The organism is Blastopirellula sp. SH421, from assembly GCF_057808535.1.
This window is the reverse complement of record NZ_CM173712.1, coordinates 5067704-5298389: the sequence shown is the minus strand read 5'-3', so window position 1 is coordinate 5298389 and position 230686 is coordinate 5067704. Positions and strand designations below refer to the sequence as shown.

Below are 230686 nucleotides of genomic sequence, written 5' to 3'. Positions count from 1 at the left end.
AGAGATGTGAAATCACAGGGTAACCAAATGGACAACGAATTCCGGACAGGGCAAACGGTTGGATTGCGGTGGTCGCAGGAGCGGGGCGAAGAGTACGACAAATCGCGATCTGCCTCCACACCAATTTCTGGGAGCACAGCAATGTGGGATTTCGGCCCACTTAGCCGCGGTCCAACGCAAATTGTGGAAAAGTTTGCCCGTGGCGCTTGCGAATTGGGTTAGATCCGCTACACTTCCAGACGTGGGATTTGAGCCCACTGAGGGAAAACTTTAATCAATCTTGTGGGAAATTAGCCCGTAACCGGATTTAGGCTCCGCCCGCACAACTGTTGGGGATCTCCGCGACAGATATGGCCAGCGCTGACTTCATCCTGGGGGAATTTAATCGCAAGATTGACGAACGATATCGTTTGTCGATTCCGACCGAATTGGCGGAACCGCTGTGCGACGATTCGGCTGACCTAATCCTGGTCAAAGAGCGTCCAGGCTGTCTTAGTTTGTGGAACTCCACTCACTGGAAGGCCAAGCTCGATGCAGGGGTCAACTTGGTGAAAGCCAAGATTGACGCTGGCCGGTTAGAAGGTCGGATCGCCGACGTGCAGATGCTGGGTCGCTTGTTATCGACTAGGCAACGCAACGTACAGTTGGCGGCCAAAGGGCGGTTGCTGATTCCGGAAGGTTTTCGCGAATTTTTAGGAGTAGAAGCGGGCGGCGAAGTGCTGGTTGTCGGCGCCGCAGTATGTGTCGAACTTTGGCGAACTGACGCTTGGCTGGCGAACCTAGAGCAGCAGATGCCTGAATTCCGCGGACTCCTCGACGGCTTATCCAACTAAGACTTATCCCACGCAACCTTACACACGTACCCCCGGTGATTGTTATCGACTAAGCGTCAACTGAGTAATGCTGTTTAGTCCACAGCGAACCTTAGATTGATGGCAAGACACATCCAAGGATGGCAATTTCGGCATGGAAGCCGAGCTTTTAGTCGATACTGCACCGATAAGCGGCCGCTGAATCTAGATTAGTCCCCTGGATTCAGCGGCTTTTTCTATGCGCACTTCATCCTGAATCCGTTGCGCGAATGCAGGGGATGCGGCCTCTCGCCCAGATGACGGATCGATCCCTAGGATCCCTAGACACTAAAGCCCAATGAAGTCAGGGCTTGCGGGAGTATTCACCCGCGATATCGAGCAGTCGAAGAGGGAATAAATATTTTTTTAAAAAACCAGGCAGGCTTGATTGACTAAGATTGTGCATTATGCATAATCCTGGAGTGCGACTTTAGGGGGGCGCCTCCCCTTTTTTGAGATGGAGCTACTGCCTGATGTCTACGATCCAATCTTCCCAAAGTGCGAAAGTGATTTCAGGTTCGCTGCGCATGGACATCTTTTCGCAGATCTTGCTCGCGATCTTTCGAGGAGAGTATCCCGCAGGCGCCCGGCTGAAAGTGCAGCATGTCGCTGCTCAATTTGGGGTAAGCAGTACGCCTGTGCGCGAGGCCTTTGTCGAACTGGTTGGATTGGGTGTGATTGAGATGGTTCCCAATTGCGGGGCCACGGTCTCTCCGTTCGGCGACCAGGAAGTTCGCGAGATCTACCATATTCGTCGATTGCTGGAAGTCGAAGCGATGCGCTGTGCCTGCGACTGTGACGATCTGGCGCCGTTCAAGCGGCTTCAGCAAGAAACCATCGCGATGCAATCAGCCTATCGAGACAAAGATTGGGGCATTCGATGTCTCGAGCTGGATCGACTGACCCACGACGCAATTGTGAATGCAGCCGGCGTCAAACGCCTAGCGACGGAGATCAATCGCTACAACCGACTGATCCACATGATGAGGTTGTTGCTGCGACATCAAGACAAATATCTGGAGCCGGTTTTGACCGAGCATTTGATCTTTTTCGAGCCGTTGCTGCGGCGAGACAAAGATGCGGCCGGAAGAGAAATGGCGCGCCATATCGACGCGACTTGCGAGCGAGTTGTCGAGGGGATTTTTTCCTCGGATCGCGTGGTGAATTAACGAGTGCTGTAAGCGTGGAACGATCGCTGCCGCGTATCGAGTCCCCTCTAATCGACGATCTATTCTGAATCACAAAATTCTCTTTTCCCTCATCTAATTCATTTTTTCATCGCGGAGATGGACGATGGTTTGCAAAAAATCAGGATTTACGCTGGTCGAACTGCTGGTGGTGATCGCCATTATCGGCGTTTTGATTGCGCTGTTGTTGCCGGCGGTGCAGCAAGCGCGGGAAGCGGCTCGTCGCATGTCCTGCACCAACAATCTGAAGCAACTGGTCTTGGGGCTACATAACTACCATGACACGCATCTGAAGTTTCCGCCTGGCATGATCTATCGAGATCCACTCCCCGGCACATCGGCCGTCAAGCGAACTCCCTTCTGTATTCATCTCTATCCCTATATCGAACAAGGCTCCGCTTACGATCTCTATGATCACAACACAAGCTGGCATGAAGGGGGAGCGACACATAAAACGGTACGGACGACGCCGGTGCCGGCCTGGCAATGTCCCAGCGATCGCGACGCGGTGATCCTCGACACGGCAGCTTTATGGGGGGATCCTGGCGCCAGCATCAAAGGCAACTATGGTCTGAATTGGGGGCGAAATACGTTTATAGACCAGGGAGAGAAATCGCCGTTTAACAACAAATTTGGGGCCAACTTTCGTGACATCACCGATGGCACGACCAACACGTTGGCGATGATGGAAATGCTGAAGCCGGTAAGCGAAGCCAAAGAGTATCGGGCTTGGATTTGGAACGACGAGCCAGACGCCTACAGCTTGATGACGCGCGTAGGTCCTAATAGCAGCGTGAATGATCTGACTGATCTGTGCATCAACGAGCCGGGGCGATTGCCTTGCACGGGATTGGGAACGTCGTTGCCGACCAAGAATAACGCCAGCGTCGCATCACGCAGCATGCATCCCGGCGGCGTGCAAGTCAGTCTCTGCGATGGATCGGTACGGTTCATTACTGAAACAATCCAACTCACCGTCTGGCAAAGCCTTAGTAGCATGGCTGGCGGCGAAGTGGTGAGTGATTTTTAACCCTTCCTTTCCACTCGGTTCGCTATCGACCTTTTTTATCGCGAAGCGATCCTGTTGAAGAACCGTCCCATTCTGTAAAGGCAACTGCGGTGCTAAGCAAAGCCCGCAGCTTCACTATCTGCACACAATCAGCTTGAGGGAATATATCAGCGATGTCTAAATCTCCTCTCTTCCTCGGCGGAATCTTATTGCTCTCAGGCCTACTCAGCGCCGGTTGCGGCAAGCCTCCGTCGGGTAACCAGATCGAAGTATCAGGCAGCGTGACGCTTGATGGAACGCCGCTGCAAACGGGAGCGATTACCTTCATCCCGCTTAACCAAGGGCAAGCGGTCGGAACGACGATCGACGCTGGCAAGTACAAAATTGATGCACAGAAGGGGCCAATCCCGGGAGAGTACAAGGTCGAAATCGATTCAACGCACCCGACCGGCAAGCTAACGCAAGACTCGTTGGGAAATGGAACTTCGGAAGAATACGTGAACTTGGTTCCCGCAAAGTACAATCGAAAGTCTGAGCTGACGGTTCAATTGCAACGCGATGGCGGCGACTCTAATTTTGCGTTGTTTAGCAAACCGTAGCACGCCGTCTGAAGCAACGATTTTATCGAGCCTAGAAAAGCTTCTCTTGCGTAGCAGCAAGATCGCATCTGTCCTCCCCGTATTCTCCCGCCAAAAAAAACATCGAACGTTTGACGTGCGTCTCGTCAAAATGGATTAACACTGCATGACTCTCTTCAAGTCCATTTCGATTCTTCGCTGCATCTTGCTTTCTTTGGCGATCTGCCAGACTGCGATCGCTGAGCCTGTCGTTTCGTCAGATTCCTCGCAAGTTATTCATCAGTTTCTGCAACAAACTTGTTACAGCTGCCATGATGAGTTTTCTGCCGAAGCAGATCTTGTGCTTGCGGAGATCCCGTGGGATCTGCGGGACGTAAAAGTGCGTCGTCGCTGGACGCAAATTCATGATCGAATTGCAGCCGGTGAAATGCCACCCGATCAAGACGACCTTGAGGACGCTGATCGAGCGGCGATCTTGGCGACGCTAAAACGATCGATCGCGCAAGCCGAAAAAGTGGAGATCCAGCAACAGGGTCGCAGTCCCTTGCGTCGGCTAACACGTTCAGAATACGAAGACAATTTACGTGATCTGCTTCAACTGCCGCAGCTGGATGTGGCCGCTCGGTTGCCCGAGGATCGCCAGTTTCATGGGTTTACAAAGGTCGCTGATTCACTGGATATGTCGAGCGTGCAGCTAGACGCCTATCTCGATTCGGCCCTCGCGGCGCTTCAGCAGGCAATCGCCAGCGGAGTCGAGCCGCCGCAACAAGTGCAGCATCGCTTTACAGGCACTCAGCTCTTTCCTGCAGGCGAGACATTCGGTGGACGCGAGGCGATGTTCTTCGCACGTAACAACAAAATGATTTCCAGCAGTCGTGTCAACGAATTGACGCCGCAAGAGCTTGAAGCAGCTCCCGTCGAACTGGCGTTATTTCGTTCGGCCACCTGGCCTTATTTTGGATATCCGCGCGGCTTTATTGCTCGCGTCGAGGGAGAATACAAGATTCGCTTTGCTGCGCGAGCCGTGCGACAGTTGCCTGGCTTTCGGCTGGCGCCGGCCTATGATTCGCTGCCGATCAGTTTTCGGGCGCGACAACCATCTGGCGCTGATGTTTCGGGCGATGTTCGCGAGACCGGCGGATGGATCGATTTGCAGCCGGAAATGAAGACATTCGAAACAACGATTCTGCTGAAAGCAGGCGAGACCTTCGAGTATAGTCTGCTCGGCTTACCGGTGCCGTTTATCCGGACCGACGGCGGATTCTTCTATGACTTTCCGCCGATGCCTGACACGGGACATCGCGGCGCCGCTTTTGCGTGGCTGGAAGTCGCCGGCCCGCTTTCACCGCCGCAGTGGCCAACTGCTTCGCATCGCGTTTTGTTTGGCGACCTTGCGATTGGACCGCCTGAACCAAGCAGTCGCCTACCGGTCGCGGTAGTTTCGCCGCAACCGAAAGCGGATGCGCGCCTGCTGTTTCTGCGGTTCGCCGCGCAAGCCGCACGCGGGCCGATTTCTGCGGATGTTGCAGAACCTTATCTGCGTCTGATCAACGCCGAACTTGACGCAGGCGTCCCTTTTGCAGATGCGATGTTAAAGGGATACCAAGCGCTGCTCTGCTCTGGTCATTTTCTTTACCTCACCAATCCTCGCGACAATCCGGCAGCCCTGGCCGCGCGCCTTTCGCACTTTCTGTGGAACTCGCGTCCCGATGAGGCGCTGTTGCAAAAGGGAGAAAAGGGTGAGTTGGACAATGCGGAGCAGTTGCAAGCGGAAGTGGACCGCATGATTCTTGACCCGCGATTTGATCGCTTTGTCAAAAACTTCACCGAGCAATGGCTCAACCTCAGCGACTTGCGCCGTGATCTGCCCGATATCCGACTCTATCCCGAATATCGCAAAGATGACTACCTGGTTGATTCGATGGAGCAGGAGACGCAAGCTTTTTTTGCGGCGATGATTCGCGATAACCTGCCGATCACGACCATTGTGGATTCGGATTTCACCTTCCTGAACGATCGCCTGGCCGCTCATTACGGATTAGCGCGGCAAAGCGGATCGGCGATGCGGCGCGTCGAATTGCCAGAGTGGAGCCCCTATGGCGGTTTGCTCACCCAGGCGTCCGTTCTGAAGCTGACGACTGATGGCACGACCACTTCCCCGGTCAAGCGTGGAGTGTGGGTGATGGATAAGCTGATGGGACAACCTGCGCCGCCTCCTCCCAAATCGATCCCGGCGATCGAACCAGATATCCGAGGAGCTACGACCGTTCGGCAATTGTTGGCGAAGCATGCGGCCGCAGAGTCTTGCGCCGCTTGTCATGCCCGCTTCGATCCCGTTGGCTTTGCGCTGGAAAATTTTGACGTGATGGGGGCGTGGCGCGATCGATATCGAAGCATTTCGACCGGCGAGGAAATCACCGGAATTGATCGTGCAGGGCATCCCTTTAAGTACCGTATCGCAGCCGAAGTGGACGCGGCAGGCAAACTACTGAGCGGGGAGCAGTTTGAGGATGTGCATGAATTGAAAATGTTGCTATTGGCCAATCCTCGCCAACTCGCTCGCAACATGCTGCATCAATGGACGCTTTACGCGACCGGCGGGGCGGTGCGATTTTCGGATCGCGCTGAGATCGATTCGATTCTCGATCATTGTGCGGCCAACGGCTATCGTACGCGCGACCTGCTGCATCAATGGATCGCAAGTCCGATCTTCACTGACGTTGAAAGGACTCGGTAGACGATGACCAACTCGCACTCCAACGCTCTCACTTTCAAACGCCGCCGCTTTTTAAAAGGCTTAGGCGTTTGTCTTGGCTTGCCGTTGCTCGACTGCTTCCGACCGCTCTATGGCGATTCGATTCCCGCTGGTGAAACGCCTCGCCGGATGTTGCTGATCTCGAACAATCTGGGCGTCTTGCCGACTCCCTTTTTTCCACAACAAAGCGGCGCAGATTATCAGTTGTCTCCCTATCTGCAAGTGATCGGCGACCAGCGTAAAGACTTTACCGTGTTTAGCGGTCTGTCGCATCCAGCCGTCGTAGGAGGTCATTCAACCGAGAATTGTTTTCTTACCGCAGCGCGAGATCCGACTCGCAGCGGTTTTCGTAACTCGATTTCCCTCGATCAATTTACGGTCGAACAACTCGGTCAGCAAACGAGATTTCCGACGCTCAACCTAGGCGTCAACATAGACAAAGCGAATCGCAGTTTGTCTTGGTCGCGCGACGGCGCATTGCTGCCGGCCGAAGATAGTCCCTCCGCTTTGTTTCGACGGATGTTTGTGCAGGGATCCAGCAGCGAAGTGGAACTGCGCCTGCATCAATTACAGCAACGCAGCAGCATCTTGGACGTCCTGTCAGAAGATATGCGTCATTTTCAACGCGGGCTAGGAAGCGACGACCAACATCGACTCGATCAATACTTTACGTCGGTGCGCGAGCTAGAACAACGATTGCATGCCGCCGGTACTTGGGAACAACAACCGAAGCCTGTCATCGAGCGGGAAGAGCCGGTCGACATATTGGACAAATCGCAGTTCTTCTCCAAGCTAGAGCTGATGCTCACGATGGCTCAACTGGCGCTAGAGAGCGATTCGACTCGCATCATCACGCTGATGGTCGACGCGTTTGCAACCGGCGTGTTTGAGATTGATGAACAGGAAAAGTCGCTCGACGGATATCACAATCTGAGCCATCATGGTCAATCGCCAGAAAAAATTGCCCAACTCGAAAAGGTTGATCTACAGCAATTTCGAATCTTTGGAGAGTTGCTAAAGAATCTGGCTGTTCAACCTGACGGTGACGCCCGATTGCTGGATAGCACGATGGTTTTGTTCGGCAGCAACATGGGTGACGCTAATATCCATAGCAACACCAACCTGCCGATCCTGCTGGCAGGCGGCGGTTTTCGACACGGCCAGCATCTTGCGTATCGCCAAGATGACAATACGCCGCTGTGCAATCTGTTTGTCAGCATGCTGCAGCGCATGGGAGTTGAAGTAGATCGCTTCGCCAGCAGTGCCGGCACGTTGACGGGGCTTGCATCGACTGCTTCGTAAGGGAAGCGTCTGCATTGCGCAGGAGTCGCGATGGCAAGACCCCGTTTGAGATGTTCGCGGCGGATCAAAAAAAATAGCTGGACGTGCGGCGAGTGGCTAAGCTAATCGTGTCGCCTCGTTCCTAGTTAAGAACGATGTGCAGGCGAGTTCTCTCTTAAGCCGGCGGGCCCGTGATGTTTCTCTTCTTCCTTTTTCTGATTCTGGTGACGATCCTCGTCTTCGTTGCGAAAGAGGTCACCAACTACCGAGGCATATGGGGCTGCTCCCTCTTTCAGCAATTGGTAATAGTGACTCTGCTGGCGCCGGGAGACGGTGGGGCGTGGGCGCGGAATGTCGCTTTTATGTTTGCGACACTGGATGCTTTCGGCTGGTTGCTGCGCAACGATCTGGGCCAATCCGCCGAGCAGAAAACGGAGGTTGGCTGGTGCTTTCGCCTGGGCATCCTCACGGCGCCTATCGTGATCGCGTTTGTATATACCGTGGTCAGAGACGGTGGGTAGAAACGCTGCCGTCTCTGGGCTCTCAGCCAGCCAACGCGTTGCTGCTCACAACCTTATGGCCATTGCCGCAACAACGGCATAGATTGCAGCGAATGTCAGCAACGTGGGAATACCGAATTGCCAGCCGCGCCGGCCGAGTTGTTTCGATATCAAAAATCCCCATCCGAACCCGATGCAGTTAAACAAAATCGCAATGCCCCAAGCTGCGAAAGGAAGCACCAAGCTCGAGATAACTTGAAACGCAATACTTACATCGTTTCGAGGCGATTGTTGAATGCCCAACACAATGAGTTCCAGGATCGCTCCCATTCCTAAAAGAATCGCAATCGCGAAGCCCAAGATTAGTCCGGGGAACTCCTTTGCGGTAGATGTTCCAACTAGCGCGCCAATCAGCAATTGAACGAGCAAAAAGAGGTAGTATCCGCTCGACATCTTGCAGACCCGTCGGCTGGTTCAAGACCCAGTATGTTGAAAGTTTGCGCTAAGGATCGGGAAGTGATCGCCGACCATATTCATTGCCACGCAAGGTCGTGGCAATGACGCACAAATTGATTTACTTCTTGCCCTGCTGAGACATCGCAAAGTAGCCCATGCGTAGATCGTGTAGTGCGTGTTCGATCATCTCGGCTTCGTCGGTCGAGAGATTTCCTTTGGTTTTCTCTTCGATCACACCCAGCAGATCGATCATGTGCTTGGCCAGCGGCAATTCGACCATTGCCTGGCCGGTTTCGGGATGGGGGATTTGTCCCATCGCGGCGAAGGCCTGGGTGGCCAGCATCGAGACAAGCATCCGAAAGTCGGGCGGCGGCAGCAGGCTGGGATCGAACTTCGACTTGCTAGCGGCATTAGCCGGCGCCGCGGCGGTTGGTTCTTCCGCCGCTGGAGTCACTGCAGGCGTTTCTTCGGTCTGCAGCTTTTTCTTTTCCTGCTGGACCTGATCTTTCCAGTCAGAATCCACGATGATCTTTTTCTCTTCTGCGGAGTCGTCGGTCATGGTATTTGCTTTCCGTGGTGTCGACTACGTTTCGGCCGGCTCTTCGGTCGGTGAAGCATTGGGCGCTGACTTGCTACGACGCACAATTGCGGCAGCAACAAAATCCGCGAACAACGGCTGAGCCTGGATCGGTTTCGATTTGAACTCCGGGTGGAACTGCACGGCGACAAACCAGGGATGATTTTCATTCTCGATGATCTCCACCAGTGAGCCGTCAGGCTTCAGTCCCGAGAATCGCAATCCATGTTTGATGAACTGCTCACGATACTTGTTGTTGAACTCATATCGGTGGCGATGCCGCTCATTGATCTCTTCGTGGCCGTACGCTTCAAAGGCATGCGTGCCGGGGACCAGTTTGCAATCTTGAGCGCCTAGTCGCATGGTGCCCCCTTTGTCGGTGATGTTTTTTTGCTCGTCTAGCAAGCAAATCACCGGGTGCGGCGTATCTTTGGAGAACTCGGTCGAGTGAGCTCCTTCTAGGCCGACCACGTTGCGGGCAAACTCAATTGCGGCGCACTGCATCCCCAAGCAAATGCCGAGGAACGGAATGTTCCGTTCGCGAGCGTAGCGGATCGCTTCGACTTTCCCTTCCACGCCGCGTTCGCCAAATCCGCCGGGGACCAAAATGCCGTCATAGCCAGAGAGCAACCGCTCGGCGCCTTCGGATTCGATCGATTCGCTTTGAATACGGCCGATCCGAATTTGCGAGCGATGGGCGATGCCGGCATGATCGATCGCTTCGTAGATCGACTTGTAGGCGTCTTTGTGTTCGGCGTACTTACCGACGACAGCGATGCTGATTTCGGTCTCTGGATTGCGGAGCGTATGCAGAATCTCTTTCCACTGCGTCAAATCAATTTCGCCGCGGGGGAACCCAAATTTTTTGGCGATCAGGTGATCCAGCCGATTTTCGTGCAGACTGAGCGGGACTTCGTAGATCGAGAAATCTTTGTCCTTCTCTTCAATGACCGCTTCAATCGGCACATTGCAGAAGAGGGCGATCTTTTCGCGGTCGTCATGACTCAGGTTGCGTTCGGTGCGGCAGATCAAAATATCGGGCTGGATACCAATTTCACGCAATTGACCGACCGAGTGCTGGGTCGGCTTGGTCTTTAGCTCGGCTGCCGCTTTCAGGTAGGGAACCAGCGTTAGGTGGATATACAGACAGTTTTCTTTGCCGGCGGTCAGTGAAAACTGACGAATCGCTTCCAAAAACGGCTGGCTTTCGATGTCGCCGACGGTGCCGCCGATCTCGGTGATCACCACATCGGTTTCTTCGTCACCCAGCTTTTGGATAACACTTTTGATTTCGTTGGTGATGTGGGGGATCACCTGGACGGTTTTGCCCAAAAACTCGCCGCGACGTTCTTTGTTGATGACCGACAGATAGATCTGGCCGGTGGTGTAATTGGCGTCGCGGGTCAGCGGGCTATTGGTGAAGCGTTCGTAATGGCCCAAATCCAAGTCGGTTTCGCTGCCGTCATCCAGCACATAGACTTCGCCGTGCTGATAGGGACTCATCGTGCCGGGATCGACATTGATATAGGGATCGAGCTTTTGCAATTTCACGCGGAGCCCGCGTTGCTCGAGCAGCATGCCGATGGAGGCGCTGGTCAACCCTTTGCCGAGTGAACTGACCACGCCGCCGGTCACGAAAATATGCTTGGTCATGAACCTTCCCTGCAATTGCAGCAATTTGCTGCTAGCTTTTGTCCGAGAGACGTTACCGCCAGACGATCGGCAGTAATCGATAATTTGCGTCAGAACTCCCTAATCGCCCTCAGGCAGTTGCTTAAGGGCGTGAGAGACGCAAGAGACTAAACCGGTCAGGACCGTCAGCCCTGGGGCTTTATCTTAGCAAGCAAGCTTGCGGCTGACAAATGCCGCATAGTCGCTGGGGGTATCGATCCCCGAGGAGGCTTCGTTGACGACGCCAACGTGAATTGACTCGCCCATCGACAGAACTCGAAGCTGCTCCAGACTTTCCAGCTTTTCGACTTCGGTCCGCGGCGCCGCGGCAATCCGTAGCAGAAAATCGCGACGGTAGGCGTAAATCCCCAAGTGCATCAGAAAGTGGGGGGGCTCGGCCTGGAGAACGGCGTCATCCCACTCGCGAACGAACGGAATCTGGCTACGGCTAAAATAGAGCGCTTTCCCTTTTTGATCACAGACCACTTTGACGCAGGCCGGATCCGAAAGAAGTGCTTTGTCCCGAATCGGAGTCGCCAAAGTCCCCATATTATGGCTGGGGTTCTCTTCCATCATTTTGATCAACGCGTCAATCGAGGTCGACGCGATCTCGGGCTCATCCCCCTGAACGTTGAGCAGTAGGTCAAATTCGGGCAATTGCTGGGCTGCTTCGGCCAGTCGATCTGTTCCGCTGGCGCACGACTCGCTGGTCATGATCACGTCGCCGCCGAATGCTTTGACCGCGTCTCGGATCGATGGATGATCGGTCGCGATGACGACTTTTTCGGGTCGTAAAGCTTCGATCGCTGCTTCGTAAGTGTGCTGTATCAAAGGCTTTCCGGTTTCGGCCAGCAGCATTTTGAGCGGCAGTCGCGTCGAGGCCAGGCGAGCCGGGATAATAACAGCCGTACGCAGATGGAGACGAAGCGGGGATTGGGGAGCCATGACGACCTTCCTTGGCCAAAAGTGCAATGTTAGATCGGCGGATTGTAAATTCCATGCAATTAAAACAACTAGACCAATTTCTCCCGTCCGGCTGATCGATGTTCTGGGATTGTCCAGTTTTTGCTAGTTTGCCCAGAACGGGGAGTATTCTTTTCAGGGTATCTACCCCCAAACGGATCGTCCTTTCGGGAGCGTGCGATGTGCGGCATCGTTGGTGTAGTTGGAGATCGCCAAGCGGTCGATTTCATCGTTCAGGGGCTGCGTCGGCTTGAATACCGGGGTTATGACAGCGCCGGAATCGCCGCTTTTGACCCGGATGACGTCGAAATTAGCATCTGCAAAACCGCCGGGCGAATTGACAATCTGGCCGCGCGACTTACTCAGCAACATGTGGTTGGCGCCACCGGAGTGGGGCACACACGTTGGGCTACGCATGGTCCGGCTACCGAAACCAATGCACACCCGCATAGCGGTCAGGGAGGCGAAGTCGTCCTGGTCCACAACGGCGTGATCGAGAACTACGCCAAGTTAAAAGAGAAGCTGATCGCTCGAGGTTATGAATTTGTGACCGAGACCGATAGTGAAGTCATTGCCCACCTGCTGGAAGAATGTCGTCGCCGTCAGCAGGCGGACTCCAAGCCAGATGCGGTTCTGACCGATCAGCAAATTATTGATATCGTTCAAGACGCATTGGCGCAGCTACGAGGCACCTATGGCTTGGGGATTTTATTCAAACAACGTCCTGATTTGATCGTCGCCGCGCGACTTGGATCGCCGTTAGTTGTCGGTGTTACCGATGACATTCACTATCTAGCAAGCGACGCTTCGCCGTTGGCCGGGTTCACCGACAAGATCGTCTATTTGGCTGATCACCAAATCGCGCTGCTCAAAGCAGACTCGCTGCAAGTTCGGCATCGCGATCATGGCGCGATCCAACATAGCGTCGAAGTGATCGAGATTGACGCTTCCGAAGTTGAACTGGGCGGCTACGAGCATTACATGCTCAAAGAGATCTTCGAGCAGCCGCAGTCGGTGGAAAACACGATGCGCGGCCGTCTTAGTCTCGATGATGCGACCGCCGTGTTTGGCGGCTTAAATCTGTCGCCGCAAGAGCTGCGCGGCGTCGATCGAATCTTGCTGACCGCTTGCGGCACCAGCTGGCACGCGGCGCTGGTCGGCGAGTATATCATCGAAGAAATGGCCCGCATCCCGGTCGAAGTCGAATATGCGTCAGAGCTACGTTATCGAAATCCTCCTACGCCGCGGCGGACATTGGTCTTTGGGATTACGCAAAGCGGCGAAACGGCCGATACGCTTGCCGCGCTGCGCGAAATGAAACGCAAAGGGCATCCCACGCTGGCGATCTGTAATGTTGTCGGCAGCACCATCGCCCAGGAAGCGGACGGCGGCATCTATCTGCACGCAGGCCCCGAGATCGGCGTAGCGTCGACCAAGGCCTATACCTCGCAGTTGACTGTGATGGCGATGTTAGGGCTTTACTTTGGCCGCCTGACGCATCTCAGCTTTGATCAGGGGTATCGCATTATTGAGTCACTGCAGAAGTTGCCCGCTGCGATTGAGCAAGCGTTGGAGTCGAACGATATCGCGCGGAAGATTGCTGAGAAGTACCAGTCCGCGACCAACTTCCTGTACTTAGGGCGGCACTTTAATTTTCCAACGGCGCTGGAAGGCGCGTTGAAACTAAAAGAAATTAGCTACATCCATGCCGAAGGCTATCCCGCGGCCGAACTCAAGCATGGTCCGATCGCGCTGGTGGACGAACAAACGCCGAGCGTCTTTATCATGCCGCGCGGCGTTGTGTACGACAAAGTGATGTCGAACTTAGAAGAGATCAAAGCTCGCAGCGGTCCGGTGATCGCGATCGCCAGCGAAGATGACGATCAGGTCGCCAAGATCGCCGATGACGTGATCCGCATCCCCATGGTGGACGAATTTTTGCAACCGATCGTCTCGATTATTCCTCTGCAATTACTCGCTTACCACATTGCACAACTTCGCGGCTGCGATGTCGACAAGCCGCGGAATTTGGCAAAGAGTGTGACGGTCGAATAGGCCCCGCTAGTCCCACGATTGGGTCGTGTTATCCCCTTCTGAAATAACATCCAGAAATCGCCTTGATTTTACCCCTGCGGTGGGGTATTACGGGGTTCTAGATTTATTCATTCGAAGGGCAAGCAATGTCAATTCCGGTTCGCTGTCCGCATTGTCGCGGAGAGTTTCAAGTCGAGAACAAATATGCCGGAAGCAAGATCCGGTGTCCGAAGTGTAAAGCAGGCGTGATCGAGGTTGCTGCGTCTGGCGCCGCTTCTTTGGGTTCCGCATTTGGCGACGAGCTGATGCTCAAACCCATTGATTCAGATTCTAGTGCTGCCGCAACAGGGCCCCCTCGGAAGCGGCGACGCAATTTCCTAAAGAACAAAGCGGTGCGCGGCTGGATTGGCAGTGCGTTGATAGTTGGGGGGCTGTTGGCGGCAGCCGGTTTCACTTGGCAATTGCTCAGTCAAACAAATCTGGCTGAGTTGAATCTGCCGGATGTTAATCTGCGGAGCGTCACCAGCGGTTCTGATATTGCGCCCAAATCGACTTCGGCCCCGGAATTGGATTCAAAAACATCACCGGAACAGTTTTCGCCGGTCGCGAGTCAGACTCAGCCGCAGCAGTCATCCATGCCCGAGCAAGGGATGCTCACAGGCGAGAGTTCGGTTACAGCGCCGACTTCCCCAGAAGCGGGGAAGTCGTACTCGGCAACAAAGCGGCAAGATGTTGGGCAAGTCAATGATTTAATCGTTAATAACGTCGCCTCGTTTTGGGGGAACGCGACGCGGCTGCGATCGAAATTGCATCCCTTCGAGATCGATTTTCCTTCTGACCGGGTGATAGCGCTTCCGACTCCTGAAGGGCCTGGTGTTGGACCAGGCAGTTACACCTATCTGCATCGACTGGATACAGGCATGATCCACGGTCGGTTCGTGCTGCATAACGACTTGGTGCCTGGGTATGCGAATGTTTTCGCCGTCCGTTTCAGCCCGCGACAAGAAGGGGAGTCTGACGAAGAGGCGCTTCGCCGCGTTGCTTCGGTCGAGCTATCCCAACGAGCAGGAACGCCAGTTGAACATAAGGTGACGCAACACGAAGGTTTTTATGCGATCGATACGGTGAGCTCGTTCGATTCTGAAAACGAAAATGTGGTTGTGCGGATGCGCAGCCGCGCGATTGCGCACACTTCCGGCGTCTATGTGATCGGGGCTAGAATGAAAGGGGTAAGTCCCGTGATGATTGACCGTTTCATCAACTCCTTCCATTTTCGGGAGTATCCTGGTTCGCTGGGAGACGGATCCGACCTGATTCCGGTCTTCGCCTCCAATGGTAGGCGCCCAACGCCGAGAAACCTTGCGGGATATCCAGACCCGCAGGGGCAGTACATCCTGTGGGAAGATATTCCTGTCGAGTAGTGTTATTTGGCGGTTGCGGACCAGCTAGGTGACGAAGAATGGGTGTCCGACTCTCCTGCGCCAGCGAGACAAGCGTATGCCGATTCCGGTTCAATGTCCGCACTGCCAAAAGGCGATTCAGGTTGCCGATAAGTTTGCCGGCAGCAAGATTCGCTGTCCAAAATGCGGCGACGGCGTGATTTCGGTCGGCATTCTACCAACCTCGGGCAAGCCTGCGACGGCCGATCAGCCGTACCAACTAAAGCCGTCGCCTGCTTCCACACCCGGCAATTCACGAGCAGTGAAGCCTGCATATCGAAAGATATTCCGGCAAAAAAAGCTGCTCGGCTCTCTGGCCGTGTTCGGGATCGGACTAGGGGTCTTGTTGTTTGTGGGTGGACTAACAGTCACCGCGGGGAGTTTTGCTTGGCGGGCGCTCGGGCAAATGGGGATGCCCGACTTGGCGATGCCTGAGCTAACGCTGCCAGAAGTGTCTCTGCCAAAGGAGACGCCGCTGGCGGACACGATCGAGCAAGCCAACGTTCCGCCGCAAGTAGCGAAACACTGGCGACTCTACCAGAGCAGCCACCCGCGGTTTGAGATCCTTTTTCCTCAAGGGCAAGTGATCAAAACAACGCTTAACGGCGGGATCCAGTTTTTGTGGATGACGCCAGAACAGGGGCTGGATCGAGCAGACGAATTCGCCATCCTGGGGATTGGGTATCTTCGCCGCCAGCCTTGGGAATCCGATCAAGACGCGATCGTGCGGGCAGAAAGGCTCTCACAAAACTCGATCCTTGATAAGCGGCTAAACGGCACGGTTCTTCATCGTAAAGAAATCGGCTACCACGGACTATTTGCCGTAGAACGAACGCTAAGTGACAAGCAAGGGCCGATTGTCGCCGTATCGACTTCAATTGCGCATCCATCCGGCGTCTATACGATCGAAGGGCTCGCCAGTCGCAGTCTTTTCTCCTTGGCGCAGTTGGAAGCGATGCGCGACTCGTTTCGCATTCTTGAACCTGCGACTTCGGTAGGCCCAACTTTGAGTCGTATGCCGGATGTTAGCCAAAGCGGACCGTCAGAGATGACGCCCTCCTCGGTACTCCCTAGAGGACCAAATGGTCAGTCAGAGCCTCATCAACAAAACAGATTTAATCCCAGGTGGACGCTTTATCGCAGTCCCGAGCATCCCTTCGAGATCTCATTTCCCAACGAAAATGTGCAAATCCTGCGGAGAGGGGATGATACGGAATACTTCTGCCTGGGGAGCGAACGATCTGGCTCAGGGGGAGTCCGTATGCGGGATGTAGGGCGTTTCCACGTCCGTTTTTTTCCTCGATTTGATGGCGAAAGCGAGCAAGCGGTAGTAGATCGCGTTGAACGAATCATCGGCGTTCCCCCGCACGGCGCATCGCACCACTCCGGCGCTCGCGTGGAGCATATCGCCGGGACGCATGACGGGTTTCCCTCGGTCGAATGCCGCTTGCTGGGAGGAATGCAAACGTCCCATATCCTGGGCATCATCGTGGTCCATCCAAGCGGCTGCTATCACGTGGGCGCGATGATGAGTTCGACGCAAATCACCGAAGCAGCACTCGATAGGTTCAAACAGTCTTTTCGCTTTCAGCGCTAGGCAACTACCACCACGGAAACAGCGTCTTTACCGATGCTGCCGAGTTAGTCCGCCCCACTTCTTTCCCGTCGCGGACATACACAAAGGTCGGAATGGAACGGATGCCGTACTTTTGCGCGAGGTCCGTATCGTTGTCGACATTGATCTTTTTGATCGGGTAGCCCTCGTCCCGCAGCTGTTCATAGGCGGGCTGGGCATTCTTGCACGCTCCGCACCAAGGCGCCGAGAAGAAATAGACCTGGCCTGCGACTTCGCTGGGCTTCGGCGGCTGCGGCAGCTCGATCTGATCGGAGTATTTCAGAGCAACGACGCCGATCGGAAGCAAGAACGTGGCCAATGCAATCAGTAAAACTACCGGTTTAGGCATCGTTGTGTACCTCTGAAGGCGGGGGTAAGTGAGTGAGATGATCCTCCAACAGTAGTTTTTCGTTAGTGCCGCTAAGGGGATTGGACCAACGGCGGAGCCGAATCAGCAAGATTCTTCACGGCGAGCTTCGTCTGACCGGAACAGTCGTTAGAAACAGGAGGGATCAACAGCGCCCACACGAGCAATCGAAAGTTTGATTTCAGATGGCAATTTCGGCGCGGACCGATTGAAAATCGAGCGCGGAATCACCCCTCGAAGAGCGATTTTCGAGATTCTTACGAACTTTTTCAAAGTGATTTGAGCCTTGTTTTCTCGGGTGAAACGCATTTTGCGACAAAAATCTTGTTCGCAAAACGCAGGGCCCGTTGACGGACCAATTTGTTCTGGTAATCTTTGTCCTTCCCAAGTGGTTGCTGACGCGGCCAAGGGGGAAAACAAAAAACGAGAGACCACGTTTCTCGAGCTTTGATCTTTGACAATTTGGTTGTGACCTCTGTTAAGTTCGGCGTGAGGCTGTGCTTCACAAAGATCGATTCAGGCTTCGGCTTGAGGATGTCTTTGCGAGGCTAAAATCACGATGAACTGTATTTGAATTGTTTTGCAAAGAGCAGTTCAAACACTTTAACTGTTGCTCATAAGCGATTTACTTCGGTAAGTCGTAAAAGCATATAACAATTGAAGGGTTTGATTCTGGCTCAGAATGAACGTTGGCGGCATGGATTAGGCATGCAAGTCGCGCGATAACTGAGAAAGCTTGCTTTCGAGGGGACAGCGGCGAAAGGGAGAGTAACAGGTGGTTTATCTACCCTCGGGTTTGGGATAGTGTCGGGAAACTGGCAGTAATACCAAATAACATCTACGGATCAAAGTTCCGGCGCCCGGGGATGAGACTGCTCACTATTAGCTTGTTGGCGGGGTAATGGCCCACCAAGGCTACGATGGTTAGCGGGCGTGAGAGCGTGGCCCGTCTCACTGGGACTGAGATACTGCCCAGACACCTACGGGTGGCTGCAGTCGAGAATCTTTGGCAATGGGCGCAAGCCTGACCAAGCGATGCCGCGTGCGGGATTAAGGCCTTCGGGTTGTAAACCGCTGTCAGAGGGGAAGAAATTTTGACTGATCCTCAGAGGAAGGACGGGCTAAGTTCGTGCCAGCAGCCGCGGTAAGACGAACCGTCCGAACGTTATTCGGAATTACTGGGCTTAAAGGGTGCGTAGGCGGCCCTACAAGTCAGGTGTGAAATCCCACGGCTCAACCGTGGAACTGCGCCTGAAACTGTAGGGCTTGAGGGAGATAGGGGTGAGCGGAACTGATGGTGGAGCGGTGAAATGCGTTGATATCATCAGGAACACCGGCGGCGAAGGCGGCTCACTGGGTCTCTACTGACGCTGAGGCACGAAAGCTAGGGGAGCGAACGGGATTAGATACCCCGGTAGTCCTAGCTGTAAACGATGAGCACTGGATCGAGGGGACTCCCACATCTTCTCGGTCGTAGCGAAAGTGTTAAGTGCTCCGCCTGGGGAGTATGGTCGCAAGGCTGAAACTCAAAGAAATTGACGGGGGCTCACACAAGCGGTGGAGGATGTGGCTTAATTCGAGGCTACGCGAAGAACCTTATCCTAGTCTTGACATGTTTAAGAATCTCCCTGAAAGGGGAGAGTGCTCTTCGGAGAGCTTTTGCACAGGTGCTGCATGGCTGTCGTCAGCTCGTGTCGTGAGATGTCGGGTTAAGTCCCTTAACGAGCGAAACCCCTATCTCTAGTTGCCAGCGAGTAATGTCGGGGACTCTAGAGAGACTGCCGGTGTGAAACCGGAGGAAGGCGGGGATGACGTCAAGTCCTCATGGCCTTTATGACTAGGGCTGCACACGTCCTACAATGGTGCGAACAAAGGGACGCAAACTCGCGAGAGTAAGCAAATCCCAGAAAACGCGCCTCAGTTCGGATTGCAGGCTGCAACTCGCCTGCATGAAGCCGGAATCGCTAGTAATCGCGGGTCAGCATACCGCGGTGAATATGTTCCTGAGCCTTGTACACACCGCCCGTCAAGCCACGAAAGTGGGGTGCACGCGAAGTCGCTAAGCTAACTCGCAAGAGAGGCAGGCGCCGAACGTGAACTCTGCGATTGGGACTAAGTCGTAACAAGGTAGCCGTAGGGGAACCTGCGGCTGGATCACCTCCTTTCTAAGGAAAACTGTTAGATGACTCAGGAAGACTCACACTTCCTTCTAGCGTCGCTTACTTCGGTAAGCAGCGACGATCGAAAGATCTTCGCCTGTACAATAGACATCTAACGGTGGGACAGCCTCATAACGCTTAACTGGGTCACAACCATTTTTATACGAAGCTCGTGATAGAGATATCTATCACGAGCTTTTTTCGTGCGCTCGTTGTCTCTGTGCGTACTGATTTCGCACGATTCTTCGGGTAAAATTAATGAGAACGTGGCGACATAGGCCGTTGCTCTTTCGCGAGCAACCTAGTTCTATAAAGTTGCATGACGATTCAAGCATGTTCTAATCAGGTCCTCGATTTCTACGCCCGCCGCGAACGTCGATTCGGCTTGGGGTTTTTCGCCCTGATTTTTGGAACGATTGGCATCGTCGCAGTCTTTGCCGCGATGACAAATCGCCAGCCGGAACAAATGCGGCCGTTTATGATGGCTGGCTATCTGATTACGACCCTTGCTTTCCTGTTTTTCGTTTTTATGGCAGGTTGGAGCCGACGAACTGAGATCAACCAAGTTTTCCAGGTTGTTTGTGTGCGGGATTATTTGTTCAGGTTTATCCCTTTGGGAATTCGTCAGATCCGTTTCGCCGAACTCGATCACATCGAATGTGGGATCTCTGTAAACAGCGGATATGCGTACAAGGCGAAGCCGTATCGGCAACTCTGCATTTCGCTGGTAACAAGCGGTCCGAGAATCATGGTGGCGATCCGGCTATGGGATCAGCATTTCGAAGGAGCGAAGAAAGGTGCCGAAGAACTCGCTGGTCTGCTGCAGGTACCGCTGAAAGAAGTGGAGCTCCGCGAGTAGATGCGGGATTCGCAGATAAAGTTTTGGTGAACAAGTGCACTAAGCTAGGTTCGGATTGCCTTGGTATTGCTATTCTGGAAGTTCAAATATCTGGCTTTTTCTCCCAGGAGCAACTGCGATGCAACGACGTAATTTTCTTCAATTGGCTGGCGCTGCAGTTGGCGGCTCTTTTTTGCCGGGCTTGGTTCGAGCTGACGAAGCGGCCAAACCGTTTCGCTTTGCCCATTTAACCGATATCCATGTTCAGCCAGAGCTCTCGGCCGACAAAGGACTTCGTAAGTGCCTGGCGACGATCAATGCTTTGGAGAGCAAGCCGGAGGTGATTGTCACCGGCGGCGATATGGTGATGGATGTCTTTGCCCATAATCGCGATCGCGCCGATCAGCTTTTTTCGCTCTACAGCGACGTCACTAGCGGAGAAACCGACATCCCGTTTCGCAGCTGTATCGGCAACCATGATGTTTTCGGTTGGTCGCATAAGCAGGATGTGAAACCGGAAGACCCCGCGTTTGGTAAAGGCTTGGTTTGCGAAAAACTAGGGCTGGAAAAAACGTACTACGCCTTCAACCAAGGCGGTTGGCGGTTCTACATCTTGGACGACATTCAAATGGCGCCCAACAACCGCTATCAGGCCTACCTCGATGAAGCGCAGTTTGATTGGCTGAAAAAAGATTTAGCTGAAAAACCGGCTGAAACCCCCGCTGTAGTCGTCAGTCATATCCCGATTTATACCGTCACCACCTTTGATAACGGTCGCGAAGAAGATCTCGCCTACCGTGTTGGCTTTAGCGCAATGTGCCGTGACGCGGTGAAGCTTGGAAATCTATTTTCCAAGCACAACGTGAAACTGGCGCTTTCCGGACATCACCACCTGTTGGAGCGGATCGAGTATCGAGGGGTTACTTACATTTGCGGCGGCGCCGTCTCCGGCGGCTGGTGGCGCGGTCCGCGTGGTGACGTACAAGAAGGTTTTGGACTGGTCGATTTGAACCCGAACGGTACCTTCGACTATGAATATGTCGACTACGATTGGACGCCGGTGACGTAGTCGCCCGGTTTCTTGGATTGAATTAACGCAAAGAACCCCGGTTTGTCGTGAGCACGAACCGGGGTTCTTTTATGCTCGGGCATGACTTTATGACGAGGGCCCTGGCGCACGAGCTTGATTCAGTAGACCGAACTCCATGGATGACGGCAAGTTAAAACCGGCTACGCGACCCGATGCGCCGTCCCCGTTGCAACGACCGGAGTGATGTGGAATCGACGCACCGCCAAGTACCCCACGACTAAAAATGCAACCAAAACGGCCAGTTGGGCGATGGCAAACGGCGGTTCTGCATTGGTAGGCGCCAACGTATGCAACGCCGGGATCTTCAAAAACGACTGGACCACCAGCACAAAGAAATTGAAGTAGAACGCCAGCAATGAAGTGACGATATACGTGATTCGCCAGCCGTGTTGCAGATGTCCTGCATAGCGAGCAACCGCCGCGATCACCAACACGATCAGCGACAAGATCCCAATCACCACGCCGGGGGTAAGTTGCAGATTCGGAAATCCAAATCCGGTCAGACTGGTCAATAACGTCGTGATGAAAAAAGTGCCGGTCCAGCCCCGCAATGGTCGCGAGCTAAGCAAGCTATAGACAAACCCAAAACCCGAGACGATACCGACCAAGCTGATTGCGACATGGATAATCGTGTAGATCGTTAAAGCGGACATCGGAAGTTTCCTTCGCCAGTAAATAGTTGATTCGCCTAATAAGCAGATGCCTACCAAGTGGCCAGGATACGCTGTCCCCGGGATTATTAGCGGACACGTCGAACACTGGCCCCAGTGAAAGTCGTCCAGAGAGCGAGAAAGAGGCTCAAAACCGGTCAAGAAATAGAAAAATCCCATTGCTCGCGGCGCCGTAAAGCAGGCGAAACAATGGGATCTTCAAAGTGGGCTAGACTGGATTCGAACCAGCACGTCCTTTACGGACACTAGGCCCTCAACCTAGCGCGTCTGCCAATTCCGCCACTAGCCCGTGGCTTTCCTTTATAGTCGCTCGCGGCGACTGTAATGGAACACATTAGTCTAGGAAAACCGCTCTCCGGGTCAAGCGGGGGGCGATTACCGATCTGGCCGTCGTTTGACCACGAAAATTGTCCGGTCGCACGTGGTAGGACGGTGCAGCTTGGCGAGAAGTTCACGCCCTGCGGTCAAGATTCGTTCGGCTGGAAGTTCGAGATGCTCACGCAGTTTCTCGGCAAACTGGGCTATTCCTGCGGCGCCGGCTTCATCAAACAGGTATTCGCGAACGCCGGACGACATCATCGTGATTGCTGATCCTGGTTTTAGCCGTCGTTCGACAAATCGCGGATCGACGTCGGTTCTGGCGCCCAGCAAAAAAGACATATCCCAAAGTTCTTCCCAGCCATCCGGCGTAATTAATAGGCCGCAGGTTTCGCCGGCGTTCGAGATTTCGATTAAACCGGTTTCAGGATGAATCACGCCGTAAGAGAGTGAAGCGAACCGATCACCAGCCGAAGTCGACCAAAAGGTGTGATTCACACGGTTTACCAAGGTTCGCGAGTCGGCGGCATAGCGGCTGTGCGATTTGACCGCCGATGCTAGTTGCCCGGCCATCATCGCCGCTTCCAATTGACGGCCATCGGCATCGCCGACCGTGATCGCTAACGCGCCATCGTCGAGCATCGACCAGTCATGGAAGTCGCCGCCGGCTTGCTCGGCTTGTTCGGTCCAGCCAGCTAGGTCCCAACCTTCCAGCAGTGGTTTGACGTGCGGTAATTGGTGATCTTGTTGAGCTGCGATTGACGTCAGCTGTTGCGTCAGATCGTGCGACTCGGTTTTATCCCTCAACAATACGTCGAGTTCCAGCTCCGACGCGATTCGCCCGGCGATGATTTCTAGCGTTTGCGTTTCGGCGCTAGTGAAGTCTCGATATTCTTCCGAGAAAATCCAGAGCGTGCCAATTGGATTGGTGCTCGTCGAAACCGGAATGCAGCAAGCCGACGGAAAATTCTCAGGGCAGCGCCAATGCGGAAGCAGCGCGGTGTCTTCAAGCACGACAGCATTTCCGGCTAGTGCTTCAAGATCGGCGATCGCGGCGGCCAGGGGGCGAGCCGGTTCCAGAAAACGATCTGGCGGCAGATTGAGCGCCGCGCGAAGTTTCAACTCGCTGCTGGTGTCATCCAGCATGTAGATTGCGGCGGCGGAAGCATGCACGTTTTCGATCGCGCCGCGCATCACGGCCTGCAGTTTGTCGGCGATATGAATTTTCGCTTCGACGGCCGAGACCGGAATGTTAGCGGCAAGCTCAGCTTCGACGCGAATCATGCCGGTGCGGACTCGCTGCACTTCCGACATCATTTCGGCCAGAGCGCTGGCGATTTGCCCGACTTCGCGAGGAGGCGTAAAGTCGGCGTCATCCACTACCGGTTTCACCAGTAAGCGGCCGGTTGCGGATCCATCCAGATCCACAATCGCATATCCATTTCCGGCCGAACCTTCGCGGTACTCGAGTTGACAGCCAAAGGCTTCGACCAAAGCCGCACTGGCGGAAGCCAAGCCGGGGAAGATTGTCTTCCCGCCGGTCGATGGTCGTTCCGCCGCGTGACGGTGAATACGGAGATAGCTGGGAAAGGGCCGAGCCATAGTTACACGCTAGTTGGAATCTGCTTTTTTCCTTTTCCGCCTCGTCCGTGGCGATTTTAACTCGAAGCGCTGATCCATAGCACTCACAAGCCTGCGTCGACATCCTTCGTCGAACAGTTAGGGAATCGGCGTCACAGCTAGCACGCATTAGCTGCTTTTCCTAATTTCACACATGCCGCGGTAGTTCGTACCTATTAGGTGGAGTTTTCATTTGCAGAACCGATCAAATCGTCACCGTCTGAACTTCGAAATGACCGAAGGTGTCCGATGCTTGGTGGACAAAAGAACAGTTCAATGTTCGTCAAGCTTGCAGCGAGGGTTTGAAGCAAATGAGATGGCACTACACCAACGGGCGACGCATCGATGCGATCTTCGCCAGCGGAGAATTGAAGCCAGCAACCGATTGTCGAACTGGTCGGATGCGACCAGCGGTGTGGTTATCGACAGTCGATACGTGGGAAGAGACCGCTAATCGAGCGGTACGACGTATTGACGGTTCGGTATTGCGCTGCAATCGAGATCAAACCGATGCGTATTGTGATGGACTGTTTCGGTTTGAGATCGCCGCGCGCACTTCCTTGGTTTCGTGGCGCGAGCTTGCGACAATGTGCGGAGTGCAAACAGCCGACCTGCTGAGGATTGAAAAGCAGGCGCGGCGGTTAGGGAGCGATCCGCTGGGGTGGTACGCTTCGCTTCGCTCGATCCGTAGTGATCAATGGCTCGCGATCGAACGCTGGAACGGCAGTAATTGGGAATCGGTTGAAGCCTGCGCAATGAGTTTGGCGGCATCTGTCGCAACGCGTCTAGCTGGTTAACCGTTTTCTTTAAGCGCCATGACTATATCAAGAATTGCTTTCTTGCCGTCAGCAAACAGCATCAGCGAATTGTCAGCAGCGAACAGTGGATTGGGGATACCAGCAAAACCGGGGCTCAGGCTCCGCTTAATCACAATCACGGTTCGCGCCTTGTCGACGTTAATAATCGGCATCCCGGCGATGGGACTGCTGGGATCGGTGTTCGCGAGTGGATTGATCACGTCATTGGCGCCGACCACAATGGCTACGTCAACTTGACCCATCGTCGGATTGATGTCATCCATCTCGCGCAGCTTTTCATACGGAACGTCGGCTTCGGCCAGCAGCACGTTCATATGTCCTGGCATACGGCCGGCAACAGGATGAATCGCATATTCGACTTTGGCTCCCCGTTCTTCCAGGATATTCGCCATATCGCGCACCGCATGTTGTGCCTGAGCGACCGCCAAACCATACCCGGGAACAATCACCACGCGTTGAGCCCCGTCTAGGATCATGGCCACGTCGTCGGCCGAGGTCGACCGAACGTTGGCGTAGATTTCATCAGCGGCAGGACCCGCTGAGGCGGCGGCCGATTGTAAGCCGCCAAAAACGACGTTGAGCAACGAGCGGTTCATCGCTTTGCACATGATTTGCGTCAGCACGATACCCGATGCGCCGACTAGGGAGCCGGAGATGATGAGGACGTTGTTATCGATCACAAATCCGGTCGCCGCCGCCGCGAGACCTGAGTAGGAGTTGAGGAGCGCGATCACCACCGGCATGTCTGCGCCTCCGATCGGGACGACCAGCGTGACCCCCAAGACCGAGGCGATGATCACAATCAACAGATAGGGCACAACGGCGTAGCCAGAACTGGTCATCACGATCACCAACAACAGCAGCACCAACAACATAATCGCATTGATCAGATGGACCGCCGGGATGGTGATCTGCTTCTTAAACATCGCCAGCTCTTGTAGTTTGCCATAGGCGACCAGCGATCCCCAAAAGGTGACAGCGCCGATCAGGCCCGACAGGGCGCCTGCCAGCAATACTTCAGGCGAATCATTTTTTAGTCGAAGCATTTCCGCGCCTGCAACAAAGATGGTCGCTGCGCCACCGAACCCGTTGAACAACGCAACCAATTGCGGCATTTCCGTCATTTGGATTTTGACCGCTAGCACCACGCCGATAATGCTGCCGATTATCAAGCCGATGATGATATACGTACCGATGCCGGTGACGAGCAGCGTCAGCAACACTGCCAGTAACATCGCTGCGGCGCTGATCAGATTTCCCTTTACCGCGGTGCGCGGATGGGACATGAACTTCAGGCCCAGGATAAATAGGATCGCCGAAACAACGTAAGCCAGATTAATCAAGGCGTCGTACACAGGGGGATTCCTTCGTTGAGGCCGACTTGCGTTAGCGCTTCGGTTTGAACATTTCGAGCATCCGATGCGTCACCAGATAACCGCCCACGACATTTACCGTCGCTAAGATTACGGCGATCAGCCCAATGAATGCCGCCAGCGGCGAATCGATAGCACTAGCGGCGATCAACGCTCCGACAATTGAGATTCCGCTAATCGCGTTAGAGCCCGACATCAGTGGAGTATGCAGCGTCGGCGGAACTTTGGTAATCAGCTCAAAGCCAATAAAAATCGCCAAAATGAAAATTGTCAGACTCGCGACAAGTGCGTCATAGCGAGTAAAATTGGCCTCCTCGGGCTGCGGCTCCCCATCCACAGGCTCTTGCGTAGTTTCTACTACCGGCTCAGGATCCGGGGCTTTGGGGGCGGCTTCTGCTTTGATTGGCTCGGCAGCTTTTGCAGCCTCCTCTGTTTTCCTAGGCTCTGCAGCCTGAGCCGGTTCTGTCGTGGTAGGCTTTTCCGCATCCTGCGCCAACGCAGCAGTAGCACTTCCCCAGATCAGCAGTAGCAGTACAAGGCATCTCATGTTGCGTTTCCTTCTGAGGGAGGCGCCGGATCGTCATCCAGCGGTATTTTGTCGTTGTCCGATGGGGGCTTCGGCGGTTCGATCGCCGCAAGGCCAAGCATCTCGCGAATCCGGTTGTGGATCACTTCCCCATCACGGGCAACCAGAGTTGCGGCGATGATCTGGTCCTCTGGGTTAATGACCAGCTTTCCATCTTTCACCATGTTGAGCAGGAACTTGGTGATATTGTTGGAGAACATCTGGCTGGCATGCTGCGGAACCTCGGACGGGAGGTTGGTCGGGCCTAGGATCACGACGCCGTTGTGTTCAACTCGCGTGTCGGCTTGGCTCGGCTCGATGTTTCCTCCTCGTTCGGCGGCCAGATCAATCAAGACCGAACCTGGTCGCATTCCATTTACCGCTGCTGTGTTCACTAGCAGCGGTGACTTCTTGCCGGGGATTGCGGCGGTGGTAATAACAACATCACATTCGCGAACGGTATCGGCCATGAACTCACGCTGCTTCTGGTAGAAGTCTTCGCCGAGATCTTTGGCATACCCTCCTTTGTCTTGAGCGCCGCTTGATTCCAATTGGAAGTCAACCGCCTTGCCGCCGAGACTTTCGATCTGCTCTTGAGCTTCTTTGCGAACGTCGTAGGCCATCACAATGGCGCCCAGTCGCTTGGCCGTGGCGATCGCTTGCAATCCGGCGACGCCAGCACCGATCACAAAAACTTTGGCCGGAGCCAGCGTGCCAGCTGCGGTCATCATCATCGGGAAGATCTTGGGCAACTCAATTGCGGCGACTAGAACGGCACGATAGCCAGAGATGGTAGCTTGGGAGGAGAGAACATCCATGCTCTGCGCACGAGTGATGCGTGGAATTAACTCTAGCGAAAACTGTGTCGCCTGTTTGCCGGCCATTTCGGCGATTGCCTCGGGATTACCAAGCGGATCGCAGCAGCCGATCAGAATCTGTCCCGGCTTAACCAGATCGAGGTCGATCTTCCCCGCTTCTGGGTTAGCGCCCAGTGAGCGGACCTGAAAGACAACGTCAGCCTGGGCGAATGCGTCAGCCCGGGAAGCAACGATACTAGCTCCAGCAGCTTCGTAGGCGGTGTCCAGAAAGCCGGCAGCTACTCCGGCGCCGGTTTCGACTAGGATTTCGGCGCCAGCTTTTTGCAACTGGGCAAGGGACGCGGGAATCAGGGAGACACGCTTTTCGCCCGGATAATTTTCGCGTACGACAGCAATAATCATGTTATTTCCCTAGGTCGTGGGGCGCGGCGACTGGGAATTTCTGAAGCGAGCGGGGTACTTGGCCGCGCAGCACAACTCAAATCGTGAAAAATTCTTACACACCTGGAGGCGTCTGGGAACCCTTTTTCCGTTGGTTTATGCCTAGTTCCTGCATAGTATCTGCGGGTTTTCTCCCTTTCTGTAAATCGGGGCGGCGGTCACTTGCGGAATAGCACGTAGATCGGTAAAATCCGTGTTTCCCCTGACCGTTCTGGGCCCCATTAGGGCGCTGAAGTCCCGGTTTTGAGCGGAAAAATCAAAGAACCGGTTCGGAATCTGCGAGCCGGGGTGGACTGTTGAGCCAGGATTTACTGTGAGCCAGGATATTATGTCGACTACAACTTTCATGGCGAAGACCGGTCAAGTCGAACAGCAATGGTGGCTGGTCGATGCGGAAGACCAGATCGTCGGTCGCTTGGCGAGCGACTTGGCCATGATCTTGATGGGGAAGCATCGCCCCACCTATACCCCCCACGTTGACACTGGCGATTATGTCGTTGTCGTAAATGCTGAGAAGGTGAAGTTCACCGGCGGCAAGTGGGACAAAAAAGAATACACCTGGTACACCGGATATCCCGGTCTGCGTACCGAAACGGCCGGCAAACGCCTTGAGCGTCACCCTGACTGGATCTTGCGAGATGCGGTCCGTCGGATGCTGCCAAAAAACAAACTAGCGACCAAGATGCTCGACAAGCTGAAGATTTTTGTCGGTCCCGAGCATGAACATCAAGCCCAGCAGCCGCAGCCGCTGACTGGCTTGGGTCAAGTCAAGCAAAAGAAACGCAAGTAAGCGATACCTAAGGGAACAATATGTCGACTGACGAAACTAATGTCGAATCGCCCGTAGAAGCCGAAGTTCAAACGGCTCCGGCTCCGGTGAAAAAATCGAAGACGACCGAAGGCATTATCCTGGGCACGGGACGCCGTAAATCGAGCGTTGCTCGCGTTCGCATCAAGAGCGGCAGCGGCAAGATCTCGATCAACGGTCGTTCGTTGGAAGATTTCTTCCCGAACCTGCAAGACCAAGTGTCGTTCATGGGGCCGCTGGAGGACACCGGTTTCGTCAACAAGATCGACATCCGAATTCTCGTCAACGGCGGCGGTACTTCTGGCCAGGCCGGTGCTTGCCGCATGGGCCTAGGCCGTGCGATTGCAAAGATGGACGAAGCGGCCTTCCCGGCACTGCGAGAAAATGGTCACCTGACCCGCGATTCTCGCATGAAGGAACGCAAAAAATACGGTCTACGTGGTGCTCGCCGCGGTACTCAGTTCTCGAAGCGTTAATCGCTCGGACTGCGTTTGCAGACTGCAAGTTACAAAAGAGCTCGCCCGTTTTGGGCGAGCTTTTTTTATTTGAGGGGCTCAGTCACACGACAATTCTCGGGTGCGATAGTCTCGCGGCATCTTCGACGAATGAGCATGTCTTCGGCGCCGATGATTATTTCGAGTCGCACTTTTATTGTTCAGCGCATGGTGCTGGCTCGCTCAACAGGCTTCGAAGGCTATGTGCTCTCTACCCCAAGATAGACGCGATCGGCTTCCCTTCGCTGATCGCCATCGGGCGGCCGATCGGCGTGTCGTACATGTGGTGGTAGTCGATTCCCAGCGTCTGATAGATCGATGCGTGGATGTCGGCGATGCCGACCGAACCGGCGACCTCCGCCGTGACCTTGGTTCCCTCGGGATCGGTCTCACCAATACAGGCTCCCCCGCGAATCCCACCGCCGGCCAGCGCGACGCTAAATCCATGCGGCCAATGATCGCGGCCGCCGGCTGGATTGATCTTGGGCGTGCGGCCAAATTCTCCCCCGCAGAGGACGACGGTGCTCTGCAGCAGATCACGCTCTTCCAACAGTCGGATCAGCGCCGAGAAGGCCGGATCAAGTTCGGCGATGCGACCAGTTTGCAGTTCGTGATTATTAATGTGCGAATCCCAGCCATTGAGCGTCACTTCGACGCAGCGAACGCCGGTTTCGATAAGTTGAACGGCGCACAGGCATCCGCGGCCAAACGGCGTATCGCCAAAATCATCCCGCAGCGATTGCGGCACTTCCTCTATGTTAAACGCTTTAATCTGCTCGCTATCCATCATTGTGATCGCTTTGTCGATCGTCGCCAGGTGAAGAGTGCGGTTCTGCTCTAGGTCCGATCGTCGTCCCCGGGCGAACGAGCGCTCTAGGATCTCAAGATCTTTGCGGCGCTGGTTGAAACGATCATCCCCGACGCGCCGCGGCAAGTCAGGCAAATCGCCGAGCGGGTCGTGCATTTTGAACGCATCGTACTTGTTGCCGAGAAATCCGCCGTGTGCCGGCCATTGGTTTGGGAATATCGAGACATGACGAGGGATCTCGACCCCTGCGCTTGATAGTTCGTGGCACATTACCGCGCCGATTGTTGGATGAATCAGCGTCGGGTCAGGGCGATACCCGGTCTTCATGTTGTAGGTCGCCCGCTCGTGATCTCCTTCTTTGCTGGTGACTCCGCGCAGCAGTGCGATGCGATCCATCACTTCGGCAGTCGCCGGCATCAAGTCCGAAATCTCGACGCCAGGCGATGAAGTTGCGATTCGCTTGGTTTTGCCGCCGATGAGCTTGCCGGGATGCGGATCAAAAGTTTCTAGCTGACTGGGTCCCCCTTGCATCCAGAGGACGATCACCGACTTGGCAGGTGCGCCGCTCTTGTCCGCTGCGGCAGCCGCAGCTAACTGTGCGGCAAGCGGAGTCAGCCAAGGTAATCCGCTGGCCGCTTTGAGCAGGGTGCGCCGTGAAAAATGATCGGGTCCGCCGCAACCGACGCTTTGGGGATGTTTGCGTGTCATCAATGGTTCTCGGCGATTAATGATTCCAGGCGAATTCAGAGGAGTTCAGCAAGACCCAAATCAAGTCTTCGACATGCTGGCTCCGGCTTAACGCAGCGTCGTGCATTCGCTCGACGAAGTAATCGGATTCGGCTTGGCTTGGACGGCGAGTCAGCACCGTCAGGAAAGCGACCTCCACGCTCGTTTCCTCGGTGGGAGAAAGCTGGGCGATCCGGGTTGCTGCGTTGCGGACGATGTTGTTGTCGGTTCGTTCTTTGACCAGTTTGCCGTTCATCATTAAGAGACGCTGTGGAATCGTGCCTCCTTGCTCGGCAAACTCATCTTCGCCTGCATCGCCGTAGCGCTGCAGGAATTCGTTATGCTCGCCGAAGTTAATCAACTGTGTGAGGATATGGCTCTCGGCGTCGAGCGTCTTTAGAGCCGCCGCTTGCTGAATCGCGCCGATCACCTGTTCGGGGCGAAGTCGAGTCACCGGATAGGCTGCCCAAGCATTTTCGTGAGCGGCAGTGATTTCGAAATCAGCTTGGCTATCGCGTTGGAAGGCTTCGGTTGCGACAATCACGCGAATCAGCCGCTGCAGGTCAAACCCATGGGCGATAAAATCATCGGCCAGCGGCTCCAGTCCCGCAGGATACTCGCCGGTCTCAAACGAGCCGTTGAGCGGGATGCTATCGACTGGTTCGATCAGCGGCTTGCCGGTAGTGATCGCCCAGATGCGGTTGATGATCGCGCGAGCAAAGGGGCGATTCTCGGGATGGGTCACCCAGTTGGCCAGACGCTCACGCTCGGTCGTCCCCTCTTGCAATAGCTGCTTGTTAAAGGGGACCTCCGACGAGACCAATGTCGTTTCGTCGTCATAGAGATACTGATATTCGTAGGTTGCACGCGTGTCGTCGCGAATCCCTACGAAAGAGTTTTCCGCTTCGCGAAAGAACGAAGCGAGCTGGTGGAAATCGCTTTGTTTCAGATCGCCCCCCATGTTGTCGTCATGGCATTGGACGCAATCGAGCCGAGTCGCCAGAAACGCTCGGGTCACACGTCCAGCCAGTTTCACCGGATCAGGACGTTGGGTGCCATCTTGATCAATAGTTGCAGTGACAAAATTAACCGCTGGCGCATCGGTCCAAAGTCCATTTTCGGAGATTAACTCGCGTGTCAGTTCATCATACGGCCGATTTGCCATCAACTGATCGCTGAGCCAAGTCAAAAAACGGCGCCCGCGATAGATGAGAAATGGACCATTTTCAGAGCCAACATAGGCTCGGCGGAGACGCTCGGCGACAAAATCGCCATAACGCCGATCGGCGAACGTTTTGGAGAGCCACCATGCCAGGCGATCGTCTGGGGGACGCCCTTCAAGCACGCGTAGCTCTTCGAGCGAGGGGATTGTCCCGGTTAGACCTAGTGAAATTCGTCGGATCTGCGTTAGCTCATCCGCCGGACCAGTAGGCTGCAAGTTGGCGTCCTCCCAGCTTTTTTGGAACTGATGGTCTACGCGATCGGCGACCGATTGAATCGCATTTTGTTCGCTTAGGGTCAGCGGGTGGGGGATTTGAGCAACCTGAGCAGGACGTTGCGGCACGACCAAGCCGCCTACCACGGCGGAAATCGCGATACCGCAAATGCCGAGAAATAGTAGATTTCGGAGCCACATGGTATTTTAAAATCCTTCCATAATCCCGTTGTACTAAGTACCTGCGCTGAAGGAAAATAGTTTCGTTGCAGAAAAATAGCTTGACGCGAAAACTAACTTGTTGCATTGGGGGTAATCCAAATGCAGGGGGGCGATTCCCCGGGCCTCTTCCTTTCTTGCCGATTCGATCAACGGGAACCAATGGCGACGATCACCGATCTCCTGGATGCAGTCGGATCTAACGAAGACCTAGTGGCCGCGTTACCATCCGCGTCGGAGGTTTCGGTGGTCGCGACGACGCCGGTTCGAGGGTGGCTGCGCTATTTTTTTGACACGATTTACAGCGTCAGCCAATGGACCTTCGGCTTGGTTTCGCTGGTTTTTCTGCTCGCAATTCTGGCGACGATTCCGATCGCGAACTTGTTGAGCTTGGGCTATTTGCTAGAAGTGAGCGGGCGAATCGCGCGGACCGGCAAGTTCAGTGCAGGATTTATCGGAATTCGCACCGCCGCAAGGATCGGTTCGATCGCGCTAGGGACTTGGCTCTTCTTCTGGCCGCTTCGGTTTCTCGCGGATTTGCGCGACAGCGCAAATTTGATCGAACCGGGCGGTCCGGTCGCTCAGCGGCTGACTATTGTGCTTGTCATTCTGACGCTGGCGGTTGGATTTCACATCGCCTGGGCTTGGTTCCGCGGCGGGAAATTTCGGCATTTCCTTTGGCCAGCCCCGGTGCGACTGTGGCGACAAATCCGAGCCGGCGGGATGTTCTCCGAGGCGCGGGACAAATGTCTGGGTTTTTTGGCGTCGCTTCGTTTGGGTTACTATTTTTCGCTTGGCTTGCGCGGGTTTCTGACAACCGTGGCCTGGCTGATTCTGCCGGTGGGCTGGATGATCGCCGCACGAGGGATCGAAGATCCGCCGATCGCGTTTCTGGTCAGCTTGCCGGGGATGTTGGCCTTTTGTTTTGTCTTGCTCTACTTGCCGTTCATGCAGGCTCATTTTGCCGCCGAGAATCGTTGGCGGGCGATGTTCGAATGGCGTGAAGTCCGCAAGCAGTTTCGGAATGCTCCGCTAGCATTTTGGTTGGCCCTGCTGATCACGTTGTTGTTTGCGTTGCCTTTGTATCTGTTGAAGATCGAGTTGATCGATCGCGAGATTGCTTGGCTACCAAGTCTGTTCTTTGTAGCGTTGATGTTGCCTGCAAGATTGTTGAGCGGCTGGGCGCTGGGTTGTGCGCGTCGCCGGGAGAAACCGACCCATTTCTGCTTGCGTTGGGTGGCTCGATTGGGAGAGATTCCGGTGGTGGTGGTTTACGTTTTTTTCATGTACCTGGCGCTCTACGTTTCTTGGAGCGGCGCCTACAGTTTGCTAGAGCAACATGCGTTTTTAGTGCCGGCGCCATTTGTCGGCGGCTAGTAGGTATGGATGCGGAATTTGCGGTTTTCCAAGTCAGCGATGGCTGCGCCTACCCCAATTGGCCTGCGGCAGTTACGATGAAACATGACCGCTCCCCCCTAAGTCGCTTGTTTCGTCCCTGGGACCTGTTATGCCGCGACGTAATCTCACGATCATCTTTGTCATCGCTTTCCTCTCGCTGATTTGCTACGGCGCCGCTAGCCGCAATCGGTTCATGCGTTTGTTTGGCGAATCGCTTGACATTATCTCGTACCAATATGTCCGTTCGATCGACGCCGAGACGCTATTCAATTCGGCAATGAACGGCATGACGATGGAGCTAGATCAAAACTCGACCTATATCCCGCCGGTTGAATTCGAGGACTTTCGAGAAGAGCTGGATCAAGAGTTCGGCGGCATCGGCATCCATGTCATGTATGACCAGGAGAACAACCAGATGCTTGTCGTGACGCCGGTCAGTGGAACGCCGGCCTATTTGGCTGGGGTCCAAGCCGGCGACGTGATCGTGGCGATCGACGACAAAAATGTAGATCAGGACGGGTTTGAAAAAGCGGTGCTACGACTTCGCGGCGTGGTCGGATCTAAGGTCAAACTGCAAGTACGCCACATTGGGCAGACCGAACCGACCGAGATTGTGGTTGAGCGGGCTCGAATTCAAGTCGCATCGGTCTTGGGGGACACGCATGATGGAGAGGGGAATTGGAATTTCTTTTTCGAGGAGTATCCTCGAATCGGATATATCCGCGTCGAGTCTTTTGGCGACTTAACTGCCGATGAGTTTCGTGTCGCTTGGGAAAGCATTGACGGCGATGTTGATGGCTTGATTGTCGACCTGCGAAACAACCCCGGCGGCTATTTGACTGCGGCCGAAGAGATCTGCGATATGTTCCTAGACGAGGGAGTCATCGTTTCGACCCGCGGGCGTGACGGCCGAATTGAGGACATCGCAGAAGCATCTCCCAGCGGTACGATCATTCCAAAAGACTTACCTGTGGTAGTGCTGGTCAATCAATTTAGCGCCAGCGCCAGCGAGATTGTCGCCGCTTGTCTGCAAGATCATGATCGGGCGGTCGTCATCGGGCAGCGTTCGTACGGCAAAGGAACAGTCCAAAGCATCTTTCCGCTGGATCGACAACAGCGAGCATTGAAGATTACGACCGCAACTTATTGGCGTCCAAGCGAGCAGAACATTCATCGGTTTCCGGACTATGGAGATGACGATCCCTGGGGCGTCTCGCCTGACGAAGGATTCGATATCAAGCTCTCGGACGAGGATTTGAAGAACATGCTGCGCTCACGCAGTCTCCGCGATGTCGACCGTTCTAATATCGCCGACAAAGCGGCGATTGAGGCGCGGGAAAAATCAGAAGAAGAAATCAAATTGGATGGTTTTGTTGATCCGCAGCTACAGAAGGCGATTGAGTACATCCAGTCGCGGCTGAAAGATAAAGTCGCCGCGAGTTAGGTTCGCCCGAGCTTTCCGCTGCGGGATGAATCTTCAATCGGAATGAACTCGCGGACGCATTTGTCAGAGATGGCAGGCCCTACTTTGCGGATTCATCGCAAAGCTTAACAGTCATTTACAAACGCGTTTGTAAATCTTTCTAGTGACCTGACAGACGCTGCCTATTGTGTGGTTTGCGTTCACTTTTCAGTGCGGGACGCAGATCGTCAACGAGTTCGGGGTTTCTGGCGATTCTCGGCGATTTTTTCTCAAGTCGCGATTCTCGGCGCCGCGGTTGCTATGGTAGTGCACCGCTGATCGATGCAACGAGTGCTCAATGACGACCTTTCTAGCGGAGCAGCCCAATGGTAAAGAATATCGATGCGTGGGACCTAGTAGGAAATCGGATGACTTCACCGCGCAGAGCGGTCGATTCGTCACGCTATGTCGTTTACCTGCTCAAGACGCTGCATGAGATCGAGCAGTGCGGCTATCTCATCGCCGAAGAAACGGACGAAGCGGATCTGCCACTTGATACGACTACGCCCTCTTTTCCGCCTGTTCGCTACGACCGCTGGGCGACCAATCCCACCGGCGATGAAGACATCTGAGATTGATGTTGCGTCAACCGGCGGCCTGTTGAGCTAATCTACCGGCTGCTACGCGTTCACCAGCGTACCAATCTCGCGCAGTTTCTGCTCCACTTCATCGGTGGTGAACGGTTTCGTCAAATACGACTCGCAGCCCAGCAGAAAAGCTTGCAGGCAGCTGCGCGTGTCGCGAGACGATGTAATCATCACCACTTTGGTGCCATCGCTGCCGCCGAGTCCCATTTCGGTTTCAGCCGCTCGCAACGCTTGAAGTAGTTCTTTGCCTCCAGAGCCCGGCATAATCAGGTCGACAAAGGCGGCGTCATACCGGCGCTGGTTGTCGTCAGCGCTCAATATCATTCGCAATCCAGTATCGGCATCAGCCGCTTCATCGCAGATGCCATGCGGGGCCAACATGTCCGAAAGCAGGGCGCGTGTCAGACGATCATCGTCAATCACCAGGAAACGCATTGGACGGGCGCCGTTATTCGAGTTCGATGCGGCGATGGAATTTTGCGAAGTCATGTGGATAGATCACTATGAATGAACGATGAGAAGAGTAAGCCGAAACAAGATCGCTGCAATTCATACACGACATCCAGGCGTTAGACTCACTTGCGTTTCAACCATGGTGAAAATCTCTGGGTGATCCTGCGTGGGCTTCGCATAACGTGCCTGGGCCGTTCGGTAACCAACCAAACTATAGTTCAGGATTTTCTCTGCTATCCCGATTTCAGGCGTCACTGCGTAGTTTCCGTAGGTGGACCTCTACCGATTCCGCAAGTTTTTCCGGGTTGTATCCCCCTTCAAGAAGCGAAACGAGCTTGCCGCCTGAATAGGAGGCCGCCGCGTCGAGCACGATTTGCGTTAGCTCGTCGTAATCCTCGGTCTCCAGGCCGAGATTGCCAACTGGGTCGGCCGCATGTGCGTCAAAGCCGGCGCTAAGCAGGATCAGTTCAGGGCGGACCTTTGCTGCAATCTCTTCGAGAGCGCGCTCGAATTGCCCGATGAAATCACGCCGCGAAACTCCAAAACGGAGCGGCAGGTTCCGCGTATAACCGAGACCGGCGCTGTGTCCGGTTTCTGTTGAATCACCGGTCCCCGGATAGAAAGGGTAGCGATGAACCGACAAAAAACCGGCTCGTTCGCTTTCCCAAAACGCGTCTTGCGTACCGTTGCCATGATGTACGTCCCAATCGACGATCAGCACGCGATCGACATCCAGTCTGGTTAGCGCGTATTGCGCAGCGATCGCGACATTGTTGAATAAGCAAAACCCCATCGCCATCGTCGGGGTCGCATGATGCCCTGGAGGACGGACCAGGCAGAGGGCATTGTGGGAATCGCCTGACAAAACGCGACGAGTTGCATCGATCGCGGCGCCAACCGCCAGCGTGGCCACATGGTACGAATCTGGAGAAACAGCGGTATCGACTTCAATTATCCCCCCTCCTTTTAGGGAGAACCCTTCGACGGAGCTCCGCATCGCGGCGGTATGTACCAGCTGGATCTCTTGGGAGGTCGCGTGCGCCCACTCAGGCCGTATGCATTGCTCTAACAAGCCGCTTTTCTCTAGTCGGTCGGTCACAGCAAGCAGGCGCTGGGCCGATTCGGGGTGGTTTCCCGTGTCGTGCTCTAAAAACTCATGGTCGCTGTAGAGTAGGGTCATGGGAGTTTTAGGGGTGAGCAAAAGTTGTACCGCTTGCATTAAAATTGACAGCATCCCTATTCCGCAAGTAGTCTGAAGAGAAGCCCAAGGTATGGCAGGACTAACCTGCGATGTCCAAATCGGTTAATTTACGCTGATCTCGCAAACTTCTCTTCTGACTTTTCTGGCACTCACCGCCGTTTTCGATCCTCAGGTGGAAATCATGAAATTGCAAGCAATGGCTATCGCCTTTGTGTTCTCCCTTCTTTTGTGTGGAGACATCTGGGCTCAGCAATACAAAGCGATCCCCATGAACGTCCCGGAATTGAATCCGGATGATTCCAAGATGCGCGCCGGGGTGACAGCGGCCAAGATGGAGGTCCAGGAGTATATGCGGCGCAAGCCGTTGGATGACGCCGGAAAGCAGCTAATGACACGCTTCTTTATGGGAGCGTACTTTCCTAGCTGGACAGCGCCTGCCAACTGGACCAGTGTCGACGTGAAGCGTCACGACTTTATGCGGAATTTTAATGGCCCCTTTGATACGCAGGCGACCAGTAAAAAAGAACTGAATCAATTGACCTTGCAAGCGATGACGGAGATGTCGAAGCCCGACTATCACCCTGTTGTACGCTACAACGCGATGCTGCTGATTGGCGATTTAAATTCGCAAGAGTTTGACACGTTCAGCAAATCGCCGGTCTGCCCTTATCATGGGGCGCTCGAAATTATGCTGAAGACGCTGGAAGATCCGAAATCGGATGATGTGGTGCGTGTCGCGGCGATTCTCGGAGCTTTACGACATGCTCGTTATGCTCAAAGCACTCCCAAGCCGGCTGGCGAAGCGATGACGCTAACCGACATTGAACGCTTGACCAAAGTCGCCAATCAGCTGATCACGTCAGAAGTTGCCGAAGGACATTCTGCCGATGCGCATCAGTGGACGCAGCGGCGCGCAATGGATATCGTCCGGGCCCTCTCGCCTGGCTTTCAGACGTTGTTGGCTTCCGGCAGCAATCAAAACGTGACTAGCTCGATTCGAAAGTCATTGGAAGGGATCGCCAAATCGCTGGGGCAAATGGTCGAAAGCCCAACTGCCGACAAGTCGCTGCGTATCGATGCAGCGATGACGTTGGCCGCGCTGCCGAGCGATGATGCGGTGATGAAAAGCTTCGACCCCAATCTGCAAGTCGGAATGGTCGCCAAGCTCGCTTCACAGTCCGTGGATGAAGACATCACTTGGTTTACTGATCAGCTAAAAGAGATGCGAATGGGGGGCCCAGGCGGCTCCTATGGCCTCGAAGGCGCCTATCCGGGCGGAGCGATGCCGGCGGCTGAATACGGCGGCTATGACGATCTCATGGGGGGGCCCGAAGGAGAGAAGAAAAAGCCCAAGAAAAAGGAGTTTGTCAACACCAACCCACCGCTGCATAGCTTGCAACTCACTTTCCGTCGGCGCGTGAAAAATGATGTCGATACGCTGAAGGTCAGCTTGGTTGGTTCGGATGGAATTCCTGCAGATCTCAGCAAGCTGAAGAGTGGTTTGCTTCGATTTGTGCCGAACGCCGAAGAGCAGGCTGCGATCATCGATCTATCGAAAGCGATGGATGAGTTGATTGTTGCTACCGACGCCGAAACGACCGACTCAGCCGCTCCAATGGGGCCGAATGTCGGCACGATACCAATGGATCCGTTGACCCCCTACGAAGATCTAGCGAAGAGCATTAAAGAGAAACAGACCAAGCTAGAACGCCTAGCCAACAAGCTGGCCGCCAACGCTGGCGTCGTGGCCGGGAATGCTGCAGCCGAGTCGGCGGCGCCGGCGAGTGCCGATATGCCGTTTGGCGCACTTCCCGGAGCTGCGCCTGCTGGCGCTGCACCGCAGCGTCCAGCTGCTGATCCTGCTGCGGCCAAACCGCCTGCCGCGGCTGCTCCGAGTGCTGATATGCCGTTTGGCGCTATTCCTGGAGCGGCGGCTCCTGGAGCCGCAGGCGACGGCGCAGCAGCTCCTATGGCGCCGGCAAAATAGCCGCATTCGCTGATTGCTCTTGTCTGCGCACCGATAGATAGCTATCAACAGCCGCCGAGGAAACTTCCTGCGAGCGGCTCTTTTTATGCTAGCACTGCGCAATTTGGCGATTCTGCTCTCGGTCGGACTTACGGCCGCTGGATGTATCGTTGCGCGCGAAACGGTCGACTCCGAGACTGCCGCCGGCGCCAACGGCACGTTGGAGACGTTGTTGGAAACGCCTACGCCGTCGCTTGCGCCGCCAGAAGAACGCTCCACTTCCGCCCAACGTTCACATAAGTTTGAGCTGGCCAACGCAGAACGGCGTTTGCAGGCGACGATTCAGTTGCCATCGCGCAGCGGGCTGCGCGGCCAGGTCGTCGAAACCGACGGCTGGCGGCAAGTTGCAGCCGATCGACGATTTCTGGCTCCCTATTACCGCCAGACTCACTGGCGTCATCGTGAGTTAGAACTGGTCTTAAAGGATGAAACCGCCGCAGCAATCTTGCAAGCCGCTACCGAATCCGAGGATCCGATGGTACGGGCAACGGCTGCGATCGGACGGTCTCGCAGCAATCAATTGGATGCTGAGGAGTTAATCAATGCTGTCCAGAACCGAGAATTGCCAGCTTCGACGCGTTGTGCGGCGTTAGAAGCGTTGGCTTTAGCCAACGATTTGACGGCGATTGATCAACTATACGACGCGCGCGAAACATGGCTGGAGGCCGATCCGTCGGTCGCCACGCAACTGCTCGACGCTGAAAAGTTAGAGTCCGAGCTGATGTATGCGTTGTCGTTGCGAGACAATGTTCGCCGTGATCTGCGTGTGGTCGAAGCGCTTGCTTCCCCTTACGAAAACGTACGAGCCGCGGCTCTAGACGCGATGTACCTTGATTGGCGTGGTGAACTTCCCGCTGAAGCGGCGCAGTTGTTGGAAGATCGCTCCGAACTAGTCGCTGCTGCGGCCCTGCGAACCGCGGCGCCACTGGACATGCTACGTGCCGCTCTGTTGTCGCCGGAGATGAGTCAGCGACGCGACGCCGTCTATGGGTTGGCTCGCTGTGGTCAGCCAGCGGCGATCGAAGCTTTGGCGACGCTAAAGGATAACGCGCCGATCGTCTGTTTAATTGCGGCGACCGACGTGTGGGCGATTCGCGGAGACTTTCAGCGGATCGCGGAACTGGCGACACATTCCGAGCACCGCGTGCGCAGCGCCGTGGCTGAACTGCTGGCGATCGATCAAAAGCAAGAGCTAATAGCTATTGTTGCCCCGTTGTTAAACGATCCCAGCATGCAAGTTCGTGATCTTACGCTTGATTCGCTCGACCAGTGGCCGAAACAGCCGGCGACCGCGGCAATGCTAGTCGCACTTCGTAAATCACAATCCCCCTATTCTGGCAAGGTTATCGCTCGGCGGCTGGCACTTCGAATCGGGGCGCCGCAATTGGAGTCCGACGAAACCGTGGAAGAGGTATTGGCTCGGCTTGAGAAAGTCTGGCGCGAGCAATTCGATTCGACCGCCGAAGTTGCCATTGCTCCCGCTGAACAGCGTATTTCGCAGCAAACTGCGCTGAAGCTTTTGCAACTGGTGCGACAATACGAACAGTCGGAAACAAGCTCGCAGGCAGCGCTACTCAAAGAGCAGTTGCTCGCCCAGCACGAGATCTTGTTGGCGACGCTCGACCAGTTCGCCCCAGAGCTGGCAGGCGTTCCCCTCAACCGCTTGTGTACGCAATTACTGCCGGAAATAAACGAAGATTTCGCTGTTTGGAAGTCGGCGACGGAGGATTCTGCCCGAATGCGACTCTCGGCGTTGCGTCAACTAGAACACGCGAGCCGAAAACATTTGTTGAATCAATATCTGCTTCAACTAATTTCTGAATCGGTGAGGCTGGACGCTCCCGAGGAGGAACTGCACGCGATTCTGGAAATCGTACAGCAAGACAGTCGCCCTGCTGCGGCACGGATTGTTGGCTTGGCCTTGCATCATCGAGCGGCGACCATTCGCCGGCAGTCGGTCGCTTGGTGCGAGCGGTTCACGAGCCACGATTACAGCGGCATGCTCTCGACGATGCTCTCAGACAAAGATCGCGGCGTTCGCTTGGCGACGGCGATGACGTTGCGTCATTACCCCGGCGCCGAAACCAAGACGGCGCTATTGGGAATGATTGGCGACAGCGACGACGAGCTGGGGGTCGCCGCCGCCGGTTCGCTCGCCTACATGCATGTGCCTGAGGGAGCCGATGCGCTGAATCGTTATTCTCGCCATCGAGTTGAGCGGACACGGCGCCTAGCTGCCGATGCGATGGGCGCCAGCGGCGACGAAACTTTCGCACCGACGTTGATTCGGATGCTGGGAGAATCGATCAGCGTGCAGCACGCAGCGCTACAAGCGCTGCCGAAAGTGGTTGGTGAAGATATCGCCGCCAAAGAAAAAGGGTTCCGCGACTCCAATTCGCAGGTCGCAGCATGGCAGGCTTGGTATGCGGCGAAACAAACGAACGACTAAGTCAGATCCAGCCTTCAGCGTGTAACGTAATAAGCATGCAACGGGCGCTAGCCCGAGACGTGTGGTTCCTGCGCAACCAGGATCCATGTTAGTCGACCGAAGCAACCGCGGAATTCTCTTTTGGCGATGCGGTGACCAGCACACAACCCAGTGCGTAGGCGCTAAAGATGGCTCCGTTGAAGACAATGTCTCCGGCCATCGTATAGCGGAAGAAGGGGATCGCGGCGGAATAGCATTCGATGAGCCCGGTGAGATTGGGGGCATACATCGGCAGCCCCATTCCCGCGGCCGTCGCAGCCCAGACGGCGAAATTGCTGGACACGAAGAACAAGATTGAGCCAATGACCGAAGCTCCTCCCAGCATCAAGCCGCTGGTCAGCTTGCCAAGCCAAGTCTGCGTTTGGGGTTGAAAGCGGCGGAGCACTACTCCCAGAAACACGGGAAGCGACAGCGCCACATAGACGGTCAACATTACCGGCCAAGCATAACCGCCAATCAGGACGTCGCTGAGCGTAGTGATCCAGATCGGCACCATCAACGCCCAGCGGACGCTCGAAAGCTTGTAGCCAGCGAACATCGCCAAAGCGGCCGTCGGTGCGACGTTGGGATAGCTGCACAGCATCCAGCGGAGCGCGACGCCGATTGAGATCAGTAGCAGGACCAGCAACAATCGTTCAACGGTTTCTTTTTTCATCGTTTGCTCGCATCGACACATGGTTTAGTCCTGGCCATCTTACACAGTTATTCGTATCGCTGAAAACGCCACAAAACCACGTCGCCAGGGGCGATTTCGATCAGTTCGCAGCTACGTGTCGCTAATTTACCATTCACGCGAAAAATCCAATTTCGCCCATTTCCTTCGTTTTTGACATCATCGATCGAAAAAACGAAGCGAGTTTCACCCGATCCGCGATTTTGCAGCACAAAACCCCGCGGGTGTTTGCTGGCTGCCAAAGTCGCACCGAAGACGTTTTCGTGCTGCTTCCAAGCAATTTGGGTGTAGTGCTTTTCGCAGCCATCGCCGAAATCGATCACCACTTGGACCGTTTTTTCGGGTTCTGCCGAGTGGGATGTACCTACGAGTCCGGCCAGAGCAATGCAAATACTGAAAAACAAACGCCGAGCGATCATGGTCGATATCCTGCCAAATGGTGGGTCAAAGGCCGGCATTTATTTTAGTCGCCCTGGAGATCTCTCGCGAGAGAGTTGGCTGCACTGCCGCGGCGGGTCCGAAACGCTATAATTCCTTCGATGAATTTACCTTACGTCGCTGTGACCGGCGACGAGCAGGATTACTCGCGCAGAAGGACGCCGCTCGATGTTACCGACCGCGACGATTACGCTCTCGTTTCCCCAAGCCGGTATCGCACTGCTGACCTTCAATGACCCGGGCAAAGGCGCGAACATCCTCAGCCGTTCGGTGATGGATGAACTAGCGGTCCACCTCGACGAGATCGATGGATGCGACGATATCTATGGCTTGGTGATCAACTCAGGAAAGCCTGGTATCTTTATTGCAGGCGCTGACATTCGCGAGTTTGTCGCGTCGGTTGGAGCCGAGCCTGCCGAAATTGTCGCGATGAGTCAGCGTGGACAGCAACTGTTTGCGCGACTCTCTAGCAGCCGCTATCTTAGTGTCGCTGCAATCGATGGAGTCTGTGTCGGCGGGGGCGCCGAACTGGCCGTTTGGTCGGATCGTCGGATCCTCTCGACCGGCCCGAAGACCGAACTTGGCTTCCCGGAAGTGAAACTTGGCATCTTTCCTGGTTGGGGCGGTACTGTCCGTCTGCCGCGAATTGTCGGTCTAAGCAACGCAGTCGAAATGATCACCGGCGGCGAGTCGGTCTCGGCCATGGCCGCCGCAAAGATGGGCTTGGCCGACGATGTTACGTCTCCGGACGATCTGGTCGCCGCCGCAATCCGCATGATCGAGCAGGAACAAACGACCAAGTCGTATCTGCAAGAACGCGAGATTCGCGCCGCCGCGATCGAACTGAGCGAAACCGAAATGGGTTTCCTGGGAGCTACCGCATCCGCCTATATTCAAGGCCAAACCAAAGGTCAGTACCCAGCGCCGATGGCGGCGCTCGAGACTTTATTAGGCGGCTCGATGGTGGACGCTGCGTCTGCGCTGCAGATGGAAGCGGAGGGGTTATCTCAGCTGTTTGGCACTCCGGTCAACGCCGCGCTGATGAACGTCTTCTTTCTGACCGATCGCAACAAAAAAGACGAAGGGGTCGACCATGATGACGTGGAGAAGACCAAGATAGACTCGGTAAGTGTGATCGGGGCCGGCATCATGGGGGCTGGGATCGCTGCGGCAAACATCCGCCGCGGCATCTTCACGACGTTATCGGACGCCAGCGCCGAGGCCTTGCGACGCGGAGTCACCGGCGTGCTGGACGAAGCGGCCTATGATCGTGACGCCGGCAAAAAAACGATCGCCAAAGCGGTGGAAGCCGCCGCGATGCTGAACGCTTCGGTCAGCGACAGCGAAGTCACCGCGTCCAAGCTAGTCATTGAAGCGATCGTCGAAAATACCGAGATCAAACGCAAGATCTACGCTCGTTTAGAACCGCAAATGGCGGATGACGCGATCTTGGCCTCCAACACGTCGACGTTGCCGATCACGCAATTAGCGGCCAATTTGGCAAAGCCAGAGCGGTTTGTGGGGATTCATTTTTTCAATCCGGTTCGCAAGATGAAGCTGGTCGAAGTGATCCGCGGCAAGCAGACCAGTGACGCAACCGTTGCTTCTGCCGTGGCTTTCGCCAAGCGGCTTGGCAAGTTCCCGATCGTCGTCAATGACGGGCCAGGTTTCCTGGTCAATCGACTTCTCTTTCCCTACATGAACGAGGCGTTGGCCTTGTTGCAGGAAGGGGTTTCAATGGAGCGGGTCGACAAATGTGCGAAGAAATTTGGCATGCCGCTCGGCCCGATCATGTTGTACGACATGGTTGGCATCGACACGGCGTTTTACGCCGGACGGACAATGTATGACGCGTTTCCTGATCGGACGCTCGCGTCGCCGATTTTGCCGGCGCTAGTCAAAGCAGGCAGACTTGGCCAAAAGTCAGGGCTCGGCTTTTACAGCTACGAGAACAAGAAGAAGAAAGCCCAACCTGATCCGGCGTCTGCCAAATATATCGATCCCTACATTAAAGGGATGCCGCGTGATGAGTCAGATGCTCAGCTGATGGATCGCTTATTCCTGCCGATGCTGCTCGAAGCGACTCGTACGATCGAATCCAAGATTGTCCGTGATGTTCGCGACATCGATCTTGGTTTGATTTTCGGACTCGGTTTTCCACCGTTCAAGGGAGGTCTGATGTTCTGGGCTGATACGATTGGCGCCAAAGCATTGGTCGAACGTCTAAAACCTTGGGAAGACCTTGGTGTTCGTTACAAGCCGACCGAGCTGTTGCTTGAAATGGCCAGCAGCGGCAAGAAGTTTTACGACCTGTAATCACGATCGATTTCCGTCGGCCTCGGCGGTAACCCAACAGAAGGATCACGGCGATGACACAAGCCGTAGTGATTGATGGAGTTCGCACGGCGATTGGCCGTTCGCATCCCGAAAAAGGCGTCTTTCGTGACGTTCGCAGCGATGATCTAGCGGTTGCCTGCGTTGAAGCGATCTTGTCGCGCACCGGCGTGCCGCCGCAAGAGATCGAAGATGTCATCTTCGGCAATACGCAGCAGACGCTGGAGCAAGGGCTCAATGTCGGGCGCCTGATCGGGCTGATGTCTGGCGTTCCACACACCGCCGGCGGCGCGACGATGAACCGACTTTGCGGCAGCAGTTTGCAAGCGCTCAATCAGGCGGCGCACAGCATTCTGGCCGGTGGCGAAGATGTGCAGATCATTGGCGGGCTCGAGCACATGCAGCATGTCCCGATGGACTACGGACTCGATATCAATCCGAAGCTCTTTCAGCAAACGTCCAAAGCGGCGCTGATGATGGGGATTACGGCTGAGTTTTTAGCGCAGACTCAAGAGATCACCCGCAAGGATCAGGATGAGTTTGCGTTGGCCAGCCACCAGAAGGCGACCTCCGCATATGCCGCAGGCGAGTTCAAAAACGAAATCGTCCCGATCTACGGCCGTAATGAGGAAGGCCATCGTACGCTGATCAGCATGGATCAGTGCGTGCGAACCGACGCCAGCATCGAGGCGCTCACCGCGCTGCAACCGGTTTTCATGCCGGGCGCCGGAACCGTCACCGCCGGCAATAGTTCGCCGCTCAACGACGGCGCAGCAGCGCTGCTGCTGATGTCTGATGGAAAAGCAAAAGAGTTGGGCTTAAAGCCGTTAGTGCGTGTCGTTGCTACGGCCGTCGCTGGCGTGGATCCCAGCGTGATGGGGACAGGGCCGATTCCCGCCACCAAAAAAGCGTTGAAACGAGCCGGTCTGAAAATCGAAGATATCGATCTGATCGAACTAAATGAAGCGTTTGCATCGCAGTCTCTGGCCTGCATCCGAGCACTCAAAATGGATGTCAGCAAGGTCAATGTGCGCGGTGGGGCGATCGCGATTGGCCATCCGCTGGGCTGCAGCGGAGCTCGCATCGCGACCACATTGATTCACGCGATGGTAGACCGCAAGGTGAAGTACGGCCTAGCGACAATGTGTATCGGCGCTGGTCAAGGTATCGCGACCATCTTTGAGCGGATCGACTAAGCATGTCGGCCCCGATCCATGGCGAGTCGATGTTTGAACTGTTTGCCCGTCGCGTTGCGGCAAGCGGTGAGGCGCCGGCTCTCTGGACGTTTGAAGCAGGAGAATTTCGAAGTTGCACGTGGAAGGATCTCGCGGCCGATGTCGCTGCCGTCGCTGCTAGCTTACGACGGCTCGGCATAGTACCCGGCGAACGGGTCGCGGTCGAACTTCCTAATTGCCATGAGTGGATCGTCGCCGACTTAGCGCTGGCAGCTATCGGCGCTGTAAGCGTGCCGCTGCATGTCACGTACAAATCCGAAGAACGCCTGCGACTGATGAAGCATAGCGGCGCCAATCGATCGATTCGCTCGTTAGGGTGCGATGACGAAGATTCTTTTCAACCCGGCCACGACAATAAAAATGTCAGCTTGGTCGATCTGATCGGAAGCACGGAACTGGAATCGTGGGAGTTTTTGACCGTCGATGCTGGGAACCTGCGCGATTTTTCGCCGCCAGATCCAACATCGCTCGCGACGATCGTCTATACCAGCGGCACCACAGGTGAGCCGAAAGGGGTCATGCTTTCGCATGCTAACCTGGCGTTTGATGCGCTGGCGCTGGTCGAAGCGTTTGAGGACTCGGCCGCAGATCGTCGGCTGACGTTTCTCCCGTTCAGTCACTTGTACGCGCGAACGTGCGATCTTTATACGTGGATCATTTTGGGGAATGAGTTGGTTTTGGCCCGCTCGCGTGAGACGATTCTCGACGACTGCAAATTAATGCGGCCGACGTTGATCAACGGGGTTCCCTATTTCTATCAAAAGTTGGCCGATGCGATTCGCGCTCAAGGCAAGATCAACGAGCCAGGCACGCTGCAAAAAATGGTAGGTGGACGGTTAAAGATGTTCGCCAGCGGCGGCGCGGCGCTCGCCGATTACGCGGCGGACATCTTCGCCAAACAGGAATCGCCAATTCGCAATGGTTACGGCCTTTCAGAATCAGCGCCCGTGATTTCGGCATCGTCCAAAAAGATCTATCGACCGCGTAGCGTTGGCAAGGCGCTTCCTGGTGTCGAACTAAAGATCGCCGCTGACGGTGAAGTGTTGACGCGCGGCCCGCATGTTATGCTCGGTTATTATCACGACGAAGCGGCGACCGCGGCCATGATCGACCAAGACGGTTGGCTGCACACCGGTGATCTGGGGAGGCTGGATGAAGATAACTTTCTGTTCATCACTGGGCGAAAAAAAGAATTGATCGTCACTGCGACCGGCAAAAAGGTGGCTCCGGGGCAAATTGAAGCGGTCCTCGCCTCCGACCCGCTGATCGCTCAGGCAATCGTCATCGGCGAAGGTCGCAATTTTTTGACGGCGCTGATTGTGCCGGATCCGGACGAGTTGCGACGGGAGATTCGCCGGCAGCGGTTATGGGTTTTTTCTAAGCGAGGGGCGCTGCGTCATCGCAAAGTCTTGGCGACCTACCGGGAGCGGATCAATCGCCTGCTCGCCGATCATCCAAAGCACGAGCAGATTGCCCGATTTACGCTGATGGGGCGCGGTTTTACGCCTGATTCTGGGGAGATGACCCCTAAATTATCCCTCCGCCGCGAGCTAATTCAGCAGAATTGCACCGCCGAGATCAAAGCAATGTATCGATAGTTAGCAAACTAGTGTCGTATCGAATAGGAGATTCCTGACGTTTGTAACCCTATGGGAATTCAGGGTTTATGCGGCAATCTTGGCGAAAAGAAAGCAGGCGGACCGGCGTTTATGCGGTAAAATGGAGTACACCCCTGGAAGGAGATTCCCCGATGTCGACCCAAATGCCTGAAAATCCCCGTTCGGAGTCTGGCGAACAAGAGTCGTTCGCCGAAACCGCCCTGAAGCTGGGCGGTAAAAGTGCGGAAGAAGCAAGACGCACCGGCGCGATCGACAGCGCCGATGATCAGGTCGAAAAGCTCTTTCAGCCGCAGTATCAAACAATCAACAGTCCGGCTCACGCTGTGGTCTGGGATCGCGGCTTTAACATGGATCTCTTTCTGCCGCAGCCGTTAGAAACGCCGCCTGAGATCCTAAAGGTGATGGACGATTCGATTGCTGTTGTGAATCGCTTCAAGGCCGCTGGCACACTACACAACGAAGAAGGAAAGATTACCACCGAAGTAATGGATGCTTTGGGGGCCGCCGGCTACTGGGGGCTGTTGGTCGACAAACAATACGGTGGCAGCGGCACGCCATTTCGCTGCTTTGCGCCGTTCCTGACCCGCATGGCGATGGCCGATCCCACAATCGCCGGGCTCGCTTCGGTGCATGGCTGTATCGGCGCGGTCGATCCGGTTGGGACGTTTGGCGATGAATCGCAAAAGCAACGCTGGTTGCCGAAGTTGGCCAGCGGCCAACGGCTCTCGGCTTTTGCGCTGACCGAACCTTGCGCCGGCTCAGACCTGACGGCGCTTCGCACGACGGCGGTGTTGGAAGGAGATCACTATGTGGTCAACGGCGAAAAGCTGTTTATCACCAATATCACCCCGGGACGTACGATCGGGCTGGTCTGTTTGATCGAAGATAAGCCAGCGGTACTGGTTGTCGATTTGCCGGATGAAGAAAACGAAAACTTCCAACTGCGGAAGTATGGTCTTTGGGCGCTCAAGCATACTTATAATCGCGGAATTATCTTCAAAGACTTCCAGGTTCCCAAGGACAACTTGCTCGAGCCGATCAAGGGGAATGGTCTGACGATCGCCTATCACGGGCTCAATCTTGGTCGCATTTCGCTTTGTGCCAACGCAGCCGGCACGATGCGGCTGATGATGGGCAGCATGATTCCGTGGGCCAAGTTTCGCGAAACGTATGGCGAACCGATTGAAAAGCGCGAACTTGTCCAGCGCCGCCTGGGCCGATTGGCAGGGTTGATTGTCGCCGCTGACGCGCTGGTCGCGTGGTGCTCAACCTTGATTGACTCGGGCTATCGCGGCGAAATGGAATGTATCATCGCCAAGATCTTCGGGAGTGAAGCGCAAAAGGAAGCTGCGATTGAGCTGTACATGAAAACGCACGGGGGGCGATCTTTCCTGCATGGTCACATGTTTGGCGACAACGTCCACGAGTACCTCGCTCCTTGCATTTACGAAGGAGAAGGGGAGATGCTGGGAATGGCGTTCTTCAAGTCGCTCGTCAAGCAGCACGGTACGAAGTACTTTGAAGCGGTCGGAAAAGCGCTGGCGGCTGCCGGGATCAAAAAGCCAAATCCGCTGAATCCTGCGCATGCGTGGGCGCTAAAAGGGGCGATCGCACCGTACGCCGGTTGGTTGATGAAAGAGTACATGACGCCAAAACCGCGTCCTCACTATCCAGATATGCCCGACGATCTTAAAACGCATGCCCAATTTGCGGCCGAAGGGCTGCAGGCAATGCCGCTGACGATTTCGGGCGTGATGCGCAAGCATCAATTGAAACTGGCCGATCGCCAGTGCCGGATGTCGCTCCTCTCGGGCAAAGTGCAAAAATTGATTACGATACTTTGCACCAGCTTGTACGCAGCCCAGCAGGACAACGAAATGATCCGTGCCGCGGCCGATATCATCTGCCGCGATCTGACCAACGAGATCTTGAACAATCCGGTCAGTGATCGTCACTTCCGCCGCGTGACCGATCTGGGAGCAAAGATCGCCGAGCATGGTTTCCCAGGAGTCGAAGGGGCGCCAGACGAAATCTTGATGAAGTACGAGAAATAACGAGCAGCAAGGAAGTAGCCGGTGAAAAAATTTGGCGTCATCTTACCGGCTGCTGGCAGCAGCACGCGATTTGGCGATCCGCGACAAAAAAAAGTCTATGCTCCGCTGGCCGGCCAAGCGGTTTGGCTGCATAGCGCGCAGCGTTTTGCTGCGCGCGACGATGTGCGGCAGTTGATTGTTGTCATCTCGCCGGAAGATGAAGTTTCATTCCGTACGGACTATGCCGCCGAGATTGAGCGGCTTCACCTTGCGATCGCCCTGGGAGGGGCCGAGCGGAGTGATTCGATCGCCAATGCAATTGCTCTTTTGGGCGACGATATTGAGATGGTTGCAGTTCACGATGCGGCTAGACCATGCGTCAGTGATCGGCTGATTGAGGATGTCTTTGCCGCTGCGATCGAGCATGGCGCCGCGATGTTGGCGACTCCGGTCGCAGGCACGCTCAAACGGGTCTTCGACGATCGCACGATCCAAGAGACCGTCTCGCGGGCCGGAATCTGGGAAGCTCAGACGCCGCAGGTTTTTCGCCGTGATTGGTTCGTTGCCGCTTATGAGACTCGCACTACGGATACAGTCACAGACGATGCGCAATTGTTAGAGCGAGTGGGGTATCGGGTGCTGATCGTGCCGGGATCACAGCTCAATCGGAAGATCACCACGCAGGAAGATCTGGTGATTGCCGCGGCGACGCTGGGAATGATTTAACGTCTTGCGGTCGTTGTAAGTTGGGTGCAGCGGATCGATACCCAACATTGTCCTGCATTGGATGCTCCTAATGGTGAGCTGCACAAGGTGGTGTTCCATTCTCGCTTGGCTAGTCGTGTGCGCCTTGTTCCACTCAACTACACACCTTGTGAACATGGCCTGATTTGGCTCGCCTTTTCCTGAGGGCCAAGCGAACCTAAAATGGCCACTTGGCTCTGATTTTTGCAGGGCTGCCTGCGACGTTTCACCTTAGGCTGGAAGCTCTGATGAACGATATTTTCGCCGACTTGAAGTGGCGCGGACTGGTATTTCAAACCACGGCGGATGACCACCTGCAAAAGTGGTTGAACGAAAAGCCGCGGACTGTCTACGCCGGCTTTGATCCAACCGCCGAAAGTTTGCATGTCGGCAGTCTGTTGCCGCTGATGCTGCTGCGCCGCTTCCAAAAGGCGGGACATCGGCCTCTGGCGCTGGTGGGGGGAGCGACCGGCATGATCGGCGATCCGAGCGGCAAAAGTGCCGAACGCAACCTGCAGTCAGTCGAGCAGCTCGAGCGCAATGTTGCTGGCATCAAAGCCCAAGTGGCCAAACTGGTCGATTTCGACGATTCGCCTGACGGGGCCCAGTTGGTCAACAATTTTGACTGGATGAACAAGTTTACTTATCTCGAATTTTTGCGCGACGTCGGCAAGCATTTTCCAGTCAACGTCATGATGGCCAAGGATTCGATCAAGAGTCGGCTAGAGCGGGAAGACGCAGGGATCAGCTATACCGAATTCAGCTACATGCTGTTGCAAGCGTATGACTTTGTGCATCTGAATCAGGCATACGACTGCGAACTGCAGATCGGCGGCAGCGATCAGTGGGGTAATATTACCGCCGGTACTGAGCTTGGGCGCCGCATGCATCAGAAGCAACTCTACGGCATGACGTGTCCGCTACTGACCAAAGCTGACGGTACCAAAATGGGCAAAACGGAGTCCGGCGCGATCTGGCTCTCTGCCGAGCGGACCAGCCCTTACGCATTTTACCAATACTGGGTCAATGTCGCCGATGAAGATGCCGGCAAGTGCTTGCGGTTTTTGACCGAATTGACGCACGAAGAAATCGAGTCGCTCGATACGTCGCGTCAAGAAGAACCGCATCAACGGGCCAGCCAGAAACGTCTAGCCGAACATCTGACGCAGTTAATCCACGGTCAGGAAGGTCTGACGAGCGCCCAGCGTGCGACCGAGATTTTCTTCGGCGGGACGATCGAGGACATGAACGACTCCCAATTGGGCCAAATCTTCGCAGACGTTCCTAGCTGTGAGTTAGCGCGCGATCGCCTAACCGGTGAAGGGCTCAGCTTGCTTGATGCGTTTGTCGAAGCAGGGCTGGCCAAAAGCAAAGGCGAGGCCCGGCGCGCCGTTGCTCAGGGAGGCGCTTATATCAACAATGTCCGAGCTGAAAGCGTCGATCAGTTGCTAACCGAGCGAGATTTAGCGAGCGAAACGGTCATGGTTTTGCGTAGCGGCAAGAAGAAATACGCCTTGTTGCGATTCCAAAATTAGTTTCAGCAGTCGGCGCCTACAACGCTAGCGGTCGCAGGTTTCGATTGACCTGTTGCCGTGGCGCCCGTAACATTCCGGCAGTCCTCCCTAGCTTGGCGTGTACGATGTAGCGGGATTTCTGTCGAAAATGAAATTGTCGTGGAAAATCGCGACCTGTGCGGTGCTGGCGCTGATTGTCGTGATCAGCGGCATTGGCATCTATTTGTATCAGGCGACGCGCCATGTGCCCGATTTTTACACCGCGGCTCTCGATATCGAACCGGACGCCGCGCAAGAGACCGGCGAGATTCTTGAAGAGCAAGTTTTCGCTTTCTCCAACGAGATTCGACGACCGTCGCGCTGGCAGCTGCGTCTGACCAACGATCAAATCAACGGTTGGCTTGCATCCGACTTGGAAGAAAAGTTTCCGAAGTTGTTGCCCGTTGGAATGCACGATCCTCGGATCGCGATCACCGAGCGACAAGTGAAACTCGGCTGCCGGTTCGAGGGGCAAAAATTTCATTCGGTTTTGTCGCTAGATATAGATGCTTACCTGGTCGAAGACGAAGAAAATGTCGTTGCGATCCAGATTCAAAATGTGTCGGCAGGTTCGCTTCCGTTCCCATTGGGCAGTTTGCTGGATGAGGTCGCGCGTCGCGCTGAAGAAGCCAAAATTCCGCTTCGTTGGCAGCAAGTCGAAGGCGATCCGGTCGCGCTGGTGACCGTTCCAAGCGAAGGGGAAGAGATTGAAGGGACGATCAGGATCGATACGTTAGAACTGCGTGATGGAGAAATCTTGTTGGCCGGCGAAACCTTGAAAAAGCAAGAGCCAACGATCGAAGCGGTGAAGCCCGATCTGCCGGCGGAGGAGCCTGTTCAAGAGATCAAGACGGCGAGTCTGCCGCTTAGTAAGTCGCCGTAAAGATTGACGATTAGCGCATCGGCATCGTCGCGCAGGAGCTCATATTCGCCCCGATCGATGCGGATTACATTGCCGCGATTGCCGGAGATTTCTCCCTCGTAGTCAAGATAATCCAAGCGGTGGGAAAAAATCGACTGCCCATAAACCGGCTGCAACATGTCGGGCTTCTCGTCCAATCGCCAGGTACGCAGCAGTCCATCCTCTTCTAACATCAAGTCATAGTGACTGACATCCGAGTGACCGGTGGGAAACTGGTGGAAGAGCAGCACAAAACGATTCATGCGTTTCTCTGGAGTTGGGTCCGCGGTGCGGATCAACGAATGGCTAACTGGCTCAGCATGCAGCGCGTCGTTAAAAGTCGGGAAGTTGGTTGGAGAGTAAGCTTGGAGCATGGCCAGATCACTGATATTGACGGAACTACACAGTAGAAATCAAGTCGAAAACGTTCACACTAGCCAGCCGCGTCAGCGATGGAATTCGGCTCACTATTTCGAGCCGGGATGGGTTCGTCAAGCGAATTCTCTCACTGCTGCTGTCGGCTACTGTTTTATTTAATAACGGACCCGGCGTTCCTCTAATTCGGGAACGCGTTGGTGGTTTCTTGCGAGGTGGCCAACTCGCGGGAGCGATTGCTGGTCGCCTCGACGATAATCGTTTGTGGTCCCGCCGTGGTTGCAACCGCAGCAACTTCAAATTCCAGCGTTTCACCGGCACGCAGCAGATTGATCGGCGGCAGAACAAGCGTGCTGCCGTCATTGCTGATGCGGGGGACGCCAAAATTTCCGCCGTCTCGCATAATTACATTGGGCGATTTTAGCCCCGGCGACAGTCGAAATGTGATCTGCACATTCTCGTCCGCTGCTTGCGTCTCATTCTTGATGAACAGGACATACTTAATGGTCTGGCCGATGCGAACGTCGCCCACCAGCGAATTGATTTTCGCCGTTAGTTTGCCCGGCTGAGCCGGCGGCGGAGTATTGCTAGAGCCACCATTGGGAGTCACGGCTGGCGGTTGTTCTTGTGGTTGCGAGCGAGACGGCGTGACTTGCACGCAGACTTGTTGCGTTTTGGGTTGCGTTTCGCCGGTGCTGACCGTGGCTCGCACGCACGCAGACTGAGCGAGTTCGTCGGCACGGCAGAGCAAGCGAAGCTCGGCAACTTGCCCCGGAGCAATCCCGTTGTCATATCGCCATTTAACGGTTCCCAGCTCTTTGTTATCCGAATTTGCGGTTGCTTCCAGGCCGCTGAAATTAGCATCGTAGTTGAGTGCGACCCGAACATCTGTCAGCGGAACGCTGCCGATGTTTTCTAGCAGCAAGGTGAAGAGGACGTTCTCGCCTTGCGAGACTGATTGAATCTGCTGAGCCGGTTGCGACTGTGGGTCGCTGGCGACCAGCGTTAGTTGGTAGTTCGGCTGGGCTGCCGGCGGAGCGACGTCAACGCACGCTTCACGCAGTACCGGTGCTTCGCCATCGGCGGTCACCGTCATCCGATGGCACTGTCGACCCGTGCCGACTGCCTGGAAGGTGAGCGTTTCGTTGATCGTTTTACCGGGAGGCAAGCTAACAGGATCGGTGGCAATCATATTGCCAGCGCCGCTGATATGCTGCAAACCGTTGGAGAACTCGTCTCGTAAGATCAAGTTGGTCAGCGGTTGGGTTCCGTTGTTCCGGATGGTAATGACAGTGTCAAACTGCGATCCGTTGGTGATCGACTGCGGACTGTTGATCTGCACTGAGATATTGTTGGACGCGACTTGCGTGTTGGCGCAACTGCGATGTCGCAGCTCTCCGTCGCCGGAGACCGACAGACAGAGTTGATGATTGCCGGCGCCGCGGACGGCACAGACCAGTTGAATGCGTCGATAGCCGCGAGCTTCGAGCGTGCCGATGCTCCACTCGATGTCGTTACCACGTTGGGTCGCAGGCAAGCTGCTTTCGGCGTATTGCATGCCAGAGGGGAGGGGAATAAACGCGACGACATTCGACGCAGGCACATCCCCTTGGTTAGAAATCACCAAGTCATACGTCGCGGTTGAGTCGATCTCGGCGACTGATGGCCCTGCGATTTCGGCTGACAATTGCGGTGCGCTCCAAGTGACGGTTGCGTCGCCGGTCGCTAACGTCAGTCGTTCGGTGGTGCCAAAATTGGCGTTTGCCGGACGAATCACGGTGATTCGGACGCGTGCGGCGCCTGGCTGATCTCGGGAAGCAGGAGCGATCTCGGCGGTGGCGCGACCTGTAGAATCAGTGGTCACTTCTACGGCAGGAGTGCTCGCGACGACGCCGTTGACGATAAAGCCGGCGGCGGCGCCATCGATCAATTCGTATTTGACGATCCACGAATCAAGCGGCGATTGGGTTGTTTGGGTCGAAACCACCGTGGTCAAAAAGGCTCGCTCACCCGCACGTTGAAATGCAGATGTCGGTAGCTGCCACTGCGCGTCGATCCATTCAACCGTGGCGACTCGCTGCCGAGCGGGCCAGTTCTCTAGCTTTTCGGCCAAAGCAGTGACGCGGCTTGTGCCGGGAGATGACGAACTGACGCTGATCCAGTTTTGCCCAGCTAGCACGCGGACATCATCGCCGGGGAGCTCGGTTCCACGATCGACCGTTTTATCACACAACTGCGTTCGCCCAATGGCGTAGACCGGGCTGATAACACCTTGCTCGGCTCCGAAAGAAGCAAACCGCGTGGTCGTGTCTCTGCCGCCGACCTCGGAGAAGTGCCCGACGCTGTCTTGCGAGAGCATCCATTTAATGGGACGACCTCCTTGGGTCAAGCAGCATTCGTCACCGTTCAGTCCGGCGACTAGCACCACTTCGGTGCCGACTGGCGCGACAACACGTGAAGGCGAGAGACTGAGCGATTTTTCGGGCTCGATAGCGCCTTTGGGAGGTTTCGGTAGCGGCGTACTAGCGGCAACACCGGGCGCATTGCACGGGCCAGGCGTTGCCGGAACGGCATAGGCCGGATTGGGCAGGCAATCGCCGGGACCGGTGAGCGTAGTTGACTGATTACACGCGAAGATGTGACGACCCGTCGGGTCGATGGACGGAACGCGAAGCGACGAGCAACCGCTTCCCCAGAGGGAAACGAGCAGGCCGATCACGATGAATCGTCTTGTGTTGTCAGGTTGGTTGGGACGCATGCTACTACTCGGTTGGGGCTGACTGAGCCGCCGAATCGGTCTGCTGCCGCGCACTGAAAATATGCGGGCTAGGCAAACCTAGCATGCGAAAAGAGGACATGCGGCGAATTTACATCACCGCATGTGGTAGAAAATCAACATCCAGGCGCCGGTGCTAACGATTGCACCGGCGGTAGTGAATTTCGGTAGCCTTTAGCGGTTCTTGGCGAAGATGCCGGTGGCGTACCAGATGCCGTTATTACCGCGCTTCATGTCATAAGCGTAATAAGTATTGTCGGCGCTAACGGCTGACCAGTGTCCTGAGGAATGACGCCAGCTACGGACGCATTCGATTGCGGCGTCTTCTAGATTTTGGCCGGGCCAGCTTTCGGCACAAACTTCGGTCGGAAGCATGTGGCCGGGAAGTTGCCCCGAGAGTTGTTGGAATCGCGAATCCCAAGAGTGATGTCCTTGCAGTTGCATCCGCGCTTGCAGACGACTGTGCTGGAAGGTGGCCACTGCTAGCAACCGGCGGAATACTCCGTTAGTGCTGCGCGGTTGTTCGGGGTGCATCCGAACCGCATAAACCAAAGTGCGTTGCGTCAGCGATCCGCGGGGGAGCGACAGGATGGTCTGCATCTGATAGGTGCTGCGCACGCGATGGTTGCGGAAGGGAAACTGGCTGACAACGTAACCGTAGTTCTCATCCGCTTTATCGACATAATCGACAATCGCGATTCCGGGCTGTCCCGCCATGTGTTGGAACGAGCCGTGTGACATTAACTTGGTCTTGCCGCTATCGGTGCCGACGGTCGCGTCGATCGGAAGCTCGGCAAGAATATAGTTAGTCAACAGATCGGCGACTTTGGGGTCGGCGATGACGCGTTGAAACTCTGCTTGCTTCTGCTGATCTTCGTCACGAAAGTAGATCAGTAACATCCGGCCTTCGTTCACGGCTGTGCGGACAGCAGTGGAGTAGTCGTCATACCAATAGGGAGTATCGGCGACTGCGGTTTGCGTGATCGAAATGACGAGCAGGGTGACGATCGCCAAGGGGGTTCGCTTCAGCATCTACTTTGCCCTGGGGGTGATTCGCAACAGCATGTGCAGAATAGAACGATTCTGCCGAATTCAGGAGCTGCGTAAGAGATTCAGAATAGCGCGTGCGGATTATCCGAGTCAATCGGGTGACGCGGCTAGCGGTTGGAAGAACAGGATGAACAAAAGGAATGCGCAGAAAGAATGAAGTGCGTGCATTCCGAAGAATAGGATAAATGGGATTTGTGCGCAGGTCAAATATTTATGATTGCAGAAACATAGTGGCTTTCGCAATCTATTCGTGTTATCAAGATTAGGAACTTTTGCGACGACCTACACCTCTTTGCGTATGCTCTTGAAGGACGATTCATGTTTCGCAGCACGGCGGCTAAAATCTGTAGTTGGACAGTAGCACTTTTGGCAGGTGCGTTTTTTTCCTGCGCCGCAGGCCAAGCCTTGGGGCAAGAATCCCTCCCGCAGCAAGTCTTTGCTGCTCATAAGTCGCTTGGGCAATTTTTGGGAGACGGGCAAGTCCGACATGGCTGGGAAGACTACCTTCAGAGCGATATCTTGCTGACCCAGATCCAATTGGGGGAGAAGGCGTCGCCGGAGATCTTAAAGAAAGTGCTGCTCCGCTATCAAAGTGATCAGACGGGGTTGGATTTGCCGCAATTTGCCCTGGTCCGCACAAAATTAGATAATTGGATTCAGGCAATTGATGGCAATAAAGTCCCTGTTGCAGAACTCTTTGCCGATGCGCAGGCTGATTTTCAGCCGGTGACGCCTGAGCAAGCGGCCCAAGCTAAGGCAAAGCTCACTACCGCAATGAGCGCGTTAGAGAAGTACCTGCACAACAGCGGCAGCGCCACAGAGCAAGGTTGGAAAAGCTTTCTGCGGTGGGAGGATCTGACAGAACAACTAGCGGCGGAGTCGCCTGATCTGACAACGTTGGAACGCTGCTATCTTCGCTTTCACTCTGGCGCCAAAGGCTTGGAATACGATCAGTTCGCCAACGTGCGTCGAGCGCTGCGTCGCTATATCGACATGCAATTCTTTGCGTCGAACAAGCAATACAAAGAGATGTACGAAATGCAGTTGGGGCTGCTGGGGGAAAGCCTGAAAAAATATACCGAAAATCCCAACCCCGATGATGCAGCTGCGATCGGAGCACAGCTTGGTTGGCTCGCGCAAGGGGGACAAATTCCGGAATTGGTCAAAGAAGCACGTAATTCATTGAATTACCCCAACTTGTTTCTCTCCGTCTCGGAACGATTTATCGGATATGGCATCGGCCGCAAAGTTAATGACACGATGCCGGTTCGAGACAACATTTTGGGAACCAGCATCCACGGGACCGGCCGAACCGTCGGTACTTTGAAGGCCGATTTGGTTCCGAACGCGACTGCCGCCCAGCTCCAGTTGGTGCTAGATGCAGTCACGAGAACTAACAATGTTGGCTACAACGGCCCGGTGACCGTTTACTCGAGCGGGGTTACCTCGGTTTTGGGCAAAAAAACGATGTTGATTGATCCGAATGGGGTGACTGATAGCAAGGCTACGGCGGACTGTAAGACCGATTCGACCTTCAACTCGATCCGCGCCAATTCAGGCTTGGTCCGCAATATCGCGACCAACAAAGCGTATCAGCAGAAGGCGCAGGCCGAAGCGATCGCTTCGCAACATGCAGAACAACGTGTTGTTAGTCGAATGGATGGAGAATCGGTTGATTTTGTGCGGGACGCTAACCAGCGTCTGCGTAAAGAAATCCGTCAGCCGCTAGATAGTCGCGACGAATTTCCGGAGATCTTCAAGATCTCGTCGACAGAGGATGAGCTGAAGGTCATCATGATGAAGGCTAATCGGTTTCAGCTTTCGGCGCCCACGCTTCCTTTGACCAGTCCGCCGAGCTCCGCCGATATTGGAGTCCAATTGCATGAGTCGATGCCAACCAACATGGCCGAAGTCCTCGTGGGTGGGCTCAAGTTGACCGATGTAAAGCTAGTGGAATTGCTCAAAGAGCGGGGAACAGAGGTTCCAGGGGAACTATTGATTACTCCAGAGAAGGATCCTTGGTCGATCACCTTCGATTATCAACGCCCGGTTGAGGTTCGCTTTGGGAATAACCGGATCGAGATCTCCATTCGAGGACGCCAGTTCACTCGCGGAGAAAGCGAATTCAACAATCCAGCCCGGATCAGCGCCGTCTATCTGGTCGAGCGTGGGGAATCTGGCGCCAAACTGACGCGTGAGGGAGACGTTTCTGTCGAATATTTAAGCCAGGAGCGTCAGGGGATTCGCGATATTACGCTGAAAACCTTCTTGCACAAAAAGTTTGAGGCCTTGTTCGAGCAAGAGATCGTTGGTGAAGGGCTCAAATTGAAAGGACGCTGGGAAGGCGCTGGACCGCTCTCCTTGGAAGAGTTGGTCGTTGGTGACGGTTGGGCGACTCTAGGATGGGTGATGCCGGCCGAGAAAATTGACAGCAAGGTTCTCGCTAGCGGCGCGAATTCGGTAAAATAATTATCGAACGAACGCCACTGGGCTTCCTACTTTCGAAGAGCACCGGTTATGCAGCGCTGGGTAGAGATTGAATTTGACTGTTTACCGCTTCGGACCATAGGGCGGATGGATATCCCCATCGACGCTTCGCCGAAGTACCAACGGCACTGCCAGAATCTCCAGCAAGCTCTGGAGAAACATGGAGCGCTAAATTCGTTCTATCTCTATAACGCCAAGTGCGTTTACCATCTGCTGAATCATGAAACGGACGGAATGCTCGAATTTAAATTTGAGGGAACCGTCTTAACCGATGCTGGCGATAGCAAAGCACGGCAGGCCGATTTAGAAGTGACGCTGACGCGTGAGACTTGCTCGTGGTTGTCGGAACCGATTGTTGAATGGTTCATGTCGACCGTCTCACGCAGCGTCTTGGCCGATTTTGATCGGTATATCGCCGCCGGCGATCTCTCGGCCACCGAGCAACGGATCCAAAAGATCCAGGCCGAAAGTGACGCGTCGGGCGGTTTTGTCGGGATGTATCTCTAAAGCACGACGCAGCTAGCCGTGCTTCGCTAGCGGCCCCGCTGGAAAACTTTGACGATTGTAGAGATTCTTCAAAGTTTGCCGGTTAGGCTGGCCGATACTTCTACCAAGCTGGATTACGACCGTCCTGCACTTGTTGCAGGCGTTCGGTCCCGGGGGGGGATCCAGTGCTTTTGTTGTCGTTGTTTCTGGTATGAAACTGCGCCCAACCAACGTACTGATTACCTTCCCGAGCCGAAAAAAACGCCCAGCGTTTGAGTACGGCTCAATCAGGAAACGGAATTCCATGAGCCGGCACACCGCGAAGTATTGGGCGATCATTTTGATCGGAGCTTCGGCACTGACGGGTTGTCATCCGACGCAGCCATTCTATTTCACCGAGAGAAATGACCTCTCGACCTACCTTGATAAAGCGACCGAGATTGAATATCCGGACGTTAACGAGCCAAGTTTGGCCGAGGTGGAGAATGCTTCAGAGCCGTTCACCCTTTCGGATCCGTTCTCGCTAGAGAAGGATCAGATCTGGGAACTCTCGCTCGAAGAAGCGGTCAGCATCACGCTGAAAAATAGCAAGGTCTTGCGTACTGCAGGCGGCAACGCGGTCTTCCGCGTCATCCCCGGCACCACGCTGACCAGCGATGCGATTCCAACCAGTTTGATCACGCGAAACGACGCCATGCCGACGATCTATGATCCGGCGATTGTTGAATCGGATCCGACGTTGGGCGTGGAAGGCGCTTTGTCGGCATTCGACGCGCAGTTGAACATGACCGCCAACTACAACAACACCGATCGCCCTCAAAACTATACGTCCAATACGCTTTTCCCGTCGGTCTTCGAGCAAAACCTGGGAACCGGCTCGATCGAGTTGACCAAGCGAGCGGCGACTGGTACGCAGTTCTTCTTGCGAAACAACTATCAGTACGAGTGGAACAATCGTAGCCCGCTGACGCGGCCGTTGCCCAGCGACTGGCAAACCAACATCGAATTGGAAGCACGTCATCCGTTGCTTCGCGGTTCGGGCGTTCAAGTCAATCGCGTCAACGTGATGCTGGCTCGCGTACGAGAAGACATCAGCCTGGCTGACTTTGAGACCAACGTTCGCAACCTGGTGAGCGATGTCGAAGAAGCCTACTGGCAAACCTACTTCGCCTATCACAATCTAGAAGCAGCCAAGACGGGACGCGACAGTGCGTTGGTCACCTGGCGTCGCATCTTCACCCTGATGCAAAAGGGCGCCGAAGGTGGTGAAGCGGAAAAAGAAGCTCAAGCTCGCCAACAATACTACGAATTCCGTGCTCGTACGCAGGCTGCTCTTCGCGACTTGTACAAAGCCGAAAACGCGTTGCGTTACTTCATGGGGATCGCCGCCAACGATGGTCGCCTGATCCGTCCCTCGACAGAACCGAGCGACGCCTGGGTGAAGTTTGACTGGTTCCAGATTCAGGAAGAAGCGATTGCGATGTCGGCCGAACTGCGACGTCAACGCTGGCGCCTAAAGCAGCGTGAGATCGAAATGATCGCCGCTCGCAACCAACTGCTGCCGCAACTTGACGTGGTTGGGCTCTACCGCTTCCTCGGTGTGGGCGACAATTTGAGCTCAGGGAACAGCAACACGCCTCCGTTCCCGAATGTTGGCTCGACCGCCTGGGAACAACTGACCGACGGCAACTATCAAGAGTGGACGCTGGGAGCTCAATACAGCATGCCAATTGGTTTCCGTCAGGCTCTCTCCGGCGTACGCAACGCTCAACTCCGGATTGCTCGCGACAAGGCGGTGCTAGAAGACATGGAGCTAGAAGTGTCGCACCTGCTGACCGACGCGATTCGCGATCTTGACTCGAACTACAACTTGGTGCAATCGAACCTGAACCGCTTGATCGCCTCGGACAAAGAAGTCGACTCGGTGCAAGCCGCTTACGACGCCGGTACGGTCACGCTCGACTTGCTGCTAGAAGCACAGCGTCGCCGCAGCGAAGCTCAGATCGCTTACTTCCAGGCGTTGGTTCAATACAACATCGCAGTCAAAGATGTCCATCTCCGCAAGGGTACGCTGCTTGATTACAACGGCATCTACTTGGCGGAAGGCCCGTGGCCAGACAAGGCTTACTTTGACGCCAAGGGTAACGCCCGTCGTCGTGCGGCCAGCCACTATATGAACTACGGCTACACCCGTCCCGGCGTCATCAGCCGCGGCCCGATCCCCAGCGGATTGAACACTGAAGAGGGAGTGATTTGGGAAGAGGCTCCGTTGCCGGGTGGATCCTACATGGAAGAAGTGCCGACACCGGCTGGTCAACCAACTCCGGCGGCATTGGACACTCAAGTGATGGCTCCGGCCTCTCAGCGACAACAAACTCAGCGGCAGCAAGTCGCCGCTGAGGGCGCCACGCTGCGGCCGATCGGCCTTCAGCCGACTCAGCAGGGATCGCAGGTTGCTCGCGTTTCGCTCAACCAGCCGGCCAATGCCAAGCAGCGGACCGCAGCCGTAAAGCCGGCTTCGCCCAATTCGCAAGCGAAGCTCGATTTTAATAAACTAGGCTTGTCTGGAATGATGAAAGATATGGACGTCCGCTCGTCGACGCCCTCTACAAAAACCACGGCGGCTGCAAGTCATGAACCTGTCGCGAATTCAACGCCTGCTGCAACTGTTGGGACTGCTGCAAAGTGGCAGGCCCCAAAACGTTGATTCGTTAGCGGTCGAGTGCGGCGTGAGCCGCCGGACCATCTTTCGAGATCTTGATACCTTGCGAGGGGCCAGCGTGCCCCTCGCTTTCGATTCAGAGTCTCAGCGGTATCACATTCCTGATACCTACTTTCTTAGCCCGACCAATCTCAACGCCGAAGAGGCGCTCTCGGTGATGGTCCTCTGCAGCGAACTGGGAGACGGGAGCGGACTCCCCTACTACTCCAATGCTCGAAAAGCGGCGACCAAGCTCGAAAACAGTCTGCCGGATCGTCTGCGGAGTCGGTTACGACGCGTATCTGGAGCGGTAGAGATCAAGCTGAATCATTCGCCCCAGCCGGAGGAGGCCGAGACGGTATATCAGCAACTTGTCGATGCTGTCGGAAATCGCCGCTCGGTCCGCATTCAGTACAAGAGCTTATTTGACGAAGCCGATATCAGCACGAAGCTTTCTCCCTACAAGCTACTTTTTAGTCGGCACAGTTGGTATGTCATCGGCCGTTCGTCGCTGCATCGTTCGACCCGTACGTTCAAGGTCGGACGAATTCTATCGCTTGTAGATCTCGAAGATGCGTTTAAAATCCCCAGCGGTTTTCGCGTCGAACGTTATTTGCGCAGCGCCTGGCATATGATTCCAGAGGAAGGCCCCGATCAAGATGTGGTGGTCCGCTTTCACAAATTGGTCGCCTCCAACGTCGCCGAAGTGCAGTGGCACAAAACGCAGCAGGTTGCCTGGAACGAAGATGGCTCGATCGATTTCCGAGTGACGGTTTCGGGACTACGAGAAATGTCGTGGTGGATTCTCGGTTATGGAGAGCAAGCGACCGTGCTCGCTCCCCCCGAGATGCAACAGATCGTCGTCTCACATGCCCGAGCGATTATTGATAAGTACCAGACCAACGAGCACAGTTAACGCGTCATTTGTGCTGCGAAACCAAGGACTGTTCGATTCTCCCAGTAAGACGTAAAATGAGGCAGTTTCAGGCGACCGTGAGCTAACAACTATGTTCTTCGTGTTCGATGGATTGGATGGCGTCGGCAAATCGACGCAGCAGACGTTGTTTACCGCCTGGCTTGAGATGCAGAATGCCAAGGTTGTATCGTGTCGCGATCCCGGCAGCACTTTGCTGGGAGAACGACTACGGGCAATCTTGCTTGACAAAAGCGACTTGGAGATCGCACCGCGCAGTGAAATGTTGTTGTACATGACTGCGCGTGCGCAACTGGTCGCCGAAACGATTCGCCCTGCGTTGGAATCAGGCGCCGCCGTTGTCTCGGATCGCTATTTGCTGGCCAATATCGCCTATCAGGGATACGGCGGCGGCGTCGATGTCGATACGATTCGCAGCGTCGGCTTGGTAGCGACTGATGGAGTTCTGCCTGATGCAACCTTTCTGCTAGATCTGCCAACCAAGGTGGCGCTCAGCCGCTTGCACCGGACGCTGGATCGCGTTGAAAGCCGTGGAGTTGAATACTTTGAGCGCGTTCGCGCTGGGTTTCTCGCCGAAGCGAAAAAGTTTGAGCACGTCCATATCATTGACGCGAGTCGGAAGGTCGAAGAAATTCAGGCCGAAATTCGCAGCATCGCACTGACCGTGCTAGAGAGACAAGCCGACCGATGAGTTGGGACGAGATTCAAGGCCATGACGCGGTTCAAGCAAAGTTTCGGACCGCCGTAGCGCGCGGACGCCTAGCGAGTACATTTTTGTTCGTTGGGCCGCCGGCAGTTGGTAAACGCAAGTTCGCGTTAAAATTAGCCGAAGCGCTGCTGTGCGAACAAAACCCCGCGGCTGACCTCAATCCCTGCGGAAAGTGCGAAAGCTGCATTCAAGTCCGCGCCCATTCGCATCCTGATCTAATCCTGGTCCAGCGGCCTGCCAATCGGACCCGGATTCCGGTCGAAGTGTTGATCGGCGATGGACAAAATCGGATGCGGGAAGGGCTGTGCCACGACATTACGCTCCGTCCCTATCGCGGCGGACGGAAAGTCGCAATCATCGATGACGCCGATTATTTGAACGTCGAAGGCGCCAACTGTTTGCTGAAGACGCTGGAAGAACCGCCGCCCAAGTCGGTGCTGATTTTGCTCTCGACCAGTCTGCAGCGGCAATTGCCGACGATCCGTTCCCGCTCACAGATTATACGCTTCGCCCCTTTGGCAAACGAAGTAATTGCGGCGCTGTTGATAAAGCTGGAGGTCGTCTCCGATTTGGAAGAAGCCCGCGTTCTGGCCGAACTAGGACACGGCAGTCTCGAGCGCGCGATGCAAGTCGCCGATCCAGAACTGCGCGAGTTTCGCGCCGCGCTGCTGCCGCGGTTAGCCGTCCCTGATTTTCCGAGTGTTCCGTTGGCCAAAGAGACGGCCGAATTTGTTGATCGAGCCGGCAAAGAAGCGCCCCCGCGCCGAGCTCGCCTGATCTTGGTCATGCAGTTCGCCGCTGAGTTTTACGAGCAGCTAATGCTGGCCCTCTGCGGTCGCCCTGTTGCCGGCGATGACCTGCTGCGAAAGCAAGTCGAACGCGCGGCTGCTCGTTTTACCGCCGGACCTGATGCGGCGGCCGCTTGCTTGGCCCGCTGCGTTGAAGCAGAGCAAGAGGTCGAATCCAACGCAAATCTGGCGACATTGGTCGACGCATGGATGGACGATCTCTCGTCGGCCGGTCGGTTAGGCTATGTGCCGCTGGGGCAGTGAATTTGAGCAAGGATTGGGAGTTTGTGAATCCCTTTAGGCTACTTGGAAATCGCCGCCAGGCTCTCTGCTGCTTCCCTAATTTCCGCCGCCAAATCGATCGTTTCAAAGATCCTCTGATCCATTTGTAACGCAGCGGCCCCTAGCGAAGCGCCCACGATTTGCCCGGCCATTGATCCGATTGTGTCGGTATCTCCGCCTATTTCGACTACCGATCCCATCATGCCGCATACGGACCCTGTCGCGTGGATCGCGTGAAGAATCGCCAGCGGAACCGAATCGGCGACATAACCCGTCGTGTCAAAACGCTCCGAGGCCTGGAGAAGAGAAAGTTGCTTGACTTCGATTTCGGCGAGGCGATCTCGTGTGCAAGAGTCCGGTAGGATCGCAATCACGCGCGGTAAGAGCGTTTGCTGCAATGAGACCCCCTCGGCTGCCCATCGCACGGCCGCAGCAATCGCTAAGGCGCCGCAGTAGGCCTCTTCATTGCGATGCGTGATTCGGCACACATCGTGAATCGTTCGGCGATCAGTGTCGTTGGTCGGGTCCAAGAAGAAAGCGAGCGGTGCGATTCGCATTGCTGCCCCGTTGCCAGCCGCGCGTTCGCCGGATGCTCCTGCCAACGCCCAGTGCGCGCCTGCCGCTAGTTCGGTTAGTGATTTGAGCGTGCTCGATCCGATGCCGGTGATGCGGCGGGACCGAAACCAGGCCGAAAAGCGAGCGGCGATCGCGGCGGGGTCAACACAGCCAACTTCGGCAATCGCTTCACAAGTGGCCAACGTCAGCTGGGTATCGTCAGTGACGGTCAATGTGTTTGTCGCAGCGAAAAGCGTACCAGGCGACTTATCGGAATCCGCCGCAGGAAGGCATCCCTCAGATGCCGCGCCCACTGCATCTCCGATCGCTCCGCACATCAAGCAGCCAAAGATTCGGTCAGTACGCGTTGGTATTCCCATGACCCTATCTCCTAAGACAGTGGGCTACGGCGCCGAATGTAATCCAGGTAATTCCGGAGGACGAACTCTTAGCTTTGCTTCTTCTAGCGATGACAAAAAGGCGGCTAAATCGGCTAAGTCCTGACGGTTCAGGCCAAGCGGCTTGAGCAACGGAGACTTCTGGGGAAAGAGCTTGTCATCGATCTGATCTTCTTTTCGCTTGATCGTCGGCATGCCGGCATTGTACATGTTCAGCACGCCGGGAAGTTCAAATAAGCCGTTGTGCATAAGCGGCGTGGTGGCGGTCACGTCACGCAATGTTGGAGTTCGAAACTTGCCCACATCGGCTGCTTCGCCTGTGGTCGCGTATCGGCCTAGATCTTGGTACTTGCGACCGTAGTAGCTGAGCCCTACCTCATGAAATTTTCCGTCGCTTAGCAGCGGTCCGTGATGACAATTCATGCAGCGGGCATCCCGCCGAAATAGATCCATGCCACGTACGGCCGAGTCTGATAAGACATCGGTTTTCCCCTGCATGAAAGCGTCGAATCGCGTTCGCCCATGTAGGATGGTTCGTTCGAAACAGGCAATTGCCTGAGCGATACGCTCGAAAGTAATTTTTTCGTCGCCGAAGGCTTCGCAGATAAGTTCGTGATAGGGAGCGGCTGCTTCGACGACATGTTCGGCTGTTGAATGCATCTCATCGGGATTTAAAAAAACGGCGATTGCTTGGTCTTCGAGAGATTTAGCTCGGCCATCCCAGAAAAAAGTATCTTGAAATGCGGCAAAGCGAATTGAGGGCGAGTTTCGCGCCAACGATTTGCGGGCGTGACCAAAGCTGGTTGTCCGTCCATCACTCCATGCCAGGTCGGGATCATGACACGAAGCACAGGCGATTTGCCCGCTTCCAGAAAGTCGAGGATCAAAGAAGAGTGCTTTGCCCAACTGCTCTTTAGCTTCTGAGTAGGGATTGTCCTGGGGATGCTCAATTTCTGGAAGTAAACCGATTTCTCGCCACTGAACCCCTTCGTCGATTGTTGGCGCCGGCCATGATTCAGAAGGCTGAGAGTAGATGGCCCGCAACTCTTCGGCCAATTTGGCTTGATCTTGTTCCGTTCGCTCTGCTCTTGGTTTTCGCCTGGCCGAAGTTTGGGTGGGATTGGCGTTGCCTAAGCGAGACTTAAGTTTTTCCACCACTTCCATCATCTCGCTCTCCGCCAGACTTTCTCTTTCACCCGGAGTCGCGAGATGCGGGGCGGCATGTTGAGAGAGCGATCGAATTGCATAGGGAGCTTGATTGCCCGTATTTGTCATGCGATGACAGAGGGCGCATTGTGCAGCGTATGTAGCGTGTTTCATATTGCCGTACTCAAGAAACAAGGACTCCGCCGTGTCGGGCACAAAGCGAAAAACGTGCTCGTTATTAAGTACGGAGCCTGATCGAGTGCGGTGATAAATCCAGTGGCTTGAACCGTCTCGACTGCTCGTTGAATTGGTAGCGCTCAGTTCAAAGGGAGGAAGAGACGCTCGAATCCGGACCTCATCAATGACCGGAGTCGCCACAGGATTTAGATCTTTGTCGACCACGACAAGGGTTTGCACTAAAGCGGTTTCGATCTTTGCCGGAGTATTTACTGCAACATTGTTTCCTGCTTGGATCGCATTCAGCAGACGCTTAGTTTCGGATTGATCGCCAAAGTTAAGATAGACACGCGAAGCATGTAAACTACGATTCGCTTGAAATAAAGCAGAGCTTTTGCGGCCTATTTCTACCCAAGTCGATTGGAGTGAGTCTCTCGTAGGATCAAAGTCGGACGGTAAAAAAGGGAGCAGGTTCGTTCTCTGTTCAGCGTCAGAAAATTGTGATTGCAACTGAGCAAAACCGCTCGGTAACTTTTGGATGACCTGACGATTCAGCGCCAGAGATTGGATCGCCCTGGCCATCGCAGCTAGAAGTTCAGGGTCCTCATATTTTCGCTGTTCCAATTGCCACCAGACGCTCATCAAGTCCCACTGAACAAGCAACTGCTGTAGTGGACTGGTCAATAACTTTTCGCGTTCTCCAGGCGAAGCAAGAGTGGCGAGCAATGGTAGTAATTCCGTCCGCTCCTCCGAAGAAAACGATCGAACCGGACTAACACGAACGTCGCCACCAAAGAATTTGAGATCGCTCTCGCTCCCTTTGCGGTTTCCGAAGTACCATTTTCCCTGATAGAAATCTTCTGGTGGGATGCCAGCCGCTTCGAGCTCCGCAGGTAATTGCGATTGTATTTCTTCAGGCACAAGCTGATCGATAAACAGCAGGCGGTGCAGACGATTAAGCGGATGCGCTGCGTCGTGGTCATAAACGGCTTGCACATCACCCGATATTGGCAAGCCTGCTGAGGAATGGGCAGATTGAAATAAAGCTGGCTCTTCCGCTGAAGCGCGCCAAGGCGCCGCGAACAGGAGAAGCAGGTAGATCACAGGAAGCGGGCTAGGTTTACGGAGCAAGGAGTAGTTTGAGTGAGACATTAATATTCTCCCACGACCTCTTCGCCAGAGATGGTCAAAAGCGAACAAACGATATCGGCATTCGTCGTCTCGCTCAGATAACGGACCGAACCATCGATTAGCGCTACATTAGCACCGCCTGGATGAAATGCGTAGATGCTGTAGTAGTTAGAGCCATTAATCATCTGCGGGCCCGGATAGGACCAGCGACTATCCTCGTCGGCAACGGATGCGTTGTACTGATAGCCACGCACAGCGAACAAATTGCCTTCCGCCCAACTGCATACCGAGACGTAGTTGCTGGATGCGCTAGTCAGTTCTCCAGAGCCAGCGACCATCTTACGACCTTGCCATTTTTGAGGACGCGCTGCTGATTCGACAAAACCAATCGAGTTGGAAGTTCCATCAGTGACGTCACGAATTCGTCTTCCTTTGGCGCCAGGCTTTACGCTTCCATTGAATAATCCTTCGGAATTGCCGGGCTTGGGATAAGAAACGTAAGGTGGACTATTCCACATGGCTGAATAGGGCCCCGAGGAACCTGCATAGTCTGAACCGATCGATCCCCATGTCTCCGGACTAGAACTGGTTGAAACTTTAAATTTGGGATGGGGGATCGGGCCACCAGGCGTACTAGGGCAGAGCATAAACGGCACCGGGTACTGCACCGCTTCACGATTGACGATGTCATTAAATTTGACGGTGTAGTCGTAAATATCTGCGAGGGGATTTTGCTCCATATACGGCAGTATCTGAGCGCACCAATAATGAGAAGCGCCGTTTCCCGACACACTGGTGGGAAAGCATTGATAGGCGGCGTGGAAATTGTGCATTCCTAGGCCGACTTGCTTTAGATTGTTCGAGCACTGCATCCGCCGAGCCGCTTCGCGGGCTTGTTGAACGGCGGGAAGTAATAGCCCAATCAAGATTCCAATAATTGCTATCACGACTAACAACTCAACCAACGTAAAGCCAATGCGGCGTCTCATGACAACTCTCTTCTAACGGGGGGGTGTCTTGGCAGGCTGGCGATGGCTGGCTGTGGATATTGAGACTCGATCTCTTTTATCGAGTTGGTTTCTATCCTAAGTAAAATTTCGTGGACACTCAAGCCCCGCGTTAAAGGAAAATCCCGTAGAAATTGGTGGGGGTGGCGATCGCCCGTGCAGTAAGAGAGGGATACGGGGATTTTATTGCCGGCATCCGATCCAGGTCGCCTAGAACAGCGGATAGAGTAAGAACTCAGAATGAACTACTGATAACTACTCACCCTGCATCGTCAGCACCAAGCGTCGGCTTCCCCCGTGATCGCGGTGCTCGCAAAGGTAAATTCCTTGCCAGGTACCCAGGGCTAATCGACCCTTGGTGATCGGGATACTGACACTGCTGCCTAGCATTGCCGCTTTGATGTGGGCCGGCATGTCGTCGGGGCCTTCCAAAGTATGTACGTAAGGAAAACTAGCAGGCGCGATCTTCGAAAAGGCCATCTCAAGATCGGTGCGGACATCGGGATCGGCGTTTTCGTTGATTGTGAGCGATGCCGACGTATGCTGAATAAAGACATGCAGCAGGCCGACCTGAAGTGACGACATTTGCGGCAGTGCGTCGATAACATTGCGCGTGATCAAATGGAAACCGCGATCCATCGCAGGCAAGGTGATTGTCCGCTGAATCCAAGGCATGAAATGGTCCTTATTAAAAAAATTCTGCTAGCGGTGGGGTTTGGCCAGATCTTCGCTAAACCTTGCTAGTAGCGCCTGATTTGAATAATTGGATAGGTCGAAACGTGAGCCGGTAGGTAAGTTATGGTTCCATAAAATTGGCGTGAAGGGGCGGTCAGTTGACCTCCTCGGCACAAGGGGGAGATCAAGGCTATGCGGTTCTGCGCATGAAACGGAAGTGTTTGAAAAGTCAAAACTTACGTACGAATCTGCGGGTTTCCGATCCTCCCATAAAATCTATTGACACTAGACCCCTTGCGTAAATAATGTAACGCTCCTTCGAGACGCCGACTCACGGAAGTTTAGGCGAGACGAAGTATATGCCTTCAGGAAGAAGAAGGCGTAATTTCTGCGGAATCGCTCGACGGGAATGGAGCGAACGCCGCAATTTGCCGAGTTAGTGATAGGTTCGGTTCGCAGTACGCGCGAGCCATGCTCGTTTCCTGAGGTAGGGAAACGAGGCCCCGAATCGTTTGGAGGAAGTATTAGTTCGATGCAGAAAATTCGTAACGTATTTGACGCGATCCTGAAGTATGGCCATGACGAGGACTTCGTTCCGGATGCTTCGGAAGAGTTTTCGGCGACCAGCGCCCCAGCCGGATCGGCTGAAAAGATCGACACTCTGCGCAAGCGTGTTGAACTCGGCTTGCCGCTGTGGCACGAGGACGATCGCTGCGACTACTCTGGTTTGACCGGAGCGATCCGCCCTCGCGAGTAAGCGAGCGTTGCGGATCACTTAAGCGGAATGGGCGCCTTTTAATTCGGGCGCCCTTTTTATTGCGCACTTCGCTCGAATCATTCGTTTCGAGCAGTCGCCGCAGTGGCTACTCTCTGAGCCGCAGACCCAGCATCGACGAATCAGTCGATTCGTCGATGGCGACAGTCCATTCTTCCTGCCGGACGCCTGGGCTAGGCGGCCGGAGCGATTGCTTCAGCGATTTGCTCGTGCAGTTCGAGCTCATCGCGAAGCACTAAGACGTTGGGCGGAGCTTCGATGCCGATGCGAACCTTGTCCCCGGCTACTTTCACCACGGTGATAACGATTGAATCTCCGAGTTTCAGTCGTTCGCCTTCCTTGCGCGACAGTACCAACATTATCAAGAGCCTTCTAAGGTGTCAGGTGGTTTGTGTGTTCAAATGTATAGTGTGTTCAGTTCAGAGCTTTTGTCAAGAGTTTTGGTCTACGTTGACTTTGAGCCCTGTTTCTTAAGCAGCAGTTTGCAGCGCGGGCGCCGCCGTCAGGTGAGTTCTCAGGAATCTTTCGCCGCTGGATCCATAAAACAAAATTGAGTTGGTTTCGGTTTCCCAAATCGCCGTGCATTTGACGCTGCGCGGTCCATGCAAGCAGAAATAAATTCCGCAAGGATCGCCGGAGCGGACGAGCACGCGTTCGGTCATCGGAAAGCAACCCGGTTCGAGGTGTTCCTGTTGGCAAAGCATTTCATAAACGTACTGACGGAGATGTTCCAAACGCGTAAAACACGGGAACGCATTACTCATATGGAAAATCAACTCCTAGCAAGGCCATCATCTGAGCTCGAAGTGTTAAAGACGATGACTGGGATGATTGGGAGGCTTGTTCGTACAGGTAACTATCGGCTGACTGGGTCGTCTTGGTTTACGAGGAAGACTCGGTAGTTTGGATGTTTTTTAAGGTTCTTCAGCGCAAGCAAAAGCTCTACGAGATTTCTCTCGTAGAGCTTGGAGATTGACTAAAGAGTGAAGCGGCTCGGCCTACTGCTTGGAGGCCTGATAGCTCTCAAAAGCGCCAGCAATATCGGCTTCTTTTTCATCCCCTGCGTGAAAGAGGACGCGATACTTGAATTCGATCGATTCCCCTGGCGAAAGCGTATAAGAACCGTCGAGCGACTTGTCGCCCTCAAAGTCATGCACGCCAAACGGATTGGCGGCGAACAGTCCATAGGTGCGAACGTGCCAATAGGTGGGGGCTCGGAAGCTGCTGGGATGTTCCAAGATAGCGATTCCCCCTGTTTTGTCTCCCACCGGTCCGTGATAGTCGACCCACGGAGCGCGCTTGGCCCAGGCCTTTAGATCTTTGTCTCCATGGCTGTTGACGATTTCACCACCCTTATGGGCGTCTACCTTCATCGTGCCAGGAACGCGAATCCCGAACGAACCTTCTTTGGTGTCACCAAACTTAACCGCAGCGTCAGTCGCGGTCAGCTTGACTTCAAGATCGATATAGCGAGCTTTTCCGACAACGCCAAACTTGTAAGAACGCAGATCGTGCAAGATGGTCTTGCCGTTGTGGTCGACCCAGTCGCTAGCTGCGACGATCTCGCCTTCTTCACCACTGGTGAGCTTTTTGAACTCGCGATGTTCGGTCGTTCCCAACTTGTCACCGGTCTCGGCCCAAAAGTCCGTATCATTGACGGCGCCATGGGTGAACCAGAAAGCACGATGGTGGATGTGATCGTTCTTTTCATCCGCAGTCGCTTCCGTGATCGGATAGTTGCGGGTCATCGGCATTTCGCCGGGGCCAATGATCGGATAGAGGATCGGCTTGGCGCCTGACTTTTTGAGATAGCGAGTAAAAAGATCGCCGTCGATCAAGACTTCGGCGCCGGCGTCCGTTTCGCGTACGGTGACCTCAGCAGCAAAAGCAGAGGCGGCGATCAGGGGCGCGGCGGATAAAGCCAGTGCGGCAAGAAAGCGATTCATGGCGGGCAATTCCTAGGAAGGCGGGAAAGCTACAGACTCCCACCTATCCTAATCGCTAGCAGTTAGTCGTGCTACTTCGCCTGCCCATTTAGCCACTCCTTTAGGGATACTTGGGTAAATTCGGCCTGCTGATCCCGTAGATGCTGGACGGTCACCAAGTCGGTTTGGTTCAAAATCCAGCGATAATCATGCTGGCTGCGGACCATTGGGTTTTGGGCCGGGTTACTGGTGCGGATCACGCGGCGGATTTCTTTCGGCAGTACGTTGTTCTCGGCAAAATATCCGTTCACCACTTTTCGCGATTTTGAAGGATGACCTGCCGCACAGGTAAAATTGATGTCGGCCGACCAATCGCAGAATCGCGCGTAGTCTTGCACAATTCGCTTGTCGGTAATCGACAGCGTCGTCAAGTCATAACTCAGCGGATTTCCCTCGAAGAGGACTCGATTGATTTTCGGCTCAACTTGAAGCTTAAAATCCGGTTCGTTGCAAAATTGAAGCAGCGGCGTATTGAAGTCGCCATTGGTTCGCAGATAAGTCGCCATTTCGATCACTTCGCGAATGTCGACCGTAAGCTGGCACTTACGAATCGGGTCCAACAGCGTGATCCGATTGGCGTGGAAATCAATGATCATCGCCTGAGCGGATTGGCCCATCGAATGATCATAAACCACATTGTCTTTGAAAATGGTTTGCGTCGTTACGGTTGGTTCTTTGTCCTGGCCATAAAAGATCGCGCTGGTGACCTGGAAGTCGGCTGCGGAAACGGCGCTGGTGATCAGAACGCTAAGAAGGATAGCAAGCCAGAGACGCAACATGATTCACTCCTCGATATGTCGAATTTTGGCGCACGGATGAACCAGACGAAATCGTCGCAGAGACTACATACCCTAAGGGGCCTCGTCCAGAGTGATTCGTTACGTCCCGCTAGCGATTTGTCGACTCAATCGATCTGCAGCGGCGATCGGCGTAGGAAGTCGCCGGTTGACCATGAAGTGCAAGCAGATCGCTTCGGCCTCTGCGAAGTTAAGATTTCCGCCGGGCGAAACAAAGATTGGTCGCTTCGTCTTGGGGGTGGGCAAGATCGCCGCGCCTAACTTGGTTGGGCCCGTTTCACCTTTAATATGTAGATTGCAAAAATGATCGGTCGTCAGATCACTTGCAGAGAAGGAGCCAATCAGATGCTTCTTGGTGATGCCGATCGTCGGTAGTCCCGTCAGCGCCGCCAGCATGCTGGCAATCCCGCAGCGCCGAGGATGCAAAATACCACTGCCGTCAATCAGCAGCACATCAGCCATCCGGTTGGTCGCCGCGGCTTTCGCCAGCACCGCCATCTGTAGCGGCAATTCGCGATAAGCGAGATAAGACGTAATATAAGGAAAGCATACGGTCTGGCGCACGGTATGGGACCAGACCAACTGACGCGATTGATAGTCAAACAGCACGTACGCGACGACTCCTTCTGCGCCGTGATACGAAACATCGAGCCCTGCAACTAGCGTGGGCGTGCGATCGAGCGATTTGAATTGGTTCTGTGCTGCGAGTTCGGATTGCCATTCTCGCAGTTGGGTTAAGGGCGCCGCGGCGACAAAGTCGTCGAATTCATATTGCTGGAGGTCCACTTTTTCATTTTCGACAATCACTCCTTCGGCCGCCAGCAAGCGTCGCTTGTCTTCGATGGCGCCGGTATGAAAGAGCCCCAGTTCGCCGCCTGCGCGGACCACACGATGAGCGGCGACATGGGGCGCCGCCGGGCTATGCAGCAGCCAATCGCCGATCCAGCGACTTGCCGCGCGATCCCCAAGCGATTGGGCGATTCGTCCATAGGTCGCGACACGCCCAGCAGGAATTTGCGAGATTCTCTGGTGCAGTTCGGCGGATAAATCGGGCAATCGAGCCTGAATCTCCTGCTCAAGCAGCAAAAAGTCAGTCACGGCTTGTTCCATCTTGGGTGGATTTCGATAATCTGTGCAGAGGCTTTTCTGCCCCAACCGCGTTAGCATCCCGGAGAAACCAGCGTGTCGCACATCAAGCGAATCCTTGTGACCGGAGGCGCTGGCTTTCTCGGTTCGCATCTTTGCGAGCGACTGGTCGAAGCAGGGCATGACGTGATTTGTCTCGATAACTTCTTCACGAGTCAAAAATCGAACATCGTTCGCCTGCTTGATTTTCACAACTTTGAGTTCATTCGGCACGATATCACGATGCCGATTTGGCTGGAAGTTGACGAGATCTATAATCTCGCCTGTCCCGCAGCGCCGGGACATTATCAATACAATCCCATCAAGACAACCAAGACCTCGGTCATGGGGGCCATCAACGTGCTAGGCATGGCCAAACGCTGCCGCGCCCGCGTGCTGCAAGCGTCGACCAGCGAAGTCTACGGCGACCCCGAAATTCATCCGCAGCCTGAGTCGTATCGCGGTAATGTCAATCCGATCGGACCGCGGGCCTGCTATGACGAGGGAAAGCGTGTCGCCGAGACGCTCTTTATGGACTACCACCGCTCGAATCGGGTCGACATCAAAATCGTCCGCATCTTCAACACCTATGGACCGCGGATGCATCCTTACGATGGACGCGTCGTCTCCAATTTTATTCGCCAGGCGATCAACAACGAACCAATCACGTTGTACGGCGACGGCAGTCAGACCCGATCTTTCTGCTATCGCGATGATCTTGTCGAAGCGATGATTCGTATGATGAACTGCGATCCCAGCTTTATCGGCCCAGTGAATATCGGCAATCCGCACGAATTTACGATCCGTCAGTTAGCCGAATTGGTCGTGAAATATACAGGCTCAAAATCAAAGTTCGTCCACAAACCGCTGCCCGAGGATGATCCGCTGCAACGTCAGCCTGACATCACGCTGGCCAAAGAGAAATTGGACTGGGAGCCGAAGATCGAATTGGAGGCTGGATTGAAAGCGACAATCGAGTGGTTTCGCAATATCGAAATGTCACACTATCGAGCGCCGACCCCAAATCACGACTAAGCCTCTTCGGCCGGCGCCGGGTTGCGGTATCGGCTCCACAGATAATAGAGACCAACTCCGGTTGCGGCGCCAAGACAGTCGGCCAACCAATCCAATCCATCGCAACTCCGCCCCGGGACAAACGACTGCGTAACTTCATCCAACAGACCGTAGGCAGCCAACAGCGGCCAGACCAGCAGCGGAGCGAACTTGTCAAACTTTGCTGCGACCATCGAAAAGATCAGCGCCAGCAGCGTGAACAGCAAAAAATGAATTCCTTTGTCCCAGTGGCGCCAAGCACCTGCGGCAACCGGGATACGCTCGGCTGGCCAATGCGTCGCGAGAAAAGCGATCAGCCACACCGAAGCGGCCAAAAAAATGTACCAGCGGGCTGAAACTAGTCGATTCATGCAGTCAACAAGCAGTAAGAACCAAGTGACAAGTTGAGCGAAACAAAACAGGCCGAAGTTCGATCGACTGCCCGCCGAACTTCATTGTAGTAAATACCAGAGGAGCAAGAGCAGGGATGGCGATTCTAATCACCGGCGGGGCCGGATTTATCGGTAGTCATCTGATCGAGCGGCTATTGGCCAGATCGAGCGATGATCTGATTTGCCTGGACAATTTTAACGACTACTACGATCCGGCGCTGAAACGGGCAAACGTCGCTCTTTTTGCCGATCAGCCGCGAGTGACGCAGATCGAAGCCGATTTTTGCGATCCGGCGGCGATGGAAAGTCTGTTTACGCAGCACCAGATCGAGTCAGTTGTCCATTTGGGCGCCTACGCCGGCGTTCGCGTTAGCGTCGCGCAGCCTCAGCTATATCAACATACCAACGTCGGCGGCACGCTCAACTTGCTTGAGACGGTTCGTCGTCATCCGGTGAAGCGGTTTTTGCTGGCCTCATCTTCTACGGTTTACGGACGAGGCGCGGCGATCCCGTTTGCTGAAGATGCGCCGCACGGCATTCCGGCAAGTCCATACGGCGCCACCAAACGCGCGGCAGAACTGTTGGGCCTAACCTACGCTGAACTGCATGGAACTCCAGTAGTTTGCTTGCGTCCCTTTAGCGTGTATGGTCCGCGGCTTCGCCCTGACTTGGCGCTGACGATTTTCGCCAAAGCGATTCATACTGGCGCAACCATTCCACTGTTTGGCGATGGGACGATTCGTCGCGACTTTACGCATGTCAGCGATATCTGCGATGGCCTGATCGCGGCGCTGACGGCCGATCATGTGATCGGCGAAACGATCAATCTGGGGCACAGTGATCCGATCGAAATGCGCGGCCTGATTGCGCTGCTGGAACATGCATTTGACAAACAGGCGAATATCCAGCGCTTGCCAGAGCGGCCCGAGGATCTGCCGGTGACGTTTGCTAATTTGAAAAAAGCCCAGCGTTTGCTCCACTACGAGCCGCAGATGCCGATTGAGGTTGGAATTCGTGAATATGTCGCGTGGTTTAAGTCATGGTACTCCTAAAACTTAGGCATGATTCGCCCATAATTTGGCGTTCGCTCTGTTGCGGGTTATTCTGATATCGACTTTGCTACATCCCATCACTCGTGGAGACAGCTGCATGTTGGCCCGCTCACTAACCAGATTGGCAATCGCTCTGCTGTTGTTCACATTCAGCGGCGCGCTGCATGCCGAAGAGCAACCTTGGCGCAAGCTCTTTGACGGCAAGTCGCTGGGAGATTGGAAGCCGGTCAATTTTGGGGGGGAAGGAGAAGTCACCGTTCAGGATGGCGCGATCGTGATGGCGCAAGGAGTCAATCTGACCGGCGTCACCTATCAAAAGGCGCCGGCCAAGACAAACTACGAAATCCGCTTTGAAGCGAAACGGCTCGAGGGGATCGATTTTTTCGCAGGGCTGACATTCCCGGTCGAAGATTCGTTTTGCAGCTGGATTGTGGGGGGCTGGGGAGGCGCGGTCGTGGGGCTCTCCAGCATCGACGGGAAGGATGCTTCGCAAAACGAAACCACCAAGTATATGGGCTTCGACGATGATCGCTGGTATCGCTTTCGGCTGAAGGTGACGCCAGAGAAGATCTCAGGCTGGATCGATGACAAGCTAGTGATCGATCAGCCGATCAAGGATCGCAAAATCACGACGCGGAACGAAGTGAACGATTCACAGCCACTTGGCTTTTCGGCCTGGCAAACGACCGCCGCGATTCGCAAGATCGAAATTCGCGACCTGTTGCCGAAAGCAGGGCCGAAGTAAGCGGCCTCGCTTTGATTATGGCAGTCCAAATCCTTTAGCGCGTGTCTCCTACGGCCGTATCTACGTGCTTGGGCGCCGTCTGCGATCCTCCCTTGGCATTCCCGCGATTCAGCCAAATTCGCGACACTCGCGTCCAGCGTTTCATAGCATCTAAGGGGGTATATAGCCCCCGAATAGCCACTTGGACGGCAAGTGTGGTGAAGGATCGCCCAGGATTCGGCATGGATTTCACAATAGGAAGAATGTGGGCGACCGGGAAGGTCGGAATAATCGGACTAACCGTTCTAGACCGTGATCGTCGATGACTCATGCGTCAATCTGCGTTTTCCGGGAAATCTGGGGAGCGCGCAACGACGCGCGTTTCGCCGGATTTCAGGGAAGCGGAGTGAAAAGCTCCCGCCGCCCCGCGACTGTAACGAGGACGAACGCCCAGCGGATTCCACTGACGATCTTAGGAAGTCGGGAAGGAGGGCAAGTAGAACGATTCGGAGCCAGGATATCTGGTCCGGCGAATGGACAACTTAATTATTGATTTTCCTCGAGGGAAGGGAAACGATGCCATTTCGCTGGACTTCGACATGCGCACTTGCCGCATGTCTCTCATGGTGGACCACTTCTCTTCCGGCTCAACCGCCGGTCGAAGAGTCTCCTTTGGCCGAGACCGAAATTCTACCGCTGAACCCGCAGCAAGACACGGTCTTGCCCGAGGTCGAGGTCGTTGGTCGTCTCAACTCTTTTCCGGCTAATCCCATCCCGGATAACGCGGCGATCACGCCGACCGGGACCACAGTCGCTGTTGGCAAAACCGGCAGTAGCGTCACGGTGATTACCGGCGAAGAGATTCAGCGGACGCAACAAACGACCGTCGCCGAAGTGCTGCGACAAGTCGAAGGGCTGAACGTGGTGCGCACCGGCGGTCCCGGCGGGATCACGTCGGTCTTTATCCGCGGCGCCAATTCGCAGCAAACCAAAGTGATCTTGGACGGGATTCCGATCAATGATCCTAGCAACGCCGGACGCAGCTTTGACTTTTCGACCATGTCAACGCAAAACATCGAGCGGATCGAGGTCTTGCGCGGCCCGCAAAGCTTGTTGTACGGATCGGATGCGATTGGCGGGGTGATCAACATCATCACGGCGCGCGGCGAAGGACCGCTGACCGTCACGACGCTGGTTGAAGGGGGAAGCTTTAACTCTTCTAACACCGCGATGACGCTGAGCGGCGGCAACGATCTATTCTATCACTCGACCAGTTTAGGATACCAAGGAACCGACAGCGTCAGCTCGGCCCAGTTTGCCAACGGCAATCCCGAGCGAGACGGCTACTACAACGGCACGATCTCGGGACGATATGGCTGGACTCCGTCTGAGTTGTTGAACGTTGACTATGTGTTTCGCTATGCCGACGTGCATGCGGCGGTCGATGATCAGCCGTTTGGTTCATTGCCGGTCGACAATCTGATTCGCTCTAACCTAAGCGACGTTTTTTACGAGAAGATCCAGTTGCAGTCGTTTCAACTTGACGGCATGATCGAGCATCGGGTTGCGTTTGATCATACCAACTACAAACGGGTTGATACGGACCCCGGATTTCTCGATCCGTTGTACAACGGCTCGACCAAGCAGATTGAATATCAACTAAATATGCAGCTGCTAGAAGACAACATCTTCACCGTTGGCGCCAACCATCAGAACGAAGATGCGTCCAACACGTCAACGCCAACCGTCAGCCAGTATCTCTCAGGCGTCTACCTACAAGATCAATATCAACTGGGAGATCGTTTCTACGGCACAGCCGGCGTGCGTTGGGACGATCACAGCGTTGCAGGCACGGCGCAGACTTATCGCTTTACGTTTTTGATCGATGCCTGGGAAATTGGTTCCGAGTTTCACGGCAGTATTGGCACCGGTTTTCGGGCGCCATCGCTGGCCGAAAACTTGTTTCCGTTCGGCAATCCCAACTTGCGCCCTGAGCGTAGCAAAGGCTGGGATGTCGGGATGACCAAGTACATTTTCGACAAGCAAGGTTCAATTGATGTGACCTACTTTCGGAATGATTTTACTGACTTGATTCAGTTCGACTTCAACACGTTCCTGCTTGAAAATATCGGCACGGCCCGCTCGACCGGCGTTGAAGTGGTCGGCGTGTGGGGCTTGAACGAACTGACGGATCTACGGTCGACCTACACCTATACCAATGCACGCGACTTGGACAACGATCAACCGCTGCAGCGACGTCCCAAGAACAAAGTGACGCTAGGGGTGGAACGTCAGGTCTCCAGCGATGCGACTTTGAATCTCTACATGCTGTATGTAGACAACCGGTTTGATTTGTCAGGCCCTCTGCCGTCTTACATCACCGTCAATGTCGCCGGAACGTACCAACTAGCACAAGGAATGACGCTGGTGGGGCGAATCGACAATCTGTTTGACGAAGACTACGAAGAGGTGCCAGGGTTTGGTACGCTCGGAATCGGAGCCTACAGCGGGCTCCGCTTCGTCTGGTAAGTGACGCGCATGTCGCGCTCAGATGCCAAAAGTCTGGGCGCGACTCTCGTTGCGCAAGCGCTCACAATGCAACCTCCTGATATTTCGCTCATTACGCCTGATTTTGCCACTCCTTCGGGCAATCGCCAAATGGAGGTTGGTCGGCGGAGAGCTGCGTCTATAATAAGAAGCGTCTTTTTAGCGACGTTTCGAGAATATAGAGAAGCAGTGCTTGTTCATGCGAATCTCTCACCAAGTTGTGACTGGACTCCTGCTGCTGTGCGGAGTTGCGTCCGATGGGCTGGCCGAATCGCCGATTGATTTCAATCGCGACATCCGGCCTCTCTTCGCCGGTAAATGCTTTGCCTGCCATGGTCCGGACGAGTCACATCGAGAGGCCGATCTACGGCTTGACCAGCGCGATGCCGCAATCGGATATGGGGCGATCGTGCCGGGCGAAGTGGACGAAAGTCTGCTGGTGGAGCGGATCTTTTCGGACGATCCTGACCTACAGATGCCGCCGCCTGGGGCGGATGATCGGCTGACGACTGAGCAGAAAGAGTTATTCCGGCGGTGGATCAAAGAAGGAGCTCCCTACGCAAAACATTGGGCTTTTGTTCCCCCCACAGCGCCGGCGCCTCCTGAGGTAGCCAATCTGCAGTGGCCACGAAACGCGATCGATCGCTTTGTCTTGGCGCGACTAGAAGCAGCCGGATTGCAGCCTGCACCGGCCGCAGATCGTTACAGTCTGGTGAGACGCGTCTATCTCGACCTGATCGGCTTGCCTCCGACGCCAGAAGAAGCCGACGCGTTTGTGCAGGACAAAGATCCGAATGCGTACGAGCAACTTGTGGATCGGCTATTGGCATCGCCCCGGTATGGCGAACGCTGGGCCCGCGAATGGCTGGACCTGGCGCGTTACTCCGATACCAACGGCTACGAAAAAGATCGCGAGCGTTCGGTCTGGCCTTATCGAGATTGGGTGATTCGCGCTCTCAATAATGACATGCCGTTCGATCAATTTACGATTGAGCAACTCGCTGGCGACATGCTGCCTGACGCGACTCCCAGTCAACTTACTGCGACCGGCTTTCATCGCAACACCATGCTCAACGAAGAAGGGGGCATCGATCCGCTAGAGTTTCGCTACTATGCGATGGTCGACCGAGCCGCAACTACCGGCACGGTTTGGCTAGGGCTAACGATTGGCTGCGCTCAGTGTCATACGCACAAGTATGATCCGATCACACACACCGATTATTTCTCGTTCATGGCCTTTTTGAACAACGCCAATGAGCCAGATCTGATTCTCAAAACTCCTGATATCACAGCGCGTCGTGAGCAGCTTCAGCAGCAGATCGCGAAGTTAGAATCCGAGCTGCCGAGTCATTTTCCCGTTGCCGCTGGAGATGGCCCGCTCGAGGATCGTCGCGAAGCGAATCTCACGTCCAAATTCAACGCTTGGGTAACAGACGCCCAAACCAAAGCGGCTGATTGGCGCACGCTGCGTCCCACGCAAATGGAGACCAACCTCCCCAAGTTAGAACTGCTTGAGGATGGTTCAATCTTCTCCAGCGGAGACATCACCAAGCGTGATGTTTTCACGTTGACCTTTGCGATCGACCAGCGGCAGTTGCCGCTGACCGCAATTCGCTTAGAAGTCTTGCCTGACGAGCGTCTACCCGCAGGCGGTCCCGGCCGCGCGTACTATGAAGGTCGCAAAGGAGATTTCTTCCTCAGTGAGTTCACGGCAGAGCACAATGGTCGGGCGATTACTTTCTCTGATCCATCTCGCAGTTATGGCAAAATCGCGATCGGCAGCGGCAACGCCGATGCCGCCAACGTGCTTGATAGCGATGGTTCGACCGGCTGGTCCACCGCACAGCGCGAAGGAGAGCCGCATCAGTTGGTTTTGAACTTAGCGCAACCGATCACAACAGCAGGTGAGTTGCAAATCGAGCTTCTGTTCGAGCGGCACTTCGCAGCAAGCCTTGGGCGGTTTCGGCTTGCTTCAGCCGCGGCAGAGCAAACCTTGGTTGCAACCGACATGCCGATCGAAGTCGAAACGCTACTCGCGCAAGATTCCTCTACATGGACTGCGGAGCAAACCGAACGCGTGCGGCGATACTTCCTGCTTACCACAGCAGAGCTGGCCGATGCACGCCAAGCAATCGACAAGCTACGTGCGCAACTGCCCGACTATCCAACCACCTTGGTGATGCAAGAATGGACCGACGGCGAGGTTCGACCCACCTATCTGCATCATCGCGGCGAATACCTCAGTCCCAAGCAACAGGTCCAGCCGCGGATTCCTCAATTTCTGGCGGATGACAAACGGCCATCCCCGTCAAATCGCTTAGAATTTGCCCAATGGCTTGTCAGTAAGGAGAATCCTCTGACCGCACGGGTCACCGTCAATCGCGTCTGGCAGGCCTTGTTTGGCATCGGACTTGTCGAGAGCAGCGGCGATTTTGGTACGCAGGCGGAGCCCCCTTCGCATCCTGAACTGCTCGATTATTTGGCGACGCTCTTGATGGAAAACGGTTGGTCGCTCAAGGCGGTGCAGCGTGCGATCGTCCTTAGTGCGACCTATCGACAAAGTTCGCAAGCCACCGAGCAACTGCAGAAGCAAGACGCCCAAAATCGCCTGCTTGCGCGCGGTCCGCGGTTTCGTGTCGATGCCGAAATCGTCCGCGATAGCATGCTGAAATCAAGTGGTCTCCTCTCCAGCAAGATGTACGGTCCCGGCGTGTTTCCGCCTCAACCGGCCAATGTGACTTCGCTCGCGTATGGCAACTTTCAATGGAAGCCCTCAACCGGCGAAGATCGCTATCGCCGCTCGATCTACACGTTCAGCAAGCGGACGGCGCCATTTGCGGCGTTCACCGTTTTTGATGCTCCCAGCGGTGAAGTTTGCATCGCTCGGCGCGATCGCAGCAATACGCCGCTTCAGGCGCTGACCCTGCTCAATGATGCGATGTATATCGAACTCGCCCAGGCGTTAGCCATCTCCTCGCAACAATCGTCGACTTCTGAGGAAGCAATCGCCACCGATATTTTCCGACGTCTGTTGACCCGGCCGCCGAACTCAAGCGAACTGCAAGCGATTCTGCAATTTCGTCAGACGCAACTCGCTCGCCTGCAAAATAAAGAACTCGATGCGGCGGCGATGAGCGGGCAAGCCTCAGGCACGGCCGAGACGGCTGCGTGGGTGATGACGGCCCGCAGCTTGATGAACCTAGACGAAGTGATTACGAAGCCCTAGCGATAAAGCAATTTCAAGATGAACTGGCTGCAAAATCAGACGCGACGTCACTTCTTTCGCAACTGCGGTGTCGGTGTTGGCAAGCTTGCCCTCGCTTCGCTCCTGGCCGAGTCTTGGGGCCAACCGCAGCAAGCCCAGGCCGAATCAGTAAGTCCGTTCGCGCCGCGGCCAACCCACTTTCCGGCCAAAGCCAAGCGGGTGATCTACCTGTTTATGGCTGGCGCCCCCAGTCAGCTTGAGCTGTTTGACTACAAACCCAAGCTGGCCGAGATCGCCGGCAAACCGATTCCGCCGTCTGTTATCGCCGGACAGCGCTACGCGTTTATTCAGCCCGATGCGGCGGTGTTAGGGCCGCAATTCAAATTCGCCAAGCATGGCGAGTGTGGCGCCGAAATCTCTGAAGTCCTGCCGCACCTGGCCAAAGTGGTCGACAACATCGCGATCCTGCGGTCGGTAAAAACCGACTTGTTCAATCACTCGCCTGCCCAACTGTATTGCAACTCGGGCAGCGGCGTGCCGGGGCGTCCCAGCATGGGGGCTTGGCTGAGTTACGGTTTGGGGAGCGAAGCGCATGATCTTCCCTCTTTTGTCGTCTTGCAAAGCGGCGACAGCCTTAGCGGCGGCGCGGCGATGTGGGGTGCTGGGTTTTTGCCGTCGGTCCATCAAGGAGTTCCCTTTCGCGGTCAAGGTGATCCCATCCTGCACGTAGCAAATCCGCCGGGCTACGACCAACAGGCCCAGCGCGATTCGCTCGATTTGATTCGAACCTTAAACGAGCAACTGCTCGATCAGCATGGCGATCCCGAAATTAAGACTCGGATCGAAGCCTATGAGATGGCTTTTCGGATGCAAACGCGAGCTCCCGAGCTAATGGATTTCACCCAAGAAACGCCAGAGACGCTGAATCTGTACGGCGCCAATCCAACCGATCCAGGCCAAGCTTTCGCCAACAATTGTTTGCTGGCTCGGCGACTGGCCGAACGCGGAGTTCGCTTTATCCAGGTCTATCACTCGGGTTGGGATCATCACAGCAACGTCGCCGGAGGCGTGCGTGCTCAAGCCAAGCAGACCGATCAGGCCGCCGCCGCGCTGGTCGAAGATCTCCGCCGCCGCGGAATGCTCGATGATACGTTGATCATTTGGGGCGGAGAGTTCGGCCGCACGCCGATGGTCGAAGCGAGCGCCGCTCTCGGCCGTAGCCAAGGTCGAGATCATCACCCACAAGCGTTCACCATGTGGTTTGCCGGGGGCGGAATGAAGCCCGGCGTCAGCGTTGGAAAAACCGACGAGCTCGGATTTAATGTCGTCGAAGATGCCGCCCATGTCTCCGATGTCCACGCGACGATTCTGCAATGCCTCGGAGTCGACCACACACGGCTTAACTACCGGCATCGCGGGCTAAACTTCAAACTAACCGGCGTTGAAGAACACCATGTGGTCCAAGGGCTGCTTGCATAAAATGACGAATGTCTAAAACCTAATGTCTAATAACAGACGTCATCATGAACGCTCTTCTCTTCATTAGGCATTAGGATTTAGACATTCGACATTTCCCTTCTCTACTTTTTCCCTTCCGCGCGGCGAGCCCGAAAGAACTCGGTCAGCACGTTGCCGCATTGCGGTGCTAGGATTCCTCCGACTACTTCGCAGCGATGGTTGAGACGAGAATCACTTAGCAGTTGGTACAGAGATGTGACGGCGCCTGCTTTGGGATCGACGGCGCCATACACGACCGTGGGAATGCGCGCTTGCAGGATCGCGCCGGCGCACATGGGACACGGCTCCAGCGTCACGTACAGCGTGCAATCCGCCAGGCGCCAACTTTGCAGCGACTCGGCGGCTTGGGTAATCGCGATCATCTCTGCATGGGCGGTCGGATCGTGCAACGTTTCGCGCTGATTATGCGCGGCGGCGATCACCCGATTGTTATGCACAATGATCGCACCCACGGGGACTTCTTTATCGCGGGCGGCCTGCTCTGCAAGTTCCAGCGCTTGATACATGAAGATCTGGTGGAACGAGGGATACTCAAACTGACGCGGTTCGGCAGAATCAATCATGCTAGCAGGCAATCGAGAAAAACAAAAAAAGCGTCCTCTCGCTGTAAGAGGACGCTGGAAATGTGAAGTAGAGCGTGGACCGATTACAGTTCCAGCTCGGTCCCCTTGATCGGATTCCCTTGCCAAGTGGGATAAGGAGCCGCCGTTCCTGAAGGACCTGGATCCGAAGTTGCTTTGGCGCCGTTGGACGACATCAAGCGACCGAGTACGGTGCCGTTGATATTAGCGTCGAGAAACTTGACCGAGCCATCCACCATGCAAATGTTGACGCCGCCCGAGTGATAGCTGGAGGGAACCGAGTTTTCAGCGGTCACCGCATCGTCGATAAATCTGTTAATCGGTGCGTCTAAACTCCCAATAGAAACAGACCAAAAGACAGCGGCTTCAAAATCTCTCGGATAGGTTCCGTCGTTGCTGACGACATTCCACTGAAAGTCTTGACCGTGAAAGTCTACATTGGGTTTCACTCGTTCGGCCAGCAAAATGGTGTTAGAAGCGCCGTCTTTCATCCGATCGACCAGCGATTTCAGATCGCCGGAGGTGATCGCATTATCGCTCCAAGCTCCATTGGCTGCGATGTCTACGCCGTTGGTAGTTGTTGCGCCGTAGAGATTCTTAATCCCGCCGTTTGCAAAGTAGCCGATGGGATTGGAGTCAGTATCGATCACATCCACCGGATCACTTGGGCAAATCAAAAAATCAAGAACTACGCCATTCAACTCAACGTTGGATGCGTTGCTGTTTCCACTGCGATACGCTTCGCTGTAGCTATCGGACAAAGCAGCTTGGTCTAGCTCAGCTAATAATGGCACCGGCCAATTGACGATTTGGGTCGACGTATAACCGGGCGAACTGGCTGATGGCAGAAACGACATCAGCGGCGGCATCTTTTGCTTGGCTGATCTGTAAGAGGCCACAGCCAAACCGTGCTGCTTCAAATTGTTTTTGCACTGGGCATTGCGGGCTGCTTCACGGGCCATGCCGACCGCTGGTAGCAAGAGCCCCGCCAAAATGCCGATGATCGTGATCACGACCAGCAACTCGACGAGCGTAAAACCGCGACGGAGCGGAGAAGACATAACGTATCCTCTACGAAAGAGAGATTTTTTGAGGAGCAACCGCGAAAAGCTTAGCCATACGTAACTATCGCAAAATTTGGTGGGGATGTCGAGTCTTTGGTTCGGTCTACCAGAAGATTTCATCAATCCGTAAGTGTAATTGCAACCTATGTTTGCGTGGTCTGCGCGGCGGCGACGTTCACGCTGGAAAACAGGGAGGAGACGGCCTGCTGTGGGGGGGGGGCGGCCGACCGATACCAAAAGTTTGCCTGGAGAATCGCTATGACGGTAGAAAACGGAACCGAAAACGTCTGGTTACGCCTATTAAAGGCTTGGCCCGAGAAACTCCCCCAACAGGGGCTGATCGTCACCACGCTTAACGAACAGATCCCCTTTACCGGTTTTGTCTTTGATGACGAGATGATCTTGCTGCAACGACCGGCGCCGGATGCGATGGGGGGGCGACAGGTTTTTGTCCCGTTTGTCTCCATTTCTTGCTTGAAAATCACCGCCGTCGTCCCCACCAAGCTGTTCAACGACTTTGGATTCAAAGGCTCATTGCCCAAGGTTTAGGGATTGGCGAGGGTCTGCTGCTTGTAGTCCGAGCGAAGGATGGAGCACGGACAGAAATAAGAGTTTGCACCGGGAATGCTATGCAAATCGGTTCCCCAGGAACGGAAATTTGGAATAAGGGAGATGTAGGCCTGCCGATCTCTTTTCTTACCGTGAAATCTGTGCTTCATCCGCGGCATCCGCATTCTATTTTTCGTGAATCGCCCAATTGCGCAATCCGATACGCAGAGTGACACTCGACCACGACTTTCCTTCATAGAGCTTCCCATGCGGCGAATTTACCTGGATCACAACACGACCACTCCACTTGCTCCCAGCGTGCAAGAAGCGATGCTGCCGTTCTTGGCGGAGTATTTTTCGACCCCTGACTACGAATATCCGCCGTCACGGATTGTGGAAGAAACGTTGGAGGATGCACGGGGGCAGGTCGCCAATCTGATTGGCGCGACCAACGAAGAACTTGTCTTCACCTCGTGCGGCACCGAGAGCATCAACTTGGCGATCCAAGGGACCTTCTTTCGTAACCCGGCCGATATCGGCGGGCACTTGGTCGTTTCGGCGCTGGAGCATGCTGCCGTCACCGAGACCGCGCGATTTCTAAAGCAGCTCGGAATCGAACTGACCTACGTTCGTTGCGACCAAAATGGAATAGTGGATCCTGCAGAGATCGAAAAGGCGATTCGCCCCGAGACGCGTCTGGTTTGCGTAACGCTCGCCAATCATGAGATCGGCGTGATTCAGCCGATTCGCCAGATTGCAGACGTATGCCGTAGCCGCGGCGTTTTGTTGCATGCCGACGCGGTGCAAGCCTGCGGCAAGATTCGGGTTCAAGTGCAAGAGTTAGGGGTCGATATGCTGAGTCTGTCGGCTCACAAGTTTTACGGCCCCAAAGGCGCCGCCGCGCTATATATCCGCAATGGCACGCCGCTTGCGCCGCTGCTGCATGGCGAAGGCCAAGAGCGGGGATTGCGCAGCGGACAAGAGAATATCGCCGCACTGATCGGTATGGGCGCCGCGGCCGATCTGGTTCGCCGTTGTCTGGATGAGTCGACCGGCGTGCAAACCAAACTACGTGATATGCTGCAAGACCGACTCTGTGCAGGGATACCTGATCGGCTAGGAATTCCCGGAGCCAAAGCAGAACGCCTGCCAAACACTTTATCGGTTCATTTTCCCGGCGTTAACGGAGCACGTCTGTTGCGCCAGGCCGATACAATCTGCGCCTCCACGGCCGCATCACTGCACACCGGACCGGGCGCAAACTCGCCGACTCTCTCAGCGATCGGCATGGGCGATGACGCAGCAGCCGGCACGATCCGCTTTAGCGTCGGCTGGTACACGTCAGAAGAAGAAATCGAAGAAGCGGCCGATATTCTGATTTCGGCCTGGTCCAATCTGGTGCGGTAGGTGCGGCGTTTTCGCCGCATCAAACGGCGAAACGATTGCCGTCTGATCTTGGATTGGATGCTTCGCGGCGAACCTGCGGGTTCGCGTCAACCGCGCATGCCGCCTGAGTGGGGTTGTAGATTTTAGTCGGATTCAAAAAATCTTGGGTTGACTATGTCTTAGGACTTCGTTATACTTTGCTTAGGAATTGGCCGCAGTTTCTTGATTCTTTCGTGGCCCAGGAGAGCCGCTATTCATTCGCATGCTAACCACCTAGGCATTTCTATTTCCGTCGCAGGAGAGACGGCTAAATTGCGCAAACTACCACTCGGGCAAGATGGAGGACTTTGACGAAAAAAAACGCGCATAGGTCCGGTCCAGTCCGGTCCAGTCCGGACTTCGATTCACGTGGCCAAACGAAGGAGATTGATGACTTCTAACCGTGAATTCCTCTAGGAGAGCGAATTTCATTTGCTGTTTTCCTAGTCGACAAATTTGAACCTAGGCGGGGCGATTGACGTTGCTTCGGCGGCTGTTGAGAATCGGAGCAATCTCTGATGCGGCCCTTACTTACGAAAGTGAACGATGCAGCGACAAACGACCGGCGTTCCGGGATTGGATGAGCTTTTGGGGGGGGGATTGATCCCCGGCACGTTGACAGTGGTCGTTGGCGCGACGGGAATTGGCAAGACGCAATTAGGGGTACACTTTGCGCATGCCGGGGTCGCCGCCGATGGTCAGAGCGGCCTCTTTTTTGATATGAGCTCGCGCGGCGATTCGCAAAATCATGCCGCCTATGCACAGCGGATGGTCGATTGGCGGCTAACGCGATGCGATTCGCAGGCCAAGCCAAATCTCGACGATTTTTTTGCGCGTGATGCGGAGTACGGCAACTTCCTGCATGTGTTTGACTACGTTGGCAAGCGGGTCACCAAACGGGATCTCGACTGGGATGCCTGGCACGAGTGGCAAGGCGAATTGAACGAAAAGCTGGCGACAACCATCGGCTTTTTGTACGGCAATCTTTGTCGCGGCTCACGACGCGTCGTGATTGACGGAATTGAGCCGGTCGACACGCCGAGCGAATCGATCCAGTTCAATCTGTTTGAGTACGTCTATCACCAGATCGTGCGGAAAGATCCACTGTGGGTCGCACGAGATCTGTTTCGTCAAAAGTTCCGTGAGCATGCGGCGGAAGCAGAGCGTCACCTGTACGATCCGTCGGAGGTCGGGTGCATGCTACTACAGACCTCCAAAGAAGCGATGCTCGACGATTTAATCTCGCGTCCGCTCGACGAAGGAGACATCCTTTCGGGCGCGAATACCGTCATCTACTTGGGCAAGTTTATGGACGGGCGAAAACTACGTCGCGCGATGTATGTCCCCAAGCATCGTGGCAGCGCCGTAACCGACGAGATTGTCCCGTACACGATCGACGACGCTGGACTGCACTTTGAAGCGTAAAAACCGACGCGCAGTTTGACTAACCGCGGGCCATATCGGCGCGGTACTTGGCTTCTTCCGCTTTTTGGATGAACATCGGATCGCGCGTTCCTTCGAAGGCGCGTTGATAGGTCACTGAAAGTGCAGTGAAGTTGAATGAATCGGTCGGCTCTAGTTCGCAGACCTTTTCGGCATGTTCAACCGCCGAGGCATGTTTGCCCAGTTTTTGATCGACGACCGAGAGGGCCATGTGCGAGAGCACATGATTGGGATCGATGGCGAGCGCGGCTTCGTATTGGGCGGCGGCTTCGTCCAACTTACCGGCGTCTTTCAGGCTTTCGGCGGCTTTGTAGAGTTCTTTGGCGGTCGACATGGGGAAGCTCTAGCGGGTTGGAATCGGCGAATGGTGCAACTTTACCGAATTATACGTGATTTTCAGCGAAATCCCAGGCGTGCAGCAGGTTGCAAAGTTCAGTACATTAACGCTACCGCAGCAACGACTTAGGGCAAACTACAATTGATCGGCGATGCGAAACATGAGCGAGTATTTCATTCAAATCGGCGGCGAGCAACGCGGCCCCTTTTCTCGCTTTCAGCTTGAGTCGCAGCCGATTGCTGAATCGACCCCGGTTAGACAGGAGGGAACCGACGCTTGGCGACGCGCCAGTGACTTTCCTGAACTGCAGCCGATTTTCCGCCGCAGCAGCGGAAATCAGTATGGAGATTTTGGAGATTTAGTCGCCGAGTCTTCACCCTATGCGTCACCACAGGCCGAAGTTCGCGAAGCAGGGGGGAACCAGTCGAGGATGCCGCGAACGCTCGGAATTGTTTCCTGTTTGTTGGGGGGAGCGGCATGGCTGATTTTGTTCGGGTTTTTTGGCTTTGTGATTTATATGGCGGTGCAGGCAGAGCAGGGGGGCGGCGAACCGCCGGAGTCGGTGATGGTGGGAATCGGCCTCAGTTTCTGTTTCAACTTTGTTTTGATGCTAGCGGGGATTGTCATCGGAATGCTAGCGATCTTTTTGCCCGGCAGCGGCAAGGGGTGGGGGATCGCTGGCTTAATCTTGAATAGCTTGCCGCTGTTGATGTTAGTGGGGTTGCTGATCGTCGGGGCAGTCATGGGCTAATCTTTTTGGCCTTCACGCAGGCAGGCCTTTCGGGGTAAAACCGTGTAGATTTCGCAGGTTAGGACGTTTTGCGCGATAATCTTGCGTCGACTTCGTCGATATACCGAGGAAGTGAATACGCTACGGCTCACTTGGCAAGGATTGCTATCAAGCGCCGCTGGCAGGGCAATGCAACTACCATCAGCAAAAGGATTTGCTGTGACAGAAATCCACCCGACCGCGGTCATATCGCCTCAGGCACGCCTGGGCGCTGATGTTCAAATTGGACCATTTTGCGTCATCGAAGCCGGGGTAGTCGTAGGAGATCGCTGTCGACTGGAGTCCTTTGTCACAATCAAATCGGGCTCAAGCATCGGCTGTGATAATCGCATCTGCGATCATGCTGTCATCGGCGGCGCCGCCCAGCACATCCGGGCGCCTGAGCATTCTGGCGGACTAGTCGTAGGCGATCGCAATCAGATTCGCGAATTTGTCACGATCCATCGCGCCTTGCATGCTGGCGAACAAACCGTCGTCGGCAACGACTGCTTGCTGATGGTTCAGTCCCACATTGGGCACGATAGCATCATCGGCAACAACATCATTATTACCAACAACGCGATGGTTGCAGGACACGTCGTGATCGAAGATCGCGCCTACGTCTCTGGCGCCGTCGCGATCCATCAGTTTTGTCGCGTGGGACGCTTCGCCATGGTGGGCGGTCAAGCGCACGTGGTGCAGGACGTTCCGCCATATGTGACCGTCGACGGCTGTTCCAGCTTGGTCGTTGGTCTGAATTTGGTGGGACTAAAGCGTAATGGTTTTGATAGCGAAGCGATCCGCGAATTGAAAAAAGCGTATCGAATTCTGTATCGCTCAAACCTGACCAATGGAGAATCGCTAGAGCGGATCCGGATGGAATTTGCCGGGCGTCCGGCCGAACACTTCCATACATTTCTGCATAGCGGCAAACGCGGTTTCATCCAAGCTCGCGACCGTGGCCGCCAACGCCCGCTCAACGATGCCGTCAAACTGCGCGTGATGCCTGGCGAGCATGAAAGCGAAAACGTCAACGTCCGCCAAGCGGGTTAACCTGCTTCGCATAATCCAATCTGCTGCTTGTGACAAACGCTGACCACGCTCCTGGTCAGCGTTTTTTGTTGCGCAACGAGCTACGAAGGGATCAAAACAAAAAGGCCGCAAGCAATGCTTGCGGCCTCTTTGAATCTGGAATCAAACCGGGCAATCAAACAAAACGCTGCCCGCTTCGACTTACTTCTTCTTTTTCTTGGCGCCGTTGCGGATCGCAGCTTGGGCGGCCGCTAGGCGGGCGATCGGCACGCGGAACGGTGAGCAGCTGACGTAGTCGAGTCCCACGCGATGGCAGAAGTCGATCGACGCCGGATCGCCGCCGTGTTCGCCGCAGATGCCGACCTTCAGTTTCTTGCTGGTCGAGCGACCCTTGGTGACGCCCATTTCGACCAATTGACCGACGCCTGAGACGTCGAGCGATTGGAACGGGTCGATCGGCAACAGTTCCTTGTGCAGGTAATCCGGCAGGAACGTGTTGATATCGTCACGGCTGAAACCGAACGTCATCTGCGTCAGGTCGTTGGTGCCGAAGCTGAAGAACTCGGCATGCTCGGCGACTTCGTCGGCGGTCAGGGCCGCACGCGGAATCTCGATCATCGTACCGATCAGGATCGGCAATTCACCGGTGAACTTGGCCGCTTCTTTGACCTTGGCGATGGTTTCTTCGGCCAGGCCACGCAGCAGCTTCAGTTCGGCGGCGGTTCCGACCAACGGAATCATGATTTCCGGCTGAGCGTCGATTTTCTTCTTCTTGCATTCGATCGCGGCTTCAACGATCGCGGTGACCTGCATCTCGAGAATTTCGGGATAGGTGACGCTCAAGCGGCAACCGCGGTGACCGAGCATCGGGTTCGATTCGTGCAACTGAGCAACACGCGAACGCACCTTGTCAGCCGACACGCCGATTTCCTTGGCGATCTCGGCTTGCGCCTTGGAGTCGTGCGGCAGAAATTCGTGCAACGGCGGATCGAGCAGACGAACCGTAACCGGCAAGCCCTTCATCGCGGTAAAGATGCCGACAAAGTCTTTGCGTTGGAACGGCAGCAACTTGCCAAGCGCCTTGCGACGAGTCGCTTCGTCTTCGGCGAGAATCATCTCTCGCATCAGGCCGATACGTTCGTCTTCAAAGAACATGTGCTCGGTGCGGCAGAGGCCGATCCCTTCGGCGCCAAAATCACGAGCACGTTGCGAGTCGGCCGGCGTGTCGGCGTTGGTGCGAATGCCGAGGGTGCGATATTCGTCAGCCCATTTCATGACCTTCGAGAAGTCGCCTGACAGCTTCGGTTCGCTGGTCGGCACTGCGCCCAGCATCACTTCGCCGGTTGAACCATCGAGCGAGAGAATGTCTTTCGCGCCGTAGGTCTTGCCGCCCACTTTGATCTTCTTTGCTTTGGCGTCGATTTCGATCTCGCCGGCGCCGGCGACGCAGCAACGTCCCCAACCGCGAGCAACGACCGCCGCGTGGCTGGTCATACCGCCGGTGCTGGTCAAAATACCAGCGGCGCTGTGCATGCCGTCGATGTCTTCAGGGCTGGTTTCTTTACGAACCAGCAAGACCTTTTCGCCGGCGTGCGTACGCTGAACCGCTTCTTCGGCCGAGAAGGCCAAAGCACCAACCGCAGCACCCGGAGAAGCGGGCAGACCACGAGTCAGGACGGTGGCAGCGCTTTTGGCCGCGGCGTCAAAGCTGGGGAGCAGCAATTGGGTCAAGTCGTTGGCCGGGATGCGAGCCAATGCGGTCTCTTCGTCGATCAGGCCTTCTTTGACCATGTCGCACGCGATCTTCACCGCGGCGGGGCCGGTACGCTTGCCGCTCCGCGTTTGCAGCATGAATAGCTCGCCGCGTTCGATCGTGAACTCGATATCCTGCACGTCTTTGTAGTGAGCTTCGAGCGTGTCTTTGATCTCGATCAGCTGCTTGTAGACGGCGCGGTTCCACTTCGACATCTCCGAGACCGGCTGCGGAGTACGAATACCGGCGACCACGTCTTCGCCCTGGGCATTGATCAGGAACTCGCCGTAGAACTTGTTTTCGCCGTTGGACGGGTTACGCGTGAACGCGACGCCGGTGCCGGAGTCATCGCCCATGTTGCCGTAAACCATCGACTGCACATTGACGGCGGTGCCGAGCAGGCCGCGGATGTTTTCGACTTCGCGATAGCGAACTGCGCGGTGGGTGTTCCAGCTCTTGAAGACCGCTTCGATCGACAGCTCAAGTTGCTTGAGCGGATCCTGCGGGAAGTCTTCGCCGGTCGCCTTCTTGTAGACCGCTTTGTACGCTTCGCACAACTCGATCATCCCTTGGGCCGGGACGTCAGTATCAAGCGCGGCGCCGTACTTCAGTTTGATTTTGGAGAACGCTTCTTCAAAGTCGTGGTGATCCATGCCCATCACGACGTCGCCAAACATGTTGATCAAGCGGCGATAGGCGTCGTAGGCGAAACGCTCGTTGTTGGTCGCGTTCGCCAGGCCAACAACCGAAGCATCGGTCAGACCCAGGTTAAGAATCGTGTTCATCATGCCCGGCATCGAGACGGCGGCGCCGGAGCGAACCGAGACGAGGAGCGGATTCTTGTCATCGCCGAGCTTCTTTTTCAGCTCTTTTTCAAGAATCGCGATGTTCTTGGAGACTTCTTCCTGCATCGCCTTCGGCAGCTTTTTGCCACCTTTGTAGTACAGGTCGCAAACCTCGGTGGTGATGGTAAATCCAGGCGGAACCGGCAAGCCGATGTTGGTCATTCCGGCCAAATTCAAACCCTTGCCGCCAAGAATCGCTTTGCTGACTCCTTTGCCTTCGGTCTTGGTTTTACCGAAGTAATAGACCATCTTAGCGCTTTTGGCAGCCGCCTTCTTTTTCGCCATCTTTTCAAGCCTTCTGTACGTTGTGGTGCACGATGCGTGTTTTGTGGAAACGGATGTTTTATATGGTTACGAACTGTGAAAGCTGCGCCGGATAGGGGCGCTTTCTCCTACCACAGAACGGTATCTGCAAGCGAGACAAAGCCAGCAATGTAATGGAGGCTTCTTTCGAGCGTCAAGTACACAAGAAGTGCGGCGACGTCAGTTTCTTGGCCGAAAATAGGTTATTTTTCACTTCTCAACGAGGTGGCTCACGGCTCGCCAGCCGTTATGAATCTCGCTTTGCCGGGATGTGATCGACCCCCATAAAGGCGCGTAGCGCCGGCGGGATTTCGATCGATCCGTCGGCCTGTTGATAGTTTTCTAGCACGGCGATGATCCCGCGACTAATTGCGATTGCCGTGCCGTTAAGGGTGTGGGCAAACTGCGTTCCCTTCTCCCCTTTGGTTCTGTAGCGAATGTTTAGCCGCCGTGCTTGATAGTCGGTGCAGTTGGAAGTGCTGGTCACTTCCCCCCACTCGCCAGACTCGCCGCGGCCGGGCATCCAGGCTTCGAGATCAAATTTTCGATAAGCCGGGCCACCCAGATCGCCAGTCGCCGTGTCGACAACGCGATAGGGGATCCCCAGTCCATCGAAGATCTGGCACTCCAAATCGCAAAATTTGTCGAGGGTCGCGTCGCTTTGATCAGGCAGCGTAAATGCAAACATTTCGACTTTGGTGAATTGGTGAACGCGGTAGAGCCCCCGCGACGCGCGACCGGCCGAGCCGGCTTCGGTGCGATAACAATGGCTAACCCCGCAGTACAGTTGCGGCAGGTCTTCCGCCTCCAGCACTTTGCCGGCGTTCATGCCGCCTAGGGTGATCTCGGCCGTCGCAACCAAGTTGAGATCAGTATTTTCGACGCTGTAAATCTGAGTCTCAGGACCGCGCGGGATGAATCCGACTCCATGCAGGATCTCGGTCCGCGCCAGATCGGGAGTGATCGTCGGCGTGAAACCTTCTTTCATGAGGATCTCAAGCACATACCGCTGCAGCGCCAACTCAAGCAGCACCGCTTCGTTCTTGAGAAAGTAAAAGCCGGCGCCGGCAACTTGGGCGCCTGATTCAAAGTCGATCAGGTCAAGCTTTTCGCCCAATTCAACGTGGTCGAGAACTTTAAAGTCAAACTTGCGGGGCTCGGTCTTGCCGCGACGCAGTTCTAAATTGGCTTGATCATCGGCGCCAATCGGAGCGGCAGGGTGCGTCAGGTTAGGGATCAAACGCAGAAGATCGATGATCTCGGCGTCTAGACGATCAACTTCTTTCTGCGCGGCGTCTTTTTCTTCGCGCAGCTTGCGTCCTTCTTCGATAATCTGCGTGCGTTCTTCGGCCGAGGCTTTGCCGATCAGCTTGCTGGTCTCATTCGCGCGACGGTTGAAGTCCTCCGTCTCCTGTTGCTTTTGGCGGCGAGCTTTTTCGAGCGCAGCGACTTTGGCGACGTCAGCGTCAGCCCCACGGAGTCGGCAGTTTTCTTGGACGAGATCGACGTTGTCGAGTACGAACTTACGGTCGAGCATGATATAGACAGATCGGGGAAAGTTAGGCTTGGTTCGGGATAATTTTGCTGATCGTTTGCCACAGTGCGGCGCTGGCCTTGATGCCGCGATGGAAGTCGGCCAGACAGAACTTTTCATTGGGACTGTGGGTGTTGTCGTCGTTCAGTCCCCAGCCAAGCAGCAGGACGTCGACGCCCAACTGTTCGACAAATTGGGTGACGATCGGAATTGATCCCCCTTCACGAATGAAGACCGGCGGACGTCCAAAACCCTTTTCAATCGCCGCTGCGGCGGCCGTCATGTAGGGACTGTCCAGCGGCACGACGAAGCCGGGAGCTCCGTGGAAGTCGATCAATTCCATCTTAATGCCTGGCGGCACTAGCGCTTCGAGGTGCTTTTTGAGTGACTCCGAGAGCTGCGCCGGATCTTGGTGTGGAACCAGGCGAAAGCTGAATTTGGCGGAAGCTTTGGCTGGAAGCACTGTTTTAGCGCCTTCCCCCTGATAGCCGGTGGTAATGCCGTTGATGTCAAACGTTGGACGCGTCCAGCGGCGCTCAAGCGTCGAGTAACCAGACTCACCGCTGAGTCCCGCAACGCCAATCGAACGCATAAAGTCGGCGTCGTTAAAATCAAGCGACCCGAACTGTTCGCGTTCTTCGTCCGTCAGCGGATCGACATCGTCGTAAAAACCGGGGACTTGGACACGCCCTTTCTCGTTAATCAGCGACGAGAGCATCTTGGTCAGCGTGTTGGCTGGATTGGTGACGGCGCCACCAAAGGTGCCGCTGTGCAGATCTTGCTTGGGACCAACCAGTTTCAATTCGTAGTAGGCGATGCCTTTTAAGCCATAGGTGATCGCCGGCTGGCCGGGACCAAATTGGCTGGTGTCACTGATTACAACTACATCGCACTCCAACAGATCATCATGTTCTTTGATGAACGGCGTCAGATGTTCGCTGCCGATCTCTTCTTCCCCCTCGATCAGAAATTTGACCTGAATCGGGAGTTTGCCGACCGACTTCATCCAAGCTTCGACACTTTTGACATGCGTCAGCATCTGGCCTTTGTCATCGGTAGCGCCGCGAGCGTAAATGTTGCCGTCGCGAATGGTCGGTTCAAACGGTGGGCTCTTCCATTCCTCGAGGGGCTCTGGAGGCTGGACGTCGTAGTGTCCGTAGACCAACGCGACCGGTGCGCCCGGCACGGCAGGGCTTTCGGCATAGACAATCGGGTGTCCTGCCGTTTCATAAATTTTCGTTTCAAAGCCCAGCCCCTCAAACTGCCGATGCAACCATTGAGCCGCATTTTGTACATCCGCTTTGTAGCGGCTGTCGGTACTGACACTGGGGATCTTTAGCAACTCGCAAAGATCGGCTTCAAATTTGGCCCGATTTTCGGTTAGATACGTCTGTAGTTCAGACATGAATGCTCAGAATGAATTGAAAGATGCGCGGTCCTTGGATTGACCACAAAAAATAGTTCCCGCAGAAGACACTCGTACAATATAATGGCAGGCCGCAGCTTCGAGTATGCCACTGCCGCGAGCGGGAAACTGTTAGTGGATTGAAGTTTACGCGTATTCGCCTCAACCTTTGGACGGAAAGCATGGGGAACAACGAATCAGCCGTTGCTGAACCTTGGGAAGTGACTACGGTTAAAGCAAAACCGAAAACTGACCCCAAACGGAAAAAGCAGCCACGTTATAACGTGATTTTGTGGAACGATGACGACCATACGTACGATTACGTCATTTTAATGATGCGTGATTTGTTTGCACTTTCGATCGAAGCCGGCTTTAAAATCGCCGAAACGGTCGACTCCGCAGGCAAGGCCGTTTGTTTGACCACTACTAGGGAGCATGCCGAGCTAAAGCGGGATCAGATCCACGCTTATGGCAAAGATCAGCTTATGGCTCGATCGAAGGGGTCGATGTCGGCTACCATTGAGCCGATTGAGTAGACCTAAACTCCCCTGATTAACAATTTGATCTCAAACGAACCGATCCGCGCCTGGTGCGGGATCGGTTATTTTGTTGGCGATGATGACTGATAAAGCACTGAAAACTGTCACGTTAGGCTGCAAAGTCAACCAATACGAAACAGAACTTGTTCGCGCGGGTTTGGTGACTGCCGGCTATCGCGATGCGATCAGTGAAGAGCCGGCCGATCTATGTGTTGTGAACACATGCACAGTCACCAACGAAGGAGACTCAAAGAGTCGCCAGGTGATCCGCCGTTTGGCTCGTGACAACCCAAACGCGCGAATCGTGGTGATGGGATGCTACGCGACTCGAGCGCCAGAAGAATTAGCCGTACTCCCAAATGTCGTCGAAGTCGTTGAAAACAAGCGAGAAATTCCCGATTTGCTGGGCCGTTTCGGCGTGATTGACGTCCCCAGCGGGCTCTCGACTTTCAGTGACCGTCATCGCGCCTTCGTGAAGGTGCAGGATGGATGCTTGCTCCGCTGTACCTTCTGCATCATCCCGACGGTGCGGCCAGAGATGTACAGCCGCTCGAGCGAGGACATTCTCGCCGAGGTCGGCCGGCTGGCCGACTCTGGGTTTCGCGAGATTGTGCTAACGGGGATTCACTTAGGGCACTTTGGCGTGGATCGAAATCGGGGTAAACCAAAATCAGACTGGATGCGACTTGCGCATCTGGTGCGACAACTGGCGCAACTAAACGGCGACTTTCGCATTCGAATGAGCAGTATCGAAGCGACTGAAGTAACTCGCGAATTGATCGATGTGATGGGCGAATTCCCTCAGCGCGTCTGTCCCCATTTGCATATCTCGATGCAAAGTGGATCCGACTCGGTTTTGCGGCGAATGCGACGCCGCTGGGGAGCACAGCGATTTGTCGATCGTTGTAAGTTACTGCAGGCCAGTCTCGACAAGCCGGCGATTTCGACGGACATTATCGTTGGTTTTCCTGGAGAAACGGAGTCAGAATTCGAAGAGACGTGCGCTGTCTCGCGTGAAGTCGGTTTCTCAAAGATCCATGTTTTTCCGTTCAGTCCGCGTAAGGGAACCCCGGCAGCTGACATGCCAGATCACATTCCCGGCGATGTGAAAGCTGATCGAAGGCGTCGCCTGACCGAAGTGGAAGCGGAGTCACGACAAAGCTACTTCCGGTCGCTCGTGGGGCGACAATTGGAGGTATTGGGCGAATCCTGTCAGGCAACTCGGTCTGGCCGCAATCTGGTGCGGGGGACGGCGTGTCGTTACGCTCCTGTCGAGTTCGCGTCGTCCGCCGACGACGTCGGAAAGCTCCGCCGAGTGCTCGTTGAGTCTACCGATGCGGAGCATCTGGTTGCGACTCTGCTTTAATTTTGGTTTCACTAGCGAGAGATGGCGCGGTTGTAGCGAAGGCGCAAACCTTATGATCGTTCAATTTGCCAGCTGCTCGCGTTTTCTGCCGCGTAGATCGTCTTGCGTCGATGTAATAGAGGAAGGTGCATCCTGGCGCCGAAGGTAATCCCCGGTGAGGCGACGACAGTGGCGACTGCAATATCGAAAGAAGGTGGCATTCTCTTAGAAGCAGGCACCAACGAGGCGGAGATCCTCGTCTTTCAAGTCAACAATCAAAACTTCGGCGTGAATGTCGCGAAGGTGAAGGAAGTGCTGGAAATTGGCGAGGTAACGTCGATTCCGCACGGTCATCCAGCAATCGAAGGTTTGGCCCAGATTCGCAACGAAGTGGTGACGCTGGTGAATCTCGCCCGGTTTCTTTACGACGATGAAGAAGTCGTGGGGACGAGCAATGCGATAGATTATTTGCTGTTACTTGAATTCAATTCGCAGCAACTTGCTTTTCGCGTGCAGAGCATTCAGCGGATCTATCGCGTCAGCTGGGCGGCGACCAAGCCGTTGCCGGAGGCCCCCGGCATGAATCCCCCGGTTACCAGCATCATTTTGCTGGATGGCAAGCTCATTCAGATTCTGGATTTCGAATCGATTGGCAACAAGATCGGGCATCTCGATCATCTCGGCGCAAACCAGCAAAATCATATCGAGCATGTTGACGCCGCCAACTGTCCGATCGTGTTTGCTGAAGACTCTCGCATGATCTCAGAAATGATCTTAGATTCATTGCAGGCAGCGGGGTTTTCTAATGTCCAGGGATTTACGGACGGTGAAGACGCGCTCCGTTATCTACGTCAGATAGCGACAGGGCGGAACGCATCGACAATCCGTTCGGCCGTCAGTGTGGTAGTGACCGACGTCGAAATGCCGCGGATGGATGGTTTTAGTCTGACGAAACAGCTGCGCAGCAATCCATTGTTTGCCGACCTGCCGATCGTCATCTTTTCGTCGCTCGTCTCGCGCGATAACGAAAAGAAGGGGCGACAAGTTGGCGTGACCTGTCAGGTCGCGAAGCCGAGATATGACGAACTGGTCCTGAAGGTCCGCGAACTGGCCGAGGTTTACTAAGGCGGAGTCGCACCGTTCCACCGACCGGCATGCTAGCAAAGCTTGCCGTCCCTTTATCTCTCAATTTTTCGGCACGGTCTGTTCAAGTCGCCTTGCTCTGGCCGGGGGGCTTTTGCTACTGTTCGCCCCGGTCGCGCGGCCTTTGTAGGTCGCGACAATCTCTACGTCCGAGCGAATTTGAGAGCAAGGATGCGAAACTTACAGATACCGTTAGCGGCGTTCCTTTTGTCGGTGACTAGCGCTGCAGCGCTGGCTGCTCCTCCCTGGGCTCGCTTGATTCCGTTCAAAAGCGTTGAAGCCGACGTTAATCAGCCGTATCAGCTGACTGATACGAATGGTCCCTGGATGATCATGGCGACCTCTTTTAGTGGTCCTGGCGCGGCGCAAGACGCACACAACTTGGTGATGGAGTTGCGTAAGGACTTCAGCATGGAAGCCTACGTCTTTGAGCAGAAGTATGACTTCACCGACAAAGTGCAAGGCTTGGGCTTTAACCAGTACGGCGAACGGAAGATGATGCGTTACGCCGACGAAGGGAAATATACCAGCATCGCGGTGTTGGTTGGTAACTTTGAATCAGTCGATGACGACGGCTTGAAAAAGACGTTAGAGAAACTGAAGACGGCCAAGCCGAAGTGCATGACAAGCGAAACGCAAACCACGCAGAATGATGTGATCAAATATATGCGTCGCAAAATTCGCGAAGCGGTCACAGACGCGGAAAAAAAAGAAAAAGGCCCCATGGGGCATGCTTTTGTTTCTCGCAATCCGATGCTTCCTGACGAGTATTTCGCTCCCAAGGGGCTCGATCCATTGGTTCTGAAGATGAACGAGGGCGCGACGAATAGCTTGCTTGACTGCGAAGGTAAGTACAGTGTTCGCGTCGCAACCTTCTCGGGAGCGACCGAAGTTGACGCCAAGAGAATTGCCGAAATCGAAGAGGCCAACCAAATTAGCGGAAGCCGTTTGGCAATCGCCGCTGAAAAAGCGGAGCGGCTGACCTCTCGACTGCGCAAGCAAGGAGTGCCCGCCTACGTTTTCCACGATCGCTCAGAAAGCATGGTCACGGTGGGGTCTTTTGATTCGGTCGGTACGGAGCGTGCCGATGGCAAGATGGAAATCAACCCGCAGATCAATCGCATTATTAACGAGTTTCGGGCGACGCCTGAACTCGGCACCGCAAATTTCAAAGCCAAAACGATTGACGGAGTTCCGTTTGACGTCCAACCAATTCCGGTCACTGTGCCGAAGCGGAGCGTGGGCGCCGAGTACGCCAAATGGAACTTCTGGGAGAAGTAACTCCGCTGGCCGGTTGGCTAGCCGCTTTCAACATGAAGACTTCTCATCGGTGGATGAGAAGTCTTTTTATTTCTTGCACCCCGGTTTGGCCCGTGGTGTCAGGATTGCTAGATTGACGTGGATCCAGGTAAAAATCGAGGGAGCGGAAAATGGCGGGAAAGCGACGATTGGTGCTCGGGACGCACAACCAGAAAAAAGGGGCCGAGATGGCCAAGCTGCTCGCTCCACTAGGAATCGAACTTCAGACGTTGGCCCAGTCTCCCGGCGCGATTGAAGTCGAGGAGGATGCCGACTCTTTTGCTGGTAACGCTGAGAAGAAAGCGACGGAACAAGCGATCCGGTTGGGCATGTGGGTCTTGGCCGAAGATAGCGGACTGTGCGTTGATGCGTTGGCCGGCGAACCGGGGATCTACTCGGCCCGCTTCTCTGGTCTGGAAGCGACCGACGAGTCAAATAATCAGCTGCTGCTAGAAAAGTTGGCCGGCGTGCCTGCTGCTAGACGCAATGCGCACTACGTTTGTTGTATGCGATTGTCGTCTCCTCAGGGCGAAATCACCGCGGCCAGCGAAGGAGTTTGCTGCGGCCGCATCGTGGAAGTCGAGCGGGGAACCGGTGGTTTTGGATATGACCCGCTGTTCGAGCTGATTGAATATCGTCGAACGTTTGGAGAAATGGGTGGCGCGGTCAAAGCGATGCTTAGTCACCGAGCGAGAGCTTCTCGGCGATTGTTGCCTCAATTGCGACAATTGCAAATTTCAGGCAAGTGGGGTGGATAAGACCCAAGAAAAGAAAATGAGCGAGTCGTGGGATGACGTCGACTCGCTCTTTATAAAATGTAGACCGTCAGATGACCTTTGTAGATTAGCAAAGCGACTATAATCGTTGCAATAGCATTTGGGCAATTTTTGACGATTATTTTTCGGAGCTGAATCGTGATTGTGCAGATTTTGGCAGCGCGACAAATCTATCCAGCGCTGCTGGCAATTTGGATCGCCGTATCGATTCCAGCGACGGCCGATTGCGAAACAACGGCTGCGTGGATCGGCGAAAAGATGCCGGCATTGCTGACGATCTACAAAGATCTTCATGCACACCCAGAGATTTCGTACGAAGAATCGGAGACCTCAAAAAAGCTGGCCAACATCTTGCGCGACAGCGGATATGAAGTCACGACCTCGGTTGGGGGCTACGGCGTGGTCGCAGTTCTCAAAAACGGAGCAGGTCCCACTTTGATGATTCGGGCTGATATGGACGGTCTGCCGGTGACAGAACAAACCGAGTTGGTTTATGCGTCCCAAGAAATGATCACGACCCAAGATGGGATCCAGACTGGGGTGATGCATGCCTGTGGACACGATGTACATATGACCAACCTAGTTGGGGTCGCTTGGTATCTGGCGAGCCACCCGCAGCTTTGGCAGGGAACGCTGGTGTTGATCTGCCAGCCGGCCGAAGAACGCGGCGGCGGAGCCAAAGCGATGTTAGAGGCTGGACTGCTCGAACGCTTCCCGAAGCCTGACTACGGTTTGGCGTTGCATGTTGCTGCGACCTTGCCAACAGGGACCATCGGCTATCGTGCCGGGTACGCGATGGCGAATGTCGACAGCGTAGATATTACGGTGCATGGCCGCGGTGGGCATGGCGCATATCCCCAATCTACGATCGACCCGATTGTCCAAGCGGCCGAGTTGGTGATGTCGCTTCAGACGATTGTCAGTCGCGAGATTAAGCCGGTCGATCCGGCAGTTGTCACGGTCGGAGCAATTCACGGCGGCGCCAAGCATAACGTGATTAGCGATCGCTGCGAATTAAAACTAACCGTGCGAAGTTACGGCGAGAAAGTTCGTGCTCAATTAAAAGCGGCGATTACCCGGCGAGCCAACGCGATCGCTGCGGCGTATGATGCTCCCCCGCCGACCATCGATTACTTGGAGGGAACGCCGAGTCTCTTCAACGATCGAGAATTGGCAAAACGGATGGTGCGTGTATTTCGTGAGACTTTGGGAGACGAACAAGTTGTGCCAAGCGAACCTTCGATGGGGGGTGAAGACTTCGGCCGCTATGGTCAGGCAGGTGTTCCGATCTTGATGTTTCAGCTAGGTTCAGTAGAGCAAAAACGGTTGGATCGATTCGCCGAATTGGGACAAAGTCCACCTTCGCTCCATTCGTCGCAATATTATCCCGATATCGAGCCGACATTAGAGACAGGGTTGCAGGCAATGATAGCAGGCGCGATCGACCTGCTCCCTGTGGCAGCAGACCAGCGCAACTAGTATGCAAAAATTGCGAATAGGCCTGATGATCGGCGGCTATTTTTTGCTGGTCGCGGCAATCGTCGGCTCGATTAGTTCTGCGCGAACTTGGGCGCTAGTGGAATTGGATACAGCCGACAGTCGAGAGCAATGGAGCGAGTTTCGACATCAGGTGCAGATCCAGATGGAAGAGGGGGGAGCTCCGGTGGCGCGTACGGTCCCCAAAAGCACCGAACCACCCACTTTCGTTCTGTTAAGAGATCATCATTACCTCTTGATGGCCTTTGCTTTGCTGATAGCTTCGATGCTTTACTGGGTGACGGTTTGGATGATTCTCGGAGCGTTGCGAACCACCACCCATTTTGGCGCATCCGAGTCTTAGCAGCTCATACAGCATGAACAACCGTCTTGAGTTAGAATGAGTGCATGAGCCCGTCCAGTCGGCAAAACGAATCGCGACAACCAGAGCTGCACGTACGGCATTGGCCACTTGTGCAATCTCCTTGGGAGACAGGCGCAATGGCAGTTGCATTTGCGGCCGTGGGACTGGTCGCCTATTACGCATCCTCCAATCTTTTTCTGGGGCTGCTCTGCACGCTGTTGCTGCTCTTAACATCGTGGCGAATGTGGCTGCCGGCGATGTTTGAAATTGGTCCGCGCGGGGTCGTGCAAAAGAATTTGTGGGGCGTACGTCGCATCCAATGGCGCAACGTCGAAAGCTGCCAGTCGCAGCGCAAAGGGGTGTTGATCTATCTCACGGCTGACGCGGCGGCGGCGGCCGAGTTGAGCAATATCTATATCTCAGGGCCCGGTCAGGTTGACGAGATCCAAGAGATTATTGATTTCTATCTGCAGATCCGCCGCACAGGCGGCGGTTCTTCAATCTTGCGTCACGACGACAGCGCCGACTCGATCGATTCTCCCCCGGTTCCGACCTCGCGTTCTTGAGACGCGACAAGCTCACGGTGCCCGTGGTGCGTTAGGAGCGAATCCTACAGCCCGCTGGCATCTACCTTAAAGCAGGCTGCTTTGTGAGCCGCTCCCGCCAGTTTCGGCGGATTGCTGCGACAGAGCGCGTCGTCGACGATCGGGCAACGATCGGCGAACGGACAGCCGGGGTATTCTTTGTCCGGCGACGGGACTTCTCCATACAAGACGACCCGTTGTCGCGTCCGTTCAATCACTGGATCAGGCACCGGGATCGCCGAGAGCAGCGCCTGGGTGTAGGGATGCTGCGGCGATTCGTACAACGCTTCGGCCGGCGCCATCTCGACGATGCGGCCCAGATACATCACGCCCACCCGCGTCGAAATATGTCGCACCACCGACAGGTCGTGTGCGATAAACAAGTACGCTAGTCCCAGCTTTTGCTGCAAGTCCATCAGCAGATTGACGACCTGCGCTTGGATCGAAACATCGAGCGCAGAGACTGGCTCGTCGCACAAAATCAACCGTGGGCGAACCGCCAAAGCTCGTGCGATGCCGATTCGTTGACGCTGTCCGCCTGAGAATTCGTGCGGATAACGATTGATGTAACGCGGGTTGAGCCCGACCAGTTCCATCAGCCGCATTACTTCTAGTTTCCGATCGACGCCGCGCGCCAGCCGATAGATTTTGATGGGCTCGCCGATAATCGAGCCGACCGACATGCGAGGATTGAGGGACGCAAATGGGTCTTGAAATATCATCTGCACATCCCGGCGGTAGGGACGCATCGCGCTGCCGGTGAGCCCGTCGATCCGCTTGCCGTCCACATAAACTTCGCCCGAAGTTGGCGGGCTCAGATTGAGGATCGCTTTGGCGGTGGTTGATTTACCGCAGCCGGACTCGCCGACCAGCCCCAAAGTTTCTCCTTCGCTCAGCGTAAAGCTGATCCCGTCCACTGCGCGGACAAATCCCGTTTCGCCGGTGAACCAGCCGCCTCGGCGATAGGGAAAGTGAACCTTCATGTCGCGCACTTCAAGCAACGGGGGCGTCGCCACCTTAGCGATTAAGCTTTCTTCTTTCATTTCCAGCGTCACGAAAGTTCCTCGCTGATTTGCGACAGTGCATCGTGTCGCGGAGCTTCATCAATGTTGACCAGACATGCGTAACTGCCCCCCGTCTTGGAATCGACCAGTGGTGGATCGATCGTGCTGCAATTAGCGATGCTAAAGGGGCAGCGCGGGCGAAACGAGCAGCCCCCAGGCAGCTTGGAAAGGTCGGGCGGCTGCCCCGGGATCGGGCGAAGTTCCGCTTCTAGCTGATCAACGCGAGGCGCCGATTCGAGCAAGCCCAGCGTGTACGGATGACGTGGGTTTTGAAACAGTTCATCAACTGTCGCTTTTTCGACCACGCGGCCGGCATACATCACCTGGACGCGATGCGCGATGTTGGCGATCACGCCTAGGTCGTGCGTGATCATTAAAATCGCTGTCCCTTCCTGCTCTTGTAGCTCTTTCATGAGCTCAAGAATCTGCGCTTGAATCGTCACATCGAGCGCCGTGGTCGGTTCGTCAGCGATCAAGATGTCTGGCTTGCACGACAGCGCCATCGCGATCATCACGCGTTGCCGCATTCCGCCTGAGAATTGATGCGGATACTCGAAGACCCGCTTACTGGCCGACGGGATGCCAACTTTCTCGAGCATTTCAATCGCATGCGCAGTCGCTTGGCGCGCCGAAAAGCCCAAGTGCCGACGCGTCACCTCGGATAATTGATCTTCGACCGTCAAAAACGGATTAAGCGCGGTCATGGGATCTTGAAAGATCATCGCGATCCGGTTGCCGCGGATGTTTGACAACTCACGTGTCGACATTTTTAGCAGGTCTTGGCCCCGATAGATGGCGCGGCCCGAGGCGATCTTGCCTGGCGGTTGCGGAATCAGCCCCATCAGCGCCAACGAGGTAACCGACTTGCCAGAGCCTGACTCGCCGACTACTCCCAGGGTCTCGCCGGCGTGTAGTTCCCAATCGACGCCGCGGACCGCAGTCACCAAGCCGTCGTCAGTATGAAACTCGACGCGTAGGTCTTCGACGCGGAGCAGCGGTTCTTTACCCTGGTTCGTTGACATGCTGGCTCCTTAGCGATTCTTCATGCGGGGATCGAGAGCGTCGCGAAGGCCGTCCCCGAGAAAATTGAGCGAGTACAACGTAGAAGCCAAAGCTAGCGCAGGAAAGACAATTAACCACCAGTAGATCCGAATCGGAGTGATCACCTTCAGACCTTCGTTGGCGAGCAGCCCCCATGAAACATCCGGCTCTTCAACACCGATCCCCAGGAACGAGAGAAAGGCCTCAAACAGCATGACCGACGGAATCGTCAGCGTCAGGTAAACAATCACCACACCCAGGACGTTGGGGACCAAGTGAACAAAAATGATCCGGGTCGAATCAGCGCCGATGGTGCGAGCTGCGTCGACAAATTGTTCATTCTTCAAGCTGATGATTTGACCACGCACAACGCGGGCCATCGTCAGCCAATAGATGGCGCCGATCAAAAAGTAAAACGCGACCAAACGGTTAATGCCGATGTTTTCTAACGGCTGTTTGATCGTCGGTTCGCTGATCACCATGACCACAAAAATCACGATGAAGATGAACGGGATCGAATAGAGAATATCGACTACTCGCATCATCGCGTCGTCGACATGCCCGCCGGCGAATCCCGAGATCGCGCCGTAGCTCACGCCGATGATTAGCGAAACAAAGGTCGCAACCACACCGACGATTAACGACACGCGAGCGCCCCAGAACAGACGTGACAGCAAGTCGCGGCCCAGATGGTCAGAGCCGCACAGGCTGGGAATCGCCCAATCGCCGAAGATCGCCAAGCGAGTACGGATCAGGAACTCGTCAAAGCCGCCGGGGTCGTTCCAAAGCGATTTGATTGCGGCGTCCAGCTCGTCGGGAGTCTTGCCGGTTAAACCAAGCTGCACCGCATTTTGATTGGGGGCCGCAAACGACCGATCTTGCAAATGCTGATCGACCGGCGATTGCAGCGGAAAGATGGGGGTCAGCACCGCTGCGATGCTTAGCAAGATTAAAAACGCCAGCGATCCCATGGCGACCCAATTGCGGCGCAGGCGACGCCAAGCATCTTGCCAGAGTGAGACCCCCTGGATCGCGTCAGCGTCGCGCAGCATTTCGCGATAGCGATCCAGCGGCGGCAAAGCCGATTCAAAGTTGCGGTTGTTCGAGTTCAAGAGGACAAGCCGATAACTAAAGGGCTATTTCAGTTTGATACGCGGATCGAGCAATTGGTACGAGACGTCGACCAGCGTGTTCATAACCAGCACCAGCGCGGTCGAGACCATCACAATCCCCAGCGACGTCGTGTAATCGCGCTGGGTGACTGCTTCAATAAAGTGCGTTCCCAAGCCGGGTAGAAAGAAAATACGTTCGATGACAAGCGAGCCGGTCAAAATACCGGCGACAGCCGGGCCTAGATACGATACGACCGGCAACAACGCGCCACGAACCGCATGTTTTAAAACCACGGTGCTGGGCATCAATCCCTTCGCGTACGCGGTGCGAATGTAATCTTGGCCCAAGACGTCAAGCATGCCGGTTCGAGTTAAACGAGAAATATAGGCGGCGAACGGCGCCGCCAGGCAGATCGACGGCAGCACCATGTCGATCGGTTTGCCCCAGCCAGCGGCGGGAAACCATTTCAATTGAAAGACAAAGATGATGATCGCCAAGCCGGCCAAAATAAAGTTAGGGACCGCGATTCCCACGGTCGCCAGCGACCGAAAGACGACGTCCAGTAGAGAGTTGCGCCAGAGGGCCGCAACAATCCCTGCCGAAAGCCCCACCACCAATGCCATCGACATCGCCAACACGCCCAATGTCGCGCTGATCGGAAAGCCTTGCGCGATGATCTCGCTGACTTCGTAGTCGTTCAGCACTTGGCTTGACAAAAAGTCGCCGCGGCAGGCGTTACTGAGGTAGTACCAATATTGCTCTGGCAGCGAGTCGTTCATGTGGAACTGCTCCCTCCGCATCTTTTCGATTTCGGGAGGATACGAGCGCTCACTTGACATCGGTCCGCCGGGGACCGCTTTCATGAGAAAGAAACTGAGCGTATAGACGAGCCAAAGTGTGATGACGATCCACACTGTTCGGCGGATGAGAAAGCGAATCAACGGAGTCCCTCCGCTTCGAAGATGCGCTGTTTCTCCGCCTCGTCGATTTCCAAAATGTGCAAGGGATGCAAGTCCTGAAGATTCGGGTAAAAATTCTTGACGTAAGGGCGGACGATATTTAGCGAGACGTAATAGTAGATCGGGATGATCGGCATTTCGTCCATCAGGATTTGCTCGGCCCGGCTCAACATTTCCAGACGTTTGACCGGGTCGGATTCCGACTGAGCATCGCGGATCAGTTGATCATACTCGGCGTTGCTCCAACCTGTCTGGTTGTTTTCGCCATCGGTGACAAACATGTCCAGAAACGTATTGGGATCGGGATAATCAGCCGTCCACGCAGCCCGCGACAGATCAAACTCAAGATTTTTTTGCGACGCCAGATAGACGCTCCACTCTAGATTTCGAAGTTCGACATCGATCTGGAGGTTCTTTTTCAACTGCTGCTGCACAACCGACGCGATGTCTTTGTGCGCTTCGTGGGTGTTATACAAAATCTGAACTTTAGGCAGTCCTTTTCCGCCAGGAAAACCAGCTTCCGCCAACAAACGCTGGGCTTCAGTCGGGTTAAATTCGCCCGCGTGCCCCCCTAAGTAGCCTGCTAGTCCGGTCGGCACCAAGCTGTCCGCCGGAATTTGTCCCGCTTTGGTGACAAAGTCGACGATCGCTTTTTTATCGATCGCGAGGTTTAACGCGCGGCGGACCTTCGGGTTATTGAGCGGGGGTCTGGTCGTATTGATGCGATAAAAGTAAGTGGTCAGCATCGGCGCGATGCGCATGTTGGGTTCGGTGTCTTCTGCCCTCTCGGCGTCTCGCCGCAACATTTCCGGCAGTGCAGGGACCGGTACTGTAATCCCCCAGTCGATTTGGCCATTCATGTACATGTTCAACACCGTGGTGTCAGACTGCACTGCCATCGCGTCGATAATGTTCAGTTTGACGCTTTCCGCATCCCAATATTTGGGGTTTTTTCGTAACCGAATCCGATCTCGAATTCTGCGCGACTCCAGCGTGAAGGGACCGTTGGTCACAATGTTCTCCGGCTTGGTCCAAGCGGGGTAGCCGTAGGTTTCGATGCAGGTTCGATTGACTGGGTGCATCGGATAAAACGCAACCAAATCGAGAAAGTAGGGGGTCGGATTATTGAGCGTGACGACTAGCGTGTGGTCATCCGTCGCTTTGATCCCCACTTCGTCAAAGTGAATCGTGAGAAAATTGATCGGCTTGACGCTAGGTTCTTCCTGTTTGATTTTGGCAAGGACTGCATCGGGTTCTGAAAGGCGGACAAATTTTTCGGTTTCGCCGGATGCATCCCAATCGATCTGGCCATCTTTTGTCGGTTTGACGTCAACGGTAAAGATAGTTCCCGTTTTGGCTTGATCCCCTGTGCCGATTGTGACCTCTGCTTTCGATTTCAAAATGCCGGCTAGCGTCGTACCGCGAGGGTAGTGCTGATCCGAATTTCCATCGGTCGCCGGAAGATTAGTGGGGCCAGCGCGATCGGGCAGCTCAATTTCAACCCGATCACCAGGCTCGACTTTCGAGAGCGAATACTTTTCGGCATTTTTTACGTACCACAATTGGTAAGCGTATTCCGAAGGAAGTTGCGGGTGCAAAAAACGCTGCCACGAAAAGACCCAGTCATGGGCCGTTACCGGCTCGCCGTTGGTCCAGACGGCGCCTTCGCGAATATGAAACGTGTAGGTCAGTTTATCTTCGGACAAATCGTAAGAAGTCGCCTGACCTGGCGCGTTAATCATGGTGGTCAGATCTTCTGGATTTGGGAGACGCTGATAAAGACCTTCAAATAATGCTTCGATCACGCGTCCTTCGGGGACGCCGGTCACCATTTTGGGATCAACGGACTTCACTTCAGTCCCGTTGGCGAAGGTAAAATCGGCCGGTGGGAGGTCGCTGAACTGCAAGACCGTCGCGAACGCAATCGCAGTTAACGCGAAAAAGAACAGGGGAAGCAGATAGCGCAGAGGGAATTTCATGATTTTGCGCAAACATAGAAAAGTGCGGATACGACGACCTAAGTCTGAATGTAGGCGGCATGCGCGTGGAACTCAACCTGTTTTCCCCATGATGGTTAGGTTGTTTGGACCTTTTTCATGCTGTGGCCGTGATTTCTCCACAACAGTTTTTTCGCCAGCAGTGTCCAGAGACGAAATTGAGATCTCCTCTATTCCGTTTTCACATGAACATTTCTAGAATAGTGCACGTATCCACATCACATCGGGCGCAAGGCATCGTTGTCTTCTAGCTAGGAAGACCTATTATTTTGCTTGTCATCGCGAAGGAAATCGCAACGACAAGATTGGGACAGCTTTTGCGGAAAAGGTTTAGTCGACCGCAGGAGTATCAGTACGCAAGCGCGCTTCGTTGGAACCTTGTTGCGCCGCGTAAATGAGTCGCGACTTCTCATTTGCACCAAACGGCGTTACATCTGCCGCGTTTTGCTCACGCATCCTGCTGTTCGACGCTCACGGTCTGCGACCTTTCGTATTTCCGTGCGCGGTAGATGTATCACACAAGGAACTTAGCTTATGTCGCTAGCGCAAGATTACGCGTTCAGCTCGCTTTCGGATCGCCCTGCCGCTACTCAGGCTCCGCGAGCTTTTCAGCCGAACGAAACAGAAAACGTAAACGCTCCGATCGATACTCAGGCAGCAGCAAATCCAGCAGTATCGAGTCCATCTGCATCCACTCCGTCTGCGGTTGGCCCTGATCCCTTGAACGACGCCACGGCGAAAGATCTCGTCCAATTGTTCAAGCTTTTAGCCGATGAGACTCGGTTACGCATTCTTTGCTTTTTACTGCAAGAAAAAGAATTGAATGTTCGAACACTGTGCGAGTTGCTAGGCCAAAGTCAACCGGCGGTCAGTCACCATTTGGCGTTGATGCGCGTCGCGGGGCTGGTCGATTCACGACGTGACGGCAAACACAACTTCTACCGCATCCTGCCGGATCGCGTAGGTGAGTTAATGGACCTGCTGTTCCGGCATACTCCCGGAGTCGACAACAGTGAACTTCGCGTGCAAGAGCATTGCATCCGCTATTTCACCGTCGAAAAGTAAACCGAGCCAAGCGAGCAATGATCAAAGTCCGAGAGACTGGCCGCGAACGATCACCGGTGCTTCGCGGCCAGTAGCTCGACGACAAGATTTTCTACATCGGTATAAGTAAAAGCGTCCTCTTCGGACGCAACGTTAGAATTATCGAAACGCTTCGCCAGAGATCCGTCTTGTGCGTAAACATAAACCGCCGGCGGCGATCCTAGCTTTAACTTCTCCAACATCGTGTCGGTATCATCCCCAGCGAGGATGTTGTCGAACGTTGCGCCAAATTTTTCTAAAAATCCCTTGACCCGCGGAATGTCGCCAGCAGGGGTTTTGTTCTTGCCACCAATAAAGTCAAGACTGACGCTCATACAGACGACTCCCTGCTCCGCGTACTGTCGGTCTAGATCGACTAGGCCCGGGAATTCTTTCAAGCAGGGAGGGCACGTTGTCGACCAGTAATCGACGACCACCACCTTGCCGCGCTGACTTTCGATCAGCATGCGGATCGCATCGTAGTCCAAAACACGCAGGGTGACTTCTTTGGGGGGACTCACCGCTGGTTTGGTTGAATCCGTTGATGAATCGCCGGTTCCATTCGCTGGACCTTGACTGCTGGATGGGGAGCAACCAAGTGTGCAGACCAGCGTTACGAGGGCAAGCAGCGACAAGGGGGAACGAGATTTCACAGGTCTTGCTTTCGCTATCTATTCGTGGGGGGAAGGTAACACTAGCATAAGGAATTCTCGATTATCGCCCAACTCGCCTTTCCAAAATGTCTGATTTCGAACATCTCCGTCACAAACCTCCCTCGGCGCTTGACGAACCGCGACAGTTGATCGTCGCCTGTTGCCAGTTGCGGAGTAACGTCAATCTGTCGCGCATCGTCCGCGCGGCGTCGTGCTGCGCCGTTTCTCGCGTGATCGTGACCGGCAACATGAAAATTGATCCAAAAATTGCCCGCGATGGCGCCGAAAAGCTGCCTCTCTCGCGACATCGATCGCTACCGCCGGTCCTGAAAGAGCTAAAAGCCGAAGGCTATCGCCTGGTCGGACTTGAGCAAACAACCAACTCGCAGGATATCCATCACTTTTCGTTCGTCCGCAATACCGTGCTGGTAATCGGCAATGAACGCCAAGGAACTCCAGACGACGTACTGCGTCTGTTGGATGATGTGGTGGAGATCCCGGTCTACGGAATGCCTTACAGCTATAACGTGGCGACTGCGACCTCGATGGCGCTGTACGAGTTTTGCCGGCAATTTCCGCAAGGATAACGGCTTGGGGCTGCGCCCCCCACGAACATTCTCAGGCGCCATGCTCTTACGACGTCTTCGACGGAAGAGCATGCTGTGATGCGTTTGGTCAGCGCGAATGATTTCTTCACAGTTTGAAGACTTGCTTACTCAGCGAAGACGCTGTGAAAGTATGGAGCTAAAAGCTGCCCTGAGTGGACTATCCCTGCATCACTTTCGCCGCAGCTTCACACAATGTGGCGCTTCGATCGTTCGAAGGACTCTCGGCGATGATCCGCACGATTGGCTCGGTGTTGCTGCCGCGAATCAACAGCCAGGCGTCATCCCAGGCGAATCTCAATCCATCCAGCCGACTTGCCTGTGCATCGGAAAAGTGGGCCGTTAATCGATCGAGTGAACCTGCCAACTGCTCGCGATCCAGCGGCATGGTGGTCTTTAAGATCTCAAAGCGGGGAATCGAGTCGGCCAGTTCAGCGACAGTTGAACTAGAGGCCGCCATCGCGTCGAGGACAATCGCCATTCCCACAAAGCTGTCGCGGATATAACCGACGCGCGGATCGATTGGCCCGCCGTTTCCTTCGCCTCCAAAGATCGCTTGTTTGGCGAGCATCATGTCGGTGACGTTCGCTTCGCCGACGGCTGAACGAAAGATCGGCGCGCCATGCTTTTTCGCGAGCGCCTCGTTCATCAGGCTCGTTGCGCAGTTGATTACGACTGGGCCTTTACGGCTGGCCAGCACATGATCAAGGCAAAGCGCGACGGTATATTCTTCGCCGATGTATCGCCCTGCAGCGTCGATAATCGCCAAGCGGTCGGCGTCAGGATCTTGGCAAAAGCCGACATCAGCGCCTGACGCGACGATCTTCGAGCAAACCCCTTGCAGGTTGGCGGCGGTCGGCTCAGGCGTGTGCAGGAAATCACCGCTCGCCTGATCGCCGAGGATCTCGTATTCGCAGCCCAAAGCCTGCAGCAGTTTTCGTCCTAGCAAACTGCCGGCGCCTTCGTTGGAGTCGAGCAAGACGCGGAAATTCCGCTTTTTGATCCCCGCGACATCCACAATCGCCAAAACTTTTTCCAGATGCTGCGAAAGAGTATCTTCGCAATCGCTGCGCGAGCCAAGTTTTTCATGAGAAACCCAAGCGGCCGAGTTTGCGTGATAGGCGGTCAGGACCGATTCTCCCTGATCGGCCGGGATCACGCGGCCGTCGGCGCCCATTAGTTTGATCCCGTTGTACTGCGGAGGATTGTGACTGGCCGAGATCTGCACTGCGCCGCCGCACTGATACTGCCGAGTCAAAACGCCGACCGTCGGAGTTGCGGCGATATCGGCTTGAATCACGTCTCGCCCGCAAAAAGCCAGGGTTCCGGCGATCAATTCGGCCAACGGCTTACCGCTAGGGCGACCATCGCGGGCAATCAAAATGGGGCCTGGCCCCAGTTGTTGAGCAAATGCGGCGACATATCGAACTGCAATGTTTGGAGTTAGTGACTCACCGACAACGCCGCGCAGGCCAGAAACGCTGATGATTGGATCCTTCACAGTTTCTTCCTTGTAATTCTCTGGCGCCATCGTCCGGGTCGCTGCTATGGGACCAATTTCCCCGTAACGGCGCCGCAAAGTCAAGGGCGAACTTGGCAATGCCCGATTGAAGCAACTTCCCCATCCGCCGTAAAATCGAAACGGAAAATAACTGCCGTATTGCTGTAGGAGCACCGATGACCAGCGAAGTCGAACCACTGTTGACCGAAGTTCAAGCGGCCGTCAGCGCCGAAAAGATTACGGCCAGCGCTGCCGAAAACATCAAGATTTGGCTGACCGAGCCGCGTTATGCGGCTTACGCTTCGCAAGTCGCCGAGCACATTCAGGCAAAAAAATGGCAGGCCCTGGATGATGCGTTCTGGACGGTAATTCCGTTTGGAACCGGCGGTCGCCGCGGCCGGATGTATCCGATCGGCTCGAATGCGATCAACGAGCGGACGATCGGCGAAAGTGCCCAAGGTCTCGCTTCGTACATCAATGACAACGTCGAAGGCCCGTTGTCCTGCGGCATCGCCTACGATACGCGGCATCGCTCGCGTGAATTCGCCGAGTTGTGTGCTCGGATCATGGTCGCCAATGGGTTTAAAGTCTATTTTCTCGATGACTACCGCAGTACTCCAGAACTCTCGTTCTTGGTCCGCTACAAGCGTTGCAGCTGCGGTATTATGGTTACGGCCAGCCATAATCCACCCAGCGACAATGCGGTGAAAGTCTATTGGTCGACCGGCGGTCAGGTTCTACCGCCGCACGACAAAGCGATCATCGACCGGGTGATGAATGTCGAAGCGTTGCCGTTGGATGTCAACTTTGATGAAGCAGTGGAAAACGGCAGCGTCGATATTTGCACCGACGAAATAGATGTTGCGTTTATCGAAAATGTCAAAAGTCAACGCTTTGGCGGACCGCGCGATTTGAAGTTGATCTACTCGCCGCTGCACGGTGTAGGGACTTCGGCGGTGATTCCCGCATTGCAGGCGGACGGCTTTACGGACTACGAGATCTTTGGCCCGCATGCTGAGCCGAACGGCGATTTTCCGAACGTGCCGGGACATGTGTCGAATCCGGAGAACCCGCAAGTCTTTGATGCGATGATTGAGCGCGCCAAAGAAATCGGCGCCGAGTTTGTATTGGCGACCGACCCGGACTGTGATCGGGTCGGCTGCGCAGCGCCGGTGACGCTTGATATCAAGGGAGAATGGCGCACGTTTACCGGCAATCAGATCGGCGTGCTGTTGTGCGACTACGTCCTAAGCAAAAAGAAAGCAGGTGTCGGCGTCGCTGCTGACAATTATGTTGTCAAAACGCTTGTGACAACCGAAATGGTGCGCCGCATCGCAGACGGTTACGGCGTCAAGACGTTTGGCAACTTGCAAGTTGGATTCAAATACATCGGCGGCACGATGGACGAAGAAGGGCCAGACAACTTCCTGTTTGGCTGCGAAGAGTCGCATGGTTACTTGGTTGGTCAGTATGCACGGGATAAGGATGCCGCCGTCGCGGCAATGCTGTTGTGCGAACTTACGGCCGAGTGCAAAGCCAACGGCAAATCACTGCATGAAAAGCTGGAATCCCTCTGGTGGCAGTATGGTTATCATGCCGAGCATCTGCTGAACCAAAAGATGGAAGGCTCGGAAGGGATGGCCAACATGCAGAAACTGATGGCCAAATTCCGCGAGCAGCCGCCGACTTCGCTGGGAGGAATGGCGCTGCAGCGTGTTCGAGATTACAAGAACGACGTGATTGTCACACCAGCAGGAGAGAAATCGCCGCTTCACGGTCCGCCGGGAGATATGGTGATTCTCGACCTGGCCGAAGGGAACTACGTCGCGGTTCGCCCGTCTGGCACCGAGCCGAAGGTGAAGTTTTACATGTTCACCTACGTCGAGCCAGAACAACTGTCGCTGATTGACATGGCCAAGTCAGCGATGCAGGAGCGGATCGACGCCTTTGAAACCGAGCTAAAAGCGTTCGCCGCTTCGATCTAGGTAAAGCCGCCCCTGCCCGAATGTATGGGACGCTCTACAATGAGGGAGAACTTATTCCCCCTCATTTTTTGTGCGCATGACCGAATCTGCCGACTCACCTACCGAACCCGAAAGCCACTCGACCGAGGGGAAGCCGCAAGAGCATGTCCCGTTTGTGCTAGCAGCCGGTAAGGTGCGCAAGTTTCCGACCACGCCCGGCGTCTATCTGATGAAAGATAGCCAAGGGAGAGTGATCTATGTCGGCAAAGCGAAAAATCTGCGTAGCCGCGCGAGCAGCTACTTCAATGCCGAAGCGGCTGTTGATATTCGAACCGGCTATTGGGTCAAAGAGATCGCCGACGCGGACTTTGTGGAGACTGACAGCGAAGTCGATGCGCTGCTGATGGAATCACGGTTGATCAAAGACATTCAGCCCAAATTCAATAAAGATCTGAAAGACGACAAGTCATTCCCCTACTTGATGATCTCACAGCGGGAAGATTTTCCGCGTGTCGAGTTCACCCGCGAACCGCAAGAGAAGAACGCCAAACTATACGGACCGTTCGCCAACGCCGGCGCGCTGCGCGGTGCGATTCAGGTGTTGCAGCGGATATTCAAGTTTCGCACGTGCAGTCTCGACATTGATGAAAATGACGAGCGTTGGAAGTGGTTTCGACCTTGCTTATTGGCCAGTATCAATCAATGCACAGCGCCATGCAACTTGCGAATCTCGAAAGAAGAGTATCGCAAAGACATCCGCCGTTTGCAGATGTTTTTAGAAGGAAATCGGAATAGCCTGCTGAAGCAATTGCGGGAAGAAATGCTGGACGCGTCGAAGGAGCTGCAGTTTGAACGAGCGGCCAAACTGCGTGACGAGATCGACATGCTGGAGCGTTTGGATGAACGGGGCGAATTAGAGACTCACGCACAGCCAGAGGTGTTTTACATTGATCCCAAAAAGGGATTGGCGGGCCTGCGTAAAGTTTTGCAACTGCCGACCACGCCGCGTTCGATCGAAGGGGTCGATATCGCCCATTTACAAGGAGGCGAAACCGTTGCGAGTCTAGTGCAATTTTTGGATGGCTTGCCGTTCAAGCCAGGTTATCGCCGCTACAAGATCAAAGGGGTGAAAGGGATCGACGACTTTCGGAGTATTCATGAAGTGGTAGCGCGTCGCTTCAAAAAGTTGCATGCCGAAGGAGAGGTATTTCCGGACATCCTATTGATAGATGGTGGTAAAGGACAACTCAATGCCGCGCTGGCCGCGTTTCGTGATCTGCAGATCGAACCGCCGACTCTGATTTCGCTGGCGAAAAAAGAGGAAGAAATTTTCCGCCCCGGCGAGTCCGAGCCGCTCCGGTTAAGTCGACACGCATTTGCATTGCGGTTGTTGCAGTATGTGCGCGACGAGGCGCACCGCTTTGCGCAGCACTACCACCATATCTTGCGGAAGAAAAGTACGTTTGACGAATAGTCGTCAAACGTTGTCATCAAGCCGCGCCCGGCTAGTGGGCGTGACCGTGATCGATTTCTTCGGCGGTCGCTTTGCGAACTTCACGCACAGCAACTTCAAAGTGCAGCGTCATGCCGGCCAGCGGGTGATTGCGATCGACAATCGCAACTTCTTCCCCGATTTCGGTCACGACCGCGGCGAATTCGCCTTCATCTTCGGTCTCCAAGACAAGCTCCATGCCGACTTGCACCATGGTCGGGTCTTCAAACGCGGCTAGATCGATTTCCATGACGTCTTCTTCGTCATATTCGCCATAACCCTGTTCGGGCGTTATGACGACTTGGAATTCATCACCCGGCGATTTGCCTTCCAGGCCCGACTCCATTCCGGCGATTAGCGCCCCGATGCCGTGCAGGTAGACCAACGGTTCGGCTCCGCTGGAGGTGTCGATAATCTCGCCTTCGGCATCCTTCAACGTGTAGTCGATGGTGACGATCGTGTGTTTTCCAATTTTCATCTTGCAGCCCTAGTAGAGAAAGATTGCCTGTAGTCTATGTTCCGAATCGTCTTCAAGCTAGTTGCAAAAGCAGCGGAAACCGGATTTGCCCCAGGTGACCGGTTTCGTGATATGTCGGTTTTACAGGCTGTTCCTAGGTCGATGGGAAAAGATTGGGGAAACGCCAGCACTTCCCTTTTCTGTTTGCGTCAAGTGAATCGATAAGGTAAGTGCGGCTATCACGGAAAGAGAACGCAATTTCGCCACGGAGGAAACCTATGTCATCACGTTCGAAATATCACGATTCCAACGATCTTTACGCTTCTAACGGAGAGCGGTCAGGATTCGCCACTTTCGCCCTGATCTTGCTGGGCGTCGCTGCCGGCGCGGCAGGCGGAATGTTCTTTGCTCAGCAAGATTTTCATCGCGAGCTCGCTTCGCTCAAAACGGAACTTGCTGCATCTCGCCAAGATATCCAGCTATTGACCGGCTATGCCGATGACGCGCTAAAGACGAACTCGCTGCTTGGTCAGCTTCGTCGTCAGCGAACTTCCTTGGCCGAAAATCAACTCTTGGCTGGCGAACTAGAGCACACGCTCGCCAAAGTCGAAATGGCCGCTTCGCGGATTGACAGCGCCACAGCGGTATTGGCTCAGATGGAAGAGTTGCAGTTGCAAATCGTGAACCAGCAATGTCTGGCCAGCGAATTAGCGGCGGCGCTCGATCAACAACAGGTTGTTCAGTCCAAGTTGATCGCTGTTGCTTCGGCCCATGATTCGGCGAAACGCTCGCTTGATTCGCTCGCCAAAAATCAGGCCAAGATGCAACAGATTGCCGGATCGCTTGAAGAAAACGAGCTGACGGTCGATCGGGTCGCAGCGGTCCTGAGCAAGCAAAGCCAGTTGGCTGGCGATGTAGCGTCGGCTCAATCGGCGCTCAATTTGGCTGCCGAAGTCGCCGCGCAATCGGCGGAGTTGCAAGGAGCCCTGGCCGACAATCGTCGCAATTCGGGACGTGCTTTGACGACGTTAGATGAAATGGTCTGGATTTGCGAATATCTGAATTCGCAATCGCCGCGACTCGCGATGACTCAAGGGAACCTGCAACAGATTGACGCGATTCATAAAGACGTGTCGAGCATGCGGGATTCGATTGGCGAGTTGGTCCATAACGCCGAAACGATCCGCGGCCTGAACCGTGCGTTGTCGGCAATCGTGACAACTACCGTCGGCATCCGTAGCGGACTGGCCGAGATTATGTTGTTGGAACCGGCAGTGCGAGAACTGGTCACTCGCCATCGCGAAATTGAGCAACTGGTCAGCAAGTCGCAGGACCAGGATGTGCAAACGCGTGCCAACAAGTTGATCGCCGAGCACCAGGAAGCTCAAGAGCCGGTCTATGTTAGTCAGAAGCCATAATTGAAATGCCGTGGCGCGAGGTCGCCGTCGGCGCAAAGCACGTGGCAAAGCGAGTTGCACCGCCCCCTCTTCTCCGTGGGCACTTTGGGTGAGGCGACAAACCGAGCAGCGCGTCGACGGCAGGGATCAGCGAGACGAACAAGTTGATCCCTGCTGAAAACCGGATCTAGAGCCAGGGAGCTCTAGATCAAAATATCGCGGACCGCTTGGTGTTCTTCGACGCCGGTCAGCCGCATATCAAGACCTTGGAACTGCACTGACAACTTGCGGTGATCGATTCCCAGGCAATGTAAAATGGTCGCATTCAGGTCGTGGATGTGAACCGGGTCTTTGGTGATGTTGTAGCCAAAGTCATCGGTCTCGCCGTGAACGACGCCAGGCTTGATTCCGCCGCCTGCCATCCAAATGCTGAAGCAGCGTGGATGATGGTCGCGGCCATAGTTTTCTCGCGACAATCCCCCTTGGCAATAAACCGTGCGACCAAACTCACCACCCCAAACCACCAACGTATCATCTAGCAGACCACGTTGTTTTAAGTCTTGAATCAGAGCCCAGGCAGGCTGATCGATATCGTGACACTGCTTCGGCAAGTCGCCGCCTAAATTACCATGCTGATCCCAGCCGCGGTGGAAAATTTGGACGAAGCGAACGTCACGTTCGATCATGCGACGAGCCATCAAGCAGCTGGACGCAAAGGTGCCTGGGGTGCTTGCTTCGGGGCCGTACATGTCCAGAACCTGCTGGGTCTCGTCACGCAGATCGGTTAGCTCTGGAACCGATGTTTGCATACGGAACGCCATCTCATACTGGGCGATCCGAGATTGCGTTTCTGGATCGCCAATTTCGGCGAAAGCTTGTTGATTCATGCTTCCAAGCGAATCCAGCATGCGGCGACGCAGATCCCCGCTAACCCCGTCAGGATTCGACAGAAACAAAATCGGATCGCCCTGACTGCGGAGCGCGACTCCCTGGTATTTGCTTGGCAAAGAGCCAGAGCCCCACAGTCGATTGTATAAAGCTTGAGCTTGCTGCCGGCCGGACCAGTTGGGGGTCATCACGACAAAGGACGGCAGGTCTTTGTTCTCTGAACCGAGTCCATAACTGAGCCAAGCGCCCAGGCTGGCGCGACCTGGTAACTGATTTCCGGTGCAAATGTAAGTGATCGCCGGATCGTGGTTGATCGCTTCGGTATGCACCGAGCGAACCACGGCGATATCATCCGCTAACTTTGCGGTATGCGGTATCAATTCGCTAAACCAAGCGCCGGACTGCCCATGCTGGGTGAACTTGAACTTCGAGGGCGCGATCGGAAAACGCGTTTGGCCTGATGTCATGGTGGTCAAACGCTGTCCTGCGCGGATCGATTCTGGCAGATCTTTGTCATACCAGTCGTTCATTTTTGGTTTGTAGTCGAGCAGGTCCATCTGACTCGGCGCGCCGGCCATGAACAAATAGATCGCTCGTTTTGCTTTGGGGGCAAAGTGAGGAACCGAAGGGAGCCCACCAGAGGTAGAAAGAGGAGCCGCCCCCGTGCGCTGCGGTAACATCGAACTGAGCGCAGCCGTTCCGAGCCCGAGTCCGCCGAGTTTGAAGAAATGGCGGCGCGAAAGGGCCAATCCGTATTCTTGGCGTGGATCCATGATTCGACATTCCTAGGAGGGGGCCGGGGATTGGTCGGCAGGGGTGAGCTAGTTCTTGGTAATAACTTCGTCTAGGTTCAGCACCAGGTTCGCCGCCAGTGTCCAAGCCGCTGCATCAGCCGCTTCGGCATCACTGACCTTAGGGGCTTGCTCTTGAAGCAACGCAGCAGCCGCCTTCGGATCAGTGACAAAGTGATCTTGCGCGGCGTTGACCAATTGCACGATTTCCGTCACCTCTGGTGCGTGGGGGGCTCGGCTCATGCACAAGCGAAGCAGGAAGCTGGCGCGAGACTCCGGCGTCTCTCCTCCTTCTTGGAGGGTTCGTGCTGCGAGTGCGCGGGCGGTTTCGACAAATTGCGGATCATTCATCAGCATCAGTGCTTGCAGCGGCGTGTTGGTCCGCTCTCGTCGGACCGTACATGACTCACGCGAAGGGGCATCGAGCGTGCTCATTTGCGGCGGCGGTGAAGTCCGTTTGATGAACGTGTAGAGCGTGCGTCGATGGACTTTTTTGTGACCTTCATCCGCTTGGAATTTAACGGTATTGCTGCCGCTATATCCCACCGCTTCCCACAGACCTAAGGGTTGCGGAGGCTTGACGCTGGGACCGCCGATCTGATCAACCATCAATCCGCTGACCGCCAGCGCTTGATCTCGAATCATTTCGGCGTCGAGACGGTAGCGCGGTCCGCGGGCCAACAGGCGGTTGCCGGGATCACGAGCGATATTCTCGGGCGACATTTTTGATGACTGACAATAGGTCGACGAGAGCACGATCCGTTTCATCATTGCTTTGACGTCCCAGCCATCGGCGATAAACTGCGAAGCGAGCCAATCCAGCAATTGCGGATGACTTGGTGGTTCTCCCTGTAGGCCGAAGTCTTCGGCCGTTTTGACCAATCCAGTTCCCATAGCGTGCTGCCAAAGTCGATTCACCGTCACGCGAGCAGTAAGCGGATGCTGAGGATCGACCAACCATTGAGCCAGTCCCAATCGATTGAGGGGCGCATCTGCTTTCATCGGCGGCAGCATGCCTGGGGTCGCTCGCCCGATTTTTTCGCCGATTTGATCGTATTCGCCGCGTAGCAAAATATGGGCAGGGACAGGTTCGTTCTTCTCCTTAGAGATCAGCGTAGTTGGCGCCGCGTTGGTCAGTTCGGCGATTGATTTCTCGTTGGCGGCAACCGTTTTATGGAGCGGTGAAAAAATATCACGCGTCTCTGAAAATGCGTGTTCAACAAAATATAGCTGAAGCTGCTTTTGTTCCGCTTCACTTCGCTGTTCCGCCGCTTTCTTGGCAAGGGCGACAATTTCTTTCGGCTCGGTCGGCTTTTCCTTGGCCGCTAGCTCAGTCGTCCATGCAGCTAATGAACGATAAGCACGCGGGCGACCTTCACGTGTCACGACGCCTGACTTGTCCCAATAGACTGTTCCACCCCACTGGGTAAATGCCCAGCCGTTGATCTTGTCACCCGGCTTGAGACCGGAAGCGCTGACCGGAATTTCAAGGCGAACCCATTCGCCCAAAGCAGGCAGATCTCCCTGACGTTGTCGCGAAACGGTACCTTCGGATCCGAAAGGAATCAGGTTCTCGCCCCAGTAGGCGCGAAAGTTCCAGTTGCCGTTGTTCCACTGCAACATGATCTCTTTCGGCGGATCGGCCGGGTCAAGATAGACGTAAGTAAATAGTAAGTCGTCTTGGTAGACGGTTAGCGGCGGATTCGCGTCGGTGAAGAAGTGTTGATCGAGCTCTTTGCTGGTTCGTTTGGAGGCGCGTTTGCCAGCGAAAACCGGCTCTGGCGCTTCGACCCATTGCCAGGGATAGAGGTTGGCTTGCAGGTTGGCGCCTGCCGGGGTGTCATCATCGATCCAAACAACTTCAATTGGCTGATCCTCTTCGGGAGCAGCGGCTTCGGGCTCTTTGTAGTCGAATGCGGCTAGCTGCTCGCCGATCTCGGTTTGGGCCAGCTGGATCTCTTGCTGCAGCGCGGCGATCTTCTCTTGGTCGGCGCTCGAAATCATGCGGAGCGTCGGCGCAGGATCCTTGACATTGCCATCCATGGGGTTGTAGTCAAAGCTGTTGAAGAAGGCGTACATCGAGTAAAAGTCATTCATTGTCAGTGGATCATATTTGTGATCGTGACAACGCGTGCATTCGAAGGTTAGTCCCATGAAGACCGTTCCGGTGGTCGTAACTCGATCAATCACGTTTCGAGTTTCAACCTCTTCTTTGATCGAGCCTCCCTCGTTGGTCGTCACATGGCAGCGATTAAATCCGCTGGCGATCTTTTGAGCTTCGGTGGGGTTTTCGAGCAAGTCGCCGGCTAGTTGTTCAACGGCGAACTGATCAAACGGCTGGTTGTTGTTAAACGCTTGAATGACCCAGTCGCGGTAAAGCCACATTTCGCGATAGTTATCGAGATGCAAACCATGCGTGTCGCCAAAGCGAGCGGCGTCAAGCCAATATCGCGCCATATGCTCGCCGTAGTGGGGAGACGCGAGCAATCGATCAACCACTTTCTCGTAGGCGTCGGGAGACTCGTCCGCCAAGAATGCGTCGACTTCGGCCAATGTTGGCGGCAAACCGGTCAGATCAAATGTCACACGCCGAATCAGGCGCTCTTTGGTGGCGGGCTCAGCGGGCGACAGCCCCAACTTCTCAATTCGCGCGAGTACAAACTGGTCGATCGGATTAGTCGACCATGCAGCTTGCTTGATCGCCGGCGGTTCTGGCCGTGTCAGCGGTTGGAACGACCAGTGAAGTTCGTACTTCGCACCCTCAGCGACCCACTGGCGAATTTTCGCGATCTCTGCCGGTTTCAAAGATTTGTTGGAATCTGGCGGCGGCATCATCACATCGGGATCGGTGCTCATGATCCGCGCAATGATCTCACTGGCGTCAACATTGCCGGCAACGATAGGATGTTCGCCAGAGTCAGCTGCGCCTAACGCGCTCTCTTCCAGATCAAGCCGGAATCCGCCGCTGCGATGCTCTTCGTCTGGACCATGACACGAGTAGCAATTGTTCGAGAGGAGCGGCCGGATATCGGCGCCAAAATCGATCGCTTCCTCCGCTCGACCAGATTGAATCCAGCCCAGCGAGATCAACACGCCGATAATCATCCATGAACAGGGAGAGCTAGCTGAGGAAAGTCTCATGCCGGTACCTGACACGTGAGGTAGGAAAATGGAGAGCGACGGATGTGGGGAGTGAGGGACCCACCCGATTGGAAGGGAATAACGCAGGCCTGCATTATATCATTCACTGAAGAGCGCATCGATCCTTTTTTGTCTACAATTGGCCATCTGTTTCAAAAACAGACGAGATCGATGCGTTGGGTGGCGTTTTGCCGTCTCGCTCATTCCCAGCAGGATCAGACCGGGTAACGACTTACGGCGAGCAGCTACTCGCTGACGGCGGGAGAAACGAGTACGTCGCACGCTCCCAATGCGCACAGCTCGGCGCCTTCGACGAAGAGTCGGACGTGGCACTCGCCAACACAATGCAACGGCAGCGGAATCTCGGCTTGGAAGGGCCCTGCTGGCAGTTCAAGCTCAACGCTGTGCCAGCGGCGATCGTTCGCTTGCTGATAAATATTAGGAAACTCGGGCAGGCTTTGATCGTAGTCGATGCGTGGCTGGGGCTTAAACGTCAGTAGGTCGCGACGGCAGACGATCTCAAGTCGCCCTTTGCCTGCGACGGGCGAAACGCCGCTGACCAACAATTTTTCGCCCGCCTTGGCCACGGCAGGAGATTCGATTTGCGCCGTCTCGGCTCGTGGCAATCGCAGCAAGGGATCGCCGATTAGGTTGAACAACTGTACGTGTTCACGGCGTTCTTCTTTTAACAGCTTCGGTTTGGGGCTGACCATGCTTGCCAGAGAGTCAAGCAATTTGCGATTGCCGCTTTTGTTGGTCGCGCCGACCATATCCCGTTTTGCGTGAAGGATTAATTCGCCCAGCGTCTCGCGATCATTGTCAAAGTATTCTTCTAACATCTCCGCCCCCATCACAGACATTGCATACGGCATTGTCACGCGTGAGCCGGCATAGATCGCGACCGGACCACCAGGGCTGCGCAGCATCTCTTCGGCGAGACAATCTTGAGGTTCGTCAAATGCGCCCGTGTAGCAAGCCAGAAATATCGCGATTGGCGAACCATTTTGGCAATTCAATCGGGGAATGTCTTTGGCAGTAAAGATCGGATAGTAACGGCGCTCGGGGACTTGGATGTAGTCAAGATAGCGCCGCTGCCCATGTCCAATGTAAATCCAAAACAGGCAGCCGGCATTCAGTTGATTGACTGTCTCGTCGCAAAACTCGCGCGGGTCAGGGCAGTAGGGGCTATGCCAACTGGCGTAGGCGACTTTGGTTTCAAACGAAGAGGGAATCTCGTCGGTCAAAAACTTTTTGGTGATCGATTCCATCAGCGTATCCGCAAGCATGCCGAACCCGCCTACTCCGGCGACCACATTCAACTGCCGTCGCCAAGCGCCGGGTGAGACATCCTGCTCGTAGGCTAAGATCTTTGCGACGACCACTTCCAACTGCTCAGCCGTCCGAACCGACAAGCGTCCAATCGCGACGTCCGGTAACCAATCGTCATCGATGTCGGCGTAGTAGTTATCGGTCGCCAGCGTTGGTTCAGAACCAAAATGAACGTTGACGACAGCGTCCATCTCATGCGTCGGAACGCCTGGGGCTTCTGGCGTAGGCTCCGCTCCAGGAACATCTCCGACCAGCACAACCCAGCGTAACGCGCCGGACTTGGCCGTTTCGCGGATCGCGGCGCGGATGCGTTCTTTGGAGGCGGTCTCGGAGATCAGACCGATTTGACGCCCCTGGGAGGCGCGATGATCAAGCCAAGGGCGAAGCGCCGTAACCAGCGGTGCGGGGCAAACGACCAGCGTATCAGTCGGCAGTTGAGGAGCCGCACCCAGAACCAAAGTTGCTAAGGCGGCGGCGATCGTTCCGTACATGGTGTTGTCGGCCGCAAGGATTGATGAAAGCGGATAGGCGTAGATCGCTGAGAACAGAGGCCATCAGGCGACCGGGGCGAAGAAGTGTACTCGCCAGCTCCGTCCGCAGGCAAGACGCATCTGTTCCCAACTTAGACGATCCTGCCAAGCGTAACGATCTTACCTGTAGAAAAACGGGGAAGTTTCACCCCTGGTCGGGTTCCCGCGGCTGATCGCTTGCTGCATCGCAGGGGAACGCTATATTAATGTTGCTTGAGGAAAAAATGCGGGAGTAGCTCAGTGGTAGAGCGCTAGCTTCCCAAGCTGGATGTCGCGAGTTCGAGCCTCGTCTCCCGCTCTTGTAAATAGCCGGATGATTTAGCCCTTTGGGGAAGATATCATCCGGCTGTTTTCGTTTGATATCGAACCAGAATCTTCGCCCCAAGTTTTTGTGAGCAAATCACTTATGCCACTCTGGACGGCTTAGGCAATCGTCACCCAGCAGATGGTAGTTTCGATCCATGGTGGTCAATCCACTTGCCCATACTGATAGCATTTCTTGTGTCCTAGGCGGGTTGTGCGGTATTAACCCCCTCTCTCTCGAAAAATTGCTTGCAGTTTGCCGCATGCGTCGATGGATGGATAGGTAAATTGACCACCAGATTGATGGGTGGTTGCGAGTTGGCTTGATTTCGACCCCGGAAGAGAGAACAGAATGCCCAAGAAAGTATGGATGCTTCCAACGCTGCTCGCGCTAGGATTCTATTTGCCGGTCAATGCTGTCTCGGCACAAGATTAATTGGCCCCTGCTTCGCAGCCAGTGGATGGCTCGCAAGTTTCCTATCAAATGCCGATTGCTGGCGTTCCGGCGATGGCCCCAGGGGATCAGGCTGGTTGGAAATTATCCGCCGACTTGTTGATTGTTCAACCGACGGCCATCGATAGTTATTTTGTCATCGATGCTCCCACGGCATCGGTCAGTCCAACCGGGCCATGAATTATCAACGATCCGCAGTTTCAGCCCGCGTTTCGGTTTGGCGCCGCCTATGAATTTACGAATTCGCCTGGGCAGTTTCAGGCAACTTGGACTCGATTAGATACCAGCAACTCTACGTCGGTTGCCGTCGCCGACGGGTTGATGATGTCGCAATCTCAAGACTTTGGAGTACAAGGTCTCGTGGTCGGCTTCTAGGTCCACGTCCAAAACAGAACGCACTTGTACGCTCGGTGCAATTGCTCGGTTGTTCGGCAATCTGCCCAATGCGCCGGAGCGTGCGAATCATCCATCCGCACAAACCGCTAGCTCCATTCTTGCACTTGTTAGGTTGCGTCGACTTTGACGTCAGGATCGAAAAAATGCTTGCTACTTCCCGCAAGCGTCGATCTTAAATTCGCAAGCTAACTAATCGCCGGAGTGGTTACTGTGGCTTGTTGCGATTTTTGACAACACAAGAGAACAAGTATGCCCTCGAAAGTATGGATGCTTTCATCTCTGCTGGCACTAGGATTCTATTTGCCGGTTGATTCTGCTTCGGCGCAAGACCAGTCGCCTATAGCACAGCCAGTGGAAGCCTCGCAGGTTTCTTACCAGTTGCCAATCGCTGGCGTGCCCGCGATGGCGCCGGGGAGTCATGGTGGCTGGAAGTTTTCTGCGGATCTGCTGTTGGTTCAACCGACAGGCATGGACAGTTACTTTGTCATCGATGCGCCCAACGCATCCACGGTTCCGTCTGGGCAACGGATTAACAATGACCCGCAGTTTCAGGCTGCATTTCGTTTGGGCGCCGCTTACGAGTTTGTGAACTCGCCGGGCCAGTTTCAAGTAACCTGGACTCGTCTCGATACCAACAAATCTACGTTGGTTACCGGTGATAATCTCTGGGCTTCCATTGGGGCTGCGGATCTTGTTTCCCTCTTTGAGGGATATACGGGAACCGCGAACGCCAATTTGGACATCACCCATAATCGAATTGACGCGCTCTTTACCGAACCACTCAACCTTTGCAGCCTCGATCTGGGGCTGCAATTTGGGTTTGAATACGCCGATGTTAGCGTCAACGAGAGCTATCTCTATGACTCTCCGTCATTTTATGCCACGGAGGTCTATAGGTCTCAAATGCGAGGGATTGGCCCCGAGATGGGCTTCATTGTTGGCTATGACTTACTTTGCGGCGATGACTGCGGAGACGGACGCCTATCCTTTACGATGAACTCGACCGGCAGTCTCTTGCTTGCTACGGCAAAGGCATCGACTTATCAACAATACCCGGGCGGCGATGGCGCCCCTGATAACGTGATTAGTTTAGAAGATAATTCGATCGCGCGAATTATTCCGGCGCTCCACATCGGAGTTGGCCTGAATTACGACCGCTGTGTTTGCGGGCGCAAGGTGCGGTTGTCGACCGGCTATGAAGTCAACAACTACTTCAATGCGATTAGTCGACAAGCCTTTCCGGATGATGCAGCCGACGGTTTAGTTTTGACGCAATATCAAGACTTTGGTTTGCAAGGTCTCTACTTCTCTTGCGTGGTCGGCTTCTAAGTCCAAGTCTGGCCCCACGCACTTCCACGCTAGGTGCAAGTGCGTGATTGTTCGGCGATCTGCCCATAGCGGTGGAGCGTGCGGGTTATCGCTTGTTCTCGTAGCCAATAGCGAAGCTCGACATAGCCGCTGGCCGTTAGCGGCGCGTCGATCCAGTTGAGGCCCGCTTGGTGGGCCGAGGCCAGAACCGGGTCGCTTGGTACGGCGATCGTGCGGAGAAACTCAAACTTGCTGCCTTCGCGTAAGAGCCATGCAGCGAAGTCGGCGTCTGATTCTTCGCTCGCCACGCTCACTAGCAGTGGAGTCCCTGTCAACTGCGACGCGAGTTCCGCCCAAGCCACAGCCGCGGCATTTGCTGACGGTAAACGTAGGATCACTCCGCGGGCCGCGCGGTAGCGGAAGATGTTGCTTTCGCATGCCAGATGCGAGGGGTCATGCTCTAACGAAAAGTATTCTTTCCACGCGGCGCGATAATTGTGCTCGACCGTCGACGGGGCGACATCGGCCGATGCATCGGACCAGCGAGCGAACAGCGAAACGTAGTTCGGTCCGCCAGCCTTAGAACCTGGGCCGATCGACGACTTCTTCCAGCCGCCAAACGGTTGGCGCTGCACAATCGCACCAGTTGTCGGCCGATTGATATACAAGTTGCCGGCCTGGACCAACTCGCGCCATTGCCGTTGTTCTCGCTCGTCGAGTGAGTGAATGCCGGCGGTCAAACCAAATTCGACATCGTTTTGCCAGGCGATCGCCTGGGTGAGATTCTCGGCTCGCATCAATCCCAGCACCGGACCAAAGCACTCGGTCTTGTGGAACCAAGATCCAGGTCGAACGCCGAGTCGAATCCCAGGGCTCCACAGGCAGGGATCGTCGGACGAACGTTGGGGTGTGAGCAGCCAGCTTTCCCCTTCATCGAGCTGTGTTAACGCTTTCAGGAGAGTTGGTTCAGGCTCTCGAATTAGCGGAGTGACGACGCTTGCACGATCGGTTGCCGGTCCGACTTGCAGCGAAGCCGCCGCGTCCAGCAACTGCCGCTGGAAGATTGGATCGTCGTAAACTTCGGCTTCGACAATCGCCAAGCTGGCGGCGCTGCACTTTTGACCGGCATGTCCAAAGGCGGAGCGAACCAGATCTTTGACCGCTAGTTCACGATCGGACTGGGCCGTGATGACCAGCGCGTTCTTGCCGCTTGTCTCGGCATACAGACGCAGCGAGGGACGCCAAGACTGGAACAGTCGAGCCGTTTGATAGGCCCCGGTCAGGACAACTGCATTGACGCGCGGATCGGTAATCAGGCGTTTGCCGGTCTCGCCGTCGGCGCAAGGATAGAACTGCAACACGTCGCGGGGGACGCCAGCTTCCCACAGTTGCTGTACCAGCCGCCAGGCGATGTCGATCGTTTCGGGCGCTGGTTTCAGCAAGACGGCGTTGCCCCCCATCAAAGCGGCCAGCACGCCGCCGCACGGGATTGCGTAGGGGAAATTCCACGGGGGAGTGATCACCACAACGCCGAGCGACTGGCTGACAATTCCCGTGTCGTTGGGATAGTGCTGGGCGTAGTAACGCGCGAAGTCGATCGCTTCGGAGATCTCGCTATCCGCTTCGGCGATTGTTTTGCTGCACGTTTGCTGCATTTCGGCAATCGACTCAAAGCGTCGTTGCTGCATCACTTGGCCCGCGTGATGCAGAACTTCGGCTCGCTGCGCGATCGATTCGGCCGACCAGCGCTGCCCGGCTGCGACGGCGCGATCGAGCGAGAGATCTAGATCTTCTGGCTCCGGCGGCATGGCTGGAGCCCACTGGGCGATTGCTTCGTTTAGCTGCTGACGCGTCGCTGCTTGCGTCCAATCGCTGTCAGATTCGTTCAAAAAGTGAGCAGCGCGATTGGGATCGAGGACCGGCAATTGTCGTCGCGAGATAGAAGCCACATCGTGTCGATGTTCCCACCCTTCGATAAACCGCCGCTGTTGCTCTCGCCAAGCCGGCGAATCAGGCGTCAGCCCAAAAAGATCGTGTAAGAAGTTTTGCGGTGACGTGTTTTCGTCAAGCCGTCGGACGAGATAGGCCATGGCGCTTTGGAAATCTTTGGGCTGCACCGCAGGCGCATAAAGGAGCAGCCCGCCTGCCTGTTCCTTCACAACGCGCGCTTGGTGGTTGGCCATCCCTTCCAGCATTTCAATTTCGACCGCATCACTGGTTCCAAACTGTTCGCGCAAGGTCAACGCTAATGCAACGTCAAACAGATTGTGCGAAGCGACGCCGACTCGCAGCACCGCCGCATGTTCTGGCTGAACGCAAAACTCAAGCATGCGGCGATAATTGGCGTCAGTCTCTGTTTTGGTGCGATAGGGGGCCGATTGCCAGCCGTGCAGTTCGGCTTCGACATCTTCCATCGCCAGATTGGCGCCTTTGACTAGGCGAACTTTGACTTTGGCGCCGCCTGCGGCGGCACGTTCTTTAGCCCACGCGGCCAGCTCTTGCAACGCGTTCCACGAGTCAGGTACGTAGGCCTGGAGGACGATTCCGGCCGAGTAGTGATGAAACTCCGCTTCCGACAGCACTTGTTGAAACGCTTCTAGCGTCAGGCGCAGGTCTCGATATTCTTCCATATCGAGATTCACAAACTTGCCGAGAGGCGCCGCGGCGCGATAAATCACTCGCAGGCGATCTTTGATCGCCGCCAATGTCTGATCGTAGGCTGTCAGGTTGATCTGACTGAAGATTGCCGAAATTTTGACTGACAGGTAGGTGACTTCGGGCTGTTGCAAATATTCGAGCGCAATGCGAAGCCGATTCTGCGCTTCTGCTTCACCCAGAACCGCTTCTCCCAGGTGATTTAGATTGACTGAGAAACCTTGTGAGACGCGCTGTTTTAGGTGACGGCGTAACTGACTCATTTCACCGTTAAGAATCACGTTGGAAGAGTCGGTTCGCATCCGAGCGGCGATCAGCGGCATCACGATCTGCGGCGCTACCACGCTGACCGCGCTGGCGATTCTTAGTAAAGTTCGGTCGACCCACGAGAAATATTGTGGGAACCCGAACTTGCGCAAGAGGCCGCGCCAACGTTGCGCCTGACGCGAAGGGTTGTCGCTGCGGAAAGTTTCGTCAACCATCGCCAACGTAAATGCTTTGCCTGCCGTGTCATTCATCATGCGAGCGAGCTGTTCGCTCTGGATTTTCTCGCTTTGGCGAATGTTTTGATTCGCGGCGACAAGCAGTTGTTTGGCCAATTCGATGGTGCGATTTGCGATCACCGAGTCGAACCGCTCATCACTTAGAGAGGACTCGCTGGGGGGGCTATTGTGAAATTCTTCAACAATCATGGCGAATACGTCATCATGAGGAAAGATAGTTCTGCCAAAAGCTGGTTTTTTACAATTCTAGGTCTCTGTACGCCGACTGTCTTGCGATTACAATTTCTAGCGGTGAAGAAAAACTACAAAGGCGGGTTCGGCGGAAAACCGCAAACTATGTGAGGGGACCCAGTTTTGAATCGCGCAACTATGACTTCGTCACGGGCTGAAATTTATTCGGAATCTCCCGGTTTAGAGACGATGGAAACTCTGTTTCGTTCTTTGCCAAACGTTTTGTTTTGCATCAAAGATCGCGATCGTCGCTATGTGGCCGCCAATGATGCATTGGTCGCCGCGACCCTTAAGAAGACGGTTAGTGAAGTGCTCAATCGTCGCGCCACCGAAGTCTTTCCTGAGATGTTGGCTGCCGGTTATGAACAGCAGGATGACGAAGTCTTCCAACGCGGCGTTAACATTGAAGATCGGTTGGAGATGATCACGCGGGCTGACTGTGACGTTGGTTGGTTTGTCTCGCACAAAGCGCCGATTCGGTCCAGCACTGGCGAAGTGATCGCCCTGGCGAGCATCTCGCGCGATCTCGAGATTCGCGCCGACGACGGGCAAGAGTTGGGCGCAGTGAAAGTAGCGCTCGATACGCTGCATCGTGATTTCAGCAAGCCGCTACGAATCGGCGATCTGGCCGAGAAGACCAATATGTCGGCGAGTCAGTTTGAACGTCGCATCAGCAAGATCACAGGGCTCTCGCCGCGACAACTGTTAACCAAGCTGCGCATCGACGCGGCCGCCAAGCAGTTGCGCGAGACCGCTTTGTCGGTCGGACAGATCGCCATCGATACCGGCTTCTACGATCAAGCGGCGTTGACGCGTAAGTTCCGCGAAGTAACAGGGCTGACGCCGGCTCGCTATCGTCAAGCGACGGCCTCTCTGTAGAGAGGCCGCGTCGCTAGCAATCGCTCGGCTGGCCGGTTTCTAGAAAGTTGCGTAACCAAGCTTCGTGCGGCGCGGGATCGAGTCCTTGTTTTTCGATCCACGCGTCATCGTAGTAGGTTGTGAGATAGCGATCACCGCCGTCACAGATCAGCGTGATAATGCTACCGCTCTCCCCACGCTCGACCATCTTGGCCACAATTTGCATCGTCGCCCAAAAGTTGGTGCCGGTCGAACCACCACATTTGCGGTCGAGCAAGCATTCCAGCACGCGCATCGCGGCTAGGGACGCCGCGTCTTCTACTTTGATCATTTGATCCACGACCGTCGGCAGAAATGAGGCTTCGACCCGAGGACGACCGATCCCTTCAATCCGTGACGGACCGCACGAAGTAACGCTACGATCGCCGGTCTGATAGAAGTCGTAGTAAACCGAATTTTCGGGGTCGGCGACACACAGTTTGGTCGCCAGCTTTTGATAGCGAATGTAGCGTCCAATCGTAGCCGACGTACCGCCGGTACCGGCCGATACGACCACCCACTTTGGCTCGGGGTCGGCTTCCAGCGACATCTGCCGAAACATCGACTCGGCGATGTTATTGTTGGCGCGCCAATCCGTCGCACGTTCGGCGAAAGTAAATTGATCCATGTAATGGCCACCCAGCTCGACGGCGATTTGTTCTGCATGGGTATAGATATCGCCGCCATCGACCAGATGACAAACGCCGCCGAGGAACTCAATCTTCTTGATCTTCTCGCGCGAAGTGTTGGCCGGAATGACCGTATGAAATGGCAGGTCTAGCAACTTGGCGAAATAAGCTTCGCTAATCGCCGTGCTGCCCGAAGAGGCTTCGACAATCGGCGTCGCTTCTCGGATCCACCCGTTACAGATACCGTACAGAAACAGCGATCGAGCCAAGCGATGTTTCAAGCTGCCGGAAGGGTGAATCGACTCATCCTTGAGATAGATCGAAATGTTCGGCAACTGCAGACAGGGGACCTGAATCAAATGCGTGTCGGCAGAGCGGTTAAAGTCACGTTCGATCGCGGAAATCGCACGGCTTACCCAGGCGCTAGTCATCGGCAGCAGGCTCTTGGTTGAAGGCAATCAGAGCAAAAAAAAACAGAGCGAGACCCTGGCAGTCTAATGGGAGATTCCCGGGTCGCGATAGTCGGCTTTCCGCCAATTGATGTGATTACTTTGTTCGTAAAAACGAGAAATTTGCCGACAGTCAGGGGAATGGCTAGGGGGATCGTCGTAGTGTTCCACGAAGCGAGCTCGCTCTGTGTCTCCACAATCCTGTTGGGGTGGACTTGTGCCAAATACTCCAGAGACAGATTTGCCGGTCACGGACAAATCTCTCCCATGGAACTGCGGGGCGCCGTTCGTCCCGATGTACGTTCCGAGAACATTATGCCGTGGATGACCCGCCGGAATAGACTGTGCGAAACCTTCGGCATGGGCCGCGGAATCATGGGGTTGTTTAACGCACAACGGGCCGCCGACCCAAAGGGTGACAACTAACCAAAGTTAGCGAGAGGGTTGCCTCAAAGGATTGCCGACCGGGGCATTTCTATTGCGGCGTTGCTCGGCCTGCTCGATACGCTGATGAACGGATTGCAAACTTGGCAGCATTCGAGTCGCTTTTTCCGCCGCTTCGATCTCTAGCTTCAGTTGCGGAAGCGCGCTTGCACCGAGTTTCTGCAGCTGTTCGACGGCGAGTGCTCTCGCTTTATAATCGGAAGAAATCATCTGTTGAGCCAAGTCATGCACGATCGATTCATAATTAGGGGCGTAGTGCACTTTGACGGTGATCGGCGACGGATCGTGCCAGTACTGGTCTTCTGTGGCGCGAAATTCAAGGTTGTAATCTCCCGGCATGCGATCGATCAATGAGATCGTTGCGTCCTTGTCGAATAGTCGCCATGGCTCTCCAGCAACGCGCCAAGCAAGTTGGACGCGGTGGTCTTGCTCTGAAGGAGAAGCGATCACGGGAGGACTCCAGCGGAGGGAAGTGACAGTAGCTTCCATCGACGAGTCCTTCCAAGTGGTTTCCGGCAAAAGTACCGTTGCTTTCACGGTAAACTCCGCAGGCTCAGGCGTCGTGGCCCCAAGGCGAATTCCGCCGATGGAGCAGCGATACTCGCCGCTGCTGGGAAAACGGAAGAGGATGTTTCCAGCGGACGAAATTGTGGCCGGTTGTAGTTGGCCGTTGATCGTCGTGAACAGCTTGACGTCAGGAGCGAGCCAGTCAGGTTTTACCTCGCCAGAAACCTCAAGTTCTCGACCACATGTCTCTGCGATCGGATCGAGCTGGATCTTCATTTGCGACTTCAAAAGTTGGAAGGCTTTCGTATCGCCCCCGAACCCACTGACGAACCATGTATCGCCGTTCGCCGTCTCCACAATGTCGCTGATGGAATAACTGGAGAGCGGCGTTCCGGTAAGCTTCAGCCTAGTCAGTTGATTGTTGAAGATTCGGTATGGCGCCCCGCCTCCTTGCGAGATCATCAGCCAAGCGCCGTACGAACGAGACGGCACGACATGTTGAAATAATTTAGGAAGCTCGAAGCCAGTCAATTTTGTTGCGGATGACGCTGGTGCTTGTACAGCTTGCTCGAACTCGGCGATATCGAAGTACAGCCGCGCGCCCGCAGGATCTCGCAGCACGGGGTAATATTGATTCAGCTGGTTCAACGCCATTTGTTTGTCGAATGGCTGCAATTGTCGAGGGCCTAGCATCAGTTCTCGGCGTGAATTGAGCGGCTGGTTAAGCTCCTCCATTTGCCCTGTGTTGTAGCGATATAGTTTGCCGCCTTGGGTACAGATGATTGCTCCATACTCGGCGGACTCGAACAAGTGATCGACGTCGTCGCGAAATTGGAAGGTGCTCCAGACGTCATCCGCCAGCATGTTGACCGTGTTGGAATTGTGGAGGAGATACCAGAGCCGTTTGTCGTCAGTGAGAACAATGCCACCGATGTCCGCGGAACCCCGAAAACGCTTCGCGCCACCCTTGACGGCCGACGCCAAGGCTTCTTCCATCGATTCAAATTCGTCGACGCCAGCTTGGCTGATCTCGAAGACATTTCCTGGAAATACTTGGACGAATAGATGCCCCCGATCGTCAACGATCGAACGTTTAATCCGGGATACTTCGACCGGTATTTGCTGAAATGTAACCTTGCCAGCAGTAATACGGCAAAGTTGATTGGGATGGGCGATGTCAAACAGCGCAACTGTGTCGTCGCTGAGTTTCCAGATCTGGCTGCCGGTCACGAGGTTGTATTCAGCCCACTCCTGGGCCATTTTTGTCGTGGGGGGAGGGCCAGCGCCGAGCGATAGTCGGGCTATCCCACGTCCCGAGCGGTCGTACGGAAGCCAAAGCTCGCCTTTCAGTCCTTGCTGGATACACACGGCGCCGTCATAAAAACCATTTTTCCAATTGAGATGTTCCTGCTTGCCATCGCGGTAAATAACGAGCCCAGGTTCATGCAATCCGAACACCATAACGCCTTCATCCGTTTCGAGAACCGAGTCGGGATACTCCATACGCTGCGCGTTCGCCCAGCCGTTGCTTTGGAGAGCCGGGATTTCGATTAACTTGCCTTCGGGCGTAAGCTCGATAATGGTGTGACCGTTTTTGGTATGCACCAGCGTCGTCAGCCAGACCGATCCACTGTTGGTTTCAAAGGCGTCTTCAAAGGTCAGCTTCTTCTCCTCCGCCTTCAGTTCTACTTCGATCAACTCTTTAGTGCGAACGTCAAACGCCAAGATCTGAGTCGGGTGTTGCAGCAACACGAGGATTCGATTGCTGTTCCACACCGATGCGGCGATCAGCAGAGGGAAATTACTTTTGCGCTTTCGTGCTTCTATTTGCTCCATGACCACGGCAGGACCGTCTGTAATGCTGATTTCGTTGGCTGCGTTGCAACCGTAGATGCGATTGTCATGGGGGGAATAAAAATAGACCTCAGCGCCAAAATCGCAGATCACAGGGGGATACAAATCGAAATACTCCCCGAAATGCCCTTCGACGCGACTCCAATTGGCGCCGTTAAACACCGCCAAAAAGGTTTGTCCCCAATTGAAAAGTCGCCCATTCTTTGAAACATAGAGGCCGGGACGATTGTGCGCGGAGTCGTAATAAAAGGTCGTGATCCGCTCATACCTACCGGCATTTAAGCGATAGATTTTTCCTTCGTGATCTTTCTCGCCTTTTTGCGTAAGATAAGCTCCTCGTTGGGGGTCTCCGTAAAGTCTGGTCAGATCGAGACCCGAGTTGAGTTGCGATTTTTCTAATGCGACAAACTTCTCGCCATCGAAGTAGTGGACAAGCTGGTTGGCCAAAACCCAGGGAGCACCGGTTTCGTCGATCACCACGTCTTGAAAGCCTGGCCAACGTGATTGCGGCAGATCGAATTTCTCGATTTCCCAAGCTGTGGCGAAGCCGGCGAATGCAGTTACACAGAGCAAGCAAACAAGCAATCGCAGGCGGTGAATTAGATCAGTCATGGGGATCCCTGAATCTCGGTTGCCTTTTTGACGGCCCAAACTCTGTGTAACGACAGCGAGCCTAGTACTGGCCTGCTATGATCCGCGAGAAATCAATGTTCGGCGGTTAACCAAGATGATAGCCACAGCCGAGTGGAGAATCCACCTACGGCGGGGGAGATTGAATAGCCCGAAGTGCCCTGTCTAGTGACTCGGTTTATAGCAGTTAGGAGAACATCTGATACTCGCCAGCCGGTTCGAATGCGTTGATGAAGTGTTCGATGGTCGGCCGTTGGGCACTCTCAGGCCAGGTGATTGCGATCACATCGAAGCGCGCTTTGCATTCCAGCAGATTGTGTCGTCGCAGATAGCTGATCGCCAATCGCGTTAGCTTCGCCTGTTTGTTGGCGTCGACAGCTTCGCTGGGATGAGCGGTGTCGCTGGTTGTGCGGGTCTTCACTTCGACAAAGACCAACGTGCGGCCGTCGACCGCGATTAGATCGATCTCGCCCAGTTTTGAGCGATCGCTGCGAGCGATAATCACATAACCCAGCCGGCGAAGAAACTGGGCCGCAGCCGCTTCACCACGAGCGCCGAGGGATATTGGCTTACGCCATTGGGTGATCCAGCGGAAAAGCATAGGGCGACTCAAGCATCCAACGTGATGTTTCGATTGAACATCAGATTTTAATGCGAGATGCAGGTTAAATCACGCATAAAAGAGCTGAAATCAGCGCATGCAAAAACCGCTCGGCCGATACAGCCGAGCGGTTTTGAATCGAAATCGCTGGAGAGAGCCCCGCAACTACACGCGGCGTTCGGTCAGGCGGGTCGCCTTGCCGACGCGATCGCGCAGGTAGTACAGTTTCGCACGGCGAACGACCGACTTGCGGGTCGAGACGACCTTGTCGACCTTCGGGCTATGCAGCGGGAACTTCTTTTCGACACCTTCGCCGCCGACGATGCGACGGACGGTGAACATCTCACGGGTGCCGCTGCCGCTACGGGCGATGACCGTACCGGAGTAGACCTGGATGCGTTCTTTGTTGCCTTCGAGAATCTTGGTGTGAACCTCTACGGTATCACCAATCTCGAACTGGTCGACTTCCGGCTTTTTGTAGGCCGCTTCGACCTTGTTCATCAAATCTTGGCTCATGGTAACTTTCCTTTTCCAGCGATTATTCGTCTTCTGACTCGGCTTGGCGATCGAGTAAATCGGCTCGCCGCCGCGTTGTTCGTTCTATACTCTGTTGTTTTCTCCACGCGGCGATCTGGGCGTGGTCGCCGCTTAGCAGGACATCAGGCGCTGCGAGCCCGCGATAGACGCGTGGTCGCGTGTAATGCGGGAACTCTAACAGCCGGTTGCCCGAGCTAAAACTATCGTCGACGCTGCTCGTCTCGTCTCCCAGTACGCCTGGGATGAGCCGGATCACCGCGTCGATGATCACCATCGCCGCAACTTCGCCCCCGTTGAGGACGTAGTCGCCGATCGAAATCTCCTCGGGCTGTAGGAGATCGCTCACACGTTGGTCAAACCCTTCGTAACGTCCGCACAACAGCAGCAGACGCGGTTCTAGGCTTAACTCTTCCACCAGTGGCTGATCAAGCCGTTTCCCTTGCGGGCTCAGCATGATCAAGCGACCGGGTTGGCTTCCTGCTTGCTGAACCGCTTCGACGCATTCGACGACGGGCTCAGCTCGAATCACCATCCCCGCGCCGCCACCAAAAGGACGGTCGTCAACGCGGTTATGCTTATCATTGGCCCAATTGCGAATATCATGCGACTGGACCTCGACCAAGTTGCCTGTAATCGCCTTCGCGAGAAGGCTTTGCCCCAGATAGCTGGAGAAGATCTCAGGAAACAAAGTCAGGACATCAAAACGCATGGCGAATTACTCGCCGCCTTCTGCCTTGGCTGTTTCTTCGGCAGGAGCTTCGGCGGCTTCACCTTCAGCCGGGGCTTCTTCAGCAGCCGGAGCTTCTGGAGCTTTTTCCTTGATCTCGACCTTCTGCGGGACGAACTTGCTCGTCACCTGCATCTTTTCGAGAGCCGAGCTTTGGGCGTCCAAGTGCGAGCCGCCGGTGCCGTACTTGCGAAGCAAGACAGCAACCTTGGGCGAAGCCTGGGCTCCAACACCCAACCAATAGTCAACGCGTTCGCGCTTCAAAGAGACGCGAGCGTCTTTTTCTGGCACGAACGGATCATAGGTCCCTAGATACTCGATCGCTTTACCGTCACGCGGCGAACGAGAATCCATGGCGCAGATCCGGTAAAACGGGCGGTGGGTTCGACCCATCCGCTTCATGCGAATTCGTACTGCCACGAACGATTACTCCTGTGCAATTTCGAATTGATTCAACTGTGTGGATTCAAAACAGTGTTTTGAACATGACTTCTAGCTTTTTTTGCGTTTGCGGAGCGCCTTGTCGCGCACTTTTTTTTGCGCAAGTCGCTCTTTGGTGCTAAGGCGTTTGCCCGTACCAACTTTGTTCTTTTTCATCTTACCGGTCGGATCGACCAAGTCGCCGCGCTGCATCTTGCTGATTAACTCAGACGGTGATGCACCCTTCATCATCGACGACATTGTGTCGAACTGCTTGAGCAGTTCGTTTACCTTTTGCGGCGTTGTTCCCGCTCCGGCAGCGATTCGTTGCCGACGAGCCGGGGTGATGACTTTGGGAGTGCGTCGTTCCTGGCTCGTCATCGAATCGATGATCCCGCGCAGCCGACGCATCTCTTTTTCGTGATCTGAGTTCTGCAGCATCCCGGCCAGGTCGCCCATGCCCGGCATCATGCCGATCATCTTTTTCATCAGGCCGGGCCGCGAGATTTGTTCGATCTGGCGTTTGAAGTCGTCAAGCGTAAAGTTGCCTGCTTCAAGCGCCTTCTGGGCTTTGATCGCCTCGTCTTGATCAAACTCACGCTGCGCCATTTCGACCATCGAGAGGACATCGCCCATCCCGAGGATGCGCCCCGCCATGCGGTCGGCGTAAAACGGCTCTAGGCCGTCCATGTGTTCGCTAATGCCGATAAACTTGATCGGCACGCCGGTGACATGCTTGACTGACAAGAGGGCGCCGCCGCGAGCGTCGCCGTCTAGTTTGGTCATGATCACGCCGTCCAGCTCTAACGCGTCATTAAACGCCTTGGCGCTGTTAACCGCGTCTTGGCCGGTCATGCCGTCGACCACCAGGAAGCATTGATCTGGAGCAATCTTGCGATCGATCGTTTTCAGCTGCTCCATCAACTCTTCGTCGATCGCCAACCGGCCGGCCGTATCGAGAATGACGACGTTGATGCCATTTTCGCGGGCATATTTGACCGCGTTTTGGCAGACCGCGATCGGGTCGGTCGCGTTTTCTTCGCTATAGACTTTGGCGCCGACGCTCTCGCCGACAACATGTAGCTGTTGTACGGCCGCTGGGCGCTGCAAGTCGGCCGCAACCAGCAAGGCTTTTTTGCCTTCGGCGCCGATCAAGCGAGCCAGCTTGCCGCAGGTAGTCGTTTTGCCGGCGCCCTGCAAGCCGCACATCATGAGGACGGTGACGTCTTTCTCAAGATGCAGCGAGGGATCCACCGGACCCAGCAGCTGGATCAACTGCTCATGGACGACGCCCACCAGCTGTTGATCAGGATTGAGCGATTTTAGAACATTTTGGCCCATCGCCTCTTCCGAGACGCGTGCCATGAAGTCTTTGACAACCGGATAGGCGACGTCCGCCTCGATCATCGCCTCTTCGACCATCCGCAGGCCGTCGCGCATATTCGCTTCGGTCAGCTTTCCCTTGCCGCGCAATGTCTTTAGCGCAGATCGGAGATTGTCTTGAAGCGAAGCGAACATCAAATACGACCAGGGTCCAAGTAGCAGACTTACCAGCGACTCTTCCGCTCCCCAGAATACGAGGGCGGATTGAGACGAAACGCGTATCTTAGCAAAGCTGCGCCCAGTTTGTAAATTGGTCCCCTAAATGAATTTGGGCGCTGCTGATGCAAAAAAGAGCCAGTCGCTAGGCGGAGCGGCCCAGTTGCTGGCTCTTTGACGATTAGCGGTGTAAGTAATTACCCGGCAGTAAGTTACAGCCCAAGCTCTGGCTTGGTGGCCAGTGTCACGCCAGGCTCGCCCCCCGAGGCGACGACTTCTAGCGGAATGGTCCAGCGGACTTCTGCAGTTTTGCAAAGTCCGTCGACCCCCTCTTCGCAGTAGTAATATCGCAGCGATAGTTTTACGATCGATTTCCCTTCACCGGCCACAGGAACCGGGATCGAAAACTTTGATTTGGGCTCAGCCAGTGTAACCAATTCGACCTCGGCAGCAATTTGTGTCGGACCGTTCGATTCCCCTTCTAGGTAGTAGCTAGTCGGCGCCAGCGTATTGATTTTCCAGCCAGGAGGGAGCTGAATATCAACATTCAAATTTACCTGACCGCTAGCTGCAGTCACTTTGGCCGGCGGTAACTCGACTTCTTTGGCGGAAGAGAAATTGGGCGCCTGCTTCACCTTGGGAGGTGTCGGAGGAGTCAGGCCGGCAATCGTTAGCGTTTTGACCTGCTTGGTTTTTAGGTCAATCGTCCGAATTAGGTGATTGTTGGTGTCAGCGACATACAGCTTGCCAGCGGCGTAACTTAGCCCGGCCGGTTCGTCAAAGGTAGGCGCCGAGTCATCGTGTCCATGCTCGCCCGTGCCGGCGACCGTGCGGACTTCGCCTGTTTTGGCGTCAGCGACCCGAATTTTGCTGTTGTAGGTGTCAGCGATATAGATTTGGCCATCGACATAGCAGACCCCCAGGGCGTGCTGCAGTCGAGCCTCGGTCGCCGAGCCATCTTTGTCGCCAAAGTCGAACAGTCGCCCTGACGCCAAGTGAGCCGAGCCGGTCACGGTGCGAACTTTCCCCTGGGGGTCGAACGGAACTGCGCGAATCGAGCTTCCTTCGCTATCGGCGACATACAACCAGGTCCCGTCCGAGGTCAGTCCGGATGGTTGTGCAAACGAAGAAAAGCCTTGTTCATACGGAACTGGCGGCAGAAGCGGGCCGTCGACGATATCTTCGCGACCGTTGCCGGCGTAAGGGCCAATCTCCGAGCCATCGAGCTTCATCTTCCAAATTTGATGCGGGCCGGCCATTGCGATGTAGAGGTCATCCCCTTTGACCCAGAGGGCCCAGGGGCTGTTCAGCGCAGTTTCTAGTGGTTTGCCCACGTAACGATCCGGAACTTGCGTTCGCAGCAAGCCGCTATCCGGGATCCCGGGCCACGAGTTGCGACCTTGTTCGCCGATTCCGGCAATGGTGGTCACTTGCTTCGTCTTCAGATCGATCTTGCGGAGTAGGTGGTTTTCGGTGTCCGCGACGTACAGAGTGTCACCATCCAGGGCCATTCCTTGAAGGTGGTGGAAACTAGCGGTCGCAAAATCGCCATCGGTCGTGCCGATCGCTCCGTTGCCGATTGTTTCGATCAGTTTTCCATCGAGATCGGAGATGACGATCCGGTTGTGATTGCTATCGGCAATAAACAAGCGTTGTGATTTTTCGTCGGCGAGAACTTTGCCGGGAAAACGAAGCGGCGTCGGCTCTTGGCTGTAAGCGAGCAGTTCAAAGCGAATCGGCGTCCGATCGAGCGTTTCTTGCTGTTCATAGTACGGAATCGCGCGATCCAAAACGGCGGCGATCTCTTTGGCTTCAAATTCGCCGCTCTTGCCGTAGACAATGTTCCCTTCAGGATCGAGCAGATACATCGTCGGCCAGCTCCGCACAAAGAACGAGTTCCAGATGCGATGTTGGTTGTCGTTGACGACCGGATGTTCGATTTCGTAGCGGAGGATCGCTTCGGCGATATTTTTGGCATCCCCTTCGTTTTCAAACTTTGCTGAGTGAACGCCGATCACCACCAGTTCGTTGGGGTATTGGTGCTCCAGCTTTTTCAGCTCTGGCAAAATGTGAATGCAGTTGATGCAGCAATAGGTCCAAAAGTCGAGCAGCACAAACTTACCGCGTAGGTCGCGCAGGCGGACAGGGCCTGAAGTGTTCATCCATTCCATGTCGGTCGGAAATTCTGGCGCCGGAATGCGCCGCGGGAATGGGACGGGGATCTCCGCCGCGGCTTCTTCATCTGCAGGGGGTGCTTTATCGGCCGTCTCGGAATCTGCTTGCTCGGCGGCCTTGCGCCCCTCTTCTGCGGCGGCGACAATCGCGGGCCGACTGGGGCCACATCCGCTGGAGTAAAGGAGCGTCACCGCTATCAAACAGATGGAGAGATATCGATTCGTTCGCATCATGCACCTCGAATTCGTGCGAAAGGGGGGATTAAATCGGTGGGATGGTAGTGGAGTTTTTTTTCATCTTAGCGAATTGCTGGCGCCGACCTAGTGAAAATCGGAAAGATGGTGCGGTTATGGTAAGTATTGCGTTTCATTCGATGCAGTGAATTGCGTAACAAATACCTGAATCGCGCAGCTTCTACGAATGTGATTGGTTTGGGTGGAAAATTGTAGCGGTTCTTCCGATTATTCCTAAGTGCAGCCGATTGTTTTTCGGCCGTGCTCCGTTATGTTCCAATAGAAACGGTCGATTTGCCGGTTTAGCCCGTTTTCCAACTGGGAAGAATCGGTCTCCCGCCTCGAAAATTTGCTTAGGAGCAAAGCTCGTGTCTCGATCAGCAATTCTGTCGTTGGCATTTTGTTTGATGCTTGCTAGCGTCGCTTCTGCGCAAGATTGGGCGCGGAAGATGTTCAACGTAACGTCGCACGACTTCGGTACGGTGGCCCGGGGCGCCGACGCAATTTACGAGTTCGATCTGCAAAACATCTATGAAGAAAACGTCCACGTTTCTTCTGTTCGCTCCAGTTGTGGTTGCACCACTCCGTCGATCAAGAGTGATAGCTTGAAGACCTGGGAAAAGGGCGCCATTGTTTGCAAGTTTAATACAGACAGCTTTCTCGGCGAAAAAAGCGCCACGGTTACGGTCACGATTGACAAGCCGTACTACGCCGAAGTTCAACTCAACGTACGCGGCCACATTCGGGGAGACGTTGTCTTTCAGCCTGGCGCCGTCAAGCTCGGTTCGGTCGATCAAGGGGAGCCCTCCTCGGCTAAGGTCAATGTTGCCTATGCAGGCGGCAGCAATTGGCAAATCCTGGACGTCCGCAGTGACAATCCGCACTTGTCGGTTGAAATGTCAGAGCCGATGCGAGGCGCTGGCCGAATCGCCTACGATTTGACGGTGAAGCTAAAAGACGACGCTCCAGTCGGCTACATTCAAGATCATCTGACTTTGGTCACCAATGACGGCCGCAATCCCAACATCACATTGCCAGTCGAAGGCAAGGTGGCTCCGGCCGTGACCGTTAGCCCTGCTGCATTGGCGCTAGGTGAAGTTTCGCTGGGAGCAACAGTCGAGAAGAAGCTGATCGTGCGAGCCAAAAAGCCGTTCAAAATCACTTCGATCCAGTGCGACGACAAGTCATTTCAATTTGCGCAACCATCGGACGAAGCGAAGTTGCTGCACTTCATCCCGCTCACCTACACCGCTGCCGGCAAGTCAGGTAATCAAACGCAAAAGATTGTTATCAAGACGGACATTGCTGGAGGAGCATCTGGCGAAACAATCGCGACGGTTAATGTCAAAGACGCCGCCGTCAATGAATCAGCCAGCAAAGATTCCTCGGTGACGGCAGCCGATTAATGCTCATTTGCGACAAAAAGCTCACCAAGGCGTCCTGTGCAGGACGCCTTTTTTTGTTGGTTCAGATCAGATCGACAATCGAGAGACGTCCGGGTAATCATTGCGACCGCGAAAATAAGATTCGAGTTTGGACATAATTGCGAGCACTTGGTCCTCGCGCCAGGGGCGCGCGGCGACTTGTAGTCCGACAGGCAGCCCGCTGCTTGCCAGTTCAGCGCGTTGAGCGCTGCGCTGAACCGGGTCGGCAAGATCCATACGATCCGAAAGTTCGTTCTCGCCCACTCGTGAGCAGGCAACTACGCCGCAGGGAACTCCCAGCAGGTTGAACAGCAGCGAATAGCTGGCCGATGGTAGTAATTCGACTGCCATGCCGTGTAGAAACGCCGGCAAAGCATGCGGTGGCGTGATGACTGCGTCTAAATTGGCGTCATCCCATCTTTGTTGAATCGAAGTCACAAAATCGAGTGAAGCCGCCGTCTCTCTCCAGAGCGATTTCGCGGAACGTGGCCCGGCTGCGACAAACAGTTCCGCCAGCTTCTTTTCTCCTCGCCATCGCAGCATCGTAGCCATGAGCGGCCGAATCCAGCGGGGAGTCTGCGCTAATCGCACAACTCGGGCAACTTCGGGGTCTCTTTCGCTACCGTTCATCAGTTGGCGAAAATCGTCACCTCCATCGGCGCTCACCATCGCAAAGTAATGTCGCAGCGCTGTTGGCACATCGGGTGGAGCGAGTTCGATCAGTTTTGCCCCGCATTCACGTAGAGCGATGACCGACTCGCGGACGACGCGACGGATCGCCGGCGCCGCGGCAAAGTACCTATCGTCCTCCCAGTAGCCTATCCGCAATTGGGTGAAATCGACCAAGCTGCTGCAACCCAATGGAGGACCGCCTGCATCGCTGTGGCGCCAGCCATGGTGAGGTGACGAGAGGACACGCAGCGCCAGTTCTAGGTCCTCGACATGTCGCGCAAGCGGACCGGGTTGATATTCGACTCCTTGCATCCCGCGCAAGTTGGATATGGCGCCTGCCCGCGCTAGTCGGCGGTTGGTCGGTTTAATGCCGTGGATGCCACAGAAATGGGCCGGCAAGCGAATGCTGCCGCCTAGATCGCTTCCCAGCCCTAAGGGGGAACCGCCGGAGGCGATGATCGCCGCTTCGCCCCCGCTTGAGCCGCCGACTCCATGCTCTAGGTTCCAGGGATTGTTGGTGCGTCCATAAACAGGGTTGTCGGTCTCGTGCAGGATCATCAACTGCGGCACATTGGTCACGCCGAGCGGAATCGCGCCAGCGCTGCGCATTCGTTGAACATGCAGGCCATCTTGCTGCGAGATCGATCGCAGATGCGTCAATCCAATCGTCGCCGGCGCTCCTTGGACCCAAAAGCATTCTTTGATGGTGATCGGCACGCCATGCAGCAAGGCTGGCTCGCGAGGAATTCCTGCGGCATCGAGCGTATGAGCCGTTTTCCGCGCTGAATCCAGCAGTGAATAGACAATCGCGTTGATCTGCGGATTGACCTCTTCAATCCGTTGAGCGTGTTGATCGACAACTTCGGTGACCGAGGTTTCTCCTGCGGCAACCGCTGCGGCGATTTGAGTCGCACTTTGCTGCCAAAGTAGCGAGGGTTTAATCGGTGCATCCATTGGCGCAAAGACTCAAAAAAAGATCGCGTTCAGAAACGTCGGTTTGTTGTATGATAGACAAAGCCTTCCTCTTGCGTCCTGCCTATGATCCATCGTGCTCTCATCTTATTCTCGCTTTTGATCGCGCCGATCGGCGTCGCAGCGGCTGATGATTTTCTTTCCGAGGTGCCGCTGGGGCTCGATTGGGTGCGAGTTCCGTCAGATAATCCGATCACGCCTGAGAAGGTGGCGCTCGGTCGACGTTTGTTCTTTGATCGGCGGTTATCCCGCGACGGGACGATCCGCTGCGCTTCGTGTCATGATCCCGCGCATGGCTGGTCCACCGCAACTCCGGTGGCGCAAGGAGTCGCAGGTCGCCAGGGAGAACGTAATCCACCGTCGATCATCAATGCCGGCTTGCAGCACGCGTTGTTCTGGGATGGCCGCGCGAAAACGTTGGAAGATCAGGCGCTGGAGCCGATTCAAAATCGGGTCGAGATGGACATGGATCTCGGTGAGTTAGAAAAACGGCTCGCGGCGGACCCTACCTATGTAAAGCAGTTTCAAGCAGCTTTTGCTGGGCCTATCACCGCTCAACGAATCGCCCAGGCAATCGCTACTTTTGAACGGACTTTGCTAGCGGCCGAAACGCCGTATGACCTCTTTCGGAATGGGCGGGCGACCGCAATGGATGACCAAATGTCGCGTGGATCGAGTGTTTTTTTCTCCCGCGCCAATTGCGGCGACTGCCATATCGCCAAGGTGCTGACCGACCATCAATTCCACGATACAGGGATCGGCGCTGGCCCGCAGAAAGTTCGTACCCCAATGTTGCGTGACCTAGAGCGAACTGCACCGTACATGCACGATGGAAGTTTAGCCACCCTAGAGGATGTGGTGGAATATTATGATCGCGGCGGCAATCCACGCCCCGGACTGGATGTCCGGATGCGACGGCTCAAGTTGAGCAAGCAGGAGAAAGCGGATCTGCTCTATTTCTTGCGAGCAGGTCTGCGCAGCCGAGCCTACCCCGCTGGAGAATCCGCTTCTGGGATAGAATTGCCGCTAAACTCGCCGTAAAACGAGATATTGTCACCGGTGCATGAAGCTTTCCCGGAATCCCAGGTAATTTGATCGGAATCGTTTTCCGCCCTCGTGATTGTTCGTTACAATACCGAGTGGTATTTGAACGTAAACCTTTGCTAGTATTGGGTCTCCGCTAACGGCGGAGCGTCGTCATGCAGCCAGACGACATGGCCGTATCTGACTTAACTACCAGTCAATCGGTGGTGTTTTATCCAACCTACGGTTACCCGTCTGCCGACGGCAGACGGTGGGTGGTGGAAGTCCATGGCTGTATCTTTGAGAAAGTGCCTGACAACTTACCCCGTTGGATCATGCTGCGTCTGTTGGCGCGGTTGATGGACGCGACGCCGGAGGATCTGCAAACCGAGATCTTTCAGCAGCGGATATTGGGTTTCACGGTCTACAAGCACAGCGGGAAGCAGATCGTCGTCGAAATTGGTCAGCGGCGCTATCGGTTGCGGGAACTCTCGGGCAAAAATGGTCAATTTCGCGGGAAACTCGAGATCGATCGGGATGAAGTTCAGTCGTCGCTGCATTCGAGTGAGTTCGGCGTCTCTTTGCCATTTCAGCTGGTGATAAGTCCAGAGGACGAGCGAACCTTTCCTGCGCGGATTCAACTGCTGGAGCACTCCGGCATGTCGATCATCTCTGACATTGACGACACGGTGAAGCACACCGATGTCGCGAGCCGCAAAGCGATGTTGGCCAATACGTTTTTGCGTGAATTTAGCACTGTGCCAGGGATTACCCAGCTATTCAAAGGCTGGGAAGAGCAGGGCGCCGCGTTTCACTACGTGACTTCGTCTCCCTGGCAGTTGTTTTCGCCGCTGGTCGATCTTTTTCTGTCCGAAGGCTTGCCGGGCGGGACATTTCATATGAAGTCGATCCGGTTCCGTGATCCGAGCGTTTTGCGGCTGTTTATTGCTCGGCGGTGGGGAAAGCGAAAAGCGATTAAGCATATTTTGCAGACTTTTCCGAGTCGCAAGTTTGTCCTGGTCGGTGATTCAGGCGAAAAAGATCCAGAAACCTACGGGGTGATCGCTCGCAAGTTTCCCCAGCAGGTCGAGCGGATCTATATCCGTGATTTGGGTGGCAAAAACTCGCATTCGGCGCGATATGCTCGGGCATTTCACAGCTTGCCCGACAAGTCTTGGCAAGTCTTTCGGGATCCCGGCGAGATCGTTGATCGCCGCCTTTCTTCCCCTGAGTTGCCGCAGATCTCAGGTCGCTTTGCGTGAAGTCAATAAAAAGAGGTCGCAGCCTCTTGCCAGGGTGGACTCTTTGTGGCACGATATGCGGTTTATCTGTGGGCCCGCCATCAGGCCAGGAGAACTCCGAGTTCCCGTCCGCAGAGTACCGAATTTACTTATCGATCGCCTCGTGTGGTCGTCGTCGAACCGCAATCAGGAGTAGTTGATGGGCCATTATACCGGTCCTAAGGCCAGGATTAATCGTCGCTTGGGCGGCGTGATCTACGAGAACCGTGGCGCGATCAAGGCTTATGATCGACGTGCGACTCCGCCTGGCATGCATACCCGTCCTCGCCGGCCGTCTAACTACGGCGCTGCGTTGATGGAAAAGCAAAAGATCAAACATTATTACGGCCTGGGCGAACGCCAGTTGCGTCGTTACTTCGAAATGGCGAAGCACATGAAGGGGAACACCGGCGAACAGCTGTTGGTCCTGTGCGAACGTCGTCTCGATAACGTCGTGCGTCGATCCGGCATGGCTTTGACCCGCCCACAAGCTCGCCAAGGGATCGTGCATGGTCACTTTCTGGTGAATGGCGCGAAGGTCGACAAGCCGTCGTTCCAGTGTCGCCCCGGCGATGTTGTGAGCGTCCGTAATCGGGAGAAGCTGCAGATCTTGTATCGCAGTATCCTGGGCGAAAACGGCAGCCAGGTCGCCGCTTTCGTTTCGCCGGATCAAGAAACGCTGTCGACTTCGTTTGACTCGATTCCGACGGCTGAAGACGTCAGCCTACCGGTAGACGTCAATATGGTGGTCGAATTTATGTCGCGCTAACCCGGACGACCTATTCGCCGAAACATCACGAACTATCCAGGGATTTTTAGGTGTAACCCACATCGAAGAATCCCTTTTTTTATGTCCCAGCGATCGAGCGTCTTTGCTTGATTGTTAGACAAGCGCTGAAAGAACCGACATGAGCCACACGCAGCTTGCTGTTTTAGGGGGTGGTCCCGGCGGATACGCCGCCGCCTTTCTCGCCGCCGACCATGGTATGGAAGTCACTTTAATCGAGCAGGAGCCGAAGCTCGGCGGCACCTGTTTACTGCGAGGTTGTATTCCTTCCAAGGCTTTGCTTCACGTCGCCAAAGTGATCGACGAAACCTACGATCTGCATGACGAATGGGGCGTATCGTTTGGATCGCCGCAGATTGATCTTGATAAGCTGCGTGCTCGTAAAAACAAGGTGATTGACGCAATGTCAGGTGGGCTCAAGCAGCTTGCCAAGCGTCGTAATGTCACCGTTATTCAAGCCCGCGGCACGTTTTTAGATAGCGGCACCCTAGAACTGACCGGCGATAGTCCGTCGATTCCTGAAGGGGGCAAGCTGACCTTCGATCATTGCGTGATCGCTACCGGTTCGGTCGCAGCGGTTCCGCCTGCTTTCCAGATCGACTCGGATCGCGTGATGGATTCGACCGGCGCGCTGGAGCTGCAAGAAGTTCCTGAAACAATGCTAGTCATCGGCGGCGGCTATATTGGTCTCGAAATGGGGACTGTTTACGCCCAGCTCGGTACCCAGGTCAGCGTTGTTGAGCTGACGGATGGCTTGTTGCCAGGCGCCGATCGCAACTTGGTGAAGCCGCTGCAGAAGCGGATCGAAGCCTTGTTTGAGGGGCGTTTGCATCTCAATACCAAAGTTGGCTCGATTGGCATCCGCGGCGATAAGGTTGAAGTTGCGTTTGAAGGTCCGGCTAAATTTGGAACCGAAAAGTACGATCGCGTCCTGGTTTCGATCGGACGTTGGCCGAACACCAAGGGAATCGGCCTGGAAAATACCAAGGTCACCGTCAACAAGCGGGGCTTTATCGAAGTTGATAGCCAGCTGAAGACCGGTGATCCGAAGCTGCTGGCGATCGGCGACGTGACCGGTGATCCGATGCTTGCTCACAAAGCGACGCACGAAGGCCGCACTGCGATCGAAGCCCTCTTGGGGCATCCGGTCGAATTTAAGCCGGCTGCTATTCCTGCGGTGATTTTCACCGATCCAGAGATTGCCTGGGCCGGCTTGATGGAAGAAGCGGCGAAAAAAGAAGGTCGCGAAGTCGAAGTCGTGATGTACCCGTGGGCCGCTAGCGGTCGCGCTCAATCGCTGGGGCGCTCAGACGGTATGACTAAATGGATCGTTGATCCTGTCACCCAAGTAGTCTTGGGCTGCGGAATCGTAGGACCCGGCGCCGGTGAATTGATCGGCGAAGCGGTTTTGGCAATAGAGATGCGTGCCGAAGTTGGGGATATCGCCGCGGCGATTCATCCTCATCCCACGCTCAGTGAAACTGTCATGAACGCTGCCGAAGTCTTTTTCGGCACCGCGACTGAGATTTACAAGCCGAAGAAGTAAGCAACGTAAGTTCTTACGTCATATTGTATTATCAAGGGCTCACGATTTCTGGGCCGAGCCCTTTTCCAAGGGGGCGTTCTGGCGGAGAATACCGGAACGTCTGAATGTGTCGATTGTGCCGCTGGGGCTAGTAGGGCTGATTGCCACCGTCTAGCGTCCAAATTAGAGTGCGGCCTATACTTTAAATGCTCCATACGGGTAGGGATGTTGATGACGTCTTTCCCGGCTCCGACTGCTGGATCGGATCTTCCACTTACCGAGAGGATGCCAGCGGTCGCGGCGCCCAGAGTTGGCGCCTACGCAGTTTCCATGTGCTAGCGAGGAAAATTTAATGGCAGAAGCCAAGTTGTTGCCCGCCGAAGAAAACATTTTGCGACAGAATCCGGCGGCTCACTCGCAAGATATCGATCCGAGTGAGACCAAAGAATGGCTCGACTCACTCGACTACATCATTGAGAGCAAAGGGGGCGATCGGGTTCGCTATCTCCTCTCTGCTCTTGAGAACCGCGCACATTCCCGCGGGATTGATTTGCCATTTGCGGCCAATACTCCTTACATCAACACGGTTCACGTCAGCCAACAGCCGGCTTACCCAGGCAACCGCGAATTTGAACGCCGTATCAAGAGCGTCATTCGTTGGAACGCCATGGCGATGGTGACTCGCGCCAATCGCGACTTCAGCGGTCTCGGCGGTCATATCTCGAGCTACGCATCGGCCGCGACCTTGTATGAAGTCGCTTTCAACCACTTCTTTCGCGGTCGCAGCAGCGGCTACGAAGGGGATCAAGTTTACTTCCAGGGTCACGCTTCGCCTGGTATCTATGCTCGCGCCTTTGTCGAAGGTCGTTTGAGCGAAAAGAACCTAGAGAACTTCCGTCGCGAACTGCAAGAAGAAAAAGGCCTTTCTTCTTATCCGCACCCTTGGCTGATGCCTGACTTCTGGGAATTCCCCACGGTGTCGATGGGCTTGGGGCCGATCTGCTCGATCTATCAGGCTCGCTTTAACCGCTACATGCAAGATCGCGGCATCAAAAAGACGGACGGCACGCGCGTCTGGGCCTTCTTGGGTGACGGCGAATGCGATGAGCCGGAAACCTTGGGTGCGATCAGCTTGGCGGCGCGCGAAGGCTTGAACAACCTGACCTGGGTCATCAACTGCAATTTGCAACGGTTGGATGGTCCGGTCCGTGGCAACGGCAAGATCATTCAAGAGCTGGAAGCGGTCTTCCGCGGCGCCGGCTGGAACGTGATCAAAGTGATCTGGGGCAGCGACTGGGATCCGTTGCTTGAAGCCGACCAATCCGGTTTGCTAGTCAAGCGAATGGAAGAGGTCGTGGACGGTCAGTATCAAAAATACGTCGTGATGCCGGGCTCCTACATCCGTGAGCACTTTTTCGGCAAGTATCCAGAACTGCTTGAGCTGGTTAAGAACTACTCGGACGAACGTCTCGAGAAAATGGTTCGCGGCGGCCACGATCCCGAAAAGGTATACACCGCTTACAAAGCGGCGGTCGAATGCACTTCTAAACCGACTGTTATTTTGGCCAAGACCGTCAAGGGTTACGGCTTGGGCGAAGCAGGCGAAGGTCGCAACGTCACGCACAACCAGAAGAAGCTCAACGAGAAAGAGCTCGGCGTCTTCCGGACTCGTTTCAGTATTCCGATCTCGGACGAAGAGGTGGTGAAAGCCCCCTTCTATCGACCGCCAGAAGATAGCGCCGAGATGAAGTACTTGGTCAAACGCCGTGAAGCGCTGGGCGGATTTATGCCGACGCGTCCCACGACTTGCCCCACGATGGAAGTTCCGTCGCTGGATGACTATCAAGAGTTCCTTGGTGATAGCGGCGGCAAGGAGCTGTCGACCACGATGGGCTTTGTCCGTCTGCTCAGCAAGTTGGTTAAAGACAAAAGCATTGGCAAAAACATCGTGCCGATCGTCCCTGACGAATCGCGCACCTTCGGGATGGAAGGAATGTTCCGCCAGATCGGGATTTATGCCCACGGCGGCCAATTGTATGAGCCGGTCGACTCTGATCAGCTGATGTTCTACAAGGAAGCGAAAGACGGGCAGATTCTGGAAGAAGGAATCACCGAAGCCGGCTCGATGTCGTCGTTTATCGCGGCTGGCAACGCCTATTGCCAACACGGTATCAATATGGTGCCGTTCTTCATCTACTATTCGATGTTCGGCTTCCAGCGCGTCGGCGACTTGATTTGGGCCGCCGCCGATACGCGGGCCAAGGGTTTCATGCTCGGCGGCACCGCAGGACGCACAACCCTCAACGGCGAAGGTTTGCAACATCAAGATGGCCATAGCCACTTGAATGCGATCGCCTTCCCGACGGTTCGCTCGTTCGATCCAGCGTTTGCTTATGAGACGACCGTGCTGATCTTTGACGGTATGAAAAAGATGTACGTCGATGGTGAAACCGCCATCTACTACATCACCGTTGGCAACGAAAACTACGCGATGCCGGCGATGCCTGAAGGCGCTGAAGAAGGAATCGTCCGCGGCATCTACAAGTTTAACTCGCTCGAAGCAAGCAAAGGCAAGACCCGCGTCCAGTTGTTTGGCAGCGGACCAATCTTGCGTTGCGTGTTGGATGCTCAGCAGATCTTGGCCGACAAGTACAACATCTCTAGCGATGTCTGGAGCGTCACTAGCTATACCGAGTTGCGACGTGACGCGCATGCTTGCCAACGCTGGAACATGCTTCACCCCTTGGAAACGCCGCGCAAGTCGTACCTAGAAGAAGTGATGGAAGGGGTCCAAGGACCGTTCATCGCGTCAAGCGACAATGTGCGAGCGTTGCCAGAGCAGATCCGCGATTACCTGCCAGGCGCCCTGTTCGCCCTTGGAACTGACGGCATGGGACGCAGTGAAACGCGTGATGCGCTTCGACGTCACTTCGAGATCGATGCGGCCTCGGTCGTGATCGCCACTTTGTACCAATTGTCACGCGAAGGCAAAATCGACGCCAAGAAGGTCGCTAAAGCGATCAAAGACCTCGATTACAATCCCGAAAAGATTGATCCCTACTTTGCGTAGGAGATCTTCGCGCACTCCCTATAAATCGATATCGACTCCGCCGGAGCAGCATCATGGCGACAGAAGTTAAATTGCCCGAACTGGGCGATGGCATTGAATCAGGCGACATTCTTTCGGTCTACGTCTCAGAAGGAGATGTCGTCACGAAGAATCAGAACATCCTGGAACTTGAGACCGACAAAGCGACTGTCGAAATCCCGACCACCGTCGCCGGCAAAGTGACCAAGGTCCATGTCAAAACCGGCGACGCGGTGCCGATTGGCGGCGCGTTGATCTCGGTCGAAGCATCGGATGGCGCCGCCAAGAGCGAATCGAAACCGGCCCCCGAGCCGAAGAAGGAAGAAGCCCCCAAGGCCGAAGCCAAAAAGACGGAGCCTGCTCCGAAAGCGGAAGCTCCCAAATCGGAACAGCCGAAAGCCGAACCGCCGAAACCGGCCCCGGCCGCCAGCAAGCCGGCTCCGACGCCGGAACCGGCCGTCACCTACGAAGCGCCGGTTGCTCGCGCCGCAGCTTCGTCGGAAGGCCTGATCTATCAAGAAGAAGACGACGTCCCGGCTGGTCCGGCGATCCGCCGCTTCGCTCGTGAAGTAGGGGTCGATCTGCGCCGCGTCAGTGGATCTGGCAACAATGGGCGGATTACGCGTGACGATGTGCTGGCCACGGTCCGTCAGCTCAGTTCCGGTGGCGCCAAAGGGGGCGCCGCAACCTTGACTGCGGTTGCTCCGGCCAAGGCCGATCAGCCATTGACGCCGCCGGCGGTTACTCCGCCCGGCGAGCAAGGGGAAGACGCTTACGGTCCGGTCCGCATCGAAAAGATGCCAAAGATTCGCAAGACGATCGCTAACCAAATGTTGTTGTCCTGGACCAGTGCTCCGCGTGTCACCAACTTTGACGATGCGGACGTCACCGCGCTCGAAGCACTGCGACAGCAAAGCAAAGACGACTATGCGTCGGCCGGCGTCAAACTGACCTCGATGGCCTTCCTGGTCAAAGCAGTCGCCTTGGCGCTGCGTAACAATCCAGCGATCAACGCCACGATCGACATGGAAAACAACCAGGTCTTCTACAAAGAATATGTCAACGTCGGCATCGCTGTTGATTCAGAACGCGGCTTGGTCGTACCGAACATCCGCAACGCTGATCGACTGGCGATTCCCGAAATCGCTCGCGATGTCCAGAAGCTCGCCGCCGATGTCCGTGGTGGAACCTTCAGCATGGACCAAATCCGCGGCGGCACGTTCACCATTAGTAACCTAGGCGCGATCGGCGGTACCTACTCGACCCCGATCATCAACGTCCCGGAAGTCGCAATCCTGCTAGTCGGCCGTTCACGCAAGCTGCCGGTCGTGGTCAACGATCAGATCGTCCCGCGAATGATGATGCCGCTGAGCCTGTCGTATGACCATCGCTTAGTGGACGGTGCAACCGCTGCTCGCTTCTTGAATGAGATCAAAACTTATTTGGAAGCGCCGAGCCGGTTGTTGTTGGCTCCGTAGTTTTGCGGTTGAATTCAAAGCTCCTAAAAGCTCGCCAATTTGGCGAGCTTTTTTTGCTAGTTCTCTATCCCGTTTTCTTGTTCACTTTGTGATATTTCTTGCACGATGTCTTCGATTTCGCGAAGAACTTCCTTGGCGCGGTCGGCCCTGGTTTGCGGTTTCTCCAATTTTGGGGAGGTCATTGGCCATGGGAAGCGAACGATCAAGTCGGATTTCAGTTCGTCTTGATCGCGGAATTCTTCATCACTCCATTCGCCACGTTGAATGTCGCCGGAGAGAGAATCGCCGTTGTTATCAATGCCGCTTAAGTAGCGACTATAAAGTAGGAAGCCATCGCCTCTCTTTTGATACTGTAAGTATTCAGCGCGACGATAAAGATCTACGAGCATTGTCGGCTCAATCCAATTCTGCAACTCATGAAGAGACGACGGGTAAGCGTCATGCTGTGCGTGGAATTGTTCTAACGCAATTGTGACCAGGAGCAGTTGGCGGTTTTGCTGGACTCGATATTCGGCAAGCTTAAATGCTCGAATCGTGTACAGTTCATTTGCGATCATCAGATCAGCAACGTATTCCCCTCGCACCGATTGGCTGAGAGTCGCGCCGGTAGTTGGCCACGACTCGTTCCATCGATTCCAATCGCTTCGCATCTGCTCCATGAGACGGTCATAAGCCGGTGTAAACTTCTCTGGAGCGGCAAGGTTCAGTATCGGAACGATGCGATCCAGCCAAGAGTTGATTCGGACAAGCGCTGAGTTCTTGTCAAACGGCAGAGCCAACAACAGTTTTGGGCCAGGTGTCGCGTCATCTAGAAGAAGCTCTTGCTGAAACGCCGAATGGTGATATGCGGCAGTTTCGAGCATCAACAGACGCTGAAATTTATTGACCGCCTGTGATGCCGAGACAATCGGCCTGAATCTATTTAAGAACACCTCGATACTTTTCAGTAACTCGCTATCGCAGTCTCCGCTGGCAAGCATTATTTTGGTGTGAAAAATAGCGACACCCTCGATCGCTAAACAAGTGAGTGTTTCGGCAAGGGACGGTTGTTTAGAGCATTGCCGTGACAAGAGAAAGATGGTTTTGATGTCGCGCCATGCGGAGCGGGGTTGCTTTTCTCCCACGTACATCAAGGCCCGCATCGCCAGGCAACGAGCGGCGAAACGGTGTCGCTGTACGCGATCAAGCATTTGCGAACTCATCGTCGCCGCCGATGTGTCCTCATCGCCAAATGGCAGATAGAAGTGGTCATGGTTCTCGATTTGATGCAGTCGATCGAGATGCTCTTGTTGATCGTCGACCCAAGCAGCACAAGGGGGAAGCTGACTTCGCTTCCAGGGGAGTTTTGTCGCGTCCCAAAGATAGAATTGAGGATCGAAGGCGTACGTTTCCTGGTCACTCAGATCAAGTTCCCATTTATCGCTGGCCCACTCAGTGATTCGCTGCAGGTATTTCGGCGAGACGAGGAAGTCCTGCAAGCCATCCGATTCCGGCTCAAGAATTCCCAATTCGCGACACAGGGCTGATCGAAATTTATGCGTGGAGTAATCGGTGTCCCAAGTCGACTTCAATATCGGCACGGCGGAGTTATTCTCGGCCTTAACGCCTGCCTTGCGGTGTTTCAAGAGTGCGCCAACATAATCCACTCTACCATCTTCCGTCAGCGGACCCGTTAAATACGTCGTATCACGAGATACAACGATCCGACGCGCTGGCCCGAAAATGGACCATGCGATAAAGCTGACGAACAAAAACAGCGTGCTGCTAAAGACAATCCATTTTGTTTTCGCTTTTTGGAACATATCATCCCGTGGGAATAAGAATTCGCTGTTTTTTCTTTGGCCGGCGATTAATCGACGTCAGATACCACTTTCGTTAGCGGCTTTTTAAGTTCAATCGAAATGGGCATCGGGAACCGAACAACCAAGTCCGTTGCTTCGTCGCCGGGATAGCTCCGGTAGACGCCATCATCAAGCCATTCCCCGTCTTGGATATCGAAGCCAGAATCGCCGTCGTCATCGGTTCCGTCGATAAACCGGCTGTAAAGTAAGAAGCCGTCGCCGCGACGTTCGTATCGCAGCAGCTTGCCTGAGAGGTAGATATCTTCCAGCAACGTCGGATCGATACGTGTCGCTAGTTCACTCAGCGTAGGAGGATATTCGTCGTGATCTACATGGTATTTCGCCAGTGCGATTGTCACTAGCAGCAAGTTGTAATTTTGCCGTGTACGGAACTCGTTCTGCTTGTAAGTGAAATTAGCGACGCTCCATCCGGCGTGGGTTACATCGGCGATGTAGACGCCGCGCGTTGATTGACTGAGCGTCGCTGCCGCTGACCAGCGCCATTGGTTCCATGCGTCCGCGTTCTGGGTGAAGTCCGCTTCGAGTTGTTTGGCTGCTGTGGCAAAATCGGCGGGCTGTTCGATTTGCAGAATTGGGAGGATGCGATCGTAAGCCTGATTAATTCGCTGGAGGGTTTTGTTTTTGTCGTAGGGCCACTTGAGTAACTGGATCGGACCAGGCGTCGGTGGCGGCGGCGTGCGGTCGAACAAGACGAAGTAATCTTCGATATGGTAAGCGGCGTTGTACAAGGTCAGCGGTCGTTCGAAATCTTGAGCAATCTCTGCGGTGGTGGGAGACGGTTTTAGTGCGGCGAAAAATTGTTCCATCTCATTCAGCAATGGGCCATCGCATTCGCCGTAAGAAATCAGCTGGCATAGTTGGTTGCTCGCAAACGCCTCGAGAGCGCTGCTCATCACCAGATCAACTCCCGAGGGCGAATTGGGATAAAGCCGAGCGATGACGAACGCCGTTTTCAGATCGTTCCAGGCTAGTTGCGGCTGGCGTTCGCCTGCGTACATATTTGCTCGCCGAACCAATGCGCGAGCCGCCGTGCGAAGGGGAAGCGCGCGGTGGTAATTCGTGAGCCGCTGGGCGTTGTCTGACGCACCTTCGACGATTGCCGGGAGGTCGAACTTGCTGTCGCTCGTGATCCGATGCAAGCGGTCCAAATTCGCCTGTTGCGAATCAACCCAATGCGCCAACGGCGGCAGTTGTTCACGACGCCAGGGAAGAGTGCTGGCGTCGTCCAAATAGAACCTGGGATCAAAAACATATTTATGGGAATCACTCAGATCGATTCCCCACTTCTCGCTCGCCCATTCGGTAATTAACTTCTGGTAGAACGGCGAATCATAAATTTCTTCCAAGCCGACTTGGGTAGGAAGGGGGAAGCCTAGTTCTTGGCACATCTGCGATTGTTCGCTAGACGAAAGTTTGCCTGGCCAGGTAGAGAGCAATAGCGGGATGGCGGCGTTGTTTTCAGGCGTAACGTCGGACTTCCGTTGCCGGAGGATCTCGCCGACGTAGTCAACTTTTCCATCGGCAGTCAACGGCGATGTCAGATAAGTCGTCTCACGCGAGACGACTAGCCGGCGAGCCGGTCCAAACATCGACCAGGCGAGCATCGCGACAAACAAGGCCAGCCCGCCGCCGATCACCGCCAGATAGGTTTTTAATTTTCGGGACATGCCGACTTGCGATAAGAGTTTCGTTCTCTGCTATTCGAGCGGCAGGCGAGAATCTTGTCGATCAAAAATCCCTAATTCCCCAGCGTCAACGGCCAGACCAACGGAATCATCACCAGCGCCGTCGTCGCCACGATCAAGGCTAGCGGGATGCCGGCTACCAGATAATCGCGCGGCTTATAACCGCCGGGACCCATCACCATTAGGTTGGTTTGATAACCGATCGGCGTCAGGAACGAGAGGGATGCCGCTAGTGCGATCGCCATAATGAAGGGACGCGGGTTCAGGTCGCCTTCGATCGCTACAGCGATCGCGATTGGTAATAGCAGCGCGGCGACAGCGGCGTTGGTGATCATTTCGGTAAAGATCATTGCGAGTAGATAGATCACGATCAGCAGCAGATAGGGACGCGGGCCGACGATTTGCACTAGCGTTTCAGCGATCATGTTGGCGGCGCCGCTTTGCCACAGGGCGCTCCCTAAGCCAAGTGCCGACGCAATAGTGACCACTACCTGCAAGTCGATCGCGGCTCGCGCATCGGACGATTTCACGCATTGCAGCAAGACCATCAGCGCCGCGATCGATAACGACGCGATCGCCGGATCGGCCACGCCTCCGCCGCCAAACAGGGACGCGAGCGTCATCCATAAGATCAGCACGGCCATCAAGCCGGCCGCCAGCAGGGCGCGATCATGTCGCCGTGGTTCGGCGCCTTCGACGCTGCTAACCAGGTAAAAATCGCGGCTGTTGCGATGTTGGGCGATAAAGTCACCGCGCGTTTGCAATAACAACGTATCGCCGGGCTCCAGTTCAATATTGCCGATCTTGTTGGTCAGCCGCATCCCATTACGATGGACAGCGATGACCGCGGCGTTGTAAAGGGCGCGGAAATTCGCCTGACGAACGGTGCTGCCGATCAGCGGCGAAGTGCGTGACAGCACGACTTCGGTCAGGTGACGTTGTTGCCTTGAGGGAGGATGAAACTCATAGGTTTGATCGGCAGCCGGAACCAATCCAGGGATTTTCTCAAGATCGACGATCGTAGAGACGACGCCGGTAAAGACTAGTCGATCGCCGCTACGGATTTGATCCTCCGGCGCAACCGGCGTCAGAATATCTCCATTGCGATCGATCTCAATCAGATAAAGACCATGCAGATTGCGCAGCCCTGCTTCTTCCACCGTTTTGTTGACTAGTCGGCATTCTGGCTGGACCTGCATCTCGACCAGATACTCGCGGCGTTGATCCCCCAGTTGCTCGATCAAATCAGGCGAACCCGGCAGCAACTTCTGACCCACGAACATCAAAAAGAGCGTACCAGCGATCGCACAGGGAAGCCCGACCATGCCAATCTCAAAGAATCCCATGGGGGCGACTTGCGGCAGCGCCGCTTTTCGGGGTGCGATGGCCTCCAAGTTGAGCGGCGTTTGTTCTTCGAGATGAGCGACTTCGGCTTGCATCGCCGTGTAGCTCAGACGCAATTGATCATTGACGACCAGCGTAGTGCTGGTGCCGATCAACGTGCAGACGCCTCCCAGGATGGTCAAGTAGCTGAGCGGCAGCAGCAGTTTGGACGGCGAGAGATTACGTTGACGGCACCAATCGATCAGCACCGGCATCATCATCGCAACCAGCGCCGTATTCAAGATGAACGCACTGCTGGCCACGATCGGACCAGCGATACGACGCAGGGCCGAGCTTTCAGTCTTCACATCGCCCAACAGCAAATTACCGACCCAATCCAGTACGCCGGTGCTACGCAGCCCGGCCGCGACAACCAGCAAAGCGCTAATCGCCAGGACGGCGCGACTTGCGAAGCCAGAGATCGCAACGGCCGGCGCCAGGACACCGGTCAGGACCAAAAAAACCAGCGCTAGCAAGAACAGCAGGTCAATCGGGATACGGCGAGTCACTTGGAGCGTGACAAAAACACTTACCGTTGTCGCAATAGCGAGCCAAGGATGCAGAAATTCAGGAACCATTCAATCAATGTTGGCGACAGGTCAGGCGGAGTGCTAGGCAAGTGATGATTCTGAGGCTTCCAGCGCCGCTTGGGAATGCGGTACCGCTAAGAGGAGTCAACTCTTCAGGAATCGATCCATTGTAAACGGTAAATCGAGAAACATCGCCTTCATATCTCGCATAACCTGCATCTCTCCTAGTTATCCCTGCTTGCCTGGCGATTCACGTAACAATTGGTCGATACGAAATCTGTCACGCCGAATACGGGCTACCGCGAACGGATCTTCGCGGGCCCTCTGAAGATACAATCAACCTATGCCCCCGCTGGAGACAACGGATGTCGTTCTTGGGCCTACGCTCGCTTAGCGTCCTGCTGGTTTGCATCCCCACCCTTACTTTTGCAGACGAATTGCCGGGACCCTGCAACTTTGCATCTTACGAATCTAGTCCGTCGGCGTATTCTGCCGTCGAGACTCCCATTTCGGATTACGCCCAAACCGACTGGGTAAACAAGGCAATCCGCGATTGCTTAGAGCCCAATCGGACCAAGCCATGCGGTGAAAGCCGCTTCGCCATCAATGCGGCGAAAGACCACCGCGGCGATCATTCTTTGAATTCCGAGCGCTACGAACTAGAAATTTCGTGGGAAAAAGTGAGCGAGCTCTTCTGGGAGAGTCCTGAGAATCCTTCCGATTTTCGCTTAGCTCAATTCGACTTTCAGATCAAAAGTCTGATTTCGCGCTCTTTGGCTGGCTGGTTGCCGGCGCCAATTGTTGCTGCCGAAACGGTGACAGAGCAGGAACTTGCTGAGCTGGAAGAGTTTATTCTGGATGAAGAATATGCCGATCTTGTCGCCGCTCAGCCGGTGATTGCACAACAAATCCAAGATGATTGCCCGCCGATTTCGCCAGTCGTTGAGCATTTCACGCTCGATCCAGCGAATATCGATGCTTTAATGGTTGACGAAGTTCTCCGCCTGCTCAATGACGAAGCTGCCCCTCTGACGGATGAAGAGATCGCCTATCTCTCTTCGGGCCCAGCCGACTTTGTCAACTCGCTCGATCCTTATGGTTATTCAGAATACAACGATTATCTAGACGAAGAACCGAGCGAGACGTCGCGGCCAGAGCAAGGTGCTGCCTGGACCATTGCGATCACGAAGCCACTGCTTGCAGTAGTGCACAGCACCGAAGAGGGGGTTCGGTGGCTAGGAGCCCTGGATATCTCGGGGCCGATGAAAGCAGCCCGGCGTGCCCATCAAGAGCGTGAGATTCGTAGCTATCGGACGGCCGAGCGTCAGGTCCTTGAACGTTGGGATGCGGTGATTGATGGATTCCAGCTGGTTCGCTAAGGGGGTGTCGACCTAGCGGATATCGGTATTTCAAGAGCCGGCGCGAGAGGATGCCGGTTCTCCGGAAATGTTAATCCAGCTAAACTTGCGACAATCGGTAGATTTTTGTAGCCTCTATTTCAGGCAGGAAATAGAATACAAGCTCAGTTGCGGTATGCAATTCTGCGCCTTCAGTAAACCGCATCTGCTACAACAGTGGTTATTCACTGGAACAGGGAATAACCTCTTCGACACATCCTTTCGACGGTTTTGGAGTCTGAATATGCCCATAGGTGAGCGCATGGCACGATGCGTCCTCGCATCGCTTGCAATCTTGTTGGGTTCAAGCATCGGGGGCCAAGTCCTGGCCGAAGAGTCGAAGCTTGCCACCTACGAAGCGACCGGCGGACAAACCTACTTTGCGATGAGTATTTCTCCGGGCGAGAATCTCAAAGCCGCACCAGGCGAAGTCGTGGTTATTGTCGATACGTCGGCAAGCCAAACCGGCATCTATCGTGAGGACTCTCTTAAAACGCTGAAGGCGTTTCTGGCGTCGCTCTCACCGCAGACACGCGTCAAAGTGATGGGCGGCGATTTGCATGCAGTCGCGATGAACGACGGATTTGTGGCTCCGACCGGTGCTGAAGCAGATGCTGCGCTGGCCAAGTTGGCAAAGCGAGCTCCGCTTGGTTCGACCGATCTGCCGACGATGTTGACAGAAGCCGCTTCGCAATTTGAAGGCAATCTTCAGACTCCCCGCTCGATTGTTTACTTGGGAGACGGAGCCAGTCGTGCTCGAGCGTTGGAAGACGCCGAACTGAAGAACGTGGTTGGTGCTTTGACCAAGGCGCGAGCTGCAGTCAACGCATTCGCGATCGGGCCTCAGCGTGACATCCAATTGTTGGCCGTCTTGGCCAATCAAACCGGTGGCGTTGTGATCGCAGACAGCAACGAAGCGGCGTCGGTTGATGTTGGCGCTTTGATCGCTGCGGCTGCAGAGACGCCTGTGATTTGGCCGACCGATGTCAAATTTTCGAGCAATGTCTCTGCCGTCTATCCGAAACAAACTCCTCCGCTACGTGGAGATCGTGACACGATTGTAGTGGGCGAACTAGCGAAACCTGGCGACGTAACCGTCAATTTGACCGGCACGTCCAATGGCAAAACAGTTCAGCTCGATTTTTCCGCCAAGCCAGAACCTTCAGACGATCAGGCCTATCTGCCGCAATTGATAGAGCTCGCCAAAAAAGATGACGGAATGAGCTTGCCGACGGTGGGTTCGGTGGGTTTGCGAGAAACGGCTCGCGTGATGCTCGCCTCGGCCAATACCTTCTCGAAAATGAGCAGCCAAGCGCTCGCGACTGGTGATGCGGTAGGAGCACAGCGCCTGGCTGACGCAGCCCTGCAACGGGACCCAGCGAATCCGCAAGCGGCGCTCGTCAGAAAAGCGGCCACATCGCAACTCGGCGACGCGGACTCGCTGCGCATGGTCAACGCCCAGTCTCAGCCAAGTGTTGACTTGGATGCGGATGAGGGGAACTTTTTGAACGAAGTTCAACGTCAACAGATTCGCCAGGCGGAAGTGATCAAGATTGAAGTCGAAAACGCGTTGGCCAATGCCCGTGAACAGATGGGCGTTCAGCCTGCGATGGTGAAAGACTCGTTGAAGCTCTTGTTGGAAAGCGTTGATCGTGCTCCAGAATTGCAAGCCGACGTCCGACGCGGTCTGCGGAACAAGATCGTCAGCGCCATTCAGATGGCGGACCGACGTGCGGTTCAGGTGGAATCTGAACGTCTAGAGCGTGACGAAAACGCCGCAATCGCCGCCGAACGTATTCGCATTACCGAAACGTTGTTTCGGGACGAAGAACGGGTGCGTAGCATCATGGAAATGTTCAACGCACTGATGCAGGAAAACAAATTCGTGGAAGCGGAAGAAGCGGCCTTTGCGGCTCGCGAGATTGATCCGCGAAATTTGGCCACCCACAGCGCCGTTTACAATGCCGAGCTGGTTGGCAATTTCTATAACATCGAACGGATTCGTGAACGCCGCTACAAAGGGGTGATCGATACGTTGTGGCTGGTGGAAGAGTCTCACGTTCCGTTCCCCGATGAACCGCCGATCGTTTACCCCGATCGTCAGTTCTGGGAAGATATCACTCGCCGACGCAAAAAATACTCTTCGGTTGACTTAGCAACAACCGGTGACGCCGAGAAGAAGATTTTTGAGCAGCTCAACGAGCCGACCAAGATCGCCTTTATCGACACGCCGTTGACCGAAGTCGTGGAATACTTGAAGACGTTGCACGGCATCGAAATTCAATTGAACAACCGCGCTTTGGAAGACGTTGGTCTTTCGGCGGACGTGTTGGTGACGCGCAATCTAGAAGGGATCAGCCTACGTTCGGCGCTCCGCTTGTTGCTGAAAGAACTAGAACTCACCTATATGGTCGCCAATGAAGTGTTGGAGATCACAACTCCTGAGGACGCTGAATCACAGCTAGTGACCAAGGTTTATCCGGTCGCGGACTTGGTGATGCCGATTCCCTCTGGCGGCGGTGGTTTCGGATCGAATAACCAAGGTGGCGGCATTGGTGGCCAGGGTGGTCAGCAAGGCGGCGGCGGTTTTGGTGGCGGTCAGCAAGGGGGCGGTGGTGGTGGTGGTTTCTTTGCTGTCGAGGATGAAAAAGCTGTCTTAAAATTGGGGCCGACCGTCGAAGCGGAAGCCGAAGTGAAGACCTCAATCGAAGCGGCGCCTGTGAAAACAGTTCCCGCGATCGAAGCCCAGCCAGAATTGAAATTGGAAATTCGCGAAGGCGAAACTCGCAGTGCTGCTTGGGATCGCTTGCTGGAAGCGGGCGCTGACGTTCCGGCCGCGGAAGTTCGCACGGAAGTTCGTCGCATGATGGCTGCAAAGCAATATGACGAAGTGACCGCGCTGATTCAATCGTTCCTGCGTCATGGGCAACCGCAGTCGTGGATGTACGAAGCGCTAGGGATGGCGATGCAACTAAATCATGCTCCGCCAGAAGATATCGAACGCAGCCTGATGTCGGCGATCGATTTCAGTTCGGGCCCCGAGCACATGCTCTACGTTGCAATTTATATGACTCGAGTTGGGCTGGATGAGCGTGCCCTCAAATTGTTCCAAGAAGTCGCCAAGATCGAACCGCTTCGTCCTGAGCCGTATGCTTTGGGCCTATCGGCCGCCAAGCGATTGGATGATTTTGATGGTATCCGTTGGGCCTGTGTGGGCGCTCTGAAACAAGCCTGGCCAACCGAAAGTGTGAAAATCAAGACCGATGCCTTCCTCTCGGCGAAAGCGGCTCTAGCTCGCTTGCAGCAAGAGGGGCGACTCGATGAAGCGAAAGCATTTAGCCAAGAGCTGAACGAAGCTTTGGTTCGAGACTGCATCGTGAAAGTCACTTGGACCGGCGATGCGGACCTCGATATCGCGGTGGAAGAACCGAGCGGCACGGTCTGTTCGATTCGCAATCCACGCTCGATTGGCGGCGGCGTGCTCCTGGGAGACGCAGCTTCTTCTTTGAACCAACAAGACGACAAAGGTTTCTCCGAGACTTACGTTTGTCCCGTCGGATTCCCAGGTGAGTACAAGCTGCTCATCCGTCGGATCTGGGGTGAAGTGACCGCCGGCAAAGTGACCGTCGACGTTTATACCTCGTATGGCGCGAAGCAGCAGAATCACCTACGTGAACAAATTCCGCTCGGTGATACGGCCGCGATTGTTAACTTCACCTTGAAAGAAGGTCGTCGCACGGACAGCCTAGAAGAAAGCCAAGTGCAAGTCGCCGCCAAGGCGCACGCCGAAATGGGGCGAGCCGTCTTGGCTCAAGCGCTCGATAGCTACTCCGATTCGTACAGCTCCGAAGCGTACAATACGGACCGTGAAGAAGTGGCCAACACACGGCCCTTCATTCGCAATCGCAGCGGGGTGGGTTTCCGGCCGGAGATCACGGTCTTGCCCGAAGGCATTCAGTTTACGGCTTTCGCAGTGATCTCTGCAGATCGTCGTTACGTTCGCTTCACCGGCTTCCCAAGCTTTACGGGTATCGGTAACGTCACGACGTTCAACATTGGTTCCGGAGACTTCAATACGATTGAATCTGGCGCCGGTAATAACTAAGCGTTACGCAACGCTTTCGCGAATCAGGCCGGGTGCTGCGTCGAGCGAAAGCTCGTCGTAGCTACCGGCCTTTATTTTTTCCCAAGCGATCGCCCCCATCACCGCATTATCGGTGCACAGGGCGAATGGGGCGATGATCAACTCGATCTGGTTGTGATCCGCCATCTGTTGCAATGCATCGCGTAATCGTCCATTCGCCGCGACTCCGCCGCCGACGCACAATCGACCCCGTCCGGCTTTGCGGATCGCCAACTCGGCCTTGCCAACCAAGCAATCAACGACCGCTTGCTCAAAGCTAGCCGCAATATCTGCGCGACGCTGATCTGAAATTTCAATCGCCGAAAAATCAGGGCGGCCAGGCCCTGCGATTTCGTAGCGAACTGCAGTCTTGAGACCGCTAAAGCTAAAATCAAGACGGGAAGTATCTTGCAGAAAGGGCCGCGGAAAAGGAATGGCACGCGGATCACCGCTGGCTGCACACCGTGATATCGAAGGGCCGCCAGGGTAGGGAAGTCCAAGCATCGATGCAACTTTATCGAACGCTTCGCCTGCCGCATCGTCGATCGTTCCGCCTAAGGGAACAAAGTCAGCAGGACCAAGGCAATCATAAAGACTCGAATGCCCGCCGCTGACGATTAGCCCCACGCATGGAAAAATGTCACGCCCCGCAGATAGTCGACATGCATAAATGTGCCCATGCAGGTGGTTGACCCCCACTAGCGGCACTCCTAGCGACCAAGCAAGCGTCTTAGCGACCGATACCCCCACCAGTAGCGATCCGGCCAGGCCCGGCGTGTGAGCCACCGCAATCGCGTCGATATCGTTGAGCGTCAGCTTGGCCTGAGCGAGAGTTTCGTCAATTACCGGCATGATTCGCTCTAGGTGAGCTCGCGCGGCGATTTCGGGAACGACTCCATGAAATCGCTGGTGTAGTTTCTCTTGAGAAGCGACGACGCTGGCGAGCGGCTGGAGGTCGTCATTGATGATTGCTGCAGCCGTTTCGTCGCAGGTAGACTCGATCGTCAACAGATTCATGGGCCGTAGCTGGATTATTGGGAAGGGACAGGTTCCGCCAGCTTCGATTCTAAGTATTCAATCCCTTTCGCCAACACCGGGTCAACTTCGGCAAGCGGCTGTTCTGGCTCCGGCGGGTGGGGAACAAGCGTTCGCAGATCGCGAAATCGTCGATAGTTCTGCAAAGCGGCGAGTTGCTTGGGGGTCATCTCAACTTCCATCCCAGGCGAGGGAGAAACTCCCCATTCGTCAGAATCCTTGGCGTCGGCCAGGCGATGGATATTTTTCCCACTGGGCCGATGGTAGCTGGCGGTCGTCAGCTTCATCGCACTTTTGCCCTCTTCTAGATCAATGATGTTTTGCACGCTCCCTTTGCCCCACGTTCGCTGGCCGATCACCACTGCACGGTCATGGTCTTGCAGGCAAGCCGAAACGATTTCACTAGCGCTGGCGCTAAAATGGTCCACCAACACGGCAACCGGAACGTCAACAAGGGTCGTATCCGCGACTGCGCTCCATTCCCGCTTCGGAGTGTTGCGGCCTTCGACGCTGACGATTTTTCCACTACTGATGAAACGATCCGAGATTTCGATCGCCGCACTGAGCAGTCCGCCAGGATTGGAACGCAAGTCAACGATGAGCCCGCGGATTTCGGCAGCTTTTAATTGTTGCAAGACAGTAGCGAACTCTTCCGCTGTATTGCGGCTGAAGATGGTAATACGAACGTAGGCGATCTTCTGGTCATGGTCATAAATATAATCCCAGTCACTGTTCTCCAGGCGTTGATCGCCGAGCACGGTTTGTAACTGAATCATTTCTCGCTGCAAATCAACCGTTTCCGTCTTAAATTCAGCCGGATGATAAATCACAAGCGAGACGGTCTCGCCGGCTTCTCCCTTCAGGTTCTGAATCGCATCATCGATCGTCATCCCTTTGGTGCTCTGTCCATTGATCTCTAAAATCCGATCGCCGGCGCCAAGGCCAGCATCATAGGCAGGGCCCCCCACCAAAGGACTGGCGACAATCAACTGACCGTCGCGAGAATCAATCTGGATCCCGATGCCACCAAATTGCTGGTCAATATTGGTACGAAATCGAGCTAGTTCTTCTTGGGGGATATAAGTCGAATGAGGATCAAGCTCGGTGATGACCCCACGAATCGCCGCTTCAATCAACTTACGGCGATCCAGCTTTTCGACGTAGTTACGATCCACTTGGTCCAGCGCATCGGCGAACATCTGAATTAGTTCGACATAATCGTCATCGATTTCGGCATACGGACTGGGCTGCGCAGCCGTCGATTTGCTAGGAACCGGACCAGCAGCCGAGGCCAACGGCGCCAAAGAGCAGAGCGATGCAATCGCAATACAAGCGGGAATTTTCCACATGGGCGTAACTACTCGCAGGGCATGCATACCGGGAAACAAGAGAACGCGAACAGTAATCACGAACTTGTTGAAGTATAGAGCAGGCCGGTAGTTACGGCAAATCATAGAGGACAGCAATCGGCAGGGCTCACATCAAGCGGCATGGTGTAGGCCATGGATAGCAAGCTCTTTGCGGCTTTAGCCCGAGAATTTGATGGGATCAAGTTCAGCTTCATTCTCCAGTGTTATCGTTGCACTAATTACGACTTTTCACCGAAGATCTCGCAGTTCCCATTCATGCAACGAGTAGCAAGAAAAAGGAAGATTACATCACAGACCAAGCGACTGGGGGCCACTGACGTGGGGGGGAATTAGGCTGCATGCTTTTTGCTTTGCCCGCGTTGGCAGAAATAGGAGATTGCCCGCACAAATCGTTTCAAGAGAGGCCGCCGCTTTCCCCAAAGATGCTCAATCGGCAGGCCTATCGCCGCTTCTTCCAGTGTCCATTGAGTATAGGCTAAGCCGTGTAACCACTTGGTCCTGTCAGGCATATTAGGTGTCTCGATCTTCCGAAGGTCCTTGTTCAGCAGTGAGTATCCCATTGCTCCCGGATCGCATACGAAAGTCGGAACGCCTGCCAAGGTTGCCTCGACGCCAGCGTTTGAGTTGAATGTCACCACCGCCCAAGCGTTTTGTAGGTCTTCGGAAAGACTTCCAGCTTTTGACAAGATAATGTCAAGTCCGTTATCCGCCATATTGATCGCGTTTGTGGCAAGAGGGTGCGGACGGAAAATAATACGTCGTGTGGTAAGTTGCTGCAGTGTGCGGGCCGTATTACGGCACCAAGCCACGTGATCAACATGTTGAACCGAAGCATCCCAAGGGACTTGTCCACAGAGAACAACATGATCTCCCGAGGTTCGCCAAGGAGCGACATCCACGTTAAGCTGTTTCCACCGACCGTCTGGGCTGTAGCGATTGAAATATTCTGCCCGCCCATTCAAGCCTCCCCAGCCAATCATGAAGTAGCGATCACGATGAATGAAACCTCTTTCGATGACAAGATGATTATTCTTTGACGATACGCGGCTGTGCTTGGCAATAACTTCACCTACCATGCGGCCGCGTACTGTTCGTTGTTTCGCGACCCCAAAGGTTATGGCGAATTTACAAGGACGGTATCCCTTTTCAAGAGAATAGATTGTATGTGGGATTTGGCGGAGATTTAGTCCTTCTGCGACGGCATGCAACGCTTCTACATGCATCGCCGGTTCTTTGGGGACAAATATTCCAAAAGACTCCATGTCGTGATGCTCCGATCTCGCTATATTCTACGGAATCACCTCAGGCTGCCGTTCGTTGGCAGATCGCAATGATGAACTTGCCATTCGTCCCTTCTTCAATTTCAGGGTTGGCTCCGCTCCGCTGGCATAGCCAACTCTTGACCTGTAGCTGATGTTTCTCCAGTGCCTCAGCAAGTTCGCCAGGACGAAAGTGGCGAAAGTGAAATGGATTTACCGGTTCCTGTAAGTGAGGTCTCACTTCTTCATTCGGCGTGGAAATAATCAGGAAGTCACTCCATTCAGAAAACTTCTTGATAGCAGCGTCGTAAAATTCAACATGCTCGATAAACTCAAAGCACACGACCGCATCGACGTGAACTCGAGGTTCAAATTCTAGTAGATCGGTTTTGTGATAGGTGATATTGGAGCATTGCCAATTCTGTTGATAGAGTTCATGTGCTTCGTCGCTAATTTCTACCGAAATAACGTTTTCCACGTACTGGGCTAGCATCCATGAACCGTAGCCAACTCCACACCCAGCGTCGATTACTGTGCCTGTTTTTCCCCGACGTTTCAATTCGGCGATCGCTAGTTCGTACCGAAGTCGATGGTCAGGGCGGACTTCATTCAGAGTGGTCGCCATTTGACGCTCGGACATGGTTCTATTCCTCGAATATAGATGACTGACTATCCGCCGAATGGCGCGCTTTCTACACTTTTAAAATTTCAAAAGACAGGAGAGAACCATTCTTTTAGGCCGGCTCAAGCATCAATCTCGGATTCGGCAAAAAAATACCCAAGTCGCTTGGTCCTGTCGAGATCAATAAAAATACATGCATAACTGAGAGGACTGGATGTCCCATAAACGCACCATCTCATGCTCTCCTTAATGAATCGGGACAGCATTGCAACTGTCTGGCTGGAGACCAGTTGGGAGATAGAGATTTGTGGCAGATTTCGACGATTGACGTGAGTTGTGATCTAAGCGACTCGGCTCTTCGGAAGCAAAAATTCTCGGTGTAGAACTGGGGGTTTTCGAGCCGTAGCGATTAAATGGCAATCATCGCTTGCATTGGGATGAATCTTGCGGCGTTGAATTTGCTTATCGCTAAACCGATCGAATGAAATTTGGATGTCTTCAAAACCTGCCTGAGCAAGGAAATATCGCATCGAATCTGCGGTAAAACCCGATTTATGAACATCCCAATACGATTGATTGTATTCTGCGGAAGTAGGATCGCACTCCCGTTGCCAGCCGAAGAGTCCTGCGAAGCCCCAGCGAGCGTCTGAGTATCGATCGTCAAACTCCTCGTCATTCCATTTCGCTCGTCGCCACTGCTCCAAAGCAAACGCCAGATTGGGGACCTCGATTCGCAGTTGACCGCTAGGACTAAGCGCATCATGCCAATCCCTTAGGGTGACTTGAACTTCCCTTAGTGTTAGGTGCTCAACCATATGCCGACTGTAAATTTCTCCGAGATCATCGCAAAATTGGGATACCTCCCAAGCTCTGCAGGCTAAATGAACATGTGCCAAAGGCCGGATGTCACAGCCATAATATCCTTCAATCTGGTCCTCCCCACATCCAACATACAATTTTGAACCTGTCGGAATTGATCCTCGTATCTGAGGCTTATATCGAGGATGCAAATCGTACCCAAATAGGGAGACTAATTTACTTAGAAGGAAGGTTAGCATGCGACGAAATTCCTTGAGATTCCGAGGTTCATCTGGCACGATTAGAAATCTTGCGTCGCCATGTCCGTTCCTGGGAAGTTGCCGGTCCAAAAATTGCCGAGAAAAAGATAAAGTTAAGTTTTATGTTACGTAAGGTGAAGTTTATAAATCAAACTGAACTACTGAGGAATAAGTGTTTAGAGGGCGAGCCTCTTGCTCGATGTCAGAAATCGGCGGGTTGTGCCGCTTAGTTACTTGTTTGTAGCTACCGTAGAACTTCGACAACGGCCCATTGAAACCACCCGCGATAGAGCGGTTTCACCGCTCGGTCGTAGGTGTCGAGCCATTCTTCGAAGGCACGCCACTCATGTTCTCGCCATGAGGTGTATTGCGAGATGTGCGACCCCTTTCCCTGGTACTGCTCAAATTCACGAAAATCGATCAAGTCATCGAATCGAATAATGGTGCCATGCAGAATGCCGTCGTTGAGGATGGAGAGAACTGTTTTGGTGCTTGAATAAAGGTCACAATCTAGGTGTAGAAACGAGATTGGAACGCGATTTTGTTCCCGCCAACCGGGTAGCGTATCATCGAAGAAACCTTTTATGAGGCGAACGTTTTCGCGAACCTCAGGTAAACTGCCATGCAGGTGCCATTTTGTCATTTTGCGATAGATTTTACTGCCGAGATCCCAGTCCTCCGGAAGGCCCTCAAAGCTATCAAAACCATGGATTGTCTGATCCGGCTACAACTCTGCCAGATTGTTGATCGACTTGCCGTCAAAAACTCCGAACTCAAGCATCTGCCCTGGAATGAGTTCAATGTTATCTTTGAGGTATTCGAGGGACACATTAAACATGTCCTGCATGTTATCTTCGTGATCGAGCAGTTTTGCGTTTTGAAACTCTGATAACATGTTTGATCCCTCTCTGAATACCGAGCAGGTGCTTTGTTGTCCCTGCTCAGTAGTGAATGATTGTTACTGTATGATCGATTCGGATGGGAGCAGTTTCATTTTCGCCTAGTTAGGCGGCCCGAAAAAGCTGTTCATGGCGCTTGGCGTAATTTACCCAGTCGTAATGGATTACGCTCTGTCGGATGTCCGATTTTATTTGTTGCGCTTTGAGGACTAGCTCGACGATAACACGTGGATCAGATTCTTCGGCGGAAAATAAGAAACCATTTTCACCGTTGATGATTATATCTGGGGCGAAGCCAGTATCGCTGGCTACTGGTACAACATTACTAATCATTGATTCAAGAAGAGGGATTGGTCCACCTTCTAGTTGTGAAGCTGAAATGAATACATCTAACTCAGCATAAAAGGCCGGGTACTGGTCATAGCTAGATTCTCTGTACTCTAAATTTTTTAATCCAACCAATTCTGAGAATCTCGAATATTCATTCCAGTTCCTGCCCATTAGCACAAAATTGCATTCAGGCAGCAACCGCACGACGTCAAGGATCCGATCCGGACTTTTTCGATCGTAGTATGCGGTGCAAAAACCGATCTTTCCTCCTCCGCGTTGGTGCGGTGGAAATAAATCAAGATCTGCTCCTCCGATAATGGTTGTAACGCGATCTTCTTCGACGCCTAATTCGATCAGATGTCTTTTCCATTTAGTACACATAGTAACGACCTTGGCCTTATTCAAAGCCTCTATCGTGTTTCGGCCGCCAAGGTCGACTTCCTTGGGGTGCGTGAACCACACGACGCAATTTTCATCGCGGAGGTGTGGATTAGTCTGCAGGGCCGACATGTAGAAGTGATAGTGGCAAAAAAAATAGGCCTTCGCTCGCGGCAGCTTCTTGTAGTTGTTGCAAAAAACATACGGAGCATTAAGACGCTGTGCAATTTCGCGGCTCACAGCTTCCAGGATCCATCCCCGGCTTTTCTCCGGCACAAAGAAGCAAACAGGCTCTTCTTTTGCTGAATTCGAATCACCCAAAAGTGAGTTAAGCCAGGGTGTTCTGGAAGCCAGTCGGCGTACATTATCAATCCAACTCATTTCGACTTCATTTCTCAACACGCTCGGGTTTATATTACGCTGCATGCTTAGAATTGCATGGCAACTTCATCTTACGAATCTTTTGGATAATGTTTTGTAAGTCGCGTTCGTGTACTTGTCGTAGCGGAGCCCAGAGAGGGACGAATTCTTGCTCTACTACACTCTTGCCGAAGCCGAGTGAGCAATGTTGACCGTAAAGATATTCCAGCGAAATGCAAGCACTACTGACGGTGGCTATGTGGGATTCTCGACGGGAATTCTTCAGATATCTTGTGTAGATGGACTCAAAGGGAAGATAAAATGTCCATGGATCACTTAGGCAGATTGCCTGCTCGTAATTTGGTGCTGCTCTATCCTTGAGGATTTCAATCTTCTCGTACGAGTCACGAGGATGCGGCTTGATGATCAGTGCGGCGCCTTCTCCGCTGGGGAGACTGCTTAGCATTTTAAGGTAGCCGTCGACTTCACTTGCGAGACTCATTCGTCCCGTCTCAGAGAAGTTAGATGTCAGTAGAATCGCGGTTTTCCCATCGCTTTCGGCTAGCTTTGTCAGTTCCGAGTGTGCGCTTGGGGCCCGATCTGGAAGGTGGGCGGCGAACCTTTCAAACAATTCAATGAACAATGACGCATTAAGTGAATTCACACGAGAGAGGTTTTGGTCGAAAAGATTTTTTAGAAGCAGGCAGTATTCATTGGGCTGAGGAATTTCATTTGAATGATGAGGCTCACGGCTTAGCCACGCTTTGCTCTTATTCTTCAATTGCTTTAGGATCCGTTTCCCGTACTGTCGTAATCCTCGCTTCGCGTACTCGTGTGGGCGATAATACGTGTTAGAAAAATTCAGTCCGATTCCGTCTCCAAAGCAGATTTGATAGGCGTCGGGTAGCAATCTCCGAAGTGTTGTCGGCAGGTATTTTTCGATGAGTCCTGTGTACAATTCGTTACAGGAGTTGATTCCAATCGAGTCGGCTAATGCACTCCGTTCGTCGGCGCTTCCGGCCTGCAAATCCTTTTGCAACTGTTGAATCTTTGGGAGGGAGACGAACTCAATGGACTCCCATGTTTCAACTTCTTCGGCGAGCAACCGAATGCAGTCAGCGAACTCTTCCGCTTGGCCGTGGGGAGCTGAGAGATCATGGATCAACAGGTGATTTCTAAATCCCGAGTTGTTTCCGGTTCGACCGCTAACTGTCCACATTGCGGCGATCGCTGAGGCCAGCTGAACTAAGCCCGAGCAAGCGACCACACGAGTTCGTCTTTCTCCCAGTCGTGATACAGTTTGCAATTTTACCCCCCCCCTTCTCGCCAATGAACATCGGCGCTGTTCTCTCATGCCGCCTTTTTGCCACGCCATAACGTCTTGATTTTCCGCTCTATTTTTTTCAGCAGCGTCTTCTTCTTAGAGTGTGACTGTATTGGATGCAAATGTGACTGGCCATTTGCGGTGGGATTAAGAATGTCTTGTCTTGCATAGGCGCGAGATAATGTTTTCTTTAGGTCTGAATGCGTAATCACCCCGGCTTGACGCGCTTCATTGAAATACTTGAACCAAACCGCTTCAAACGGATGCCCCGGAAATTTCCAGGGCTGAGTCCCCAGATTCGTGTAATGAATTAATTTGGTATTATCATCACGTCTGTCAAAAACATTCCAATTCTCATCGTAAGCGCCCAGCTTGATAGGATGTTTGGCAAGGAATGGAGCTTTCATTTGATGCAAGTCGAGGTTTGTGAACACACCGGCGTCCATTTCTCGAAATATTTGCTCCAAGTCGAAGTGACATTTCGAGCAGTCGAATAGGATTTGGCTTAATCCCCAGCAGCAATCGCCCTTGTAGGCTTCGCCCTTGGCGAGCATGTCGTTGTCATGCATCGGCTGGTCGAAAAATTCGGCAATATCCGATAAGCAAACCATGTCGGAGTCGAGAAAGATCGCTCGGCCTTCGTGGCCACAAATCTCTGGAATTAGGAAGCGATAGTTGCTGAATTCGGTGATGTTTCGATATTTGACGTTAAGAGACATATTAGCTAGCACAGGCTCTTCATCGTTGTGTTCGATTGAGTTGTGCGTACCGTTGAATACGTATATGTCGAGTTCACGAGAGCAGTGTTTTCGCAAGGAGTGAATAAGCGTTTTACGCTCAAGACAACTTGCTTCACCGGAGCCAATGAAAACTCGAACAGGGGCTAGACTTGTCATGGCGTGAAACCTCTTTTACCAATCGGCGCTGTTGAATATTGATGAACTGAGCATGCGCTTACTTAAGCAGCTCTTTTTCTCAGTCCTATTTTATATAGAAAACTTTTAAACTTGTTTTTTAGCGGCTTGGTTGCCGGAGTCGGATAAGCCATGTCTGGACGAAGCCTCCAGTCGACTCGCCACTTATAGGCGCCGCCCTCAATCGCCCGAAACTTGGCTAATAGCTGAGGGTTAGATATGACGTCAAATGGATCCTCGGCGCCTTCAAACAGCGGATGGTTTCGTCGTATTGCTTCACGCCATCCCGGTTGAATTTGTGTGCCATCGTTAAGAGTAGTAAAAGCGCATCCCCATCGATCGCACTGCATCTGGTTTTTAGCGGCTACCTCTCTGTGGTATTCAGCGACTAAGGGAGTAAGCTGTGGTATAGCATCCGCTGCAAAGCGAGTTTGGCACCGAGAGAATTCGTCTAGCTTTGTAGGGCTAAAATTACTGAAATGGAAAAGCACGATCGGGCGTCCGCCAATCAGCGATCGACCATTCTGGTCGGACGATAGCTCATACTGATGCAGCGTCCAGTGGCCGGTGTTATATCCTGGATTACGAAGAGCAGAAAAGTTTTCGAATAATCCGGGAACTAGACTGAGCCACTTTTGATCGCAGTCGATGGAGCTCCCAAGGTCCTTATGTCCTTCGGACTTCATGCGATCACTCCACCAATCGATAAACCTATTCGCGATCGGATCGTTACGCACCGCTACAAATCCACCATTAAAGGTGCCTGCCATCAGGAATAGGCTTTCTCCAGGCAGCTTTCCGTCACACGGGAATGGTTTGAGAAGGTGTGGGGTGAGAAGGATCGAGTGCTGCGTCAGTCCAGCGAAAACTTCGTCTAGACTGTCGTAGACCCGCATGTCCGAATCGAGATAGACTACCTCCTCGTATCCCTGAGCAAGCATGTGTTTGATTGCGTATGGTTTAAGGGCGCAGGACAATTCGAACGGAGTGTATTGAAAGCAGAACCGCTTCCATTGCGGAATAGGCAGCGAATCCGCATGGAATAGCTTGACTTCCTCAGGTAGCGGCGTTAGCTCAACAGGCGGTCGATCGACCAGGCAAATATGAACGTCGGCATCATGATGATGTTGCGCTACAGAATCGGCCAGCGCCAACGCGAAATGGTAGTAATTTCGGGTAACTACTGTGACTATTGCTTTGCGATTCATAAAGTGACTCATTTGTGCAGAGGCGGATTCTCTTTGGATTCCAATCAGGCAGCCGCCATGTGCGAGGTGTTTGTCAACTTAGGCAGATAAACAGCAAATCGTGTCCCGCTGACCTGTCTGCAACCGCCTTTTTCTTGCCAGAATTCGTTTACAGTCTGAGTCACGCCAACGCATTCGGTGGCGTCAGGTTCCCAGGTGTAGTCATGCCACAAAATAGCGCCATCCGGCTTCGCGAATGTCATGGCAGTTCGCGTATCTCGTTTTACGTATTCGTAGGTATGGTCTGCATCGACAAATACTAAATCTGCTGCAGCAAGTAGATCTGAATCATGGAATTCGATCGTATTGGCAAACCGCTGCTCGATCTGCTTCTCATACCGTGTGCCGTGAAACAGGCAACCAACTTCAAATTCAGAAAGGCCTACGCCCTGACCGTGGACATGCGTATTGCGGACGTTCGGATCTAAATCGATGGTAACAATGCGGCCGTTTGCGGGCATGTTCGCAGCCATCGTCAGTGTCGATCCGCCCATAAACGTTCCGAACTCAACAATCAACTTCGGTTGAAGCATTTTTATAAGAGCGCCCAACGTTAGCAGTTCGTGCTCTGGCATCGCCCATTTATGGGAGCGAATCAGACGCGGTAGCATGATGGTTTCCGCTTGGTCAGCACCCTCAAAGATCTCGGAGAGCGTAGCGCCGGGTACAATGAAAGGAACGTGGGACGGAACATTGCGGTTGCCCGTTGCCACAGGCTTGGACGCCTTCTTCGGCGGTCGCGACGTAAAATCCGGTAGTCGCTTTTTTATGGATCGCTGAAGCCGTTGTACAAATCGAGGAATTCTCACTGATTGCCCTCCTGGCATTTAATTGAGTATCCAATCTTCGCGATAAGTTTAGTCAAAGCGAATAGAGCGTTACAATAGCAGTTTTTCTCCTGCTCTAGTCACCCGATCGCACCTTAAAATTTCACGAAAGACCGCGAATCGGTAATGGGATTTGAAGAATACATAGGTGGTCGTGTCATGGAATCAAATGGCACGCTATTCGATGTTTGAGCAAATGGGGTGGGTGATGGTATCAGTGATTTGCCGTTAAGCCGCTTGTCGGTCCATGACTGCAGCTTCACGATAGAGCTCATAGTAAGTCTTGCTTCGCTTTAGTAGCTCTTGGTGCGTCCCAATCGCTTCAATCTGCCCGGCGTTCATCACGACAATGCGGTCCGCTAATTCCAATGCTGCCGGGCGATGCGTTATCAGGATTGCTGTGTTATTTCCAACGCATCGCTCAAACGCCGCATGAATCAGGCGTTCGCTTTCGAGGTCAATCTGGCTGGTTGCTTCGTCGAAGATAAAGATATCTGGATTCTTTAGCATCGCTCGAGCTATGGCGATACGCTGTCGCTGTCCTCCAGAGAGTGAAGAGCCCAGCTCGCCACAATTCGATTGATATCCCTTTTCCGTGTGCGTATGAACGAAGGCTTCAACTTCCGCCATTTCGCCCGCGCTGGTGACTTCTTCGTCGGTAGCTGAAAGCCGACCATATCGAATGTTTTCAATGATAGAGTCGTTAAACAGGATTGTATTCTGCGTCACTAGCCCGATGCGTCCACGGAGGTCAGATTGTTTGGCGTCGCGAAGATCAATGCCGCCAATGGTGACGGAGCCTTCGTCGGGATCGTAGAAACGTAGCAGTAAGTTGATGAGGGTGCTCTTGCCGCAACCATTGGGGCCGACGATTGCAACTTTTTCGCCTTTGCGAATCGTCAGTTGCGTGTCTTCTAGAACTGCGACGTTCTCGTTATAACGGAAATGAACATTATTAAAGGAGATATCACCATTGATGAGTGGAATTGGATTTTCCGGATCCTTAATTGAGGGCTCAGCGGCAAGCACCGCATAGACACGTTCGGCGCCGGCTGTCCCGGCTTGAATAGCGCCAAATACGTCGCCAAGCTTACGGATTGGATCGGATGCCGCGATCAAAAATGCGTAAAAGGTCATGATTCCGCCAAAATCCATCGGCTTGTCAGCCAAGCGTATGCCGAAGATGTGCGTTGCCTGATTCAGTACCAAATATCCGCCGGCAATCAGGGAAAGGCAGACCATGCCGATTCCAAGCAGTTCGTTGTTGGAGCGAATTAGCGAACCGTAGATCTCCAGCTTCATTTGCTGTCGATATACGTCATCTGTTTTCTCAATAAACCGTTTGTTTTCTAACTCTTCATTGCCAAATGCTTTTACTACGTGATAGCCATTGGTTATCTGCAGAAAAAATCCGATTAGACGCCCCCTGGCCTCTGTGGCTCGGATGCTGGTCCGCTTGATCGATTTGGCTAGGTGCATCAATAAGTAGGCTGCGAGAGGGCAAACCAGAAGTGAGAGAATCAATAATCGCCAATTGATGTAAGCTGCAAGGGCGATACAGGTAATCATCTTCGCTGGTTCTCGCAGCGACTTTCCGAGAATAATCGAAATCGCATGGCCAACTGCGCCGATATCGCCTCCTACGCGAGTAGCTGAATCGCCGGTGTCATTCTGTTTCGAATTTGATTTCCCTAGTTGCAAATCGAGGATCTTAGCGAAGTATTGCCGCTGTAGCGTTTGAGCGGTTCGAAAGGCGGCTCGCGACATCAAGATAATGCTTAGTGCTAAGAACACGCATTTTAGGGCTGTTCCGATAGCTAAGAAGGCGACAATTGCTAGCAGCGTATTAAAAGGACTCGTCGGCGCATATTTCTCAATCCAAGGTTTCGTCTTGTTGACATTCTCAAGGCGAGATTTCCATCCGTCGATTATCTGTTGCTGGATAGAGATGCTTTTTGCATCGGCGTTCGCGGCTTCCAGTCCGGCGATCTTCGTTTCTCCATCACGAATCGCCGCCTGGCAGGTCTCAGTTTCTCTATCAGCCCATTCGTGGAGATTTTGGCCTCTAAAGATAACTTCCGCAAATGGGTAGACGGCGCCGATATTGGCGCCCCAAAGGAGTCCGACCATTAGTGAGCTGAATATCGAGAGCACGATCGACCACTTGTATTTGCTCCAGGCCAGCCAAATTGCTTTATTTAGGTATCGCATTGTCGAGTTCGGATTCCATTCTCAAAGTTGGCCGAAAGAGCGATCGATCTTCGGCATATTCCAGATCAGAAGAGACTAAAGCGGTTTCCTGATACGCACAATATCAGATTGATCTGCCCGAAGCCGGCGAACGGAGGTTTGCCGAGCGGCTGGTCTAATTTCTTAAGAAATGCGAGTCATGAAGACAGCATGATTAGCATTGTCTCTCTGGGGCTTTCCGGCATTTCAGGAACGTTTCGGCGTAAGATTTTCATGCAATGAGTGCATCTTGTGCGACAGGCTTTTGTGCGGTTTTCGCTGCCATGGTTAGGCATTCTTCGATAATATTTTCAAAGGTCACAGACCATGGGTGATTCACGGATGGCGCCTGGGGTGTTGCTCGCCAGCCTTTGAAGGCTTCAAGCTCCCGAAGTTGTTGAACAATCTCGTGGGGGGACAAGTTCCTCAGCTAGTGAGGAAAAGAGAAAAGCTTTGCCTTTTTGGTACATGTAGGCGAGCTCGTCGTCATCAATATCGGAAACGAGTAAAAGGCGTCGCCCATACTCGGGATGATTCTTTATTCGATGAATGAGTTCATCACATTTCCAGCCAATACGACCGACAAACGCCACGGAGGCGTCACTGCCCTGACGCCAGAGTTCTTCAAAGGCGTCGATCAATAATTTATGGTTCTTGCGTATTCCAATCGTCGAAACCATCAAATAGGGAGCAGAGTCGCGATTGGCGAATCGACTTTTTATTATAGGAGCGATCCTCTGCTCGTGGACTGTAGCATGGGATTGAATGTCGCATCCCAGCCGAACATATCAGCATTCTCGTTTTGCAGAGTAACCGGGTGAAAGGCACTCACTCAGCCAGCCTTTCTACTCGCTTCGCTACGGAATGGCTGGGCATCGACTTTCGGATGATTAATCCGATCGAGGTCGTCACGAAGCGTTCGTAGTTGTCCAACAGCTTTAAATGTGGGTTGCTTGAGTAAGGGAAGATGTCGACGTGCTCATCTTCAGCCGTGTTGCCAGGATCAAGTTGCAGCAATTCGACAGTGTGGCCATCGGCTTGTAATTGGCGTATGACCGATTCGATATCTTTACGGCGAAAGAAGACGGTCGATCCTTTTTCGATGGTCTTTTCGCAAGAGCTTAAATTGTATTCGGTCGTATGGACGGCGACCCCGCCCGGTTTTAGGCATTTCATTTGTTCGCGTAAGAACCGCTGACCCAACTCGATGGAGCCGCAGTGCTCAAAAGAACAAGAGGACCAGGTGAAATCAAAACCATTGAGGTCGTCTGGGATATAGTTCATATCAACCGGGCGAAACGAGGTGTTTCGTTGGAATTGCTGTTTTTCGCAGATTCCGCGATTATTGAGATTACTCAGGCAAGTCGCCAGTTGATTAGTATTGGCCCAAGCCTCTGCTCGCTCATCATCAGCAGCTAGATCAGTTGCAACGATCTTGCAACCAAAGCTTGCGAACAAGCTGGGGAGCGGTTCAGCTCCCACTGCAAACCCGAGGCCGCGAGATTCTGGAGTCAGGAGTCCGCGCTCATAGATTGCTTGGGCGATGTAGCAGAATTCCCATAGCTTACGATGCATATGCCAAGCTTCATGCATCTGTACTGCCCAAGCACGAAATGCTGGCGATTCAAGTTGGCTACGAGTGCACAGACAGGACTGCAGCATTGGCATATCATGCTCAATTGCTTCTGCATCGTTGCATGACTTGATTACACGTAGATTTTCGAAGTCCAACGGCGGATGCTGGCTGTAAATGTCTGGGGAGCCGATTGCCGTCGCCGCTGCGTAGGGATTTTTGTATTCATGAGGCAGGGGGAAACGAAGAAATCGTTTCACGGCTCGTGTTAACTTGCGATTCATATTTTGTTTTTTTCGAGGTTTGCCAGTTGGGGCAACAGTAGATAGTGATGCTGGTGGCAATCTCCGCCGTGTAGATGAAACGCTTACTTCAGCGGTGTTGTGCGCCACGTCAGCGGGGTAATCATGATGCATCTAGGCTAACGCTTACGCTCCATGGCGACGGCAGTTCGTTTCGTCTGGCAACTAGGCGGCATTGGAGTTCGGAATCGCTTTACACTGCCGTAACCGACCGGCGATGGTTGAGCATTCCTTGACTAATTCTTCAAAAGTATTCGACCACGGATGGGTCAAGTCAGCCATTGCCGGCGGATTTCGCCAGCCTTTGATGGTTTCAAAGTGGTTGATTTGATCGGCAAGGACTTGGGGGTCGTGGGGTGAGAAATATTGGCAATTCGGACCTCCTACCTCGTGATGGATGGGGATGTCGCTAGCAAAGACATGTAGGCGATGGTGGATTGCTTCTGCGATTGGTAATCCGAACCCTTCAGCGAACGATGGAAAGACAAACGCTTTGCTGGACTGGTAAAGGTAGGCCAATTCAGCGTCGTCTATGTCGGGTAGCAAAAGCAGCTTTTTGCCATACTCGGGGTGGTTTGTCACTCGTCGGAGTAATTCTTCGCACTTCCAGCCCACTCGTCCCACAAACGCAATGGACGCTTTCGAACCTTGTTGCCAAAGGCGCTCAAAAGCATCGATCACCACCGTGTGATTTTTGCGAATTTCCAGGGTTGAAACTAACAAATACGGAGCCTGATCTTTATCTTCAAAGCGATTTATTAAGTTCGATGAGACTTGGGAGGCAGTAACCAGAGAGTGGGGATGGATGTCACATCCCAGTCGCACGTGACGAACTTGCCAATTCGCAATTTTCGCATTGACTGATTGCATGAACTCCCATGCATCGTTTCGTGTGGTTTCTGAATTTCCGATGAAAAAATCCATGGAACGCATCGTTTTTACGAGCCACTCTTCGAACATCGTAACGAATTTAGTGTCGCACAATTCTGGATGCCGGATCGGAATCAGATCGTGAATCAGCGTCCCCACAATCGCTCCGTTTTGACGTGCCTTTTCAATCGCCTCGGTCATCGGCAGGCCCCACCAAGAGTCAGGTAGGAATAGAACATCGTCAACACCCGGATTGGCCGCGATGGGTGGAGATCGAAAAGAACTCAGTATTTGTGAGAGTTTCCGTTCAATTGTTTTGGGATAGCAGAGTTTACGAACGCGTGTCAGAGCCCTTGTCGCTCCAAGGCGACCTGGCGAAGAGATCCATCGGGTCATTCTCTTCTTCGTTTGCAGCCAAGTCGGAGACGATTTTTGAAAACCTCTGTCCATGCAAGCTTGGTCGACAACAAAGAACTGACCTTTTCGAAATAACACCGGCACACACAAAAGGTCGTTACACTTCGAGAATTCCAGTCCTTCTTGGGCGAGACTACGGGCCACTCGCTGTATTCCATGGTGCGTGTCGCTGGTAGCGGAGTGCGTTATGTCGATTAGGAGTCGACGCATGGCTTACTCAGTATAGAACTCACGTTTCGAAATGGGCCAACGCCCTGAAATAGCATTGGTGATCGTATCACCGTACATCCAGGGTGAGAATGCCAATTTCAGCTAAAGTAACGCAGATGGGGGCCTGGGTAAAATTATTTATTGGACGAGCAATTGGGATTGGCCAACACTGGGGATTCGGCTAATCTTCGCCTCGTTCCCATTGGGTCGGTAGGACTCACCTAATATTCATTTTTCAAAATGGATGAGAAACGGTTCTATGTCTCGAAGAGCTTTGATTACAGGTATCACGGGCCAGGATGGCTCCTACCTTGCCGAACTTCTGCTTGAAAAAGGCTATGAGATCCACGGTTGCTTTCGGCGTGCTAGCACAAATTCCTTTGAGCGTATCGAACACCTCCTCAGCCGAATTGTCGTGCACCCTGCCGATTTGCTTGATCAAACTTCGCTAGAGCATCTCGTGCGCACTGTGGGACCTCACGAAGTTTACAATCTGGGCGCTCAAAGCTTTGTCGGCAGCAGTTGGGGACAGCCGATCCTGACCGGAGACGTGACAGGGCTAGGCGTCACTCGAATTCTGGAAGCGATCCGCTCTGTTGATAAATCGATCCGCTTCTATCAAGCCAGCAGCAGCGAGATGTTCGGCAAAGTGCACGAAACTCCGCAACGCGAATCGACACCCTTTCATCCTCGCAGCCCCTATGGCGTCGCCAAGGCATATGGTCACTATATGACCGCCAACTACCGTGAAAGCTACGATATGTATGCTTGCTCGGGGATTCTCTTCAACCATGAATCGCCGCGCCGGGGACTTGAATTCGTCACACGCAAAATCACCGATGGCGTCGCTCGAATTAAACTCGGTTTGTCCCGTGAACTTCGTTTAGGCAATATCGAGGCAAAACGCGATTGGGGTTTTGCTGGCGACTATGTCGAAGCAATGTGGCTGATGCTCCAGCAAGATGCCCCTGAAGATTACGTCGTCGGTACCGGCGAAACTCACAGCGTTCGTGAGTTCGTCGAGATTGCGTTTGATCGCGTCGGGTTAAACTGGGAAGATTACGTGGTAATCGATCCCAAGTTCTATCGTCCGGCGGAAGTGGATTTGCTGCTTGCCGATCCGGTGCGTGCCAAAAATGAACTTGGGTGGGAGCCTAAGATGTCGTTTCAAGTACTCGCTGAAACGATGGTCGACTACGATTTGCAACGTGTCTCAAGACTTGAGGGGCGTGAGTTTAGTCTCGTCCGTAAATCGGCCTAGTCGGTATTGTAATACCGCGGCTAATGAACATCTCGCGGCGTCCAGCGACTACCGCGAGACATTATGCTGCGACAGATTGTCCAATTCGTAATACCTCCCATGCCGCAAGTCGTTCTAGATCTCGAAAAACTGCGTCAGCCGTATTGCGGCTTGGGGCAGTTTTCGCGCTATCTGGGCGATGCGCTTATTTCTGAATTGCATCTGCGTGGAATCGAGCCGATTGTGCTAGCTCGTAAGCCGCAGCTTGCCGAGTTTCGGCAAGAGCGGACCTTAGAGGCGAGTCGGTGGCGCAAAGAATGGTTACAGCGTTATTCTCGCCTCTTTTATACCGGCGCTTACGACAAAAATTTGGTATGGCATGCGACGCATCAGCAGACTCGCTATTTGCCGCTCCATCCGCGCACGCCGGTATTGTTGACGATTCATGATTTGAATTTTTTGCGTGAGAAGTCGCCAGCAAAAATAGCCCGCGAACGTCGTAAGCACCAATTGCTCATCGATCGGGCGACCGAGATCGTTGCGATCTCGCAGTTTGTCGCGGATGAGGTTCGTGCCGAAATGCGCGTCGGCGAGAAGCCGGTGCATGTGATTTATAACGGCGTTTCAAGGACTCCTACCGAACCGGTGCGGCCCCTATTTGTCTCCGACGATCGCCCTTTTTTGTTTTCGATTGGTTTGATTCAACGCAAGAAAAACTTTCATGTGTTGATTGATCTCCTTGAGCGGGCCGGCGATTATCGCATGATCTTGGCCGGTATTAAATCCGATGACTACGCGCTGGAGATCGAAAACGAAGTTCGCCGCCGCGGACTCAGCGACCGATTTCTGCTGCCGGGGCCGGTGACCGAAGGCGAACGCGAATGGCTGTACCAAAACTGCTCCGCGTTTTTGTTTCCGTCGCTTACCGAGGGGTTCGGCTTGCCTCCGATTGAAGCGATGCTCGGCGGAAAACCAACCTTTCTCTCGCGTCTGACAAGCTTGCCCGAAATTGGCGGAGATCTGGCCTTCTATTGGGACCAGTTTGATGGCGAACATCTTTATCAGCGGTTTCTCGCGGGGATGCAGCGCTACGCCGCCGATCCTCTTTATGCTGAGCGCCTTCAATCGCATGCCAGGAAGTTTTGTTGGCGCACCGCAGCTCGACAATACGTCGATCTTTATGAAGCGATCGGTGGAATCCAAAGGCCGCACGTAGTTGCGGCGGCATAGCACAGTAACTTGCCTGTGAACCACAACCTAGCGAATTGTCAGCTGTCGAACGCTCAAATCCCGCCAAATCAGCCGGAAAATGCTTGCTTGTCGGCGCCAATGGTTTTATAACCAAAACCAGATAAGAAACGGTTCCCGCTAACTAGTATTTGAACCTCTGGGGCAGGGCGTCACGACAGTGATACCAGAGGTGCGCAAGTCGAGGTTTTCGAGATGACGCAATCGTCTTGATGCAAGATCGCTCGATTCGATTCAAATGAATTTAGCTAGCGGGAACTTTTTCTCTGCGGTTTTCTCTCGCGCCGGTCGAGTTTCTGCAATTCGACGTGAATCTGGCGCAATTGTGCTGCCGATAATAAGCATGTCGGGGGGGCTCGATTTGAATCCAGAGGATGCAGGATGAATCCGTTTGTGATTACGCCGCTAGCAATCGGAGCAGCTGGTATCGCCACGCATGTCGCTGCAAACTTCTCGGGAGACAGTTTCGGAAAGCTGCTTTCGCTGGGCGATAAGGCGGTCGAACCTGCGGATCCAACTGACATCGAAGAAGAGCAAACCTCAGCGGCCCTCGATTCTCTTTTCGCTTCTTCTGGTGATTTAAGCGCCGCGTCACTGGAGGAACTCTCAACGGCCACCCAAAAATTGGTCAGCGAGATTGAAACCGCCCTCAGGCAACTGATGCAGGACGAAGGGATCAATCCCAGCTCTCAATTTCAATTCTCCCTTAACGACCGCGGCGAAATTGAGGTCGATGGCGCCGGAACCGCGGATGAGACTCTCGCCAAGCTGATCAACGGCGATTCGTCATTGGCCAGCAAAATTCGGCAGGTCGCCGCCAATCGCAACTTGATTGAAGCATCCGCCAAGCATCAAGATTTTTCGGCCGCCTACAACCAAGATCCCTCGAAATCGGTCGACGCCTATCAGGCGCTCTTCGACGACAAAAGCCCACGCACCGCGCAGTTTACGTTTCGCGATGCCGAGGGGCTATCGCTCGATTTGGTTTAAGGCCAACTGCTCAATCACGCGCTCGGCTGCCTGCTCTCCGCTGTGAATGCAGGTTGGTACGCCAACACCATGGTAGGCGTTTCCGGCCAAAGCGAGCCCCGAATGTTGGGCGACCAGCGTTTCGATTCGCGCTACTAGTTCGACATGGCCAACATGGTACTGCGGCATCTGAGCCGACCAGCGACGAACCGAAAACGTTTGTAGTTCGCCTGACAGGCCAATCAAATCGGCGAGCTCGCTGGTGACGATCTGGCGCAATTGCTCTGCTGGCAATTCGTTCATTTCGGGGTGGCAAGCGCCGCCGACAAAAACTCGAATCAAGACGCCGTTGCCTGGCGCACGTCCCTCAAACTTGTAACTCGCAAAACTCGCCGCCAAAATCTGCCGCTGCTCGACTTCCGGCACGACAAATCCAAATCCGGCGATCGGCCGAGCGATCTGTTTCTGTTCGACTCCTAGCAGCACGATCGCGCAGCCTGCGTATTGAATTTGGGCCAACTGCGTAGCCAGATGCTCATCCTGGGATCGCAATAGGGTCGCAGCAGAGGGCGCCGGCGCGGCGACAATCACGCCGTCATAGGTATCCACTCCTGCAGCGGTCGCAACTTGCCAAGACCCATCCGCCTGACGAACCACCGATTCCACCGGCGCGTTCAAACGAATCGAATCGCTCGGCAGTCGAGCAGCGATCGCGTCAACCAGCGCCGACATGCCGCCGCGCGGCGCGACGAACATCGAGTACCGCGCTCCGCTGTCGGCTTTCCCTTCTCGAGCTTTCCGCTGTCGCATCCCGCGGATCAAGCCGCCATGCTGACGTTCCATGTCAACAAACTGCTTCATCGTAGCGGCGACGCTCAGCTTTTCGGGGTCGGCCGTATAGATGCCGCCGATCAACGGTTGAACTAACCGTTCATACGCTTCCATCCCCAGACGCCGTACGACAAATGACTTCAGGCTTTCATCGCTGGTTTCTTTACGTGCCGCAACAAAGTACTCCCACGCTATTCGCAGCTTGCCGCGCCAAGAGAGAATCGATGAGCATACGATCGGCCAAGCCTTACCAGGCGCCATCAGCAGAAAACCTGCCGGCACTTCCATCAATCGCCCAGCGCGAACGACGTACGCTTTGCGGAGCGACTCGTTGGTTGGCAGCAGGTCGCTTTCGATCCCCAATCGTCGACAGAGATCGATCCCCCAGGGGACATTGGTAATAAACGTGTCGGCGCTCTGTTCGGCCAAGTAACCGTCTTGGCGCCGCGTCTCTAAGACCCCGCCGAGTCGCTCGGCCGCTTCGTACAGCACGACCTCGGTCGTCGGCGAAAGCTCGCACAAGCGATGGGCAGCTGATAAACCGCTGACACCGCCTCCGATAACGGCAATGCGTGATGCTTTGACTGCAGCGGCGTCCAAGGTGCGGTTCTCCAATGCTGGTTCGTAATCTTGTAGTGTAGCAAATCCCCAAAAAGATGCCTTAGGCGGGGAAATGTAAGCTAAAAGGGACCAATTAGTTGCGTTTCGTCGCGCTGGCCTGTACCGTGCAAGATACTCCTCTAGCGGATTCCCCACTCCACCTCAGCGGTAGGTCGATCGCGTTTTGTCAGCGTTCCACTTTGCCGCTGTACTGTGAGGCTCTTGCATGCGTTCTTTCATCGTTTCGCCGCCATCGGCAATTGCCCTGATCCTGCTTCTTTGCGCTCCTCTTTTAGCGCAATTTGGCGGCCGCGACGCTCCTCCTGCAATCAGTTACGATCGGCCGCCTGTTCCGCAGGAACTGTTCGCGATGCCGCGGCTCGAGCACGCGCCGGTCCAGGTCGTACCGGAGTATCTCAACCAGCCGTTGCCCAAGTTAGAGCAGCGGCGCGTGATGCTGACCAAACTCGAGCAGCGACTGACCTGTCAGTTCAGTAATACGCCGCTGGTCGAAGTCGTCCACAAGCTCGAAGACCAACTCGGCGTGTGGATTCAAATCAACAATCGAGCGTTGGAAGATGTGGGGCTTGCGACCGATGTGCCGGTGACGCTGTCACTGTCGCACGTTCGGTTGCGGACGGCGCTCGACATCATGCTGCGTGAGTTGGAACTGGTCTATCAGATTGATCAAAATCGCATCGAGATCACGACTCCAGAAGATATTGAGTCGGAATTGATCACCATCTTTTACCCTTGCAGCGATCTCATCTATTACCCCGGCGGCGGTTCGCCCGACTTCGATTCGCTGATTCAAGTTATCACCAGCGCCGTTGATCCCGAATCGTGGGAAGAGCTAGGGGGAGCAGGGTCGGTCCAGCCGATCAGCGACGGGCTCGTCATTTCGCAAACCGAAAAAGTACATTTTCAATTTGGTCAGCTATTGACTGCTCTGCGCCATGCCACAGCGCTTCCTACCGAAGAGTATGATCCCACGCCGATTGAAATGGGCGTGTTGCAAAGGGAACGAGAGCAAATCGAGCGGCAGCTCGCGATCCAGTTCTCGGATCTCCAGTTCAACGAGACCCCGCTGAGTCAGGTGATCGACTTGATGCAGCAGCGCACCAACGTGCAATTTTTTATCGACCAAGCAGCCTTGTCGCAAGTTGGTTTGAAGCCGGACGTCCTGGTTAGCGGCTCCTGGAAACGGGCTTCTGCCACGGCGGTGCTCAAAGATGTTTGCTCTGAACTGGATTTAACATTCATGCAGTGTGATGATGTTCTTCGTATCACGACCCCCGGCTTCGCAAAATGCGAACCCCACTTGGTCGTCTATCCCGTCCGTGACCTTCTGGGAGCCGGTGTCGCAACAAGAGCCAACGCCTGCGAGGATTTGATGCTGACGGTGACCAGCACCATCGAACCAAACAGTTGGGAAGTGCTCGGCGGCCTAGGCGTGATTCAACCCTTCTTGCTCTCTGATGTGATCGTCATCTCGACAGTCGCAGAGATCCAACAGAAAGTCAACAAGTTGTTGCGTGATATTCGCACGCGACGCAATCTCCCCATCACCAGCAATACCAGATCTGACCCTCCAACAAGTGTTCCGCGGCCGATCCCGTCGCAGGTCAGCTACAGCCGCATGCTGCCGGTAACCGCAAAGCTGGTCGACCAAACATACCGAGTAGAGGGCCTGTTGAACGAACAGCAACTGACCGAAATCGCCCAATCGTTGCGAGAACGAGTCGCGTCGGATTCATGGGATGGTCAAAAGGCATACATCCGAACCCTGGGCGCCAATCAGTTGGTGGTGCGAAACAGCATCCACGTTCAACAAGCGATCCGGGCTGAGCTGCAGCGAATCTCCGCACCGACAGCCAGCAATCCGAGACCCCAAACTCCGGCGATTAGACCGTCCACAAATCAGCCATCGTCTCCAGATCCCTTCGCAGCCGATAGCTCCTTCGCGGGCGACAACCCATTTGGGGATTGAACAGGAGTGGAAATACCGAAGCAACGCTTCCCTATCTGCACTGAGGAACGAGAGAATGCTCCGCTGCTTTACTTTACTGCTGTTGATCGCGGGGATTTTTGCGTCAAGGTTCGCCGTCGCGCATGCCCAGCCTTTTCCAGCGGCGGAGCCTCACAATCCACTCTTGCTCAACTTAGAACAGCGGCGCCGGGTGGAAGGAAAGCTAGAGCAGCGAGTCCACTGCCAGTTCAGCGATATGCCGCTAGAACAAGTGATGCTCAAGTTCTCCAGCCAACTTGGTTTGTCGATACAAATCAACAATCAGGCCTTGGAAGAGGCCGGACTTTCGCCTGACGAGCCGGTTACGTTGTCGCTGTCGCACGTTCGGTTACGAACGGCGCTTGACTTCATTCTGGGGGAGTTGGAACTGGTCTATCAAATTGGTGAGGATCAGGTCGTCGTCACGACGCAGGAAGCAGCAGAAGCAGATCTAAGATCGATCTTTTATCCGTGTAGTGATCTCCTTTATTACCCCGGCGGAGGAACCCCCGACTTCGATTCACTGATTCAGGTAATCGAGTCCGTGATTGAGCCAGAGGATTGGGAGCAGTTAGGCGGGGCCGGCGACATTCAGCCGCAAGGGGAAGGGCTGGTGATATCGCAAACCGACGCAATCCATTTCAAAATCAAGCAGCTTTTCTCTGCGCTGCGCCGCGCCAAAGCGATCCCCAGCGATAGGTATGATCCTACGCCCATCGAGCCCGGCGTTCAGCAGGCCGAACGAGCGGAGTTACAGCGGCAGCTCTCGGTCCAATTATCAGACCTGCAGTTCAATAACATGCCGCTTTATCAGGTGATCGACCTGTTGCAGCAGCGAACCAAAGTGCAGTTGGTGATCGACACGCGAGCGTTTCAGGATGTCGGCTTAAAGCCAGACGTCATCGTCAGCGGTAACTGGAGGTTGGCCTCGGCGGCGACAGTGCTTCAAGATATTTGCTCCGAACTTCAACTAACGCCGATGCAGTGCGATGACGTTCTCAAGATTACGACGCCTGAGGAGGCCGAAAGTGAGCTCGTACTGAAAGTCATTCCCGTGCGGGACTTTGTAGGACCCTGTGGTTCAACAGGAATGAGGCGTGGTTTTTACGATGATGATTCGTTCGACTCTCTCATCCAGACGGTGACCACTACGATTGAACCAGAGAGTTGGGAAGAGCTGGGAGGCCCCGGCGCGATTCAACCCTTCGCCCTTTCTGAATCGCTCATCGTTTCGACGGTGGGAGAAATTCATCCGAAGATTGATGATCTGTTGCTGCAGATTCGCAAGCATCGCAGCACTACGGTTCGTCGCCAAGAGACGCGTGTCTCAGCGACAAGCACGCCGCAGTTCAGTTTCGGGCGAATCTCTCCGGCATCCGCAGTGCTGGTCGATCAGACTTACAAAATCGATGGACAGATCAGCGAACAGCAACTGGCTGAGATCGCGCAGACATTGCGAGATTGCGTCTCGTACGGTAACTGGGATGGTCAAAAGGTTTACATTCGGACGCTGGGAACCAATCAGTTGGTCGTGCGAAACACCGCCAGAATTCAACGATCGATCCGCTCTGAGTTGCCCCGGATATTGGAAACGGCCGGGTTCAAACAATCGACCAAGAATCCATCCGACGAACCCCAGCAACTCGATGGAATCAATCCTAGGAACTCAGGCGGATTTTTTTCGGTCGGTGACAGGTAACCAGCAGAATCGAGACGACGCTACGAGACAAACAATGAGGAACAAACAGATGCCCCAACGCGTGATGTTTCTACTACTGACAGCGGGGCTGCTTGCGCCAAGTTTCGTCGCAGCAGAAGATCCGCCGGTCCACGTGGCGGAGAAGTATCTAGCACAGGTTGATCCCCAAGACGCATTGCATGCCGCTTTTCGGCAAAAACTAACACAACGGATCAGCTGTGACTTTAAAAAAACGCCGCTCATCGATGTTGCGAAGCAGTTGAGCGAAAAATCGGGAATCGAGTTTCTGCTTAACCTCGACTCGCTAAAGGATGCTGGCGTCACGGTCAACGATCCGATCTCGCTTCGCTTGCATGACGTCCGCCTCCGTACCGTCATGGACCTGCTGTTTCGGGGGTCAGGCCTCAGTTATCAACTCGATCAGAATCAGGTGATGATTGTCAGCGCTTTAGACGTTCAAGACGAGCTGCACATCCAGGTCTATTCCTGTGGTGATCTATTGGAACCAGATACAGAGCTGTTGCCCAAGACTGGCGATCCCTTGTTGGACGTGATCACCCAATCTGTCGAGAGTCATCTTTGGGAAGAACTCGGCGGTCCTGGTTCGATTCGATTGTTGGGCCAAACCATGGTCGTTTCGCAAACGGACGACGTTCATGATCAGATCGCCTGGTTGTTAAAACAACTGCGTCACGCAAGATCGCTTTCCAGCGACAAATATGATCCCACTCCGCTGGCGCTGAATGAAGAGAGCGCCGATCAACGCAAGGTAGAGCTTGCGCTGCAAACGGATTTGAATCATGTTGAGTTCCAAGGCGTTCCGCTGCAGGAAGTGATTCGTTTTTTGGGCGAAAAATGCAATTTGAATATTGTGCTCGATCAGCAATCCCTGAAAGAAAGTGGAGTGACGATCAACGAGTCGGTCCGCGAATCGTGGGATTCCGTCACAGGAACGATTCTGTTGCGTGACCTGATGGGAAAGCTGAATCTTTCTTACTACTTGCGTGATGATGTCATTGTGATCGCTGGAATTGAAGAAGGAGAGCCAGAGCAAGTCGTGAAGCTTTACCCTGTTCAAGACCTGAAGTCGAGAGCGACGCTTCCCTCGTTTCAAGAAGCAAAGGAGGGCCTCGATTTCCAGACGCAACTCCTCCAATTCGACGTTCCAGCTCAGCCGCCGTCTGAATATCAACCGGTGATCGAGATGCTGACTTCCATCGTCGATCCTGAGAGTTGGTATGGCTTGGGCGGACCAGGCGAAGTAAACGCTTACTTGGCCAGTGACGTTTTGGTCATCTCTCAGACGAAAGAAATTCACCAACAAATCGAAGCGGTGCTTTTGAAATTTCGTCAAGCCAAACAGTCCGCCCAACCAGAAGAGCCGAAGCAGGAACTACCGGTTACCTGGATCTATCGTGTCACGGTCGATGGTGGAGAGTCGGCGCTGGTTTGCTTGGCCGACGCACTGCAGCAAGATGTCGAACCGGCAATCTGGAACGTCCAGCAGCGCTACGTTCGCCCGTTGGGAAAAACGGAGTTGTTGGTCAGAGCTACGCCCGAGACCCATCGCCAAGTCATGTATTGGCTGCAACGAATCGCCGTTGGTCCAACTGGTTCTGCGACGGTGGAACGAAATCAGGCCCCGATGTTGCCGCCAACCGGAGCAACGCCAGCAAACGAGGGTGGCTTTTTTTAGATCGGCGACGAGAACTCAACCAAGCCTTACCGACGCAACTTTAGCATCAAGCATGAGCAACGAGATGATATCGCGAATTGTAATCCTACTACTCTCGGCTTTTGCAATCCTTGCGACAAGTCTCGTCCAAGCCGAGCCAGATGTCAAATTAGTGGACGACTATCAGTCCCCGCTAATCGCCGAAGAAGCCGCTTATAACGCGATGTATCAGAAACTGGATCAGCGGATCAGCTGCGATTTTGACGAGACGCCGCTCAGCGAAGCAATCTTAAATCTGAGCGAAAAGTCTGGCGTCAAGATTCGCATTCATCCGCGATCGCTGGAAGAGATTGGCCTTACCACCTACTCGCCGGTGACAATCTCGCTGAACAAGGTGCGTCTGCGGACCGCACTCCGCTTTCTGTTAGATCCCCTTCCATTGGCCTACTGCATCGATGGTGATCGGTTGTTGATTCTCAACGAAGACAACTTGGAGCTTCGTCAGAGAGTCGTCTATTACCCTTGCGCTGATTTGTTGTACGGACCCCAGGGAGAAGGCCCGGAGTTTGACAGTCTGCGACGTGTGATCACCAACAGCGTGGATCAAGAGAGCTGGGAAGAATTGGGCGGTCCCGGCACGATATCACTGCAAAGCAATGGACTGCTGGTCGCGCAAAGTGAAGCGGTTCATACAAAACTGGCGGCGCTCTTGGCGGCATTTCGTCAAGCGAAAACGCTTCCGTCCGACAACTATGATCCGGCTCCGATTGACGTAGGAGTCGATCCAGCGATGCGCAAACAGCTTCACGACGCGCTACAGACTCCGCTGCAGAATGTCCGCTTTGAGATCACCCCGTTGCACGACGTGATGCAGTACTTAAGCGATCACTGCAAAGTTCAAATCGTGCTGAACTCAGCTGCCCTCGAAGATCAAGGCGTCAAGTTGGATGCTCCGATTACTGACCATTGGAAAGCGGCGACGGCGGAAGTGATCCTGAATGATGTGCTGGACATGCTGGAACTGGACTATCGTTTCCGCGACGAAGTGCTGGAGGTTTCAACGCCACAAGATTTGTATTGGGACATGGAGTTTAAGGTCTATCCAGTGCGTGATTTGTTAGCTGCAGAGCAGGTGCTCAACTTTGAGAACGAATATCTTCGCATGGTGCGGGGAAGTGAGTATTCCGCAATCAATCGTTTGATTTGCAAGTACCCGGTGCTGATCAATTCTGTGACAAGCAAGGTGGAGCCCGAATCGTGGGATGAATTGGGAGGCTCTGGAGTGATCCAGCCCCTATGGTTTGCCGATGCGCTAGTGGTCGCGCAAACGCCAGCCAACCATGCCGAGATTCAACGCTTGCTGACGAAGGTTCGCCGGGATCGTTCCTTGGCGCCAAAGCATGATGCCGAGCACCCCGAAGCAGGCGCCGAGCCAATCGTCGCTGCCTACAAAGTCGAGATCAACGGTGGCGAAGCAGCGTTGCAGGTTTTCGCTCGATCGCTACAAGCAGATATCGAGCCTGATTCCTGGGACGGCGAGACAAGTTATGTACGTGTCATGGGTGATCGTTTGCTGATCCGACATCGTCGCGACATCCAGCATCGCATCCACTGGTGGATCTCTGACGTGTTGAAATTAAATCCGACGCAACATGCGGCGGGAGACGTGCGATGACCGGATCGAACGACTTGGTCGAAAATGCAAACATGGGAAAGCCAGGATCTTCCATGATGAAAATAATTGTTGCGTTGATCCTCGGCATCGGACTGTTCGCTGGCGGCTGTCAGCCTGCCGCCCAAAATCCGCCAAAAGTAAAACTTGCTACAGACTATCTCGACACCTTCACTGCCGAGACGGACGCTTTAGCAGCAATGCAGAAAAAGCTGGATGAGCGAGTCACCTTTGACTGTGCCGAGCTGCCGTTGGATGTCGCTGTCCGATTATTAAGTGAGCAGCTAGGCGTTGAGATTCGGCTGGATTCGCGTTCGTTCAACGAGCTGCAAATTGATCCGGATGCGCCGTCGTCTGTTTGCGCGCAGGATGTTCGCCTGCGGACGGTCCTGCAACTGCTGTTGATGTCGGTGCAGAACGGCGACGAGTTGACCTACGCGATTGACGGCGATCGGATCAAGATCGCCAGCTTAGAGCGTTTAGAGAGCGAGCTGCGGGTCCTCTTCTATCCGTGCGCACCATTATTGTATGACGAATCAGGAGCAGGCCCCGATTACGATAATCTGATCCTTATGCTCACCAACTGTATCGATCATGAGAGCTGGGAAGAGTTAGGCGGCCCAGGCTCGATCTCACCACAGAGTAACGGAGTGGTCATTGCCCAAATGGATGCGATCCACACGCAGATCGCCACACTTTTAGCGATCCTCGATCAGGCAAAGTCGTTCGAGTCGGATCAGTACGATCCGACGCCGATCGAAGTTGGTAACGACCAGCAGCTGCCCCCTCCTGCCGCGTTGCAGGTAGAGATGCAGGGGATCTACTTTCGCCAGACTCCGCTGGCCGCTGTGGTGCGGATGTTAAGCGAACATTGCAAGGTTCCCATCGTGATCAACGCTCAGGCGTTGCGCGCAGAGGGAATTGCTCTCAACACGCCGATCACCGATAGTTGGAATGCAGCGTCGGCCCAGGTTATTTTGAATGACATCCTGCAGTCGCTCGAACTGACCTGTTGCTATCGGGACGATCTGTTAGAGATTACGACCTTTGAAGCGTCGGAGCGCGAGCTAGTTTTGAAGGTCTATCCGCTGCGTGATTTGTTGCTGTTGGAGCATCCGGATGACGACACAAGGGAGTCTCGTCGCATCAAGGCCCCTTCTAAATTTCCAAGTATTCACCAGAAAAATCAGCGGTTCCAGCGTCTCATCCAAACGCTAACCACAAACGTTCAACCTAGTTCCTGGGAAGAGCAGGGGGGCCCCGGCACGTTGTATCCCGTTGGGGCCGCTGACGCGCTGGTGATTCGTCAGATGCCGGAAATTCACGTTCAAATCGAACGCTTGTTGGCGTCGCTCCGCCGCGATCAGCAACCGTCAGCAGCGGCGGATGCTGAACCGATCGTGATCGTTTACAGCGTCGGACTTGACGACGACACAGCTGCATTGCAAACCCTCACGCAAACGCTGCGTGAAGAGATCGAGCCCGACTCGTGGGACGGCAAGTCGCACTATGTACGGCAGCTGGGAGATCGCTTGCTGATCCGGCATCGCCCGGACGTGCAGCTCCAGATCAAGCGGTGGATTATGCAGCTGTTGCCGTCTTCTTCACCGAAAACCTACGGCGGTGGGAATTCCTGATGTTTCCGCAGCGATCGACTTGGTTCGTTCAGCAAAAAAGTCACCACCAGGATCTTCCATGATGAAATTAAATATTACGTTGATCATCGTCATCGGACTGTTACTACATGGTTCGTCCGCCGCCGCCGAGCCGCCGATGTTGAAGTTGGTGGAAGGATATCTCGAAACGACCCCTGCTGATGCGGATACGATTGAAGCGGTGCAGAAAAAACTGGAAGAGCGCGTAAGCTATACCTTTATCAATACTCCGCTTGCTCAAGCTGTTCAACAATTGAGCGACGCATCAGGCCTCGAGTTTCAGCTTGACCCCTCTTCGCTCGCGGAGAGTGGGCTGAATCCTCACAGTTTGGTGACAAGGGTCGTGCATAATGTGCGACTTCGTACCGCCCTCCGGTTGTTTCTATTGGCGTTGCCAACTTACAAGCGTTTTGATTACGCCATCGACGAAGGGCGGATCCGACTGACCCTTTGTGAGAAATTAGAGAACAAGCATCGCGTGGTTTATTACCCGTGTGTTGATTTGCTGTATAGCGATCAGAGCGAAGCGCCCGACTATGAAAATCTGCTCGATACGATCACCACCTGTCTTGATCCAGAAAGTTGGGAAGACCTGGGCGGGCCCGGCGCTATCACGCCGCAAAGCAACGGCTTGGTCATCTCGCACCGCGAAACCATCCACACGCAAGTCGCCGGATTATTGGCCAAGCTGAGACAAGTTAAGTCACTGCATGCAGCAAACTACGATCCGACGCCTTGGGATATAACGGGTGACAATGCGCAGCAAAACCAAACGCAGCAGGCGCTGCAAATGCAATTTCAAAAGGTCACTTTTCAGCAGACCTCGTTGAGCGATGTGATTCGCTATTTAAGCCAACAATGCAAAATCCAGATTGTGGTTAACGCCCGGGCGCTGGAAGACATTGGGCTTTCTGTCGATGCAGAAGTCACCGGAAATTGGCGAGCGGCGACCGCCGAAACGATCTTGAACGATGTGCTCAGAAAGCTCGAGCTGGACTATCGGTATTGGGACAATGTGCTGGAAATTACGACCCCAGAGAAGCTAGAACGCGACTTGGTGGTCAAAGTCTATCCCGTGCGTGACCTGTTGCCGGTGCAGCCAGAGAGGGGCTCCAATCAGAAAAACAGTTATCGCATGGCCGCGCCACTCAATATGCCGCCGGGGCAGGATACCTCGACGTTTGATCCACTGGTTCAGATGTTAGAAAAGACAATCCAGCCCAATTCTTGGGAACGACTCGGCGGGTCGGGGTCGTACTCTATCGTACCCACTGCCGACGCAATCGCGATCGCACAAGTTCCCCAGGTTCACGCCGAAATCCAGCGTCTGTTGGCGACACTTCGCCGTGATCGCAAGCCAGCCTCTGTGCCGCAGCTGCAACAGGATACAGCGCCAGTCATGATCACCTATGCTGTCACAATCGACGGCGGTAAAGAGACGCTGCTCGAACTGGCGCAAACGCTACGCGAAGAAATTGAGCCCGGCTCTTGGGACGGCGAGACGCACAACGTGCAAGTCCTGGGAGACCGTTTGTTGGTCAGGCATCGCCCTGCGGTTCAGCGCCAGATCCGCAGTTGGATCACCAACGATTTGAAACTAGGGGATTCCCGAGACGGATCTAGTGGAAGCATAAACAACGGCGGATTTTTTTAGTTCGATCGCGCCGCACGATTTAACAACAACTATCAGCGAAACAGAACCATGAAATTTTACTCAGCGATGATCGTCGGAATCAGCATACTGTTGATCGGCCAGCTCGGCGTCGCCCAGCAGCCGACAGTGAAACTGGTCGAGAGCGATTTACCCACGAAGTTACCGGACGAAAACAAGATAATCGACGCCGCACTCTCCTCTCCCGCCAAGCTCGCTTTTACCGATACTCCGTTGAACGAAGTCGCTGGTTTGCTCAAAAAATTGCACGGAATTGAGATTCACCTCGATCATGGGGCACTCGCAGATGTTGGCTTATCGCCCGAGATGTCGCTTTCGATCACAGCCGACGGGCTAAGTTTGCAAAGCGGCTTGCGGCTGATGCTGGACCAAGTTGATTTGACCTACGTCGTTGATCAGGGGCGGTTGCTGATCACCACGCCTGAAGCGGCCGAGGATTTTGCCCACGCTGTATTTTATCCCTGTGTCGATTTGATCTACCCTGCTGGGTTTGAAGATAACGACAACGCCCAGCCCGATGCTGACAGTCTCATTCAGCTGATCGTCATGACGATCTCCCCAGAGACCTGGAGCATCAACGGTGGTCCCTCGTCGGATATCCAGTTGGTAGAAAACGGTCTCGTCATTCTGCAGAGTGACGAGGTGCACGCCAAAATCGCCGCACTCCTAGCAGCGCTGCGCAAGGCAAAATCACTGCCGTCGGACGCCTACGATCCAGCGCCCATCGATGCTGTTTCGCCCAGCATCGCCGCGGTGCTGCCAAAGTTACGTGCATCGCTCGACAAGGTAGGATCGCCCGAGGTGGACGAGCTCTCGCTGGACGAGATGGCCCGCTATTTATCGCAGTTGACAGGGTCGCAGGTGTTGATTCATGAGCACGCTCTCGAAGATGCGGGCGCGTCTCCCGAGCTAAGCGTCATCTGTAAAGAGTTGAACAACGTGTCGGCACGCTACATCTTGAATTCACTCAGCCGTGATCATGACCTGGCCTATGCCTTGCAGAACGAAGTCATCCTCATCACCACTCCGGAAAACGCCGAGTCGCATCTGGTCGTCAAGGTTTACCCCGTGCGAGATCTGATGCAACCAGTCGATCCCTTGCCGATGTTGGTCACGCCGGTTTACTACGGAAATTTTGGCGGAACCGGTCGTGCCCCAGAGCCCTACTGGGTGACGGCCACCAGTCGACTTTTAAACTCGATCACTCTAACGATCGATCCAGAATCGTGGGACGAACTAGGCGGGCCTGCTTCGCTGGGACATCTGGAAGTCGCAGATGCGTTTGTGATCGCCCAAACCGAACAAAATCACGCCAAAATCGCGCGGCTGTTGCAAGATATTCGCCTCCATCGACAACGCCGCCCCGAAGTCTCGCCAACCGCAACTGCAAAGCAATCTGAGCCTATCTTGAAACGCTATCTGATCCCTCTGGATGACGCCGACAATAACGATAAAGACGCGATCAATCAGTTCGCCAGGTTGCTGTTAACCGAAGTGGACAGCGACAGCTGGAACGATAAAACGCTCTACGTGCGAACGCTCGGTAACAAGAACTTACTGGTCAAGCAATCGCCCCAGACGCACGCAAAAATCGGCAAATTGCTGGGGCAACTCTATCCTCAAAGCGAATACGGCCAGCAATCGCGTGAGAGCGGTCCACGAGGCTCCGGTTCTGCGTGGGGCAATTGCTATGCACCTGAGTTATTCCATCAACAACCGGCAGTCACCGGCGAAGTTGCCAACGGTTTGAGCAGCGGAGGCTCGCCTCCCAAGCCAGAAGTGATGCCAGACGCCGTCAAAGAGGGGAAGTAGGCAGAGATGGATTTTCAAAGCACGCAGGTTAACCGAGTACTGCCGCTGAGACACCGTTGGCCCATGCTCGTGGGAGCAGCACTGTTGCTGGTCGGCTGTCAGCCTGTCGCCGTTCCGCCCGAAGCTACGACAGTGAAAGTAGCCCCGCAGTACCTCGAGACAAGTCCTGATCCGGCGCCGGTCGACAACATCCGCGCCGCGTTATCCTCCCCCACCGATTTCGCGTTTGTCGACACCCCGCTGGTCGAAGTCGCTGCGTATCTTGCGAAGTTGCACCAAATCGAGATTCATCTCGATCGCCGCGCGTTGGAAGATGTTGGTTTGACGCCAGATGTGTTGTGTTCACTCAAAGCGGACGGGATCAGTTTGCGAAGCGGTTTGCGATTGATGCTAAGCGAACTGGAGTTGACCTACGTGGTGGATCACACGCGGCTGCTGATTACCACTTCGGAACAAGCCGAGGTTTTTGTGCACGGGGTTTTCTATCCCTGTCCCGATTTGATTTATCCAAGTGCACCCTGGACCAGAGAAAAGATTTCGCCTGACTTTGACTCGCTGATCCAGGTGATCGGCACGACGGTTAGTCCCGAGAGTTGGGATGCCGTCGGTGGTCCGATGCCTGGCGTCCAGCCTTTGGACAATGGAATCGTCGTCACCCAGTCAGAAGCGGTGCACGAACAAATCGTCGCACTTCTAGCAGCGCTGCGAGCGGCGAAGTCCCTCCCGACAGACGACTATGACCCAGCGCCGATCCATGCCGTTCCCAATTTCGATTCCTCTGCCTGGCGAGAGTTGCGTGCTTCGCTCGACAAAGTGGGGACGCCTACCTTGAACAATACTCCCCTGATGGAGGTCGCCGACTATCTGTCGCAGCTCACCGGCTCCATCGTTTTGATCGATCGTCGAGCGCTGGAAGATGTGGGGCTGTCGCTCGATCTGCCGATAACTTGCGACTTCCAATCAGCGTCGGCTGGCGCCATTTTGAATGCAATCTGCCATCAGCACGGGTTGGCGTACGTCTTAGAAAACGAAGTGATCATGATGACGACGCCGGAAGCCGCCGAGTCGAGCTTGATCATCAAGGTCTATCCTATCCGCGACTTGATCTATGCGGAGGGGGACTCAAGCCACCGTCTAATTGTGAAAGTGCGTCATGACTTTGGTGGCGGCAGTGGGTACTACTACTTCGCCGCGAATGCTCCTGATTTTGATCCGCTGATCCAAACGATCACCTGCACAATCGAACCCGAAAGCTGGGAAGAACTAGGGGGGCCGGGGGCGATCGCTCCGTTGGAGATTTCCGACGCGCTCGTAATCGCCCACACTGAACAGGTTCACGACAAGATCGCTCAGCTACTTTACAACATGCGTCAGGCTCGACAACCGCGACCCCTGGCTTCGCCCGCCGCGATCGCCAAGCGTGCCGAACCGGTGCTGTTGCGTTACCCGATTCCGCTGGAGGGTGACAGCGATGACGCGATCCATAAGCTCGCCAAATTGCTAACCACCGAAGTCGCAGCGGATCGGCAAAATGACCCCCAGCGATACGTGCAAACTCTCGGTAAGAAAACATTGCTGGTGAAGCAAACGCCCCAGACGCACGCGAAAATCCGAGAATGGCTCGGGCAACTCTATCCCCAAAGCGAATACGCCCAACGACTCGACGTTTTTGGTGGAGGTGGTTTTGGCGCCGGCGGCGGTTTTGGCGGAGGAGGAAGTTTTGGGGGCAACGCCAACAGTGGCCGCGCTGCTCCGGCACCCAAGGCTGTCAAAAACGGAATGTAATGGCAAACAGCTTTTCCAAGGAACACAAGATGACAAGTCGACGATTGGTGTGGGTATTGCTCTTCCTGTTGGGTGGGGCAGCGCCTGGTTGGGCGCAAGGGCCCGCAGCGATGTTGCCGCTGCCGTTGTCTGAGTCAAAGCCGTCGTTTGTTTCCTACGATCTACGCCTGCTCTTGATCGATCAAGAGGGGCAGACCTCAGACATCGCGCCTGTGATCAAGTTAATTCAACGCTTCGTCGCGCCTGACAGTTGGGAAACCACCGGCGGAGCAGGGCGGATCTTCGGAATCAACGGTAGTCTGTTGGTCTATCAAAACAAGCCTGCACACTTAGAGATCGGCGCGCTGGTGAACATCTTAAGACGTGCGGCAAATTTCTCACAACGAGTGGCCGGGCAACCCCAATTTTACGGCGAGGCGCTGCGCGCGTTTCCGTATCACAATCACCAACCGACCGACCCTTACGCGCAGGTTTATCCGCTGGGCGACTTGCCAAGCGAAATCCAGTTCACCAGTGATCGAGAACTCGCCGATCCTGCCGCCGACAAACGCTCGTTGATCGAGCTGTTGAAGGCAGCGACGCCGGCCGCCAGTTGGGAAGAGCAGGGAGGCGTCGGCTCTCTCATCGATCTGCCGGCAGCCAACTGTCTGATCGTCGTCCAGACCATTAGCCAGCATCAACAGCTTGGCGCAATGCTGACGGCGCTGCGTTCGAATCGAGAGCGGATCGGGTTGTTGAACCCGCTGGAGTATCGCATCGTCGAATATTCCTTGATCGATGAACAAGGGCAATTGCTTTCGAGCGCCCAGTTGCGGGATGTCGCGATGCGACTTCAAGCCGACTTGCCGAACCTGGGCTGGCGATCGAACGATCGATTTATCATCGCCGACCAAGCGCTGACGATTTCGCAATCGAGCGAAGGACATGCAGTGATCCAGCGCACCTTCGCCGAATGGGCGCTACATCCGATCACAATTTTGCCGCCTGATCTGGTCGACGCAGGACCAGAATCACCCACTCGGCACAATCGTCCTTGGATCAAGCGAGGCCCCGATACCGGATCACCGCAGCCCCTGTTTGATTCGCAGGGAACGCCTGAAGCCGATTCAACTTCCGGTGATCCGTCAATCCCTAACGACTAGGGCGCCGGGCAACCTTATTGCGTTTTCTCGCTCGCCGGGCCAGACTGGGCGTTTCGCCTGGTCCCTCTTTTTTGCAGTGTACGTCGTGAAAATCGGTTCGACCCAGATCGTGGAGACTTTCGCCGAAGCGTTCGGCATGCGCTATTGCCGCGTGATCGTGACGGCGCATGATCGGTATTGGCTAGAAGCGGCGGCACGCGAACTGTGCGGGTACGGCAGTTCGGTGATTGCCTGCGATGCCGAGGTGGGGGTCGAACGTTGGCTTTCGCCAGATCAGTCCCCCGATGGGCGCGTCGGCGTCGCGATCTTGGCTTTTGGCTTCTCTACCGATGCGCTCGGCAAAGCGATCGTCAATCGGATTGGCCAATGCGTCATGACCTGCGCATCGACTGCCGTGTTTGATGGAATGCCGGCCGGGGAAGAACGCGTGCCGCTGGGCAAGCAGCTTCGCTTTTTTGGCGACGGCTTTCAAAAGAGCAAAGTAGTCGCCGGGCGCCGCTACTGGCGCATTCCGGTGATGGACGGAGAGTTTCTTTGCGAAGAATCTCTCGGCGTCGCCAAAGGAGTCGCCGGCGGCAACATCTTGATTCAGGCCGTCGATCAATCAACCACCTTGGACGCCGCTCGACGAGGCGTGCAGTCTATCGAAGAGTTGTCGGACGCGATCACGCCGTTTCCGGCCGGAGTCGCACGCAGCGGCAGCAAAGTCGGCTCGCGCTATAAAGGGCTGCGAGCTTCGACCGCCGACGTCTACTGCCCGACGCTCCGCAGTCGTGTCGAGACGCAACTGGTCACCGGAGCCAATTGCGTGCTCGAGATCGTCATCGACGGCGCCACCGAAGCCGCCGTCGCCGCCGCCATGCAAGCCGCCATGTACGCTGCAGCCGGACCAGAAGTCTTGGCGATCTCCGCCGGCAACTACGGCGGCAAACTCGGAAAATTCCACTTTCACCTGCACGAACTCTTGAAGTAATCGACGCCAATAAACGCAGGATGGGGGCGGTAGGAAAACCGCGTTTGCCGATGGGGGAAATGTCTAATTTCTAATGACGAATGTCTAATGCGGAGTGAGGTCAGCAAAACTTTGCAACCGCATGGCGCTGGCATCTTGTTGCAACCGCAATCCAGCCAATCGTGAACAGACTGCCCAGGCAACACCACCCGCATCAGCACCACCCAACAAAAATCCCCACAGCCCCACCGGGGCGACCTAACCTAGCCCAGGGTAAGTCGCGTCTAGCGACGCAGCCCTGGGTCAACGCCGCCCATAAAAATGCTGACGTTTGAGCCAGCAGCCCCCCAGAGTCGCCTTTTTGAGGTTGCGCTATTTCGAACCGCTAGGACACTAGCCCGCCAGCGCCAGCGAGGGAATCCGGTCGCTAGTTCATACCGAGTTGGCATCGCCAAGCGGATTCCCTCGCTGGCGCTGCGGGCTAGTGTGAACGTTTTCGACTTAGTTCCTACCGCGTTTTTCCGTTCTTTCTTCGTGGCTTTACCGCGTTCCATTTTTTTGGGGTCGAATAGCGCAACTTCAAAAGTCGCCTTTCGCTCCCGCGAAAGTAGCGTCTTCCTCTCGCCCCCTCTAGGCTGCGATTCTTTGGCGCCGCAAAAGCCAACCACAGAGAATCCCCAGGAATTTCACTATTGACAAAGTCTAAGGACTTGCTTAGGATGTCTGTATTGAACATTCGTTAGTTATATCTTGAACCCTCCGCTTTATGCGGAAACCCAAAGCCAACCACCCAAATATCGCACCAGCTTCTCGTCTCACCAGCAGGAAACTTATCCCATGGGATCCAAACCACGTCAATCCAAAAAATCGCGATCGCGCAGAACCAAAGCGGCTCGGAAACGTCTAACACTGCGCAATCGCCAAGCGGCCCGGAATACACCGGCGGAAACCGCTAATGTGACGCCAAATGCCGCTGAAATACCGGGAATAAATGGCAATTCAGAGCCCTCCGGTTTCCTGTCTCCAGATCTGCTTTTGACCGATTTGTTTCAAACCGAAGGCTTTGATGACCTGAAATTCGTGTTTTCAGAAATGGATGCCGCAGGGATCTCGATCAGCGATCTGCCGCAGGTGATTGATCGGATGGCTGCCCTGGGTTATCAGTCCCCGCAGACGATGGAATTAGTTGGAAAAATATGTGACATTGGTGACGCAATGGACATTCAGGACTTGGAAGATTCTCAAAGAATCCATTCTGAGCCCAGGCAAACTGACCCTGCCGCGGCGACCTCGCAGTCTCAGCCTGACGCGCAGCGCAGTTGCTGGTTTCAAGAGCTCACCACCTCAGAACTGCTGCGTGAGCAACCGCCGCGTGAATGGCTGTTGCCTGGCGTGCTGGCGCGGCATGAAGCGGCGGTGATTTTGGGGCCGAGCAAAAGTATGAAGACGTCGCTGGCGGTCGATTTGTGCGGCGCATTAGCGAGCGGGGGCAAATTTTTGGGCGAGTTCGCCGCGCAGCGTGCTTATCGCGTCGGCTTCCTCAGCGGCGCAGCAGGCCGAGCCGTGCTGCACGATCTCGCGCGACGCTGGAGCGCCGCCACCGGCGTCGATACTGAGAAACTTCCCAACCTGGTTTGGGCGTTGACCATGCCCGCTGCCGCCAACCCGGCCAGCTTTGAAGAGAACCTGGCGGAGCTGCGTGATTGGATTGAACGTCATCAATTAGAAGTCGTGTTGATCGATCCGTTGCAATGGACCTCGACGCGCGCTGCTTCGCAAAAATCGCAAATTCGCCAACTGGTCCGCTGCTGTCTTGAAGCTGGGGCGACTCCGATTGTTTGCTGCGCGACGCGCAAATCGACTTCAAAACGCGCGCTGAATATCGCCGATCTCAACGACGCCGAACATGATTTTGCCCAGCAATGGTTATTGGTAAACCGTCGCCGCGCGTACGAGTCAGGCAGCGGACAGCATCGCCTGTGGTTAACGGTCGGCGGAAACGCCGGACAGGACGCGGTTTGGGGCGTCGATATCGACGAAGGTCGGTTGACAGACGCCAGCGGCCGTAAGTGGAATGTCACGCTGCACGCTGCCGAGTCGTTGCAAGATGAGGCGCCGGAGCTAGAAGCCCAATCGCAACAACAACGGCGCCGTGGAAAAATTCGCGCCGCGCTGCGACAACTTGCACGCCACAACACGACCAAGTCTAAAATCCGTCAACTTAGCGGAATCAGCAGCGCCAAATTTGGGTTTGCGTGGGATCAGATGATTGAAGACGGAGAAATCGCGCCGACCAATAGTGATACGACAGGGCAAAACCGGTTAGAGCTTTGTTATTACCTGGCGGAGCCATTCCATGAATCTGCCAATAAAGGGGACGGAGGGGGCAGCCCAGCAAATTCAAACCAATTGGATCCAATTCGCCAGTTTGGTCCCGTTCGCCAATTCGATCCAATTCAGCAGTCCAGAGCGTCCCAGTCGCAAAGTCAGTCCCAGTCCCAGTCACAAACGCAAACGCAGTCGCAAACGCCCGATCAAAACAGCCCCATCGGGGCGACCTATTCTAGCCCAGCGACTGTCGCTTTTAGCGACGCAGCCCTGGGTCCACGCGATCCCAAAGAATGGTGACGTTTGAGTCGGCAGTTCCCCGGGTTCCATCCAACGTCAACGTTACGTTGGTGGATGATTACCCAGGGCTCCGTCGCTGCTGCGACGAGCGCCCTGGGCTATTTTAGGTCGGCCCGTTGGGCCTGAAGAAACAACGGATGTCGAGCAACGGGTAATGCCAAGCAAAGGGTACTCCAAGCAGCGGGTATGCCACATAACGGGAATGCCGAAACAACTGGGACGCTAAATAAAGAGGGTCAAACAACGGGGATGGGGATCATGCATCCTCTGGGAACCAAACCGGCTCTTGGATTGCCGACCGCAATCATGCGAGAAGACGAACTGACCCCGGTGTTAGCTATGTGACCGAACGGGTGTTCTCTATGTGTGCGGTCTGTACGCACAGCGGACGCTACTTGGATGCAGGCCTGGCCAGATTGGCCGGGCCGCGTTGGTTCGAAGTGCGAATGAGTTACTCTTCAACTTCGAAGACGGCTTCGACTTCGACGATGATGTCGCCGGGCAGTCCGCTGACTCCGATGGCGCTGCGGGCGGCGACGCCGTTGTCGGGGCCGAAGACTTCGGCCATGAGATCGCTGAACCCGTTGATCACGGCCGGGTGCGCGGTGAAGTCATCGACGGCGTTGACCATGCCGAACGTTTTGATCAGACGTTTGACTTTGTCCAAGCTGCCGAGGTGCGCCTGCAGCGTTGACAGCATCGCCAGTCCGGTTTGACGCGCGGCGTCGTAGCCTGCTTGTTGATCGACGCTTTTCCCAACTTTGCCGGTCGAGAGGGAACCATCCGATTTCAGGGGGCCATGACCCGAGATGTAGGCCAAGCCGTTGTGAATCAGGACCGGCTTGTAGACGCCCATCGGTTTTGGCGCGGTGGGGAGTTCCAGTTTCAGTTCGGTGATTTTGGCTTCAGCGCTCATCGGCTTTGGGTCTCGTTCGTGCTAGTTCGAAATAGGGTCCAAACGTTAGCGGGAGTATAACACCGGCGGCGCCAGCCAGAAACGGGCCACCAGCGCACGCTTTGCCCAAGCTGGGCGGCTATTTGCGCCAGTCGAGGTGTGAGGCGAAAGCAGGGCTGTTTTCAGCAGAAAATCAAGCCGCGGAGAAGCGGCGAATCTTCACGCTGATAGCTGCGCAGGCTAGAATGCGACCTTCTCGCGATTCAAGAATCGACGCGTGACGACTTTATTCCCAGTAGAAAAGGGCCCGCGATGCCAGCCATGTTCAGCCTCTCGGTGATGATGTTTCTCCAGTTTTTCATCTGGGGCGCTTGGTACGTCACGGTCGGCAACTATATGTATGCGCGAGGAATGTTTGACGAAGTTCCCTGGGCGTACACCGTTGGTCCGATCGCGGCGATCATTTCTCCCTTCTTCTTGGGGTTTGTCGCGGATCGCTATTTTGCGACCGAAAAAGTGCTGGGCACGCTGCATCTGTTGGGTGGAATCACGATGTTCGCCGCCCCGTTCGCCGCAGGGGTCAGTCCTACGCTGTTCATTATTGTGTTGCTGCTGCACATGCTTTGTTACATGCCGACGTTAGGGCTGACCAATACGCTGGCGTTTCATAACATCGAAAATCAAGAGAAGCAGTTTCCGGTGATTCGCGTGTTTGGGACGATTGGTTGGATCGCTGCGAATCTGGTGGTGAGCAAATTGTTTAAGGCGGACACGTCGGAGATTCAGTTTTATGTAACTGGTGCTGCGGGACTGGCGCTGGGCCTGTTTAGCTTTGCGTTGCCGCATACTCCGCCCCCTTCGGCAGGGAAGAAGGCGACCTTCCGCGAGATCATGGGGGTCGACGCGCTGGCGCTGATGAAAGAACGTTCGTTCGCCGTGTTTATCGTTAGCTCGTTTTTAATCTGTATTCCGTTGGCTGCTTACTACGCCTACGCTCCGGTGTTTGTCGGCAAAGTGGGTTTCACCAGTCCGGGAGCATGGATGTCGATTGGTCAGGTTTCTGAAATCATCTTTATGCTGCTGATCCCGGTCTTCTTTGCTCGATTGGGAGTGAAGTGGATGTTGTTTGTCGGCATGTTGGCCTGGGTGGTGCGATATGGTCTGTTTTCTGCCGCAGATGACGGCAACATGTGGATGTTGGTCCTGGCCGGCATCGTGCTGCACGGCATTTGCTATGACTTCTTCTTTGTGACCGGGTTTATCTATACCGATAAAAAGTGTTCTAAGGAGTTGCGCGGTCAAGCACAGGGTTTTCTGGTGTTTGTGACGCAGGGACTGGGTTTGGGGATTGGGGCCAAGTTAGTTGGTTATATTGCCGCGATGTATACGCCGCCTGAGGCGCAAGCGCTGCAGGCCGAAGCCCAGAAGCTGACCGTTCAGGCCTACGGGATGACCGATCTGGCGGCCGCGGCCGAGCTGCGAGAAAAAGCGGGCCAGTTGGGTGGTCAAGCGGTGCAGATGATGGACTGGGGAATGATCTGGCTGGTTCCTTGTATCTTCGCCGGCATTGTAATGATCTTGTTTGGCTTGCTGTTTCACGACAAAGTGGCGGACGAAGATGCTTCGACGCCGAGCGCCCACTAAAGCAGTCTTCTCGCTGCTGGTAACAGTTATAGAGACCAGCAAAAGTGCAATTTCAGGGGCTCATCAAGTCTGATGAGCCCCTTTTTTGCGCTTCGTGCGTACTGGTTAATTCCATTTCCTGCTTGTTTTCCCCAGAAAACGGCCTCAAAACGGCCGATTTGGAAAACTTGGGGGAATTTCTCCAGATTTTCTAAAGCCGCAGATTTGACTCGGTAGGGATCCGACCTAAGTTTCACGTGAACAGGGGAGTAGCGAGTCGCGAAACCTTGTTTGGTGACAGAACGTCGCCGTCATTTTCTGTTTTATCCGGAATTCTGCGAGCAGTTCAAAAACTCGTTAATTCGGTGAAGCAGAGGATGGCCTGCTGCCAGACGTCCTCGAAAAAGGCAAACCGATCGTGAGGTCGGGACGCAAAGCCAAGGGCCACGCAAGTGGAAGCCGGGCTGCCGAAGGGTGCGCTCGCGAGCAATCGCAGCGTGTATGAACCTCGGAGGCGAGAGAGACTTGGCGAATTTCGTCGTAGGTTGATTTTCGGTTGCAATTTGCAGGCTGACGTCGGAGACAACGTCGCAGCTGAGAATCAAGATCGCATCCTTGTTAAATGCCGCTTTAGGCACTTGTGGAGATTTCTCATGAACGATCTCGCTCAAAAGATTCAGAACTTCTTGGTATCGGAAGATGGTCCCACCGCGGTTGAGTACGCCGTGATGTTGGCCCTCATCGTCATCGTATGTTTGACGGCCATTCAGGCCATCGGTACGCAGGCGAACGCTACGTTCACCAAGATCGGCAATGACATGTCGACCGCCAACACCACCGGCGGCGCCTCGCCGTAGTCGAGTCGACGCCCAGCAGAGCGTGCGAAACACGTCGCACGCTCTTCGCGTTTTTTAGAAGAAGCCCGTTTGACGTCCTCGGCTGGTCGACGTCAAAGCGGGCTTTTTTTCGCTGCGCCCGCTGTGTGCAGCGAAGGGGATGGCAGTGACGCGGGAGCCCGGCTCGCCGCCGTCATGAAAAGTCGCAGAAATCGGTCGCATCGTCCGTCGTCACGTCCGGCGCATGCTAGGTTTTCTGATAATTTCGCGCAGTTTGCGCGGATGTCAACGATTCATGCAATGCCCGAGGCTTGATCTCGGCGAAGAGCTACCAGGAGAGAAACATGCAGTATGTAAGTGACTTAGGCGTCTCGATGGCGGAAAACTGGCAGGTTTGGGTAGTGACCGTGACGCTGATTGTTGCGGCCGTGATTGACGGCTATCAGTTGAAGGTGCCGAACTGGATTACGTTTCCGTTCATTATCGCCGGCTGGACTTACAGCACGCTGGCCTTCGGTTGGGAAGGTCTGGGCTGGAGCATGCTAGGGACCATCGTTGGGTTGGCGCTGTTGTTGCCGGCCTATGCGATTGGCGGCATGGGTGCTGGCGACGTGAAACTGCTAGCGGGTGTTGGTGCTTGGATGTACGGCACGACTACTTTCTACGCTTTCTGCGTTTCGGCTGTCGTTGGCGCGGTGCTGGCGATCGGCATGGTCTTGTTCCGGGGCGCTTGGGAAAAGCACTCGAACCAGGCCTGGATGATTTTGAACGAAATTCTGACGATCCGTGACCCGAATCAACTTTCGGCGATCGCGGCCGAGCGGAAGCCGACCATGATGTTGCTTCCCTACGGCATCCCGATCGCAATCGGATCGATCGCTTACTTCATTTGGATGGGAATGCTGGTATGACCCCCACAAGAACCGTCGCAGCGGAAGCCGAGGTAAATAGCGAACTTTGGACGCAGTGTGAAGCTGGGTCGAGTTTGACGCCGCCGAAGTTCAGGTTACATCGACCTTGTCGATTGTACCGATCAAAACGAACAGGAGCTGCGGTCGTCGAGTTTGCTATCGTGGCTCCGCTGTTTTTCCTGCTGGTGTTCGGCATGATCGAATACGGCCGGATGGTGATGGTTCAGCAGGTGATCACAAACGCGTCGCGTGAAGGAGCTCGCCGTGCGGTTCTCGATGGGGCGACCACCGGTCAGGTGGTGGCTGCGGTCGAAGAATTTCTCGAACAAGCTTCGGTGAGCGGTGCGAACTTAGAAATCCGTGTTACGCCAGATCCGCCGGGCAGCGCGGCCAACGGCGATCCAGTCGGGGTCACGATTAGCGTGCCGTTTAGCGATGTCAGTTGGATGCCTTCCCCGATGTATCTGGGAGGGACGACACTCGAAGCGAAGACGGTGATGCGTCGTGAAGGAATCAAATAAACGAATCTAGTTGGCGACGTGTGCGCCAGTGGAATCGACTACATCGGTTGTAACGGTGCGACAGCGTGGGTTGGCTTCGCGTCGCAAGTACGCCGATGAAGAAATTAACTATTTTGCGCTATGGCCAGGCGCGCATTGCTAGCTCGATTATGACGGCACGGATGCTAGCAAACTAAGGAAACATTCATGCGTCCCAAATCACTTATTTTAATCGTATTCGCGCTCGGCTGCGGCTTAGTAGCTTCGATCGGCATCAGTCAGGTGCTCGAAAACAAGCAGCAGCAGAGCGTAGCGCCCCAGATGGAGATGCAAAACATCTTTGTCGCGATTGAAGATATTGACATCAACGAACAACTTGCCCCCGAACTGATCAAGCTGGAGCCATGGCCCAAGGACAAAGTGCCTGAGGGAGCGGTGACCAAGCTGGAAGAGCTTCAAGACCGTCGCCCGCGCGTTCGGTTGTATGCTGGTGAGCCGATTCTGGAACGGAAGCTGTTTGGATCGAACGAGGACAAAGGCGCCTCGAAGATGATTCCGAATGGCTTTCGCGTGCACTCGGTTCGCGTTACGGCCGAAACCTCGGCTTCAGGTTTGATTTTGCCAGGCGACCGCGTTGACGTGCTGGTGTACCTGCGCAGCTCGGGCAATATCAGCAAGACATTGACCCGCACGATTTTGAAAAACGTGCGGGTGTTTGCGGTGAATGAGCAAACGCATCGCGAGACGGACTCGGAAGGGAACACGATCACGGCCAAGACGGTGTCGCTGCTGGTGAAACCGAGCCAGGTCGAAATCCTGATGCTAGCGAGCCAACTAGGAAGTTTGAGCTTGTCGCTTCGTCCGCCGAATGATGACACGCTTGAAGACGATACGGATGATGCGACGGTGGAAGAACTGATGGGCATCGACGAAGATGCCGATCCCAAGCAGAAAAAGAAGCCAATCGCCGCCGCGAAGCCGGACAACGGCGGGTTCCTGGGATTCCTCCAAAATTATGGCGGCAGTAACAAGCCTGCCGAACTGCCGGTTGAAACTGGCCCGCAGTGGACGATGGATCTGCTTGATCCCAATGGCGTGCGTCGCTTTGAGTTTGGAGAAGAGGGAAAGCTGCCGTTGGAAGTCGCGCCTGGCGCGGCGACTACTCCCATTGCGGCTCCGGTTTCGATTCCAATGCAAGGATTGGGATCTCTACCGCAAGGACCGGGCTTTGCTCCTAACGGAGATGGCTTATCCTCGGGAACACCGATGTCTGATGCTACGCAGGGCGGCGACGCACTGCAACAAGATGATGCGTCGCAAGACCAAGCGGCGCCCCTGGGCCTGGATGATTAAGTAGAAAAAAAACGGAATTCGATTCGGGTACGCGAGGACACGGACTGGACTCGCGCCCAATACGCAAGGATGTTCACGGATGATAACTTTTCGCCGCCCTTTGGGGTTCTTGTATCGCTACGGAGTCGCGTGTTTGCTGATTGCAACCGCGATCCCAGCCGCAAACGCCCAAGATATGGGCGCCGTGCCCAACGTTCACTTTCAGGTTGATGCGCCCAACCAGCGCTTGGAGATGATGGTGAACTCCAGTCGCATCTTCACGTTGGATGCGAAGATCCCCAAGGCGCAGGTCAACAACCCTGACTTGTTGCGTTTGACTCCGCTTTCGCCTAACAAGATCCAGGTCTCGGCTCTTAAGCCGGGCGTGACCCAGGTCAATCTGTGGAACGAAGAGGGGGCGATCCATACAATCGACATCATCGTGATCGGCGACGGGCGTGAACTGCAACTGTTGTTGGAAACGGAGTTTCCCAACTCAGCGATCAAGGTCCGTCCGCTGGCCAGCAGCGTGGTGTTGTCAGGCTATGTCGATCGACCCGAAGCGGTTAGCCGAATCATCCAGATGGCCGAAGACTATTATCCCAAAGTCATCAACAACATCAGCGTTGGCGGCGTTCAGCAAGTCATGCTGAAGGTCAAAGTCTACGAAGTCTCGCGAACCAAACTGCGCCGATTGGGCATCGACTGGGCGACCATTGGATCGGACTATTTTGTGAGTTCTACGGCAGCAGGGATTTTGGGGCCGGCCGAGATTGTCGCTGGGGAGGCGCTCGAAACTGCGGGACAAACGGTACAGTTCGGGGTCCTAGGATCGGAAGCCTCTTTCTTTGGCTTTATCGATGCATTGCGACAAAACAACGTCGCCAAGTTGTCAGCCGAGCCGACGTTGGTGACGATCAGCGGACGTCCAGCAAGTTTCAATTCTGGTGGAGAATTGCCGGTTCCGATCGCATCCGGTCTGGGGACCACTTCGATCGAGTTCAAGGAATTTGGTACGCGCGTCGATTTCGTTCCCATTGTTCTAGGGAACGGCTATCTACGGCTCGAGGTTCGTCCCCGAGTAAGTGCGGTTGACCCTAGTTTGGCTGTCAACGGAACGCCCGGTTTCCGAACTCGTTGGGTGGATACTGCTGTTGAAATGAAGTCTGGGCAAACATTTGCACTAGCGGGTTTGATTGAAGAAAAGATTAGTACAGAAACCCGTGGCGTCCCGTTTTTGGCGGATCTTCCTTGGCTAGGCGCCGCATTTCGGAAGAATACCGATTCGCGCAACGAAGTCGAACTGTTGATCATTGTGACGCCTGAATTGGTGGGAGCAATGGATCCGGAAGAAGTCCCGTGCGAATACCCCGGCTCTAACACGGGAATCACCTCCGATTGCGAACTGTACACGCGCGGCTATGTCGAAGTGCCTGCTTGCCCGCCGGGGGGAGCCGCCTACATGGGCGAACCAGGGATGATTGGACCGTATGACGGCGAAAACATTGCTCCTGGTCCTCCGGTAATCGAAATGGTCGAGCCTGGCCAAGCGGGACAATCGATCCCAAGACAGCAGCCGGTGCAGCCCCAGGCGCCGTCGGGTCCGGTTCGGATTACTCCTTCCGAACCGCGTCAGGCCGCGAGGGTGGAAGCCTCAGGTCCGGTGCAACCGACCCAAGCAGAACCAGCGCTGATCGGGCCGGTGGGGTATGACTCGTTAAGATTTTAGTAGCCCCGCGCAATTTGCGTACTACACTTCCTTAACTTGCACCTTGCCTAGATCCGTCTGTCCAATCGCATGACGATGCCGAAAGAATTATGGCGGCCATGAACAACGTATTGCGAGTCGCACTGGTAGATCCAACCGACTCGACGCGCGAAAAACTGAAGTCGACCTTGCTCGGCATGGAAGTGATTTGGCTTGAAGCTGAATGCTCTCGATACGAGTTCTTTGCAGACGTTGTCGGGCAAACCAATCCCGATATCGGCATCGTCTCGTTGGACGCAAGCCCCGAAAAAGGGTTGGCGCTGATCGAAGAACTGCACGAAGCGAATCCAGAGTGCAGTATTTTGGTCGTCAGCGCATCCACCGATGGCAACCTGATCTTGCGGGCGATGCGAGCCGGCGCCAAAGAGTTTCTGACGCATCCTGTGGTGCTTGAAGACTTGATGGCTGCGCTAGAGCGCATCAGTAGTCACCGGTTTGGCAAAGGAGAGTCACGATCACGCGGTTGCCGCGTGATTACGGTGGGAGGAGCGACCGGCGGCGTTGGCGCTACCAGCTTGGCTGTCAATCTTGGCTGTTTGTTGGCCGCCAATGAGAAGAACAATGTTGTTTTGATCGATCTCGATCTGGCGCTCGGCGATGCGGATGTGTTTCTCGACACGATCCCGGACTATACGTTGGTCGACGTTGCACAAAACATCCAACGGCTTGACTTTAACCTGCTAAAGCGATCGCTTACTAAACATTCGTCAGGGCTCTATTTGTTGCCGCGACCGGTCCAATTGCACGATGATTCGCTGATCAGTCCCAGCGACTTCACGCGCGTGATCGGCCTGTTAAAAGCGACTTTCACGCATTTGATTATCGATTTGTCGAAAGGTTTTCGTCCGCTCGACTTTGTCGCGATGCGCGAAGCGCATGACAACTTGATGGTGATCCAACTGGATCTTCCTTGTCTGCGGAACGTCGTGCGTTTGATGATGTCTTTCTCCGAAACGGATGGCCTGAAAGAGAAGACGCGGATTGTGGTGAATCGCGTCGGGCTTGACTCGGGCCAGATTAGCTTGAAGAAGGCGCAAGAAACGATCGGGAGCGAGATCTTTTGGCAGATCCCCAATGATTATCGCGTGATGGTCGAAGTGCGCAACAACGGCGTGCCGCTGATCGAGCAAGCTCCTAAGGCCGGCATTACGCAAGCGATGGCTGCGCTGGCGGATGTGTTGTCAGGCGAAAACAAAAAGAGCAGTGCGACCGGCAGCAAAGCAGGCCTTAGCCGATGGTTCGGCTTTCTCGGTGGAAAGAACTCTGACTCGGCATCCGCCGCCGAAAGCGGTGAAGAGACCGCCTCAAAGTAGCAGCGGTCTCCGGAGAGCCAGATACGATCTAGGAGACCCAATCTCCTTTTTAGTCAGGGCTCCTACGATTCTTCCCGCGGCATAATCGCTGCGACCCGATTTCTGGGCAGGGTCGCCGAAATTCTTCTGACATTGTCAATCGTATGACGTATGTTTTGCACGAGGTCCAGTGACCGTCGCCCCTGACGGTATGCGCTCGATTTCTTGAACATCAGCAAAGAGCGTCGCATGAAGCCGACGCGGAGAACTGAATATGTCCGTACGATCATTGAGCTCAGAAGCGAAGAGCGGAGACGCGAAGCAGGCCGAATTCGAAAACCTGAAGCGTCGCATTCATGGCAAGCTAGTCGACAAGCTGGATCTCTCCAAGGTAGGCGAGCTCGAAGGCGAAGTATTGCGCCGCGAGATCCGTCTCGTTGTCGAGCATCTGTGCGATACCGAAGAAACGCTGCTTAATCGCAACGAACGTGAACGCTTGATCGAAGAGGTTCTAGACGAAACCTTCGGCCTGGGACCGCTTGAACTGCTACTAAAGGATCAAGCGATCAGTGATATTTTGATCAACGGACCGAAGCAGATCTATTGCGAAAAGAATGGACGGCTTGAGAAAAGTCCGGTTACCTTTCGCGACAATAATCACCTACTGCAAATCATTGACCGCATCGTTTCGCGCGTTGGTCGTCGCGTCGATGAAACCTGCCCGATGGTTGACGCTCGTCTGCCGGACGGGTCGCGATTTAACGCAATCATTCCTCCGCTGGCGCTGGATGGCGCCGCCGTGTCGATTCGCCGCTTCGGCTCGAATCCGCTGAAACTGGAAGACCTGCTCAACTACAAAGCGTTTACTCCCGAGATGGTGATGCTGTTGGAAGGGGCGATCAAAGCCCGCTTAAACATCATCATCGCCGGCGGCACCGGTTCTGGCAAAACGACGTTGCTTAATACGCTGTCAAGCTTCATTTCGGCGTCAGAACGAATTGTGACGATCGAAGACGCGGCGGAACTGCAATTGCAGCAGGATCACGTCGTGCGGCTAGAAACGCGGCCCTCAAACGTCGAAGGGAAGGGCGCCGTCACGGCGACCGACCTCGTCCGCAATGCGCTGCGTATGCGGCCTGAACGAATCATCATCGGCGAGTGTCGTGGCGGCGAAACGCTCGACATGCTGCAAGCGATGAACACGGGTCACGAAGGTTCGATGACCACCATCCACGCAAATACTCCCCGTGACGCGATCGCGCGTGTCGAGACCTTGATCTCGATGGCCGGCTTTGAATTACCGATCAAAGCGATGCGTCAGCAGATCGCGAGTGCGGTCGACTTGATCATTCAGGCTAATCGCATGCAAGGGGGATCGCGCCGCGTGACGCACATCACCGAAGTGATCGGGATGGAGCAAGACACCGTCGTGATGCAAGACGTGTATCGATACAACAAAACAGGAATTGATGAGACAGGGCGAGCGCGAGGCCAGTTTGAAGCGACCGGCGTCCGGCCGAATTTCATGTCGAGACTTGAATCGGCAGGCGTTCGGCTGCCGGCCAGCGCGTTCCGACAACGCGTGATGTTGGTCGACTAGTCCCGTTTCTGGTAGACGTCACAAGAGGTACTGCCCCATGCTGTCGATTCTAATCCCTATCGTCGTTTTCGCAGGCATCGCTGCTTTGATTGGCGGTGTCGCTCTGAGCTTCCGCAACACCGGCAGCGAAGATGCCGAGATGCGACTTGACGTTCTGACCGGAGCAGGCCAGCCGCGCGGCAAAGACGCCGATCCGGCCGCTGGCTTGCTCTCTGGTTTTCAGGACGAAGGCAACGCGATTGAAGCGTATGTCCTGCAATATTTCAACTTGCGGCTGTTCCTTGATCAAGCCGACATGACGATGAGCGTCGCCAATCTGGTGTTGATCTCGGGCGGTCTCGCGGCTGCCGGCGGGATCTTGCCGATCGCGTTGCAAATGCCATTTTATGTTGCGCCGTTTACTGCCTGTGCTCTGGGCGTGATTCCGCTTGCGATCGTTCGTTTTAAACGCAAGGCCCGCCTCAGCAAGTTTGGCAAGCAGTTGCCGGACGCCTTGGAGCTGATCTCTCGTGCGCTGCGCGCTGGTCATAGCTTGGGCGCTGGTTTTCGCTTGGTGAGCGAAGAGATGGATGACCCGATAGGACGTGAGTTCTCGAAAGTCTTTGAAGCGCAAAACCTGGGCGTTTCGCTAGAAGACGCGATTACTGACATGACGGAACGGGTTCCGAACTTGGATCTCAAGTTCTTTGGCACCGCGATCATTTTGCAGCGTCAGACCGGCGGCGACTTGGCCGAAATTCTCGATAAGATTGGCCGGTTAGTTCGTCAACGACTTGAACTGTTCGGCACGATTCAGGCGTTGACCGGCGAAGGTCGGATCTCTGGCATCGTGCTGTTAGGACTTCCTCCGGCCTTATTTGTGGCGCTCTGGCGTCTCAATCCAGGCTACGTGATGACATTGTTTACCGACCCGTTGGGAAACAAAATGCTGGCCGTCGCGATCGTCATGCAGATCATCGGAGCGTGGGTCATCCAAAAAATCATCGATATCAAGGTGTAATCCAACCATGGACTTATCATTTCTCAACTGGTCGATCCTGGTGCCGCTCGCCGTATTCGGGCTGTTTGCAGCCGGCATCTGGTGGATGATTGACTCGATGTCCCCCACCGCCACACGAGCGGAGGACCGGCTCGACGACTTCAAAGATCCAATGGGCAAAAAGGGGCGTGAAGACCGCGCCGGCAACACGGTTTCGCGCGTGTTAGAGAAAGCGACGCCTGCGTTTGCGGCGCCGCTGCAACCGAAAAACGCAAAAGACGCCAACGCGTTGAAAGAACGTCTGACGCACGCCGGTTTCCGCAGTGAATCGGCGCCCAATATTTTTTTGGGATTGAAGTTCGCTTCGCTGCTGATCGGCTTGATCGCCGGCGGCGGCTTGATCTTGCTGCTTGGCAACTACAATCAAAGCGACCTGTTCAAAGGAATTGCGATCGCCGGGATCTCGTTTTATATTCCTTCGATCGGGCTGTGGTATCTGGGCAAAAAGCGGAAAGAACAGATCTTCCTCGGCTTGCCGGACGCGCTTGACTTGATGGTCGTTTGCGTCGAAGCAGGTCTCGGTCTTGATCAGGCGATGCGGCGCGTTTCGGAAGAAATGAAAAAGACCTATCGCGTGATTGCCGAAGAATTTGGACTTTGCAACTTTCAATTGCAAGTCGGGCGAGGACGTAGCGACGTGTTGCACGAACTCGGTAGTCGTACCGGCGTCGACGACTTGCGTTCGCTGGCGGCGATCTTGATTCAAGCTGACAAATTTGGATCTAGCATCTCCCAAGCCTTACGTGTGCAAAGCGATTCGATGCGGACGCGCCGCCGGCAAATTGCTGAAGAAAAAGCGGCCAAAACGGCCGTGAAAATGATCTTTCCGCTGGTCTTCTTTATTTTTCCCGGCATCTTTGTGGTGTTGGTCGGACCGGCGGCGATCACCGTGATTCGCGAAATGTTGCCGATGATGGCGGCCAACAGCTAGTCGACGTAAACGGCAAATCTTACCTAACTGAACCTGGCTGTATCCCATGCAGCCAGGTTTTTTTTCGTTTGCGAGAGGTACAGAAATGTGAAACTGTACCGGCTCGAGGGCTCCGATTGGCTGCGCTGCGCGTGATTGTCCGATAAGCCCAATAAGCACCGGGCCAACGGGCAGATCGCGATTGCGCGAAAAGAACTACCGAGCTAGTTGGACTAGCCCCATCTGAGGAGATAGAGGGATGAATCGAGGTCAGGGAATCGCGCTTGCAATCGCCGCTGCTTTTGTCATGGCGGGAACGTGCGACGCCGGTTGGCACGAATTCTGGGAACGCTCTAAGATTGACTACGCGCGAAACAAATGCTGGCCAGAACCGTTTCTCACCTATGACCGACAAGCGACGCGGAACTATCTGTCGCAAATGACGGCCAATGGCATTCGCCTGCAGAACACGCTGGGTGACAATCATTTTGACAATGAGACCAACGAGATCACCCGCGGCGGCGAAATGAAAATTCGCCAGATCCTCGAAGGCTTGCCGGACCGCCGCGCCGTCTTTGTGAAACGTGGTTTGCTGCAAGCGGTGACCCAAGCTCGGCTGGCTTCAGCACATGCCGCGATGGTCCGCATGGTGGGCCCCGACGTGCCGCTGGAACTGTACGAAACGGGATCAGAGCCTTACGGCCGCCCCGCCGACTTTATCGACGACATCTATCGCGCCGAACGAAGCTCGATCCCCGCTCCGCGATTGCCGCAACAGCAGTCGACGTCTCCTTAATCGTCGGAAGCATCACGGTAGCGGCGCCAGCAGGGCGCCGCTTTCGAGAAAACATCGTCGTAATCGTGCTAGGTTGCCGCCGCGACGCATTTTCGGTGCAGAGCGATGGCGGCTTGCGTCGAAAACAAAACGGGCGAGTTATTCCGATTATTAGTGCGGCTGGTGCTAGCAGCCCACAAGCGCGTTCGCACGGAGGTGTCGCGTGGCCCTGAACAAGACCATTATGAATTCTCATCCGCTGCGTGCAGGTCTCGCATCGATTGCGCTGGTCGGCGCCGTCTGGACATCGCCGTTAACTGCAGAAGAAAAGAAAGGGGGATTGCTTGACAATCTTCCCTCTTACAACGTGCGGCAGGTGCAGTTTACCAGCGATAAGAGCGAATCGACGACCCTCGACGAATACATTCGAGAGACCGAAGAGCGGAAGAACAGCAAGCCCAGCGAGAGTGGTTTTTCGGCCACGCTAAAAAGCGTCGGCAATAGTATTCAAGACGCGTTCACGATCAAACCAAAGCATGTCCCGGCTGATGATCCGTTGAGTCTGGCGTCAATGCCCGATCATCTGGATGCATCGGTCTATCTTGGGTCAGGCCGGATGCACGAACAGCAGGGGGACTTCAACGGAGCAGCAAAGCAATATTTGTTGGCGATCGAAGAGGCTCCCGATAACTTGTACGCACTGCTTAGCTACGCCCGACTGATGGATCGGCAAGGAAAATCGACGGCGGCGCTAGAGTACTACGCCAAAGCGGTGGCGGCGCATCCAGAAAGCGCAGTCGCAACCAATGACCTGGGGCTTTGCTACTTGAAGCTGAAACGCTTTGATGAAGCGATGTCGGCGATCTTTAAAGCAACGTCGATCGAACCAGAGAACAAGCGATATCGCAACAATATGGCCAGCGCGTTGGTTGATGCAAATCGTTTAGAAGAGGCCTTCTCGCAGCTAGAATACGCGCATGGCGCCGCGGCGGCTCATTACAACCTCGGCTATCTGTTGTACAAACGGGGCGATGCTCAATTAGCTCGCACGCATTTGAATTTGGCGATCGAGAAGGATCAGAGCCTCGACGCTGCTCGGCAATTGCTGGCGATCCTGGATCGGACGCAGCCTGAAGTCGCCAGCTTGCCCGCTTACGGATCGCAACCAAACTTGCGACGTTTGCCGGCAGCGCCTAACCCGCCGCAACTGAACTTCAACCAAGACATGCGGTCCCAGACGCCGATTCGTCGGTAAGCTCATTTAGACTGACGTAAAAAAACATGCCGACCATTGAGTCGGCATGTTGCGTTCTTGTCGCTCTGTTCGGTTCCGTTTTACGACTGCAGGGTTGCACGAGCTGCCGCAATGGTCGCATCGATATCGTCATCAGTATGCGTCACCGAGATAAAGAGAGCCTCGAACTGGCTGCAGGGGAAGTAGACGCCGCGGTCAATCAATCCCCAGAAGAAGTCAGCGTACCGCTTGGTGTCGCTTTTCGCAGCCGTGTCCCAGTCAATGACTGCTCCGGGGCCAAAAAAGAGGGTCGCCATGCTGCCGACTCGCGCGACCGAGTGAGAGATGCCGGCGTCAGTTGCCGCTTGAGCTAAGCCGGTCATCAGACGATCCCCCAACTGCTCTAACCGCGGATAGGGATTCGTCGCTTTCAGCACTGACAACGTCGCGATTCCGGCGGCCGTGGCCAGCGGGTTTCCGCTTAGCGTTCCTGCTTGAAAGACTTTGCCGGCCGGCAGAACGTGATTCATGATGTCGGCTCGTCCACCATAGGCGGCGATCGGCAAGCCGCCGCCGACGATCTTGCCCAAGGTCGTCAGATCAGGCTTCACCCCAAACAGCTGTTGGGCGCCTCCCATCGCGACACGAAAGCCGGTCATCACTTCATCCATCAGCATCACCGCGCCATGCTGAGTGCAGAGATCGCGAATCGCCGCCATAAACTCCGGCGTCGGGATCACCGTCCCCATGTTGCCAACAATCGGCTCAAAGATCACGCAGGCCAATTCATCCCCATGTTTTGCAAATGCGCCGGCTAGCGCAGCCGGATCGTTGTAGGGGAGCACGATCGTATCGGCAGTCGTACCAGGCGTCACACCGGGAGAATTAGGAACACCCAAAGTCGCCGCGGCGCTGCCGGCGGCGACCAGCAAGCTGTCGACATGCCCATGATAGTTGCCGGCAAACTTGATGATCTTGTTGCGCCCGGTAAAACCCCGGGCCACCCGAATCGCACTCATGGTCGCTTCGGTGCCGCTATTGACTAGACGCACCTTCTCGACCGACGGGACCAGCTCGATAATCAATTCGGCCAGCGTATTTTCTCGCTCGGTAGGGGCGCCAAAACTGGTTCCTTGATCGACCGCCGCATGAATTGCGGCCCGAACTTGGTCGTTGCCGTGCCCCAGGATCATCGGTCCCCAAGAGCCGATGTAGTCAATGTAGCGATTGCCATCGACGTCAAACAAATAGGCGCCTTCGCCCCGCTCAAAAACCAGCGGCTCGCCGCCAACTCCGCCAAAAGCTCGGGCCGGGCTGTTCACGCCGCCGGGCATCAATTGTAAAGCGCGCTGGAAAATCTCGTGGCTGCGAGTGCGTGACATAGGAGAATCTTCTAAGGTGGGGGCCTGTTGCGATAGCAAAACACTTCTTAGTTTTATAGTCGAAACGCCTGATTTCGCTACTGCCTCTCCCCCGAATCACGACGTATGCACGGCATTCTCAACATCCACAAGCCGCTGACCTGGACCTCGCGCGATGCGGTCAATCGGGTCAATCGATTCGTTCGCCCAGCCAAAGTAGGGCATGCCGGCACGCTCGATCCGATGGCGACCGGCGTGTTGATTTGTTGCGTCGGCAGCGGCACACGCCTGATCGAGTACGTGCAACAAATGCCCAAACGGTATGTTGGTCAATTTGAACTGGGAAAAACCAGCGATACCGAGGATCTAGAAGGAATCATCACCAAGCTTGCGGATGCCCCCACCATCACTGCCGACCAGCTGACAGCAATCTTGCCTGAGTTTGTCGGTCAGATCCAGCAACGACCATCGACCTTCTCGGCGATCAAAATTGATGGGAAGCGGGCCTACGATCTGGCCCGCCAAGGCGCCGCTGTTGAACTGGAGCCGCGCGAGATTTCGATCTATGAGCTGACGCTCCGCAAGTTCGATTTTCCCCATTTTGAGCTCGATGTGCTGTGCGGGGGCGGAACCTACATGCGAGCGCTGGGACGCGATCTCGGCGAACGACTCGGCAGCGGCGCGGTGATGACCGGACTTCAGCGAACGGCGATCGGTGACTTTCGTCTAGAAGATGCCGTGCAGTTAGATGATCTGAGCACCGAGACCGTCGCGGCCAACTTGTCACCCCTTTCAACCTCCGTCGCCCATCTGCCGCAGATCACACTCAACGCAGACGAAGTCAACGAGATGCTTTACGCGCGCGGCATTCGTCCCACCATGGATAGCCAGCACGCTGAACTAGCGGCGATGGACGATCAAGGACGCCTGATCGCGATCCTCACTCGCCGCGCTGACCAAAGCTGGAAGCCGGTCAAAAATTTTGTGCTAACTCTAGAGTAACGTGCGATTATGGTGCGATGGCCACACGGTCTTACGTGGCCATGAAGATACGCCGGGCCCTGGCGCCATACTCTTTTGGCGTCTTCGCCGCATGAGCATGCCTTTCATGCGTAGGGAGCAGCGCGGACTTGGGGCGGTATTTTTTGCAGGCTGGGGCGCGCGTTTTTTGAGGTTGCGCTATATCGAACCGCTAGGACACTAGCCCGCAGCGCCAGCGAGGGAAAACGGTCGCTACTTCAGGCCGAGTTGGCATCGCCCAGCGGATTTCCCTCGCTGGCGCTGCGGGCTAGTGTGAACGTTTTCGACTTCGTTATTACCGCGTATTTCCGTTCTTCCTCTGTGGCATCCGCGTTCCATTCTTTTGGTGGCGAATAGCGCAACTTCAAAAGTCGCGCGCCAGCCTAGGAGAATTTCCACGCCCAGCAATTATTCCGTCCTCACTTGTTGGACGAGTTTTTGCACCGTCACCGCAATCTGTCTCTCGACATCCCAATTCCAGGAGGTCGCGGGATGGCCGTATTCGTAAATGTTGGCGCCTCCCTCATAGCCTCCCTCGGACAAAAGTCTTCGTGATGGAATATAGGCGACCATATCGTCGACGTACCCCATTACCCAAGTCCTCGGTCCGTACTCGACTTTGAATCTGAGCGAATAGTCAACGACAGTTTCTGCTCCCATGCCGATGACCAGCATTTCCGTTCCCAAGCGCCATGCATGTATGGGGTAAGGATAGGAGGACGCCATGTCTTCTCCTGCGTCAAGCTTCTTCTGCATACGCAGCGCCCATCTTTTACGAATATCTCTATCGCTTCGGGCGGCAGCTTGAAGCTCCTCGCGATCTACGGTTTTGCGATATTCAAGGTTTACAATTTCAAAGGCAACGTTTAGTTGGTTGGATACGTTTTGAAGAGGCCCTTCGAGCGCTTCTTCGACGGCATCGGCCAGCAAGTGACCATACTTCTGGCAAAGTTCCACGGTGCGACGTGGTAGCGGGTTCTGGTCCCCGCCGCAGGTGTTGACGAACATCGCCATTGCGCCGGGATGATTTTCTTCCAGTTTCAGCTGCGCGAACCCAGGATAATCGCCACACCACTTGGTAAAACTGAGCGTCGTGGGATGGCAGGCATAGCCAAAAAGAATGACTTCCAGTTTTCCTTCAGGACTGGAAATCGAAAGCACTGGAACGGTGTGATCAACCGGGCCTTCCAGGGGTTTCCCCTCAGCGATCAAATTGGGGACGTCCACTTCTCGATTGTTCCGCCGATTTACCGCGAAGGTTGTTTTTCCTTGTCCAGTCTTCAGGACGGCGGGCTTCAGCTTGGTAATGGCTTGACCGACAACTTCAACCGTGCGCTCAACCATCTTGGCGGTATACTCTTCAATCAGTCTTTCTTGTTCGATTTCCACCGGATAGTAATCGTAAAGATCGTCGCCTAGACGAGGGCCGCAGTGGTTGTGCGAAAACGTAAACATCACTTGAGATCGCTCAAGCTGAAAATCTCTTTTCAGCTTTGAAAAGACGCGATCGCTCATGCTTTTTGGCACTCCCTGAAAATCGCTAGTAATCAGCACGGCTCGATTGCCATTCTGGTCCTCCAGAGCAACCGCCTTGAGCCATAGTTCATGTATTTTGCCGCTTGGAACGCGTTTGCTTCCGTAACCGGCCAACCAGACTGGCGTTTCTGGCGTGATGATCGCTTTCGCAGAGCCAGCTTTCCAATATTGCTCGGCTGCATTGCCAGTGCCGGCCAAGGCGATGAAAAAAATAATCGCGAGCCCAGAACTTCTCACATCTTTCTCCAATGTTCGAGCGTTTAGTCAAAAAGAGAGGAATCGCGACTTCACCGACAAGATCGAAAGTTCGTCATAGCCTGCGATGGAGTCGCTTTCTCTTGCCATTCGGGGATCAGCGATACGCTGGAGTAGTTCGTCAAGGCTCACGCGAATCGAGGTCCTCGCGGGCCAGAACATCGTGCACTTGGGCCATTACTAATTACCGCTACGGCGCCAATCCTTACAAGTAAGCCGGATAAAAAAGCTCAATAAAGTTTTGTTGGCGCAATCCAGGCCGAAAATATATTGTAATGGCGATTTGTCTACTGTTGCGGTCGTCTCGTTGGGGGATTTATTGGGCTCAAATACGGATCACGTCGAGAGAATGCCGGGGCATTCGTTGAGTTTTTGAGGGCGAAATACGAACAGCCCACCTTAGGTGAGCGGCGTTCTGCTCTGCATGGCAGTAGCGCTCGAAAGTAAGCTCGTCGAGTTGACCGCGGAATAAAGTTCGGGATCTTCCAGCAACCATTCAGGGGATTCAACGGGAAGGTGAGGGGAGAAGGGTAAGCGTTTGAACTGAGGTTTCGGGGGGCACGGATTCCACCGGCTTGCGCCTTTTGAAGTTGCGCTATTGGAGGACAAACCAAGAATGGAACACAGATACCACGGATAAATCACGGTGTTTCACGGTCCGAAATCGTTGTTTGTGCCGCAAGCAGGCATTTTCAAATTGGCTTGGTTTGTAAACAAATTGGGCGTGATCGAAATTGCAAATCACCCCTCTGGCCGTGTAATTCCGTGACTCATCCGTGTCCTCCGCGTTCTATTTCTTACGAACCTGCTGAATAGCGCAACTTCAAAACTTGCGCCTCTGGCAAGTGTTGGATGCGGCTATGCGTCACTGCCTGTCTTGTCGCCTATTCCGGTCGTACCGGTGGGGCCAGATTTTTTCACCAGCGAAACGGCGCTGCGCGACTGGGTGACGTTGATTTTATCTCGCTAGCAATGCCGAAAAAGAAGGAGACGGACCAGCAGGATTATGTCGGGCAAGAATCGCCCCGCGACTTTGCGACATGCACGGCATGTCGTCAGCCAAAATGGAGTGGCGCCCGCCATGTTTGAAAATCGCAGCCTACATCGCGACCTGATCGCAATCGGATTGGCGGCGGTGGTGTTGTTTCTGCTGTTGTCGTTGGTCAGCTACAATGCGGCCGACCCAATCCCTGCGCCGATTTTTCCGATCAGCGAA

Annotated in this window: 177 protein-coding genes, 2 tRNA genes, 1 rRNA gene and 2 riboswitches (2 of these 182 cut by a window edge); of the genes, 100 read left to right on the top strand and 80 right to left on the bottom strand. The window is 54.7% G+C overall.

From position 1 onward, the window contains the following. A protein-coding gene (locus SH421x_RS21360) for a beta-ketoacyl-[acyl-carrier-protein] synthase family protein (protein WP_488852045.1) crosses the window boundary here: on the bottom strand, positions 1-16 show its 5' portion. 1247 nt of this gene lie to the left of the window's left edge; the window shows 16 of its 1263 coding nt (coding positions 1-16); the start codon lies at positions 14-16; the stop codon falls past the left edge of the window. A gap of 334 nt (positions 17-350) precedes the next feature. Between SH421x_RS21360 and SH421x_RS21355 the strand changes: the two genes are divergently transcribed. From SH421x_RS21355 to SH421x_RS21325, 7 genes are all read left to right on the top strand, one after another. Further along, on the top strand, positions 351-833 hold the full coding sequence (locus SH421x_RS21355; RefSeq protein WP_488852044.1) for a division/cell wall cluster transcriptional repressor MraZ: 483 nt from the start codon (positions 351-353) through the stop codon (positions 831-833). 491 nt (positions 834-1324) lie between these two features. Next, positions 1325-2020 carry a GntR family transcriptional regulator gene (locus SH421x_RS21350; protein WP_488852043.1) on the top strand — a complete coding sequence of 232 codons (696 nt, stop codon included), beginning with the start codon at positions 1325-1327 and terminating at the stop codon, positions 2018-2020. 124 nt (positions 2021-2144) lie between these two features. Further along, positions 2145-3068, top strand: a complete 924-nt coding sequence (locus tag SH421x_RS21345; protein ID WP_488852042.1) for a DUF1559 family PulG-like putative transporter — start codon at positions 2145-2147, stop codon at positions 3066-3068. Between the two features lie 152 nt (positions 3069-3220). Continuing rightward, complete coding sequence (locus SH421x_RS21340; protein ID WP_488852041.1) at positions 3221-3646, top strand: hypothetical protein; 426 nt, start codon at positions 3221-3223, stop codon at positions 3644-3646. Positions 3647-3791: 145 nt separating this feature from the next. After that, entirely contained in the window at positions 3792-6362 is a 2571-nt protein-coding gene (locus SH421x_RS21335) for a DUF1592 domain-containing protein (RefSeq protein ID WP_488852040.1), read from the top strand. 3 nt (positions 6363-6365) lie between these two features. After that, positions 6366-7682, top strand: coding sequence for a DUF1552 domain-containing protein (locus tag SH421x_RS21330; protein ID WP_488852039.1), 1317 nt, complete (start codon positions 6366-6368; stop codon positions 7680-7682). Between the two features lie 173 nt (positions 7683-7855). Next, a complete protein-coding gene (locus tag SH421x_RS21325) occupies positions 7856-8182 on the top strand; it encodes a hypothetical protein (RefSeq protein WP_488852038.1) in 327 nt (108 codons plus the stop codon). Positions 8183-8227: 45 nt separating this feature from the next. Here SH421x_RS21325 and SH421x_RS21320 read toward each other — a convergent pair whose 3' ends face one another. The 4 genes from SH421x_RS21320 to kdsB form a co-directional block, all read right to left on the bottom strand. Next, positions 8228-8614 carry a hypothetical protein gene (locus SH421x_RS21320; protein ID WP_488852037.1) on the bottom strand — a complete coding sequence of 129 codons (387 nt, stop codon included), beginning with the start codon at positions 8612-8614 and terminating at the stop codon, positions 8228-8230. A gap of 121 nt (positions 8615-8735) precedes the next feature. Continuing rightward, entirely contained in the window at positions 8736-9176 is a 441-nt protein-coding gene (locus SH421x_RS21315; RefSeq protein WP_488852036.1) for a DUF1844 domain-containing protein, read from the bottom strand. Positions 9177-9200: 24 nt separating this feature from the next. Beyond that, positions 9201-10847 (bottom strand): CTP synthase, encoded by a 1647-nt coding sequence (pyrG, locus tag SH421x_RS21310; protein WP_488852035.1) that lies wholly within the window; start codon positions 10845-10847, stop codon positions 9201-9203. A 183-nt stretch (positions 10848-11030) separates the two neighbouring features. Continuing rightward, positions 11031-11810: a 3-deoxy-manno-octulosonate cytidylyltransferase gene (gene kdsB, locus SH421x_RS21305; RefSeq protein WP_488852034.1), complete on the bottom strand. Its 780-nt coding sequence runs from the start codon at positions 11808-11810 to the stop codon at positions 11031-11033. Between the two features lie 198 nt (positions 11811-12008). Here kdsB and glmS point away from each other — a divergent pair, with 198 nt between their 5' ends. The 3 genes from glmS to SH421x_RS21290 all read left to right on the top strand — a co-directional run bounded on the left by glmS (position 12009) and on the right by SH421x_RS21290 (position 16898). Further along, entirely contained in the window at positions 12009-13883 is a 1875-nt protein-coding gene (glmS, locus tag SH421x_RS21300; protein WP_488852033.1) for a glutamine--fructose-6-phosphate transaminase (isomerizing), read from the top strand. 125 nt (positions 13884-14008) lie between these two features. Beyond that, complete coding sequence (locus SH421x_RS21295) at positions 14009-15283, top strand: zinc ribbon domain-containing protein (protein ID WP_488852032.1); 1275 nt, start codon at positions 14009-14011, stop codon at positions 15281-15283. A gap of 76 nt (positions 15284-15359) precedes the next feature. After that, entirely contained in the window at positions 15360-16898 is a 1539-nt protein-coding gene (locus SH421x_RS21290; RefSeq protein ID WP_488852031.1) for a zinc ribbon domain-containing protein, read from the top strand. Between the two features lie 4 nt (positions 16899-16902). On the opposite strand, the gene SH421x_RS21285 is transcribed toward SH421x_RS21290, so the two are convergent. After that, the gene (locus SH421x_RS21285) at positions 16903-17265 is read right to left on the bottom strand and encodes a thioredoxin family protein (RefSeq protein ID WP_488852030.1); all 363 of its coding nucleotides are present in this window, start codon (positions 17263-17265) and stop codon (positions 16903-16905) included. A gap of 672 nt (positions 17266-17937) precedes the next feature. Here SH421x_RS21285 and SH421x_RS21280 point away from each other — a divergent pair. From SH421x_RS21280 to SH421x_RS21270, 3 genes are all read left to right on the top strand, one after another. Beyond that, positions 17938-19448, top strand: a 16S ribosomal RNA gene (locus SH421x_RS21280). A 313-nt stretch (positions 19449-19761) separates the two neighbouring features. Beyond that, a complete protein-coding gene (locus SH421x_RS21275) occupies positions 19762-20301 on the top strand; it encodes a hypothetical protein (protein WP_488852029.1) in 540 nt (179 codons plus the stop codon). 118 nt (positions 20302-20419) lie between these two features. Beyond that, on the top strand, positions 20420-21349 hold the full coding sequence (locus tag SH421x_RS21270; RefSeq protein ID WP_488852028.1) for a metallophosphoesterase family protein: 930 nt from the start codon (positions 20420-20422) through the stop codon (positions 21347-21349). A 161-nt stretch (positions 21350-21510) separates the two neighbouring features. Here the strand turns inward: SH421x_RS21270 and SH421x_RS21265 are convergent, their stop codons facing one another. The 3 genes from SH421x_RS21265 to SH421x_RS21255 form a co-directional block, all read right to left on the bottom strand. Further along, the gene (locus SH421x_RS21265) at positions 21511-22023 is read right to left on the bottom strand and encodes a hypothetical protein (RefSeq protein ID WP_488852027.1); all 513 of its coding nucleotides are present in this window, start codon (positions 22021-22023) and stop codon (positions 21511-21513) included. A 222-nt stretch (positions 22024-22245) separates the two neighbouring features. Next, positions 22246-22330: transfer RNA gene (locus SH421x_RS21260), tRNA-Leu, on the bottom strand. Positions 22331-22416: 86 nt separating this feature from the next. Further along, entirely contained in the window at positions 22417-23961 is a 1545-nt protein-coding gene (locus tag SH421x_RS21255; RefSeq protein ID WP_488852026.1) for a PP2C family protein-serine/threonine phosphatase, read from the bottom strand. 329 nt (positions 23962-24290) lie between these two features. Here SH421x_RS21255 and SH421x_RS21250 point away from each other — a divergent pair, with 329 nt between their 5' ends. Then, positions 24291-24776: a hypothetical protein gene (locus SH421x_RS21250; RefSeq protein WP_488852025.1), complete on the top strand. Its 486-nt coding sequence runs from the start codon at positions 24291-24293 to the stop codon at positions 24774-24776. Here the strand turns inward: SH421x_RS21250 and SH421x_RS21245 are convergent. Genes SH421x_RS21245 through SH421x_RS21235 form a run of 3 tightly spaced genes read right to left on the bottom strand, consistent with a single transcriptional unit; the run spans position 24773 to position 27955 of the window. Beyond that, complete coding sequence (locus SH421x_RS21245) at positions 24773-26152, bottom strand: NAD(P)(+) transhydrogenase (Re/Si-specific) subunit beta (protein ID WP_488852024.1); 1380 nt, start codon at positions 26150-26152, stop codon at positions 24773-24775. The two genes, SH421x_RS21250 and SH421x_RS21245, sit on opposite strands and share 4 nt — an antisense overlap. Before the next feature lie 31 nt (positions 26153-26183). After that, a complete protein-coding gene (locus SH421x_RS21240; protein WP_488852023.1) occupies positions 26184-26717 on the bottom strand; it encodes an NAD(P) transhydrogenase subunit alpha part 2 in 534 nt (177 codons plus the stop codon). Next, entirely contained in the window at positions 26714-27955 is a 1242-nt protein-coding gene (locus SH421x_RS21235) for a Re/Si-specific NAD(P)(+) transhydrogenase subunit alpha (RefSeq protein WP_488852022.1), read from the bottom strand. Before SH421x_RS21235 ends, SH421x_RS21240 begins: the two co-directional genes overlap by 4 nt. A gap of 385 nt (positions 27956-28340) precedes the next feature. Between SH421x_RS21235 and rplM the strand changes: the two genes are divergently transcribed. After that, positions 28341-28784, top strand: coding sequence for a 50S ribosomal protein L13 (rplM, locus tag SH421x_RS21230; protein ID WP_488856470.1), 444 nt, complete (start codon positions 28341-28343; stop codon positions 28782-28784). A 20-nt stretch (positions 28785-28804) separates the two neighbouring features. Continuing rightward, positions 28805-29278 carry a 30S ribosomal protein S9 gene (gene rpsI / locus SH421x_RS21225; protein WP_488852021.1) on the top strand — a complete coding sequence of 158 codons (474 nt, stop codon included), beginning with the start codon at positions 28805-28807 and terminating at the stop codon, positions 29276-29278. 229 nt (positions 29279-29507) lie between these two features. On the opposite strand, the gene SH421x_RS21220 is transcribed toward rpsI, so the two are convergent. Next, the gene (locus tag SH421x_RS21220; RefSeq protein ID WP_488852020.1) at positions 29508-30812 is read right to left on the bottom strand and encodes a DUF1501 domain-containing protein; all 1305 of its coding nucleotides are present in this window, start codon (positions 30810-30812) and stop codon (positions 29508-29510) included. A 16-nt stretch (positions 30813-30828) separates the two neighbouring features. Further along, positions 30829-32466 carry a DUF1553 domain-containing protein gene (locus SH421x_RS21215; RefSeq protein ID WP_488852019.1) on the bottom strand — a complete coding sequence of 546 codons (1638 nt, stop codon included), beginning with the start codon at positions 32464-32466 and terminating at the stop codon, positions 30829-30831. Positions 32467-32646: 180 nt separating this feature from the next. Here SH421x_RS21215 and SH421x_RS21210 point away from each other — a divergent pair, with 180 nt between their 5' ends. From SH421x_RS21210 to SH421x_RS21200, 3 genes are all read left to right on the top strand, one after another. Then, the gene (locus SH421x_RS21210) at positions 32647-33861 is read left to right on the top strand and encodes a DUF4013 domain-containing protein (RefSeq protein WP_488852018.1); all 1215 of its coding nucleotides are present in this window, start codon (positions 32647-32649) and stop codon (positions 33859-33861) included. 130 nt (positions 33862-33991) lie between these two features. Next, positions 33992-35326 (top strand): S41 family peptidase, encoded by a 1335-nt coding sequence (locus SH421x_RS21205; RefSeq protein ID WP_488852017.1) that lies wholly within the window; start codon positions 33992-33994, stop codon positions 35324-35326. 344 nt (positions 35327-35670) lie between these two features. Beyond that, complete coding sequence (locus SH421x_RS21200; protein ID WP_488852016.1) at positions 35671-35916, top strand: hypothetical protein; 246 nt, start codon at positions 35671-35673, stop codon at positions 35914-35916. Between the two features lie 48 nt (positions 35917-35964). Here the strand turns inward: SH421x_RS21200 and SH421x_RS21195 are convergent, their stop codons facing one another. Both SH421x_RS21195 and SH421x_RS21190 read right to left on the bottom strand, forming a co-directional pair. Continuing rightward, a complete protein-coding gene (locus tag SH421x_RS21195) occupies positions 35965-36420 on the bottom strand; it encodes a response regulator (protein WP_488852015.1) in 456 nt (151 codons plus the stop codon). Positions 36421-36628: 208 nt separating this feature from the next. After that, on the bottom strand, positions 36629-37618 hold the full coding sequence (locus SH421x_RS21190; protein ID WP_488852014.1) for a histone deacetylase family protein: 990 nt from the start codon (positions 37616-37618) through the stop codon (positions 36629-36631). Between the two features lie 148 nt (positions 37619-37766). Between SH421x_RS21190 and SH421x_RS21185 the strand changes: the two genes are divergently transcribed. Next, positions 37767-39572, top strand: coding sequence for a hypothetical protein (locus tag SH421x_RS21185; RefSeq protein ID WP_488852013.1), 1806 nt, complete (start codon positions 37767-37769; stop codon positions 39570-39572). An 85-nt stretch (positions 39573-39657) separates the two neighbouring features. Beyond that, on the top strand, positions 39658-42060 hold the full coding sequence (locus SH421x_RS21180; RefSeq protein ID WP_488852012.1) for a HEAT repeat domain-containing protein: 2403 nt from the start codon (positions 39658-39660) through the stop codon (positions 42058-42060). A gap of 88 nt (positions 42061-42148) precedes the next feature. Here SH421x_RS21180 and SH421x_RS21175 read toward each other — a convergent pair whose 3' ends face one another. Both SH421x_RS21175 and SH421x_RS21170 read right to left on the bottom strand, forming a co-directional pair. Then, a complete protein-coding gene (locus SH421x_RS21175) occupies positions 42149-42754 on the bottom strand; it encodes a DUF6580 family putative transport protein (RefSeq protein ID WP_488852011.1) in 606 nt (201 codons plus the stop codon). A 47-nt stretch (positions 42755-42801) separates the two neighbouring features. Beyond that, positions 42802-43191: a DUF4430 domain-containing protein gene (locus SH421x_RS21170; protein WP_488852010.1), complete on the bottom strand. Its 390-nt coding sequence runs from the start codon at positions 43189-43191 to the stop codon at positions 42802-42804. Positions 43192-43378: 187 nt separating this feature from the next. On the opposite strand from SH421x_RS21170, the gene SH421x_RS21165 reads away from it, so the two are divergent. The 7 genes from SH421x_RS21165 (at position 43379) to SH421x_RS21135 (ending at position 53611) form a co-directional block, all read left to right on the top strand. Further along, positions 43379-45526, top strand: coding sequence for a 3-hydroxyacyl-CoA dehydrogenase NAD-binding domain-containing protein (locus tag SH421x_RS21165; RefSeq protein WP_488852009.1), 2148 nt, complete (start codon positions 43379-43381; stop codon positions 45524-45526). 53 nt (positions 45527-45579) lie between these two features. Further along, the gene (gene fadA / locus SH421x_RS21160; protein WP_488852008.1) at positions 45580-46740 is read left to right on the top strand and encodes an acetyl-CoA C-acyltransferase FadA; all 1161 of its coding nucleotides are present in this window, start codon (positions 45580-45582) and stop codon (positions 46738-46740) included. Between the two features lie 2 nt (positions 46741-46742). Next, complete coding sequence (locus SH421x_RS21155) at positions 46743-48377, top strand: AMP-dependent synthetase/ligase (protein ID WP_488852007.1); 1635 nt, start codon at positions 46743-46745, stop codon at positions 48375-48377. A 152-nt stretch (positions 48378-48529) separates the two neighbouring features. Beyond that, positions 48530-50452 carry an acyl-CoA dehydrogenase family protein gene (locus SH421x_RS21150; protein ID WP_488852006.1) on the top strand — a complete coding sequence of 641 codons (1923 nt, stop codon included), beginning with the start codon at positions 48530-48532 and terminating at the stop codon, positions 50450-50452. A gap of 21 nt (positions 50453-50473) precedes the next feature. Continuing rightward, a complete protein-coding gene (gene ispD / locus SH421x_RS21145; protein WP_488852005.1) occupies positions 50474-51157 on the top strand; it encodes a 2-C-methyl-D-erythritol 4-phosphate cytidylyltransferase in 684 nt (227 codons plus the stop codon). A 266-nt stretch (positions 51158-51423) separates the two neighbouring features. Continuing rightward, positions 51424-52710: a tyrosine--tRNA ligase gene (gene tyrS / locus SH421x_RS21140; RefSeq protein ID WP_488852004.1), complete on the top strand. Its 1287-nt coding sequence runs from the start codon at positions 51424-51426 to the stop codon at positions 52708-52710. Positions 52711-52837: 127 nt separating this feature from the next. After that, positions 52838-53611 carry a hypothetical protein gene (locus SH421x_RS21135; RefSeq protein WP_488852003.1) on the top strand — a complete coding sequence of 258 codons (774 nt, stop codon included), beginning with the start codon at positions 52838-52840 and terminating at the stop codon, positions 53609-53611. Here SH421x_RS21135 and SH421x_RS21130 read toward each other — a convergent pair. The 3 genes from SH421x_RS21130 to SH421x_RS21120 form a co-directional block, all read right to left on the bottom strand. Then, positions 53566-54003 carry a DNA polymerase ligase N-terminal domain-containing protein gene (locus SH421x_RS21130; RefSeq protein WP_488852002.1) on the bottom strand — a complete coding sequence of 146 codons (438 nt, stop codon included), beginning with the start codon at positions 54001-54003 and terminating at the stop codon, positions 53566-53568. The genes SH421x_RS21135 and SH421x_RS21130 overlap by 46 nt on opposite strands. A 182-nt stretch (positions 54004-54185) precedes the next feature. Next, a complete protein-coding gene (locus SH421x_RS21125; protein ID WP_488852001.1) occupies positions 54186-56762 on the bottom strand; it encodes a COG1361 family protein in 2577 nt (858 codons plus the stop codon). Between the two features lie 192 nt (positions 56763-56954). Then, the gene (locus SH421x_RS21120; RefSeq protein WP_488852000.1) at positions 56955-57812 is read right to left on the bottom strand and encodes a hypothetical protein; all 858 of its coding nucleotides are present in this window, start codon (positions 57810-57812) and stop codon (positions 56955-56957) included. Positions 57813-58148: 336 nt separating this feature from the next. On the opposite strand from SH421x_RS21120, the gene SH421x_RS21115 reads away from it, so the two are divergent. The 6 genes from SH421x_RS21115 to SH421x_RS21090 all read left to right on the top strand — a co-directional run bounded on the left by SH421x_RS21115 (position 58149) and on the right by SH421x_RS21090 (position 66199). Continuing rightward, on the top strand, positions 58149-60299 hold the full coding sequence (locus SH421x_RS21115) for a hypothetical protein (protein ID WP_488851999.1): 2151 nt from the start codon (positions 58149-58151) through the stop codon (positions 60297-60299). Between the two features lie 48 nt (positions 60300-60347). Next, entirely contained in the window at positions 60348-60824 is a 477-nt protein-coding gene (locus SH421x_RS21110; protein WP_488851998.1) for a hypothetical protein, read from the top strand. Between the two features lie 283 nt (positions 60825-61107). Continuing rightward, a complete protein-coding gene (locus tag SH421x_RS21105; protein ID WP_488851997.1) occupies positions 61108-63510 on the top strand; it encodes a TolC family protein in 2403 nt (800 codons plus the stop codon). Next, complete coding sequence (locus SH421x_RS21100) at positions 63437-64420, top strand: helix-turn-helix transcriptional regulator (protein ID WP_488851996.1); 984 nt, start codon at positions 63437-63439, stop codon at positions 64418-64420. Before SH421x_RS21105 ends, SH421x_RS21100 begins: the two co-directional genes overlap by 74 nt. A gap of 91 nt (positions 64421-64511) precedes the next feature. Continuing rightward, positions 64512-65129 (top strand): dTMP kinase, encoded by a 618-nt coding sequence (gene tmk, locus SH421x_RS21095; protein WP_488851995.1) that lies wholly within the window; start codon positions 64512-64514, stop codon positions 65127-65129. Then, positions 65126-66199 (top strand): DNA polymerase III subunit, encoded by a 1074-nt coding sequence (locus SH421x_RS21090; protein WP_488851994.1) that lies wholly within the window; start codon positions 65126-65128, stop codon positions 66197-66199. The genes tmk and SH421x_RS21090 overlap by 4 nt, the downstream gene beginning before the upstream one ends. A 38-nt stretch (positions 66200-66237) precedes the next feature. Here SH421x_RS21090 and SH421x_RS21085 read toward each other — a convergent pair whose 3' ends face one another. The 4 genes from SH421x_RS21085 to SH421x_RS21070 form a co-directional block, all read right to left on the bottom strand. Next, complete coding sequence (locus SH421x_RS21085) at positions 66238-67152, bottom strand: ADP-ribosylglycohydrolase family protein (protein WP_488851993.1); 915 nt, start codon at positions 67150-67152, stop codon at positions 66238-66240. Positions 67153-67176: 24 nt separating this feature from the next. Beyond that, entirely contained in the window at positions 67177-69645 is a 2469-nt protein-coding gene (locus tag SH421x_RS21080; RefSeq protein ID WP_488851992.1) for a cytochrome-c peroxidase, read from the bottom strand. Beyond that, the gene (locus SH421x_RS21075) at positions 69645-70613 is read right to left on the bottom strand and encodes a DUF1559 family PulG-like putative transporter (RefSeq protein WP_488851991.1); all 969 of its coding nucleotides are present in this window, start codon (positions 70611-70613) and stop codon (positions 69645-69647) included. Before SH421x_RS21075 ends, SH421x_RS21080 begins: the two co-directional genes overlap by 1 nt. 273 nt (positions 70614-70886) lie before the next feature. Next, on the bottom strand, positions 70887-71306 hold the full coding sequence (locus SH421x_RS21070; RefSeq protein ID WP_488851990.1) for a secondary thiamine-phosphate synthase enzyme YjbQ: 420 nt from the start codon (positions 71304-71306) through the stop codon (positions 70887-70889). Positions 71307-71838: 532 nt separating this feature from the next. Here SH421x_RS21070 and SH421x_RS21065 point away from each other — a divergent pair. Next, positions 71839-72063: a hypothetical protein gene (locus tag SH421x_RS21065; protein ID WP_488851989.1), complete on the top strand. Its 225-nt coding sequence runs from the start codon at positions 71839-71841 to the stop codon at positions 72061-72063. Positions 72064-72254: 191 nt separating this feature from the next. Here SH421x_RS21065 and SH421x_RS21060 read toward each other — a convergent pair whose 3' ends face one another. From SH421x_RS21060 to SH421x_RS21040, 5 genes are all read right to left on the bottom strand, one after another. Further along, on the bottom strand, positions 72255-72440 hold the full coding sequence (locus SH421x_RS21060) for a carbon storage regulator (RefSeq protein ID WP_488851988.1): 186 nt from the start codon (positions 72438-72440) through the stop codon (positions 72255-72257). Between the two features lie 111 nt (positions 72441-72551). Beyond that, positions 72552-72845, bottom strand: a complete 294-nt coding sequence (locus SH421x_RS21055) for a hypothetical protein (protein ID WP_488851987.1) — start codon at positions 72843-72845, stop codon at positions 72552-72554. 234 nt (positions 72846-73079) lie between these two features. Beyond that, on the bottom strand, positions 73080-74027 hold the full coding sequence (locus SH421x_RS21050) for a DUF6807 domain-containing protein (protein ID WP_488851986.1): 948 nt from the start codon (positions 74025-74027) through the stop codon (positions 73080-73082). Between the two features lie 71 nt (positions 74028-74098). Then, a complete protein-coding gene (locus tag SH421x_RS21045) occupies positions 74099-74845 on the bottom strand; it encodes a hypothetical protein (RefSeq protein WP_488851985.1) in 747 nt (248 codons plus the stop codon). 99 nt (positions 74846-74944) lie between these two features. After that, positions 74945-75961 carry an endonuclease V gene (locus tag SH421x_RS21040; RefSeq protein ID WP_488851984.1) on the bottom strand — a complete coding sequence of 339 codons (1017 nt, stop codon included), beginning with the start codon at positions 75959-75961 and terminating at the stop codon, positions 74945-74947. An 84-nt stretch (positions 75962-76045) separates the two neighbouring features. Here SH421x_RS21040 and SH421x_RS21035 point away from each other — a divergent pair, with 84 nt between their 5' ends. Continuing rightward, positions 76046-77023 (top strand): UDP-glucuronic acid decarboxylase family protein, encoded by a 978-nt coding sequence (locus SH421x_RS21035; RefSeq protein WP_488851983.1) that lies wholly within the window; start codon positions 76046-76048, stop codon positions 77021-77023. On the opposite strand, the gene SH421x_RS21030 is transcribed toward SH421x_RS21035, so the two are convergent. After that, the gene (locus SH421x_RS21030; RefSeq protein WP_488851982.1) at positions 77020-77412 is read right to left on the bottom strand and encodes a VanZ family protein; all 393 of its coding nucleotides are present in this window, start codon (positions 77410-77412) and stop codon (positions 77020-77022) included. The two genes, SH421x_RS21035 and SH421x_RS21030, sit on opposite strands and share 4 nt — an antisense overlap. A 116-nt stretch (positions 77413-77528) precedes the next feature. Here SH421x_RS21030 and SH421x_RS21025 point away from each other — a divergent pair, with 116 nt between their 5' ends. From SH421x_RS21025 to SH421x_RS21005, 5 genes are all read left to right on the top strand, one after another. Further along, positions 77529-78485, top strand: coding sequence for an NAD-dependent epimerase/dehydratase family protein (locus tag SH421x_RS21025; RefSeq protein WP_488851981.1), 957 nt, complete (start codon positions 77529-77531; stop codon positions 78483-78485). A gap of 97 nt (positions 78486-78582) precedes the next feature. After that, positions 78583-79230 (top strand): 3-keto-disaccharide hydrolase, encoded by a 648-nt coding sequence (locus tag SH421x_RS21020; RefSeq protein WP_488851980.1) that lies wholly within the window; start codon positions 78583-78585, stop codon positions 79228-79230. A gap of 350 nt (positions 79231-79580) precedes the next feature. Beyond that, a riboswitch (cobalamin riboswitch) is annotated at positions 79581-79753 on the top strand. 32 nt (positions 79754-79785) lie between these two features. Next, complete coding sequence (locus SH421x_RS21015) at positions 79786-81738, top strand: TonB-dependent receptor plug domain-containing protein (protein ID WP_488851979.1); 1953 nt, start codon at positions 79786-79788, stop codon at positions 81736-81738. A gap of 217 nt (positions 81739-81955) precedes the next feature. Further along, positions 81956-84982, top strand: coding sequence for a PSD1 and planctomycete cytochrome C domain-containing protein (locus tag SH421x_RS21010; RefSeq protein ID WP_488851978.1), 3027 nt, complete (start codon positions 81956-81958; stop codon positions 84980-84982). Positions 84983-85000: 18 nt separating this feature from the next. After that, positions 85001-86440: a DUF1501 domain-containing protein gene (locus tag SH421x_RS21005; RefSeq protein ID WP_488851977.1), complete on the top strand. Its 1440-nt coding sequence runs from the start codon at positions 85001-85003 to the stop codon at positions 86438-86440. Positions 86441-86541: 101 nt separating this feature from the next. On the opposite strand, the gene tadA is transcribed toward SH421x_RS21005, so the two are convergent. After that, positions 86542-87042 (bottom strand): tRNA adenosine(34) deaminase TadA, encoded by a 501-nt coding sequence (tadA, locus tag SH421x_RS21000; protein WP_488851976.1) that lies wholly within the window; start codon positions 87040-87042, stop codon positions 86542-86544. An 83-nt stretch (positions 87043-87125) separates the two neighbouring features. Further along, complete coding sequence (locus tag SH421x_RS20995) at positions 87126-88121, bottom strand: DUF1559 family PulG-like putative transporter (protein WP_488851975.1); 996 nt, start codon at positions 88119-88121, stop codon at positions 87126-87128. A gap of 261 nt (positions 88122-88382) precedes the next feature. Between SH421x_RS20995 and SH421x_RS20990 the strand changes: the two genes are divergently transcribed. The 3 genes from SH421x_RS20990 (at position 88383) to SH421x_RS20980 (ending at position 91523) form a co-directional block, all read left to right on the top strand. Continuing rightward, complete coding sequence (locus SH421x_RS20990) at positions 88383-88673, top strand: hypothetical protein (RefSeq protein WP_488851974.1); 291 nt, start codon at positions 88383-88385, stop codon at positions 88671-88673. Positions 88674-88940: 267 nt separating this feature from the next. Then, positions 88941-90080, top strand: coding sequence for a cysteine desulfurase family protein (locus tag SH421x_RS20985; RefSeq protein ID WP_488851973.1), 1140 nt, complete (start codon positions 88941-88943; stop codon positions 90078-90080). Positions 90081-90644: 564 nt separating this feature from the next. Beyond that, the gene (locus tag SH421x_RS20980) at positions 90645-91523 is read left to right on the top strand and encodes an RAD55 family ATPase (protein WP_488851972.1); all 879 of its coding nucleotides are present in this window, start codon (positions 90645-90647) and stop codon (positions 91521-91523) included. Between the two features lie 19 nt (positions 91524-91542). Here SH421x_RS20980 and SH421x_RS20975 read toward each other — a convergent pair whose 3' ends face one another. Then, positions 91543-91875, bottom strand: coding sequence for a tetratricopeptide repeat protein (locus SH421x_RS20975; RefSeq protein WP_488851971.1), 333 nt, complete (start codon positions 91873-91875; stop codon positions 91543-91545). A 163-nt stretch (positions 91876-92038) separates the two neighbouring features. Here SH421x_RS20975 and SH421x_RS20970 point away from each other — a divergent pair, with 163 nt between their 5' ends. Continuing rightward, positions 92039-92629 carry a DUF4339 domain-containing protein gene (locus SH421x_RS20970; RefSeq protein ID WP_488851970.1) on the top strand — a complete coding sequence of 197 codons (591 nt, stop codon included), beginning with the start codon at positions 92039-92041 and terminating at the stop codon, positions 92627-92629. A 198-nt stretch (positions 92630-92827) separates the two neighbouring features. Beyond that, positions 92828-93700 (top strand): acyl-ACP--UDP-N-acetylglucosamine O-acyltransferase, encoded by an 873-nt coding sequence (gene lpxA, locus SH421x_RS20965; protein WP_488851969.1) that lies wholly within the window; start codon positions 92828-92830, stop codon positions 93698-93700. Positions 93701-93880: 180 nt separating this feature from the next. On the opposite strand, the gene ppdK is transcribed toward lpxA, so the two are convergent. The 3 genes from ppdK to SH421x_RS20950 form a co-directional block, all read right to left on the bottom strand. Next, complete coding sequence (gene ppdK, locus SH421x_RS20960; protein ID WP_488851968.1) at positions 93881-96562, bottom strand: pyruvate, phosphate dikinase; 2682 nt, start codon at positions 96560-96562, stop codon at positions 93881-93883. 265 nt (positions 96563-96827) lie between these two features. Then, positions 96828-98117, bottom strand: a complete 1290-nt coding sequence (serS, locus tag SH421x_RS20955) for a serine--tRNA ligase (protein WP_488851967.1) — start codon at positions 98115-98117, stop codon at positions 96828-96830. Positions 98118-98139: 22 nt separating this feature from the next. After that, the gene (locus tag SH421x_RS20950; RefSeq protein WP_488851966.1) at positions 98140-99519 is read right to left on the bottom strand and encodes a dipeptidase; all 1380 of its coding nucleotides are present in this window, start codon (positions 99517-99519) and stop codon (positions 98140-98142) included. Positions 99520-99701: 182 nt separating this feature from the next. Here SH421x_RS20950 and SH421x_RS20945 point away from each other — a divergent pair, with 182 nt between their 5' ends. The 8 genes from SH421x_RS20945 (at position 99702) to SH421x_RS20910 (ending at position 107027) form a co-directional block, all read left to right on the top strand. Continuing rightward, positions 99702-100055, top strand: a complete 354-nt coding sequence (locus SH421x_RS20945; protein WP_488851965.1) for an ATP-dependent Clp protease adaptor ClpS — start codon at positions 99702-99704, stop codon at positions 100053-100055. 79 nt (positions 100056-100134) lie between these two features. Then, the gene (mtaB, locus tag SH421x_RS20940) at positions 100135-101424 is read left to right on the top strand and encodes a tRNA (N(6)-L-threonylcarbamoyladenosine(37)-C(2))-methylthiotransferase MtaB (protein ID WP_488851964.1); all 1290 of its coding nucleotides are present in this window, start codon (positions 100135-100137) and stop codon (positions 101422-101424) included. A 168-nt stretch (positions 101425-101592) separates the two neighbouring features. Further along, positions 101593-102528: a chemotaxis protein gene (locus SH421x_RS20935; protein ID WP_488851963.1), complete on the top strand. Its 936-nt coding sequence runs from the start codon at positions 101593-101595 to the stop codon at positions 102526-102528. 189 nt (positions 102529-102717) lie between these two features. Next, entirely contained in the window at positions 102718-103827 is a 1110-nt protein-coding gene (locus tag SH421x_RS20930; protein ID WP_488851962.1) for a hypothetical protein, read from the top strand. Positions 103828-103976: 149 nt separating this feature from the next. Continuing rightward, entirely contained in the window at positions 103977-104603 is a 627-nt protein-coding gene (gene rdgB / locus SH421x_RS20925; protein WP_488851961.1) for an RdgB/HAM1 family non-canonical purine NTP pyrophosphatase, read from the top strand. A gap of 156 nt (positions 104604-104759) precedes the next feature. Next, positions 104760-106100 carry a M20 metallopeptidase family protein gene (locus tag SH421x_RS20920; RefSeq protein ID WP_488851960.1) on the top strand — a complete coding sequence of 447 codons (1341 nt, stop codon included), beginning with the start codon at positions 104760-104762 and terminating at the stop codon, positions 106098-106100. Position 106101: 1 nt separating this feature from the next. Then, positions 106102-106461: a hypothetical protein gene (locus SH421x_RS20915; protein ID WP_488851959.1), complete on the top strand. Its 360-nt coding sequence runs from the start codon at positions 106102-106104 to the stop codon at positions 106459-106461. A 137-nt stretch (positions 106462-106598) separates the two neighbouring features. After that, positions 106599-107027: a hypothetical protein gene (locus tag SH421x_RS20910; RefSeq protein ID WP_488851958.1), complete on the top strand. Its 429-nt coding sequence runs from the start codon at positions 106599-106601 to the stop codon at positions 107025-107027. A 44-nt stretch (positions 107028-107071) separates the two neighbouring features. Here SH421x_RS20910 and SH421x_RS20905 read toward each other — a convergent pair whose 3' ends face one another. The 5 genes from SH421x_RS20905 to SH421x_RS20885 are packed head-to-tail and all read right to left on the bottom strand — an operon-like array spanning position 107072 to position 113201. After that, the gene (locus tag SH421x_RS20905; RefSeq protein ID WP_488856469.1) at positions 107072-108088 is read right to left on the bottom strand and encodes an ABC transporter ATP-binding protein; all 1017 of its coding nucleotides are present in this window, start codon (positions 108086-108088) and stop codon (positions 107072-107074) included. Between the two features lie 8 nt (positions 108089-108096). Next, positions 108097-109131 carry an ABC transporter ATP-binding protein gene (locus SH421x_RS20900; protein WP_488851957.1) on the bottom strand — a complete coding sequence of 345 codons (1035 nt, stop codon included), beginning with the start codon at positions 109129-109131 and terminating at the stop codon, positions 108097-108099. Between the two features lie 9 nt (positions 109132-109140). Beyond that, entirely contained in the window at positions 109141-110262 is a 1122-nt protein-coding gene (locus SH421x_RS20895) for an ABC transporter permease (protein ID WP_488851956.1), read from the bottom strand. 24 nt (positions 110263-110286) lie between these two features. Beyond that, positions 110287-111204 (bottom strand): ABC transporter permease, encoded by a 918-nt coding sequence (locus SH421x_RS20890; protein ID WP_488851955.1) that lies wholly within the window; start codon positions 111202-111204, stop codon positions 110287-110289. Further along, positions 111201-113201: a peptide ABC transporter substrate-binding protein gene (locus SH421x_RS20885; protein WP_488851954.1), complete on the bottom strand. Its 2001-nt coding sequence runs from the start codon at positions 113199-113201 to the stop codon at positions 111201-111203. The genes SH421x_RS20890 and SH421x_RS20885 overlap by 4 nt, the downstream gene beginning before the upstream one ends. Before the next feature lie 552 nt (positions 113202-113753). On the opposite strand from SH421x_RS20885, the gene SH421x_RS20880 reads away from it, so the two are divergent. Next, entirely contained in the window at positions 113754-114284 is a 531-nt protein-coding gene (locus tag SH421x_RS20880; RefSeq protein ID WP_488851953.1) for an ArsR/SmtB family transcription factor, read from the top strand. Positions 114285-114334: 50 nt separating this feature from the next. Here the strand turns inward: SH421x_RS20880 and SH421x_RS20875 are convergent, their stop codons facing one another. Beyond that, on the bottom strand, positions 114335-114955 hold the full coding sequence (locus tag SH421x_RS20875) for a TlpA disulfide reductase family protein (RefSeq protein ID WP_488851952.1): 621 nt from the start codon (positions 114953-114955) through the stop codon (positions 114335-114337). 86 nt (positions 114956-115041) lie between these two features. Here SH421x_RS20875 and SH421x_RS20870 point away from each other — a divergent pair, with 86 nt between their 5' ends. After that, positions 115042-115542: a TrmH family RNA methyltransferase gene (locus SH421x_RS20870; protein ID WP_488851951.1), complete on the top strand. Its 501-nt coding sequence runs from the start codon at positions 115042-115044 to the stop codon at positions 115540-115542. Positions 115543-115720: 178 nt separating this feature from the next. Here the strand turns inward: SH421x_RS20870 and glmM are convergent, their stop codons facing one another. Beyond that, complete coding sequence (gene glmM, locus SH421x_RS20865) at positions 115721-117061, bottom strand: phosphoglucosamine mutase (RefSeq protein ID WP_488851950.1); 1341 nt, start codon at positions 117059-117061, stop codon at positions 115721-115723. A 176-nt stretch (positions 117062-117237) separates the two neighbouring features. Here glmM and SH421x_RS20860 point away from each other — a divergent pair, with 176 nt between their 5' ends. Next, the gene (locus SH421x_RS20860; protein ID WP_488851949.1) at positions 117238-119046 is read left to right on the top strand and encodes a phospho-sugar mutase; all 1809 of its coding nucleotides are present in this window, start codon (positions 117238-117240) and stop codon (positions 119044-119046) included. Positions 119047-119122: 76 nt separating this feature from the next. After that, a complete protein-coding gene (locus SH421x_RS20855; RefSeq protein WP_488851948.1) occupies positions 119123-120499 on the top strand; it encodes an excinuclease ABC subunit UvrC in 1377 nt (458 codons plus the stop codon). Positions 120500-120530: 31 nt separating this feature from the next. On the opposite strand, the gene SH421x_RS20850 is transcribed toward SH421x_RS20855, so the two are convergent. Next, positions 120531-120995, bottom strand: a complete 465-nt coding sequence (locus tag SH421x_RS20850; protein WP_488851947.1) for an FKBP-type peptidyl-prolyl cis-trans isomerase — start codon at positions 120993-120995, stop codon at positions 120531-120533. A gap of 257 nt (positions 120996-121252) precedes the next feature. Between SH421x_RS20850 and SH421x_RS20845 the strand changes: the two genes are divergently transcribed. After that, positions 121253-122392, top strand: coding sequence for a hypothetical protein (locus SH421x_RS20845; RefSeq protein ID WP_488851946.1), 1140 nt, complete (start codon positions 121253-121255; stop codon positions 122390-122392). A 182-nt stretch (positions 122393-122574) separates the two neighbouring features. Here SH421x_RS20845 and SH421x_RS20840 read toward each other — a convergent pair whose 3' ends face one another. The 3 genes from SH421x_RS20840 to SH421x_RS20830 all read right to left on the bottom strand — a co-directional run bounded on the left by SH421x_RS20840 (position 122575) and on the right by SH421x_RS20830 (position 129011). Then, on the bottom strand, positions 122575-124032 hold the full coding sequence (locus SH421x_RS20840; protein WP_488851945.1) for a DUF1501 domain-containing protein: 1458 nt from the start codon (positions 124030-124032) through the stop codon (positions 122575-122577). A gap of 48 nt (positions 124033-124080) precedes the next feature. Further along, positions 124081-127191, bottom strand: coding sequence for a PSD1 and planctomycete cytochrome C domain-containing protein (locus tag SH421x_RS20835; RefSeq protein ID WP_488851944.1), 3111 nt, complete (start codon positions 127189-127191; stop codon positions 124081-124083). 245 nt (positions 127192-127436) lie between these two features. Next, positions 127437-129011, bottom strand: coding sequence for a C25 family cysteine peptidase (locus SH421x_RS20830; protein ID WP_488851943.1), 1575 nt, complete (start codon positions 129009-129011; stop codon positions 127437-127439). 265 nt (positions 129012-129276) lie between these two features. Between SH421x_RS20830 and SH421x_RS20825 the strand changes: the two genes are divergently transcribed. From SH421x_RS20825 to SH421x_RS20815, 3 genes are all read left to right on the top strand, one after another. After that, a tRNA-Gly gene (locus SH421x_RS20825) sits at positions 129277-129348 on the top strand. 441 nt (positions 129349-129789) lie between these two features. After that, positions 129790-129987: a hypothetical protein gene (locus tag SH421x_RS20820; protein ID WP_488851942.1), complete on the top strand. Its 198-nt coding sequence runs from the start codon at positions 129790-129792 to the stop codon at positions 129985-129987. Positions 129988-130452: 465 nt separating this feature from the next. Beyond that, a complete protein-coding gene (locus SH421x_RS20815; RefSeq protein ID WP_488851941.1) occupies positions 130453-131532 on the top strand; it encodes an Lpg1974 family pore-forming outer membrane protein in 1080 nt (359 codons plus the stop codon). Positions 131533-131561: 29 nt separating this feature from the next. Here the strand turns inward: SH421x_RS20815 and SH421x_RS20810 are convergent, their stop codons facing one another. After that, on the bottom strand, positions 131562-134858 hold the full coding sequence (locus SH421x_RS20810) for a bifunctional proline dehydrogenase/L-glutamate gamma-semialdehyde dehydrogenase (protein ID WP_488851940.1): 3297 nt from the start codon (positions 134856-134858) through the stop codon (positions 131562-131564). A 231-nt stretch (positions 134859-135089) separates the two neighbouring features. Here SH421x_RS20810 and SH421x_RS20805 point away from each other — a divergent pair, with 231 nt between their 5' ends. Beyond that, on the top strand, positions 135090-135779 hold the full coding sequence (locus tag SH421x_RS20805) for a helix-turn-helix domain-containing protein (protein ID WP_488851939.1): 690 nt from the start codon (positions 135090-135092) through the stop codon (positions 135777-135779). Positions 135780-135792: 13 nt separating this feature from the next. Here SH421x_RS20805 and SH421x_RS20800 read toward each other — a convergent pair whose 3' ends face one another. The 8 genes from SH421x_RS20800 to SH421x_RS20765 form a co-directional block, all read right to left on the bottom strand. After that, positions 135793-136857, bottom strand: coding sequence for a PLP-dependent cysteine synthase family protein (locus tag SH421x_RS20800; protein ID WP_488851938.1), 1065 nt, complete (start codon positions 136855-136857; stop codon positions 135793-135795). 450 nt (positions 136858-137307) lie between these two features. After that, entirely contained in the window at positions 137308-140292 is a 2985-nt protein-coding gene (locus SH421x_RS20795; protein ID WP_488851937.1) for a hypothetical protein, read from the bottom strand. 205 nt (positions 140293-140497) lie between these two features. Further along, positions 140498-140911 carry a YraN family protein gene (locus tag SH421x_RS20790; protein WP_488851936.1) on the bottom strand — a complete coding sequence of 138 codons (414 nt, stop codon included), beginning with the start codon at positions 140909-140911 and terminating at the stop codon, positions 140498-140500. 165 nt (positions 140912-141076) lie between these two features. Next, positions 141077-141427, bottom strand: a complete 351-nt coding sequence (gene rplS, locus SH421x_RS20785; RefSeq protein WP_002654935.1) for a 50S ribosomal protein L19 — start codon at positions 141425-141427, stop codon at positions 141077-141079. Between the two features lie 22 nt (positions 141428-141449). Continuing rightward, positions 141450-142157 carry a tRNA (guanosine(37)-N1)-methyltransferase TrmD gene (gene trmD / locus SH421x_RS20780; RefSeq protein ID WP_488851935.1) on the bottom strand — a complete coding sequence of 236 codons (708 nt, stop codon included), beginning with the start codon at positions 142155-142157 and terminating at the stop codon, positions 141450-141452. Positions 142158-142163: 6 nt separating this feature from the next. Beyond that, the gene (gene rpsP / locus SH421x_RS20775; RefSeq protein WP_488851934.1) at positions 142164-142529 is read right to left on the bottom strand and encodes a 30S ribosomal protein S16; all 366 of its coding nucleotides are present in this window, start codon (positions 142527-142529) and stop codon (positions 142164-142166) included. A 138-nt stretch (positions 142530-142667) separates the two neighbouring features. Next, positions 142668-144113, bottom strand: coding sequence for a signal recognition particle protein (gene ffh / locus SH421x_RS20770; RefSeq protein WP_488851933.1), 1446 nt, complete (start codon positions 144111-144113; stop codon positions 142668-142670). Between the two features lie 233 nt (positions 144114-144346). Then, the gene (locus SH421x_RS20765; RefSeq protein ID WP_488851932.1) at positions 144347-146542 is read right to left on the bottom strand and encodes a thioredoxin-like domain-containing protein; all 2196 of its coding nucleotides are present in this window, start codon (positions 146540-146542) and stop codon (positions 144347-144349) included. A gap of 368 nt (positions 146543-146910) precedes the next feature. Between SH421x_RS20765 and SH421x_RS20760 the strand changes: the two genes are divergently transcribed. Next, positions 146911-147948 (top strand): DUF1573 domain-containing protein, encoded by a 1038-nt coding sequence (locus SH421x_RS20760; protein WP_488851931.1) that lies wholly within the window; start codon positions 146911-146913, stop codon positions 147946-147948. Positions 147949-148014: 66 nt separating this feature from the next. On the opposite strand, the gene SH421x_RS20755 is transcribed toward SH421x_RS20760, so the two are convergent. Beyond that, complete coding sequence (locus SH421x_RS20755) at positions 148015-149592, bottom strand: amidase family protein (RefSeq protein WP_488851930.1); 1578 nt, start codon at positions 149590-149592, stop codon at positions 148015-148017. An 84-nt stretch (positions 149593-149676) separates the two neighbouring features. Here SH421x_RS20755 and SH421x_RS20750 point away from each other — a divergent pair, with 84 nt between their 5' ends. The 6 genes from SH421x_RS20750 (at position 149677) to SH421x_RS20725 (ending at position 158791) form a co-directional block, all read left to right on the top strand. Continuing rightward, a complete protein-coding gene (locus tag SH421x_RS20750; RefSeq protein ID WP_488851929.1) occupies positions 149677-150651 on the top strand; it encodes a cytochrome-c peroxidase in 975 nt (324 codons plus the stop codon). Between the two features lie 158 nt (positions 150652-150809). Beyond that, positions 150810-151895, top strand: a complete 1086-nt coding sequence (locus tag SH421x_RS20745; protein ID WP_488851928.1) for a phosphatidate phosphatase App1 family protein — start codon at positions 150810-150812, stop codon at positions 151893-151895. A 178-nt stretch (positions 151896-152073) separates the two neighbouring features. Beyond that, positions 152074-152682, top strand: a complete 609-nt coding sequence (gene rpsD / locus SH421x_RS20740) for a 30S ribosomal protein S4 (protein WP_488851927.1) — start codon at positions 152074-152076, stop codon at positions 152680-152682. 139 nt (positions 152683-152821) lie between these two features. Beyond that, positions 152822-154246 carry a dihydrolipoyl dehydrogenase gene (lpdA, locus tag SH421x_RS20735; protein ID WP_488851926.1) on the top strand — a complete coding sequence of 475 codons (1425 nt, stop codon included), beginning with the start codon at positions 152822-152824 and terminating at the stop codon, positions 154244-154246. A gap of 331 nt (positions 154247-154577) precedes the next feature. Beyond that, positions 154578-157295, top strand: coding sequence for a pyruvate dehydrogenase (acetyl-transferring), homodimeric type (gene aceE / locus SH421x_RS20730; protein ID WP_488851925.1), 2718 nt, complete (start codon positions 154578-154580; stop codon positions 157293-157295). Positions 157296-157348: 53 nt separating this feature from the next. Continuing rightward, a complete protein-coding gene (locus SH421x_RS20725) occupies positions 157349-158791 on the top strand; it encodes a 2-oxo acid dehydrogenase subunit E2 (RefSeq protein WP_488851924.1) in 1443 nt (480 codons plus the stop codon). 56 nt (positions 158792-158847) lie between these two features. Here the strand turns inward: SH421x_RS20725 and SH421x_RS20720 are convergent, their stop codons facing one another. From SH421x_RS20720 to SH421x_RS20710, 3 genes are all read right to left on the bottom strand, one after another. After that, positions 158848-159921, bottom strand: coding sequence for a hypothetical protein (locus SH421x_RS20720; RefSeq protein ID WP_488851923.1), 1074 nt, complete (start codon positions 159919-159921; stop codon positions 158848-158850). A gap of 719 nt (positions 159922-160640) precedes the next feature. Further along, entirely contained in the window at positions 160641-162320 is a 1680-nt protein-coding gene (locus SH421x_RS20715; protein WP_488851922.1) for a hypothetical protein, read from the bottom strand. Between the two features lie 71 nt (positions 162321-162391). Then, complete coding sequence (locus SH421x_RS20710; RefSeq protein WP_488851921.1) at positions 162392-164299, bottom strand: SLC13 family permease; 1908 nt, start codon at positions 164297-164299, stop codon at positions 162392-162394. A gap of 317 nt (positions 164300-164616) precedes the next feature. On the opposite strand from SH421x_RS20710, the gene SH421x_RS20705 reads away from it, so the two are divergent. Next, the gene (locus SH421x_RS20705) at positions 164617-165630 is read left to right on the top strand and encodes a hypothetical protein (protein ID WP_488851920.1); all 1014 of its coding nucleotides are present in this window, start codon (positions 164617-164619) and stop codon (positions 165628-165630) included. 280 nt (positions 165631-165910) lie between these two features. Then, positions 165911-169753, top strand: coding sequence for a hypothetical protein (locus SH421x_RS20700; RefSeq protein ID WP_488851919.1), 3843 nt, complete (start codon positions 165911-165913; stop codon positions 169751-169753). 3 nt (positions 169754-169756) lie between these two features. Here SH421x_RS20700 and tsaD read toward each other — a convergent pair whose 3' ends face one another. From tsaD to SH421x_RS20625, 15 genes are all read right to left on the bottom strand, one after another. After that, positions 169757-170788, bottom strand: a complete 1032-nt coding sequence (tsaD, locus tag SH421x_RS20695) for a tRNA (adenosine(37)-N6)-threonylcarbamoyltransferase complex transferase subunit TsaD (RefSeq protein WP_488851918.1) — start codon at positions 170786-170788, stop codon at positions 169757-169759. Between the two features lie 14 nt (positions 170789-170802). Further along, positions 170803-172155, bottom strand: a complete 1353-nt coding sequence (locus SH421x_RS20690; RefSeq protein ID WP_488851917.1) for a S41 family peptidase — start codon at positions 172153-172155, stop codon at positions 170803-170805. Between the two features lie 350 nt (positions 172156-172505). Then, entirely contained in the window at positions 172506-173438 is a 933-nt protein-coding gene (locus tag SH421x_RS20685; RefSeq protein WP_488851916.1) for a hypothetical protein, read from the bottom strand. Between the two features lie 40 nt (positions 173439-173478). Further along, entirely contained in the window at positions 173479-174075 is a 597-nt protein-coding gene (locus tag SH421x_RS20680) for a class I SAM-dependent methyltransferase (protein ID WP_488851915.1), read from the bottom strand. A gap of 1284 nt (positions 174076-175359) precedes the next feature. Beyond that, the gene (locus SH421x_RS20675; protein ID WP_488856467.1) at positions 175360-175827 is read right to left on the bottom strand and encodes a TylF/MycF/NovP-related O-methyltransferase; all 468 of its coding nucleotides are present in this window, start codon (positions 175825-175827) and stop codon (positions 175360-175362) included. A gap of 12 nt (positions 175828-175839) precedes the next feature. Further along, positions 175840-176010, bottom strand: coding sequence for a hypothetical protein (locus tag SH421x_RS20670; RefSeq protein WP_488851914.1), 171 nt, complete (start codon positions 176008-176010; stop codon positions 175840-175842). A 109-nt stretch (positions 176011-176119) separates the two neighbouring features. Beyond that, positions 176120-177103: a glycosyltransferase family 4 protein gene (locus SH421x_RS20665; RefSeq protein WP_488851913.1), complete on the bottom strand. Its 984-nt coding sequence runs from the start codon at positions 177101-177103 to the stop codon at positions 176120-176122. Between the two features lie 34 nt (positions 177104-177137). Next, complete coding sequence (locus SH421x_RS20660; protein ID WP_488851912.1) at positions 177138-178247, bottom strand: polysialyltransferase family glycosyltransferase; 1110 nt, start codon at positions 178245-178247, stop codon at positions 177138-177140. Between the two features lie 185 nt (positions 178248-178432). Further along, positions 178433-179302, bottom strand: coding sequence for a hypothetical protein (locus SH421x_RS20655; protein ID WP_488851911.1), 870 nt, complete (start codon positions 179300-179302; stop codon positions 178433-178435). A gap of 62 nt (positions 179303-179364) precedes the next feature. Further along, entirely contained in the window at positions 179365-180528 is a 1164-nt protein-coding gene (locus tag SH421x_RS20650) for a glycosyltransferase family protein (protein WP_488851910.1), read from the bottom strand. 44 nt (positions 180529-180572) lie between these two features. Then, on the bottom strand, positions 180573-181280 hold the full coding sequence (locus SH421x_RS20645; protein WP_488851909.1) for an O-methyltransferase: 708 nt from the start codon (positions 181278-181280) through the stop codon (positions 180573-180575). A 342-nt stretch (positions 181281-181622) separates the two neighbouring features. Next, the gene (locus SH421x_RS20640) at positions 181623-183605 is read right to left on the bottom strand and encodes an ABC transporter ATP-binding protein (protein WP_488851908.1); all 1983 of its coding nucleotides are present in this window, start codon (positions 183603-183605) and stop codon (positions 181623-181625) included. 398 nt (positions 183606-184003) lie between these two features. After that, positions 184004-184303, bottom strand: coding sequence for a glycosyltransferase (locus SH421x_RS20635; protein ID WP_488851907.1), 300 nt, complete (start codon positions 184301-184303; stop codon positions 184004-184006). 148 nt (positions 184304-184451) lie between these two features. Continuing rightward, complete coding sequence (locus tag SH421x_RS20630) at positions 184452-185612, bottom strand: class I SAM-dependent methyltransferase (RefSeq protein WP_488851906.1); 1161 nt, start codon at positions 185610-185612, stop codon at positions 184452-184454. Positions 185613-185663: 51 nt separating this feature from the next. Next, on the bottom strand, positions 185664-186929 hold the full coding sequence (locus SH421x_RS20625) for a glycosyltransferase family 4 protein (protein ID WP_488851905.1): 1266 nt from the start codon (positions 186927-186929) through the stop codon (positions 185664-185666). Positions 186930-187254: 325 nt separating this feature from the next. Between SH421x_RS20625 and gmd the strand changes: the two genes are divergently transcribed. The 3 genes from gmd to SH421x_RS20610 all read left to right on the top strand — a co-directional run bounded on the left by gmd (position 187255) and on the right by SH421x_RS20610 (position 190473). Next, positions 187255-188256, top strand: a complete 1002-nt coding sequence (gene gmd, locus SH421x_RS20620) for a GDP-mannose 4,6-dehydratase (RefSeq protein WP_488851904.1) — start codon at positions 187255-187257, stop codon at positions 188254-188256. Between the two features lie 99 nt (positions 188257-188355). After that, positions 188356-189465 (top strand): glycosyltransferase family 4 protein, encoded by a 1110-nt coding sequence (locus SH421x_RS20615; RefSeq protein WP_488851903.1) that lies wholly within the window; start codon positions 188356-188358, stop codon positions 189463-189465. A gap of 399 nt (positions 189466-189864) precedes the next feature. Further along, entirely contained in the window at positions 189865-190473 is a 609-nt protein-coding gene (locus SH421x_RS20610; protein WP_488851902.1) for a hypothetical protein, read from the top strand. Here the strand turns inward: SH421x_RS20610 and hemG are convergent. After that, entirely contained in the window at positions 190453-191883 is a 1431-nt protein-coding gene (hemG, locus tag SH421x_RS20605; protein ID WP_488851901.1) for a protoporphyrinogen oxidase, read from the bottom strand. The two genes, SH421x_RS20610 and hemG, sit on opposite strands and share 21 nt — an antisense overlap. Before the next feature lie 226 nt (positions 191884-192109). Here hemG and SH421x_RS20600 point away from each other — a divergent pair, with 226 nt between their 5' ends. From SH421x_RS20600 to SH421x_RS20550, 11 genes are all read left to right on the top strand, one after another. Next, positions 192110-193873, top strand: coding sequence for a DUF4974 domain-containing protein (locus SH421x_RS20600; RefSeq protein ID WP_488851900.1), 1764 nt, complete (start codon positions 192110-192112; stop codon positions 193871-193873). Between the two features lie 55 nt (positions 193874-193928). Continuing rightward, entirely contained in the window at positions 193929-195590 is a 1662-nt protein-coding gene (locus tag SH421x_RS20595; protein WP_488851899.1) for a hypothetical protein, read from the top strand. Between the two features lie 49 nt (positions 195591-195639). Next, on the top strand, positions 195640-197286 hold the full coding sequence (locus SH421x_RS20590; RefSeq protein WP_488851898.1) for an STN domain-containing protein: 1647 nt from the start codon (positions 195640-195642) through the stop codon (positions 197284-197286). 64 nt (positions 197287-197350) lie between these two features. Next, positions 197351-198940, top strand: a complete 1590-nt coding sequence (locus tag SH421x_RS20585; protein WP_488851897.1) for a hypothetical protein — start codon at positions 197351-197353, stop codon at positions 198938-198940. Continuing rightward, positions 198937-200574 carry a hypothetical protein gene (locus SH421x_RS20580; protein WP_488851896.1) on the top strand — a complete coding sequence of 546 codons (1638 nt, stop codon included), beginning with the start codon at positions 198937-198939 and terminating at the stop codon, positions 200572-200574. The genes SH421x_RS20585 and SH421x_RS20580 overlap by 4 nt, the downstream gene beginning before the upstream one ends. Positions 200575-200632: 58 nt before the next feature. Continuing rightward, positions 200633-202246 (top strand): hypothetical protein, encoded by a 1614-nt coding sequence (locus SH421x_RS20575; RefSeq protein WP_488851895.1) that lies wholly within the window; start codon positions 200633-200635, stop codon positions 202244-202246. A gap of 48 nt (positions 202247-202294) precedes the next feature. Further along, a complete protein-coding gene (locus tag SH421x_RS20570) occupies positions 202295-204076 on the top strand; it encodes a hypothetical protein (RefSeq protein WP_488851894.1) in 1782 nt (593 codons plus the stop codon). Between the two features lie 63 nt (positions 204077-204139). Next, positions 204140-205861, top strand: coding sequence for a hypothetical protein (locus tag SH421x_RS20565; protein WP_488851893.1), 1722 nt, complete (start codon positions 204140-204142; stop codon positions 205859-205861). A 29-nt stretch (positions 205862-205890) separates the two neighbouring features. Continuing rightward, positions 205891-207003, top strand: a complete 1113-nt coding sequence (locus SH421x_RS20560) for a hypothetical protein (RefSeq protein WP_488851892.1) — start codon at positions 205891-205893, stop codon at positions 207001-207003. An 85-nt stretch (positions 207004-207088) separates the two neighbouring features. Further along, positions 207089-207976 (top strand): formylmethanofuran--tetrahydromethanopterin N-formyltransferase, encoded by an 888-nt coding sequence (fhcD, locus tag SH421x_RS20555; RefSeq protein WP_488851891.1) that lies wholly within the window; start codon positions 207089-207091, stop codon positions 207974-207976. A 1014-nt stretch (positions 207977-208990) separates the two neighbouring features. Next, positions 208991-210583, top strand: coding sequence for an AAA family ATPase (locus tag SH421x_RS20550; protein WP_488851890.1), 1593 nt, complete (start codon positions 208991-208993; stop codon positions 210581-210583). 451 nt (positions 210584-211034) lie between these two features. On the opposite strand, the gene SH421x_RS20545 is transcribed toward SH421x_RS20550, so the two are convergent. Continuing rightward, positions 211035-211499: a RidA family protein gene (locus tag SH421x_RS20545; RefSeq protein ID WP_488851889.1), complete on the bottom strand. Its 465-nt coding sequence runs from the start codon at positions 211497-211499 to the stop codon at positions 211035-211037. A 300-nt stretch (positions 211500-211799) separates the two neighbouring features. Between SH421x_RS20545 and SH421x_RS20540 the strand changes: the two genes are divergently transcribed. The 12 genes from SH421x_RS20540 (at position 211800) to SH421x_RS20485 (ending at position 225319) form a co-directional block, all read left to right on the top strand. Beyond that, positions 211800-213122, top strand: coding sequence for an MFS transporter (locus SH421x_RS20540; protein WP_488851888.1), 1323 nt, complete (start codon positions 211800-211802; stop codon positions 213120-213122). A gap of 375 nt (positions 213123-213497) precedes the next feature. Beyond that, a riboswitch (cyclic di-GMP riboswitch) is annotated at positions 213498-213573 on the top strand. A gap of 181 nt (positions 213574-213754) precedes the next feature. Further along, positions 213755-213958 (top strand): Flp family type IVb pilin, encoded by a 204-nt coding sequence (locus SH421x_RS20535; RefSeq protein WP_488851887.1) that lies wholly within the window; start codon positions 213755-213757, stop codon positions 213956-213958. A gap of 323 nt (positions 213959-214281) precedes the next feature. Then, positions 214282-214848, top strand: coding sequence for an A24 family peptidase (locus tag SH421x_RS20530; protein ID WP_488851886.1), 567 nt, complete (start codon positions 214282-214284; stop codon positions 214846-214848). A gap of 74 nt (positions 214849-214922) precedes the next feature. Further along, a complete protein-coding gene (locus SH421x_RS20525; RefSeq protein WP_488856465.1) occupies positions 214923-215369 on the top strand; it encodes a TadE/TadG family type IV pilus assembly protein in 447 nt (148 codons plus the stop codon). A gap of 186 nt (positions 215370-215555) precedes the next feature. Further along, positions 215556-216701, top strand: coding sequence for a Flp pilus assembly protein CpaB (cpaB, locus tag SH421x_RS20520; protein WP_488851885.1), 1146 nt, complete (start codon positions 215556-215558; stop codon positions 216699-216701). A 79-nt stretch (positions 216702-216780) separates the two neighbouring features. Further along, positions 216781-218409: a type II and III secretion system protein family protein gene (locus SH421x_RS20515; protein ID WP_488851884.1), complete on the top strand. Its 1629-nt coding sequence runs from the start codon at positions 216781-216783 to the stop codon at positions 218407-218409. 98 nt (positions 218410-218507) lie between these two features. Continuing rightward, positions 218508-219761, top strand: a complete 1254-nt coding sequence (locus tag SH421x_RS20510; RefSeq protein WP_488851883.1) for a response regulator — start codon at positions 218508-218510, stop codon at positions 219759-219761. Positions 219762-220014: 253 nt separating this feature from the next. Then, complete coding sequence (locus SH421x_RS20505) at positions 220015-221340, top strand: TadA family conjugal transfer-associated ATPase (RefSeq protein ID WP_488851882.1); 1326 nt, start codon at positions 220015-220017, stop codon at positions 221338-221340. Positions 221341-221377: 37 nt separating this feature from the next. Next, positions 221378-222340, top strand: coding sequence for a type II secretion system F family protein (locus SH421x_RS20500; protein WP_488851881.1), 963 nt, complete (start codon positions 221378-221380; stop codon positions 222338-222340). A 7-nt stretch (positions 222341-222347) separates the two neighbouring features. Next, positions 222348-223310 (top strand): type II secretion system F family protein, encoded by a 963-nt coding sequence (locus SH421x_RS20495; RefSeq protein WP_488851880.1) that lies wholly within the window; start codon positions 222348-222350, stop codon positions 223308-223310. Positions 223311-223548: 238 nt separating this feature from the next. Next, on the top strand, positions 223549-224085 hold the full coding sequence (locus SH421x_RS20490) for a hypothetical protein (RefSeq protein WP_488851879.1): 537 nt from the start codon (positions 223549-223551) through the stop codon (positions 224083-224085). Between the two features lie 223 nt (positions 224086-224308). Further along, positions 224309-225319, top strand: a complete 1011-nt coding sequence (locus SH421x_RS20485) for a tetratricopeptide repeat protein (RefSeq protein WP_488851878.1) — start codon at positions 224309-224311, stop codon at positions 225317-225319. Between the two features lie 80 nt (positions 225320-225399). Here SH421x_RS20485 and hemL read toward each other — a convergent pair whose 3' ends face one another. Next, positions 225400-226680 carry a glutamate-1-semialdehyde 2,1-aminomutase gene (gene hemL / locus SH421x_RS20480; RefSeq protein ID WP_488851877.1) on the bottom strand — a complete coding sequence of 427 codons (1281 nt, stop codon included), beginning with the start codon at positions 226678-226680 and terminating at the stop codon, positions 225400-225402. Positions 226681-226785: 105 nt separating this feature from the next. Here hemL and truB point away from each other — a divergent pair, with 105 nt between their 5' ends. Then, positions 226786-227661, top strand: coding sequence for a tRNA pseudouridine(55) synthase TruB (truB, locus tag SH421x_RS20475; protein ID WP_488851876.1), 876 nt, complete (start codon positions 226786-226788; stop codon positions 227659-227661). Between the two features lie 426 nt (positions 227662-228087). Here truB and SH421x_RS20470 read toward each other — a convergent pair whose 3' ends face one another. After that, positions 228088-229452 carry a neutral/alkaline non-lysosomal ceramidase N-terminal domain-containing protein gene (locus SH421x_RS20470; protein WP_488851875.1) on the bottom strand — a complete coding sequence of 455 codons (1365 nt, stop codon included), beginning with the start codon at positions 229450-229452 and terminating at the stop codon, positions 228088-228090. A 1099-nt stretch (positions 229453-230551) separates the two neighbouring features. Here SH421x_RS20470 and SH421x_RS20465 point away from each other — a divergent pair. Beyond that, on the top strand, positions 230552-230686 hold the 5' end (the start) of the coding sequence (locus SH421x_RS20465; protein ID WP_488856463.1) for an FtsK/SpoIIIE family DNA translocase. Its footprint extends 2733 nt past the window's final position; the window shows 135 of its 2868 coding nt (coding positions 1-135); its start codon is at positions 230552-230554; its stop codon lies off the right edge, out of view.

Coding starts and splice junctions, on each gene's coding strand:
- SH421x_RS21355 (WP_488852044.1), top strand. CDS start 351: ATGGCCAGCGCTGACTTCATCCTGGGGGAATTTAATCGCAAGATTGAC.
- SH421x_RS21350 (WP_488852043.1), top strand. CDS start 1,325: ATGTCTACGATCCAATCTTCCCAAAGTGCGAAAGTGATTTCAGGTTCG.
- SH421x_RS21345 (WP_488852042.1), top strand. CDS start 2,145: ATGGTTTGCAAAAAATCAGGATTTACGCTGGTCGAACTGCTGGTGGTG.
- SH421x_RS21340 (WP_488852041.1), top strand. CDS start 3,221: ATGTCTAAATCTCCTCTCTTCCTCGGCGGAATCTTATTGCTCTCAGGC.
- SH421x_RS21335 (WP_488852040.1), top strand. CDS start 3,792: ATGACTCTCTTCAAGTCCATTTCGATTCTTCGCTGCATCTTGCTTTCT.
- SH421x_RS21330 (WP_488852039.1), top strand. CDS start 6,366: ATGACCAACTCGCACTCCAACGCTCTCACTTTCAAACGCCGCCGCTTT.
- SH421x_RS21325 (WP_488852038.1), top strand. CDS start 7,856: ATGTTTCTCTTCTTCCTTTTTCTGATTCTGGTGACGATCCTCGTCTTC.
- SH421x_RS21320 (WP_488852037.1), bottom strand. CDS start 8,614: ATGTCGAGCGGATACTACCTCTTTTTGCTCGTTCAATTGCTGATTGGC.
- SH421x_RS21315 (WP_488852036.1), bottom strand. CDS start 9,176: ATGACCGACGACTCCGCAGAAGAGAAAAAGATCATCGTGGATTCTGAC.
- pyrG (WP_488852035.1), bottom strand. CDS start 10,847: ATGACCAAGCATATTTTCGTGACCGGCGGCGTGGTCAGTTCACTCGGC.
- kdsB (WP_488852034.1), bottom strand. CDS start 11,810: ATGGCTCCCCAATCCCCGCTTCGTCTCCATCTGCGTACGGCTGTTATT.
- glmS (WP_488852033.1), top strand. CDS start 12,009: ATGTGCGGCATCGTTGGTGTAGTTGGAGATCGCCAAGCGGTCGATTTC.
- SH421x_RS21295 (WP_488852032.1), top strand. CDS start 14,009: ATGTCAATTCCGGTTCGCTGTCCGCATTGTCGCGGAGAGTTTCAAGTC.
- SH421x_RS21290 (WP_488852031.1), top strand. CDS start 15,360: ATGCCGATTCCGGTTCAATGTCCGCACTGCCAAAAGGCGATTCAGGTT.
- SH421x_RS21285 (WP_488852030.1), bottom strand. CDS start 17,265: ATGCCTAAACCGGTAGTTTTACTGATTGCATTGGCCACGTTCTTGCTT.
- SH421x_RS21275 (WP_488852029.1), top strand. CDS start 19,762: ATGACGATTCAAGCATGTTCTAATCAGGTCCTCGATTTCTACGCCCGC.
- SH421x_RS21270 (WP_488852028.1), top strand. CDS start 20,420: ATGCAACGACGTAATTTTCTTCAATTGGCTGGCGCTGCAGTTGGCGGC.
- SH421x_RS21265 (WP_488852027.1), bottom strand. CDS start 22,023: ATGTCCGCTTTAACGATCTACACGATTATCCATGTCGCAATCAGCTTG.
- SH421x_RS21255 (WP_488852026.1), bottom strand. CDS start 23,961: ATGGCTCGGCCCTTTCCCAGCTATCTCCGTATTCACCGTCACGCGGCG.
- SH421x_RS21250 (WP_488852025.1), top strand. CDS start 24,291: ATGAGATGGCACTACACCAACGGGCGACGCATCGATGCGATCTTCGCC.
- SH421x_RS21240 (WP_488852023.1), bottom strand. CDS start 26,717: ATGAGATGCCTTGTACTGCTACTGCTGATCTGGGGAAGTGCTACTGCT.
- SH421x_RS21235 (WP_488852022.1), bottom strand. CDS start 27,955: ATGATTATTGCTGTCGTACGCGAAAATTATCCGGGCGAAAAGCGTGTC.
- rplM (WP_488856470.1), top strand. CDS start 28,341: ATGGCGAAGACCGGTCAAGTCGAACAGCAATGGTGGCTGGTCGATGCG.
- rpsI (WP_488852021.1), top strand. CDS start 28,805: ATGTCGACTGACGAAACTAATGTCGAATCGCCCGTAGAAGCCGAAGTT.
- SH421x_RS21220 (WP_488852020.1), bottom strand. CDS start 30,812: ATGACACGCAAACATCCCCAAAGCGTCGGTTGCGGCGGACCCGATCAT.
- SH421x_RS21215 (WP_488852019.1), bottom strand. CDS start 32,466: ATGTGGCTCCGAAATCTACTATTTCTCGGCATTTGCGGTATCGCGATT.
- SH421x_RS21210 (WP_488852018.1), top strand. CDS start 32,647: ATGGCGACGATCACCGATCTCCTGGATGCAGTCGGATCTAACGAAGAC.
- SH421x_RS21205 (WP_488852017.1), top strand. CDS start 33,992: ATGCCGCGACGTAATCTCACGATCATCTTTGTCATCGCTTTCCTCTCG.
- SH421x_RS21200 (WP_488852016.1), top strand. CDS start 35,671: ATGGTAAAGAATATCGATGCGTGGGACCTAGTAGGAAATCGGATGACT.
- SH421x_RS21195 (WP_488852015.1), bottom strand. CDS start 36,420: ATGACTTCGCAAAATTCCATCGCCGCATCGAACTCGAATAACGGCGCC.
- SH421x_RS21190 (WP_488852014.1), bottom strand. CDS start 37,618: ATGCTGTCAATTTTAATGCAAGCGGTACAACTTTTGCTCACCCCTAAA.
- SH421x_RS21185 (WP_488852013.1), top strand. CDS start 37,767: ATGAAATTGCAAGCAATGGCTATCGCCTTTGTGTTCTCCCTTCTTTTG.
- SH421x_RS21180 (WP_488852012.1), top strand. CDS start 39,658: ATGCTAGCACTGCGCAATTTGGCGATTCTGCTCTCGGTCGGACTTACG.
- SH421x_RS21175 (WP_488852011.1), bottom strand. CDS start 42,754: ATGAAAAAAGAAACCGTTGAACGATTGTTGCTGGTCCTGCTACTGATC.
- SH421x_RS21170 (WP_488852010.1), bottom strand. CDS start 43,191: ATGATCGCTCGGCGTTTGTTTTTCAGTATTTGCATTGCTCTGGCCGGA.
- SH421x_RS21165 (WP_488852009.1), top strand. CDS start 43,379: ATGTTACCGACCGCGACGATTACGCTCTCGTTTCCCCAAGCCGGTATC.
- fadA (WP_488852008.1), top strand. CDS start 45,580: ATGACACAAGCCGTAGTGATTGATGGAGTTCGCACGGCGATTGGCCGT.
- SH421x_RS21155 (WP_488852007.1), top strand. CDS start 46,743: ATGTCGGCCCCGATCCATGGCGAGTCGATGTTTGAACTGTTTGCCCGT.
- SH421x_RS21150 (WP_488852006.1), top strand. CDS start 48,530: ATGTCGACCCAAATGCCTGAAAATCCCCGTTCGGAGTCTGGCGAACAA.
- tyrS (WP_488852004.1), top strand. CDS start 51,424: ATGAACGATATTTTCGCCGACTTGAAGTGGCGCGGACTGGTATTTCAA.
- SH421x_RS21135 (WP_488852003.1), top strand. CDS start 52,838: ATGAAATTGTCGTGGAAAATCGCGACCTGTGCGGTGCTGGCGCTGATT.
- SH421x_RS21130 (WP_488852002.1), bottom strand. CDS start 54,003: ATGCTCCAAGCTTACTCTCCAACCAACTTCCCGACTTTTAACGACGCG.
- SH421x_RS21125 (WP_488852001.1), bottom strand. CDS start 56,762: ATGCGTCCCAACCAACCTGACAACACAAGACGATTCATCGTGATCGGC.
- SH421x_RS21120 (WP_488852000.1), bottom strand. CDS start 57,812: ATGCTGAAGCGAACCCCCTTGGCGATCGTCACCCTGCTCGTCATTTCG.
- SH421x_RS21115 (WP_488851999.1), top strand. CDS start 58,149: ATGTTTCGCAGCACGGCGGCTAAAATCTGTAGTTGGACAGTAGCACTT.
- SH421x_RS21110 (WP_488851998.1), top strand. CDS start 60,348: ATGCAGCGCTGGGTAGAGATTGAATTTGACTGTTTACCGCTTCGGACC.
- SH421x_RS21105 (WP_488851997.1), top strand. CDS start 61,108: ATGAGCCGGCACACCGCGAAGTATTGGGCGATCATTTTGATCGGAGCT.
- SH421x_RS21100 (WP_488851996.1), top strand. CDS start 63,437: ATGAACCTGTCGCGAATTCAACGCCTGCTGCAACTGTTGGGACTGCTG.
- tmk (WP_488851995.1), top strand. CDS start 64,512: ATGTTCTTCGTGTTCGATGGATTGGATGGCGTCGGCAAATCGACGCAG.
- SH421x_RS21090 (WP_488851994.1), top strand. CDS start 65,126: ATGAGTTGGGACGAGATTCAAGGCCATGACGCGGTTCAAGCAAAGTTT.
- SH421x_RS21085 (WP_488851993.1), bottom strand. CDS start 67,152: ATGGGAATACCAACGCGTACTGACCGAATCTTTGGCTGCTTGATGTGC.
- SH421x_RS21080 (WP_488851992.1), bottom strand. CDS start 69,645: ATGTCTCACTCAAACTACTCCTTGCTCCGTAAACCTAGCCCGCTTCCT.
- SH421x_RS21075 (WP_488851991.1), bottom strand. CDS start 70,613: ATGAGACGCCGCATTGGCTTTACGTTGGTTGAGTTGTTAGTCGTGATA.
- SH421x_RS21070 (WP_488851990.1), bottom strand. CDS start 71,306: ATGCCTTGGATTCAGCGGACAATCACCTTGCCTGCGATGGATCGCGGT.
- SH421x_RS21065 (WP_488851989.1), top strand. CDS start 71,839: ATGCAGAAAATTCGTAACGTATTTGACGCGATCCTGAAGTATGGCCAT.
- SH421x_RS21060 (WP_488851988.1), bottom strand. CDS start 72,440: ATGTTGGTACTGTCGCGCAAGGAAGGCGAACGACTGAAACTCGGAGAT.
- SH421x_RS21055 (WP_488851987.1), bottom strand. CDS start 72,845: ATGAGTAATGCGTTCCCGTGTTTTACGCGTTTGGAACATCTCCGTCAG.
- SH421x_RS21050 (WP_488851986.1), bottom strand. CDS start 74,027: ATGAATCGCTTTCTTGCCGCACTGGCTTTATCCGCCGCGCCCCTGATC.
- SH421x_RS21045 (WP_488851985.1), bottom strand. CDS start 74,845: ATGTTGCGTCTCTGGCTTGCTATCCTTCTTAGCGTTCTGATCACCAGC.
- SH421x_RS21030 (WP_488851982.1), bottom strand. CDS start 77,412: ATGAATCGACTAGTTTCAGCCCGCTGGTACATTTTTTTGGCCGCTTCG.
- SH421x_RS21025 (WP_488851981.1), top strand. CDS start 77,529: ATGGCGATTCTAATCACCGGCGGGGCCGGATTTATCGGTAGTCATCTG.
- SH421x_RS21020 (WP_488851980.1), top strand. CDS start 78,583: ATGTTGGCCCGCTCACTAACCAGATTGGCAATCGCTCTGCTGTTGTTC.
- SH421x_RS21015 (WP_488851979.1), top strand. CDS start 79,786: ATGCCATTTCGCTGGACTTCGACATGCGCACTTGCCGCATGTCTCTCA.
- SH421x_RS21010 (WP_488851978.1), top strand. CDS start 81,956: ATGCGAATCTCTCACCAAGTTGTGACTGGACTCCTGCTGCTGTGCGGA.
- SH421x_RS21005 (WP_488851977.1), top strand. CDS start 85,001: ATGAACTGGCTGCAAAATCAGACGCGACGTCACTTCTTTCGCAACTGC.
- tadA (WP_488851976.1), bottom strand. CDS start 87,042: ATGATTGATTCTGCCGAACCGCGTCAGTTTGAGTATCCCTCGTTCCAC.
- SH421x_RS20995 (WP_488851975.1), bottom strand. CDS start 88,121: ATGTCTTCTCCGCTCCGTCGCGGTTTTACGCTCGTCGAGTTGCTGGTC.
- SH421x_RS20990 (WP_488851974.1), top strand. CDS start 88,383: ATGACGGTAGAAAACGGAACCGAAAACGTCTGGTTACGCCTATTAAAG.
- SH421x_RS20985 (WP_488851973.1), top strand. CDS start 88,941: ATGCGGCGAATTTACCTGGATCACAACACGACCACTCCACTTGCTCCC.
- SH421x_RS20980 (WP_488851972.1), top strand. CDS start 90,645: ATGCAGCGACAAACGACCGGCGTTCCGGGATTGGATGAGCTTTTGGGG.
- SH421x_RS20975 (WP_488851971.1), bottom strand. CDS start 91,875: ATGTCGACCGCCAAAGAACTCTACAAAGCCGCCGAAAGCCTGAAAGAC.
- SH421x_RS20970 (WP_488851970.1), top strand. CDS start 92,039: ATGAGCGAGTATTTCATTCAAATCGGCGGCGAGCAACGCGGCCCCTTT.
- ppdK (WP_488851968.1), bottom strand. CDS start 96,562: ATGGCGAAAAAGAAGGCGGCTGCCAAAAGCGCTAAGATGGTCTATTAC.
- serS (WP_488851967.1), bottom strand. CDS start 98,117: ATGCTCGACCGTAAGTTCGTACTCGACAACGTCGATCTCGTCCAAGAA.
- SH421x_RS20950 (WP_488851966.1), bottom strand. CDS start 99,519: ATGTCTGAACTACAGACGTATCTAACCGAAAATCGGGCCAAATTTGAA.
- SH421x_RS20945 (WP_488851965.1), top strand. CDS start 99,702: ATGGGGAACAACGAATCAGCCGTTGCTGAACCTTGGGAAGTGACTACG.
- mtaB (WP_488851964.1), top strand. CDS start 100,135: ATGATGACTGATAAAGCACTGAAAACTGTCACGTTAGGCTGCAAAGTC.
- SH421x_RS20930 (WP_488851962.1), top strand. CDS start 102,718: ATGCGAAACTTACAGATACCGTTAGCGGCGTTCCTTTTGTCGGTGACT.
- rdgB (WP_488851961.1), top strand. CDS start 103,977: ATGGCGGGAAAGCGACGATTGGTGCTCGGGACGCACAACCAGAAAAAA.
- SH421x_RS20915 (WP_488851959.1), top strand. CDS start 106,102: ATGCAAAAATTGCGAATAGGCCTGATGATCGGCGGCTATTTTTTGCTG.
- SH421x_RS20910 (WP_488851958.1), top strand. CDS start 106,599: ATGGCAGTTGCATTTGCGGCCGTGGGACTGGTCGCCTATTACGCATCC.
- SH421x_RS20905 (WP_488856469.1), bottom strand. CDS start 108,088: ATGAAAGAAGAAAGCTTAATCGCTAAGGTGGCGACGCCCCCGTTGCTT.
- SH421x_RS20900 (WP_488851957.1), bottom strand. CDS start 109,131: ATGTCAACGAACCAGGGTAAAGAACCGCTGCTCCGCGTCGAAGACCTA.
- SH421x_RS20885 (WP_488851954.1), bottom strand. CDS start 113,201: ATGAAATTCCCTCTGCGCTATCTGCTTCCCCTGTTCTTTTTCGCGTTA.
- SH421x_RS20880 (WP_488851953.1), top strand. CDS start 113,754: ATGTCGCTAGCGCAAGATTACGCGTTCAGCTCGCTTTCGGATCGCCCT.
- SH421x_RS20870 (WP_488851951.1), top strand. CDS start 115,042: ATGTCTGATTTCGAACATCTCCGTCACAAACCTCCCTCGGCGCTTGAC.
- SH421x_RS20860 (WP_488851949.1), top strand. CDS start 117,238: ATGACCAGCGAAGTCGAACCACTGTTGACCGAAGTTCAAGCGGCCGTC.
- SH421x_RS20855 (WP_488851948.1), top strand. CDS start 119,123: ATGACCGAATCTGCCGACTCACCTACCGAACCCGAAAGCCACTCGACC.
- SH421x_RS20850 (WP_488851947.1), bottom strand. CDS start 120,995: ATGAAAATTGGAAAACACACGATCGTCACCATCGACTACACGTTGAAG.
- SH421x_RS20845 (WP_488851946.1), top strand. CDS start 121,253: ATGTCATCACGTTCGAAATATCACGATTCCAACGATCTTTACGCTTCT.
- SH421x_RS20840 (WP_488851945.1), bottom strand. CDS start 124,032: ATGGATCCACGCCAAGAATACGGATTGGCCCTTTCGCGCCGCCATTTC.
- SH421x_RS20835 (WP_488851944.1), bottom strand. CDS start 127,191: ATGAGACTTTCCTCAGCTAGCTCTCCCTGTTCATGGATGATTATCGGC.
- SH421x_RS20830 (WP_488851943.1), bottom strand. CDS start 129,011: ATGTACGGAACGATCGCCGCCGCCTTAGCAACTTTGGTTCTGGGTGCG.
- SH421x_RS20815 (WP_488851941.1), top strand. CDS start 130,453: ATGCCCTCGAAAGTATGGATGCTTTCATCTCTGCTGGCACTAGGATTC.
- SH421x_RS20810 (WP_488851940.1), bottom strand. CDS start 134,858: ATGATTGTTGAAGAATTTCACAATAGCCCCCCCAGCGAGTCCTCTCTA.
- SH421x_RS20805 (WP_488851939.1), top strand. CDS start 135,090: ATGGAAACTCTGTTTCGTTCTTTGCCAAACGTTTTGTTTTGCATCAAA.
- SH421x_RS20800 (WP_488851938.1), bottom strand. CDS start 136,857: ATGACTAGCGCCTGGGTAAGCCGTGCGATTTCCGCGATCGAACGTGAC.
- SH421x_RS20795 (WP_488851937.1), bottom strand. CDS start 140,292: ATGACTGATCTAATTCACCGCCTGCGATTGCTTGTTTGCTTGCTCTGT.
- SH421x_RS20790 (WP_488851936.1), bottom strand. CDS start 140,911: ATGCTTTTCCGCTGGATCACCCAATGGCGTAAGCCAATATCCCTCGGC.
- rplS (WP_002654935.1), bottom strand. CDS start 141,427: ATGAGCCAAGATTTGATGAACAAGGTCGAAGCGGCCTACAAAAAGCCG.
- trmD (WP_488851935.1), bottom strand. CDS start 142,157: ATGCGTTTTGATGTCCTGACTTTGTTTCCTGAGATCTTCTCCAGCTAT.
- rpsP (WP_488851934.1), bottom strand. CDS start 142,529: ATGGATTCTCGTTCGCCGCGTGACGGTAAAGCGATCGAGTATCTAGGG.
- ffh (WP_488851933.1), bottom strand. CDS start 144,113: ATGTTCGCTTCGCTTCAAGACAATCTCCGATCTGCGCTAAAGACATTG.
- SH421x_RS20765 (WP_488851932.1), bottom strand. CDS start 146,542: ATGATGCGAACGAATCGATATCTCTCCATCTGTTTGATAGCGGTGACG.
- SH421x_RS20755 (WP_488851930.1), bottom strand. CDS start 149,592: ATGGATGCACCGATTAAACCCTCGCTACTTTGGCAGCAAAGTGCGACT.
- SH421x_RS20750 (WP_488851929.1), top strand. CDS start 149,677: ATGATCCATCGTGCTCTCATCTTATTCTCGCTTTTGATCGCGCCGATC.
- SH421x_RS20745 (WP_488851928.1), top strand. CDS start 150,810: ATGCAGCCAGACGACATGGCCGTATCTGACTTAACTACCAGTCAATCG.
- rpsD (WP_488851927.1), top strand. CDS start 152,074: ATGGGCCATTATACCGGTCCTAAGGCCAGGATTAATCGTCGCTTGGGC.
- lpdA (WP_488851926.1), top strand. CDS start 152,822: ATGAGCCACACGCAGCTTGCTGTTTTAGGGGGTGGTCCCGGCGGATAC.
- aceE (WP_488851925.1), top strand. CDS start 154,578: ATGGCAGAAGCCAAGTTGTTGCCCGCCGAAGAAAACATTTTGCGACAG.
- SH421x_RS20725 (WP_488851924.1), top strand. CDS start 157,349: ATGGCGACAGAAGTTAAATTGCCCGAACTGGGCGATGGCATTGAATCA.
- SH421x_RS20720 (WP_488851923.1), bottom strand. CDS start 159,921: ATGTACGTGGGAGAAAAGCAACCCCGCTCCGCATGGCGCGACATCAAA.
- SH421x_RS20715 (WP_488851922.1), bottom strand. CDS start 162,320: ATGTCCCGAAAATTAAAAACCTATCTGGCGGTGATCGGCGGCGGGCTG.
- SH421x_RS20710 (WP_488851921.1), bottom strand. CDS start 164,299: ATGGTTCCTGAATTTCTGCATCCTTGGCTCGCTATTGCGACAACGGTA.
- SH421x_RS20705 (WP_488851920.1), top strand. CDS start 164,617: ATGTCGTTCTTGGGCCTACGCTCGCTTAGCGTCCTGCTGGTTTGCATC.
- SH421x_RS20700 (WP_488851919.1), top strand. CDS start 165,911: ATGGCACGATGCGTCCTCGCATCGCTTGCAATCTTGTTGGGTTCAAGC.
- tsaD (WP_488851918.1), bottom strand. CDS start 170,788: ATGAATCTGTTGACGATCGAGTCTACCTGCGACGAAACGGCTGCAGCA.
- SH421x_RS20690 (WP_488851917.1), bottom strand. CDS start 172,155: ATGTGGAAAATTCCCGCTTGTATTGCGATTGCATCGCTCTGCTCTTTG.
- SH421x_RS20685 (WP_488851916.1), bottom strand. CDS start 173,438: ATGGAGTCTTTTGGAATATTTGTCCCCAAAGAACCGGCGATGCATGTA.
- SH421x_RS20680 (WP_488851915.1), bottom strand. CDS start 174,075: ATGTCCGAGCGTCAAATGGCGACCACTCTGAATGAAGTCCGCCCTGAC.
- SH421x_RS20670 (WP_488851914.1), bottom strand. CDS start 176,010: ATGTTATCAGAGTTTCAAAACGCAAAACTGCTCGATCACGAAGATAAC.
- SH421x_RS20665 (WP_488851913.1), bottom strand. CDS start 177,103: ATGAGTTGGATTGATAATGTACGCCGACTGGCTTCCAGAACACCCTGG.
- SH421x_RS20655 (WP_488851911.1), bottom strand. CDS start 179,302: ATGACAAGTCTAGCCCCTGTTCGAGTTTTCATTGGCTCCGGTGAAGCA.
- SH421x_RS20650 (WP_488851910.1), bottom strand. CDS start 180,528: ATGAATCGCAAAGCAATAGTCACAGTAGTTACCCGAAATTACTACCAT.
- SH421x_RS20640 (WP_488851908.1), bottom strand. CDS start 183,605: ATGCGATACCTAAATAAAGCAATTTGGCTGGCCTGGAGCAAATACAAG.
- SH421x_RS20635 (WP_488851907.1), bottom strand. CDS start 184,303: ATGGTTTCGACGATTGGAATACGCAAGAACCATAAATTATTGATCGAC.
- SH421x_RS20630 (WP_488851906.1), bottom strand. CDS start 185,612: ATGCATCATGATTACCCCGCTGACGTGGCGCACAACACCGCTGAAGTA.
- gmd (WP_488851904.1), top strand. CDS start 187,255: ATGTCTCGAAGAGCTTTGATTACAGGTATCACGGGCCAGGATGGCTCC.
- SH421x_RS20615 (WP_488851903.1), top strand. CDS start 188,356: ATGCCGCAAGTCGTTCTAGATCTCGAAAAACTGCGTCAGCCGTATTGC.
- SH421x_RS20610 (WP_488851902.1), top strand. CDS start 189,865: ATGAATCCGTTTGTGATTACGCCGCTAGCAATCGGAGCAGCTGGTATC.
- SH421x_RS20600 (WP_488851900.1), top strand. CDS start 192,110: ATGCGTTCTTTCATCGTTTCGCCGCCATCGGCAATTGCCCTGATCCTG.
- SH421x_RS20595 (WP_488851899.1), top strand. CDS start 193,929: ATGCTCCGCTGCTTTACTTTACTGCTGTTGATCGCGGGGATTTTTGCG.
- SH421x_RS20590 (WP_488851898.1), top strand. CDS start 195,640: ATGCCCCAACGCGTGATGTTTCTACTACTGACAGCGGGGCTGCTTGCG.
- SH421x_RS20585 (WP_488851897.1), top strand. CDS start 197,351: ATGATATCGCGAATTGTAATCCTACTACTCTCGGCTTTTGCAATCCTT.
- SH421x_RS20580 (WP_488851896.1), top strand. CDS start 198,937: ATGACCGGATCGAACGACTTGGTCGAAAATGCAAACATGGGAAAGCCA.
- SH421x_RS20575 (WP_488851895.1), top strand. CDS start 200,633: ATGATGAAATTAAATATTACGTTGATCATCGTCATCGGACTGTTACTA.
- SH421x_RS20570 (WP_488851894.1), top strand. CDS start 202,295: ATGAAATTTTACTCAGCGATGATCGTCGGAATCAGCATACTGTTGATC.
- SH421x_RS20565 (WP_488851893.1), top strand. CDS start 204,140: ATGCTCGTGGGAGCAGCACTGTTGCTGGTCGGCTGTCAGCCTGTCGCC.
- SH421x_RS20560 (WP_488851892.1), top strand. CDS start 205,891: ATGACAAGTCGACGATTGGTGTGGGTATTGCTCTTCCTGTTGGGTGGG.
- SH421x_RS20545 (WP_488851889.1), bottom strand. CDS start 211,499: ATGAGCGCTGAAGCCAAAATCACCGAACTGAAACTGGAACTCCCCACC.
- SH421x_RS20540 (WP_488851888.1), top strand. CDS start 211,800: ATGTTCAGCCTCTCGGTGATGATGTTTCTCCAGTTTTTCATCTGGGGC.
- SH421x_RS20535 (WP_488851887.1), top strand. CDS start 213,755: ATGAACGATCTCGCTCAAAAGATTCAGAACTTCTTGGTATCGGAAGAT.
- SH421x_RS20530 (WP_488851886.1), top strand. CDS start 214,282: ATGCAGTATGTAAGTGACTTAGGCGTCTCGATGGCGGAAAACTGGCAG.
- cpaB (WP_488851885.1), top strand. CDS start 215,556: ATGCGTCCCAAATCACTTATTTTAATCGTATTCGCGCTCGGCTGCGGC.
- SH421x_RS20515 (WP_488851884.1), top strand. CDS start 216,781: ATGATAACTTTTCGCCGCCCTTTGGGGTTCTTGTATCGCTACGGAGTC.
- SH421x_RS20510 (WP_488851883.1), top strand. CDS start 218,508: ATGAACAACGTATTGCGAGTCGCACTGGTAGATCCAACCGACTCGACG.
- SH421x_RS20505 (WP_488851882.1), top strand. CDS start 220,015: ATGTCCGTACGATCATTGAGCTCAGAAGCGAAGAGCGGAGACGCGAAG.
- SH421x_RS20500 (WP_488851881.1), top strand. CDS start 221,378: ATGCTGTCGATTCTAATCCCTATCGTCGTTTTCGCAGGCATCGCTGCT.
- SH421x_RS20495 (WP_488851880.1), top strand. CDS start 222,348: ATGGACTTATCATTTCTCAACTGGTCGATCCTGGTGCCGCTCGCCGTA.
- SH421x_RS20490 (WP_488851879.1), top strand. CDS start 223,549: ATGAATCGAGGTCAGGGAATCGCGCTTGCAATCGCCGCTGCTTTTGTC.
- SH421x_RS20485 (WP_488851878.1), top strand. CDS start 224,309: ATGAATTCTCATCCGCTGCGTGCAGGTCTCGCATCGATTGCGCTGGTC.
- hemL (WP_488851877.1), bottom strand. CDS start 226,680: ATGTCACGCACTCGCAGCCACGAGATTTTCCAGCGCGCTTTACAATTG.
- truB (WP_488851876.1), top strand. CDS start 226,786: ATGCACGGCATTCTCAACATCCACAAGCCGCTGACCTGGACCTCGCGC.